At 68.5% G+C, this 230,686-nt stretch carries 201 protein-coding genes, 2 pseudogenes and 1 riboswitch (2 of these 204 cut by a window edge); of the genes and pseudogenes, 132 read left to right on the top strand and 71 right to left on the bottom strand.

The genetic code is table 11. The annotated features are described in order from the left end of the window. A protein-coding gene (locus ABD260_RS03150; protein ID WP_344231770.1) for a hypothetical protein crosses the window boundary here: on the bottom strand, positions 1 to 10 show its 5' portion. The gene continues 662 nt to the left of window position 1, outside the view; only the first 10 of its 672 coding nucleotides appear in the window; its start codon is at positions 8 to 10; its stop codon lies beyond the left edge, outside the window. A gap of 231 nt (positions 11 to 241) precedes the next feature. Between ABD260_RS03150 and ABD260_RS03155 the strand changes: the two genes are divergently transcribed. Further along, the gene (locus ABD260_RS03155; protein ID WP_344231771.1) at positions 242 to 1,090 is read left to right on the top strand and encodes a hypothetical protein; all 849 of its coding nucleotides are present in this window, start codon (positions 242 to 244) and stop codon (positions 1,088 to 1,090) included. Between the two features lie 355 nt (positions 1,091 to 1,445). Here ABD260_RS03155 and ABD260_RS03160 read toward each other — a convergent pair whose 3' ends face one another. The 4 genes and pseudogenes from ABD260_RS03160 to ABD260_RS03170 form a co-directional block, all read right to left on the bottom strand. Further along, the gene (locus ABD260_RS03160; protein ID WP_344231772.1) at positions 1,446 to 3,353 is read right to left on the bottom strand and encodes a hypothetical protein; all 1,908 of its coding nucleotides are present in this window, start codon (positions 3,351 to 3,353) and stop codon (positions 1,446 to 1,448) included. 765 nt (positions 3,354 to 4,118) lie between these two features. Further along, a pseudogene (locus ABD260_RS37505) lies at positions 4,119 to 4,205 on the bottom strand (DUF2510 domain-containing protein); the annotation flags it as partial. A 269-nt stretch (positions 4,206 to 4,474) separates the two neighbouring features. After that, the gene (locus tag ABD260_RS03165; RefSeq protein WP_344231773.1) at positions 4,475 to 4,762 is read right to left on the bottom strand and encodes an Lrp/AsnC family transcriptional regulator; all 288 of its coding nucleotides are present in this window, start codon (positions 4,760 to 4,762) and stop codon (positions 4,475 to 4,477) included. Between the two features lie 84 nt (positions 4,763 to 4,846). Continuing rightward, a complete protein-coding gene (locus ABD260_RS03170) occupies positions 4,847 to 6,652 on the bottom strand; it encodes a DEDD exonuclease domain-containing protein (RefSeq protein WP_344231774.1) in 1,806 nt (601 codons plus the stop codon). A gap of 183 nt (positions 6,653 to 6,835) precedes the next feature. Between ABD260_RS03170 and ABD260_RS03175 the strand changes: the two genes are divergently transcribed. Continuing rightward, entirely contained in the window at positions 6,836 to 8,143 is a 1,308-nt protein-coding gene (locus tag ABD260_RS03175) for an NYN domain-containing protein (RefSeq protein ID WP_344231775.1), read from the top strand. A gap of 178 nt (positions 8,144 to 8,321) precedes the next feature. Continuing rightward, complete coding sequence (locus ABD260_RS03180; RefSeq protein ID WP_238352426.1) at positions 8,322 to 8,525, top strand: hypothetical protein; 204 nt, start codon at positions 8,322 to 8,324, stop codon at positions 8,523 to 8,525. Positions 8,526 to 8,688: 163 nt separating this feature from the next. On the opposite strand, the gene ABD260_RS03185 is transcribed toward ABD260_RS03180, so the two are convergent. Further along, a complete protein-coding gene (locus tag ABD260_RS03185; RefSeq protein ID WP_344231776.1) occupies positions 8,689 to 10,950 on the bottom strand; it encodes an ATP-binding protein in 2,262 nt (753 codons plus the stop codon). Between the two features lie 347 nt (positions 10,951 to 11,297). On the opposite strand from ABD260_RS03185, the gene ABD260_RS03190 reads away from it, so the two are divergent. The 5 genes from ABD260_RS03190 to ABD260_RS03210 all read left to right on the top strand — a co-directional run bounded on the left by ABD260_RS03190 (position 11,298) and on the right by ABD260_RS03210 (position 17,610). Continuing rightward, positions 11,298 to 12,359: a C40 family peptidase gene (locus ABD260_RS03190; protein WP_344231777.1), complete on the top strand. Its 1,062-nt coding sequence runs from the start codon at positions 11,298 to 11,300 to the stop codon at positions 12,357 to 12,359. Positions 12,360 to 12,456: 97 nt separating this feature from the next. Further along, positions 12,457 to 13,905: a hypothetical protein gene (locus tag ABD260_RS03195; RefSeq protein WP_344231778.1), complete on the top strand. Its 1,449-nt coding sequence runs from the start codon at positions 12,457 to 12,459 to the stop codon at positions 13,903 to 13,905. After that, the gene (locus ABD260_RS03200) at positions 13,898 to 15,154 is read left to right on the top strand and encodes a M48 family metallopeptidase (RefSeq protein ID WP_344231779.1); all 1,257 of its coding nucleotides are present in this window, start codon (positions 13,898 to 13,900) and stop codon (positions 15,152 to 15,154) included. The genes ABD260_RS03195 and ABD260_RS03200 overlap by 8 nt, the downstream gene beginning before the upstream one ends. Continuing rightward, positions 15,151 to 16,263 carry a glycosyltransferase family 4 protein gene (locus tag ABD260_RS03205; protein WP_344231780.1) on the top strand — a complete coding sequence of 371 codons (1,113 nt, stop codon included), beginning with the start codon at positions 15,151 to 15,153 and terminating at the stop codon, positions 16,261 to 16,263. Before ABD260_RS03200 ends, ABD260_RS03205 begins: the two co-directional genes overlap by 4 nt. Before the next feature lie 192 nt (positions 16,264 to 16,455). Further along, entirely contained in the window at positions 16,456 to 17,610 is a 1,155-nt protein-coding gene (locus ABD260_RS03210; RefSeq protein WP_344231781.1) for an alanine--tRNA ligase-related protein, read from the top strand. On the opposite strand, the gene ABD260_RS03215 is transcribed toward ABD260_RS03210, so the two are convergent. Genes ABD260_RS03215 through ABD260_RS03225 form a run of 3 tightly spaced genes read right to left on the bottom strand, consistent with a single transcriptional unit; the run spans position 17,607 to position 20,275 of the window. Next, positions 17,607 to 18,575, bottom strand: coding sequence for an EamA family transporter (locus ABD260_RS03215; protein ID WP_344231782.1), 969 nt, complete (start codon positions 18,573 to 18,575; stop codon positions 17,607 to 17,609). The two genes, ABD260_RS03210 and ABD260_RS03215, sit on opposite strands and share 4 nt — an antisense overlap. 45 nt (positions 18,576 to 18,620) lie before the next feature. Continuing rightward, the gene (locus ABD260_RS03220) at positions 18,621 to 19,271 is read right to left on the bottom strand and encodes a hypothetical protein (RefSeq protein WP_344231783.1); all 651 of its coding nucleotides are present in this window, start codon (positions 19,269 to 19,271) and stop codon (positions 18,621 to 18,623) included. A gap of 26 nt (positions 19,272 to 19,297) precedes the next feature. After that, on the bottom strand, positions 19,298 to 20,275 hold the full coding sequence (locus tag ABD260_RS03225) for an ArsR/SmtB family transcription factor (protein WP_344231784.1): 978 nt from the start codon (positions 20,273 to 20,275) through the stop codon (positions 19,298 to 19,300). Positions 20,276 to 20,342: 67 nt separating this feature from the next. On the opposite strand from ABD260_RS03225, the gene ABD260_RS03230 reads away from it, so the two are divergent. Beyond that, positions 20,343 to 21,548 carry an MFS transporter gene (locus ABD260_RS03230; protein WP_344231785.1) on the top strand — a complete coding sequence of 402 codons (1,206 nt, stop codon included), beginning with the start codon at positions 20,343 to 20,345 and terminating at the stop codon, positions 21,546 to 21,548. Here the strand turns inward: ABD260_RS03230 and ABD260_RS03235 are convergent. The 6 genes from ABD260_RS03235 to ABD260_RS03260 all read right to left on the bottom strand — a co-directional run bounded on the left by ABD260_RS03235 (position 21,521) and on the right by ABD260_RS03260 (position 27,523). Continuing rightward, complete coding sequence (locus ABD260_RS03235) at positions 21,521 to 21,940, bottom strand: STAS domain-containing protein (RefSeq protein WP_344231786.1); 420 nt, start codon at positions 21,938 to 21,940, stop codon at positions 21,521 to 21,523. The genes ABD260_RS03230 and ABD260_RS03235 overlap by 28 nt on opposite strands. A 107-nt stretch (positions 21,941 to 22,047) precedes the next feature. After that, on the bottom strand, positions 22,048 to 22,680 hold the full coding sequence (locus ABD260_RS03240) for a response regulator (RefSeq protein WP_344231787.1): 633 nt from the start codon (positions 22,678 to 22,680) through the stop codon (positions 22,048 to 22,050). Then, the gene (locus ABD260_RS03245) at positions 22,673 to 23,908 is read right to left on the bottom strand and encodes a sensor histidine kinase (RefSeq protein ID WP_344231788.1); all 1,236 of its coding nucleotides are present in this window, start codon (positions 23,906 to 23,908) and stop codon (positions 22,673 to 22,675) included. Before ABD260_RS03245 ends, ABD260_RS03240 begins: the two co-directional genes overlap by 8 nt. Positions 23,909 to 23,933: 25 nt before the next feature. Continuing rightward, positions 23,934 to 24,704: an ABC transporter permease gene (locus ABD260_RS03250; RefSeq protein WP_344231789.1), complete on the bottom strand. Its 771-nt coding sequence runs from the start codon at positions 24,702 to 24,704 to the stop codon at positions 23,934 to 23,936. Continuing rightward, complete coding sequence (locus tag ABD260_RS03255) at positions 24,701 to 25,633, bottom strand: ABC transporter ATP-binding protein (RefSeq protein ID WP_344231790.1); 933 nt, start codon at positions 25,631 to 25,633, stop codon at positions 24,701 to 24,703. The genes ABD260_RS03250 and ABD260_RS03255 overlap by 4 nt, the downstream gene beginning before the upstream one ends. A gap of 90 nt (positions 25,634 to 25,723) precedes the next feature. Beyond that, positions 25,724 to 27,523 carry an AMP-dependent synthetase/ligase gene (locus ABD260_RS03260; protein ID WP_344231791.1) on the bottom strand — a complete coding sequence of 600 codons (1,800 nt, stop codon included), beginning with the start codon at positions 27,521 to 27,523 and terminating at the stop codon, positions 25,724 to 25,726. A 105-nt stretch (positions 27,524 to 27,628) separates the two neighbouring features. Here ABD260_RS03260 and ABD260_RS03265 point away from each other — a divergent pair, with 105 nt between their 5' ends. The 7 genes from ABD260_RS03265 (at position 27,629) to ABD260_RS03295 (ending at position 33,531) form a co-directional block, all read left to right on the top strand. After that, positions 27,629 to 28,054, top strand: coding sequence for a hypothetical protein (locus ABD260_RS03265; RefSeq protein ID WP_344231792.1), 426 nt, complete (start codon positions 27,629 to 27,631; stop codon positions 28,052 to 28,054). A gap of 78 nt (positions 28,055 to 28,132) precedes the next feature. Continuing rightward, a complete protein-coding gene (locus ABD260_RS03270) occupies positions 28,133 to 28,573 on the top strand; it encodes an SRPBCC family protein (protein ID WP_344231793.1) in 441 nt (146 codons plus the stop codon). Positions 28,574 to 28,742: 169 nt separating this feature from the next. Beyond that, on the top strand, positions 28,743 to 30,062 hold the full coding sequence (locus tag ABD260_RS03275) for an ArsA family ATPase (RefSeq protein WP_344231794.1): 1,320 nt from the start codon (positions 28,743 to 28,745) through the stop codon (positions 30,060 to 30,062). Then, complete coding sequence (locus ABD260_RS03280; RefSeq protein WP_344231795.1) at positions 30,059 to 30,454, top strand: hypothetical protein; 396 nt, start codon at positions 30,059 to 30,061, stop codon at positions 30,452 to 30,454. Before ABD260_RS03275 ends, ABD260_RS03280 begins: the two co-directional genes overlap by 4 nt. Beyond that, entirely contained in the window at positions 30,445 to 31,464 is a 1,020-nt protein-coding gene (locus tag ABD260_RS03285) for an ROK family glucokinase (RefSeq protein WP_344231796.1), read from the top strand. The genes ABD260_RS03280 and ABD260_RS03285 overlap by 10 nt, the downstream gene beginning before the upstream one ends. Positions 31,465 to 31,564: 100 nt before the next feature. Continuing rightward, on the top strand, positions 31,565 to 32,707 hold the full coding sequence (locus ABD260_RS03290) for an ROK family glucokinase (RefSeq protein ID WP_344231797.1): 1,143 nt from the start codon (positions 31,565 to 31,567) through the stop codon (positions 32,705 to 32,707). Positions 32,708 to 32,778: 71 nt separating this feature from the next. Then, positions 32,779 to 33,531 carry an endonuclease/exonuclease/phosphatase family protein gene (locus tag ABD260_RS03295; RefSeq protein WP_344231798.1) on the top strand — a complete coding sequence of 251 codons (753 nt, stop codon included), beginning with the start codon at positions 32,779 to 32,781 and terminating at the stop codon, positions 33,529 to 33,531. Here ABD260_RS03295 and ABD260_RS03300 read toward each other — a convergent pair. After that, the gene (locus tag ABD260_RS03300; RefSeq protein ID WP_344231799.1) at positions 33,509 to 34,114 is read right to left on the bottom strand and encodes an enoyl-CoA hydratase-related protein; all 606 of its coding nucleotides are present in this window, start codon (positions 34,112 to 34,114) and stop codon (positions 33,509 to 33,511) included. The two genes, ABD260_RS03295 and ABD260_RS03300, sit on opposite strands and share 23 nt — an antisense overlap. A gap of 250 nt (positions 34,115 to 34,364) precedes the next feature. Here ABD260_RS03300 and ABD260_RS03305 point away from each other — a divergent pair, with 250 nt between their 5' ends. Next, positions 34,365 to 35,342, top strand: a complete 978-nt coding sequence (locus tag ABD260_RS03305; RefSeq protein WP_344231800.1) for a hypothetical protein — start codon at positions 34,365 to 34,367, stop codon at positions 35,340 to 35,342. 134 nt (positions 35,343 to 35,476) lie between these two features. After that, positions 35,477 to 35,974, top strand: coding sequence for a hypothetical protein (locus ABD260_RS03310; RefSeq protein ID WP_344231801.1), 498 nt, complete (start codon positions 35,477 to 35,479; stop codon positions 35,972 to 35,974). Between the two features lie 66 nt (positions 35,975 to 36,040). Here ABD260_RS03310 and ABD260_RS03315 read toward each other — a convergent pair whose 3' ends face one another. The 4 genes from ABD260_RS03315 to ABD260_RS03330 all read right to left on the bottom strand — a co-directional run bounded on the left by ABD260_RS03315 (position 36,041) and on the right by ABD260_RS03330 (position 39,294). After that, complete coding sequence (locus ABD260_RS03315) at positions 36,041 to 36,463, bottom strand: YybH family protein (protein ID WP_344231802.1); 423 nt, start codon at positions 36,461 to 36,463, stop codon at positions 36,041 to 36,043. A 25-nt stretch (positions 36,464 to 36,488) separates the two neighbouring features. Next, positions 36,489 to 37,718 carry an ornithine cyclodeaminase, nickel-pincer nucleotide-dependent gene (locus ABD260_RS03320; RefSeq protein WP_344231803.1) on the bottom strand — a complete coding sequence of 410 codons (1,230 nt, stop codon included), beginning with the start codon at positions 37,716 to 37,718 and terminating at the stop codon, positions 36,489 to 36,491. A gap of 87 nt (positions 37,719 to 37,805) precedes the next feature. Further along, on the bottom strand, positions 37,806 to 38,522 hold the full coding sequence (locus ABD260_RS03325) for a hypothetical protein (RefSeq protein WP_344231804.1): 717 nt from the start codon (positions 38,520 to 38,522) through the stop codon (positions 37,806 to 37,808). Continuing rightward, positions 38,512 to 39,294 carry an alpha/beta hydrolase gene (locus tag ABD260_RS03330; RefSeq protein ID WP_344231805.1) on the bottom strand — a complete coding sequence of 261 codons (783 nt, stop codon included), beginning with the start codon at positions 39,292 to 39,294 and terminating at the stop codon, positions 38,512 to 38,514. The genes ABD260_RS03325 and ABD260_RS03330 overlap by 11 nt, the downstream gene beginning before the upstream one ends. A 325-nt stretch (positions 39,295 to 39,619) precedes the next feature. Between ABD260_RS03330 and ABD260_RS03335 the strand changes: the two genes are divergently transcribed. The 7 genes from ABD260_RS03335 to ABD260_RS03365 all read left to right on the top strand — a co-directional run bounded on the left by ABD260_RS03335 (position 39,620) and on the right by ABD260_RS03365 (position 45,738). Next, a complete protein-coding gene (locus ABD260_RS03335) occupies positions 39,620 to 40,384 on the top strand; it encodes a lysophospholipid acyltransferase family protein (RefSeq protein ID WP_344231806.1) in 765 nt (254 codons plus the stop codon). An 11-nt stretch (positions 40,385 to 40,395) separates the two neighbouring features. Next, positions 40,396 to 40,788 (top strand): DUF2237 family protein, encoded by a 393-nt coding sequence (locus ABD260_RS03340; protein WP_344231807.1) that lies wholly within the window; start codon positions 40,396 to 40,398, stop codon positions 40,786 to 40,788. A 42-nt stretch (positions 40,789 to 40,830) separates the two neighbouring features. Continuing rightward, complete coding sequence (locus tag ABD260_RS03345; RefSeq protein ID WP_344231808.1) at positions 40,831 to 42,204, top strand: class II 3-deoxy-7-phosphoheptulonate synthase; 1,374 nt, start codon at positions 40,831 to 40,833, stop codon at positions 42,202 to 42,204. Continuing rightward, positions 42,201 to 43,235 (top strand): threonine aldolase family protein, encoded by a 1,035-nt coding sequence (locus ABD260_RS03350; protein ID WP_344231809.1) that lies wholly within the window; start codon positions 42,201 to 42,203, stop codon positions 43,233 to 43,235. Before ABD260_RS03345 ends, ABD260_RS03350 begins: the two co-directional genes overlap by 4 nt. Positions 43,236 to 43,286: 51 nt before the next feature. Then, a complete protein-coding gene (locus ABD260_RS03355; RefSeq protein ID WP_344231810.1) occupies positions 43,287 to 44,264 on the top strand; it encodes a ribose-phosphate diphosphokinase in 978 nt (325 codons plus the stop codon). A gap of 656 nt (positions 44,265 to 44,920) precedes the next feature. Continuing rightward, positions 44,921 to 45,343, top strand: a complete 423-nt coding sequence (locus ABD260_RS03360; RefSeq protein ID WP_344231811.1) for a hypothetical protein — start codon at positions 44,921 to 44,923, stop codon at positions 45,341 to 45,343. 56 nt (positions 45,344 to 45,399) lie between these two features. Next, positions 45,400 to 45,738, top strand: coding sequence for a hypothetical protein (locus tag ABD260_RS03365; protein ID WP_344231812.1), 339 nt, complete (start codon positions 45,400 to 45,402; stop codon positions 45,736 to 45,738). A gap of 16 nt (positions 45,739 to 45,754) precedes the next feature. On the opposite strand, the gene ABD260_RS03370 is transcribed toward ABD260_RS03365, so the two are convergent. The 3 genes from ABD260_RS03370 to ABD260_RS03380 form a co-directional block, all read right to left on the bottom strand. Next, positions 45,755 to 46,489, bottom strand: a complete 735-nt coding sequence (locus ABD260_RS03370; RefSeq protein ID WP_344231813.1) for a hypothetical protein — start codon at positions 46,487 to 46,489, stop codon at positions 45,755 to 45,757. Next, positions 46,486 to 46,998: a sigma-70 family RNA polymerase sigma factor gene (locus ABD260_RS03375; RefSeq protein ID WP_344231814.1), complete on the bottom strand. Its 513-nt coding sequence runs from the start codon at positions 46,996 to 46,998 to the stop codon at positions 46,486 to 46,488. The genes ABD260_RS03370 and ABD260_RS03375 overlap by 4 nt, the downstream gene beginning before the upstream one ends. Positions 46,999 to 47,094: 96 nt before the next feature. Then, the gene (locus ABD260_RS03380) at positions 47,095 to 50,502 is read right to left on the bottom strand and encodes a DPP IV N-terminal domain-containing protein (RefSeq protein WP_344231815.1); all 3,408 of its coding nucleotides are present in this window, start codon (positions 50,500 to 50,502) and stop codon (positions 47,095 to 47,097) included. Between the two features lie 141 nt (positions 50,503 to 50,643). Here ABD260_RS03380 and ABD260_RS03385 point away from each other — a divergent pair, with 141 nt between their 5' ends. Then, positions 50,644 to 51,168, top strand: coding sequence for a hypothetical protein (locus ABD260_RS03385; RefSeq protein ID WP_344231816.1), 525 nt, complete (start codon positions 50,644 to 50,646; stop codon positions 51,166 to 51,168). Between the two features lie 256 nt (positions 51,169 to 51,424). On the opposite strand, the gene ABD260_RS03390 is transcribed toward ABD260_RS03385, so the two are convergent. From ABD260_RS03390 to thiO, 6 genes are all read right to left on the bottom strand, one after another. After that, entirely contained in the window at positions 51,425 to 51,925 is a 501-nt protein-coding gene (locus ABD260_RS03390) for an SRPBCC family protein (RefSeq protein WP_344231817.1), read from the bottom strand. A gap of 1,178 nt (positions 51,926 to 53,103) precedes the next feature. After that, on the bottom strand, positions 53,104 to 54,318 hold the full coding sequence (locus ABD260_RS03400) for a glycoside hydrolase family 15 protein (protein WP_344231818.1): 1,215 nt from the start codon (positions 54,316 to 54,318) through the stop codon (positions 53,104 to 53,106). A gap of 9 nt (positions 54,319 to 54,327) precedes the next feature. Next, positions 54,328 to 55,239, bottom strand: coding sequence for a DMT family transporter (locus ABD260_RS03405; protein ID WP_344231819.1), 912 nt, complete (start codon positions 55,237 to 55,239; stop codon positions 54,328 to 54,330). A gap of 15 nt (positions 55,240 to 55,254) precedes the next feature. Further along, positions 55,255 to 57,240 (bottom strand): Stk1 family PASTA domain-containing Ser/Thr kinase, encoded by a 1,986-nt coding sequence (gene pknB / locus ABD260_RS03410; protein ID WP_344231820.1) that lies wholly within the window; start codon positions 57,238 to 57,240, stop codon positions 55,255 to 55,257. A gap of 74 nt (positions 57,241 to 57,314) precedes the next feature. Further along, the gene (locus tag ABD260_RS03415) at positions 57,315 to 58,259 is read right to left on the bottom strand and encodes a LysM peptidoglycan-binding domain-containing protein (protein WP_344231821.1); all 945 of its coding nucleotides are present in this window, start codon (positions 58,257 to 58,259) and stop codon (positions 57,315 to 57,317) included. Between the two features lie 168 nt (positions 58,260 to 58,427). After that, the gene (thiO, locus tag ABD260_RS03420; protein WP_344231822.1) at positions 58,428 to 59,567 is read right to left on the bottom strand and encodes a glycine oxidase ThiO; all 1,140 of its coding nucleotides are present in this window, start codon (positions 59,565 to 59,567) and stop codon (positions 58,428 to 58,430) included. A gap of 42 nt (positions 59,568 to 59,609) precedes the next feature. Between thiO and thiE the strand changes: the two genes are divergently transcribed. Genes thiE through ABD260_RS03435 form a run of 3 tightly spaced genes read left to right on the top strand, consistent with a single transcriptional unit; the run spans position 59,610 to position 61,110 of the window. Further along, positions 59,610 to 60,257 (top strand): thiamine phosphate synthase, encoded by a 648-nt coding sequence (thiE, locus tag ABD260_RS03425; protein ID WP_344231823.1) that lies wholly within the window; start codon positions 59,610 to 59,612, stop codon positions 60,255 to 60,257. Beyond that, positions 60,254 to 60,679: a guanyl-specific ribonuclease gene (locus ABD260_RS03430; protein WP_344231824.1), complete on the top strand. Its 426-nt coding sequence runs from the start codon at positions 60,254 to 60,256 to the stop codon at positions 60,677 to 60,679. The genes thiE and ABD260_RS03430 overlap by 4 nt, the downstream gene beginning before the upstream one ends. Further along, positions 60,676 to 61,110 (top strand): barstar family protein, encoded by a 435-nt coding sequence (locus ABD260_RS03435; protein ID WP_184833792.1) that lies wholly within the window; start codon positions 60,676 to 60,678, stop codon positions 61,108 to 61,110. Before ABD260_RS03430 ends, ABD260_RS03435 begins: the two co-directional genes overlap by 4 nt. Here the strand turns inward: ABD260_RS03435 and ABD260_RS03440 are convergent. Beyond that, positions 61,093 to 61,446 (bottom strand): DUF4180 domain-containing protein, encoded by a 354-nt coding sequence (locus ABD260_RS03440; protein WP_344231825.1) that lies wholly within the window; start codon positions 61,444 to 61,446, stop codon positions 61,093 to 61,095. The two genes, ABD260_RS03435 and ABD260_RS03440, sit on opposite strands and share 18 nt — an antisense overlap. Positions 61,447 to 61,521: 75 nt before the next feature. Between ABD260_RS03440 and ABD260_RS03445 the strand changes: the two genes are divergently transcribed. Further along, positions 61,522 to 61,950 (top strand): helix-turn-helix domain-containing protein, encoded by a 429-nt coding sequence (locus ABD260_RS03445; RefSeq protein ID WP_344231826.1) that lies wholly within the window; start codon positions 61,522 to 61,524, stop codon positions 61,948 to 61,950. A gap of 71 nt (positions 61,951 to 62,021) precedes the next feature. On the opposite strand, the gene ABD260_RS03450 is transcribed toward ABD260_RS03445, so the two are convergent. Further along, positions 62,022 to 63,092 carry a polyprenyl synthetase family protein gene (locus ABD260_RS03450; protein ID WP_344231827.1) on the bottom strand — a complete coding sequence of 357 codons (1,071 nt, stop codon included), beginning with the start codon at positions 63,090 to 63,092 and terminating at the stop codon, positions 62,022 to 62,024. Between the two features lie 57 nt (positions 63,093 to 63,149). On the opposite strand from ABD260_RS03450, the gene metF reads away from it, so the two are divergent. Both metF and ABD260_RS03460 read left to right on the top strand, forming a co-directional pair. Beyond that, positions 63,150 to 64,067 carry a methylenetetrahydrofolate reductase [NAD(P)H] gene (metF, locus tag ABD260_RS03455; RefSeq protein WP_344231828.1) on the top strand — a complete coding sequence of 306 codons (918 nt, stop codon included), beginning with the start codon at positions 63,150 to 63,152 and terminating at the stop codon, positions 64,065 to 64,067. Positions 64,068 to 64,071: 4 nt separating this feature from the next. Next, positions 64,072 to 64,602 (top strand): SixA phosphatase family protein, encoded by a 531-nt coding sequence (locus tag ABD260_RS03460; RefSeq protein WP_344231829.1) that lies wholly within the window; start codon positions 64,072 to 64,074, stop codon positions 64,600 to 64,602. 56 nt (positions 64,603 to 64,658) lie between these two features. Here ABD260_RS03460 and ABD260_RS03465 read toward each other — a convergent pair whose 3' ends face one another. From ABD260_RS03465 to ABD260_RS03475, 3 genes are all read right to left on the bottom strand, one after another. Then, the gene (locus ABD260_RS03465) at positions 64,659 to 66,839 is read right to left on the bottom strand and encodes a HelD family protein (protein ID WP_344231830.1); all 2,181 of its coding nucleotides are present in this window, start codon (positions 66,837 to 66,839) and stop codon (positions 64,659 to 64,661) included. A gap of 169 nt (positions 66,840 to 67,008) precedes the next feature. Beyond that, on the bottom strand, positions 67,009 to 68,316 hold the full coding sequence (locus ABD260_RS03470; RefSeq protein ID WP_344231831.1) for a phytoene desaturase family protein: 1,308 nt from the start codon (positions 68,314 to 68,316) through the stop codon (positions 67,009 to 67,011). Next, the gene (locus tag ABD260_RS03475; RefSeq protein ID WP_344231832.1) at positions 68,316 to 68,945 is read right to left on the bottom strand and encodes a DUF4126 domain-containing protein; all 630 of its coding nucleotides are present in this window, start codon (positions 68,943 to 68,945) and stop codon (positions 68,316 to 68,318) included. The genes ABD260_RS03470 and ABD260_RS03475 overlap by 1 nt, the downstream gene beginning before the upstream one ends. A 174-nt stretch (positions 68,946 to 69,119) precedes the next feature. Between ABD260_RS03475 and ABD260_RS03480 the strand changes: the two genes are divergently transcribed. Further along, complete coding sequence (locus ABD260_RS03480; RefSeq protein ID WP_344231833.1) at positions 69,120 to 71,039, top strand: N-acetylmuramoyl-L-alanine amidase; 1,920 nt, start codon at positions 69,120 to 69,122, stop codon at positions 71,037 to 71,039. A gap of 53 nt (positions 71,040 to 71,092) precedes the next feature. Here ABD260_RS03480 and ABD260_RS03485 read toward each other — a convergent pair whose 3' ends face one another. Further along, entirely contained in the window at positions 71,093 to 71,563 is a 471-nt protein-coding gene (locus ABD260_RS03485) for a YbaK/EbsC family protein (RefSeq protein WP_344231834.1), read from the bottom strand. 444 nt (positions 71,564 to 72,007) lie between these two features. Between ABD260_RS03485 and ABD260_RS03490 the strand changes: the two genes are divergently transcribed. The 6 genes from ABD260_RS03490 to ABD260_RS03515 all read left to right on the top strand — a co-directional run bounded on the left by ABD260_RS03490 (position 72,008) and on the right by ABD260_RS03515 (position 76,229). Beyond that, positions 72,008 to 72,496, top strand: a complete 489-nt coding sequence (locus ABD260_RS03490) for a DUF6504 family protein (RefSeq protein WP_344231835.1) — start codon at positions 72,008 to 72,010, stop codon at positions 72,494 to 72,496. Beyond that, a complete protein-coding gene (locus tag ABD260_RS03495; RefSeq protein WP_344231836.1) occupies positions 72,493 to 72,966 on the top strand; it encodes an SAV_6107 family HEPN domain-containing protein in 474 nt (157 codons plus the stop codon). Before ABD260_RS03490 ends, ABD260_RS03495 begins: the two co-directional genes overlap by 4 nt. 59 nt (positions 72,967 to 73,025) lie before the next feature. After that, positions 73,026 to 73,271: a hypothetical protein gene (locus ABD260_RS03500; RefSeq protein WP_184833770.1), complete on the top strand. Its 246-nt coding sequence runs from the start codon at positions 73,026 to 73,028 to the stop codon at positions 73,269 to 73,271. A gap of 71 nt (positions 73,272 to 73,342) precedes the next feature. Continuing rightward, a complete protein-coding gene (locus ABD260_RS03505) occupies positions 73,343 to 74,554 on the top strand; it encodes a DUF480 domain-containing protein (protein WP_344231837.1) in 1,212 nt (403 codons plus the stop codon). Positions 74,555 to 74,847: 293 nt separating this feature from the next. Further along, complete coding sequence (locus tag ABD260_RS03510; protein WP_344231838.1) at positions 74,848 to 75,594, top strand: class I SAM-dependent methyltransferase; 747 nt, start codon at positions 74,848 to 74,850, stop codon at positions 75,592 to 75,594. 233 nt (positions 75,595 to 75,827) lie between these two features. After that, the gene (locus tag ABD260_RS03515) at positions 75,828 to 76,229 is read left to right on the top strand and encodes a DUF3040 domain-containing protein (protein ID WP_344231839.1); all 402 of its coding nucleotides are present in this window, start codon (positions 75,828 to 75,830) and stop codon (positions 76,227 to 76,229) included. A gap of 122 nt (positions 76,230 to 76,351) precedes the next feature. Here ABD260_RS03515 and ABD260_RS03520 read toward each other — a convergent pair whose 3' ends face one another. From ABD260_RS03520 to ABD260_RS03530, 3 genes are read right to left on the bottom strand one after another with little or no spacing between them, the layout of a single operon-like run. Beyond that, positions 76,352 to 78,706: a transglutaminase TgpA family protein gene (locus ABD260_RS03520; protein ID WP_344231840.1), complete on the bottom strand. Its 2,355-nt coding sequence runs from the start codon at positions 78,704 to 78,706 to the stop codon at positions 76,352 to 76,354. Beyond that, on the bottom strand, positions 78,706 to 79,992 hold the full coding sequence (locus ABD260_RS03525) for a DUF58 domain-containing protein (protein WP_344231841.1): 1,287 nt from the start codon (positions 79,990 to 79,992) through the stop codon (positions 78,706 to 78,708). The genes ABD260_RS03520 and ABD260_RS03525 overlap by 1 nt, the downstream gene beginning before the upstream one ends. 3 nt (positions 79,993 to 79,995) lie before the next feature. Next, positions 79,996 to 80,934 (bottom strand): AAA family ATPase, encoded by a 939-nt coding sequence (locus ABD260_RS03530; RefSeq protein ID WP_425553287.1) that lies wholly within the window; start codon positions 80,932 to 80,934, stop codon positions 79,996 to 79,998. Between the two features lie 613 nt (positions 80,935 to 81,547). On the opposite strand from ABD260_RS03530, the gene mraZ reads away from it, so the two are divergent. The 18 genes and pseudogenes from mraZ to ABD260_RS03620 all read left to right on the top strand — a co-directional run bounded on the left by mraZ (position 81,548) and on the right by ABD260_RS03620 (position 101,484). Continuing rightward, a complete protein-coding gene (mraZ, locus tag ABD260_RS03535) occupies positions 81,548 to 81,979 on the top strand; it encodes a division/cell wall cluster transcriptional repressor MraZ (protein ID WP_184833762.1) in 432 nt (143 codons plus the stop codon). 310 nt (positions 81,980 to 82,289) lie between these two features. Beyond that, a complete protein-coding gene (gene rsmH, locus ABD260_RS03540; protein WP_344231842.1) occupies positions 82,290 to 83,255 on the top strand; it encodes a 16S rRNA (cytosine(1402)-N(4))-methyltransferase RsmH in 966 nt (321 codons plus the stop codon). Continuing rightward, positions 83,255 to 83,926: a cell division protein FtsL gene (gene ftsL, locus ABD260_RS03545; RefSeq protein WP_344231843.1), complete on the top strand. Its 672-nt coding sequence runs from the start codon at positions 83,255 to 83,257 to the stop codon at positions 83,924 to 83,926. Before rsmH ends, ftsL begins: the two co-directional genes overlap by 1 nt. Before the next feature lie 316 nt (positions 83,927 to 84,242). Further along, positions 84,243 to 86,111 (top strand): peptidoglycan D,D-transpeptidase FtsI family protein, encoded by a 1,869-nt coding sequence (locus tag ABD260_RS03550; protein WP_344231844.1) that lies wholly within the window; start codon positions 84,243 to 84,245, stop codon positions 86,109 to 86,111. A gap of 65 nt (positions 86,112 to 86,176) precedes the next feature. Further along, positions 86,177 to 87,730 carry a UDP-N-acetylmuramoyl-L-alanyl-D-glutamate--2,6-diaminopimelate ligase gene (locus tag ABD260_RS03555; protein WP_486327062.1) on the top strand — a complete coding sequence of 518 codons (1,554 nt, stop codon included), beginning with the start codon at positions 86,177 to 86,179 and terminating at the stop codon, positions 87,728 to 87,730. Further along, positions 87,727 to 89,118 (top strand): UDP-N-acetylmuramoyl-tripeptide--D-alanyl-D-alanine ligase, encoded by a 1,392-nt coding sequence (locus ABD260_RS03560; RefSeq protein ID WP_344231845.1) that lies wholly within the window; start codon positions 87,727 to 87,729, stop codon positions 89,116 to 89,118. Before ABD260_RS03555 ends, ABD260_RS03560 begins: the two co-directional genes overlap by 4 nt. Beyond that, positions 89,115 to 90,215, top strand: coding sequence for a phospho-N-acetylmuramoyl-pentapeptide-transferase (mraY, locus tag ABD260_RS03565; RefSeq protein WP_344231846.1), 1,101 nt, complete (start codon positions 89,115 to 89,117; stop codon positions 90,213 to 90,215). Before ABD260_RS03560 ends, mraY begins: the two co-directional genes overlap by 4 nt. Continuing rightward, positions 90,212 to 91,648: a UDP-N-acetylmuramoyl-L-alanine--D-glutamate ligase gene (gene murD / locus ABD260_RS03570; protein ID WP_344231847.1), complete on the top strand. Its 1,437-nt coding sequence runs from the start codon at positions 90,212 to 90,214 to the stop codon at positions 91,646 to 91,648. The genes mraY and murD overlap by 4 nt, the downstream gene beginning before the upstream one ends. Before the next feature lie 15 nt (positions 91,649 to 91,663). Next, complete coding sequence (gene ftsW, locus ABD260_RS03575; RefSeq protein WP_344231848.1) at positions 91,664 to 92,911, top strand: putative lipid II flippase FtsW; 1,248 nt, start codon at positions 91,664 to 91,666, stop codon at positions 92,909 to 92,911. Positions 92,912 to 92,933: 22 nt separating this feature from the next. Next, positions 92,934 to 94,022, top strand: coding sequence for an undecaprenyldiphospho-muramoylpentapeptide beta-N-acetylglucosaminyltransferase (gene murG, locus ABD260_RS03580; RefSeq protein WP_344231849.1), 1,089 nt, complete (start codon positions 92,934 to 92,936; stop codon positions 94,020 to 94,022). Then, positions 94,019 to 95,479, top strand: coding sequence for a UDP-N-acetylmuramate--L-alanine ligase (murC, locus tag ABD260_RS03585; protein ID WP_344231850.1), 1,461 nt, complete (start codon positions 94,019 to 94,021; stop codon positions 95,477 to 95,479). The genes murG and murC overlap by 4 nt, the downstream gene beginning before the upstream one ends. Positions 95,480 to 95,497: 18 nt before the next feature. Then, complete coding sequence (locus ABD260_RS03590; protein WP_344231851.1) at positions 95,498 to 96,238, top strand: cell division protein FtsQ/DivIB; 741 nt, start codon at positions 95,498 to 95,500, stop codon at positions 96,236 to 96,238. Between the two features lie 159 nt (positions 96,239 to 96,397). Then, positions 96,398 to 97,421: pseudogene (gene ftsZ / locus ABD260_RS37510) on the top strand (cell division protein FtsZ); the annotation flags it as partial. Positions 97,422 to 98,113: 692 nt separating this feature from the next. After that, positions 98,114 to 98,842, top strand: a complete 729-nt coding sequence (gene pgeF, locus ABD260_RS03600) for a peptidoglycan editing factor PgeF (protein WP_344231853.1) — start codon at positions 98,114 to 98,116, stop codon at positions 98,840 to 98,842. Then, a complete protein-coding gene (locus tag ABD260_RS03605) occupies positions 98,839 to 99,552 on the top strand; it encodes a YggS family pyridoxal phosphate-dependent enzyme (protein WP_344231854.1) in 714 nt (237 codons plus the stop codon). Before pgeF ends, ABD260_RS03605 begins: the two co-directional genes overlap by 4 nt. Before the next feature lie 73 nt (positions 99,553 to 99,625). Next, positions 99,626 to 100,183 carry a cell division protein SepF gene (locus ABD260_RS03610; protein WP_184833733.1) on the top strand — a complete coding sequence of 186 codons (558 nt, stop codon included), beginning with the start codon at positions 99,626 to 99,628 and terminating at the stop codon, positions 100,181 to 100,183. Positions 100,184 to 100,222: 39 nt separating this feature from the next. After that, positions 100,223 to 100,528: a YggT family protein gene (locus ABD260_RS03615; RefSeq protein ID WP_184833731.1), complete on the top strand. Its 306-nt coding sequence runs from the start codon at positions 100,223 to 100,225 to the stop codon at positions 100,526 to 100,528. Positions 100,529 to 100,725: 197 nt separating this feature from the next. Beyond that, a complete protein-coding gene (locus ABD260_RS03620; protein ID WP_344231855.1) occupies positions 100,726 to 101,484 on the top strand; it encodes a DivIVA domain-containing protein in 759 nt (252 codons plus the stop codon). 253 nt (positions 101,485 to 101,737) lie between these two features. On the opposite strand, the gene ileS is transcribed toward ABD260_RS03620, so the two are convergent. Further along, positions 101,738 to 104,914 (bottom strand): isoleucine--tRNA ligase, encoded by a 3,177-nt coding sequence (ileS, locus tag ABD260_RS03625; protein WP_344231856.1) that lies wholly within the window; start codon positions 104,912 to 104,914, stop codon positions 101,738 to 101,740. A 558-nt stretch (positions 104,915 to 105,472) separates the two neighbouring features. On the opposite strand from ileS, the gene ABD260_RS03630 reads away from it, so the two are divergent. The 6 genes from ABD260_RS03630 to ABD260_RS03655 all read left to right on the top strand — a co-directional run bounded on the left by ABD260_RS03630 (position 105,473) and on the right by ABD260_RS03655 (position 114,148). After that, positions 105,473 to 106,159 (top strand): TraR/DksA family transcriptional regulator, encoded by a 687-nt coding sequence (locus ABD260_RS03630; protein ID WP_344231857.1) that lies wholly within the window; start codon positions 105,473 to 105,475, stop codon positions 106,157 to 106,159. Continuing rightward, positions 106,132 to 106,974, top strand: coding sequence for a signal peptidase II (gene lspA, locus ABD260_RS03635; protein ID WP_344231858.1), 843 nt, complete (start codon positions 106,132 to 106,134; stop codon positions 106,972 to 106,974). The genes ABD260_RS03630 and lspA overlap by 28 nt, the downstream gene beginning before the upstream one ends. Before the next feature lie 14 nt (positions 106,975 to 106,988). After that, positions 106,989 to 107,897: an RluA family pseudouridine synthase gene (locus ABD260_RS03640; protein WP_344232094.1), complete on the top strand. Its 909-nt coding sequence runs from the start codon at positions 106,989 to 106,991 to the stop codon at positions 107,895 to 107,897. Between the two features lie 159 nt (positions 107,898 to 108,056). Then, positions 108,057 to 111,629 (top strand): DNA polymerase III subunit alpha, encoded by a 3,573-nt coding sequence (gene dnaE, locus ABD260_RS03645; protein WP_344231859.1) that lies wholly within the window; start codon positions 108,057 to 108,059, stop codon positions 111,627 to 111,629. 128 nt (positions 111,630 to 111,757) lie between these two features. After that, positions 111,758 to 112,378, top strand: a complete 621-nt coding sequence (locus ABD260_RS03650) for a hypothetical protein (RefSeq protein WP_344231860.1) — start codon at positions 111,758 to 111,760, stop codon at positions 112,376 to 112,378. Positions 112,379 to 112,426: 48 nt separating this feature from the next. Continuing rightward, positions 112,427 to 114,148, top strand: coding sequence for a DUF3352 domain-containing protein (locus ABD260_RS03655; RefSeq protein ID WP_344231861.1), 1,722 nt, complete (start codon positions 112,427 to 112,429; stop codon positions 114,146 to 114,148). On the opposite strand, the gene ABD260_RS03660 is transcribed toward ABD260_RS03655, so the two are convergent. After that, a complete protein-coding gene (locus tag ABD260_RS03660; RefSeq protein WP_344231862.1) occupies positions 114,123 to 114,902 on the bottom strand; it encodes an alpha/beta fold hydrolase in 780 nt (259 codons plus the stop codon). The genes ABD260_RS03655 and ABD260_RS03660 overlap by 26 nt on opposite strands. Then, positions 114,899 to 116,236, bottom strand: a complete 1,338-nt coding sequence (locus ABD260_RS03665; protein WP_344231863.1) for an MFS transporter — start codon at positions 116,234 to 116,236, stop codon at positions 114,899 to 114,901. The genes ABD260_RS03660 and ABD260_RS03665 overlap by 4 nt, the downstream gene beginning before the upstream one ends. Before the next feature lie 211 nt (positions 116,237 to 116,447). Here ABD260_RS03665 and ABD260_RS03670 point away from each other — a divergent pair, with 211 nt between their 5' ends. Together ABD260_RS03670 and ABD260_RS03675 are read left to right on the top strand one after the other, a co-directional pair. Further along, positions 116,448 to 117,284: a helix-turn-helix transcriptional regulator gene (locus ABD260_RS03670; RefSeq protein ID WP_344231864.1), complete on the top strand. Its 837-nt coding sequence runs from the start codon at positions 116,448 to 116,450 to the stop codon at positions 117,282 to 117,284. 40 nt (positions 117,285 to 117,324) lie between these two features. Then, positions 117,325 to 117,711 (top strand): VOC family protein, encoded by a 387-nt coding sequence (locus ABD260_RS03675; RefSeq protein WP_344231865.1) that lies wholly within the window; start codon positions 117,325 to 117,327, stop codon positions 117,709 to 117,711. An 11-nt stretch (positions 117,712 to 117,722) separates the two neighbouring features. Here the strand turns inward: ABD260_RS03675 and ABD260_RS03680 are convergent, their stop codons facing one another. The 4 genes from ABD260_RS03680 to ABD260_RS03695 form a co-directional block, all read right to left on the bottom strand. Next, a complete protein-coding gene (locus tag ABD260_RS03680) occupies positions 117,723 to 118,298 on the bottom strand; it encodes a dihydrofolate reductase family protein (RefSeq protein WP_344231867.1) in 576 nt (191 codons plus the stop codon). A gap of 177 nt (positions 118,299 to 118,475) precedes the next feature. Continuing rightward, positions 118,476 to 120,308 (bottom strand): DNA helicase RecQ, encoded by a 1,833-nt coding sequence (gene recQ, locus ABD260_RS03685; protein ID WP_344231868.1) that lies wholly within the window; start codon positions 120,306 to 120,308, stop codon positions 118,476 to 118,478. Positions 120,309 to 120,367: 59 nt separating this feature from the next. Next, the gene (locus ABD260_RS03690; RefSeq protein ID WP_344231869.1) at positions 120,368 to 120,784 is read right to left on the bottom strand and encodes a VOC family protein; all 417 of its coding nucleotides are present in this window, start codon (positions 120,782 to 120,784) and stop codon (positions 120,368 to 120,370) included. Beyond that, positions 120,766 to 121,629: a helix-turn-helix domain-containing protein gene (locus ABD260_RS03695; protein WP_344231870.1), complete on the bottom strand. Its 864-nt coding sequence runs from the start codon at positions 121,627 to 121,629 to the stop codon at positions 120,766 to 120,768. The genes ABD260_RS03690 and ABD260_RS03695 overlap by 19 nt, the downstream gene beginning before the upstream one ends. 124 nt (positions 121,630 to 121,753) lie before the next feature. Between ABD260_RS03695 and ilvD the strand changes: the two genes are divergently transcribed. After that, the gene (gene ilvD, locus ABD260_RS03700; RefSeq protein WP_344231871.1) at positions 121,754 to 123,604 is read left to right on the top strand and encodes a dihydroxy-acid dehydratase; all 1,851 of its coding nucleotides are present in this window, start codon (positions 121,754 to 121,756) and stop codon (positions 123,602 to 123,604) included. Positions 123,605 to 123,616: 12 nt separating this feature from the next. Here ilvD and ABD260_RS03705 read toward each other — a convergent pair whose 3' ends face one another. The 3 genes from ABD260_RS03705 to ABD260_RS03715 are packed head-to-tail and all read right to left on the bottom strand — an operon-like array spanning position 123,617 to position 124,867. Then, the gene (locus ABD260_RS03705; protein ID WP_344231872.1) at positions 123,617 to 123,919 is read right to left on the bottom strand and encodes a type II toxin-antitoxin system PemK/MazF family toxin; all 303 of its coding nucleotides are present in this window, start codon (positions 123,917 to 123,919) and stop codon (positions 123,617 to 123,619) included. Continuing rightward, a complete protein-coding gene (locus ABD260_RS03710) occupies positions 123,919 to 124,155 on the bottom strand; it encodes a ribbon-helix-helix domain-containing protein (RefSeq protein ID WP_184833695.1) in 237 nt (78 codons plus the stop codon). Before ABD260_RS03710 ends, ABD260_RS03705 begins: the two co-directional genes overlap by 1 nt. Positions 124,156 to 124,195: 40 nt before the next feature. After that, positions 124,196 to 124,867: an LON peptidase substrate-binding domain-containing protein gene (locus ABD260_RS03715; RefSeq protein WP_344231873.1), complete on the bottom strand. Its 672-nt coding sequence runs from the start codon at positions 124,865 to 124,867 to the stop codon at positions 124,196 to 124,198. A 170-nt stretch (positions 124,868 to 125,037) separates the two neighbouring features. Here ABD260_RS03715 and hisD point away from each other — a divergent pair, with 170 nt between their 5' ends. The 5 genes from hisD to ABD260_RS03740 all read left to right on the top strand — a co-directional run bounded on the left by hisD (position 125,038) and on the right by ABD260_RS03740 (position 130,240). Further along, complete coding sequence (gene hisD, locus ABD260_RS03720; RefSeq protein ID WP_344231874.1) at positions 125,038 to 126,363, top strand: histidinol dehydrogenase; 1,326 nt, start codon at positions 125,038 to 125,040, stop codon at positions 126,361 to 126,363. Continuing rightward, positions 126,363 to 127,481, top strand: coding sequence for a histidinol-phosphate transaminase (locus ABD260_RS03725; protein ID WP_344231875.1), 1,119 nt, complete (start codon positions 126,363 to 126,365; stop codon positions 127,479 to 127,481). Before hisD ends, ABD260_RS03725 begins: the two co-directional genes overlap by 1 nt. Next, positions 127,478 to 128,077 (top strand): imidazoleglycerol-phosphate dehydratase HisB, encoded by a 600-nt coding sequence (gene hisB, locus ABD260_RS03730; protein WP_184833685.1) that lies wholly within the window; start codon positions 127,478 to 127,480, stop codon positions 128,075 to 128,077. Before ABD260_RS03725 ends, hisB begins: the two co-directional genes overlap by 4 nt. Then, positions 128,074 to 128,715, top strand: a complete 642-nt coding sequence (gene hisH, locus ABD260_RS03735) for an imidazole glycerol phosphate synthase subunit HisH (RefSeq protein ID WP_344231876.1) — start codon at positions 128,074 to 128,076, stop codon at positions 128,713 to 128,715. The genes hisB and hisH overlap by 4 nt, the downstream gene beginning before the upstream one ends. Positions 128,716 to 128,839: 124 nt before the next feature. Continuing rightward, positions 128,840 to 130,240 carry an alkaline phosphatase PhoX gene (locus tag ABD260_RS03740; RefSeq protein ID WP_344231877.1) on the top strand — a complete coding sequence of 467 codons (1,401 nt, stop codon included), beginning with the start codon at positions 128,840 to 128,842 and terminating at the stop codon, positions 130,238 to 130,240. Here the strand turns inward: ABD260_RS03740 and ABD260_RS03745 are convergent. Next, positions 130,237 to 130,644: a DUF4439 domain-containing protein gene (locus ABD260_RS03745; RefSeq protein ID WP_344231878.1), complete on the bottom strand. Its 408-nt coding sequence runs from the start codon at positions 130,642 to 130,644 to the stop codon at positions 130,237 to 130,239. The genes ABD260_RS03740 and ABD260_RS03745 overlap by 4 nt on opposite strands. Continuing rightward, a complete protein-coding gene (locus ABD260_RS03750; protein WP_344231879.1) occupies positions 130,641 to 131,243 on the bottom strand; it encodes a cell division protein FtsK in 603 nt (200 codons plus the stop codon). The genes ABD260_RS03745 and ABD260_RS03750 overlap by 4 nt, the downstream gene beginning before the upstream one ends. Positions 131,244 to 131,393: 150 nt before the next feature. Between ABD260_RS03750 and rimP the strand changes: the two genes are divergently transcribed. From rimP to ABD260_RS03785, 7 genes are all read left to right on the top strand, one after another. Beyond that, the gene (gene rimP, locus ABD260_RS03755; protein WP_344231880.1) at positions 131,394 to 131,939 is read left to right on the top strand and encodes a ribosome maturation factor RimP; all 546 of its coding nucleotides are present in this window, start codon (positions 131,394 to 131,396) and stop codon (positions 131,937 to 131,939) included. 1 nt (position 131,940) lies between these two features. Further along, entirely contained in the window at positions 131,941 to 132,933 is a 993-nt protein-coding gene (gene nusA / locus ABD260_RS03760) for a transcription termination factor NusA (RefSeq protein ID WP_344231881.1), read from the top strand. A gap of 45 nt (positions 132,934 to 132,978) precedes the next feature. Further along, positions 132,979 to 133,272 (top strand): YlxR family protein, encoded by a 294-nt coding sequence (locus tag ABD260_RS03765; RefSeq protein ID WP_344231882.1) that lies wholly within the window; start codon positions 132,979 to 132,981, stop codon positions 133,270 to 133,272. A 134-nt stretch (positions 133,273 to 133,406) separates the two neighbouring features. Then, entirely contained in the window at positions 133,407 to 136,844 is a 3,438-nt protein-coding gene (gene infB / locus ABD260_RS03770) for a translation initiation factor IF-2 (protein WP_344231883.1), read from the top strand. Positions 136,845 to 136,958: 114 nt separating this feature from the next. Further along, positions 136,959 to 137,399: a 30S ribosome-binding factor RbfA gene (gene rbfA, locus ABD260_RS03775; RefSeq protein ID WP_344231884.1), complete on the top strand. Its 441-nt coding sequence runs from the start codon at positions 136,959 to 136,961 to the stop codon at positions 137,397 to 137,399. Positions 137,400 to 137,413: 14 nt separating this feature from the next. Continuing rightward, positions 137,414 to 138,298, top strand: a complete 885-nt coding sequence (truB, locus tag ABD260_RS03780; protein ID WP_344232095.1) for a tRNA pseudouridine(55) synthase TruB — start codon at positions 137,414 to 137,416, stop codon at positions 138,296 to 138,298. A 34-nt stretch (positions 138,299 to 138,332) separates the two neighbouring features. Next, entirely contained in the window at positions 138,333 to 139,175 is an 843-nt protein-coding gene (locus ABD260_RS03785) for an LLM class flavin-dependent oxidoreductase (protein WP_344231885.1), read from the top strand. 18 nt (positions 139,176 to 139,193) lie between these two features. Here ABD260_RS03785 and ABD260_RS03790 read toward each other — a convergent pair whose 3' ends face one another. Beyond that, positions 139,194 to 139,871 (bottom strand): TetR/AcrR family transcriptional regulator, encoded by a 678-nt coding sequence (locus ABD260_RS03790; protein ID WP_344232096.1) that lies wholly within the window; start codon positions 139,869 to 139,871, stop codon positions 139,194 to 139,196. Positions 139,872 to 139,933: 62 nt separating this feature from the next. On the opposite strand from ABD260_RS03790, the gene ABD260_RS03795 reads away from it, so the two are divergent. Beyond that, positions 139,934 to 141,280 carry an MFS transporter gene (locus ABD260_RS03795; RefSeq protein WP_344231886.1) on the top strand — a complete coding sequence of 449 codons (1,347 nt, stop codon included), beginning with the start codon at positions 139,934 to 139,936 and terminating at the stop codon, positions 141,278 to 141,280. Further along, positions 141,273 to 142,505, top strand: a complete 1,233-nt coding sequence (locus ABD260_RS03800) for a hypothetical protein (protein WP_344231887.1) — start codon at positions 141,273 to 141,275, stop codon at positions 142,503 to 142,505. The genes ABD260_RS03795 and ABD260_RS03800 overlap by 8 nt, the downstream gene beginning before the upstream one ends. Here ABD260_RS03800 and ABD260_RS03805 read toward each other — a convergent pair. Further along, complete coding sequence (locus ABD260_RS03805; protein ID WP_344231888.1) at positions 142,465 to 143,700, bottom strand: cytochrome P450 family protein; 1,236 nt, start codon at positions 143,698 to 143,700, stop codon at positions 142,465 to 142,467. The two genes, ABD260_RS03800 and ABD260_RS03805, sit on opposite strands and share 41 nt — an antisense overlap. Before the next feature lie 121 nt (positions 143,701 to 143,821). Here ABD260_RS03805 and ABD260_RS03810 point away from each other — a divergent pair, with 121 nt between their 5' ends. Together ABD260_RS03810 and ABD260_RS03815 are read left to right on the top strand one after the other, a co-directional pair. Next, positions 143,822 to 144,808: an acyltransferase domain-containing protein gene (locus tag ABD260_RS03810; protein ID WP_344231889.1), complete on the top strand. Its 987-nt coding sequence runs from the start codon at positions 143,822 to 143,824 to the stop codon at positions 144,806 to 144,808. Between the two features lie 56 nt (positions 144,809 to 144,864). Further along, complete coding sequence (locus ABD260_RS03815; RefSeq protein WP_344231890.1) at positions 144,865 to 145,761, top strand: NAD-dependent protein deacetylase; 897 nt, start codon at positions 144,865 to 144,867, stop codon at positions 145,759 to 145,761. Between the two features lie 40 nt (positions 145,762 to 145,801). On the opposite strand, the gene ABD260_RS03820 is transcribed toward ABD260_RS03815, so the two are convergent. Next, on the bottom strand, positions 145,802 to 146,821 hold the full coding sequence (locus tag ABD260_RS03820) for an SGNH/GDSL hydrolase family protein (protein ID WP_344231891.1): 1,020 nt from the start codon (positions 146,819 to 146,821) through the stop codon (positions 145,802 to 145,804). A gap of 152 nt (positions 146,822 to 146,973) precedes the next feature. On the opposite strand from ABD260_RS03820, the gene ABD260_RS03825 reads away from it, so the two are divergent. From ABD260_RS03825 to ABD260_RS03840, 4 genes are all read left to right on the top strand, one after another. Beyond that, entirely contained in the window at positions 146,974 to 147,936 is a 963-nt protein-coding gene (locus tag ABD260_RS03825; protein ID WP_344231892.1) for a bifunctional riboflavin kinase/FAD synthetase, read from the top strand. A 147-nt stretch (positions 147,937 to 148,083) separates the two neighbouring features. Then, a complete protein-coding gene (gene rpsO / locus ABD260_RS03830; protein ID WP_184833659.1) occupies positions 148,084 to 148,356 on the top strand; it encodes a 30S ribosomal protein S15 in 273 nt (90 codons plus the stop codon). 290 nt (positions 148,357 to 148,646) lie between these two features. After that, positions 148,647 to 150,875, top strand: coding sequence for a polyribonucleotide nucleotidyltransferase (locus ABD260_RS03835; RefSeq protein ID WP_344231893.1), 2,229 nt, complete (start codon positions 148,647 to 148,649; stop codon positions 150,873 to 150,875). Beyond that, the gene (locus tag ABD260_RS03840) at positions 150,872 to 152,185 is read left to right on the top strand and encodes a M16 family metallopeptidase (protein ID WP_344231894.1); all 1,314 of its coding nucleotides are present in this window, start codon (positions 150,872 to 150,874) and stop codon (positions 152,183 to 152,185) included. Before ABD260_RS03835 ends, ABD260_RS03840 begins: the two co-directional genes overlap by 4 nt. Positions 152,186 to 152,198: 13 nt before the next feature. Here the strand turns inward: ABD260_RS03840 and ABD260_RS03845 are convergent, their stop codons facing one another. Further along, complete coding sequence (locus tag ABD260_RS03845; protein WP_344231895.1) at positions 152,199 to 153,071, bottom strand: LysR family transcriptional regulator; 873 nt, start codon at positions 153,069 to 153,071, stop codon at positions 152,199 to 152,201. A gap of 78 nt (positions 153,072 to 153,149) precedes the next feature. Between ABD260_RS03845 and ABD260_RS03850 the strand changes: the two genes are divergently transcribed. The 11 genes from ABD260_RS03850 to ABD260_RS03900 all read left to right on the top strand — a co-directional run bounded on the left by ABD260_RS03850 (position 153,150) and on the right by ABD260_RS03900 (position 167,863). Further along, on the top strand, positions 153,150 to 154,337 hold the full coding sequence (locus tag ABD260_RS03850; protein ID WP_344231896.1) for an MFS transporter: 1,188 nt from the start codon (positions 153,150 to 153,152) through the stop codon (positions 154,335 to 154,337). Between the two features lie 179 nt (positions 154,338 to 154,516). Beyond that, the gene (locus tag ABD260_RS03855) at positions 154,517 to 156,220 is read left to right on the top strand and encodes an ATP-binding cassette domain-containing protein (RefSeq protein ID WP_344231897.1); all 1,704 of its coding nucleotides are present in this window, start codon (positions 154,517 to 154,519) and stop codon (positions 156,218 to 156,220) included. Positions 156,221 to 156,609: 389 nt separating this feature from the next. Beyond that, a complete protein-coding gene (locus ABD260_RS03860; protein WP_344231898.1) occupies positions 156,610 to 158,220 on the top strand; it encodes a peptide ABC transporter substrate-binding protein in 1,611 nt (536 codons plus the stop codon). After that, positions 158,217 to 159,143, top strand: coding sequence for an ABC transporter permease (locus ABD260_RS03865; RefSeq protein WP_344231899.1), 927 nt, complete (start codon positions 158,217 to 158,219; stop codon positions 159,141 to 159,143). Before ABD260_RS03860 ends, ABD260_RS03865 begins: the two co-directional genes overlap by 4 nt. Further along, positions 159,136 to 160,029, top strand: a complete 894-nt coding sequence (locus ABD260_RS03870; protein WP_344231900.1) for an ABC transporter permease — start codon at positions 159,136 to 159,138, stop codon at positions 160,027 to 160,029. Before ABD260_RS03865 ends, ABD260_RS03870 begins: the two co-directional genes overlap by 8 nt. Next, positions 160,026 to 161,027, top strand: a complete 1,002-nt coding sequence (locus tag ABD260_RS03875) for an ABC transporter ATP-binding protein (protein WP_344231901.1) — start codon at positions 160,026 to 160,028, stop codon at positions 161,025 to 161,027. Before ABD260_RS03870 ends, ABD260_RS03875 begins: the two co-directional genes overlap by 4 nt. Beyond that, positions 161,027 to 162,022, top strand: coding sequence for an ABC transporter ATP-binding protein (locus ABD260_RS03880; protein WP_344231902.1), 996 nt, complete (start codon positions 161,027 to 161,029; stop codon positions 162,020 to 162,022). The genes ABD260_RS03875 and ABD260_RS03880 overlap by 1 nt, the downstream gene beginning before the upstream one ends. Positions 162,023 to 162,047: 25 nt before the next feature. Beyond that, the gene (locus tag ABD260_RS03885; protein ID WP_344231903.1) at positions 162,048 to 163,871 is read left to right on the top strand and encodes a hypothetical protein; all 1,824 of its coding nucleotides are present in this window, start codon (positions 162,048 to 162,050) and stop codon (positions 163,869 to 163,871) included. 38 nt (positions 163,872 to 163,909) lie between these two features. Continuing rightward, positions 163,910 to 164,656 carry a 4-hydroxy-tetrahydrodipicolinate reductase gene (gene dapB / locus ABD260_RS03890; protein WP_344231904.1) on the top strand — a complete coding sequence of 249 codons (747 nt, stop codon included), beginning with the start codon at positions 163,910 to 163,912 and terminating at the stop codon, positions 164,654 to 164,656. Between the two features lie 2 nt (positions 164,657 to 164,658). After that, the gene (locus ABD260_RS03895; protein WP_344231905.1) at positions 164,659 to 165,102 is read left to right on the top strand and encodes a hypothetical protein; all 444 of its coding nucleotides are present in this window, start codon (positions 164,659 to 164,661) and stop codon (positions 165,100 to 165,102) included. A 181-nt stretch (positions 165,103 to 165,283) separates the two neighbouring features. Continuing rightward, the gene (locus ABD260_RS03900) at positions 165,284 to 167,863 is read left to right on the top strand and encodes an ATP-binding protein (RefSeq protein ID WP_344231906.1); all 2,580 of its coding nucleotides are present in this window, start codon (positions 165,284 to 165,286) and stop codon (positions 167,861 to 167,863) included. A gap of 407 nt (positions 167,864 to 168,270) precedes the next feature. Here the strand turns inward: ABD260_RS03900 and ABD260_RS03905 are convergent, their stop codons facing one another. The 3 genes from ABD260_RS03905 to ABD260_RS03915 form a co-directional block, all read right to left on the bottom strand. Further along, positions 168,271 to 169,983, bottom strand: a complete 1,713-nt coding sequence (locus ABD260_RS03905; RefSeq protein ID WP_344231907.1) for an alpha/beta hydrolase — start codon at positions 169,981 to 169,983, stop codon at positions 168,271 to 168,273. Between the two features lie 118 nt (positions 169,984 to 170,101). After that, positions 170,102 to 170,704 carry a GNAT family N-acetyltransferase gene (locus ABD260_RS03910; protein WP_344231908.1) on the bottom strand — a complete coding sequence of 201 codons (603 nt, stop codon included), beginning with the start codon at positions 170,702 to 170,704 and terminating at the stop codon, positions 170,102 to 170,104. 18 nt (positions 170,705 to 170,722) lie between these two features. Next, positions 170,723 to 171,916 (bottom strand): DUF418 domain-containing protein, encoded by a 1,194-nt coding sequence (locus ABD260_RS03915; protein ID WP_344231909.1) that lies wholly within the window; start codon positions 171,914 to 171,916, stop codon positions 170,723 to 170,725. A 170-nt stretch (positions 171,917 to 172,086) separates the two neighbouring features. On the opposite strand from ABD260_RS03915, the gene paaA reads away from it, so the two are divergent. From paaA to paaE, 5 genes are read left to right on the top strand one after another with little or no spacing between them, the layout of a single operon-like run. Continuing rightward, positions 172,087 to 173,010, top strand: a complete 924-nt coding sequence (gene paaA / locus ABD260_RS03920; RefSeq protein WP_344231910.1) for a 1,2-phenylacetyl-CoA epoxidase subunit PaaA — start codon at positions 172,087 to 172,089, stop codon at positions 173,008 to 173,010. After that, positions 173,007 to 173,288, top strand: a complete 282-nt coding sequence (gene paaB, locus ABD260_RS03925) for a 1,2-phenylacetyl-CoA epoxidase subunit PaaB (RefSeq protein ID WP_344231911.1) — start codon at positions 173,007 to 173,009, stop codon at positions 173,286 to 173,288. The genes paaA and paaB overlap by 4 nt, the downstream gene beginning before the upstream one ends. After that, complete coding sequence (paaC, locus tag ABD260_RS03930; protein WP_344231912.1) at positions 173,285 to 174,022, top strand: 1,2-phenylacetyl-CoA epoxidase subunit PaaC; 738 nt, start codon at positions 173,285 to 173,287, stop codon at positions 174,020 to 174,022. Before paaB ends, paaC begins: the two co-directional genes overlap by 4 nt. Next, the gene (gene paaD, locus ABD260_RS03935) at positions 174,016 to 174,495 is read left to right on the top strand and encodes a 1,2-phenylacetyl-CoA epoxidase subunit PaaD (protein WP_344231913.1); all 480 of its coding nucleotides are present in this window, start codon (positions 174,016 to 174,018) and stop codon (positions 174,493 to 174,495) included. Before paaC ends, paaD begins: the two co-directional genes overlap by 7 nt. Next, entirely contained in the window at positions 174,496 to 175,581 is a 1,086-nt protein-coding gene (gene paaE / locus ABD260_RS03940; protein WP_344231914.1) for a 1,2-phenylacetyl-CoA epoxidase subunit PaaE, read from the top strand. Between the two features lie 277 nt (positions 175,582 to 175,858). On the opposite strand, the gene argG is transcribed toward paaE, so the two are convergent. After that, complete coding sequence (gene argG, locus ABD260_RS03945; protein ID WP_344232097.1) at positions 175,859 to 177,292, bottom strand: argininosuccinate synthase; 1,434 nt, start codon at positions 177,290 to 177,292, stop codon at positions 175,859 to 175,861. Positions 177,293 to 177,482: 190 nt separating this feature from the next. On the opposite strand from argG, the gene ABD260_RS03950 reads away from it, so the two are divergent. Next, positions 177,483 to 178,277: a metal-dependent hydrolase gene (locus ABD260_RS03950; protein ID WP_344232098.1), complete on the top strand. Its 795-nt coding sequence runs from the start codon at positions 177,483 to 177,485 to the stop codon at positions 178,275 to 178,277. Here ABD260_RS03950 and ABD260_RS03955 read toward each other — a convergent pair. Continuing rightward, positions 178,268 to 178,774: a hypothetical protein gene (locus ABD260_RS03955; RefSeq protein ID WP_344231915.1), complete on the bottom strand. Its 507-nt coding sequence runs from the start codon at positions 178,772 to 178,774 to the stop codon at positions 178,268 to 178,270. The genes ABD260_RS03950 and ABD260_RS03955 overlap by 10 nt on opposite strands. A 229-nt stretch (positions 178,775 to 179,003) precedes the next feature. Here ABD260_RS03955 and dapA point away from each other — a divergent pair, with 229 nt between their 5' ends. The 3 genes from dapA to ABD260_RS03970 are packed head-to-tail and all read left to right on the top strand — an operon-like array spanning position 179,004 to position 182,658. After that, positions 179,004 to 179,915, top strand: coding sequence for a 4-hydroxy-tetrahydrodipicolinate synthase (gene dapA / locus ABD260_RS03960; RefSeq protein WP_344231916.1), 912 nt, complete (start codon positions 179,004 to 179,006; stop codon positions 179,913 to 179,915). Continuing rightward, positions 179,912 to 181,606, top strand: a complete 1,695-nt coding sequence (locus ABD260_RS03965; protein ID WP_344231917.1) for a ribonuclease J — start codon at positions 179,912 to 179,914, stop codon at positions 181,604 to 181,606. The genes dapA and ABD260_RS03965 overlap by 4 nt, the downstream gene beginning before the upstream one ends. 20 nt (positions 181,607 to 181,626) lie before the next feature. After that, positions 181,627 to 182,658 carry a LacI family DNA-binding transcriptional regulator gene (locus tag ABD260_RS03970; RefSeq protein WP_344231918.1) on the top strand — a complete coding sequence of 344 codons (1,032 nt, stop codon included), beginning with the start codon at positions 181,627 to 181,629 and terminating at the stop codon, positions 182,656 to 182,658. Here the strand turns inward: ABD260_RS03970 and ABD260_RS03975 are convergent. Then, the gene (locus ABD260_RS03975) at positions 182,612 to 183,466 is read right to left on the bottom strand and encodes a hypothetical protein (protein WP_344231919.1); all 855 of its coding nucleotides are present in this window, start codon (positions 183,464 to 183,466) and stop codon (positions 182,612 to 182,614) included. The two genes, ABD260_RS03970 and ABD260_RS03975, sit on opposite strands and share 47 nt — an antisense overlap. Before the next feature lie 21 nt (positions 183,467 to 183,487). Next, a complete protein-coding gene (locus ABD260_RS03980; RefSeq protein WP_344231920.1) occupies positions 183,488 to 184,546 on the bottom strand; it encodes a fatty acid desaturase family protein in 1,059 nt (352 codons plus the stop codon). Between the two features lie 99 nt (positions 184,547 to 184,645). On the opposite strand from ABD260_RS03980, the gene ABD260_RS03985 reads away from it, so the two are divergent. Further along, positions 184,646 to 186,172, top strand: coding sequence for an alkaline phosphatase D family protein (locus tag ABD260_RS03985; RefSeq protein ID WP_344231921.1), 1,527 nt, complete (start codon positions 184,646 to 184,648; stop codon positions 186,170 to 186,172). A gap of 719 nt (positions 186,173 to 186,891) precedes the next feature. Further along, positions 186,892 to 188,949, top strand: coding sequence for a prolyl oligopeptidase family serine peptidase (locus tag ABD260_RS03990; RefSeq protein WP_344231922.1), 2,058 nt, complete (start codon positions 186,892 to 186,894; stop codon positions 188,947 to 188,949). Positions 188,950 to 188,979: 30 nt separating this feature from the next. Here the strand turns inward: ABD260_RS03990 and ABD260_RS03995 are convergent, their stop codons facing one another. After that, positions 188,980 to 190,344, bottom strand: coding sequence for an aminotransferase class V-fold PLP-dependent enzyme (locus ABD260_RS03995; RefSeq protein WP_344231923.1), 1,365 nt, complete (start codon positions 190,342 to 190,344; stop codon positions 188,980 to 188,982). 15 nt (positions 190,345 to 190,359) lie between these two features. Next, positions 190,360 to 190,473: riboswitch (SAM riboswitch) on the bottom strand. 117 nt (positions 190,474 to 190,590) lie between these two features. Here ABD260_RS03995 and ABD260_RS04000 point away from each other — a divergent pair. The 12 genes from ABD260_RS04000 (at position 190,591) to ABD260_RS04055 (ending at position 203,944) form a co-directional block, all read left to right on the top strand. Further along, on the top strand, positions 190,591 to 190,959 hold the full coding sequence (locus ABD260_RS04000; RefSeq protein WP_344231924.1) for a VOC family protein: 369 nt from the start codon (positions 190,591 to 190,593) through the stop codon (positions 190,957 to 190,959). 40 nt (positions 190,960 to 190,999) lie between these two features. Next, positions 191,000 to 191,530 carry a mycothiol transferase gene (locus ABD260_RS04005; RefSeq protein ID WP_344231925.1) on the top strand — a complete coding sequence of 177 codons (531 nt, stop codon included), beginning with the start codon at positions 191,000 to 191,002 and terminating at the stop codon, positions 191,528 to 191,530. 105 nt (positions 191,531 to 191,635) lie between these two features. Beyond that, positions 191,636 to 193,732 (top strand): DUF6351 family protein, encoded by a 2,097-nt coding sequence (locus ABD260_RS04010; protein ID WP_344231926.1) that lies wholly within the window; start codon positions 191,636 to 191,638, stop codon positions 193,730 to 193,732. Between the two features lie 9 nt (positions 193,733 to 193,741). Then, positions 193,742 to 194,533, top strand: coding sequence for a DUF4184 family protein (locus ABD260_RS04015; protein ID WP_344231927.1), 792 nt, complete (start codon positions 193,742 to 193,744; stop codon positions 194,531 to 194,533). Positions 194,534 to 194,807: 274 nt separating this feature from the next. After that, positions 194,808 to 197,270, top strand: coding sequence for a DNA translocase FtsK (locus tag ABD260_RS04020; protein ID WP_344231928.1), 2,463 nt, complete (start codon positions 194,808 to 194,810; stop codon positions 197,268 to 197,270). A 3-nt stretch (positions 197,271 to 197,273) separates the two neighbouring features. Next, positions 197,274 to 197,840, top strand: coding sequence for a hypothetical protein (locus ABD260_RS04025; RefSeq protein WP_344231929.1), 567 nt, complete (start codon positions 197,274 to 197,276; stop codon positions 197,838 to 197,840). A 117-nt stretch (positions 197,841 to 197,957) separates the two neighbouring features. Continuing rightward, a complete protein-coding gene (locus tag ABD260_RS04030; protein ID WP_344231930.1) occupies positions 197,958 to 198,731 on the top strand; it encodes a helix-turn-helix domain-containing protein in 774 nt (257 codons plus the stop codon). 106 nt (positions 198,732 to 198,837) lie between these two features. After that, complete coding sequence (locus ABD260_RS04035) at positions 198,838 to 200,712, top strand: MiaB/RimO family radical SAM methylthiotransferase (RefSeq protein WP_344231931.1); 1,875 nt, start codon at positions 198,838 to 198,840, stop codon at positions 200,710 to 200,712. Continuing rightward, entirely contained in the window at positions 200,709 to 201,332 is a 624-nt protein-coding gene (pgsA, locus tag ABD260_RS04040; protein WP_344231932.1) for a CDP-diacylglycerol--glycerol-3-phosphate 3-phosphatidyltransferase, read from the top strand. The genes ABD260_RS04035 and pgsA overlap by 4 nt, the downstream gene beginning before the upstream one ends. Positions 201,333 to 201,354: 22 nt before the next feature. Then, on the top strand, positions 201,355 to 202,809 hold the full coding sequence (locus tag ABD260_RS04045) for a DUF2332 domain-containing protein (RefSeq protein ID WP_344231933.1): 1,455 nt from the start codon (positions 201,355 to 201,357) through the stop codon (positions 202,807 to 202,809). A gap of 171 nt (positions 202,810 to 202,980) precedes the next feature. Beyond that, positions 202,981 to 203,490 (top strand): CinA family protein, encoded by a 510-nt coding sequence (locus tag ABD260_RS04050; protein ID WP_344232099.1) that lies wholly within the window; start codon positions 202,981 to 202,983, stop codon positions 203,488 to 203,490. A gap of 163 nt (positions 203,491 to 203,653) precedes the next feature. Next, the gene (locus tag ABD260_RS04055; protein ID WP_344231934.1) at positions 203,654 to 203,944 is read left to right on the top strand and encodes a helix-turn-helix domain-containing protein; all 291 of its coding nucleotides are present in this window, start codon (positions 203,654 to 203,656) and stop codon (positions 203,942 to 203,944) included. A gap of 156 nt (positions 203,945 to 204,100) precedes the next feature. Here the strand turns inward: ABD260_RS04055 and ABD260_RS04060 are convergent, their stop codons facing one another. Both ABD260_RS04060 and ABD260_RS04065 read right to left on the bottom strand, forming a co-directional pair. Next, a complete protein-coding gene (locus ABD260_RS04060; protein WP_344231935.1) occupies positions 204,101 to 204,886 on the bottom strand; it encodes an Fpg/Nei family DNA glycosylase in 786 nt (261 codons plus the stop codon). A gap of 18 nt (positions 204,887 to 204,904) precedes the next feature. After that, positions 204,905 to 209,554 (bottom strand): ATP-dependent helicase, encoded by a 4,650-nt coding sequence (locus ABD260_RS04065; protein ID WP_344231936.1) that lies wholly within the window; start codon positions 209,552 to 209,554, stop codon positions 204,905 to 204,907. A gap of 120 nt (positions 209,555 to 209,674) precedes the next feature. Here ABD260_RS04065 and ABD260_RS04070 point away from each other — a divergent pair, with 120 nt between their 5' ends. Then, complete coding sequence (locus ABD260_RS04070; protein ID WP_344231937.1) at positions 209,675 to 210,808, top strand: LppM family (lipo)protein; 1,134 nt, start codon at positions 209,675 to 209,677, stop codon at positions 210,806 to 210,808. Then, the gene (locus ABD260_RS04075; RefSeq protein ID WP_344231938.1) at positions 210,805 to 210,999 is read left to right on the top strand and encodes a DUF3046 domain-containing protein; all 195 of its coding nucleotides are present in this window, start codon (positions 210,805 to 210,807) and stop codon (positions 210,997 to 210,999) included. Before ABD260_RS04070 ends, ABD260_RS04075 begins: the two co-directional genes overlap by 4 nt. A gap of 6 nt (positions 211,000 to 211,005) precedes the next feature. On the opposite strand, the gene ABD260_RS04080 is transcribed toward ABD260_RS04075, so the two are convergent. Continuing rightward, on the bottom strand, positions 211,006 to 211,797 hold the full coding sequence (locus ABD260_RS04080; RefSeq protein WP_344231939.1) for a hypothetical protein: 792 nt from the start codon (positions 211,795 to 211,797) through the stop codon (positions 211,006 to 211,008). Positions 211,798 to 212,047: 250 nt separating this feature from the next. Here ABD260_RS04080 and recA point away from each other — a divergent pair, with 250 nt between their 5' ends. The 3 genes from recA (at position 212,048) to ABD260_RS04095 (ending at position 216,433) form a co-directional block, all read left to right on the top strand. Beyond that, positions 212,048 to 213,124: a recombinase RecA gene (recA, locus tag ABD260_RS04085; protein ID WP_184833585.1), complete on the top strand. Its 1,077-nt coding sequence runs from the start codon at positions 212,048 to 212,050 to the stop codon at positions 213,122 to 213,124. Next, positions 213,111 to 215,660, top strand: coding sequence for a regulatory protein RecX (locus ABD260_RS37515; RefSeq protein ID WP_425553277.1), 2,550 nt, complete (start codon positions 213,111 to 213,113; stop codon positions 215,658 to 215,660). The genes recA and ABD260_RS37515 overlap by 14 nt, the downstream gene beginning before the upstream one ends. A 452-nt stretch (positions 215,661 to 216,112) precedes the next feature. Continuing rightward, on the top strand, positions 216,113 to 216,433 hold the full coding sequence (locus ABD260_RS04095; protein WP_344231941.1) for a hypothetical protein: 321 nt from the start codon (positions 216,113 to 216,115) through the stop codon (positions 216,431 to 216,433). On the opposite strand, the gene ABD260_RS04100 is transcribed toward ABD260_RS04095, so the two are convergent. Next, entirely contained in the window at positions 216,430 to 217,383 is a 954-nt protein-coding gene (locus tag ABD260_RS04100) for a helix-turn-helix transcriptional regulator (protein WP_344231942.1), read from the bottom strand. The two genes, ABD260_RS04095 and ABD260_RS04100, sit on opposite strands and share 4 nt — an antisense overlap. 61 nt (positions 217,384 to 217,444) lie before the next feature. Between ABD260_RS04100 and ABD260_RS04105 the strand changes: the two genes are divergently transcribed. The 3 genes from ABD260_RS04105 (at position 217,445) to rny (ending at position 222,572) form a co-directional block, all read left to right on the top strand. Next, the gene (locus ABD260_RS04105) at positions 217,445 to 219,685 is read left to right on the top strand and encodes an ATP-binding cassette domain-containing protein (protein ID WP_344231943.1); all 2,241 of its coding nucleotides are present in this window, start codon (positions 217,445 to 217,447) and stop codon (positions 219,683 to 219,685) included. Positions 219,686 to 219,829: 144 nt separating this feature from the next. Beyond that, entirely contained in the window at positions 219,830 to 220,297 is a 468-nt protein-coding gene (locus tag ABD260_RS04110; protein WP_344231944.1) for an antitoxin, read from the top strand. Between the two features lie 565 nt (positions 220,298 to 220,862). After that, a complete protein-coding gene (gene rny, locus ABD260_RS04115) occupies positions 220,863 to 222,572 on the top strand; it encodes a ribonuclease Y (RefSeq protein WP_344231945.1) in 1,710 nt (569 codons plus the stop codon). 42 nt (positions 222,573 to 222,614) lie between these two features. Here the strand turns inward: rny and ABD260_RS04120 are convergent, their stop codons facing one another. The 5 genes from ABD260_RS04120 to ABD260_RS04140 form a co-directional block, all read right to left on the bottom strand. Then, positions 222,615 to 223,556, bottom strand: a complete 942-nt coding sequence (locus tag ABD260_RS04120) for a neutral zinc metallopeptidase (protein WP_344231946.1) — start codon at positions 223,554 to 223,556, stop codon at positions 222,615 to 222,617. 131 nt (positions 223,557 to 223,687) lie between these two features. Continuing rightward, positions 223,688 to 223,990 carry a DUF6458 family protein gene (locus ABD260_RS04125; protein ID WP_344231947.1) on the bottom strand — a complete coding sequence of 101 codons (303 nt, stop codon included), beginning with the start codon at positions 223,988 to 223,990 and terminating at the stop codon, positions 223,688 to 223,690. A gap of 102 nt (positions 223,991 to 224,092) precedes the next feature. After that, entirely contained in the window at positions 224,093 to 225,256 is a 1,164-nt protein-coding gene (locus tag ABD260_RS04130) for an acyl-CoA dehydrogenase family protein (protein ID WP_344231948.1), read from the bottom strand. Between the two features lie 47 nt (positions 225,257 to 225,303). Next, positions 225,304 to 225,879 carry a DUF1707 SHOCT-like domain-containing protein gene (locus tag ABD260_RS04135; RefSeq protein ID WP_344231949.1) on the bottom strand — a complete coding sequence of 192 codons (576 nt, stop codon included), beginning with the start codon at positions 225,877 to 225,879 and terminating at the stop codon, positions 225,304 to 225,306. 77 nt (positions 225,880 to 225,956) lie between these two features. Beyond that, a complete protein-coding gene (locus tag ABD260_RS04140; RefSeq protein ID WP_344231950.1) occupies positions 225,957 to 226,649 on the bottom strand; it encodes a type 1 glutamine amidotransferase in 693 nt (230 codons plus the stop codon). A gap of 79 nt (positions 226,650 to 226,728) precedes the next feature. Here ABD260_RS04140 and ABD260_RS04145 point away from each other — a divergent pair, with 79 nt between their 5' ends. The 4 genes in view from ABD260_RS04145 to ispG are tightly spaced (at most 47 nt apart) and all read left to right on the top strand, a layout consistent with a single transcriptional unit that may run on beyond the window. After that, the gene (locus ABD260_RS04145; RefSeq protein WP_344231951.1) at positions 226,729 to 227,562 is read left to right on the top strand and encodes an FHA domain-containing protein; all 834 of its coding nucleotides are present in this window, start codon (positions 226,729 to 226,731) and stop codon (positions 227,560 to 227,562) included. A 47-nt stretch (positions 227,563 to 227,609) separates the two neighbouring features. Then, positions 227,610 to 228,842: a 1-deoxy-D-xylulose-5-phosphate reductoisomerase gene (gene dxr, locus ABD260_RS04150; RefSeq protein WP_344231952.1), complete on the top strand. Its 1,233-nt coding sequence runs from the start codon at positions 227,610 to 227,612 to the stop codon at positions 228,840 to 228,842. Further along, positions 228,839 to 230,146, top strand: a complete 1,308-nt coding sequence (locus tag ABD260_RS04155; RefSeq protein WP_344231953.1) for a M50 family metallopeptidase — start codon at positions 228,839 to 228,841, stop codon at positions 230,144 to 230,146. The genes dxr and ABD260_RS04155 overlap by 4 nt, the downstream gene beginning before the upstream one ends. A gap of 27 nt (positions 230,147 to 230,173) precedes the next feature. Further along, positions 230,174 to 230,686, top strand: the 5' portion of a protein-coding gene (ispG, locus tag ABD260_RS04160; protein ID WP_344231954.1) for a flavodoxin-dependent (E)-4-hydroxy-3-methylbut-2-enyl-diphosphate synthase. The gene runs 639 nt beyond the window's last position; 513 of the gene's 1,152 nt are visible here — the first part of the coding sequence; the start codon lies at positions 230,174 to 230,176; its stop codon lies off the right edge, out of view.

A 230,686-nucleotide genomic window follows, 5' to 3' on the forward strand; every position in this document is an offset into this window, starting at 1 on the left:
ACGCAGCCACCACCAACACCAGAGCCCCCACCATCCGAGCCCGCCCACCCAAAACCCCAACCCCACCAGCACTTACCCCACCAGCGCGAGCGCCTGACCCACCGCCCTGCGCGGCGAACCCAGTCCCACCAGCACTGCCCGACCCACCACCACTGCCTGACCCACCAGCGTTCTGTGACCCACCAACAGCCGCCTGCCCAAGCCCGCCAGCATGGGCGCCCGGCTGACCAGCCTGTGCGGCGTGACCAGGCCCACCAGCCTGCACACCCTGCGCGTGCCGACCACCGCTAGCACCCTGCTGCTGCCCACCACCAGCCACCTGCTGATACCCACCAGCCTGCGCCGGCCCGGTGCCTCGGGGCGCCTGTCCCGCCTGCGGTCCACCAGCCTGAGGCCCGGTCGCCTGCACCTGCCACCCGATCCGGCGACCACCCTGCTGCTGCTGACCACCCGCCTGACCACCCTGGCTCCCCAGCCCACCCCACACCGGCCCAGCCTGCTGTACCTGCCCAGCCCCACCCGGCGGCACCTGCCCAGCCTGCGGTACCCGTCCAGGCCCGGCCTGCGGTACCTGCCCAGCGGGCGGCACCTGACCAGCCCCACCCGGCAGTACCTGCCCGGGCTCGGCCTGCGGTACTCGCCCAGCGTGCGGCTGTGTGCCGTGCCCCGCCTGCGGAGCACCTCCGCCGTACGCCCCCGCCGACTGCCCCGCCGACGGCGGAGTCTGCTGAGGCCCAGCGGTCGGAGTCCTCGGCTGCTGCGGAACCTGCGGGCCACCGTACGTACCAGACGGTTGTCCTACCTGCTGCTGCCCAGCCTGGGCGGACTGCTGCTCACGAGGCTGCTGTGCGGACTGCTCTCCACCCAACTGCTGCGCGGCCTGCTGCAGACCAGGTTGCGATACGGACTGCTGCCTGCCCGGCTGCTGCGCACCGAACTGCTGCGCACCCAACTGCTGTTCGGATTGCTGCTGAACGGGCTGTTGCGTGGAGTGTTGTGCGGATTGCTGTTGCCGAGCCGCTTGCGGTACGGACTGCTGTGGTGCTGGTTGCCACCACACGGCCTGATCGTCAGGTTGCTGTGTACCTGACTGGGGCTGCTGTGGTTGCGGGGAGCTCTGCTGGTCTTGCTGGGAGTGTTGTGCTCCCCACTCCTGCGAACCCTGCTGTGAACCACCGAGCTGCGGCGACTGCTGGCGTGGGATCTGTGACTCAGCACTCCACGGTTGTTGCTGCGGTGCCGCGTGCTGCGGACGTGCTGGTGCCGGGGGAGGAGGTGCCGGCGCAGGCGACTGCCCCAGCAAAGGATCTGAAGCCCCACCACCAACTCCACCAGCATTACCCAAGCCGTCGGTGGGTTCTCCGGCGTCGGGGGCTGTGTATGAGGTGCCTTGGGGTTCTTCGGGGGAGGTGCTGTGTTTGGGGGGTGGGGTTTGGTTCTCGTTTTCAGCCAACGTTGATTCCCTGGTAGGCCTGGGTCTCGGCGGTGCGGAGATCAGGTCGGTTGGTGGGGATGCCGCTGACGTACGCGACTGCCGTGCCGTCGCCGAGGTCGAAGACGGCAACTGTCAGCGTAAGCACCCGATCGGTCACGGCGGCCGAGGTCGCGGTCACGGACTGCTTGAAGAACCAGCCGGACTTGCCGGACTTCTTCACCGCGCCGTTCGCGACCGTCTGGTACGTCGCGGGGATGTCGCCGTACATGTTGGTTCGCAGCTGGATCGCGAGCGCCGCCGCGGTCGCCTTCGGGTCGCCGTTGAAGCCGGAGCCGGTACCGAGCGCGCCGACGAAGATGTCCGCGGTCCAGTCGTCGGTACCGTTCACGTCGCGCTGCAGCACGATCCGCTGCCCGCTGGAGTCGAGTACCTGCCGGACGAACAGTTTGTGATCCGACCACGGCGGGTTCCGGCGCGGGAACGAGATCGCGTCCGACGAGATCCGGCCGTCGCCCTCGTGCAGCTTGGGGTTCTTCGACTGGCCGGGTTTGGTACTGCTCTGGTTCGTCGGAGTGGGGGAGGCCTGTGTTGGCGTACCTGTCGGCTTCGGGTCGGCGGTCTTGTCGTCACCACTCGTGATCAGGTAGATCGCGGCGACGACGAGCATCACCAACGCGAGCCCACCGGCGATCACCAACGGCAGTTTGCCGCCAAGCGGTCCACCGCCACCTGATCCCTTGGGCTTCTTCTCCTTCTCCCGTTTGCCCACACCGGAACTGAGGTCTGTCTGGCCACCCCAGCTCTCGTTGCCATCGTCCCCCCAGGCGCGCTGCGGCGTCTCACCCCAGGCCTGCTGCCCGCTGCTGCCTTGACCACCAGCCCAACCCTGCTGGCCGGCAGCCTGTCCACCGGCGCCCTGTCCGCCGGCGCCCTGTCCACCGGCGTGCGCCTGTTGCGCTTCGTACTGCTGGACTCCGGCCCATGCCTGCTGACCGTTCTCCTGCCCGGCCGACCAGGTTTGCTGGGGATCGGATTGCTGTACTGGCCAGCTCTGGCCGGCCCATGTCTGCTCAGTGGCTTGCTGGTCGTTCTGCTGAGACCAGGAGTTGGCGTCGGGTGCAGCCTGCTGAGCGCTTGCCCCCCAGCCGTTGTCAGCTCCAGCAACAGCAGAACCGTCCGGCGTGCCCCAGCCGTTCGCCTGCGCCTGCTGATCGGGCCAGCTCGGCGCCTGCTCTGGCTGCTGTGGGCTGCCCCAGCTCTGCTCTTGCTGAGGCCATGACTCTTGCTGGTTGGTGGGTTGCTGTTCGGCGCCCCACTTCTGTTGCTGGGCGGGCTGCTGGTTCGTACCCCAGGCCTGGTCTTGGCCCGGCTGTTGGGTGTCGGGCTGTTGTGGCGTCTCGCCCCAGAGCTGGTACTGCTCCGCCGGCTGGTTGTTGGCGTTCCAGACGGGCTGCTCCTGGGTGGCGTCGTCTTGAGACGGCGTGGTCCACAGGGGGCCCTGCTGCTGCTCGGGTGCTGCTGGATCGTCTTCGCGGGCCTCGACGCCCCAAGCAGGTTCGTCGGTTGCCAGGTCGTCGTCCTGCTGGTCGTCCGACTGGGTACCCCAGTCCGGCTGTTGGGCGGAGGGTTCCAGCTCGTCGTCCGCCGGTTGCGCGTCCTCACGCGGTACGGGAGCAAACCGCGGCTCCTCAGTCCAGCTGACGTTGGACCACCCGCCCTCATCTCCCTCCGCCGCACCATCACCTGCCGCACCACCAGCGCCCCCACCGGCCACCACACCAGCAGCAGCACCCGCCGCCACGCCAGCAGCACCATCAGCAGCAGTACCACCGGCCGCCACGCCAGTTGCAGCACCACCGGCCGCCACGCCAGTTGCAGCACCACCAGCGACCACGTCAGCTGCAGCAGCATCAGTCATACTGCTAGCTGTTGCAGCGTCGGGAGCTGCAGTCGCGTCGGTGGTAGTGCCGGCAGTAGTGCCTGGGGTAGCGCTGGCGGCGGCGTCGTCGGTTGTTGTAGCGGTTGGCTCGGTCAGGGCGGGGGCGAGCGTCAGGGTTCGTGTGGGGGTTGGTTCGGGTGTGGCGAGCTCGGGCTCTTCGAGGTCGAAGTCGTCCTCGGTGGGCTCGCGTTGGGTCCAGTGTTCCAGTGGTGCGGGGGCCAGTTCCGGAGCGCCCCAGGTTGCCTGGGCTCGATCCGCCGCGGTGAGGGCGGGGGGTCCGGAGGACTCGGAGAGCTCGGAGGGTTCGGTGGGCTGGGAGGACTGGGAGGACTGGGAGGACTGGGACGACTGGGAGGGCTGGGAGGGCTGGGAGGGTTCGGTGGGTTGGGGAGTCGGCGCGGGTTGGCTCGGATGTGCCGGGCTTGGTGAGGTCCGCGATGAGTCGTCGGCGGTGACGGCGCGGAGGCGCGGGGCGTCGGTTGTTGTGTTCCCGAATTGGGCGGCAGGGGGTTGTTGCCACCAGCCCCCTTGTTCGTTCTGGGGGGAGACCGGCCGCAAATCTGCAGAAGCCGGAGCGGCGCCGGACGAAGGTGTGGCAGCGGAAGCTTCCGAGGATGACGGCGACTCGGAGTCAGGTTCCGTAGGCCCCGTCGAGTCCGAAGCGGCTTCCGCGGACCTGGTCGAGTCCGAGGCGGCTTCCGTGGGGTCGGTTGCGTCCGCCAGGGCGGATTCGTGGTCCGTCTTGTTGGTCCACTTTGCGCCGTCCCACCAGCGGATGGTGTGCGGCTGGCCGGTGGGGTCGGGGTACCAGCCGGCGGGTGGGTTCGTCATCCCTGGCTCCGCTCCGCAACCGGCCCGCGGCCGCGGGCACAAGGACAGCCACGGCCACAGACGCAACCGCCCACACAGACGCAACCGCCCACACAGGCGCGGACGCTTGCGCCCGCACAGGCGCGGACGCGCGCGCCCGGCGTGCGCGCGCGAGACAACGTGCACGCGCGGGACGTGGCGGTACGGAACTGGCCCCGGTCGATCATGGGTTCACCGTAACTTCAGGTCGTGTCAGTGCTGGTGTCAGCGGGATCGGGAACGACCGGTCCTCAGACACCGTCCTCCTGGCCGAGGCTGAAGGCGGCTTCCAGGTCGTGGCTGGAGTACGCGCGGAACGCGATGTGCGTCTCGGTGCTGATCACGCCGGGTACGCGGTTCACGTGTTCGGGGATGACGGTCGCCAGGTCGTCGTGCCGGGCCACCCGGACGAGCGCGATCAGGTCGAGTCCGCCGGTCACGGAGTACACCTCGCTGACGCCGTCGATCGCCGCCACCTGCTCGGCAACCTCGGGAATCCGTGCGACGTCGGCCTTGATGAACACGATCGCGGTGACCATGCCGTCCTCTCCTCAGTACTGAAACTCAGAACCACATACCGCTCGACCGGTGAAGCATAATGCGGTAACAGGCCCGGCAGCGGGTCAGCCCGCCCGGGCCGGTCCGAGCGGCCGGAGGTGGCGGCGGCGTTCGCCGGGGTGCTGGTGTACGTCGGAGTGGGCGTTCTCGAGCCGGTTCAGGTGCCGTCCCGCACCGCCCACCGGGCACGTCCAGGTGCCGTCCATCTCGACCAGCCGTACGCCCGGCAGCTCCAGCCAACGCAGAATCAGCTCGATCTCCTCGGGCGACGCAGCCGCGACCGGGCCGATCCCGGGCAGGACGGTCTCGGCCGACGCGCGGAGCATCTCCAGGTGCGGGCGCGGGTCCGTACCGCGTGGGCTGAACCCGGCCGCCGCGAGCCGGCCGCGGCGGATCACGTGCAACTCCCAGCCGCCGTCGTCCGTCCGCCGCGCCGCGCAGATCTCGGCGCACGCGGTCACCGCCGCCATCCGCTGCATCCGCGCCGAGCTCCGGACGAACGCGCTCAACCGGTCCCGGTGCACGGCGGCGTCCTCGAACCGCTCGTCCGCCGACAGCAGCTCGATCCGCCGATCCAGCGCCTCGACCACGGGAGTCGGATCGCCGGTCAGCGCCGCCCGCAGCCCGGTGACGAAATCGCCGTACGAGTCCATCGAGATCCGCCCGTCACAGGGCGCGACGCAACGCCCCATCTCGGCAAGCACGCACGGCGACAGTTGTGGCGTACGCGACATCCGCGCGGTGCACTGCCGGATCGGGAACGCCTCGTGCAGCGCGGCCATCGCCCGTTCGGCGGTTTTCCGTGAACTGAACGGACCGAGGTACTCGGCCGCGTCGTCCCGCACCTGTTTGACCAGCGACAACCGCGGAAACGGTTCGACCGTGACCTTCAGCCAGTGCTGCCGCTCGGGGAACTTCGACTTCCGGTTGTACCGCGGTTTGTGTTCCGCGATCAGCCGCAACTCGCGGACCTCGGCCTCCAGCGGTGTACCGCACTCGATGCCGCGGACCGTGGTGGCGATGCCGACCATCTCGCCGATCCGGTTCCTGGTTTCGGAGGCGGTGAAGTACGACCGCACGCGCGTCCGCAGGTCCTTCGACTTGCCGATGTACAGCACTTCGCCGCGATCGTCCGCGAACAAGTACACACCGGCCGCATGCGGCAACGACTCGGCCAGATGCCGTTTGGCGCGGACCGCCGGCGCGACCCGGGACGAGTACGTCTGCAGGTCCTCCAACGTTTGCACGCCCAACGACCCGACCCGCTCGAACAATCCGTGCAGCACGTCGACGGTGGCGCGCGCGTCGGACAGCGCGCGGTGGTTGGGGGTGGTCGTGGTCCGGAACAGCTTGGCCAGCGTGCCGAGTTTGCAGTTCGGCGCCTCGTCCGGCGTGATCACGCGCCGGGCCAGCAGCGCGGTGTCGACGACGGTGAAATCAGGCCAGTCGTACCCATGGACGAGGCTCTCGTGCTTCAGGAAGCCCATGTCGAACGGCGCGTTGTGCGCGACCATCACGCACCCGCGGGCGAACTCCAGGAACGCCGGCAGCACCGACTCGATCCGCGGCGACGAAGCAACCATCCGATCCGAGATCCCGGTCAGCACGGCGATGAAGGACGGGATCGGCTCGGACGGATTCACCAGCGTCTGGAACTCGGCGATCACCTCGCCGGCCCGGACCTTCACCGCGCCGATCTCGGTGATCCCGCCCTCGCCGGGCGGATTGCCGGTCGTCTCCAGGTCGACGACGCAGAACGTGACGTCGCGCAGCAGGGTCCCCAGGTCGTCGAAGCTGTGCTGGACACCACGGATCGGCGTCGGCGCGGGCGCCGCCGAATCCCCGGCCGCTGCGCGCACTGGGCTGGTCATGGTGACGACGCTAGGAGCCGCCACCGACAATTCCGCAGGTGACACGCCTGCGAGTCGACTAGGCTCTCTGTATGCGTACACAGGCGATCACCGTGAATCAGGGCCGCGGGCCCGTTCGCTGTGGTCTGCGTCACTGGCCCAGCAGCAGCTGCCAGCCCGTCGTTCAAGCCGGACTGCGGACCGGTGACTGAGGCCGGCACCGCCGCGAGCTCCGCCGCTACGACTTTGCCTGAACCGGTCCGGCAACGCGTCCTGACCCTCGCCGCGCATGCGCTCGGCCAGCTCCCGGCCACCGACATCCCGGCCCCGCTGCGCCGGTTCGCCAGCTTCGCGCCGGCGAAACGCGCGAAGCTGTCCGCCTCGGTGCTCGGCCCGATCCTGGAGACCGACGAGCATTTCCGCCGGCTGACGGCGTTCGAGGTCCGGCGCGAGCACCCGGAGCTCGGCGATGCCGTCGCGGACGGTGTACCCGTACCGGCCGCTGATCCGGTCGAGGTGGCCGCGCTGGCCTACCTGCTCCGGCCCGACGACTGGGAGCAGCATGTCGCCGCGGCGGCGCAGCTCCCGGCGGAGAATCCGCGCACCGACGAAGACGCGATGAACCGGCTCGCGGACCAGCTCGACCAGGCCCGGACCGAAACCCGTCAGGTCCGCGAACGGCTTCGTGAACAGGTCAACGAGCTGAAGTCCGAGAACGTCACGCTCCGGCGCAAACTCAACGAGGCCAGGCAACGGATCACCGGCCTGCACTCCGAGGTCGAGCAGCGCACCAAGGAAGCCGAGTCCGCCGACGAGCGGGTCGACGCGGCGCGCGCCGAAGTGGAGCGTGAGCTGCGCAAACTCCGCGCCCGCATCACCGAGCTCGAAGCAGTCGAGCACGCGGCGAGACGGACGGCGGGGCAGGAGCGGGAGCTTGCCTCCACGCGTACGCGGCTGTTGCTCGACACGCTGCTGGAAGCCGCCAGCGGACTGCGCCGCGAGCTGGCGCTGCCGCCTGGGGGAGAGCTCCGTCCGGCCGACACGGTGGCGGGTTCCGAGCCGGACGCGGCTCCGGTCGGGCGTACGGCGCCCGAAGACGATCCAGCTTTGTTCGACGAGTTGCTGGCGCTGCCGCAGGTACACCTGATCATCGACGGCTACAACGTGACGAAGACCGCCTGGCCGAACTCACCGCTGCACTCGCAGCGTCAGCGGCTGGTGACAGCGCTGGGAGCACTGGTGGCTCAGCGCCGGATCGAAGTCACCGTGGTGTTCGACGGGGCGGAGCTGTCCGGTCCGGTGCAGCTGAACCCACCCCGCGGCGTACGGGTGCGCTTCAGCCCGGCCGGTGTGATTGCCGATGACGTGATCCGGCAACTGGTCCGCGCCGAGCCACCCGGCCGCCCCGTTGTGGTCGTTTCGACGGACCGCGAAGTAGCCGACAGCATCATCAAACTGGGCGCCCGCGCCCTCTCGGCCACCAGCCTGATCGCCCGCATCGCCCGCGCCTGAAAACGAGCCCGCACCGGAGCCTGGGCCACGCCTGAGCGCGGTCTGGCAAAGCAGTTGCCAACGGCCTCGTGGACGAAAACTGTCGGTGGGGTTCTCTAGCGTCCTTCTCAGCCGGATGCAAGTCCGGGTGCTTCCCCACTTGGAGGATGTTGTGCTGATCGACTGCGACGCTTGTGTGATGAGGGGCCCGGGCTGTCAGGACTGTGTCGTCTCGGTGGTGCTGGGTTTCTCGGCCGAACGCGCCGGCACCCTGCACCTCGACGATGACGAGAAGGCGGCCCTGGACGCCCTCGCGGACTCGGGCCTGGTCCCACCGCTCCGGCTCGTCCACGCCGTGAACAGCCTCGACCCAACCACCGACCCGAAGGAACAAACCGGCTGAGACTGCCGCTGAACTGCCGGTCAGCCGCCTGTCACCCGCCGACTGCCGTCAGTAGTTTCGGAGCACAGAGATTCCCCACTCCGAGAGGGCGACGATGGCCGACGCTACTGACCTTGACTGCCCCGCGCGGGCGTGGGACTGGGGCTGACAGCCGACAGGGCTGTCAGGCACCGCTGCCTTCCTTGTCCAAGTCCTCCAGCGCGGCATGAAGCTCACGCTCGCGCGGGTCGCCGAGTTGGGCGGCGAGTTCGGCCGCGGCCCTGTACGCCTCCCGTGCCTCGGAGGGCCGGCCGAGCGCGGCGAGGGTCTGGGCCACCGCTTCCTGGGCCGCGAGCTGATGGTTGGCCTCGTTGATTCGGGTGGCCACCGCGTAGGACTCGCGGAAGTGGGTGAGCGCCGACGTCAGGTCCCCACTCAGCCGGTAGATCTCGCCCAGCGCGCCGGTACTCGAGGCCTCGACCGCGGGTGCGGACAGTTCGCTGCTCATCGTGATGGCGCGCTCGAACGCCGTGCGGGCATCGTCAAGACGGCCGGATCGCATCGCGGCGAAGCCAAAGTTCAAGGTAGCGATCATCGCCGCGTACCGATCGCCGTCCTCCGCGGCGATCCGCGCGCACTCCTCGAAGTATCTCATCGCGGACTCGTTGTCACCGAGATCCATCACCAGGATGCCCAGGGTGCTGAGCGCACGCGCGAGCGGCAGCCGGTGGCCGTGGGTGCGTGCGATCGAGGTGGCGGCGTCGAGGAGTTCGCGGCATCGGTCGAACTGCTGGAGATCCCGGTAGATGAGGGCTGTGTCGCGAAGGAAGATGCCTTCGCGTTCCTTGTCGCCGAGCAGCCTTGCCGCTTCCAAGCCGTACTCGTGTGTGGCAATCCAAGTGGAGTAGTGCTTGTACCTCTGGAAGTAGTCGATCATCGCGGTCGGCAGCTGCGCGGCGTACCGATGGTGACCCGCTTTGAAGGCCAGCTCCACGGCGTCGGCAATGTTGGCGAGTTCGTGGGTGCACCACAGTCTGGCCGACTCCGGCGTGCTGAACTGCTCGACGTGTACTCCGGCCAGCGGCGGATCGATCGGCGTTCTGACGCGAGCCGGCACGAGGCAATGATTGGCCGCGTCGGCGGACTGCAGGTAGTAGTCGATGGCGCGCCGTACGGGCTCGTCGTCGGTGCCGGCGCACCGGCGGGCGAACAACTTCACCAGATCGTGCATGGTGAAGCGTTCTTCGTTCACCGATTGCACAAGGTTCAGGCTGACCAGGCGCTGCAGCTGCGGTACGACGACGTCGGCCGAGGTGGACATCGCCGACGCGATCACCCCGATCCCGAACGTCGCACCGGGCAGTAGCCCCAACCGGCCGAACAGCACCTTCAACTCGTCCGGCAGTGGGCGGTAGGAGAGCTCGAACGCGGGCAGCACGGAGGCGGCAGGATCGCCGGGCAGCGACAGACCCTCCAGCCGGTCCACCGCGGCGAGAGCGTCGGCGGCAGCGCGCAAGGTTTGCCCGGGCATCAGCGCGAGGTTGGCTCCGACGACGCGGACCGCCAGCGGCAGTTGCCCGCACAGCGCGATGATGTCCGCGGTCGCCGGCCGATCCGCGTCCACGCGGGTGTCACCGATCATCCCGCGCAGGAGTTCGCCGGCTTCGGACTCGGACAGTGCCTCCAGCTGGATCGGTACGGCGCCGTCGCGAGCGATGAGCCCCGGAAGCCGATCCCGGCTCGTCACGATCGTCCGGCACGTCGCCGAACCAGGCAGCAACGGACGTACCTGAGCAGCTGAGGCCGCGTTGTCGAGAATCACCAGCAGCCGGAGTCCCGCGAGCTCTGACCGGAACCGGGCGGCCCGCTCGTCGAGGGTCGCCGGCTGCTCGGCCGGTGGAACCCCCAACCCGCTGAGAAGCCTGCCGAGCGCCTCCACCGGTCCGAGCGGCTCCTGCTCGGGATCGAAGCCCCGGAGATCGATGTAGAGCTGGCCGTCCGGGAAACGCGGCGCGGCACCGTGGGCCCAGTGGACAGCCAGGGCCGTCTTTCCGGTTCCGCCGATCGCGGAGATCAATGCCGTCTGCCCGGTCTGCGATTCGATCAGCAGGTCATCCAGGTCGCGCAGCGCGGAGAACCGGCCGGTGAAGTTGGAGATGTCCGCCGGAAGTTGCGAGATGCGCGGCGCGGTCGCCGATGGCGCAGCGAGCGGTGACTCCGGGAGCGCACCGTCAGCGAGTAGCGCGAGCAGTTGCCTGGTCTCGTCGTCGGTCAGTGCCAGAGCTTCCGCGATCAGCCGGATCGATCGGGTTCGCGGTTTCGTGACACGCCCGGACTCGAGGTCGCGGAGTGACCGGACGGACAGCGCGGCCTGCTCGGCCAGCTCCTCCTGAGTCAGCCCGGACCGTTGCCGGAACCCTTTGACCTGGCGGCCGATCGTGGTCACGTCACCTCTCTTCCAGAGTTGGGCCGACCCTAATCCACGCCGCGGTCAACCGATGGTGCGGGTAGTCATGTCAGGACCAGCACGGCAGGATCGTTTACGGGGAAGGCGAAACGGGCGTTGGGCCCGCGAATCGCTTCGTTAATTTTCGATCAAACCAGAGGGGCGAATTGCACTGGTCACGAAACGGTCACTACTGTTACCTCTCGTTGCCTCAGGGTGTCGGCCGCTCCGGCCGACCGGGCAACGGCAAGCCGAGGGAGTGATCCGGCGGATCACGCGGACGGAATCGTCCGCGGAGCGCCTGGTCAACGGGGACGGCGCGAGCAGAGGAAGGGACCGACCGGGCTGTGTCCATCGGACGCGTCAACCGCACCAAGGGAATCGCCCTCGCCGCCATCACCAGCACGGCAGTCGCCGCGGGTGTGTTCTTCATCCAGGGAGCGGCGGACGCCGACCCGAAGCCCACACTGGAGCAGGCGAGGAAGCAGGTCGCCGCGCTGCAGGAGAAGGCCGGCGCGATCGGTGAGACCGCGAACGACCTGACCGGGCAGATCACCGCCGCGCAGACGCGGGTGAACGCGCTCAAGGCCGGGATCGCCAAGCAGCAGACACAGGTCGACGCGGTGAAGCAGCAGATCGGCTCGCTCGCGGTGGCCGGCTACCAGACTTCGGGCATCTCGACGACCGCCCAGCTGCTGCTCTCGACGAACCCGGACCAGTTCCTCAGCCAGGCGTCCACCGCCCAGGCCTTCGCCGGCCAGCAGAACTCGGCGCTCCGCCGCTTCCAGGTCGCGCAGGGCAAGCTCACCGACCTGCAGGCCAGCGAGCAGACCGAGCTGGCCGCGCTGAAGGCGGTCCAGGCGCAGCAGGACGCGCTGAAGAAGCAGATCCAGGACAACCTGGACGCGGCCCAGAAGGTGCTCGACAAGCTCAGCGCCGACGAGCGCAAGCGGCTCGACGAGGAGGCCGCCAAGGAAGCGGAGAAGTCGCGGGCCCAGCGTCCGACCCGCGGTGGCGATCGGACCAGCGAAGACAAGAACCTGCCGAACGTCCCGGCCAGCGCCCGCGCCCAGATCGCGATCAACGCGGCGCTCTCCCAGCTCGGCGACCCGTACGTGTGGGGCGCCACCGGCCCGAACTCGTACGACTGCTCCGGCCTGACCATGTACGCCTGGGGCAAGGCCGGTGTCTCGCTCTCGCACTCTTCGAAGGCGCAGGCCGGTGAGGGCCGCCGCGTCAGCCGGGCCGACCTGATGCCCGGTGACCTGGTGTTCTTCTACACCCCGATCACCCACGTCGGTATTTACCTCGGCAACGGCCGGATCGTGCACGCGCCGCGCCCGGGCAAGAGCGTGGAGATCAGCCCGCTGGACGAGAACCCGTACAACTCCGCCGTCCGCCCCGGCTGATCTGTACCCTTGGCGTACTCCGCGACCCGGGTGACGTAGGGTCGACGCAGTCCGGGTGTCACGCCTGACTGGGGCAGGCGAGCAGCGAGGGGCCGAGGTGATCGACGAACAGGGCGACACGGTTCCACTGCCCGCGGTGCACTCGAGCGGTGACCGTAATGGTTGCCCCAGCGGTGACTCGGGTGGTGACCCGCCGGGTCCGGGAGGTAACGCTCCGCGCCCGCCGTTCGCCCCGATCCTGAAGAAGGTCGCCGCCGGCGTCGCGATCTGCCTGGTCGCCGGCGCCGGGTACGCGGGGCTGCAGCAGGTCGCCAACGCCCCGGCCGATCCGCAGGCCCCGACCGCGCACCAGCCGAGTACCTCCGCCACCCCGGACGAGGCCCAGGCCGGTGTGCAACGTGCCGCCATGGGCACAGCTGTCCTGCAGAAGCTGACCGATGCGGTCGAGAAAGACGACCGCACCGGGTTCATGAAAGCGATCGACCCGAAGGACGCGAGCTTCCGGGCCAGCGCGCGGACGATCTTCAGCAACCTGACCACCCTCCCGCTCGCCACGTTCCAGTTGCGCTACGTGAGCGATGACACCGCCGCCCTGACACCGCAGCGGCAGTCCCAGCTCGGCGGTACGCAGTCGTGGCTGGCGCAGGTCGAGGTCTCGTGGCAGCTCTCCGGGTACGACGTGAAGCCCGCCCGTGAGACCCTCCCGGTCACCTTCGTGACCCGTGACGGGGCCACGTACGCGTCGTCGTTCTCCGAGCGGTTCGTCGCCGGGCAGCGGCGGCCGGTGTGGGCGCTCGGGCCGGTCGATGTGGCGAAGGGCGATCACAGCCTGGTGATCAGTCTCGACTCGGAGGCGAACGCGAAGAGTTACGTCAGCGTCGCCGACAAGGCGGTCGAGTCGGTGTCGAAGGTGTGGGGCCGGGGCTGGCGGCAGAAGGTGATCGTGTACCTGCCGGCCAAGCAGGCGCAGATGGAGGGCATCCTCGGCGCGCAGCCGAACACGTACACCCAGATCGCCGCCGTGACGATGGCCGAGCTGGACACGCCTGCCGTCGGCGCGCCGGTACGGATCGTGGCGAACCCGAAGTTGTTCGAGGAACTCGGGAAGCAGGGCCGCCGGATCGTGCTCACCCACGAGACCACTCATGTGGCATCGAACGCGACCGCCTCGCCGGTGCCGTTGTGGCTGGCCGAGGGATTCGCCGACTACGTCGCGTTCACCGCCGTGCCCGTCCAGGACGAGTCGGCGGCGAAGGAACTGTTCAAGGCGGTCCGGGCCGGGAAACTGCCGGCCACGCTGCCGACACCGGAGGCGTTCGCGGCGTCGGCGACCGAGCTGCCGCAGGCGTACGAGTCGGCCTGGCTGGCCTGCCGGCTGATCGCGGAGCGGGAAGGGCAGGACAAGCTGGTGAAGTTCTACCGGGCCGTGCACACGTCGAAGAGCGCGACCGGGCTCGCGGACGCGTTCAAGTCGGTGCTCGGGATGACCGAGGCGGAGTTCGTGGTGGAGTGGCAGAAGTACCTGAAGCGGCTCGCTGGTGCCTAAGCGCGGAACCAAGGCGTCCGGCCGGTGGGCGCCGCATCTGGCCGGCGGTCTGCTTGCGCTCGCACTGGTCTTCACGATCGCGGTCACCACGCCCTGGCACTTGATCGACCTGCCGAAACCCGATGCCACCCTGGACTTCACCGCCGCCCAGATCGCCCGGCAGAACGAGTTCCGGCGCGAGATCCTGCCCTGGTCGACCGCCTCCTGGGTGATCTGGACCGTGGTCCCGCTGCTGATCGGCTTCAGTCCGCTCGGCCGGAAGATGTACGACCGGCTGGGCATCCGCCCGTGGTTCCTCCGCGTGGCCGTACTGGTCGCCGGGATCGCCCTGATCGCGAACCTGTTGTCCGTCCCGACCGATGTGATGGCCGAGCGGGTCAGCCGGAAGTACGGCCTGTCGGTCATCGACTGGCGGCTCTGGGTCTGGGACCGCGGTGTGGGGCTGGCGTTCACCGTGCTCGGGGTCGCGGTCGTCGTCGTCATCCTGATGGCGCTGGCGAAACGCTGGCACCAAGGCTGGTGGTTGCCCGGGGCAATTGTCACCGCACTGCTCGTCCTCGGTGTCTCGTTCGCGTACCCGGTCCTGGTCGAGCCGCGCTTCAACCAGTTCACCTCACTTCCGGCCGGTGCCTTGCGCAACGATTTCCTGCAGCTCGCGGAGCGGGACGGCGTACCGGTGAAGGACGTGCTGGTCGCGGACGCGTCGAAACGCACGACCGCCTTGAATGCGTACGTTTCCGGCTTCGGCTCGACCCGCCGCCTGGTCGTGTACGACACGCTGCTGAAGGACGTTCCACCGGCGCAAGTACGCCTCGTGGTCGCGCACGAACTCGGTCACGCGGCGGAGGACGATGTCCTGCACGGAACGCTGATCGGCGTACTGGGCGCGGCGTTCGGTGTGACCTTGCTCCGATTGTTGCTCGGGGCCCGGATGGGCGATCCACGCCGGACCGGTACGGTCTTGGCGATGATCGTGGTCGGCTCGACACTGGCTGCCCCGGTGCAGAACCTGGTCAGCCGCAAGATCGAGGCCCGCGCCGACTATCACTCGCTCCGGCTGACCAATGATCCGCGGGACTTCGTCGCGATGCAGAAGGACCTGGCCGTCCGGAACATCTCCGGCCTGGACCCGAGCACCTGGCGGTACTGGATGTTTGCGACCCACCCGACCCCGCCGGAGCGGATTGCGATGGGCCGCGCCTGGGCCCGCGACAACGGCGGCTCGGTCCCGCCGCTGGCGAAGAAGTGACCGTCCTCGTCGTCACCAACGACTTCCCACCCCGGCAGGGCGGGATCGAGACCTTCGTCCGCTCGCTCTGCGACGAACTACCCGACGTCGTCGTGTACACGTCCCACGAGCCGGGCGATCGGGCGTACGACGCGACCCTCCCGTTCCCGGTGATCCGCGACCGGACGACGATGTTGTTGCCGACGGCACGCACTACGAAGCGGGCCGCCCAATTGCTGCGTACGCATCACGCCGACCGGGTCTTGTTCGGGGCGGCCGCGCCGCTCGGGCTGATGGGTCCGGCGCTGCGGCGGGCCGGTGCGCGGCGGATCGTCGCGATGACGCATGGGCACGAGACGTGGTGGGCCGGCGTACCGGGTGCGCGGCGGGCGTTGCGGCGGATCGGTGACGCGGCCGACACGGTCACCACGGTGTCGTCGTGGTGCGCGGAGCAGATCGCGCCGGCACTTTCACCAACGGCCGCTGAGCGGATGCGGCGGCTCACGCCGGGGGTCGACACGAGCCGGTTCCATCCTGGCTGTGGGGGAGAGCAGATCCGCAAAGGCCTTGGTTTGGAAGGGGTTCCGGTCGTCGTCTGTGTGTCCCGGCTGATCCCGCGGAAGGGGCAGGACACGCTGATCCGGGCCTGGCCGCGGGTGCTCGCGGAAGTGCCGGCGGCGAAGTTGTTGCTGGTCGGTGGCGGGCCGGATCGTGAGCGGCTCGAAGGTCTGGCAGCCGGTGTCGCGGAGTCGGTGGTGTTCACCGGAGCGGTTCCCTGGGCGGACATCCCGCCGTACGTCGATGCCGGTGACGTGTTCGCGATGCCGTGCCGGACGCGGCGGTTCGGGCTGGAGCCGGAGGCGCTCGGCATCGTCACGCTGGAGGCGTCCGCGACCGGGAAGCCGGTGATCATCGGCGACTCCGGCGGTACGCCCGACACCGTTCGGCACGGCGAGACCGGGTACCTGGTCGACCCGTACAACCCGGCCGCCGTCGCGGCGCGGATCATCCAGTTGCTGACCGACCCAGTACACGCTCAGGCCTTGGGTGCGGCCGGGCGGAGCTGGGTCGAGCGGGAGTGGACCTGGACCCGGTCCGGCGCGGTGCTGAGAGAACTGCTGGACATTTGATGCGGGCGGTCGTGTACTCTGGCCGACATGCACCGGATGTTCCGACTTGCCGCAGCCGTACGAGCTTCACGCTCTCCGGCTGCCGCTGCCTGACATCCTGAACTTCCCACCGGCGACCGGAAACGGTTCGCCGGTGTTGTTGTTCCCGTAGCCCGGTGGTCTGGTTCCGGTCCGATCTGACAAGGACCAGCAATGACCACCATCAGCAGGACTTTCATCGACTTCTTCCTCGACCGTGACCACGTTCCGACCACCGGGTCCACGCTCATTCCGCGGCTCGGTGATCCGGTGCTCTTCACGACTTCGGGGATGCATCCACTCACGCCCTACCTCGAAGGCGAACCGCATCCACTTGGACGCCGGCTGGTCGGGGTGCAGCGATGTCTGCGCACCACCGATCTCGACGAAGTGGGTGATCCGACCCATCTGACCGTGTTCGAGATGCTCGGCTCCTGGTCGCTGGGGGACTACGGCAGTGACCAGACGCTGCGCTGGGGGTACGAGTTGCTCACCACGCGCTTCGGCCTGGACCCGCGGCGGATGTACGTGACGGTGTTCGGCGGTGACGATCAGGTGCCGCTGGATCAGGAGTCACTGCGTACCTGGCAGGAGCTCGGCCTTCCGGTCGAGCTGACCATCGACGACAACTGGTGGTCGAACGGCCCGACCGGTCCGTGCGGCCCGGACTCGGAGATCTTCCTCTGGACGGGTGAGGGTGAACCGGAGGGTACGCCGACCACCGACGACCGCTGGGTCGAGCTCTGGAACCACGTGATGATGCGGTACCGCCGGCACGACGACGGTTCTTTGGAGGAGCTGACGCAGCAGAACATCGACACCGGTCTCGGCCTGGAGCGGCTGACGATGCTGCTCGAGGGCAAGGGCTCCGTGTACGAGACGTCGCTGTTCGAGCCGTGGATGCGGACGATTCCGCGGCTGTGGAAGCTGGACGAGCGATCTCGGCGGATCGTGATCGACCATCTGCGGTCCAGCATCGTGATCGTCGGCGACGGCGTGCACCCGTCGAACACCGGCCGTGGGTACGTGTTGCGCCGGCTGATCCGTCGATTGTTGACAATCCTCTGGCAGGACAACGAGACCAGGTCGCTGTCGGACCTGCCGACCGAGCTGTTCGAGCACACCCTGAACCACTTCCACCAGGGCGAGACGGTGACGCTGGTCCGGCGGATCCTGATCGACGAGGAGATCCGGTTCAGCAACCTGCTCGACCGCGGCCGCAAGGTCCTCAGCCACGAACGGTTCCACAAGTCCCTGGACGAGACCGACTACGAGTACCTGCACGACACCCACGGCCTGCCCCGCGAGCTCGTCGACTCGCTGCGCTAGATGGCTGCCCGGTCCAGTGCGTCGGTGGTGGGAGCGCCCGGTACCTCGGGCGGGGCGACCTTCCCCACCGACGACTGGGCGACGAAAGCGCCGGCCAGGACGATCACGCCGCCGATGATCTGGTTCGTACGCAAGGTCTCGCCGAGCAGGATCAGCGCGAACACGCAGGCGGCGACCACCTCGACGTACGCCACCGCGCCCGCGATCGGCGCGGACAGCCGCTGCACCGCGGCCGCACCGGCCAGGTACGCGACGACTGTGCTGACCAGGATCAGCCACGCGGCCATCATCCAGCCGGGTGCGTGCCGATGCCCGATCGCGATCGTGTCCGCGAGTACATGCCACGGCGTGTTCCACGGAGCCGCGATGAAGGTCAGCAGGACAGCGCCGACCACACTGCCGGCCGCGGTCATCACCAGCGGATCGGCGGCGCCAGTCAGCTTGTCGATCAGGAGGAAGTACGTCGCCTGGCAGGCAGCCGCGCCGAGCCCGGCGAGCAGGCCGATCGGGTCGATCTGCAGCCCGGTCCAGATCTCGGCCACCGTCGCCAGCCCGACCAGGGCGATGCTGACCCCGATCGCGGCCGTCCTGGGGACGGCGACCTTCGCACCGAACTTCAGCCAGGCCACCACCAGCACCGGCCCGGAGAACTCGAGCATCAGCGCGACCCCGACCGGCAGTCTGCTGGCCGCGACGAAGAACAATGTCTGGCACCCGGCGATCCCGGTCAGGCCGTACAGCACCAGTGCTTTCCAGGACGCCCGCGCGGCCCGCAGACCGGCGCTGCCACGGAACACCAGGACGAGCGGGACGAGCACGGCGGCGGCACCGAGGATCCGTACCCAGGCCGCCTGCTGAGGGCTGAAACCGGCCGCGATCAGCGCCTTGGCGAACGGTCCGGACCCGCCGAACGTGACCGCCGAGAAGATCGCGAACCCCAACCCCACCGATTTCGTGCTGTACACGGGCATAACGGTCTCATGCCCATTACATGGCTGTCGAGAGAGATCTCAGAGCACGTTGATCGCCCGCGCCGCGACGACCGCGACGGTGAGCAGCGCGATCGCCGATTCGATCCCCATCAGCGTCTTCGCCCGGACGCTCAGCGGCATCGTGTCGGTCGGGCTGAAGGCGGTCGCGTTGGTGAACGACACGTACAGGTAGTCGGTGAAGCCGGGCAGCCAGCCCTTCCAGCCGGGCAGGTCGACGGTCATCTGCGGGAACATCAGATCGGGCCGCTCGGCGTCCCGTTCGTGCTCGGGCGCCCGGGCGAACGGCCCGCCGCGGTCGATCTCCCAGAACCAGACCGCGAACGCGACCACATTCGTCACCCAGATCAGCAGCGCGCTCTTCACCAGTACCACGCCCTGGTTCGCGTCGCCGTGGTTGAGCAGGAAGATCATCCCGGCCAGGTAGTACGCGTTCACCGCGACCAGTACGGCGACCAGGACCAGCGCGACCCAGCGCAGCCACGGTTCGTCCCGGCGCAGGTGGAACGGGTTCGTCCAGATCAGCGGGAGCAGCAGCAACAGGCCGAGGGCCGGCATCAGCCAGCGGGGCAGCGCGTTCACTTGGGTCGGCACCAGCAGTTGCAGGATCAGGACCGCGATCACGGCCAGCGAGGCCGGCCACCGCCGGGTATGCCGCGTTTGCGTCTTCACAGCAGCATTCTGACGCCGATCAGCCCTCAGCCGACGGATGCGTCGATGACGGCCTGTCCCACTTCGGTACGGCGGTAGTGCACCTGATGCCCGGTACGCCGGCGCGTCGCGAGGCCAGCGTCCGACAACGCGGACAGATGTTCCGCGACGGTCGCCAGCGCCAGCCCGTACTGGGCCGCGAGCGCACTGGTCGTCGCGGGCGGATCGAGCGCTACCAGGAGCGTTGCGCGCGTACGCCCCAGGAGGCGTGCCAACGGATCCGGGGGAGCCGGCGCGTCGGACCAGAGCCGGGCGGCGCCGCGGGCCGGGTAGACGAGCGTCGGGTGATACGCGAGGTCCGCGACGATCACGAGGTACGGCCAGGCGAAGACGCCGGGTACCAGCAGCAGCCCCTGCCCGGTGAGATCACGATCCTCGGCGCGGTACCGGGTGGCGATCAGGCGATCGTCCTCCCAGGTCAGCGTGGGGTGCAGGTCGTCGAACAAGCCGGCCAGCCCGCCGTCGGTGAGTTGCTGACCGCGGTACGCGATGTCGTCCTCGAGTACGCGGCTGATCAACGGCCAGTCCGGCCGGATCAGGGTCTCCCAGGCGCTCTCGATCTCGTCCGCCAGCCGTTCCCGCGCACCGGCCAGATCGGTCAGCATCGTGTCGATGATCGGCGCGCCGGGGTTCTTCAGCTCATCGCGCGACCGGATCAGTTCGGTGCGTACGCGCTCCAGCGGCGTACTTCGTACCCGGGCGATCTCGGTGCCGAACTTGGCCCGGGAAGCCTTCGGCGGCGGGGTCAGGAAGTCGGGCGTGAAGCCGACCCGCGGCTGTACCGCCTTCAGCCCACGCAGGTCGAGCCTCGCCGCGGCCTCCCGGCGGGCGTCGATCCACTCCCGGTACAAGGCCCGGTGCTGCGAGCCGTGCAGGACCCGGACCGCGGACATCGTCTCCCACAACGGCGACGCGCCGAACCGGCAGCGCAGCGCGTCCGCCTGGGTGAACCGCAGCACGCTCATCGGCAGGAACTTTCGGCCACAACCAAAACTCTACGCCGCCACCACCCTGGTACCGCAGGCTCACGCCGTGAGGTCCTACGGAGCCGTACTCAGCCTGCCCGGCCTGCGCGCCATCTTCGCCGCGCACGCCGTGTCGATGCTCGGGACGATCGGCGCCGAGGTCGCGCTCTCGATCATGATCTTCGAGCGGACCGGGTCGCCGCTGCTGTCGGCGCTGGTGCTGGTCTGCTCGTTTCTGCCGTACGCGGTCGGTGGCACGCTGTTCTCGTCGCTCGCCGATCGGTTTCCGGCACGCCGGGTGCTGGTGACCTGCAATCTGCTCAGCGCGACCGGGGTGGCCGGGATGCTGGTGTCGGGGATGCCGGTGGCCGGGCTGCTCGGATTGCTGCTCTGTCTGGGGATGATCGCGCCGATCTTCGCCGGTGCCCGGGCCGCGAGCCTGGCCCACCTGTTGCCGACGGACCTGTTCCCGGTCGGCAGATCGTTGCTACGGGCAATCGGTCAGCTGGCTGTGCTGACCGGATTCGCGGCCGGTGGGATCGCGGTCGCGGCGATCGGCGCGAAGTCGCTGCTGGTGGTCGAGGTGGTGACGTTCGTGCTGTCCGCGGTACTGATCGGCACCGGTACGCCGTGGACTCCGGCGGGGGAGCGGACCGGTAACGCGGTCCGCGACTCGTGGACCGGGATCAAGGACCTGTTCGCCGATCGAAAGCTCCGCAACCTGATTCTGCTGACCTGGGTGGCGCCCGCGTTCTCGTCCCTGCCGGACGGGCTCGCGGTGGCGTACACGGCTCAGGTCGGTACGGCGGCCGCCGCGGCCGGTGCGATGTTCACCGGGTACGCGGTCGGCGGTGTACTCGGCGAGCTCGTCGTCGCACGGTTCACCCCTTCCGTGCGGCGACGGCTCGTCGTCCCGTTCCTGATCGCCGGTCAGCTGCCGGCGATCGCCTTCCTGGCCGTGCCGCCGATCCCGGTTGCCGCGTGTCTGCTCGCGGTGACCGGCGCCGGGTACGCGTTCAACCAGGGCATTGATCCGCTGATCCTGGCGGCGGTTGAGCCGTCACATCGCGGTCGGCTGTTCACCGTACAAAGCAGCGGCTTGATGGCGATCCAAGGTGTGAGCATCGCGCTCGGCGGCGTCGTCGGTTCGTTCATCGCACCGAACCTGACCATCGCCGCCGCCGGTGTCCTCGGCACGATCACGGTCCTGTTGATCGCCCGCCGAGCTCTCAGTACCGAGATCCGTCAGCCGCTGACGGAGGCCCTTCGGTAGGAGGGCAGGGCGTCGGCGAGGGTCATGTAGTGGTCCAGCGGGCGGTTGCTGCCGGTACTCCGGATCAGGTCGGCGAGCCATTGGCCGGCGCCGGAAGCGCGGAGCCAGCCGCCTTGTTCGACAGCCAGGTCGTGGGCGTCGGCGAGTACGTCGAGACCGCCCGAGTCCATCCCGGTGATCCGGCGCAGGTCGACGACGACCCGGGGCAGTTTGGTGGTGATCACGTGCCGCAGCTCGTCGGCGAGTGTGGGCAGAGTGGCGACGTCGATCGCGCCGGCGACGCGGAAGACCGCGCAGTCGCCGACGGCGCTCCAGCTGCAGACGAAGGCCGGACCGGCGGCCCGGGGCGGGCGAGTGGAGCTGACCACTCGGGGTCCTGGAGATGGCTTCATGTCCTGACCTGTACCCGAGAGCTAACCCCGGCGCCTGACCCCGCAGCCCCGACCCCAGCCCGACCCCAGCCCGACCCCGCGGCCTGACCCGGAGTCACTCCGCGAGGTCAGTCCCGGCCGAGGATGCCCTGGTCGTACCCCTTGGCCACGGCAGCCGCGCGATCGGTGACACCAAGCTTCGTGAACACATGACTGAGATGCGTCTTCACCGTTGCCTCGCTGATGAACAGCTCGCGGGCGATGTCCCGATTCGACGTACCCTTCGCGACGAGCTCCAGGACCTGGCGTTCACGCGCGGCCAACGGGCTCGGCGCCGGGGAGCGTACGGCTGACACCAGCCGCGACGCGACGGCGGGGGAGAGCACGGTCCGCCCGGCTGCCGCTTGACGGACAGCGTTGAACAGATCTTCCTGCGGCGCGTCCTTGAGCAGGTACCCGGTGGCGCCGGCCTCGATCGCAGGCAGGGTGTCCGTGTCGGTGTCCCACGTGGTGAGGACAAGCACCTTCGACCGCAGCCCCCGGCGGCCCAGCTCGGTGATCGCGTCGAGACCGCCGCCACCGGGCATCCGCAGGTCCATCAAGATCACGTCCGGGTCCAGCTCGGCGGCCAGCTCGACCGCCTCGACCCCGTTCGACGCCTCGGCAAGCACGGTGAAGCCAGGGGTCGATTCGAACATGCCGCGCAGGCCGTTCCGGACCACCGGGTGGTCGTCGACGAGGAGTAGTGAGATCTCAGGCATGGAGCACCAACGGTACGCGAGCCGAGACCGCCGTACCGAAGCCTGGTTCGGCTTCGACCGTGAGCGACCCGGCGATCCGCTCGGCCCGGGCCCGCATCCCCTCCAGGCCGAAACCGCCGGTACCCGACCGGGCCGGGAGTGTCAGCGGGTCGAAGCCCTTGCCGTCGTCACGGATGTCCACCGTCACCTCGCTGTCCATGAAGCTGAGTGTCACGCCGACGCGGGTCGCCGCCGCGTGTTTCGACACGTTCGCCAGCGCCTCCTGGGTGATCCGCAGAATGGTCGCCGAGAACTCACCGTGCAGATGCTGTGCCGTACCGGTCAAGGTGAACTCGGCCGGCACGCCAGTACGCTCCGACCACTGCTCGACGGTCTTGCGCAGCGCTTCCGGCAGCCCGTCGTACGAGAGGCCCGCCGGGGCAAGGTTCTGCACGGAGCGACGTGCTTCGCCGAGACTGTGCCGGGCCAGGTCGCTGGCGCGGCTGACGTGATCCTGAATGGTCGCCGGGTCGGAAGTGTTCGACACCACCTGGAGCTGGGCGATGATGCCGGTCAGGCCCTGCGCGATGGTGTCGTGGATCTCCGCGGCCAGCCTCCGGCGCTCGTCCGCGATCCCGGCCTCGCGCGCCTGGACCAGGAGCTGAGCCTGCAGCGCGGCGTTCTCCTTGTGCGCCTGCTCCAGCTCGGCGATCGTCGCGGCCCGGCTCAGCGAACGGGCCTCCTGCTGGTCGGCGAAGTGCTTGAGGACGATCACCAGCGCGTTGTTCGCGATCAGGAGACCCGCGAACACCAGCCAGCCGGACACGTTGCCGAACGGCAAGCCGCCGGCCTGCGCGATGGCCACCGGGACCGAACAGGCAAACAGCGCCAGCCGTTTCCGCCGGCGGCCTGGGATCAGCTCGTTGGTGTCGTAATACCCTGCCACGACGTAGAACGCGAAGAAGCCGTTCAAGATCGTCAGCGTAGACGCGATGGCCCAGCGTGCCACGAAGTACGTCGCCGAGATCGTGTTCGGGCCACGGTGATACCGGCCGCTCCGCGTCCACCACAGTTGGAGCACGAGTGCGGCCGCCACCAGCACCGCCGCCGCGATCCGCTCGCCGGTGTGCGGCATGATCCGGCCGGCCGTAGCAGAGGCCAGCAAGGTGCCGAGCCCGAGCATGAAATACGGCGCCCAGCGGTGAAAGACAGCCTCGCGCCGCTCCAGCTCCCCGTCGGCCGTTGTCACGCGTCCAGTGTGCACGACCCCGGCCCTACTCCCACCGGAACCACCGTGCGGCCGCTGCTGACAGGACAATTGTCCAGGCCGCCAGTACGCCGAGGTGCGACCAGTCCGGCCAGTGTCCGGTCGCGGCCTGATCGAGCGCCCGCGTCGCGGCACCGAACGGCAGCACCACCACGATCTCCCGCAGCACGTGCGGCATCGCCTGAACGGGAGCCCACAAGCCGGCCGAGAACAGGCTCGGGAAGAACAGCACCATGCCGATGGCGGTCGCGAGCCGGGCGGTCCGGGCCACTGCCGATACCAGCGCACCGAGTGCGAGCGCGGCCGCGGCGGCGAGGAGCAGCGCCAGCACGTACCCGGCGAGCTGGCCCGGGAGGTGTACGTCGAACGCCAGCCGGCCGATCGTCAGGCAGAGCAGCGCCGACACTAGACCGGTCGCGCCGTTCAGTCCCATCTGCGCGGTCAGCAGCGCGGACGGCCGGACCGGGGTCGCGGACATCCGGCGCAGGATGCCACGCTCGCGGTACCCGGTGATGATCGGCGGCATCGCCTGCAGCCCGGTGACGATTTGCGCGGTCAGTACGAGCACCGGCACGTACACGTCGATCAGTCGGACGCCGCCGAGGCCGGCGTCGATCCGCCGGAAGCTCGGGACCGATCCGAGAATCACCAGCAGCAACGACGGAAACGCGAGCACCCAGAACAGTGAGCCGGGCTCGCGGAGCAACAGCCGTGCCTCGGTACGCAGCACGGCGAGCTGCGGCGACGGGCGGCGTACGGGCGCGGCGATTGTCGTCATTTGGTGGCTCCGGTCAGGTCGAGGAAGGCGTCGTCGAGAGTCGCGTCGGTGACGCGGAGTTGGTGGGCGGTGATGCGATGCCGGGCGAGCAGCGACAGCAGCGCGGTGACGGTTTCGTCGGAGCCGCCGAGGGTGAGGCGGCCGTCCTTGTCCTCGATCGAAGCGAGCGCCGGCAGCGTGGCCAGGTCCTCGTCGTCGAGCGGTGCCGACGGGGTGAACGAGATGATCGTCGAGCCCGCCGTCCGGTTGATCAGCCCCTGCGGGGTGTCCAGCGCGGTGATCCGGCCCTTGTCGATCAGCGCGATCCGGTCACACAGCCGCTGCGCTTCCTCCATGAAATGCGTGACCAGCAGGACCGTGACGCCGCGGTCGCGGATGTCCTCCACGACCTCCCAGGTGTCGCGCCGGGCGCGCGGGTCGAGGCCGGTGGTCAGCTCGTCCAGTACGACCACGCGCGGGTTGCCGATCAACGCGAGCGCGATGAACAACCGCTGCTTCTGGCCGCCGCTCAGTACGCCGAATCGCGTCTTCAGGTGACTCGACAGACCAAGCCGTTCGGCCAGCGGTCGCCAATCGGCCGGGTTCGGATACAAGGCCGCATACAGCTCCAGCGCCTCGCGCACCGTGAGCTTCGCCTGCAGCTCACTCTCCTGCAACTGCGCGCCCAGCACCTGCGTGACCGCCGCGTGATCCGCAACCGGGTCAAGCCCGGCCACCCGAACCCACCCGCCGTCAGCGACCCGCAACCCCTCGACGCATTCGACTGTGGTCGTCTTCCCGGCCCCATTCGGCCCGAGAATCCCGAAGATCTCGCCTTCATCGACCGTGAACGACACGTCGTCCACAACAGTCCGCTCGCCGTACGCCTTACGCAGCCCACTGACTTCGACAATCGGCCCAGCTCCACCGGCCCCAAGTTTCACAACCATGCAAGAACCCTCGCCGACCAGGCACCCGCCGCACATCGCCCAACCAGCCCATCCCACCATCAACCATTCGGCTGATCGCGGGGCTCCTACCTACTTGGCGTACAGGGCCTCTACGTCGGGTTCGTGGTTTTTCATGACTATGTGGCGGCGGAGGGAGAGTTTGAGGGAGAGTTCGCCGGATTCCTGGGTCCAGTCGGTGGGGAGGATGGCGAACTTCTTGATTGCTTCGGCGTGTGAGACCGAAGTGTTGGCCTCGTCGATGGCCTTCTGTACTTCGGCGAGCAGGTCCGGGTCCTTGGTCAGGGACGCGACGTCGGTCGGCTTGCCGCGTTCGGTCGCCCATGGGACCACGGTCTCCGGGTCGATCGTGATCAGGGCGGCGATGAACGGCTTGCCGTCGCCGACGACCATGCACTGGCTGACCAGCGGATGCAGCCGGATCTGGTCCTCGAGCAGGGTCGGTGCCACGTTCTTGCCGCCGGCCGTGACCAGGATCTCCTTCTTCCGGCCGGTGATCCGGATGAAGCCGTCGACGTCGAACTCGCCGAGGTCACCGCTGTGGAACCAGCCGTCGGCGTCGATCGTGGCAGCGGTCGCCTCGTCGTTCTTCCAGTACCCGGGCATCACCTGGCCGCCCTTGAACAGCAGCTCGCCGTCGTCCGCGATCGCGACCGTGACGCCGGGAAGCGGCCGGCCGACGGTACCGATCCGGATGTCGTCGGGCAGGTTCACCGAGACCGCGGCGGTGGTTTCGGTCAGCCCGTACCCCTCGAGTACGGGGGCGCCGATGCCCCGGAAGAAGTGGCCGAGCTTGTCGCCGAGCGGTGCGCCGCCGGACACCGAGTACTGCACCTGGCCGCCGAGGACCGCCCGCAGCTTGCCGAACACCAGCTTGTCGAACAGCAGGTGCTTGGCCTTCAGCCCGAACGACGGCCCGCCCTTGTCGAGCGCCTGCGAATACGCGATCGCGGTCTCCGCGGCGGCGTCGAAGATCTTGCCCTTGCCGTCCGCGTGCGCCTTCTGCGCGGCCGAGTTGTACACCTTCTCGAACACCCGCGGCACGCTCAGGATGAACGTCGGCCGGAACGCGCCGAGGTCGTCGACCAGGTTCTTCACGTCGGCGCTGTGGGCGACCTTCACGCGCTTCATCACGCAGCCGACCTGGATGATCCGGGCGAACACGTGCGCCAGCGGCAGGAACAGCAGCGTGCTCGCACCGGTCGTGTCGAAGAGGTTGTCCAGGATCTTGACGGCCGGGTTGAGCTCTTCCATGAAGTTCGCGTGGGTGAGCCGGCAGCCTTTCGGCCGGCCCGTCGTGCCGGAGGTGTAGATCAGCGTGGCCAGATCGTCCGGCGTGACCGCGGACCGGCGCTTGTCGAACTCGGCGTCGGTGACCTCGTGCCCCAGCGCGGTCAGTTCGTCGACCGCGCCGGCCTCGATCTGCCAGATCTCCCGCAGCGCCGGCGCCTCGGTCCGCGCGGACTCCACCACCGCGCCGTGGGCCGGGTTCTCGACGACGGCGACAACGGCCTCGGAGTCGCTCAGAATCCACTGCACCTGCGAGGGGGAGGAGGTCTCGTAGATCGGTACGGTGACCGCGCCGATGCTCCAGATCGCGTAGTCGATCAGCGTCCACTCGTACCGGGTCGGGCTGAGCAGGGCGACCCGCTCGCCGTGCTTGACCCCGGCCGCCAGCAGGCCCTTGGCGACGCCGGTGACCTGCTCGGCGAACTCGGCGGCGGTCACATCGGTCCAGGTCGCGCCCGGGCCGGCCCCGGTCCGGCGGCTGAACACCGCGGTGCCAGGATGGGAGGACGCGTTCGCCCACACCGGGTCGCTCAAGCTACCGGCGGGCGGCTCGGTCACAGCAGGAACGGTGTACTCACGCATCCGCGTCTCCTCAGTCGGTCACGAATTGTCGACTTCCGGCGCACGCTACAGTCACCTACCCACAAGTAGCCAGGTTTATGTGACCCAGCAGACTAGGTTCTAGCCATGCCCACGCTCGACATCAGTTGCGACGACTTGGTCGTTGCTGATCCAGCCTACGTTGCCGAGCGGCTCGGTTCCGACACCCTGTGGCGTGAATGGTGGCCGGAACTGACTCTGACCCCCACCGAGCGCCGTGGGGTCGAGGGCGTGCGATGGGCCGTCACGGGCGCCGCGATCGGTACGGCCGAGTGGTGGCTGGAGCCGGTGCGCGACGGCGTGGTCGTGCACTGGTACCTGCGCGTCGACCCGGCCCGGCCGGTCCGCGGGCGGGCGCTGGCGCGGCTGAAAGAGCGGTACGTGGCGGCGTACCGGGAGCGGCTCTGGCGGTTCAAGGATGCGGCCGAAGCGGGCCGCGCGGCAGGCGAACGCCGTACCGAAGCCGATCCCGCGATAGTCTCCGGGGAGGGCAGTACGCCCGGCAAGCAATGACGTACCAGACACGGCACCACGCACCGCGGCCGCCGGAACCAGCACGCACTGCAGTCGTCCCAGCTAAGAGGTGAATTGATGGCGGAACAGACCACCTCGACCATAGTCGTGAACGCGACCCCCAAAGAGATCATGGCGGTGATCGCGGACTTCGCGGCGTACCCGGAGTGGGCCGACTCGATGCGCGAGACCGAGGTGCTGGCCACCGACGAGGCCGGGCGGCCCAATCGGGTACGGTTCAAGGTCGACGCCGGCGCGATCTCCGACGAGTACACGCTGGCCTACGTCTGGTCCCGGAACGAGGTGACCTGGACGCTGGTCGAGGCGAAGATGGTGAAGGGGATGGACGGCGCGTACGTACTGCGCGACCTGGGCACGGCGAACGGCGGGGGGACCGAGGTGACGTACCGGCTGGCGGTGGACGTGGCGATTCCGATGATCGGGATGCTGAAACGCAAAGCGGAGAAGGTCATCATCGACACCGCCCTCAAGGGCCTCAAGAAGCGCGTCGAGTCGTGAGTGTCCTGGGTTGGGGGTTGTTCGGCGCTCGCGGCGCGCAGGCACGCACCTCACGGCACCGGCCGACCGCCCACGATGCTCCGCATCGAGGACGCCCGTCCGGCGCCGCGATGCACGCACCTGCACACCGCGATCACTCGAACACCCCCCAACCCAGGACACTGGTCCGGTGACACGGGTTCTGCTGTACACGGGTAAAGGCGGCGTGGGGAAGACCACGTCGGCCGCGGGGACCGCGACGCTGGCGGCGTTGCGGGGGTTGCGGACGCTGGTGCTGTCGACGGACGCGGCGCATTCGCTGTCGGACGCGTTCGACTCGCAGGCCGGACCGGAGCCGACCGAGATCGACGACCTGCTGTTCGTCCAGCAGATCGACGCGCAGCGCAAGTTCGAGCGGTCCTGGGGCGACATCCAGGCGTACCTGCGGTCGGTGCTGCACATGGTCGGGGTCGACCCGATCGAAGCCGAGGAGCTGACCGTACTGCCCGGCGCCGCGGAGGTGCTCGCGCTGCTCGAAGTGCGCGACCACGTCCGGTCCGGTCGCTGGGACGTGATCGTCGTCGACTGTGCGCCGACCGCGGAGACCCTGCGGCTGCTGGCGCTGCCCGAGGCCCTGAACTGGTACCTGGAGCGGATCTTCAGCGCCGAGCGGAAGATGATGCGGACGTTCCGGCCGTTCCTGAGCCGCGGGTCGAGTCTCCCGATGCCGGACGACACTGTGTTCGACGCGCTGCGCCGGCTGCAGAACGATCTCGCCGACATCCGTACGCTGCTGGCCGGCCCGGACGCCTCGGTGCGGCTGGTGCTGACGCCGGAGGCGGTCGTGGTCGCCGAAGCCCGGCGGTCGCTGACCCGCCTGTCGCTGTACGGCTACCGCGTCGACGGCGTCGTGGCGAACCGGGTGTTCCCGGCCGCCGGCGCCGACACCTGGCGCCGGCAGTGGGTCGCCGCCCAGCGCGGCATCCTCGAGGAGGTCGCCGACTCGTTCCGCCCGCTGCCGATCTGGGAATCGCCGTACCGGGTCTGTGAGCCGGTCGGCGTCGAGGAGCTGGCCGCGTTCGCGGTCGAGATGTACGGCGGTGACGATCCGTTCGCCCGGGCGACCGACGAGACCTCGTTGTGGGTCGATCGGCACATCGACACCGACGGGCGTACGTACACCCTGACGATGCCGTTGCCCTTGGCATCGGCCGATGAACTGGAGCTGGCCCGGCACGGGGACGAGCTGATCATCACGGTCGGCTCGTACCGGCGGGTGCTGCCGCTGCCCGCGGCGCTGGCGCGCGGTGTGGTCGCGGGCGCCCGGCTGGACGAGGGGCGCCTGCAGGTACGGTTCGCGCCACGTGAGACGGCGCGTCCGGTGCCGGCGGGCGAGGTGCCGAGTGGTGCGGGGCCGCTGGAGTCGGCGCAGGAGTTGGCGCAAGGGCTGACCGCCGAGTACCACGAACAGCTGGCCCGCCGCGAAGCCGCGCTCGGGAAGGCGCCATGAGCAAGGAACCGGTCGGGTCTGTCGCCGAAGAGGCCGCGAAACTCTTCGCCGTGCTGCAGAACGCGGCGAGTGAGGCGCCGGCTGCCGAGGAGAAGGCCGAGCACAAGCACGCGGAAGAGCATGAGCACAAGCTCGGGCCGGACTGTGTCTGGTGCCCGGTCTGTCAGCTGATCCACAAGGTACGGAACACCAGCCCGGAGACGATCGAGCAGCTGTCCACCGCTGCCGCGCATGTCCTGGGCTCGTTGAGATCTCTGCTCGAGGCGGCGGCGGACGCGGCCCGGCAGGCGCGGGAGGACGCAGCGTCGCGCTCCTCGCCACCAGACGAGGAACCGGCCCGGTCCCGGGTGGACCGGATCGACGTGAGTGAGGACCCCGAACCATGGGACTGACGATCGGCATCGATGTCGGCGGTACGAAGATCGCGGCCGGCGTGGTGGACGAGGACGGCCGGATCGGCGTCCGGACGCACCGCGACACCCCGGCCAGCTCGGTGGACGCGACCGCGGACGCGATCTGCGACGCGGCCGCCGAACTGATCGCCGGCCATGACGTGGAAGCGGTCGGGATCGGCGCCGCCGGGTTCGTCTCGGCGGACCGCTCGACCGTACTCTTCGCCCCGAACCTGGCCTGGCGGGACGAGCCGCTCGGCGCCCGGGTGGCGGCGAAGCTGAACGTCCCGGTCGTGGTCGAGAACGACGCGAACGCGGCCGCCTGGGGCGAGTTCGCGTTCGGTGCGGCCAAGAACGTCGAGCACATGGTGTGCATCACCGTCGGTACCGGCATCGGTGGCGGCGTGGTGATCGCCGGACAGCTGCTGCGCGGCGCACATGGCGTCGCCGCGGAGCTCGGGCACATGCGCGTCGTACCCGGTGGGCATCGCTGCGGGTGCGGGGCGCGCGGCTGCCTGGAGCAGTACGCGTCCGGTACGGCCCTCGTCCGCGAAGGCCGCGCCCGGGCCGAATCGGGATCGCTGGCGGCGGCGCAGATGCTCAGCGTGTGCGGGATCTCCGACCCGGCGCAGCTGACCGGACCGATGATCACCGAGGCCGCAATGGCCGCCGACCCGTGCGCGGTCGAGCTGCTCGAGGACCTGGGCCGCTGGCTCGGCGAGGGGCTGGCCAGCCTGGCGACCATGTTCGACCCGACCCAGATCGTCATCGGCGGCGGGGTGAGCGCGGCCAAGGAACTGCTGATGAAGTCGGCCCAGGTCGCGTTCGAGAAGAACCTGCCGGCCAAGTCGAACCGGCCGCACGCCGAGTTCACGCTCGCCGAGCTGGGCAACGACGCCGGCCTGATCGGCGCCGCCGACCTGGCCCGGCACCCGAGCGCGGCCGGGCTGGACCCCACCGCGGGCGCGGCGCCAGGCGGTACCGGCGTGGACCCGGACGCGGCCCGGTGACCACCCGCCGGAACCACTGGTTCCGGGTGCTGGGACGGGTGACGCGGGATACTGGCAGTGTTCCGGCGGGGGCCGTAGGTACCGCGAGGAAGGTCGAATCTTGGCTCTGACGCAGGCTCTGACGATCGGGATCGACATCGGTGGCACCAAGGTCGCCGCCGGTGTGGTCGACCCGGAGGGCAACATCCTGGACCGGTTGCGCCGGGACACGCCGACCAAGGACCCGAAGGAGACCGAGGACGCGATCGCCGAGATCGTCCACGACCTGGAGTCCCGGCACGACGTGATCGCCGTCGGGATCGGTGCCGCCGGGTTCGTCGACGGGACCAGGTCGTCGGTCCTGTTCGCGCCGCATCTGGCCTGGCGGCACGAGCCGCTCCGGGATGCGGTCGAGCGCCGGCTCGGCCTGCCGGTCGTGGTCGAGAACGACGCGAACGCGGCCGCGTGGTCGGAGTGGCGGTTCGGTGGCGGTCAGGGCGAGAGCCATCTGGTCTGTGTGACGCTCGGGACCGGTATCGGTGGCGCGATCCTGAACGACGGCGCGTTGCAGCGTGGGAAGTTCGGCATCGCGGGCGAGTTCGGGCACATGCAGGTGGTGCCGGGCGGGCATCGGTGCGAGTGCGGGAACCGGGGCTGCTGGGAGCAGTACGCGTCGGGTAACGCGCTGACCCGGGAGGCGCGCGAGCTGGCGCTGTCCGGGTCGCCGGTGGCGCACAACCTGATGCGGGCGGCCGACGGTGATCCGCGGAACATCAACGGGCCGATGGTGACCGAGCTGGCGAAGGACGGCGATCCGGTCGCGGTCGAGCTGCTCGAGGATGTCGGGCGGTGGCTCGGGATCGGGCTGGCCAATCTCGCTGCCGCGCTGGACCCCGGGACGTTCGTGATCGGTGGCGGGGTGTCGGACGCGGGCGAGTTGCTGCTGGCGCCGGCGCGGGAGGCGTTCAAGCGGACGCTGACCGGGCGTGGGTTCCGGCCGGAGGCGCGGATCGTGCGCGCGGTGCTCGGTCCGGAGGCCGGGATGGTCGGGGCGGCCGATCTGGCGCGGGAAGAGGCGACCTGGTTGCGGCGCGTCCGGGTCAAGACGACCGCGGTGACGGCGAAGACGGCCGCGGCCCGAGGGCGGTCGACGCGGACGGAGCGAGCGGCCCGGAAGAGCACCGGACGGCGTACGGGCATGCGCGCCGCCGCCCAGGAACCCGACCTGCACCCAGCCGACGCGAACGGCGACAACGAAGGATGACCACACCGCCCGCGGGGAACGGGCAGTCGGGGGAAATGCGCGGCGGGAACGGTGCGCCGGGGGATCGGCGGGTGGATAGTTCGGCGCCCGACGGGGACGGGCAGTCGGAGGAAGTGCGCGGCGGCGTTGGGTTGCGGGTGTTGTCGTACAACGTGCATCGGTGGGGGGATGACCGGGTGGCGCTGGAGCGGGTGGTGCGGGCTTGCCGGCCGGATGTGATGCTGGTGCAGGAGGCGCCGACCTGGTGGGGGACGCGGCGGAAGCGGCGGGCGATGGCGGCGACCTTCGGGCTGCGGTACGTGGCGGCGTCCGCGCGGAACGCGATCCTGGTTGCCGACGGCATCGAACTGACCGGCCTCCGCGGCCGCCGCACCTGGCGCCCGTTCGTCCGCCGCCGGCTCAACTTCATCGCGACCCAGCTCCCCGGCGGAACGGTCGGCGGCGTCGTACACCTCGGCTCGACCCGGCTGGCGGTGGTCGTCTGCCACCTCGGCCTGCACCCTCGCGGCCGCACCCACGAGCTCGCCCAGGTGCTGAGCTTGTGCAACTCGTTCGGTACGCCCTACCTGCTGACCGGCGACCTGAACGAAGAGCCCGACGGCCCGATCTGGAAACGCCTCGCCGAGGAAGGCCTGACCGACCTCGGCGCCGACGCCGGCCCGACCTTCAACTCCAGAACCCCGTACAAACGCATCGACGGCGCCCTGCTCAAACCGCCGCTGACCGGCCGCCTCCGTCACGTGCCGGCCACCCGCGAGGACCTGGCCGCCGCCTCCGACCACCTCCCGATGCTGGTCGAACTCAGCCCTTCTTCTTCCGATTGAGGAAGGCGAGCATGGCTTCCTGAGCGGCGGGGGAGCCGAACAGCCCGGCCGAGAGCTCCGCGAGCTCGTTGCCGCGGGCATCGATGTCCGCAAGCAGGGTGCGGTTGAGCAGCTTCTTGGTCTCCCGCAGACCCTGAGGGACACCCTTCAGAAGGGACTCCAGCACGGTGCCGACGGCGGCGTCGAGTTCGCTGTCGGGGACGGTGAGTGTCACCAGACCAAGCCGGGCGGCCTCCAGCGCATCGAACGCATTACCGGTCAGGAACGTGTACGCGGCCGCGCGATCGGTCAGCCGCGGCAGTACGGTCAGCGAGATCGTCGCCGCCGCCAGTCCCAGCCGGACCTCCGTCAACGCGAACGACGCGCTCTCCCCGGCCACGCTGAGGTCGGCCGCCGCGACGATCCCGATCCCACCGGCGCGTACGGGCCCGGCGACCCGCGCGACCACCGGCTTGGGGTTCGCCACGATCGCCCGCTGGACGTCGACCATCCGCTGCGCGCCGACGCCCATCCCGACCGTGGTCGCCTCGGACAGGTCGGCGCCCGAGCAGAACACCTCCAGCGCGGACCGCACCACGATCACCCGCGCCCAAAGTCGGAGGCCAAGCGGTCTTAGGAAGACAACTCACAAGACCAACTCCTTGGCTCACAGAACGACATGGCTACGATCCGACTTAGTTGAGCGTGATCGTCGCCACGCCGTCGGCCACCGCAAGCTGCACGAGTTCGGTCATGCGCCCCATCCAACACCCATCACCCGCTGTCCCACAGCCCAGGACCCCTTCGGTCACTAGGATCGACCGCGCTCGAGCCAACCCCCGCGAGGAGACCGGATGATCGACCTCAGCGACTCCAACGCCTGGCACAAGGTGACGCTCAACCCACCTCTGACCGGTGCCCAGCTCATCGCCGCGTCGAAGGCCGTCAGCGGGAAATCCGGTGACGAGCATCACCAGACGGACGAGCATCACAACCGCCCGCTCAGTATCGTCGGGCGCGCTTCGGAGTATCTCGAGCGCAACGTCGTGATCGCCCCGGTCCCGGACTCGCCGGACCAGGCGCCGGACTCGCCGTACCTGGATCCGCAGCAGACGTACAACGAGGTTCTTGCCGTGCATTACTACCTGCCGGACGCGGGACCGGTGATCCGGCCGCAGGGTGCCAGTCTGGAGAATGTGGTTCGTTCGCTGGAGGAGTTCGGCGACGACCTGCAGCGGGAGGCCGCGGTGGCGGCTGGGCTCGACGCGGAGCGGGAGCGCGGCGTACGCCCGGTGCAGCTGAGTATGTCGGCCACCCGGGTACCGGTCACGTTCGACCGGGAGGCGACGGGGCGGGACGTGATCGCCGCGGTCCAGGCGTCGTGCCCGACCGACGACATGTACGGCACGAAGTACTACGAGGCGGCGACCTCCGACGGTACGAATTCCGGCGTGGTCGTCGGGCAGAGCTCCGGGCTGGAACAGCACAGTCTGGTGGTAGTACCCACGGACGGCTCGGGCTTCATCGATCCGGACCGCGGGTACGACGAGGTGATCGTCGCGAAGCACCACAATCCCGTACCTTGGCAGATGCGCTTCCCGGCGATCCCCGGCCCCGAGCAGAAGGCCGCGGCGGTCGGCGAGTTCGCCAAGCAACTCGACCGGAACGTCCGCCGCGGCCAACAGCTCGCCGACGCCGGCCGCAAGGCCCTGAACCCGACCCGGAGCGCCAACGCCCGCCAGTCCACCTCCGACGGCAGCCGCGGCGACGGACCGGGCGGCCCGGCTCACGACCACACCCGCCGCCCAGGCGACAACCTGAGCCGAGGCTGACCGCTCATCACCCCAGCACCGCACCAGCACCCGGTGCCGCACACCCCTTGATCCCTACGACGAGCCAGGTCTTCGACCCGGCGTCGGCGACAACTGGAGAGAGTGCCTTGGTAGACCTGAGCGGTTCGCCCGCGATGAAGACCGTCGAGTTCGGCCGTGCGATCACGGGCCAGGAGCTGATCGACGCAGTGCGAAAGGCCTGTGAGCAGACGCAGACTTCCGTGTACCACGAGAAGATCCTCAATGAGGACATCATGTATCTCGTCGGCCGGCAGGGCTGGAGCGATGCCGACAACCTGTTGGTGACCCCGGACAAGACGACTGCGGCGATCGAGCTCGGCGAAACGTACACGTCGGCGGTGGTTGTTCGGCACGATCGGCCGGTGGCTGGGCGGATGTACAACGAGAGTCGGCCCTACAGCCGTGACGACGAGATCGCGTCCGTTCTCGCGTTCAGCGAACAGCTGACGCGGGTTGTCGGGCAGCAACAGGAGCCCGCGCTGGAGAAGGGGCTCGACCCGAATGCGTTGACCGGCGTCCCGCGGCCCGCGCAGGCGCCGGCCGCGAGTGCCGACCGGCGATGGGACGGCGGTTCGGCAAGAGGCCGCGCCGACGGATCGCCGACTCGCTGACGGATCGCCGGCGGACGACCCCCCCCCGTGCGACCGGTCGGTGCAAGGATGAGCGTGCGGGCTGTTTCAGGGGCCGGAGGGGGCGGACTTCGGGTTGAGGGGGTCGGCGTGGCGGTGGGTGATTTTCCAGGTGTTGTCTTCGAGGCGGAAGATCATCGTCGCGCGGAGCACGTGGGGTACGGGTTCCGGCTGGGTGATGTGCTGGACGGTGCAGCGTTCGATCGCGACCGTGTACGCGGTGTCCGCGCCGACGTGCTGCACCAGGTACTCGAACTCGACCTTCGCCCCGAGCTCGCGGAACTGTTGCGACGCCCACTCGTACCGCGGCCCGATCTGCGCCCAGCCGACCTCCTGCCCGCCGAACCCGCCGAAGATCGAGCTCTGCTCGCTGTGCGACACCAACGGCAGCCACAACGACGGATCACCGTTCACGAACGCGGTGTTCGCCTCCTCGAAACGGCGCAGGAACGTGGCGAAATCCTCGATCATGGCACTAGCCTGACCGCCGACAGGGTCACTTGCCGGCGGCGTACTCCGGGGACAGCTCGCGGGCCAGGTGTTCGATGAACAGGCCGACGTCGGTGACGATGCCGCGGGCCTGGGACGAGCCGCGGTCGGCGAGCTTGGTCACCGTCGCCGGGTTGATGTCCACGCAGGTCAGCGGAATGGACGCCGGCAAAATGTTGCCAGTAGCAACCGAGTGCAGCATGGTCGCGGCCATCAGGCAGTAGCCGACGCCGTCCAGCTCGGCCCGCATCGCGCGCTGCCCCTCGAGCACATCGGTGTACACGTCGGGCAGCGGCCCGTCGTCGCGCACCGATCCGACCAGGACGAACGTCTTCCCGTTCCGTACCAGCGCGTGCATCACGCCCGAGGTCAGTACGCCCTGCTGGACGGCGTCCGCGATCGACCCGGCCTTGCGGATCGTGTTGATCGCCCGGATGTGGTGCTCGTGCCCGTGCTCGACACCACGCCCGCGGGCCAGGTCGACGCCCAGCGACGTGCCGTACAGCGACGACTCGATGTCGTGCGTGGCGAGTGCGTTCCCGGCGAAGAGCACGTCCACGTACCCGGCCTCGACGATCGCGACCATGGCCGGCGCGGCGCCGGTGTGGACGATGCCGGGGCCGCCGACCCAGAGCACCTTCTGCCCGTTCGCCTTCGCCTCGCGCATCCCGTCCGCGACCTGCTTGACCAGCACCCGCTGGGGCTTCTCCGACGACACGTCCGACTCCATGAAGCCGAACCCTTCCTCGGTGTTCACCACGATCGGCGGCGTCACGCGGACGCCCTGCGCGCTGGTGACGATCCGCATCCCGGCGCGGACGTCCGACATCGGGATGGTCCGGACGGTGTCACCTTCGACGAGCAGGCCGCAGTCCATCTCCGGGTTCCGCACCTGCACCCAGTGACCGCCGAGCCGTACGCTCGTCGGCAGGTTGGTGGTCGAGTAGAACCCGTCCGGGAACACGCCGTCCTGGCTCACCTCGGTGATCTCCACCGTGCCGGGGTCGACCAGGTTCGCGCCCTTGGTCTGGATCCGCATCAGCAGCCGCTGCAGCGATTCCTCGTCCTCGGCGCCGACCGTCATCCGTACGGTGGACGGATCGTCCTTGTCGTAGCCGAGGTCGAACTTGTCGAGCGTGTACTCACCGCCGTACCCGCGAATGTCGTCGAGGACCCGGGACAGCAGCCCGGAATCCATCAGGTGACCGGTGATCTCGACGGTCTCGGTGACCTGCACGGGTACCTCCCCAGCTGTCGGAACTGTCGGACTGCAGTCGTCGGATTGTCCGACGATCCGCACTCTAACGCAGAAGGACCACGAGGTTCAGACGACTGCGCCGTCGTCGCCGCCACTGCCCGGGGGCAGCCGGTCCTTCATCCGCAGCACCAGCGTCAGGAAGCCGCCGATGAACCCGGCGACTGCGAGCGTGGTGATCCGGCCGGTCCCGAAGTCGAACAGGGCAGCGACGATCAGCAGCAGCGGACCGCCGAGCAGCCCGAGCCAGGCGGCCCGGCTGATCCAGTCCAGCCGCGGACCGCGCGGTGGCTCCGGCGGGACGAAGTGGTCGTGCGGGTCGTCGGCCGGCTTCTTCACCGGCTCCTCGTCCTCGTCCTCGTCCTCGTCGGCCGGGGCCCGGATGGTGAGTCCGGTGGGTACGTCGATCAGCGGCTCGTACTTGTCGTCGACATCCTCACTGACCGGCCAGCGCGGCACCGGGTCCTCGGCGCCGTCGTGCCCGGGCGCGGACGGCTGGTTGAACTGCTCGACCAGCGACTTCCACTCCGCGTCCTCGGTGCTCCGGTCGATCACCGGCCGGGCCTTCTCGACCGCCTCGGCGTCGACGTAGATCAGCTCGTACCCGGCCGGAATCCGGACCGGCGGCTCGTCGGCCTCCTCCGGCGTCCGGGCTTCGGACTGGTTCTCGCAGTACGCCGCGATGCCGGCCGCCGCGAGCGCGTCCAGCACCGGTTCGGCCACCAACGGGTCGATCCCGCCGAGCGACGTGTACGACGCCGCCGTCAGTCCGTTGTCACGCATCATCGCGACCGCTCACCGACCCGCTCAGCCGCTGGATGAAGGCTGCCGAGTCCGCGAAGATCCGCGGTGCGTCGTTGTCCAGAGTTGCCACGTGATAGCTGTCCTCGAGCAGGGTCTCGGTCACGTCGCGGGACGAGATCGAGGACAGCACCGTCCGCCCCGAGCTCGGTTCCACCACATGATCGACAGTACTGCGGAACAGCAGCACCGGCTGAGTGACTTTGGCCAGATCGTCCCGGGTGACCTTCCACAGCTGGGACAGCGAGTGCAGTGCGCGCAAGGGCATCCGGTCGTACGCGTGCTCGTTCGCGCCGGGTTTCTTGATGTCGTTCGCGATGCCCGGGAAGGACGGCACCAGGCGGGACAGCACCGGGAGCAGTACGAGCCGCTTGTCGTCCGTACGCACCGATGGGTTGATCAGGACCAGTCCGGAAATGTCGGCGCCGTGCTGCTCGGCCAGCCGCAGCACCAGGCAGCCGCCCATCGACAGTCCGACCAGAAACACCTGGTCGTGCTCCTTGCGCAGGCGGGTGAGCTCGTTGTCGAGCACGGCGTACCAGTCCGGCCAGCCAGTGGTGTTCATCTCCTGCCAGTTGGTGCCGTGACCGGGCAGGCGGGGGATCGCGACGCCGTACCCCTGCGCGGCCAGGTGCTCGCCGAAGGGCCGCATCGAGACCGGCGAACCGGTGAACCCATGGCTCAGCAGGACGCCGACGGCCGCGTTCTCCCCGGCGCCGGGACTGCGAAACTCCTCCGCGTGGGCTTGCACTGGCACGCTCGACTCCTCGCCGCTTCACGGTCCGCACAGCGCCGCGACCGAGGCCGGCCGAAGCACTGTGTCAATGGTCGCATCTGGGCTGCGTCCAGTCTGCATCCAGGTGACAACACGGTGAGCAACGCCTACATTCCTGGCGGTGACATTGCCTGAGAGGGAAGCTGGAACGTAGTGTCCGGTCCGGAACGGTCGGTGCCGATGTCGTCGCCAGACCGCCACCGGCGGGCACTGGTGCCGGAAGTGGGTACTGACCGACCATGGGTCGGTGAGCGTTGTCGGGTGAGCGAGTCGGAATGATGCCGGCGAATGACGGAGGTCGAGGCGAATGCTGTACCTGTTCCTGAGACGGTTCCTGGTCGCGCCACTGGTCAAGCTGTTCTTCCGGCCGAAGGTGACCGGCGTGGAGCACGTGCCGACCGAGGGTCCGGCACTGCTGGTCAGCAACCACCTGGCCTTCTCGGACTCGATCTTCCTGCCGGTCTCGGTGCCACGGCAGATCGTCTTCCCGGCCAAGTCGGAGTACTTCACCGCGCCCGGCCTGAAGGGCAAGCTGGTCGCCACCTTCTTCCGCTCGGTCGGCCAGATCCCGATCGACCGCTCCGGCGGCCGCGCCTCGCTGGCCGCGCTGAACACCGGCCTCGGCATCCTCGAGCAGGGCGGCCTGTTCGGGATCTACCCGGAGGGCACCCGCTCGCCCGACGGCCGGCTGTACAAGGGCAAGACCGGCGTCGCCCGGATGGCGATCGTGGCCGGTGTGCCGGTGATCCCGGTGGCGATGATCGACACCGAGAAGCTGCAGCCGCCGGGCCGGATCTGGCCGAAGTGGTTCTACCGCGAGAAGGGCCGGCTGCTGCCGCGCCTGATCCGTCCGGGTGTGGCGTTCGGCACGCCGATGGACTTCTCCCGGTACGAGGGCATGGAGCGCGACCGGTTCGTCCTCCGCTCGGTCACCGACGAGATCATGTACGCGCTGATGGACCTGTCCGGCCAGGAGTACGTCGACATGTACGCGGACAAGGCCAAGGAGCTGATCAAGGCCGGCGAGTCGGTCGACGAGCACCTCCGCCTCGGCGACACGAAGGCCAGCTGACCGCTCCCGCCATGGACGGCGACCTGAACGTACTCGGCGGGCCGTTGGAGGAGTGCGGCACCGACCCGGTCACCGGTTTCTACCGCGACGGCTGCTGCACCACCGGCCCCGAGGACCTCGGCAGCCACACGGTCTGCGCGGTCGTCACCGCCGAGTTCCTGACCCATCAGGCGTCGGTCGGAAACGACCTGATCACGCCCCGCCCCGAGTACGGCTTCCCCGGCCTGGAGCCCGGCGACCGCTGGTGCGTGGTGGCAGCCCGCTGGCTCCAGTCCTACCGCGCCGGCGCCGCGGCCCCCGTCGTACTCGCGGCCACCCACGTACGCTCCCTCGAAACCGTCCCCCTCGGCGTCCTCCGCAACCACGCCGTCGACGTACCCCCTGACCCAGGCTCACTCACCTGAGACGATCACGGTCTGTTGGGCGGGTTCGCCTAGAGTTGGGGCATGCAATTTGCGACGTTGACGACCGGTGATGTGCCTGGGGTTCCGACTCTTGACGAGTTGCGGGCGCTGAAGCCGCTGCAGCAGCCGGAATGGCCGGACTCGGCCGTGCTCGATCAGGTGATCGGTGAGCTTCGGACGCTGCCGCCGCTGGTGTTCGCCGGTGAGTGCGACGACCTGACCACCAAGATCGGGGCGGTCGCCCGCGGTGAGGCGTTCATCCTGCAGGGCGGTGACTGCGCCGAGACGTTCGCCGGCGTGACCGCGGAGAACATCCGCGCCAAACTCCGGGTGCTGCTGCAGATGTCGGTCGTGCTCCAGTACGCCGCGAGCGTGCCGGTGGTCAAGATCGGGCGGATCGCGGGCCAGTACGCGAAACCGCGGTCGTCCGGCGAGGAGACTCGCGACGGCGTGACGCTGCCGTCGTACCGGGGTGACGCCGTGAACGGCTTCGACTTCACCCCCGAGTCGCGGATCCCGGACCCGCAGCGCCTGCGCGGCGTGTACAACGCTGCCGCCGCGACGCTGAACCTGACCCGCGCGTTCACCACCGGTGGGTACGCGGACCTGCACCAGGTGCACGCCTGGAACACCGACTTCGTGAAGTCCTCGCCGGTCGGCCGCCGGTACGAGCAGCTGGCGTCCGAGATCGAGCGCGCGCTCGCCTTCATGCGGGCCTGCGGCGCGACCTCCGACGAGTTCCGGACCGTCGACTTCTACGCGTCCCACGAGGCGCTGATCCTGGAGTACGAGCACGCGCTGACCCGGATCGACTCGCGCACCGAACAGCCGTACAACGTCTCCGGCCACCTGCTCTGGGTGGGGGAGCGGACCCGGCAACTGGACGGTGCGCACGTCGAGTTCCTGTCCTCGCTGTCGAACCCGCTCGGCGTGAAGATCGGCCCGACCACCACGCCCGAGTACATCCGCGAGCTGATCGACAAGCTGAACCCGAAGGGCATCGAGGGCCGCCTGACTTTCATCACCCGGATGGGCGCCGGCAAGATCCGGTCCGCGCTGCCGCCGCTGCTGGAGGCGGTCCGCGACCACGGCTCGCCGATCGCCTGGGTGTGCGACCCGATGCACGGCAACACGTACGAGACGCCGAACGGGTACAAGACCCGCAACTTCGACGACGTGATGGACGAGGTGCAGGGCTTCTTCGACGCGCACGAACAGGTCGGGACGTGGCCGGGCGGCGTACACATGGAGCTCACTGGCGACGACGTCACCGAGTGCCTCGGCGGCGGCGAGGAGCTGGTCGCGGAGGACCTGGTGAACCGGTACGAGACCGCCTGCGACCCGCGGCTGAACCGGCATCAGTCGCTCGAGCTGGCGTTCCTGGTGGCTGAGCGGCTGCGGGGCGCGCAGGCATGACCGGCGTTATCGATTTGCGGTCGGACACCGTCACGCGGCCGTCGGCGGGGATGCTGGCGGCGATGACGTCCGCGCCGCTCGGCGACGATGTGTACGGCGAGGACCCGACCGTCAATGCTCTTGAAGAGCAGGTCGCCGGCCTGCTCGGGCACGAAGCGGGTCTGTTCACGGTGACCGGTTCGCTGGCGAACATCCTCGGCGTACGCGCCCTGGTCCCGCGCGGCGGCGAGGTGCTGTGCGAGGCGAGCGCCCACATCGTCCGCGCCGAGCTCGGCTCGCATGCGGCGGCCAGCGGCGTCACCACGCGTACGTGGAGCGCGCCGGCGGGGCAGATCGATCTCGAACAGGTCCGTACGCTGATCGCACCGGACCTGGGGCCGTACTTCGTACAGACCTCGGCTGTTTCGGTCGAGAACACGCACAACTTCGGCGGCGGGTCGATCCAGCACGGGTACGACGCGCTCGCCGACGAGCTCAACGCGCGCGGTCTGCCGCTGCATCTGGACGGCGCTCGGCTGTGGAACGCCGCGGTGGCCACCGGGCGTACGGCGGCGTCCTATGCGTCTCGGGCGGCGGCCGCGAGTGTTTGTCTCTCGAAGGGCTTGGGCGCGCCGGTCGGGTCGGTCTTGGTTGGTTCCGCGGAGCTCATCCGGGAGGCTCGGGTTTGGCGGAAGCGGTTGGGTGCTGGGTGGCGGCAGGCCGGGGTGCTGGCTGCGGCTGGTCTTTATGCGTTGGAGCACAACATCGAGCGGTTGGCTGAGGATCATGCGAATGCTCGCGTGATCGCCTTGGTGCTTGCTGACGCGGCGCCGGGGTCGGTGAAGCCGGATCAGGTCGATACGAACATCGTGGTCGCGGACCTCGCTGGTACCGGGAAGTCGGTGGCGCAGGTGGTTGAGGCTGCTCGCGACAGTGGGGTGCTGGTTGGCGGGGTCGGGGCGACGCAGCTTCGGGTGGTGACGCACCTCGACGCGTCGGCGGCCGACTGCCGTACGGCCGCGGAAACGCTGGCCCGGATCATCGCCGGCTGACCTCGCCGGGATAGGGTGCTGCTGTTCGGGTCGGAGCGTTCGGGGAGAGCCGTGCGAGAGATCGTCGTGTTCAGCGGAAGTGCCCACACCGAGTTGGCGGAGCAGATCTGTAGTGATCTCGGCGTCCCGCTCTCACCGGTGGAAATCCATCGTTTCAGCAACGACTGCCTGCAAGTGCAACTCCAGACGAACTGCCGGCAACGAGACGTGTACATCGTGCAACCGCTCGTACCGCCGACGCAGGAACACCTGATGGAGCTCCTGCTGATGATCGACGCCGCTCGTGGCGCCTCGGCCGCGCAGATCACCGCCGTCATCCCGCACTACGCGTATGCACGCTCCGACAAGAAGGACGCGTCCCGGATCTCGATCGGGGGCCGTCTGGTCGCGGACATGCTCACGACCGCCGGTGCCAATCGCGTCCTCACGATGGCGTTGCACGCGCCCCAAGTACATGGCTTCTTTTCCGTACCCGTCGACCACCTGACGGCCATCGGCGTACTCGCCGACCACTTCCGCGGGCGTGACCTCTCCGACACGGTCGTGGTCAGCCCCGACCTCGGCAACGCGAAAACCGCCACCCAGTTCGCCCGCTTGCTCGGGGTGCCGGTCGCCGCCGGCAGCAAGCAACGTCTCGCCGACGACCGAGTGGTCATCGACGCGATCGTCGGCGAGGTCGCCGGCCGGCGCGCCATCATCCTCGACGACGAGATCGCCACCGGCGGTTCCATCATCGAACTCCTCGACCGCCTCAAGGACCGCGGCTGCACCCAGGCCGCCGTCGCCTGCACCCACGGCCTGTTCGCCGGCCCCGCCGTCGACCGCCTCCGCACCCACCCCTCCGTCACCGAAGTCATCAGCACCGACACCGTCCCCCGCCCCACCGGCTTCCCCGAACTCCAGGTCACCTCAGTCTCCGGCCTGTTCGCCCAAGCCATCAAACGAATCCACGACGGCGAATCAGTCAGCAGCCTCTTCGACGGCGTTGACCCAACCCACGCCCCACCCCAACCCAAACTGCCGTTCTAACTCGACGCGTACGGTGCCCCCACGCGTGCTTCGCGGGCGCTCCGTCGCTGTGCTCCTCCCGCACCCGCTCCGGGCGCTCCCACCTACCCCCGGCTCAGCGCCGGCACGTCCCTCCCGGGCTCTCGCCGGACAGTCGGCACTTAGCGCGCCTCGTACGCCACCCGCACCGTCCGTGACCACGTGGACTGCACTGATCCACTCCTGCTCGGAAGAACGCCCGCGTACACGGCCCACGTACTCAGGCACCCACGTGTGCCTCCGCGGGCACTCCGTCGCTGCGCTCCTCCCGCGCTTCTCCCGCACCTGCTCCGCACGCTCCCACCCGCCCCGGCTTAGCGCCGGCACATCCTCCTGGGCTCTCGCCGGACAGTCGGCGCTTAGCGCGCCTAGTACGCAAACCGAACCGCCTGCGAACGAACGGACTGCGCCCACACTCCGCTGACCTGCCGGCCCAAACCGGTCCACGGCGACCAGACCGGCTGACGTGCGAGGGGTTCTCCACCGCTCTTGAGGGTTCTCCGTCGGTGTGCGGGTGGAGAACCCTCAACACCAGTGGAGAACCGGCCGACCCGCTCCTCGCGGGCAGCATCGCGGCAGTGCGTCCGGGCGTGGGGTACCGGAGAATGTTTCGCGCGCGACAGCCTCGGAAGCGCCGGATGGCCGGTAGTGCGGTGTGGGCTGCCGTCTGCATGCTTGTGCTGCCGTTGGGCATTGCCGTCACGGTGCTCGATCAGCAAGAGGACAGCCGGCTGGCCGACGGCCCCGTCGTACCGGGGGTGGTTGTCGATGAGCCGGTTCCGATCGTCGACCGAGGCCAGCCTCTCCGCGTGGCCTTCACAACCTCGCGAGGTCAACGCGTCGAGCTGAACATCGAGAAGTACCTCGAACCACGCCGTCGCAAAGGCCAGAGCATCAACATCCAGTACGCGTACGCCGGCAGTGAGGTACTGGCCCGCGAGGCCGGCTGGCAACCGGACTTCTGGAGCCGGTACTTCATCCTCTGCCTCGGAATCGCCGGCGCCCTGGCCGGGACATCGATCCTCATTATCAGCGTCCGTCGGACCGTCCCGGCGACCTGAGGTCTACCGCCAGGGCCAAGTGCATTGGTCGCGGATCCCGTGTCAGTGTGTTCGCCATGACCACCCAAGATGGCCCAGACTGGTACGCGGTCCGCTGCGTCATCCGAGGCGACAAGTCCAGCGAGCTCACGGCGTACGAGGAACGCATCACCTTGTGGCAGGCGCGCTCATTGGATCACGCGATCGAACGTGCCGAGGCAGAAGCCCGTGAATACGCGATGGCCGTCACCGGCTCGCCGAACAGCTATCTGGGTCTCGCCCAGGCGTACCACCTGGCTGACGCACCTGGAGACGGTGCCGAGGTCTTTTCCCTGATCCGCCAAAGCAAGCACAAAGCCCAGAAGTACTTGGACCGCTTCTTCGACACCGGCACCGAACATCAGCAACGCGCCTGACTCAGTACGGCTGCGGCTACTTGAGGTCGACTGTCCATGGGCCGCTGCGTAGGACCTTGAAGTCGGCGCCGGGTTTTGCGTGTGGGCTGTCTGCTGCCACGGAGTACTCCGTGTACAGCTGGTATGCGCCAGGCTTCAGTGGTGGTCCGCTGCCTTCGGTTGTGGTGGGAGTGCAGCGCCGCAGCGGAACCGGTACGGCCAGCGTCTTGCTCTGACCCGGCGCTAGCGTCAGCGCAAGCGCGTCGTCTGTGATTGCACTAGTGGTGGCGACCACTGCACCGTCCTGTACGACAACAAGCCGCACCGTACTCGCAGTAGCTCCCGCCAAGCTCTGGTTCGAGCTGTTGGTGAGTGTGGCGCGCACCCGGCCGTACTCATCAGCGGCGCCCTCAGGCCTGGCGATCTCCTGCCGGTCGATCGTGACCCGCAGCGGTGACTCAACCGGATGATCTCCCACCAGCTCAGCTCCGCACCGATGCGGAAACGGCACCGGAGCCACGACAGCAGGCGAGCCGGTAACAGCCGGCGGACCACCGGCAACAGCCGGCTCCGGCCCGTCCGGTCGCACCACCCAAGCAGCACCCACTCCAACCACAGCGACGACTACCGCCACCCCACCAGCCAGCAAGACACTGGAACGCTTCCGGCGTCGCCGAATGAGGTCTACGAGCTCGTCCTCGTCAACCTCGACAGAGCCGCTCCCGTCGGCTCCTGCCTTCCGCAGCAGGTCTCGCAGCTCGTCATCACTCATCGGGCACCCTCTTCAGTCATACCGAGCTGATCGGCCAGTCTGGCCCGTGCATCCGCCAGGTGACGCTTCACGGTGCCTTCCGCACAGTTGAGTTGCTCGGCGATCTCGCTGACGGTCAGGTCTTCGTAGTACCGCAGGGTGATGCACGCACGCTGCTTCGGGGACAGCCCGCTCAGTGCCCTTCGTACCTGATCAGCCACGACCACCTGATCGCTGTCGTCGCGCACTGGTTCCACCAGCAGATGACGCGTCGCGTTCCACCGCTTGAGTCGCCGGCTGCCGTCGACGTGGTGATTGAGCATGGCCCGCCGGACGTACGCCTCCAACTGCGCGATGTCCGCGCCGATCCGCCGGCGCCCGAAGACTCGAGTGAGCGCCTCCTGCAACAGATCACTCGCCGCGGCCGCATCCCCGGTCAGCACGTAGGCGTAGCTCCGCAGCGCACTCCCACGCGCAGCCAGCAACTCGCGAAACGCGCGCTCCCAGTCCGCCACAGCACCACCGTCCATTCCCTGTCACCACCCAGACGAACAACCAGACCGCAACGTTGGGGGCCGCCACCAGAATTCTTTCCGGCGGCGGCCCCCATCCTTGCTAGTCGGTTGTCAGCCTTCGCAGCAGGCGCGGTGCAGCCATTCGGGTTCGTGCCACCAGTGGTTGGGGGTGGTGGCGTGGGCTTGGGAGCGGGTCAGGGGTTGGGGAGCGTTGGCGGTTCGGAGGGCGGCGGTGCGTTGGGTGGTGTGGGTGTACGGGGCGAGCAGTGCGTCGACGGAATGTAGATTGCCGACAATCATCACCTGCTGGACGGCGGCGGCTGCGCGAATGTCTGCAAGTGGATCGCCGACAATGAAGGACAGGTCGGCCTGGGCGCCGGGGCGTACGACGCCGAGCTTGTCTTCCAGGCGGAGCCACTTGGCGGGGTTGTGGGTCGCGGTGGTGAGGGCCTCGTACGGGGTGAAACCGCCCGCGACCATCGAGCGGAGGTTGGCGTGCAGCGAGATCGCCATGTTGTCGAGAGGTGTGTCGGTGCCCGCGATGACGAGGCCGCCGCCGCGGTGGATGCGGAGGACCATGTCGACGTTGCCGCGGAGGAGTTCGCGGGTGGTGACGCCGGCCGGTCCTTTCGCGGTCTCGACCTCGCCGATCAGGTAGTCGTACTCCCAGGACGGATAGAGCGTGGTCGTACGGCGGTCCGTCAGCAAGCTCGGATCGTCGACATGCGCCATCGTCGAGTTGAACAACGTCGGCGTCACGGACAGCCCCGCCTGGGTGAAGAGCGTGACCACGTCCGCGTACGCGCGTCCCAATCGGCTGACGGTGTGCGAGTACCCGAGGCGGTTCGTTGCGCCGGTGTGCTCCATGCCGTCCATGCCGAGGTGCTCGGCGGGGTAGAGGTAATGCGATGACAGTTGCAGCCCGAGCCGATGGACGTACGCGATCGCGCGCCGCTGGTACTCGATCGGCAGGCGTACGTAGGTTTTCACCAGGTCGTACGCGAGTCCTTGGACGCGATCGAGTTCCAGCGCGAGCTGCTGTACGGAAAGGGTTGGGCGCATGAAGTTGTAGTACACGCGGGATCCGTCGATTGCCTCGCCGGTCGCGAAGTACCTCGGTCCTCTCAGCGCCCCGCTGGCGAGTGCTTCGCGGGTTTCCTGCATTTGGTACACCGGGTCGCCTGGTGATCGCGTCGACGTGATTCCGTACGCCAGCCAGAGATTTCCCTGGCGTGCGCCCCACGCGCGGCCGCGCAGATGCCAGTGGTTGTGGGCGTCGATCAGGCCCGGCATCACGGTCAGCTTCGACGCGTCGATGTCGGCTGCGCCGTGACGGCCGTTGTGGTCGCGTACGGCGGCGATCCGCGCACCGTCGATGACGATGTCGACGTCGCGGCGCAGTGTGGTGGAGCGGCCGTCCCAGAGCGCGCCGGCGTGGATCGTGACGTGTTGCTTGATCGTTGCGCGCCGGTACTGCAGATCGAGTTTGACGGTTGCCGGGCGGCCGCCGGTGATTGTTGTCCTGCGCAACGTTCCGTTGTGCAGGTAGAGCAGGGTGCGGTTGTCCTGCCAGACGGGCGAGTCCGTGACCTCCTTGGTGATCGCGCGTGGTTCGGCGGTGAAGCGGCCGCGGGCGTCGACGGGTACGACGTACAGCAGGCTCTCGACGACGAAGGCCAGGTGCTTGCCATCGGGGGAGAACACCGGGCCGTCGTCGCCGCGCGTGGCGAGTGAACGGAAGGGCATCGGCTCGACGTACTCGAGCGCGGCGGTGGCGACGTCGACGTACAGGAGCTGGCTGGTGCCTTCGCGGAAGCGCTTTGAGAACGGTTTGACTGCTGCGAGTACGAGGGTCTTGCCGTCGCGCGACCAGCTGACTCGGCCGGGTTGGAAGAGCGTCGGCGTGATTTGGCGGACCTGGCCGGAGTTGAGATCGAGGATCCAGGCGATGCCGTCCTGATCCTGGTACGCGATCCGCTTGCCGTCCGGCGCGAAACGCGGCGCGGTCTGAGCGCCGGGGAGGCCGGAAAGTTTGCTGTTCTTGCCGGTCGCGAGGTCGTGCAGCCAGAGGTCGGCAGTGCCGTCGCGATCGCTTGCGTACAGCAACGTCTTGCCGTCGGGGGAGAAGTCCGGATCGGAATTGAAGTAGCCGTCGGCAACTAGTTTGCGTGGGGTGGTCCTGCCGTCGGTGGGGGCCAGCCAGATCGCGTTCAATGCGCGGAACGCGAGCCAACGTCCGTCCGGGGACGCGGTCGGACTGGCAATCCCGCGAACGGGTCGCTTGGCGGTCGACTCGAGGTCCGGACTCTTCGCCCGAGGCCGCTTCGACGTCACCGGCACGACCGCCGCAAACGGTACGACGGTAGGTCCAGCCGTGAGGTGATGGTGGTGGATTGTGCCGTCGGCGGAGTAGAAGATGCCGGCTGCGGAGGACCAGGAGGGGGGTACGGCGAAGACGTCCTGGTCGATTGTCAATTGTTTATTGTCAACAATCAGCGCGCAAGCTGGTCCGGTCAGGCGGACGTACGCGAGTTTGCCGGCGGGGGAGTAGGCCGGGCCGAAGAGGGTGATGCCGGTCTTGGCGGGTACCAGCGTGGTGCGGGTGCCGGAGGCCAGGTCCAGTTCGACGATCGAACTCGTGTCGACGGTGAAGGCGATCTTCCGGCCGTCGGGGGAGGCGGTTGGCTCGGCCTCCTCGCTGGCGTCGTCGGTGAGTTTGGTGATGGTGCCGGTCGCTAGGTCGAGGCGGTGGATGCCGTAGCTGCCGTTTCCACCACGGTCGGACGAGAAGACGATCGACCGTCCGTCGGGCGTGACGTGCGGCTCGCGGTGGTCGTACCGGCCGGTGGTCAACTGTCGCAGGCCGCTGCCGTCTGGCCGGATTGTCCACAAATGGAAGTTGCCGTCGCGGTAGGACTGGAAGACGATCGAGCGCCCGTCCGGCGACCAGCGCGGGCGGGTCGCGTCTTGCAGGTCGTCGGTGAGGCGACGGGCCGTACCGCCGGCGGCTGGTAGTACCCAGATCGCGGTCACCAGGTCGAGGGCCAGCCAGTTCCCGTCCGGAGAGACGGACACCATGAAGTTGGTGCCTTCCCGGAGCACTGCTTGGTTCTCGCGGACGTCGGTGGCGGGGGTGCGATGCTGGTCCGGGGCGGCTTCGGTGGCGAGTGCCGGCAGTTCCCCGGCACCGACGGCTCCAACCGCCGCGACTCCACCGGAAAGCTGCAACGCCCGCCGCCGGGAAATCCCCCAGGACCCCGGCCGCTCAATCACCCCATCATCCAACTCACCCACCTGGCCGCTCGGCTCGCCCATCTGGCCGCTCAGCTCACCTACCCGGCTGCTCGCCTCACTTACCTGGCGGGTCGGCTCACCTGCCTGGCTGCTCGACTCACTGAGCTTCGCAACTACCTGGTCGGTGGCCGGGGGCTTGGTGGTGTTGCTGGTTTGGTTGTGGGGCTGGTCGACTGGCTGCTCGGCCGGGTGGGCGGTCATGTGGTCGGTCATGTCGTCGGTCACAGCGTGGCTCCAGTCCCTCGGGGGCGGGTGGGATGTGGCTGAATGTGCCAGGAGTGTTCGGGTAGCACGATCCTGACCGGCGTACGTGGCGCCCAACGGCCGCTACCGTGCGCCGAACGGTGGGCGTCTATCGTCTGCGGCATGCAATCTCTGTCTCCACGGGCGCGGGCGCTCGGCGCGGCTGTGCTCTGTCTGGTGATCGCTGTCGGCGCCGGTCTCGCGGTGGACAGCCGGCTCGACCGGCACTGGATACTGCGCGGGGTGACGGCAGTACTCGCACTGTGCTGCGCGGCGCTGCTGCTCAGCGACCAGACGCGCCGGCTTCGGCAGATCGTGACGCTTGTCGGGCTGGCGATGTTCGGGCTGGTCATTCCGCTGACCCAGACGCAGTGGTCGAAACCGCCGGAGATCGAGTTCGCGCTGCAGGTCGCTACCGATGCGAAGAGCGCGGCGGAGAAGGCGGCCGCGAGCAATGTGACCGTGGATCAGGTGAAGACGGCTGCTGAGGCGCGTGGGGGAGCTGTTGGGTCGCTTCCTACCGAGAAGAGCCCGCAGGTACGAGGCGCGACCGCGTACCCGCTGATCGTCCGCGCAAAACAGGACCAGGGCCGCCCGTGGGCCTGCATCACCTTCACCGGCCTGAAAGCCAAGGTCACCGCCTGCTAGTCAATCCACCCAAGGCAGTACAACCCCTAGCCGGTCCCGCAGGAGGCGGCCCCCGCCCGTCGCCCGAGTTCCTGTGGTATCAGCGTGCCGCAGGGAGATGGTGCGTGCGGGTGCCGTGGGTGGGAGTGAGGGCGGTGGGTGGGAGTGAGGGCGGTGGGTGAGGGGCGGGGGTGCGGGTGAGGGGTGCGGGTGAGGGGCGGGGGTGCGGGTGAGGGGTGCGGGTGAGGCGCGGTGGGTGCGGTTGTGGGTGGGTGGCCTACTTGTCGTTGGCGGCTAGTTCGGTGGCTCGGTCCAGGGGGTTCCAGGTGATGGGGTGGTTGTTCAGTTGGGCCTCGACTACCTCCAGGCCGGCTTGCCAGCCGGCGGCGGCTGGGTTGGCGATGGTGGGGTCGGTCAGGACGTTGGTGAAGACCAGCCGGCTGCCCTCGGGCGTGCCGGTGATTTCCCAGCTGAGGAGTTCGCCGGACCATTCGTACTCGAGGATGGTGGGTGGTTCGTGACGCAGCATCCGGCCGTTCGGTTTGCGGGACGGATCGGGGATCATCCCGTACCGGCGCTGTTGTTCGGCTGTCACCCCGAAGTGCAGCTCGCTGCCGGCGGGGCGGTTCAGGTCGACGACCGCCGGGAACCAGACGGACAGCTGTGATGGGTCCGTGATCGCCGCCCACACCTTCTCCGGTGGGTGCGGCAGCAACCGGACGAACCTGATCGCCGTGCGCCCGTCCTCGGTCTCGAACACCGTGCCACGTTTGTCCATACCCACAATATAACCAGCAAGGCATATAAAGGGTCAACGATCCCAGTTGCTGGGCAATCGATTTCTTAGCGGACCTGGTCGGTCTTAAGGTCCCGGGTATGACTCTTGGGAATCTGACCGGCATCAGCGCGCTCGCCGACGTCGAGTCGCGCTCCATCAGTGCGGAGAATCCGACCGGCGAGCCCGGTCAGGGTGCGCGGCGGACCGAGGGGACCGGCGCGCACGCGGCCCGGGACCTCGGTCAGGGCTGGAAGGTCTCGCCGTCGATCGAGATCGGGCCAGGGGAGACCGCGACGCTCGCCGACATCGCCGGGTCCGGCTGCATCACGCACATCTGGCTGACCACGCACGTCGACCACTGGCGGCGCCTGGTGTTCCGCGGGTACTGGGACGGTGACGCGGCGCCGGCGATCGAGACACCGGTGGGTGACTTCTTCTGCTCCGGCTGGGGCCGGTTCGCGCAGGTGAACTCGCTACCGGTCGCGGTGAACCCGATCGGCGGCTTCAACTGCTACTGGGAGATGCCGTTCCAGTCGCAGGCGCAGCTGACCATCGAGAACACCCACGACGAGCCGGTGGTGGTGTACTTCCAGGTGGACTACTGGCTCGGTGCAGTACCGGACAAGTCGGCGTACTTGCATGCGCAGTGGCGACGGAGCAACCCACTTCAGTCGGCCACCGTGCACACGCTGCTGGACGGAGTAGAAGGACCAGGGCACTACGTAGGCACGTACATCGCCTGGGGCGTCAACAGCTCCGGCTGGTGGGGTGAGGGCGAGGTCAAGTTCTACGTGGACAGTGACGACGAGTTCCCGACCATCTGCGGTACCGGAACCGAGGATTAAAGTCGGATCGTAGCCATGTCGTTCTGTGAGCCAAGGAGTTGGTCTTGTGAGTTGTCTTCCTAAGACCGCTTGGCCTCCGACTTGCCGCAAGTGATCCGGCCGGATGGGCAGTACCAGAGCCAGCAACGGTTCGGCATGTACCGCTTCCATCTCCCAGACCCGATCCGGTTCAAGGAGAAGCTGCGGGTCGACGTACAGGCGCTGGGCTGGCGTTCTGGTGGTCGCTACCTGCCCCTCCAGGACGACATCGCCTCCACTGCGTTCTTCTACTCGGGTAAGACGAGTACGGCACGCCCGGACGCGCCAGTGCATGACGTAATGGAGATCTGCTGACTAGGGGATAGGCAGCGGGTTCTGGAGAGCCGAGTCGGCGAGAACAACAAGCGCCGCAGTCCACGCGAGTGGTGCCTCGCCGGCCGGCTCCAGGTCCCGGTTGACCTTCTCAGGCAGTGCACCGGTGCTCGTGCGGTGCTTGTCGAGCCAGGACAGCAGCGTGTCGGCTGTAGCCCGGTCACCACGTGCTGCGGCACTCAGTGCGAACAGAGCGGTCTGCGGAGTCCACGACACCCCGTCCGCCCGCCATACCTCTCCTGGGGTCACACCGCCGTTTGGTTGCGTCAGTACGGCATGCGCGTCGTCAATCGCTGTTGTGACAACCGGACGGGCCGGAGCGAACGGCGGGCCTAGCACTGTGACGATCGCGTCCGCGCCACCGTTCAGACCAAGCGGCTCCACACCCGGTGCCACGAAGCTGGTCGCCACTGGTGGTGTCCTCGGGTAGTCCGGTCCGAACACCCGGTCTGTTGCTTTGGACAAGGTCTCGGCGGCAGCGCGCCAACGTACGGCCTCTGCGGGATGCTGTTGGTCAGTGGCGATCCGGACTGCTGCTCGTAGGCCAGTCAGCAACGGTGCGACCGTACCCAGCGTCACCTGTGTCTCAGGGCGCTCCCAGTAGTCGGACGATGCACCAGGCAGGCCGTTCGGCCCGAGCTCGTTGACTATCTGATCGGCTGACTCGCGTACGAGATCCCAGTACTTACCGCCCGCGTGACAGAACCAGGTGGCCCACAGCACCCAACCGGAGCCGTCCAGCTGCTTGGGACGCCCGTCGTTGACCCGGCCACCTGTCTCCGTGTACCGCGCCTCCCACCGCCCGCTGGTAGGCCGGACGCTCTCCAGGAACGACAGCACCCGCAGCGCCTCGTCGTACTGGCCGATCGCGCAACGGGCGACCGCTACGAACGAGGCGTCCCGCGGCCACACGTACCGCCACGGACCGTCCCAGCCGGCCAGAGTGGCGCCGTTGGGCAGGGTGAGTCCGTCCAGGTCGGCCAGTGCGTGCCGGTACAGGTCGTCGTACTTGGGGTCGCTGCTGCTCAGCGACGAGTCACCGCTGCGCGCCACCATGCCGGGGATGCCGTCCGCGACCAGCCGGGGTTGCGGGTTGCGGACCAGGTTGTTGATCGTGCCGACGGCCAGGATCGCGAGCAGCACGGCAATCACGACCGGCGGGTACCACCGGTCGCGCCGCCGGGTGTTGTCCCGCATCGGACCCTCCTACTGCGCCAGGTGCTGCACTTCGGCCTCGAACTTACGCCGTGGCGCCAGCTCGACCAGGTACATCGCCGATACGACAAGCGCGCCGCCGACCAGCATCCGCCAGGTCAGGCTGTCCGAGCCGAACAGCACGGCGAACGCCGACGCGAACACCGGTTCCATTGTCATCGCGATCGCCGCGCGGGTCGGCGTCAGGTGCGCCTGCGCCCAGGTCTGGACGATCAGTGCGAGCGCGCCGGCGATCAGTGCCATGTACACGACACTGACCCAGTCGCCGCCGGTGCTCGGCATCGAGAACCCGCCCGGCAGCGCACCGATCGCACAAACACAGGTGATCACGATCATCTGCAGCGCCGACAGACCGAACGCGTTCCGGGACGTCGACCAGGCGCCCAGGCCGATGATGTGCAGCGCGTACAGGCCGGCGGAGGCGAGCGTCAGCAGCTCACCGGTGCCGAGGCTCAGGCCCTGGAGGGACAGGACGCCGAGGCCGGTCGTGGCGAGGATCACAGCCAGCCAGGCCCAGCGGCCGATCCGGTGCCGCAGGATCACCGCGGCGAGCAGTGGGGTGAGGACGACGTACATGCCGGTGATGAAGCCGGAGACGCTCGCCGAGGTGTGCCGCAGGCCCTCGGTCTGGACCAGCTGGGCGACGCCGTAGGTGATGCCGAGCACCACCGCGCGGCCGCGGTCCAGGCGGCTCAGCCGGGCGATCGACGGCGGATGGACGAGGATCAGCGCGACCGACGCGATCAGGAATCGCAACGCCAGGTAGTCGGCGACGTCCATCCTGGTGAGCAGGTCCTTGGTCAGGAAGAACGTCGAACCCCACGCGGCCGCGACCGACAGCAGGGCGACGACGGCGATCCGCGGGTGGTTCACGCCGCACATCTCATCAGACGCCTTGAACACAAGGCAAAACGTGACCTAAAGGACAGTGATCACGATCGTCGTACCCGGCTTGACCTTCTGGCCGGCGCCGGGGTTCTGGGCGGCGACGATGTTCAGGCCGAGGTTGAACGGGGCCTTCTCGACCCGCACCTGGAAACCGGCGTCGCCGAGGATCTTCTGCGCGTCCGCGGTGGTCTTCCGCTTCACGTCCGGTACCGCGACCAGCGGCGGGCCGAGCGAGACGACCAGCGAGACCTTGTCCTTGGCGAACAGGGTGCCGTTGTTCGGGGTCTGGCTGATCACGTCGCCCTCGGCGACCTTGTCGTCGTACTGCTGACTGCGGCTGACGACGAAGCCGAGCTTCTTCAGCGCCTTGTTCGCGTCCCGGTACGACTTGCCGGTGAAGTCGGGTACGCCGATCGGCCGCTTGCCCTTGCTGACCGCGAAGTTCACCGCGGTACCCGGCTTGACCACGGTGTTGAACTTCGGGCTGATCGCGATCACCCGGCCCTGCGGCACAGTCTCGTTGTACTGCTGGGTGATCTGCCCGGTGACCAGCTTGATCGGAGACAGTGCTTGCTGCGCGGCATCGAGCTGCAGGCCGACGAGCTGCGGTACGCGGTAGCGCTCCGGCCCCTTCGACACGGTCAGTCCGATGTCGCCGTTCTTCCGGATCCGGTCGCCCGCCGCCGGGTCGGTCCGGATGACCTTGCCAAGGGGTACGTCCTCGGAGTAGTCCTGGTTGTCCAGAGTGGTGTGGAGACCGGCCTTCCCGGCGTCAGCGGCTGCTACGGCCGGTGTCATGTTCACCAGGTTCGGCGTGGTCGTGTAGCGGTGAATGCCGTAGTACCAGGCTGCTGTACCGATAGCGATCGCCGCGGCGAGGATGATGATCAGTGCGATCGGTCCACGCGACCTGCGGCGTACCGGTGGTGCTGTCTGCTTCGGCGGCGGCCCCATTTGCCCCGTGTGCGCAGTGTGCGCCGGTGCTCCGGTAGGACGTCCCTGCTCAACCGGTACGATGATGGTGTCGTGGCGGAGAGGCCCTTGTTCTGTGGAGACGCCGCGCGTGTAGCCGTCGTCGTACCCGCTGTCCTGCCGGATCTGCTGGATCGGCACAGTGAGATCGCCCGTGAGCTCCGGGTCGTCCGGTAGTCCCTCGTCGAGCGCACTGCGCACCCGGTGGACCTGTCGGCTGAACACTCGCGCGTCTGTTGGCCGCAGGTCGCGGTCACGGGCAGTGGCGCGTTGCACGAGTGCATCGACGTACGGCGGGATGCCTGGCTGCTCCAGCGACGGTGCAGGTACATCGGCGTGCACATGGGCGTACGCGACCTGGATCGGGGTGTCACCGGAGTGCGGCTTGTTACCGGTGAGCATTTCGTACAGGAGGATGCCCGCTGAGTACACGTCCGATCGGGCGTCGGCGCTGCCGTCGGTGACCAGTTCCGGCGCCAGGTACGACACTGTGCCCATCAGGAGCCCCTGGGTGGCGGTGTTGCCGCTCGCACTGACCGCACGGGCCAGACCGAAGTCGGCGACCTTCACCTCACCCTTGGTCGAGATCAGGACGTTCTCGGGCTTGATGTCGCGGTGCACGATGCCGGCGTCGTGCGCGGCCGACAGTGCGGACAGCACTGGTGACAGCAGGTCCAGCGCGCGGGCGGGGGAGAGCGGTGCCTCCTCGCGGATCACGTCCCGCAGCGTGCGGCCGGGTACATACTCCATCGCCAGGAACAGCGTGCCGTTGTCGTCGCCCTGGTCGAAGACCGCGACCACGTTCGGGTTCGACAAGCGGGCGGCGGCGCGGGCCTCGGCCACGAACCGGCGGGTGAACTGAGCGTCGTCACCGAGCCCGTCGTGCATCACCTTGACCGCGACGGTCCGGTCCAGCCGCATGTCCAGCGCCTGGTAGACGGTGGCCATCCCGCCCTTGGCGACGCGTGGGCCAACGCGGTACCGACCGTCGAGCACGCGCCCGACGAGGCGGTCGCTGACCTGCGTGTCCACGTCGTCCGTCACTTGCGGTGAGCCGCCTCTCCCCAAACCGTCTGCTCAGAGAGTGTAGATAACGTCTCAGCCCACCCGCGCCAGGCTCACCGCAGGGGGTCCCAACCCCGTTCCAGTTGAGCCTTGATGCGGAGGATGTTTTTGACGTACAGCTTGGTGTCGGCGTACATGCCGTTCTTCTTCACGCCGCCGAGGCCCTGGTAGTAGCCGGCGACGGCGATGTCCAGCTTGGCGGCGCCGGTGAGGCGACTGAGCAGGACGACTCCGGCGGTGACGTTGTCAGCCGGCTTCAGTAGATCCAGGTCGCGGCCGACGATCTGGGACGCGAACTTGCCGGTCGACGGGATCACCTGCATCGCGCCGACCGCGTTCGCGGGGGAGACGACGCGCTGTTTCCAGCCGGACTCCTGCCAGCTGACCGCGAGCGCGAGCTCCGGATCGACTCCGTAGCGCTTGGAAGTGGTGACGATGAGTGACCGCATGTGTGCGCGGGTCGGCAGCTTGCGCTTCTTCAGGATCGCCCGGTTCCGGTTCGCCTGGGCGACCACATGATCGGCGTACGTACGCCCCGCGAACGTGTTGTCGGTCCGCGCCTTCGGCCGGATCTTCACCGGGACCTGCAGCGGCTTGCCGGCGTAGATGTGGTCGCCTGGCTTGAGTGCGTTGGCGGCGAGCAGATTGGCCTGCGAGCACTTGAACCGCTTCGCGATCCCGGAAATCGTGTCGCCGGACTTCACCACGTACGTCACCCGGCCGAGCTGGGACCGTTTGGCCGGCTGCGCGGGTTTGGCCGCGGTTCCGGGGGTGGGCACCTTGAGCAGCTCGCCGGCGTAGATCGCGTTGCCGTTGCCCGGCAGGTTGTTCAGCGCCACCAGTCGGCGGACCGACGTGCCGTACTGGTCGGCGATGTGGCTCAGGGTGTCACCCTGTTTGACCTTGTAGGCACCGAAACCCGGTGCGCCGGCCGTGATCACGGCCGCGGCGAGAACCGGTACTGCGAGTCCGCTGAGGACTCGTAAGACGTTGCGCATGGCATCCAACTCCCCGTGTGAACGTCCACTGACCGTATGTGCTGTTACTGATGTGACAACAGGGGTGGATGGGGTGAGTGTTACGCCTGTAACTCAATGTTTACAATTCAAGGCTGAACTACATCGTTGTCGTTCACAAGGATTCCGGTTGCCGACGGCAACTGTGAGTCAGTGCTCGAAGCGGCCGGCGAGGAACGGTTTGGCGAGCTCCGGCACAGTTCCGGTACGGATCGTGTCGGCGATCACCTGTGCGGTGACGGGTGTCAGCAGCACGCCGTTCCGGTAGTGACCGGTTGCCCAGAGCAACCGATCCAGACCGGACGGGCCGAGCACCGGCGCGTTGTCCGGAGTGGCCGGTCGAAGGCCCGCGATGGTCTCCACCAGCTCCAGCTCGTCGGTGATCGGCAGTACGGTCCGTGCGTCGCGCAACAGGGCAAAGGCGCCCCCGGCAAGCACTCTGGTGTCGTAGCCGAGCTCACTGGTGGTTGCGCCGACGACGAGCTCACCGCCTGGTCGTGGGACCAGATAGACCGAGAAGCCACGGGCTGTTGCGCGGACAGTGTGTTGCAGCGCGGGCCGGTACGCCTCGGGGACACGCAGCCGTAGCAGCTCGCCCTTGACCGGCCGGACTGGTGGACGGAGCTCTTCTGGTACGCCGTCCAACTGCGATGACCACGGTCCGGCCGCGACTACGACCTGATCGGCGTGCACAGTGTCGCCGTTGTCGAGTAGGACGCCGACGGCCGTCGTACCGGTAGTGAGTACACGAGTAACGCGCCGCCGTAGTAGCAGTACGCCGGAGCGGTCGACAGCTTCGAGGAGCGTGGTCACTGCCTGTCTGTTGTCGACGGAGTGATCACCTGGAACCCATACGCCGCCTGACACACCAGTAGCGAGTAGCGGCTCGCGGCGGCGGGCGTCGCGACCGGACAGCTCTTCTACCTCGAGTCCGAGGCGCCGCTGGTACTCCGCGAGCCGGCGTAGTGCGGCCGCGTCATCTACGTCGTACGCGACCGCCAGCGTACCGGTCTGGTGCAGTCCGGCGGGCAGTCCGGTGAACTCCTCGAGCTCCGCGGCGAACGTCGGCCACGCGTTGACTGACGCCAGGTTCAGCGCGAGTAGGTCGTCCTCGCCGAACTCCACCTCAGTGACCGGCGCCAGCATCCCCGCTGCGACATTGGAAGTCTGCGCTCCGGGTGTGGGATCGCACACCGTCACCCGCACACCGTCCGCAGCAAGCCGCCAGGCAACCGAAAGCCCGATCAGCCCGGCGCCGACAACCACTACATCGGATGTGTGCTCAGGCATGCCGTCAGCCTACTTCTGGCCGAGCATGGCAGGCTTTGGGGTGTGAGCGACCACACCGACCGTTTGGCTGATGCCCGCCTTTACCTGTGTACCGACGCGCGCGAGAAGCAGGGTGACCTCGAACAGTTCCTGGACACCGCGCTGGCTGGTGGCGTGGACATCGTGCAGCTCCGGCAGAAGGACATGGAGGCTGCCGACGAGCTGGCCGCACTGGAGGTGTTCGCGGACAGCTGTAAGCGGCACGGGAAGCTGCTCGCGGTGAACGACCGCGCTGACATCGCTTTCGCGGCCGGAGCGGACGTACTGCACCTGGGTCAGCGTGATCTGCCGGTACACGCCGCCCGGGCGATCATCGGACCGGAGCCGATCGTCGGACGGTCGACGCACACCTTCAGCCAGGTGAACGCGGCTGTGGACGAGCAGGGGTCGGACTACTTCTGCGTCGGACCGACCTGGGAGACACCCACCAAGCCAGGCCGCAAGGCCGCCGGTCTGGAGCTGGTGTCGTACGCAGCCAGCCGAACTCAGTCGAAGCCGTGGTTCGCGATCGGTGGGATCGACCTGGAGCGGCTGGACGACGTACTGGAAGCCGGTGCGACCCGAGTGGTGGTGGTCCGCGCGATCACCGCTGCGGACGACCCGGGCGCGGCGGCCGCGGAGTTCGCCCGGCGGCTGCGGGAGGCCGGGTGATCAACAACCCGAAGGCCGCGCGGATCGTCGCGGTCGTGGTGATCGCGATGCTGGTGATCACCTTGGCGGCCTCGCTGTTCGGCTGCTCCGCCGGCCCGAAGACCACCTCGGACACCGATCCGGAGAGTGGACTGAAGGTCGTTGCGGTGAAGGACCTGCCGAAGGAGGCACAGTCCACGCTGAAGCTGATCGACCAGGGCGGCCCGTACCCGTACAGCCGGGACGGTGTGGTGTTCGGCAACCTGGAGAAGATCCTGCCGAAGCACGACCGCGGGTACTACCACGAGTACACCGTGCCGACACCGGGATCGAAGGACCGTGGTGCCCGGCGAATCGTCACGGGCAACGGTGGGCAGCGCTACTACACGGACGACCACTACAAGTCGTTCCGACGGATCGCGGACAACGGGGGAGCCTCATGACGGACCTGCGGACGCTGCTGACGGAGGGCCTGCGCCCTGGGGTGTACCGCTGGCCGTCCAAGGCCGCAGTGGACGGTGTACGGCGGGACGCGACCGCTGCGGGTTTTGGCTTCGTACTACTGGACACCGCCGAGATCCACGACAAGACAGGGTTCCTGGACCTCTGCGCTACCGCGTTCGACCTGCCCCGCTGGTTCGGCCGGAACTGGGACGCACTGGCCGACTCACTGAGCGACCGGTCGACAGGTGCGCCCGAGGTCGTACTGTGGACCGGCCTGCCGAACCTGCTCGAGCACGACCACGACACTGTCGACGTAGCCCTGCAGATCTTCGCCGAGGACACCACGAACTCCGGTCAGCTCCGGGTGCTCATCCGCGAACAGGCCGGTGCGCGGACGCCTGACCTGCTCAGCTCACTGCCGGTGCTGTAGCAGCTCGGCCAGCTTCTCCAGGTCCGTGGCGAACAGCAGGTTGTGGCCGCGGTTGCTCTCCCGCACCCAGTCGGCCAGCGGCGTACTCCGCGCGACCCGCTCCGTGATGTCACCGACGACCGCGAGACCCATCCGGTAGTCGACGAACTTCTGCGTGATCGCACCGGCCCGGCCGGTCCGCAGCTCGAAGAACTCGTCGCCCAGCTGCTCCGGCGTGAACGCGATCCACTCGGCCTGATGCCCGTAGTACGCGTCGACGATCACCTGAACGACCTCGCGCTCGTCGTGGAGCGGCGCCTCGCTCACGTGGACCTGTCGTCCGGCCAGCATCACCATGTACCTCAAATTACCCTAAACATCCCTATTCGACCAATTATAGGGAATTCTAAGGAAGTGCCCTAGGCTGGCCGCATGGCGCAGGAGCTCTACTCGGTCGAGCAGGTGGCGAGCCGGCTGGGCCTGCACGTCCGCACCATCCGCAACTACGTCCGCGACGGGCGGCTGAAGGCAGTGCGGATCGGCAAGCAGTACCGGATCAGCCGTGCGGATCTGGAGGAGTTCACCGGTGCGCCCACGCCGCCGGCCGCTGCCGACCGGTCGGACCGGCACGTGGAGGCGTCCAGCATCGTGCACATCGATTCCGTCGACCGGGCGACGGCGGACCGGCTCAGTACGCACATCTTCGGCGCGCTGAACCAGCCGGAGGCGGTGCGGTTGCGGGCCGAGACGATCTACGACGAGGACCGGGCGGTGCTCAAGGTGATCGTGGTCGGCGACCTCTCCAGCACCGCCGAACTGCTCCGCCTGATCGACCTGATGGCCGCCCAGGACCAGCACTAGCCCAGGACCAGCACTAGCCCAGGACCAGCACTAGTCCCGCGCCAGGCACGGGGCTGGTGCTGGAGCAGGCGTCAGACGTCGCGGGCGGTGGCTGCGATGGCCAGGTCGGTGAGGGCCTTGCGGGTGGCGTCGTCGGCGAGTGGTGCCCGGTCCAGGGCGTCCAGCGCGTCCTCGGTACGGTTGGTGATCAGGTCCTCGGTCGCCTGCACGGCGCGGCAGTCCTGGAGGATCTCGCGGAGCAGCTGGATCTCGTCGTCGTCCAGGTCCGGTCGCCCGAACAGCCGGTCGAACTCGGTCAGCTGGGCCTCGGAAGCACGGTCGACCGCGTACGCGATCAGTACTGTCCGCTTGCCTTCGCGCAGATCGTCACCGGCCGGCTTGCCCGTCACCGCCGGGTCGCCGAACACCCCGAGCAGGTCGTCGCGCAGCTGGAACGCCTCGCCGAGCGGCAGCCCGTACCCCGACAGTGCCGAGATGAGCTGTGCGTCCCCGCCGGCCAGCGCCGCGCCGATGTGCAGCGGCCGCTCGATCGTGTACGTCGCCGACTTGTAGCGCAGCACCCGCAACGCCAGGTCCATGTCCGATTGGCCACTGGCCTGCGCGACCAGATCGAGGTACTGACCGGCGGTCACCTCGACGCGTACGGCATCGAAGAACTGCTCCGCCCGAGCCAGCGCCGCGGCGTCGAAGCCCGACGTGTGCAGCAACTCGTCGGCCCAGATCAGGCACAGGTCGCCGAGCAGGATCGCGGCGCCGACGCCGAAGCCGACCGGGTCACCGCCGGACCCGCTCTTCTCGCCGCGCTCGCGCTGCAGTGCCTCGAAGCGGCGATGGGCCGACGGCGCACCCCGCCGTACGTCCGAGGAATCCATCACGTCGTCGTGCACGAGCGCACTGACGTGCAGCATCTCCAGGCTCGCCGCGGCGGTCAGGATCGGCAGCGACCGATCACCACCCGCGGCCCGGAAACCCCAATAGCAGAAGGCCGGCCGCAGCCGCTTGCCGCCACTGGTCGCGTCCCGCGCGGCCTGTACCTGCTCGGCCAGCTCCGGGCCGAGCGCTGCCAGCCGCTCTTCCTGCCGGTCGAGAAACCCGCTCAGCGCGCGCTGAATCCCGGCCGGGACGTCCACATCGCCATCCACGTCTCGGAGCGTAGTCGGTGGGCAGACGCGGCCGGGCACCGCGGGTAACCTGAGCGCATGGCGAACGGACTTCCCTCGACGCTTCCCGGCGGTGCGCCGACGATCCGCGAGCTGCTCAGGTCCGGCGGCCGGTCGTTCTCGTTCGAGTTCTTCCCGCCGAAGACGCCCGAGGCGGAGGAGGTGCTGTGGCGGTCGATCCGCGAGATCGAGCAGCTCCGGCCGACCTTCGTCTCGATCACGTACGGCGCCGGCGGCACCACCCGGGACGGCACCATCCGGGTCACCGAGCGGGTCGCGCAGGACACCTCGCTGACCCCGCTCGGTCATCTGACCTGCGTCGCGCACTCCCGGGACGAGCTGCGCTCGGTGATCGGGGCGTACGCGGGCGCGGGTGTCCGCAACATGCTCGCCCTTCGCGGCGACCCGCCCGGTGGGCCGAACCAGCCGTGGGTCGCGCACCCGGAGGGACTGAACCACGCGGTCGAGCTGGTCGAGCTGATCCGTTCGCTCGGTGACTTCTGTGTCGGCGTCGCTGCCTTCCCCGACAAGCATCCGGAGGCGACGTCGCTGGAGGCGGACGCCGCCGTGCTCGCCGCGAAAGCGCAAGCCGGTGCGGACTACGCGATCACGCAGATGTTCTTCGGCGCGGACGACTACTTCCGGCTGATCGACCGGTCGTCGGCGCTCGGCTGTGAGATGCCGGTGCTGCCCGGCATCATGCCGGTCACCAACATCAAGCAGATCCAGCGGATGGCCGAGCTGACCGGGATGGCCTTGCCGGCCGCCGTCACCGAGCGGTTGCTCGCGGTCGGGGACGATCCGGCGGCGGTCCGTGAGGTCGGGATCGAGATCGCCACCGAGCTGTGTGAGCGGCTGCTCGCGGGCGGCGCGCCGGGGATTCATTTCATTACCTTGAACAGATCGACCGCGACCCGGCAGGTGTTCCGCAACCTCGGCGCATCGGTCGTATCCTGACGCAATGGCTGACCCGTCGGACCTGTTGATCGACCGAACCCTCGTCCTGCTCCGGCACGCCAAGGCGGTGCCGCCGGAGTCGATGCCGGACCCGGAGCGTCCACTGACCGACCGCGGCCGCGCCGACGCCGCGGCGGCCGGCCGGCATCTCGTTGCCCAGGGCATCGAAGCGGACCTGGTCCTGTGCTCGCCGTCGAAGCGCACCCGGGAGACCTGGAAGCAGGTCGCCGAGGCCGGCGTCGGTGCGGGCGACGTCTGGTACGACAAGCGGATCTACAACGCCGGCACCGACGAGCTGCTGGATGTGGTCCACGAGGCGCCGGCGGAGGCGCGGACGGTGGTCATGGTCGGGCATGCGCCGGGCATCCCGTGGCTGGCGGACGAGCTGGCGCTGGACGGCACCAGTCCGGAGCGCATCGAGCTCACGCAGAAGTACCCGACCACCGGACTGACGATCCTGCGCCTCACCTGCAAGTGGGCCGACCTCGCGGCGAACGAGGCCGACCTGGTGCAGTACGTAGTACCCCGCGGCTAACCCGGTGCTGGGCAGTTGCCGTCAGCCGGCAGCTGCCCAGTCAAGCTGGTTCCTGCTCAGGAGTCGCGGGCGGGCAACCAATGGGTGGTGCTGTTGATCGTGATCAACCGCTGCGTCGCCCGGGTCAGAACGACATACAGGGCGCGTACGCCGCCCAGTGTGTCGCTGACGATCCGGTCCGGCTCGACCACCACGACACCGTCGTACTCCAGGCCCTTCGAATCCAGTGGGCTCACCGCGACGACCCGGGGGTCGCCCAGCTCGGCCAGCACCGGCTCGACGATCGGCCGCAGCGCCGGCGGCACGATGACGCCGACTGTGCCCTCGACCAGCTGCAGCAGCTCAGCAGCAGCTTCACCGGCCGCCTGGGACACCTTGCCGTCGTCGAAGACCCGATGCTCCGGCTCGACGCCGGTACTGCGCACCGCATTCGGCAGGTCGGCGTCCGGGATGGACTGCCGGATCACCTCACCGGCGAACGAGTAGATCTCAGCCGAGTTCCGGTAGTTGGTGGACAGCCGGTACGTGTGCCGCTGCAGGTGCGACAGCATGGAGTCCATCGCACCGCGTGCCTCGTCCGGGTCCGGCCAGGAGCTTTGCGCCGGGTCGCCGACGATCGTCCAGCTCGCCTGCGGACCGCGCCGGGTGACCATGCGCCACTGCATGGGGGAGAGGTCCTGTGCCTCGTCCACCAGCACGTGCGCGTACTCCTCCGGCTCTTCCGCCTCGCGTGCGGCCGCGGCGCGAGCCCTGCGCTCCGAGCTGGTCAGCACCTCGTTCACACCCTCGCTGAGCCCTTCCAGCCAGTCGAACTCCTCATCGGTGTTCTCGTTTGCCAGCGGCTTGCCCAGCAGAGTGGTCAGCTCGTCCAGCAGCGCCACATCGGCGATGGTGAACTCGTCCGTCGTCCTGATGCCCCTGGCGAGTGCGTCGACCTCTCTGGGGGTCAGGTCGTTCCGGGCCCAGCGCTGCAGCCGGCGTGGGTCACCAAGCCAGCGCAGTGCCGCCTCCGGAGTCACCACCGGCCACCACTGGCTGAAGAACGTGCGGAACGCCGGAGTGTCAGTGACTCGGTCGCCGAACGCCTCACGGTCGCCCAGCGGACCAGTTCGCAGGTCCTCCGGGAACCGCTGCCACAGCGCGGCGATCAGACCCTTGCGCGCCTCGCTGGCTGCCCGGTTGCGTGCAGTCCGGCGTAGTGCGTTGCGGCGTACGTTGTCGAGCTGGTTGGCGTCCAGCTCCACCGTGGCGCCACCGATGAACACCCGCAGCGTGGTCGGCGCGGTGGGCACCCGGTCGCGAGCAGCACGCGACAGCACGCCACGCATCGGCAGGGAGCCCTTGATCGCCGCTACCTCGGCCTCGTCGACCACAGTGGCCTTCACACCGTCGACCAGCTCGCCGACGGCGCGGAGCGACACGGTGTTCTCGCCAAGGCTTGGTAGTACGCGCTCGATGTACGCCATGAACGCTGCCGACGGGCCGACCACCAGTACGCCGCCACGCTCGAAGCGCCTGCGGTCGCTGTACAGCAGGTACGCGGCGCGGTGCAGCGCAACCACCGTCTTGCCGGTACCCGGTCCGCCGCCGATCACCGTGACACCACGGGCCGTCGACCGGATCGCCTTGTCCTGCTCGGCCTGGATGGTGGCGACGATGTCGCGCATCGTGTGACCGCGCGCCCGGGACAGCGAGGCCATCAAGGCGCCCTCGCCCATCACCGGCAGGTCCTCCGGCGCCCGCTCCGGCGCCAGCAGGTCGTCCTCGAGACCGACGATCCGCGGCCCCTTGTTGCGCAGCACGCGGCGGCGGACCACCTTCTGCCGGTCGGTCGCGGTGGCGCGGTAGAACGGCTCCGCGGCGGGCGCGCGCCAGTCGATCACCAGCGGCTCGTATTCGGCGTCGCGGACGCCGATCCGGCCGACGTACAGCTTGTCGAGCCCGGCCGCGGTCTCGGCCTGCGGCTCGTCGTCACCCCGGTCGGAGTCCAGCCGGCCGAACACCAGGCCCTCGTGCTCCGCGTCCAGCTCGGCGATCCGGCGGGCAGCTGCGAACACGAGCACGTCCCGCTCGTACAGGCCGGTCTGCTCCTCGTCACGTACCCGGCCGACGTTCTGCGCCTGGCCGCGCTGGTAGCCGTCGACGGCGATCCGGGACGCCGACCGCGCGGCCTCCTCGACCCGGCCGTACACCCGGTCGACATGTTGTTGCTCGGCGGCCAGCTCAGCCCGCTCCATGCTGTCCGCGCTGTCAGCGCTGCTTGCGCCCTCGGCGCGGACAGAGTCGTGATCGGCCGATGTGGGGGTTTGGTCCACCGAGGTCCTCTCTACGGCCGGGCACTGTCCCGACTCAGAACACAGGAACAACCAATCTTAGTTCGCTCCCATGTCCAACCCCACCGGGGTCTCAGGCCTTCCCGATCGCGTCCGCCACGATCGCGGCGCCCAGCGTGGTCGCGGGCACGCCGGAGCCCGGGTGAGCACCCGCACCGACGCAGTACAGGCCCTTGACCGGTGACACGTTCGCGGCGCGGCGGCGGGCGGTCTTGTACCCCTCCCAGGCCACACCGGCCCACCAGGACGGCGACGTCTGCCGGGACACCACGCTCTCCCGTACATGCAGGCCACGGGCGACCAGCAGGTCCAGTACGTCATCGGTGGGGTAGCCATGGACCAGTACGGACCACGCCTGGTGTCCCGCTGGTGCCGTACCACCGGTCCGCACCACCACGGTCGGTGTGCCGTGCAGAACAGTCTCGAAGGGCAGCTCCGGTACTGGCTCCTTCAGCCCGAGGTGTACTACGTACGCCGCCTGTGCTTGGTGCGTCGACCGGATCTTCTTGCGGACCTTCTTGGCCACCGAGTCCTCGATGAGGCTCTCGTAGAGCACCCGTGGGTCGATGTCACTCACCACGATGTCAGCGGGAAGCTCAGTCCCGTCAGCAAGGCGTACTCCGGTGACTGCTCCAGCAGTTGTGGTTATGGCAGCTACCTCGGTGCTGGTACGGACGGTGATCTTCCGTTCGTCAGCGCGCTTCGCCAGGGCCTCCGCGAGCGAGCCGAAACCACCAGCGATCGTCCAGCGGCCGAACGTCCGCTCCAAGTACGACCAGACGCCCACGTACCCCGGAGTGAGCTTGGCGTCCGAACCGCCTTGTGCCGCGAAGTGCCGGAGCACCGCACGGGCCCGTTCGTCGCTCAGCTCCCGCTGCGCGACCTTCTCCAACGACTGCCACGGCTTGAGCGCGCGGATCGTCTTGATCGGCAGCTTGTCCTCGAGCGGTGGCTCCAGTGAGGTCTTACGAAGTATCTGCCAGGTGTCGCCGTACTTGTCGACCAGTGCGGTCCACTGCTCGGCTACAGCGGCACCGGCCAGCCCGGTCCACGCCTCCTCCTGTGCACCGCGGTCGCTGACCGGTAGATCGAGTACTGAGCCGTCAGCGAACATGTGGCGGCGCGGCTCGGTCACTGGCTCCAGCTGGACCAGGCTCTCGATCGGACGGCCGCTCTTGCGGAACAGGTCGCGTAGCGCGGCCGGCAGTGTCGTACTGGCCGCGCCGGCGTCCCAACCGAACCCATCAGCTTCGACCCGGCCCAGTACCCCACCCAGGTGCTCGTCCTGCTCGCAGATGGTGACCTGATGGCCCAGCTTGGCCAACCGCACAGCACTGGCGAGACCGGCCAGACCGGCCCCGATGACAATCACATTGGCCATTACTTTTCCTCAGGCAAGGCAGTGCCGCTTCCGGTTGCAGGGGTACTACTTCGTTTCGCCCGCCAGGCCTTGAACCGGAGGTACCCGCGGCGGATGAACCGGAACGCGAAGTACACACCGATCAGACCGAGTAGCAGGAGGACACCGGCGATGATGAGGGCCGCCTCCGGATGGAAGGCGGCCAGCGACACCACGCCGGCGACCGCTACATCCTCGCCGGACGACGCGGCGATGTTGGTGACCGGCTCGGGGGAGGTGTTGATCGCCAGCCGCAGACTCGACTTCACCGCATGCGACAGCAGCGCCACCAGACCACCGGTAGTGGCGATCAGCGCCTGGTGCAGCGTGCTCGCCTGACCGGACATCAGCGCAGCAAGTACGGCGCCGATGGTCGGCCGGATCACCGTGGAGATCGCGTCCCACGCGGAGTCGACGTAGGGGATCTTGTCGGCGACGAACTCGAACGCGAAAAGTACGCCCGCCGCGATCAGCACCGGTGTGGTGGTCAGGGCGTGCGGCACGTCGCCGGCACCGGCGAAGCGGCCGAGCAGACCGAGGATCAGCACGCAGGCGTAGGCGTTGATGCCACTGGCCCAGCCAGTCGTCACCGCCAGCGGCAGTGCTTCCATCCCCGTGCTCCGTAACCCTCGGTCGCCGTCCGTCGGCGCGGCATGTTTTCGTCAGTATCGAACCCGTAGACGCGAACTTTGGTTAACCGTTGACATCCGCGTCGCCTCGACTCACAGTGACTAGGCTGCCGGTCTGTGTGACCGGCACTCCGCCCACGGGTTCAGGAGAACATCATGCTTCGTCGTCCGAGAATTCTTGCCGCACTGGGTGCGGTAGCGCTGCCGGCCGCACTGGTCGGCGTGTCGTTGGGAGGTCCACCCGCCCAGGCGGCGCCGGCTCCCGCACCGTCCGCTGTCGCCGCTACCGCGTACAGCGCGGCCGCCGCGAAGTACGGCGTGCCGGAGTCCGTCCTGCTGGCCGTTTCGTACGCCGAGTCCCGCTGGGACGACCACGCCGGCGCACCGAGTACGACCGGTGGGTACGGCCCGATGCACCTCACCGGACTGGGTGCGTCGGAGGTCGCCGACCTGTCCGGCAAACAGAAGGTCGCGACCGCCGAGTCGCTGCAGACGCTGAAGAAGGCGTCCGAGCTGACCGGCCTCGACCAGAGCTCACTGCGCAACAACGTCACGGACAACATCAGTGGTGGCGCCGCGGTGCTCGCGGCGTACCAGAAGTCCCTGGGGCTGCCGGTTGGCGAAAGCACGTCACCGGCCGACTGGTACGGCGCGGTGGCGTCGTACGCGGAGGCAGGGGACAAGGTCGGCGCGGCTGGTTTCGCCGACGACGTCTACTCGATCATGGCGCGCGGTGCAGCCCGTACGACCAACACCGGTCAGCAGATCGCGATGCCTGCTCTGGCTGTGAAGCCGGACAAGTCACAGGTGAACAAGCTGTCGCTGCCGGCCGGTGTGCAGCCGTCCAAGTCCGACGTGGAGTGCCCGGCGTCGCTCGGCTGCGAGTGGCTGCCGGCGCCGTACTCACAGTTCGGTGCGGGCGACTACGGCAACCACGACCTCGCGAACCGGCCGAAGACCGGCAAGATCGACTACATCGTCATCCACGACACCGAGGGCCACTGGCAGGGCGTGCTGAACCTGGTGCAGGACCCGACGTACGTCAGCTGGCAGTACACGATGCGGTCGTCGGACGGACACACCTGGCAGCACGTGAAGGCCAAGGACGTCGCCTGGCACGCCGGCAACTGGTACGTGAACCAGCACAGCATCGGTATCGAGCACGAGGGCTTCGCGCCACAGGGCGCCACCTGGTTCACCGAGTCGCTCTATCGCAACTCGGCCAAGCTGGTGCGCTACCTGGCGGTCAAGAACAACATCCCGCTCGACCGGGCGCACATCATCGGCCACGACCAGGTGCCGGGCACGCTCCCGAGTACGGTCCGCGGCATGCACTGGGACCCGGGACCGTACTGGGACTGGGAGCACTACATGGACCTGGTCGGTGCGCCGATCTGGGGCAAGTCGGTGCTGCCGGTACGTACCGGGTCGATCGTGACCATCAAGCCGGGCTTCCAGGGCAATGTGCAGGTTGTCGACAACTGCGACGCCCCGGGTACACCGTGCAAGCCGCAGGGCACCAACTTCGTGTACCTGCGCCAGGCGCCGGACGACAGCGCTCCGCTGGTCAAGGACCTCGGTCTGCACCCGGACGGCTCCAACGGCACCACTGATGTGGCCGACATGGGCTCGCGGGCAGCTGCGGGTTCGGAGTACGTGGTGGCGCAGCGCCAGGGCGATTGGGTAGCTGTCTGGTACTTGGGCGCACTGGGCTGGTTCAAGAGCCCGGCATCCGCTCCGGACGCGTTCGTGAAGCCCGGGCTGGTCGTGAAGCCGAAGGCGGGTAAGACGGCTGTCCCGGTGTACGGGCGTGCGTACCCGGAGCAGTCCGCGTACCCGGCCGGTATTCCGTACCAGACGGTGACGCCGCTGCAGTACACGATCGGTGCCGGACAGGCGTACCCGGTGGGTGACCTGAACATCGAGACCGACTACTACCGGGCCGTGACGTTCGACGGCCAGCCGCCGACCGACCACGTCCAGGTCATCGGCAAGGACCGGTACTACCAGATCTGGTTCGGGCACCGGATGGCCTACGTACGCGCGGCCGACGTGGACGTACGCCCCGCTATCTGATCCGCCTGCTGTAAGCGAAGCCGTCCAGCGACCTGCTGGACGGCTTCGTCGTTTCAGTTGACGGTGATCGGCGTTCCGTTGGTCAGCTCGAGCAGCTCGGCGTACGTGGTCGGGAAGACCGAGTGCGGGATGCCCGCGGCGGCCCAGACCACCTCGTACTGCTCCAGGGCGGTGTCTACGTAGGTGGGGACCTGCCCCGGGTGGCCGACCGGGGCGACGCCGCCGATCGACTGGCCGGTGTGCTGCTTGACGAACTCCGGCGTGGCCCGCTTCAGCTTCGTGATCCCGAGCTCGGCTGCGACCTTCGCCGTGTCCACCCGGTGCGCGCCCGAGGTCAGGATCAGCACCGGGCCGCCGTCGCCGTCGAAGATCAGGCTGTTCGCGATCGCGCCGACCTCGCAGCCGAGCCCGGCGGCCGCTGCCGCCGCGGTCGGTACCGCGTCGTCCAGGATCTTGATCTCACCGGTCGCGCCGGCGGCCCGCAGGGCGTCGGCGACTTTCTGCACGTTGGGATGACTGCTCACCCTGGGCAGCCTATTCGGCCCGCTGCCGGCCGGCACCTGAATACCACGCCCCGGATATCACGCCCGGAAGGCTGCGCGGAACCCCGGGACCGAAAACTGTCGGTGGCGTCCGGAACGATCAGTGGCATGTGGATCGAAGGCACCGTCGCCGGCCCGGCGGCCCAGGAGCCCGGCGCGCCGGGTGGCCCGGCCGTTGACGACTGTCGGTGGACGGCGCTACGCTTCCAGTGTTCGAACAGATGTTCGATTACCTCGGCCCCGGTTTCGTCGGGAGGCCGGACCGGGGTGACCCGGACAGCTGGACGGCTCCGGTGCGGAGTTGCGGCCGCATCGGAATCCGGTGGTCCCGGCGGGCCGGGCACCGGGGTGGACCTCGACCCCCACCTTGGTGCTCCCCGCCGGGCCGTCGCCCAGGGGAAGCAGTTCCAGAGGAGGAGATGGACCATGTGGGAGATCGACGACGCCGTCGAGGTGCACTCGGTGTTCGTGGACGGCATCGAGACCCCTGACCAGTTCCTCTGGCGTGGCCGGCTCTGGCGGGTCTGCGCGCTCCGGTCGCAGTGGACCGAGACGGCCGCCTGGTGGGAGCGCGGCGTCATCGGCACCGGCTCGACCTACGACGCCCACGTGGCCCAGCGCACCACCCGGGCCCACCTGAACAGCGTGGCAGCGGCGGCGAACCCCCGTTCACGCCCCGCTGCCACGCAACCTCACCCCACCGGCGTCGCTGCCGCCCCCGCTGGGGGTACTGCCGTGGTTGCGGCGGCCACGTCGCCGGCGGCGGTCGGGGTGCTGGATGCGGACTGGGGCCCGCAGCGCGCGGTGTACCGCGTCGAGGCCGGGTGTGGCCGGCACGGACGCAGGGAGCTTTTCGATCTCGCCCACGACCCGCACTCGGGCCGTTGGCAACTGGAGAGGGTGACCGACCGATGACCGTTTCACCGGTGTCCCCGGTAGCCGCCGGCGCGGCCAGCCGTGAGCTGTCCCGCGCCCGGGCCGCCCTGGCCGAGGCGACCGAGACCACTGACCGCCTGATTCGCTACTCCAGCGCCCACGTCGCGGCGCTCCGGGTCGCGGCCGCGGTGCTCGCCGTCCGGGCTCGCCCGGTCCGGTCCGGCAGCCGCCGCCGCGTCCAGAAGAACGCCTGGGTCCTGCTCGCCGAGGTCGCGCCCGAGTTCGGTGAATGGGCGACGTTCTTCGCCGCCGGGGCTGCCCAGCGCGCCGCCGCCGAGGCCGGGCTGGAGCGCGCCGTCAGCACCCGCGAGGCGGATGACCTGATCCGGGCCGCCGAGACCTTCTACACCCAGGTCGAGGCGAGCCTGCGGCTGTCCACCAGCCCTGTCCTGACCGCCACCACCGACCCGCAGTCGGTGCTCACCCAACCTTGGATGCAAGCCAGCTGAGCCACCCAGCAACACCCCAGCAACACCCAGCAACACCCAGCACTGAGGAGATCCCGACCGTGACCGAACAAAGAGGCCTGGGCAAGGACCTGTGCGGTCGCTTGCACGCCCTGACCGGAGCCGAGTGCTACCTGCCGGACACCCACTACCCGCGCCCACACCACTCCCTGTCCGGCGAGTCCTGGCATGACGGCCTCTGCACCCAGTGCGCCGGCTCCGGACTGTCCGACGACGCCCTCTGCCCAACCTGCAACGGCACCGCCTTCGAGCCCCTGACCCTCCCCGAGACCTACCAGCCGGGCTGACCTGCAACGCGGCCGACCTGCCCACCCACCAAGCGTCCCGCCGGTCCTGGGTGGGCACTAAGGTCGCCTGTGTGAGCGATCTTCCTGTGCTGGATGTCGAGGAGCAGCGGGTTCTCGGGAGCTTGCTGGAGAAACAGGCGACCGTGCCCGCGTCGTACCCGCTGACTGCCAACGCGTTGCGGACGGCGTGCAATCAGACCAGTAATCGTGAGCCGGTCGTCGACTACGACCAAGGCACGGTCGAGCGGGTCGCGCGTGGGCTGCGGGACCGGGAGCTGTTGCGGATCGTCTGGGTCGACACCGGGCGGCGCACTCTCAAGTACCACCAGATCCTGGACGAGAAGCTGGAGCTCGCGCCGGACGAGCGTGCGCTGATCACGGTGCTGTTGCTGCGCGGTGCGCAGGCGCCCGGTGAGTTGCGTACGCGGACCGAGCGACTGCACAAGTTCGAGGATCGCGGCGAGGTCGAGGCGTGCCTGCGGCGGATGGCTGAGCGGTCCGAGCCGCTGGTGCGGGAGTTGGAGCGGCGCGCCGGGCAGCACGATCGCCGGTGGATTCATCTCCTCGGTCCGGTCAGCGAGGAGGACGAGGCTGTTGTCGCCGAACAGGTCGATCGCGACCAGGTGATAGCCGATGGCACCGAAGCACGAGACGCTCGGGTGCGGGCCGCGTACGACACGGTTGCGTCGGCGTACGCGGACGAGCTGCTCGATGAGCTTGATGGATTGCCGTTCGAGAGGTGGTTGCTGGATCGGGTGATCGCCCACGCCAACGGCCGGCCCGTCGTGGAAGTTGGTTCTGGGCCGGGGCACATCACCGCGTACCTGGCCGAGGGCGGTGCCGCGGCGACCGGGATCGATATCGCGGCGGAGATGGTTGCCGAAGCGCGTCGGCGGTTTCCCGAGCACACGTACGACGTGGGGGATCTGCGCCGGCTCGGTCGCCCGCCGACCAGTTCCGGGTGGGCTGCTGTGCTCGGGTGGTACTCGCTGATCCACCTGGCCGCATCCGAGCTACCCGAGGCGATCGCGGCGTTGACGCGACCGCTCGATCCAGGCGGCTGGCTGGTGCTCGCGCTGCATGCGGGCGCCGAGATCCGGCACGTCGAGGAGTTCCTCGGACATGAGGTCAATCTGGACTATGTCCTGCACGATCCCGCTCAGATCGTCGCACTGTTGGAGACCGCCGGCCTGACCGACATCGAGTGGTACCTCCGCGGTCCGCTCACCACCCGCTCCGAATCCACCCGCCGCCTCTACGTCATAGCCCGCAACCCCGGCTAACACCCCCCGATCCACCCGGACGCCAGCCGCCCCAGACGAGCCAACCACTGTGCCCCCAAACCGGTTTGGGGCGCCCGATGCCCCCGGAATGGGCAGCTTGGTTCCCCAAACCGGTTTGGGGAGGGCGGAGGGATTGCGCCGCGTGACCCGGGGGCGGGGTGTGGGGTTGGGGTGGAAGTAGGGTGTGGCGCGGTGGTGGCTCCGGGGCCGGTGTGGTGGCTGGAGCTGGGGCGTCGGGGGTAGACGTCAGGGATGTGTCAGAGCACCGTGTCGGGGGATCGGCAGGAGGATTGATGGTGGATCGGCGGCGGCGGAGTGTGCGTACTGCGTTGATCGGGGAGGCGTTACGCGTCGCGCTGGCCGGGCGGGAACGGACCGATCCGGGCGCCGGGCTGGACATTGTCGATCTCGGTGGCGGCACTGGCGGGTTTGCCGTGCCGTTGGCGGTTGAAGGGCACCGCGTGACCGTCGTCGACCCGAGCCCGGACGCGCTGGCGTCCCTGGAACGGCGGGCGAGCGACGAAGGTGTCAGCGAACTGGTCCGTGGTGTGCAGGGTGACGCGGCCGAGCTCCCGGGTCTGGCGGGGGAGTCGAGCGCGGATGCGGTCCTGTGTCACGGCGTGCTCGAGGTTGTGGACGATCCGGTCCAGGCATTGCAGGCGATGGCGTCGGTACTGCGTGAGGGTGGCGTACTGAGTCTGCTGGTTGCCCAGCGCAACGCGGTGGTACTGGCGCGGGCCTTGGCCGGGCATCTGGCCGAGGCGCGGATCGCGTTGCAGGACCCGGACGGGCGATGGGGCGCCACCGATCCGATGCCGCGCCGGTTCGACGAGGCCGGGATCACCGGGCAATTGGCCGACGCCGGGTTCATGGTGCACACGGTGCATGGCGTGCGTACGTTCGCCGATCTGGTGCCGTCCGCTTTCGTCGACTCCGAGCCCGGCGCCGCCGAATCCCTCGCCGACCTGGAACGCGCCGCCAGTCAGCACCCCGCCTTCCGCGCCCTGGCCACCCAACTCCACATCCTCGCCACCCGCTGACACGCATCAGTACGGAGGGTGATGGCGACGTCACCTTCGGCACGGCTGGGCGGATGGTTGCTGTGAACAGGCTGTGAGCGACACGCCGATGGACACGGGTTTGGGACCGACGTTGGTGGGGCAGTTGCCGGACCGTGACGCGCTGGACAGGCGGTCAGGGTTTCGTGTGACGCACACGCGGCCTAGACTGGAGGCGGCCTATCGAGATCGCGCTCATCATGGAGGGATCGACGGTGCCCCTCTCGGAAGAAGAGCAGCGCCAGTTCGAGCAGCTCGAACGTGCCCTTGCTGCGGAAGACCCGAAGTTCGTTTCCGCCATGCGTGGGACCAATGTGCGCTTGTACTACAAGCGCCGGGCAGTGCTTGCCGGCGCTGGGTTCGTGCTGGGTATCGCGGTGCTGATGACCGGTGCCATCCTCCCGAACACGATCATCGGTGTGATCGGGTTCGTGATGATGGTCGCGTGTCTGTACATCGCGGCGCTGAGTATGAAGCGGATCAGCAACGCGGGGGACTCGGACGACATCCCACCGCCGCCGCCGACCAAACGGCACCGGACGAAGCACGACTCCTCCGGCACCTTCATGGAGCGGATGGAAGACCGCTGGCGCCGCCGCCGCGACGAGGACCTCTGACCTACTGAGCTCCCGGCACCCACCACACCCGTACCGAACCGGTACGGGTGTGTTCGTCTGTCCAGCACCGCACACCGCATGAACAAGCCTCCCCAACTCTTCTGGGGAGGCTTGCCGGTGGGTCAGTTGGTGCGCCGGGCCGGGAGCAGGCGGGTGCGGAGCCGGGCCAGGAGCAGGTCGAAGTCGTCGAGTAGGTCCGACGCCTCGGTGGTCCCGCGCCTGAGGTACCAGCGCCACGACGGCGGCAGCAAGCGTGCCCGCCACTTGCGTCGCGCCGGCGCCTGAGCCCACAGCGCCTTGCGGACGGCCTCAGCCTCGGGCCGCAGGTCCAGCTCAGGATTCGCACCCTCCGCGTACCGCAACGCCTCGATGCCCCGAGCCAGCCGCCGCGCCGCGGGATGCGTCTCGTCCGGAAGCTTCGAAACCAGCCACTGACCGGTCTGCCGAGGTGTCGAAACCTCCGACCAGTCCAGCCCCAGGTCCCGCGAGGTATCGCGTACCTCCGACCACAACCCCTCAGCCGCCGCACGTCCCGGCGGCCGCAGGAATCGCCGGCGCCGGGTCAGCACCCGTGCCAGCCACGGAATCGACAGCACCAGCAATGCCCCGAAGACGCCGGCCAGGACCTGTCCGCCGCCGTTGGTGAACCAGTTGCCGGAGCCAACGACCGGCGCGCCGCTCTGGTCCGGCAGGTTCGGGTCGTGCCGCGGCTTGTCGATCCCCGGCGTGTTCGCGCTGCCCGGCGTGGTCGGCGCGTTGGTCGGCGCGGTGGTCGGGCTGGTCGTCTCACCGGTCGCGGCGACGGTCCAGTTCGGCGTACTCGCGACCCGGGCCGAGGGGGTCGGCTCGAACCGGACCCAGCCGGTGCCCTGGAAGTACAGCTCCGGCCACGCGTGCATGTCGTGCATCCGGACCGTGTACGTGCCGTCCTTGCCGGCCTGACCGGGCAGGAAGCCGATGCCGACCCGGGACGGAATCCCGATCAGCCGCGCCATCAGCGCCATCCCGGTCGCGAACTGCTCGCAGTACCCTTCCTTGTTCTTCAGCAGGAAGTCCTCGAGCGCGGGCATCCCGCTGCCCTTGGCGTTCGCGGTGCTGTAGGTGAAGCCACCGGTGCTGCGGAACCAGTTCTGGATCAGCACCGCCATCTCGAACTTGTTGCCCTCCGCCGGCGCGGTGACCTGATTCGTCAGCTGCTTGATGTCCATCGGCGTGTTCCGCGGCACCGTCATCGTGTACGCGTCCGGCGCCGCGGTCGTGATCGACTCGTGCAACTGATCCGGTGTCGGCTGGATGTCGTACGAAGTGAGGTCGTACTTCTTGCCGGCAATGGTCGACCCGTTGGCCGAAACGACGTCGAGCGCATTCGGGTCGTAGCGCCAGTCCTTCTTCAGCGAGATCGAGTGCAGCGGGTACGGCACCGGGACGTACACGGACCGGAAGTCCCGGGTGACGTCGATCTGCATGCTGTTCTGCTGCACCGTCGACAGGTCGCCGGTGAATCCGGGTGGCGGGTTCAAGTCGCCGGTGATCTTCTGGCCTTCCGGCCGCGGTGCGATGTCCCAGGTGTTGCCGTTGAACAGGTCGAGCGCGGTCAGCCGCAGGTACGAACCGCCGGACGGACCGCCCTTGTACGTCAGCGCGACCGAGTTCTCGCCCTGTTTCAAGTTCTTGCCCATGTCCAGCATCGGGTTGGTCGACGAGATCGACGCGCCGATTCCGGACCCGGTGCCGCCGGCCAGGCCGTTGCCGAGGACACCTTCCGGCAGGGCCGGTAGCAATGCAGGCAGCAGCGCGGCGATCGCGACCACGGTCAGGCCGATCCGGCGGCCGGCCTGGCCGAGCGCGGACGCCTCCACCGGCTCGGCCGCGTCCAGGTGCGAGACGCCGGAGATGCGGCGCCCCCAGCGGCTGAGCCGGCTGCGCCCTTCGGCCGAGAGCAACAGGATGTAGCCGATCGCCGGTGGGATGAACAGCAGCCACGGGAGGCCGCCGTGCACGGTCGCGGCAGGCACCGTGTACATGATCAGCAACAGCAGGCCAGACCACGCGGCCTGCCGGAGTTGCACGGCGACGACGTGGATCAGCAGCCCGGTCACCGCGATCACCGTGACCGCGAACAGCGTCAGATGCGAGTCCTGCGGCAGCGGTGCGCTGAACCGGTTGATGGAGTCCATCGCATCGACCATCCGCGAGTTGAACTCCACAGCGGTCGCCCGCCACGGGATCACTCCGAACTTCATCGTCCCGTGCAGGAAGAACAGCGACAGCAGCTCCACCACCGCGACCAGCTGGACGATCGGTACGAGGAATCGCGGAGCACGCAGGTTCTGCAGCAGCACCCCGATGCCGGTGATCAGCGCACACAAGAACGCACTGATGAACAGGAAGGGCCCGGAGAAGACCGGCGTCAGCACCAACGAGCCCAGCACGGTCGCGCCCCAAGCGGCAATGGAAATCCTGGCGTGACCGGTCATCAGGCGATCCTTCCGCTGCGAAGGCCGAGGCTGGACCAAACAGTAGGTAGGTGGTCACCGCGGCGGACCCGGGCCACTCGCCAGCCGTTGCGGCGGAGCTCGTGTTCGGTGGCGTCCGTGGTCGCGGTCAGGCGGGCGGCCTTCTCGATCGCCTCGGCGCCGACCGCCCAGCTGGCGGCATCCAGCAGCAGCGCGACTCCGGTCGCCTGGCTGGTCCGCCAGCGGTTCAGCGAAATCACGTCATCAGTACTGCACGCGCCAAGGATCGCGATCACCAGGCTGGGCTCCTGTGCATGCCGATCGACAGTCAGCAGCGGGCCGAGCTCGGCGTACCGGTGTTCTTCGACCGTCGCGCACTCGGTCAGCAATTGTTGCTGCGAGAGCGGCTGATGCACCGCGGCCGACGACCGGTGGTTGATCGCCGAGAGCGTGGTCGGTCCGCCGAGCATTGTGGTCGCGTACCCGCGGCGGACCCGGTCGATGCCGATCGACGCCGCCGCGCTGACGGCCCATTCGAGGCTCGACGACGGACCGTGCCCGTGGTGCGAGATCGTCCGCGCGTCCAGGAACAATGCACACCGGCTCTGCCACGGCTGCTCCTCGCGGCGCACCATCAGCTCGCCCCGGCGCGCGGTGGACCGCCAGTGCACCCGGCGCAGGTCGTCACCGTCGCGGTACTCACGGACCGTCGCATCCTCTTCGCCGGCCGACGAGATCGCCCGCGGCCGGTTCTCACCCGAGCCGGCCCGGTCCGCGCCGAGCCGGATCTCCGGCAGCCGGTGCACCCGCGGCGTCACCAGCAGGTGGTGGCTCCGGGTGAACGTCCGGCTGGTCTCCACCAACCCGAACGGGTCGGCCACGGTCAGCATCAACGGCCCGACCTGGAACAGCCCGCGGACATCCGACTTCACCGGGTACGTGACCGTACGCCGCCAGTTCGGGCTGACGCGGTCGACGACGAACCGCGGCCGGTGACCGAGCACGTACGGAATCCGGTCCTCCAGTAAGAGCAGCCCGGCTGGCATCCGGCCTTGGTTGCTCAGTGTCAGCTCGACGTTCGCCTGGACGCCGACCGGTACCTGGTCCGGTGCCAGACTGCGCCGCACCTGAAGCCGCAGCCGGGTCCGGCCGACGACCAGCGCCGCGACCACCGGCAGCGCGGCGAGCAGGATGCCGACGCGGAGCAGGTCCTTCTGGCCGAGCAGGAGCGCGCACAACGACGCCGTGATCCCGGCCGCGACGAACGCCCGCCCTCTGGTGGTCAGTCCGCGCAGTGCCTGCCGCATGGTTCAGTCCCGACGCGAACGGGGAAGGGCCACGCTGGACACCAACCCGGAGATGATTTCGGCTGCACCGCGCCCACCGAGATGCGCCTCAGCCGCCGGAAGCACGCGGTGAGCCAGTACTGGCACCGCGAGCTCCTGAATGTCGTCCGGCAGCACGAACTCCCGTGCGTCCAGCGCTGCCGCCGCCCGCGCCGCCCGCACGAGGTGCAGCGTCGACCGCGGGCTGGCGCCGAGCCGGAGCTCCTGCGACCGCCGGGTCGCGCCGACCAGTGCGACCGCGTACTCCTTCACCGACTCGGACACGTGCACGGACTGCACTGTCTTCACCAGCCGCAGGATCTGCTGCCCGTCGGTCACCGCCTGCAGGCTCAGCAGCGGGTCGTCGGCGGCATGCCCGTCGAGCATCCGCAGCTCGGCGGCCGGCTCCGGGTAGCCCATCGAGACGCGGGCCATGAACCGGTCGCGCTGCGCCTCAGGCAGCGGGTACGTACCTTCCATCTCGATCGGGTTTTGGGTGGCGATCACCATGAACGGCGACTCGAGGTGGTACGTGGTGGTGTCGACGGTGACCTGACGCTCCTCCATCGACTCCAGCAGCGCGGCCTGGGTCTTCGGCGAGGCCCGGTTGATCTCGTCGCCGACGACGATGTTCGCGAACACCGCGCCGGGCTTGAACTCGAAGTCGCGGATCTCCTGGTTGAAGACCGACACCCCGGTGATGTCGGACGGCAGCAGGTCCGGCGTGAACTGAATCCGCCGCACGCTGCAGTCGATCGACTTCGCCAGCGCCTTGGCCAGCATCGTCTTGCCGACGCCCGGGACGTCCTCGATCAGCAGATGGCCCTCGGCCAGCAGGACCGTGATGGCCACCTCGACCACGTCGGGCTTGCCCTCGATCACCTGCTCCATGGCCCGGCGGACCCGGCCCGCCACCTCGGACAGCTCGTCGAAGTCCCCGGCTCCTGCCAGCGGCGAGCTGGTCGCGGTGGTGCTCACTCTGGGTCCTCCCCATTCGTTGACTGCCGACACATTCTCACCCGCCGCGGGGTTCTGGCCCAGCGCGGCGGAGGTTTCGTTACCTGGCATTTCGATGTTCATCGGCACACGCCCTCACGGCGGGAGTCGGAAGTCGTCCCCCCAAGCGTACGGGCGGGAAAAGCGTGCGTGCGGCGTACGACGCCACGAACACCGAACTGGTTCGGTGCATGTTCGGAACACGGCCCGGAACCCGCTGACGGTTCAGCTGACCGGTCCGCTAGCTCCCCACCCGCTCCACTTTCCTCCACCGGTTCCTCCACTTCGCTCCACTTGTCTCCTCCACTTCGCTCCACCAGGCCTCGATTACGCCTGAATTGCGCCTCCCAGGGCGTTACCACCAACCGGTTGAGCCGGCAGCGACACGCGGGCCGCAGGCGCTGGATTCAGGCGGCGCGGGGGCGGAATGGGGCGGAAGTTGGTTGACGGTGGGGCAAAGTGGAGTAAGGTGGAGCGCAGTGGAACTGAAGTGGTGGAAACACTCGCCTGAGTCGGAAGGTCCGCAACGGGGAGGTGGAGCGTGTTCCTCGGAACTCACTTCCCCAAGCTCGACGACAAGGGGCGGCTGTTCCTGCCGGCGAAGTTCCGGGACGAGCTGGCCGACGGTCTGGTGATCACACGCGGGCAGGAGCGATCGCTGTCGGTGTGGCCGGAGCGTGAGTTCGTCCAGCTGACCGAGCAGTTGAAGCAGGCTCCGATCACCAACAAGGGTGCGCGGGACTACCTACGGATGTTGTTCGCCGGTGCCTCCAACGAGATGCCGGACAAGCAGGGCCGGGTCACCATCCCACCGATGCTGCGCGATTACGCAACGCTGGATCGCGACTGTGTCGTCATCGGGGCGATGAATCGGGTGGAGATCTGGAACACGGAGAACTGGAACAGGTACTCCGCGGAGCAGGAGCAGGCGTTCGCCGACCTCTCCGAGGAAGTCCTGCCAGGCATCTTCTGAGCGCGACGAAGTTTCAGCTGAACAGTGCGAACCGCGACACACCGACCGTCCGGTGAGATCACGGGTCCGACTTCCGACCTGGAGTGTTGACGCCACTTCCCCGGCGCCAAGACCAGCAGGTACTTCCCCGGAAGGCGTACCCGCGATCTGACCGGACGGTGTTGTCTACCTCCGCACCCCGGTCAGCAGTCGACGCACCACCATCCACGCAGCAGAAGGGACCGGCACCGCGACGCCGGGCCGGAACACACAGGACCTGCGGGGGCAGGGTCGCTCCCGCGATGGCAGGGCAGTGACGGGAAGGGTCGAGATGAACGCTGCGGAGCGGCATGTGCCGGTGATGCTGGAGCGCGTGGTCGCGCTGCTGGCCCCGGCGCTGGCGCGGCCCGGCGCGGTCGTCGTCGACGCCACCCTCGGCCTCGGTGGTCACTCCGAGGCGTTCCTGCGGCAGTTCCCGGACGTACGCCTGATCGGGCTCGACCGCGATCCAGCCGCGCTGCGGCTGGCCGGCGAGCGGCTGGCTCCGTTCGCGGAGCGGATCACGCTGGTCCACGCCGTGTACGACGAGCTGCCGCGTGTCCTCGCCGAGCTGGGCGTTCCGGCGATCGACGGCATCCTGTTCGACCTCGGGGTCTCCTCGATGCAGCTGGACGAGGCGGAGCGCGGGTTCGCGTACGCGCAGGACGCGCCTTTGGACATGCGGATGGACTCCACCGGACCGGTCACGGCCGCCGACATCGTGAACACGTACAGCGCGGCCGAGCTGGCCCGGGTGCTGTTCCAGTACGGCGAGGAGAAGTTCGCCCGCCGGATCGCCGACCGGATCGTCCGGGAGCGCGAGACCGAACCCTTCACGAACAGCGCGCGGCTGTCCGAGCTGGTCCGGAACGCGATCCCGCAGGCGGCCCGCCGGACCGGGGGACACCCGGCCAAGCGCACGTTCCAGGCACTGCGGATCGAGGTGAACGGCGAGCTCGAGGTGCTGCGCCGCGCGCTGCCCGCGGCGCTCGAGGCGCTCGCGCTGCACGGCCGGATCGTGGTGATGAGCTACCAGTCGCTGGAGGACCGGATCACCAAGCAGGTGTTCGCGGCCGCCACCAAGACCGATGTACCCGATGACCTGCCGGTGATCCCGGCCGGTCACGAGCCGTACCTGAAACTGCTGACCCGGGGTGCCGAACGGCCGACCGAGGAGGAGGTTGCGGTGAACCCGCGGGCTGCCTCCGCTCGCGTGCGGGCGGCCGAGCGTGTCCGGGAGAAGGGACTGGTGGCCTGATGAGCACTGTCTTCAGCCCGCAGAAGGCGCGGGTGACACCGGTCCCCGCGAAGGCGGCGAAGAAGGCGCAACCGCGGCTGCGTGTCGTGTACGGCGCACCGTTCCGGCCGCCGCGGATGCCCTTCGTCATCTTCGTGGTGTCGTTGCTGGCGGCCGGACTGGTCGGTCTGTTGCTGCTGAACACGCAACTGCAGAGCGGGACGTTCGACATCACCAAGCTGAACAACCAGGCGAACCAGCTGAAGGACCAGCAGGAGGCGCTGGAGAAGCAGGTACGCACGCTGGAGTCGCCGCAGAACCTGTCCGACCGGGCGCTCCGGATGGGCATGGTGCCGAACCCGAACCCGGTGTTCCTGCGGCTGTCCGACGGACGCGTACTCGGGGTGCCGGCCGAGGGCAAGGCTGGTACCGGGACGGCGATGTTCGGTCCGGGTACGCCGACCGGAACCGCCACCACGAAGCCACCCGCCGTGGTCAAGCCACCTGTCGCGGTGAAGCCGCCGGCCAGCACCGGAGTCACACCACCAGCAGGCACTACCAAGCCGCCGGTGGGTGCTACCAAGCCGCCGGCCGGTACCGCAGGAACCACTGGGACCACCAAGCCGCCGACCGGTACCACCAAGCCACCGGCGGCCACGACGAAGCCACCCGCCACGACCACACGGGGATGATCGGATGACGGACCGACGGGGAAACGAGCCGCCACGCAAACGTGGTACCGCACCGGACCGGGGCAACCCGCCACGCAAGGCTCAGCCCCGTCGTCCATCCGCTACAGACAGTCCCCGCACCAACCCCACCCGCAACCGCCGCCCACCAGAAGAAGCCACCCCCCGCCGCCCAGCTGCAGATGGCGTACGGCGCCGGCGCCCAGCTCCTGAAGGTACTGGTCGCCCGGCACCTCGGAAGACCGCGGCGAAGCGTCCTGCCCGGCCTACCGAAGGCAGCGCACGCAAGCAGGCTCCAAGCAACAGAACAGCCAGGCCGGTGAAGAAGGCTGCGGCCAAGCGGCCGGTGGGGAAGCGGCCGGCGGCTCGGCCTAAGAAGAAGGTGCGGAAGCCGCCGCGGATGTTGCGGCTGGGGCGGCCGATGGTGCGGTTGCGGGTGACGCTGGGAGTGATGGCGTTCGTCCTGTCACTGTTCGCGGGCCGGCTCGTACTGCTCCAGGGTGTCGACCCGGACAGCTACGCGCAGGCGGCGACCCGGGAGAACGCGCGGACGTTCATCCTGCCCGCCTCCCGCGGCAGCATCGAGGACCGGAACGGTGTCGAGCTGGCGGTCACCGAGGACGCGGTCGCGATCACCGCGGACCCGAGCCAGACCAAGCCGGTGGCCCAGCAACTCGCCGCGATCCTCGCGCCGAAGCTGACCGGCACCACCTCGGACAAGCTGATCGCCGCGCTGACCGGCAAGGGCCGCTTCACGTACATCGCCCGCCAGGTCACCCCGCCGGTGTGGAGCCAGATCCAGGCCGAGATCAAGGCCCAGAACGCGATCATCAGCAAGGCGAACAAGGGCAAGCCGCAGGAGCAGCAGGCACCGCTGCTGGTCGGCCTGTACACCGAGCAGGACCCGGTCCGCAGCCACCCGAACGGCAGCATCGCCGCGTCCCTGGTCGGCGTCACCGGTCACGACGGCAAGGGCCAGTCCGGGCTCGAGTACAGCCTGAACGACAAACTGTCCGGCCAGGACGGCAAGGCGATGTACGAGGTCGACGCCAACGGCAACAAGATCCCGAACGCGAACCACACCGTGCAGGACCCGAAGCCCGGTGTCGGCGTCCAGCTGACTCTGGACACCGACCTGCAGTACTTCGCCGAGCAGCGCATCCGGCAGGCCGTCGAGCAGTACAAGGCCAGCTCGGGCACCGTGGTCGTGATGGATGTGAAGTCCGGCCAGCTGATGGCGGTCGCGAACTACCCGTCGTTCGACCCGAACAAGAAGAAGTACACCGCGGCGGACCTATCCAACCCGGCACTGGAGCGCAGCTACGAACCGGGCAGTGTGCAGAAGGTGGTCACGATGGCGGCGCTGGCCGACGCCGGGAAGATCAACCTGAACACGAAGCTGAAGGTGCCGGGGAGCATCGACGTCCAGCGCCGGATCATCAAGGACCACTGGAACCACGGCGAGATGAACCTGACCATCTCCGGCGTGATCGCGAAGTCCTCGAACGTCGGCACGATCATCGCCGCGCAGCAGATGCCGATCGCGCAGTTCGTGAAGTACCTGCACGACTTCGGGTTCGGCGAGCCGACCGGGCTGAACTTCCCGGGCGAGACGAAGGGCCTGCTGACCCCGGGTGACGAGTGGCCCGAGCTGACCCGGTCGAACGTCGCGTTCGGCCAGGGCCTGTCGGTGAACGCGATCCAGGAGACCGCCGCGGTGAACGCGGTCGCGAACGGCGGTGTGTACGTGCCGCCGCAACTGGTCCGCAGCTACGTCGATGCCGACGGCACGGTGGTACCGAATCAGGCCGGCGCCCCGCGCCGCGTGGTCAGCGAGAAGGCGGCCAAGGAAGTCACCACGATGATGGAGGCGGTGACCGCGAAGAAGGGCACCGCGCCCCAGGCCGCGATCGACGGCTACCTGGTGGCCGGCAAGACCGGTACCGCGCAGCAGGTCGACCCGAAGACCGGCAAGTACGGCAAGTGGGCGACTTCTTTCGCCGGATTCGCCCCGGCAGACAACCCACGGTTCGTGACGTACGTCGTACTGCACGACCCGAGCGACGGCGTTCGGGGTGGTGGCCTGCAAGGAGGACCGGTGTTCCGCGATGTGATGAGCTACGCACTGCAGAAGTACGTGGTGCCGCCGACGGGTGCGCAGCAGCCGAACATCCCGCTGACCTGGTGAAGTCCGGCTTCGTGACGCAGGGTCAGGTAGGAGTCACAGGGCCGGTGGCGGTAGCCTCAGGGCCCGTGTCCACCCCTACCGCCGCCGGCGGCGCGGTCGCAGCGATCCGGCCCCGGCACGTCGTGCCGGTCGGCCTCGCCGACCTCGCGACCGTCGCCCACGCCCACTCACCGGCTGGACCGTCCGGACCGGCAGTACCGTCAGGGTCGCCGGTGACCGTGACCGGCGTCTCCCTAGACTCGCGCTCTGTTCTCCCCGGTGACTTGTACGCCGCCCTTCCCGGTGCGGTCACGCACGGTGCGGAGTTCGTCGCGAAAGCACAGCAGGCCGGCGCGGTCGCCGTACTGACCGACCCGACCGGTGCGGAGCGTGCCGCCGCGAGCGGACTTCCGGTGCTGGTGGTCGACAAGCCGCGCGACGTACTCGGCGCGGTCGCATCCCGGATCTACGGCGAGCCCACCAGCGAGCTGCGGCTGATCGGCATCACCGGTACGAACGGCAAGACCACCACCAGCTTCCTGCTCGACTCCGTACTCCGGCAGCTCGGCCCCACCGCATTGATCGGCACAATCCAAACGCGGATCGGCGACGAGGTGGTCCCGAGCGTACGAACGACTCCCGAAGCCACTGATCTGCAAGCCTTGTTCGCGGTGATGCGTGAGCGGGCGGTGCCGTGGTGCTCGATGGAGGTGTCCAGCCACGCGCTGGCGCTGGGGCGCGTCGACGGCGCGCGCTTCGCGGTCGCGGGATTCCTCAACCTTTCGCAGGATCACCTCGACTTCCACAAGACGTTCGAGGACTACTTCCAGGCGAAGGCGTCATTGTTCACTCCGGAGCGCTGTGATGTCGCCGTGGTGACGATCGACGACGCGTACGGGCGCCGGCTGGCCGAGCAGACCGTCGTACCGCTGGTCACCGTGTCCACCACCGGCGACGCCGACTGGACCGTCGCGAACAAGCACCGCTCCGAGCACGGCACCACAGTCGTTGACATTGAAGGGCCGGGGGAGACGCTGACCGTGGAGATCGGGCTGCCGGGGGACTTCAATGTCGCCAACGCGCTGCTCGCCACGGCGATGCTGCGCCAGCTGGACGTACCCGCCGAGGCGATCGCGGCCGGATTGCGCACGGCGACCGTGCCCGGCCGGATGGAACCGTTCACGCGCGACGACGGACTGACCGTGATCGTCGACTACGCGCACACGCCGGACGCGGTCGCGCTGGCGCTGACGGCCGCCCGGACCGCGACCAAGGGCCGGCTGTTCGCCGTCGTCGGCTGCGGTGGTGACCGGGATCCGTGGAAGCGGCCGGCGATGGGCGCCGAGGCGGCCCGCGCCGCCGATGTCGTGATCGTCACCGACGACAACCCGCGCAGCGAGGACCCGGCCGCGATCCGGGCCGCCGCGCTGGCTGGCGCCCGCGAGGCGGTGCCCGGCGCGGACCTGCAGGAAATCGGCGACCGGCGGCAGGCGATCGCGGCCGCGATCCGGCTCGCCGGGCCGGGCGACACCGTTGTCGTCCTCGGCAAAGGACATGAAACAGGCCAGGACGTCGGCGGTGTGATCCACCCGTTCGACGACCGCGAAACCGTGCGTGAGCTGCTGGAGGCAAACCGGTGATCCCTGTCAGTTGCGGAGAGATCGCCGAGGTCGTCGGCGGCGAGCTGGTGGGCGCCGAGCCCACGGCCGTCGTCGACGGCGCGGTAGTCATCGACTCGCGGAAGGCCGGACCGGGCGGGTTGTTCGTCGCCCTGCCCGGCGAGCGCGTCGACGGGCACGACTTCGTCGCCGCGGCGACCACGGCCGGCGTCACGGTCTCGCTCACCACCCGCCCGGTCGACGGCAGCCCGTGCATCGTCGTCGGCGACGCCCAGCGCGCGCTCGGCGATCTGGCCCGGTACGTGGTGGCCAAGCTGCCCGAGCTGACGGTGATCGCGCTGACCGGGTCATCCGGCAAAACCAGTACGAAGGACCTGATCGCCCAGGTGATCCGCCCGTACGGCGAGACCGTGTCGCCGGAAGGCTCGTTCAACAACGAGATCGGGCATCCGCTGACCGCGCTGCAGGCGACCGGGTCGACGAAGTACCTGATCGCGGAGATGGGCGTACGCAGCCTCGGCGACATCACCTACCTGGCCGGAATCACGCCGCCGGGGATCGGGCTGGTGCTGAACGTCGGTACTTCGCACATCGGGAAGCTGGGTAGTCAGGACAACATCGCGCTGGCCAAGGGTGAGCTGATCGAGGCCGTGAAGGCCGGCGGTACGGCGATCCTGAACGCCGACGACGACCGGGTCGCCGGGATGCGGAGCCGGACGCGGGAGAAGGTGCTGACCTTCGGCGAAGCGGCTGAGGCCGACGTCCGCGCCTCGGAGATCAAGATCGACGGCGAAGGCCGGCCGACATTCACCCTGCACCACGGAACGTTCAGTGCGTCGGTCTCGCTGCGGTTCATCGGTGAGCACTACGTTTCGAACGCGCTGGCCGCCGCTGCGGTCGGGTCCGCGCTCGGGCTGACCCCGGAGCAGATCACGGCCGGCCTGAACGCCGCGACCCCGATCTCGGCGGCCCGGATGGAGCTGACCGAGCGGCCGGACGGCGTCACGATCATCAACGACGCGTTCAACGCGAACCCCGAGTCGACCCGCGCCGCGCTCAAGTCGCTGGCCGCGATCGGCCGGTCCCGCGGCGCCCGGACCTGGGCGGTGCTCGGCGAGATGCTCGAGCTCGGCGACACCTCGATGGCCGAACACGACGCGATCGGCCGGCTGGTCGTCCGGCTGGACGTGAACCGGCTGGTCGTGGTCGGCGCCGGCGCGAAACCGATCCATCTCGGTGCTTCACTGGAAGGATCGTGGGGCAACGAGTCCGCGTACGTCGAGACCATCCCGGACGCGCTCGCGCTGCTCCGGTCCGAGCTGCGCGCCGGTGACGTCGTCCTGGTGAAGTCGTCCAAGGCGGCGAAACTGCGCAGCCTCGCCGACGCCCTGCTGGAGGACGTGCAGTGATCTCGATCCTGTTCGGCGGCGCCGTCTCGATGGTGCTGACCCTGATCGGCACCCGCTGGGCGATCAAGTGGCTGGCCAGCCGCGGGTACGGCCAGGAGATCCGCGACGACGGACTGCAGTCGCACCAGATCAAACGCGGTACGCCGACGATGGGCGGCACCGTGTTCATCATCGCGACCATCGTCGGGTACTTCAGCGCGAAGCTGTTCGCGATGCTCACCACCGGCGCCGGCAGCGGACCGAGCGCGTCCGCGATCCTGGTGCTGTTCCTGTTCGCCGGGATGGGCGCGGTCGGCTTCCTGGACGACTTCATCAAGATCTTCCGGCAGCGCAGCCTGGGCCTGCGCAGCAAGGCGAAACTGGCCGGCCAGACGATGGTCGCGGTGGTGTTCGCGGTGCTCGCGCTGCAGTTCCCGGACGACCGCGGGCAGCGGCCGGCGTCGCCGTTCATCTCATTCATCCGCGACATCGGCTGGCTGGAGCTGCCGCTGATCATCGTCGTGATCTGGATTCTGCTGCTGATCGCCGGCATGTCCAACGGCGTCAACCTGGTCGACGGTCTGGACGGTCTGGCCACCGGCGCGTCGATGATGGTGTTCGGCGCGTACACGCTGATCTGCATCTGGCAGTTCAACCAGAGCTGCGCGACCGAGCGGGGCGTCGGCGCCAAGTGCTACGAAGTACGCGATCCACGTGATCTCGCGGTCGTCGCGGCCTGTCTGACCGGCGCACTGTTCGGCTTCCTCTGGTGGAACGCGTCGCCGGCCAAGATCTTCATGGGTGACACCGGTTCGCTGTCGCTCGGTGGCGCGCTGGCCGGGATGGCGGTGATGACCCGGACCGAGCTGCTGGTGCTGGTGCTGGGCGGGCTGTTCGTCATCGTCACCGCGTCCGTGATCCTGCAGGTCGGCTACTTCAAGATCACCAAACGTACGGCCGGCGTCGGGAAACGGCTGTTCCGGATGGCACCACTGCAGCACCACTTCGAGATGCTCGGCTGGGAACAGGTGAACGTGGTGATCCGGTTCTGGATCATCCAGGGGCTGTGCGTGGTGATCGGCCTCGGCATCTTCTACGCGGAATGGGTCACAGGATGAGCTTGGAGTCACGGACCGCCGACGGCTGGGCGACCACCCAGTTCGTGGTGCTCGGGTTCGGTACGGCCGGGTACGCGTGCGCCGACTCGCTGATCCAGGCCGGGGCGGAGCATCTCGTCGTACTGGACGACCGGGACACCGAGGCGCTGCGGGAGAAGGCGCAGATCCTGGAGACGCTCGGCGCGACCATCACGCTCGGTCCCGGCAGTACGGCCGAGCTGCCGAAGGAGGTCGACGTCGTCGTCACCTCACCCGGCGTACCACCGCACGCGCCCTTGCTGGCACAGGCGGCCGAGCGGGACGTACCCATCTGGAGCGAGATCGAGCTCGCCTGGCGGCTGCGCGACCCGGCGACCGCGGCGCCCTGGCTGTGCATCACCGGAACCAACGGCAAGACCACGACGGTGCAGATGCTGACCGCGATCCTGCAGGCGGCCGGCCACCGGGCCGTTGCCGCGGGCAACGTGGGGCTGCCGTTGCTGGAAGCGGTGATGGACCCGGAGCCGTACGACGTGATCGCGGTCGAGCTGTCCAGTTACCAGCTGCATTTCACGCATTCGATGTCGGCGCATTCGGCCGCCGTACTGAACCTCGCTCCGGATCATGTCGACTGGCACGGTTCGATGGAGGCGTACGCGCTGGACAAGGGCCGGATCTACGCGAACTGCCAGGTCGCGTGCGTGTACAACGTCGCCGATCCGGCCACCGAGCAACTGGTCGCGGACGCGGACGTGGTGGAGGGCTGCCGGGCGATCGGCTTCACGCTGGGTACGCCCGGACTGTCGATGGTCGGGCTGGTCGACGATCTGCTCGTCGACCGTGCGTTCATCGAGCAGCGCGCGACTTCGGCGCAGGAGCTGGCCAGTCTCGCCGACATCACCCCGGCCGCACCTCACAACGTCGCGAACGCACTCGCCGCCGCGGCGCTGGCGCGGTCGTTCGGCGTGCCCGCGACCGCGGTCCGCGACGGCCTGCGTGGGTTCCGGCCGGACAAGCACCGGATCGCGCACGTCGCGGACGTTGCCGGGGTCAACTATGTCGACGACTCGAAGGCGACCAACCCGCATGCGGCGCAGGCGTCACTGCTGGCGTACGAGCACGTGGTCTGGATCGCCGGCGGCCAGGCCAAGGGCGCGACCTTCGACGAGCTGGTGATCGCCGCCCGCGAACGGTTGCGCGCGGTCGTGCTGCTCGGTCAGGACAAACAGGTGATCATCGAAGCCCTCGAGCGACACGCACCGGATGTCCCGAGGATCGTGGTTGACGCGACGGACACTGGAGCCATGCGGATCGTGGTGGGGGAGGCGGCGAAGCTCGCACAGGTGGGTGACACCGTGCTGCTCGCGCCCGGCTGCGCGTCCTGGGACATGTTCGCCAACTACGGAGCCCGCGGCGACGCCTTCGCCGAAGCAGTTCGCTCCCTGGCCGAATGAGCCGGGGGTGATCGGGTGACGTCGGTCCCAGATCAGCCGGCCCGGCGGAAGGCCGGCGAACGTGCCTGGGTGGCAGCGATCCGCGATGTCCTGGACCGGCCGCTGACGTCGTACCACATCGTCCTCGGCGCGACCGGGCTGCTGCTCGTCCTCGGGCTGATGATGGTGCTGTCGGCGTCCAGCGTGCTCGCGCTCCGGACGACCGGGAACAGCTACACGATCTTCGTCCGGCAGTCGATCTGGGTCGCGGTCGGTCTCCCGATGGCGTACGTCGCCTCCCGGATGACCCCACGGCATTTCCGGATGCTGGCGTACGTCGCGCTCCTCGGCTCGATGTTCCTGCTGGTGCTCACGTACATCCCGGGCCTCGGCGTCGGCGTGAACGGCAACACGAACTGGCTGAACCTGGGCGGACCGCTGCAGATCCAGCCCAGTGAGTTCGCCAAGCTGGCGATGGTGCTGTGGTGCGCCGATCTGTACGCCCGCAAGGAGAAGCTGCTGACGCAGTGGAAGCACCTGCTGGTCCCGATGGTGCCGGTGTGCGGTCTGGTGATCGCACTGGTCGTCGGCCAGCACGACCTGGGTACGGCGCTGGTGCTGATGGCCGTGATGATCGGGATGATCTGGATCGTCGGTGCGCCGACCCGGCTGTTCGTCGCGACGATCGCGGTGGTCGGCGCGGTGGCGACGTACTTCGTGAACGCGGAGAAGTACCGGATGCAGCGGGTCACCTCGTTCCTGGACCCGTTCGCGGACCCGACCTCGGTCGGCTGGCAGGCGTACCACTCGTTCTACGCGCTCTCCACCGGCGGCTGGTGGGGGGTCGGGATCGGCAACAGCCGGCAGAAGTGGGGCAACCTTCCGGAGGCGCACACCGACTTCATCTTCTCGGTGATCGGCGAGGAGCTCGGCCTGGTCGGCTCACTCACCGTGCTCGCGCTCTTCCTCGCGCTGGCCTACGCCGGGGTGCGGATCGCGACCCGGAGCACGCAGCCGTTCGTCCGGTACGCGGCGGCCGGAATCACCATCTGGCTGCTGGCCCAGACGCTGGTCAACCTCGGTGCCGTGATCGGACTGCTACCCATCGTGGGTATCCCGCTCCCACTTTTGTCGTACGGTGGTTCCGCACTGCTGCCGACGTTGATCGCGATCGGTATGTTGCTGTCCTTCGCGAAGGCCGAGCCCGGCGCGCAGGCCGCCCTGAAAGAAACCCGGCGGTCCCGCTTCGGCTGGTTGCCTTCGCGGCGTCTGTCATACAAGTGAACCCGCGGGAGCGTTGAAAGCTGTGCCCAGCATTGTTCTGGCCGGTGGCGGTAGCGCCGGTCATACTTCACCCCTGATCGCCACCGCTGACGCGCTGCGCCGGATCGACCCGACCGTGGAGATCCTCGCGCTCGGGACCGAGCGCGGCCTCGAGACCCGGGTCGTCCCGGAGGCCGGCTACCGGCTGGAGCTGATCCCGCCGGTGCCGCTGCCGCGCAAACCCACCCCCGCGCTGCTCGCCGTCCCGGGCAAGATGCTGGCCTCGGTCAGCGCCGCCCGCCGGGTCCTGGACGAGGCGAAGGCCGACGTCCTGGTCGGCTTCGGCGGATACGTGTCCACCCCGGCGTATGTCGCGGCCTGGCGGCGGAAGACCCCGATCGTCGTCCACGAGGGCAACGCGGTGCCAGGGATCGCGAACAAGTTCGCCGCCCGGTACTGCACGCAGCACGTGAAAACTTCCTTCCCCGGGTCCGACCTGCCGCACGCCGAGTACGTCGGGTTGCCGATCCGGCAGGCCATCTCGACGCTCGACCGGGCTGCGCACCGGGCCGAGGCACGCGCGTTCTTCGGCCTGGACCCGGACGCCCCGACGCTGTTCGTCACCGGTGGTTCGCAGGGCGCGCAGCGGATCAACGACGCGATCTCGGGTGCCGCCGCGGACCTGCAGGCGGCCGGTATCCAGGTGCTGCACGCGATCGGCCCGAAGAACTCCCTCGAAGTACCGCAGACCGGCCGGTACCCGTACCAGGTGCTGAACTACATCGACCGGATGGACCTCGCGTACGCCGCAGCCGACCTGGTGGTCTGCCGTTCCGGCGCGAACACCGTCACCGAGGTGTCCGGCGTCGGGCTGCCCGCGATCTACGTCCCGCTGCCGATCGGTAACGGTGAGCAGCGGCTGAACGCCAAGCCGGTGATCGACGCCGGCGGCGGCCTGCTGATCGACAACGCCGACCTGACCGTCGACTGGGTCCGCGGAGCAGTGCCCCAACTTCTGCACGACCGGGAGCGTCTGACAGCTATGTCCACCGCTGCCACCGGCGTGATCCGTACGGATGCCGACGACCGATTGGCGCGGATCATCCTCGATGTGGTGAGGTCTGCGTCGTGATCGTCACCGCTCCTGACACGCTGTTACCGGCCGAAAAGCTGGGTCGCGTGCACTTCGTAGGTATCGGCGGCGCCGGCATGTCCGGCATCGCCCGGATCATGGCCGCCCGCGGGATCGAGGTGTCCGGCTCGGACGCCAAGGACGGCAAGGTGCTGGCCGCGCTCCGCGCGCTCGGTGCGACCTGCTGGGTCGGCCATGCCGCCGAGCACGTCGAGGCCGTCGACACCGTGGTGGTGTCGACCGCGATCCGCGAGACCAACCCCGAGGTGGTCGCCGCCCGCGCGGCCGGAATCCCGATCCTGCCCCGGGCCGCCGCGCTCGCCTCGGTGATGGTCGGCCGGCGGACGCTCGCCGTCGCCGGAACGCACGGCAAGACCACCACCACGTCGATGCTGACGGTCGCGCTGCAGCACTGCGGCGCCGACCCGTCGTACGCGATCGGTGGCAACCTGAACGAATCCGGATCGAACGCGCACGACGGCAGCGGCGATCTGTTCGTCGCCGAGGCGGACGAGTCGGACCGGTCCTTCCTGACGTACACGCCCGAGGTGTCGATCGTCACGTCGGTCGAGCCGGACCACCTGGACAACTACGGTGACGAAGCCAGCTACCGGAAGGCGTTCGAGGAATTCTGCGGACGCGTACTGGCCGACGGCTTCATGGTCATTTGTGGCGACGACGCGGGCGCTCGGCAGCTGACCGCGTACGCACGCGAGCAGGGCATCGATGTTCGTACGTACGGCGAATCCGATGATGTCGATTTGCGCGTGACCGAGTTGACCGCTGACGGTGCGACACAGTCGTTCGTGCCGGTGTATCGCGGGCGGAAGCTGCCGGTCGTACACCTGCAGCAGGCGGGGAAGCACAATGCGCTGAACGCGTCGGCAGCACTCACGGTCGGGCTCGGTCTCGGGTTCTCCGCGGCTGATCTCGCCGAGGGGCTGGCCGCGTTTACCGGTACCGGTCGGCGGTTCGAGTTCAAGGGGCTCGAGGACGGCGTGCGGGTGTTCGACTCGTACGCGCATCACCCGACCGAGCTGGCCGTCGATCTGACCGCGGCGCGGACGGTGGCGGGGGAGGGACGCGTGATCGCGTGCTTCCAGCCGCACTTGTTCAGCCGGACGCGGATCTTCGCGGCCGAGTTCTCCGAGGCGCTCGCGCTGGCCGACGAGGTCGTGGTGATGGATGTCTTCGCCGCGCGGGAGGACCCGGAGCCCGGTATCACCGGTGCGTTGATCGCGAACCACGTGCCGCTGAAGCCCGAGCAGGTGCGGTTCGAGCCGTCCTGGTCCGCCGTACCGAAGCTGGTTGCGGGGCTGGCCGAGCCGGGCGACCTGGTGGTGACCCTCGGCGCGGGCGACGTGACCCTGATCGGCCCGGAAGTAGTCGCTTTCCTGGCCGAACGCGCCGCCACCCGCGAGCCTTCGCCGGAGCCGCTCACACCTGTGGTGGAGTAATTGGGTGGGGTTCGTTGAATGACCCAGAGCGTGGATCTGGCTCGGGCACAGCAGAAGTTCGCGCGCCGGCAACGGCTGGTGCGGTGGCGGAGCTGGCTGCCGTGGGCGATCGGCGGCGGGATCGTCGTGCTGGCCGGGCTGATCGTCTGGCTGTTCTACTTCTCCTCGGCCTTCGCGGTCAGCGGCGTCCGGGTCAGCGGCGCGGACACGGTGCCGGTGGCAACGATCGAGCAGACGGCGGCGGCACCCATCGGTACGCCGCTGGCGAAGGTCGACCTGCGCGCGATCGCGGACCGGGTGCGGACCATCCCGGCGGTCGCCGATGTTCAGGTGACTCGCTCGTGGCCGCGGAAGATCGTGATCGTCGTCACCGAACGGGTTGCGGTGGTCGTGGTCACGGACGGTTCGCGGTACGAGCTGGTGGACGCGACGGGTACTTCGTACCGCACCGTCCCGGACCGTCCGGCCGGGCTGCCGGAGGCGAAGGTGACCGGGGTCCGGCGCGATGTCACGATCCATTCGGTGGTGACGGTTTCGGCCGCGCTGCCGGAGACGCTGCGGTCCCAGGTGGGCTCGATCACGGCGACTTCGCCGGACTCGATCACCCTCAACCTGAGCTCCGGGGTGAAGGTGGTCTGGGGCAGCGCCGATGACAGTCCGCAGAAGGCGGGCGTACTCAGCGTGCTGATGAAACGGCAGGCGAAGGTGTACGACGTCTCGGCGCCCGATCTCCCTGTCACCAAAGGCGAAAAGCGATGATCGATCACATCCCGGACTGTGCGGCGAGGCGCGTGGACAGCGTCGGAAAGCGTCCCGTACCGTGCGTCGTAATCTAAAGTTGACATAAGTCTAAGCATCCACTTGAGGTTCAGTCTTTTCGCTGGACAACGGGAAACGAACGAGGCGAGAGGCGCGGACGTGGCGGCACCGCAGAACTACCTGGCACTCATCAAGGTCGTCGGCATCGGCGGAGGCGGCGTGAACGCCGTCAACCGGATGATCGAGCACGGTCTGAAGGGCGTTGAGTTCATCGCCATCAACACCGACGCGCAGGCGTTGCTGATGAGCGACGCGGACGTGAAGCTCGACATCGGCCGCGAGGAGACCCGCGGCCTGGGCGCCGGCGCGAACCCGGCGATCGGGCAGAAGGCCGCCGAGGACCACGCGGAGGAGATCGAGGAGGCGCTGAAGGGCGCCGACATGGTCTTCGTCACCGCCGGCGAGGGCGGCGGCACCGGCACCGGCGGCGCGCCCGTGGTGGCCCGGATCGCCCGCTCGCTCGGCGCGCTGACCATTGGTGTGGTGACCCGGCCGTTCTCGTTCGAGGGCAAGCGCCGCGCCACCCAGGCCGAGGACGGCATCGCCACCCTCCGCGAGGAGGTGGACACGCTGATCGTCATCCCGAACGACCGGCTGCTGACCATCTCCGACCGCGCCGTGTCGGTGCTGGACGCGTTCAAGCAGGCCGACCAGGTGCTGCTGCAGGGTGTTTCCGGTATCACCGACCTGATCACCACGCCCGGCCTGATCAACGTGGACTTCGCCGACGTGAAGGCAGTGATGTCGAACGCCGGCTCGGCGCTGATGGGCATCGGCTCGTCCCGGGGCGAGGACCGCGCGGTCGCGGCCGCCGAGGCGGCCATCTCGTCTCCGTTGCTGGAGGCAAGTATCGAGGGCGCGCACGGCGTGCTGCTGTCGATCGCCGGCGGGTCCGACCTGGGCCTGTTCGAGATCAACGAGGCGGCCCAGCTGGTGTCGGAGTCCGCGCACTCGGATGCGAACATCATCTTCGGCGCGGTGATCGACGACGCGCTCGGGGACGAGGTCCGGGTGACGGTGATCGCGGCCGGCTTCGACGGCGGGATGCCGAAGCGCCGCGAACAGGCGATGAACCAGGCCCGCCCGCAGTCGTCCCGGCCGGCCACGCAGAACTACTCGTCGCCGATGTCCGGTGGCTCGACGCCGCAGTTCGGCCAGCAGTCAGGTCAGCCTGGCGCGGGGCAGCCCGCCCAGGGTCAGCCGGCGCCCGACCACTCCGCACCGGGTCAGTCGGCTCCAGGTCAGTCGGCTCCGGGCCAGTCCGCACCAGGTCAGTCCGCGCCGGGCCAGTCTCACGGTCAGCCCGTCCAGGGCCAGCAGGGTCAGGTGCCGGGGCAGTCTGTTCAGGGACAGCCGGTGCAGGGCGGTCAGCCGCACGCCGTACCGAACCAGCAGGCTCCGGGTCAGGCTGGTCAGCCGCACGCGGTGCCAGGTCAGCCGACTCAGCCGCCGGCTGGTACGCCGACCGACGACACGGTTCCGGTTCCGGCGCCGACCGAGCCCCGCGCCGGTACGACGAACTCCGCCCGCCCGCAGGCCGGCGACGGCGTCCGCACGGTGCAGTCCGGTCAGCAGTCGGCCCAGCCTGCCCCGCACACGCCCGCGTCCCCGACCTCGCCGTCGACCCAGCACTCCTGGCCGACCCACGGTCCGAGCAACGCCGGTGGCCAGCCCACCCAGCAGCCCACCACCCCGAACCGCCCCCGCAAGCAGGAGCCCGAGGAAGACCTCGACATCCCCGACTTCCTCAAGTAACCCCGCACCCCGGCGCGCGCGGTGCTGGGTGCGGCGGTCGCGGCTGGGTAACCTTCAGGCGTGTTTGCGTATGACGAGGTACTGGGTGGGGCCCGGCTTGCGTTCAGTGATCGGTACGGAGGGGCCAGCAAACCGCCGTACGGTGAGTTCAACCTCGGCACCGCGGCCGGCCCGGACGCCGACGGTGTGCGCGCGAACTTCCAGCAGGTCGCGACCGAGTTCGGTGTACCCGCCGGGCACGTGGTCGTCGTCCACCAGGTGCACGGCCGCGACGTTCAGGTCGTCCGCCCGGATGACCAGCTGCCGCTGAGCGAGTACCCGAAGGCCGACGCGCTGGTCACCGATCGGAGCGATGTCGTACTCGCGGTGCGCGCCGCGGACTGTTTGCCCGTACTGCTCGTCGGTGATGGGGTGATCGGCGCCGCGCACTCCGGTCGCAAGGGGATGTACGTCGGCATCGTCCCGGCGACCGTCGACGCGATGCGGAAGCTCGGTGCGTCCCGGATCACCGCGGTCCTAGGCCCGTACGCGTGTGGGAAATGTTACGAGGTGCCGGCCGAAATGCGCGCCGAGGTCACCGCGCAAGTGCCGGCGTCGTACTCCGAAACGAGCTGGGGCACACCCGCGATCGATGTCGCGGCCGGTGTACGAGCGCAGCTGGCCGACCTGGACGTCGAGGTGATCGACGCCACCGCATGCACGATCGAGTCCGGGAGCCTGTACTCCTATCGCCGCGAAGGTCCCGAAAGCGGCCGGATGGCCGGACTGATCAAGCTGGCTGCCCGATGACCGCGCGGACCGATGAGCTGCGGTCGAATCTGCAGCAGGTACAGGAGCGGATCGAGAAGGCCTGTCAGGCGGCCGGCCGGTCCCGGGACGAGGTCACCCTCGTCGCGATCACCAAAACCTTCCCAGTCAGCGATGTACGGGCGCTGGCGGCCCTTGGGATCGGCGACGCCGGCGAGAACCGCGAACAGGAACTCAAGGAGAAGGCCCCGGACTGCCCCGACCTGACGTGGCACTTCGTCGGCCAGTTGCAGTCGAAGAAGGCGCGCTCGGTCGTGAGATATGCCTCGGTGGTGCACTCGGTCGACCGGCTGTCCTTGGTCACCGCGCTGTCGAAGGCCGCCGTGGCCGAGGAGAAGTCGGTGCGGTGCCTGATCCAGGTGAGCCTCGCCGCGTACGGGCCGGCTGATGCGGCGACCGGCGCGAGCCGCGGCGGGGTCGAACCGTCCGCGGTCCCCGAGCTGGCGGCCGAGATCGCGGCCGCGGACGGGCTCGAGCTCGGCGGAGTGATGGCGGTCGCGCCGCTGGGATCGGAGCCGGCCGAAGCGTTCGCCGGACTGCGCGAAGTAGCGTCCCGGCTACGCTCCGAACACCCTGGCGCCGGCTGGATCTCGGCCGGGATGACCGGTGATCTGGAGGCGGCGATCAGCCAGGGTGCGACACACGTTCGGCTCGGGCGCGCATTACTCGGTACGCGCCCCCCGCTGCGTTAGTGTCGACATCGAGCGGGTTTTCGCTACCTGTTCAACTGTTGTCGTCGAGCTCGGATCGAGGTGCTGAGGGGCCATGAGCGGCGCACTGCGCAAGATGGGTGTGTACCTCGGCTTGGTCGAGGACGGGGAGCGCTACAACGCGCGGTACGACGACGAGTACGACGACTACGACGAGTACGAGGACGAAGCCGTCGACGGGGACTCCCAGACCGAGCCGGTACCCGCCGGCCGGGAGAGCCGTGAGTCCCGCGAGCCACGCGAACACCGCGAGGAGCGTCCGGAGCCGAGCGGTGCAACGGTGAGCAAGTTCCCAGACCGGCGCGGAGTCGCGCCGTCCCCGGAGGTTACCGAGTTGGCCCGCATCACCACCGTGCATCCGCGCAGCTACAACGAGGCGCGCGTGATCGGTGAGCACTTCCGCGACGGCACGCCCGTCATCATGAACCTGACCGAGATGGACCACGCCGACGCCAAGCGGCTGGTGGACTTCGCGGCCGGCCTGATCTTCTGCTGCCGCGGCTCGATCGAGCGGATCACCACCAAGGTGTTCCTGGTCTGCCCGCCGAACGTGACGGTGGCCGCCGAGGAGAAGGAAAAGATCGCTGCCGACGGGTTCTACAACCAGAGTTGAGGACAGCCGTTTCCGGCGTCTTCTACACTGCTTGTCGACATGGTTGCTCTAGCGCTCGTCCTCAGTGTTCTCAGCTGGGTGCTGCTCGCCTTCTTCCTGATTCTGGTGGCGAGGTTCGTACTCAGCCTGATCGTCATGTTCGCGCCCCAGTGGCACCCGAAAGGCCCGGTGCTGCTGTTCTTCGAGCTGGTCTACTCGGTCACCGATCCGTTCCTGAAACCGCTCCGGCGGATCCTGCCCCCGATCGGGGCCGGCGGTGTCCGGATCGACCTGTCCATGCTGATGCTCTTCGTCATCATCTCGGTGGCGATGTCCATCAACTCGACGGCCTTGCGCTCGTTGTGAGGGTGAGGACGGCACGGACTGGGTAGGTAGAGTCGAGGGAATTCGGGGGTCCGCGACGATCGGGCCGGACCGGCCCGGCGACCGTTGTCGGCCGCCCCGATTCCGTCATAAGACAACGAAGCGATAACGTGATCTACTGAGTCGCCAAGGCGAGGGCCACGGGGACTCCGCCAAGACACAGACAAACGAGGTGAAAGATGCCGCTGACGCCGGATGACGTCCGCTCGAAGCAGTTCACGCCCGTCCGACTACGGGAGGGCTACGACGTCACAGAGGTCGACTCCTTCCTCGACGAGGTGGAAGCCGAGCTCGAGCGCCTCCTCGCCGAGAACGAAGAGCTGCGGGCCAAGCTCGCGGCGGCTCAGCGCGCGGGTGCCGAGCAGCAGCAGCGACCGGTCGACCAGACCGCCGCGCTGCCGCCGGTCGTGCAGCAGCCGAAGCCGCCGGTCGTGGTCGAGAAGGTCGAGGAGAAGCCGCCGGTAGTGGCAGCCGCTCCCGGCGCGGCCGCGGCGGCCGGCACGGTCGGTGACGCGTCCAGCTCCGCGGTGCGACTGCTCGAGATGGCGACCAAGCACTCCGACGACCTGGTCCAGGAGGCGAAGGACACCGCCGACAAGATCATCGGCGAGGCCCGCGCCAAGGCCGAGCGGCTGGAGAACGAGGCGCGCGGCAAGGCCGACCGGATGACCGGTGAGGCCCGCGCCCGCGCCGAGAAGCTCGACGGCGAGATCGCCGAGCGGCGCGCCCAGATGCTCGGCTCCCTGGAGAAGCAGAAGGGTCAGCTCGAGCGCACCATCGACGACCTGCACGCGTACGAGCGTGAGTACCGCAGCCGCCTGAAGACGTACTTCACCGAGCAGCTGAAGGCGCTCGGCAACGGCGACGACACGCTCAGCCCGCGGAACGGCTTCCGTCCGGAAGCCCGTGCCCAGGCTCACGGCCACGGCGTCGTCTAGGGGTCATTGAGCAGTAGCAGCTCGCGAGGGCGGTGCTTTCCGGCGGCACCGCCCTTCGGCATGTCCGGGCACTTCTGACCGACGGTCCCACCGCGGTGACAGCCCGTCAGCACCAGCATTTCCGCCGGCCGTCCCGCCCGCCGCGCCGCGTGCAGTTGAGAGGTTCACCTCTCGGGTTGTCCCTTCACCACCCGCATGCGGGTGGTGAAGGGACAGTTTGACGGGTTAACCACTCAAATGGCGGTCGGGCCGGTCAGGCCTTGGTGAGCCAGTAGGTGAGCTGGAGGTCGGCTTCGGTGCCGGTCACCAGGTCGCCGTCGGCTGCCGGGGCCGACTGGGTCAGGGTGGTGGCCAGGACCTCGCGGGCGATCTCGTCGGCGTGCTTGCCGAGGGCATCGGTCAGCTCGGGGTCGGTCGAGGTCAGCCAGACCTGGATCCGGTCCGACACCTCGAGCCCGGCGTTCTTCCGCGCCTCCTGCAGCGTACGAACCACCTCGCGGGCCAGACCGGCCTGGCGAAGCTCCGGTGTGACTTCGAGGTCGAGGGCAACTGTTTCGCCTTGCTCGTTCACCACCGACCAGCCTTCCTTCGGCCGCTCGGACAGCAGCACCTCGGATTCGCCGACCTGAACCTCTTCGCCGTCGACCACCACGGTCGCCGTACCGGAGGCCTTCAAGGCGGCAGCGAGTACGCCGGCATCGGCCGCGGCGATCGCGGCGGCGACGACCGGAGTCTGCTTCGCGAACCGCTTGCCCAGCTCCCGGAAGTTGCCCTTCGCGGAGAACTCGACCAGATCCGCTCCCGCCGACGACAGCGGTGCGACCGCGCCGACATTCAGCTCGTCGGCGATCTCCTGCAGCAGCTCGGGGGAGAGGTCGGCGATCGCTGCCGATCCGACCAGGGCACGGGCGAGCGGCTGCCGCGTCTTCACCTTCGCCTCGGCGCGGGCCGACCGGCCGAGCTCGACGACCCGCCGGGCCATCGACATGTGCTGGGCCAGCACGTCGTCGATCAGCGTCTCGTCGTACGCCGGGAAGCTGCTCAGGTGCACCGACTCGGGCAAACCGGGCGTGACCGGGCGGAACACGTCCTGCCAGACCCGCTCGGTGACGAACGGCATCAGCGGTGCCATCACCCGGGTGAGTACGTCGAGCGTCTCGTGCAGGGTCGCCAGCGCACCGGCGTCACCGGCCCAGAACCGGCGGCGCGAGCGGCGGACGTACCAGTTCGAGAGCACGTCGACGAAGGAGTTGATCAGCAGACCGAGCCGCTGCGTGTCGTACGTCGCGTACGCCTCGTCGGTGTCCCGGACCAGCCGGTGCGTTTCGCTGACCAGCCAACGGTCCAGCACCGAACGCTCCGAAACGGCCGGGGCGTCAGCAGGAGACCAGTCGGCCAGCCGGGCGTACAGGGCGTGGAAGGCGACCGTGTTCCAGTAGGTGATGAGCACCTTCCGGACGATCTCGTTCAGTACGTTCGGGCCGATGCCGCGCGCCTTCCACGGCGACCCGGAGGCGGCCATGAACCAGCGCACCGCGTCCGCGCTGTGACTGTCCATCAGCGGGATCGGTTCCAGGATGTTGCCCAGGTGCTTGGACATCTTCCGGCCGTCCTCGGCCAGGATGTGCCCGAGGCAGACCACGTTCCGGTACGACGACTCGTCGAACACCAGGGTGCCGATCGCCATCAGCGTGTAGAACCAGCCCCGGGTCTGATCGATCGCCTCGGCGATGAAGTCCGCCGGGTACGTCTGCTCGAACTTCTCCTTCGAGCCCTCCGCCCACGGATACCCCCACTGCGCGAACGGCATCGAGCCCGAGTCGTACCAGGCGTCGATCACCTCGGGGACCCGCTTGGCGGTTTCGCCACAGGTCGGGCAGTCGAAGGTGATGTCGTCCACGTACGGCCGGTGCGGGTCGGTGGCACTCAGGTCGCGGCCGGCCAGCTCTCCCAGCTCCGCCAGTGAGCCGACGCACACCTGGTGGTCCTCGGCGCAACGCCAGATCGGCAGCGGCGTACCCCAGAAGCGTGACCGGGACACCGCCCAGTCGATGTTGTTGCGCAGCCAGTCACCGTACCGGCCCCACTTGACCGAGTCCGGGTACCAGTTGGTCTTCTCGTTCTCCCGGAGCAGGGCGTCCTTCACCTGCGTGGTGCGGATGTACCAGGACGGGAGCGCGTAGTACATGACCGGGGTGTGGCAGCGCCAGCAGTGCGGGTACGGGTGCTCGTACGGCACGTGCTTGAACAGCACGCCGCGCTCGGACAGGTCCTTGACCAGGTCCTCGTCCGCCTTCTTGAAGAACTGTCCGCCGACCAGCGGTACGTCGGCGTTGAAGTGCCCGCTCGCGTCCACCGGGTTCACCACGGGCAGGTTGTACGCACGTCCTACCGCGAGGTCGTCGGCACCGAAAGCGGGGGACTGGTGTACGAGACCGGTACCGTCCTCGGTGGTGACGTACTCCGCGAGGACGACGTAGTGCGCCGGCTCGTCGAACGGTACGAGCTCGAACGGGCGCTGGTACGTCCAGCGCTCCATGTCACGGCCGGTGTACTGCTCCGTGACGGTCCAGCCCTCACCGAGCTTCTCCAGGAGCGGCTTCGCCACGACCAGTGACTCGGTGCCATCAGTGGCGACGACGTACTCGACGTCTGGGTGCACTGCGACCGCGGTGTTGGACACCAGCGTCCAGGGCGTCGTCGTCCAGACCAGCAGCGAAGCCTTGCCGGCCAGTGGGCCGGAGGTGAGCGGGAAGCGCACGTACACCGAGGGGTCGACGACCGTCTCGTAGCCCTGGGCGAGCTCGTGGTCGGACAGGCCGGTGCCGCAGCGCGGGCAGTACGGCGTGATCCGGTAGTCCTCGACCAGGAGGCCCTTGTCGTGGATCTGCTTCAGCGACCACCAGACCGACTCGACGTACTGCGGGTCCATGGTCTTGTACGGGTGATCGAGATCGACCCAGTAGCCCATCCGGACGGTCAGTTCCTTGAAGGCGTCGACATGGCGCAGTACCGACTCGCGGCACTTGGCGTTGAACTCGGCGATGCCGTACGCCTCGATGTCGTTCTTGCCGCTGAAGCCGAGCTCCTTCTCCACCGCGACCTCGACCGGGAGACCGTGGCAGTCCCAGCCGGCCTTGCGCTCGACCCAGAAGCCCTTCATGGTCTTGTAGCGCGGGAACACGTCCTTGAAGACGCGGGCCTCGATGTGGTGCGTACCGGGCATGCCGTTCGCGGTCGGCGGGCCCTCGGAGAACGTCCACGGCTGACCGCCGGCGGACTGTTCGAGGCTCTTCGCGAACGTGTCGTGCTCGTCCCAGAGCGCGAGCACCTCGCGCTCGAGCGCGGGGAAGTCGACCTGGGCCGGGACCTGCCGCCAGGGACCCTGAGAGGGAACTGCCGAGGGAACTGCCGGGGTGTCTGCCGCCATCTTCGTGTGTCCTTCGTCGCATTGCCGCCGCTGACGAGGGACGAAGTGACCGGGCTCAGCCGGTTACCGCGCGGTACCACCCTCCTTGGTGACCCTCAGTTGTGGTCACCCACTTCCTTGATGCGACGCTGCCGGTTCTAATAGGTCCCTGACGGACTGTTCTTCCGGCGGCTCCGGGGTGATGGCCCCATCACTGCCTTGCGGTTCGCGGTTGCCAGTGTACGGCGTCGTACCGGGTGACTACGAATCGTTAATCGGTGGTGCGGCAGGAATTCGGCCAGGAGAATTCTGCTGCGGGTCCGGCCGGGCCGGTCGCGGTGGAGGGGGATGAGATGGAGATCCGGGAACGGCTCGAGCGACTATGGGCGTGACCTGGGAAGTGTTACGGACAGTGAGGTCTGCAACACGGTTGTGACGCGCCGAACATCGAGCGGACTTGAAGAACCGACTACCTTATCCCCACGGTCTGCGCGTCAGGCTGGCCCGTGACCAAAGCGTGGCCTACTGTCTTGCGACCAGTCCGCTTCAGTCTCCGACGAAGGCAGGGGGTAGCTGAGCATGGCTACATCGGCACCCAAGAAGTCCGCCCCCCAACGTTCTGCCGCGGCCAAGAAGAGTGCCGCCAAGAAGTCCGAGCCGGTCCAGCAGAAGACGACGACCCGGAAAAGCCCGGCAAAGAAGGCGCCGGCCAAGAAGACCACCGCGGTGAAGAAGTCGGCATCGACCACCGCGGCGAAACGCACAGCGGCTAAGACCCCTGCCAAGAAAGCTCCGACGAAGAGGGTGGCCATGAAGACGAACGAGAACAGGACTCCGGCGACGGCGCCGGCCAAGTCCGCCGCACACACGGCCGAGACCTTCAAGGTGAAGCCAGGTGAGGACCCGTGGACGGCGGCCGAGCTGGCCGAGCTGCGGACGGAGCTGGAGAACGAGGTCGAGCACCTCAAGCAGGAGATCAAGGACGCCGAGCAGGAGATCGCCGGCCTGTTCCGGGACGGTAGCGACGGCGCCGGGAACGACCAGGCGGACGTCGGCTCGACCACGCTGGAGCGCTACCACGAGCTGACGCTGGCCAACAACGCCCGGGACATGCTGAACCAGATCGAGTTCGCGCTGTCCCGGATCGACGACGGCACCTACGGCGTCTGCGACAACTGCGGCAACGCGATCGGCAAGGGTCGGCTGCAGGCATTCCCCCGTGCGACACTGTGCGTGACATGCAAAGAACGCCAGGAACGCCGCTGAACGACCCCGCCGCCTCAACCCCGGCGGAGGACGTGGACACCCCCGAACCGGCCGACACCCCGTCGGCCGGTTCGCCGTCGTCCACACCCAGCCCACCCCGCACCGGTGCAGCGATGACTGCGCGCGGCGCCGCCGGAACCACCAGCTCGCTGTCGCGAGACGATGAGGGCCCGACGGCGACTCGGCTTTCCCGGGACGATGACGACAAGGCGGCAACTCCGCCTTCGCCGGGCGCTACCCCACCGGCTGGGGAGGATGACGGGCTGACGGCTACCTCCTCTTCTCCCGCCGAGGCCGCCGCCTCTGGCGGCGAGGCGGGGGGTCGGTCGTGGAAGTGGACCTTGTTGTTTGGTGGGGTTGGGCTGTTGGTGCTGTTGTTGGACCAACTCACCAAAGCGCTTGCTTTGGCGCATCTGACGCCTGGGGAACCGGTGAACGTGATCGGTTCGCTGCTCAAGTTCAATCTGATTCGGAACTCGGGGGCGGCCTTCAGCTTGGGGGCCGGGTATACGCCGTACATCAGCGCCGTGCAGATCATCGTCGCGATCGGTGTCGTGTACCTGTCCCGCAAACTCGGGTCAGCCGGCTGGGCGCTCGCCTTCGGGTTGTTGTTCGGCGGCGCGGTCGGCAACATCCTGGACCGGATCTTCCGCGCCCCGTCGCCCTTCCACGGTCACGTCGTGGACTTCCTCCAGACGCCGCACTGGGCGATCTTCAACGTCGCCGACATGGCCGTCACCTCGGCCGCGGTCCTGCTCGTGATCCAGACCCTGCGCGGCATCAAGCTGGACGGCACCCGGGAGCCGCGGAAGTGAGCTCCCGGACCGTGATGGTGCCGGACGGACTCGCGGGCGAGCGGCTGGACGCGGCCCTGTCCCGCCTCTTCGGCGTCTCCCGCACCAAGGCCGCCGAGCTGATCGAGTCCGGCCTGGTGCAGGTGGACGGCGCCACAGCCCTCAAGTCTGCCCGCGTCGCCGCCGGCGTACTGCTCAACGTCGAACTGCCTCCGCCGCCGTCCGAGGTGACCGTGGTCCCGGAGACGGTCGACAACCTGCGGATCGTGCATGACGACGACGAGATCGTGGTCGTCGACAAACCGGTCGGCGTCGCCGCGCACCCGTCACCCGGCTGGACCGGCCCGACCGTGATCGGTCACCTGGCCGGCGCCGGGTTCAGCATCTCGACCAGCGGCGCGGCCGAGCGCAAGGGCATCGTGCACCGCCTCGACGTCGGCACGTCCGGCCTGATGGTGGTCGCGAAGACCGAGTACGCGTACACCGTACTGAAACGCGCCTTCAAGGAACGTACGGTCAAGAAGATCTACCACGCCCTCGTCCAAGGTCATCCCGACCCGTTCACCGGTACGGTCGACGCGCCGATCGACCGGCATCCGCACCACGACTACAAGTTCGGTGTGGTGGCCGGCGGCAAGCCGAGTGTCACGCACTACGAGACCCTCGAGGCGTTCCGGTACGCGACGCTCCTGGAGATCACGCTCGAAACCGGGCGTACGCACCAGATCCGCGTCCACATGTCCGCGATCGGTCACCCCTGCTGCGGCGACCTGACCTACGGCGCCGACCCGGTACTGGCCGAGCGTCTCGGGCTGACCCGCCAGTGGCTGCACGCGATGCGCCTCGGCTTCACCCACCCCGGCTCGGGCGAGTACGTCGAGTTCACCTCGGAGTACCCGGCCGACCTGGATCAGGCGCTCGACCTGCTCGCCGACGCCCAATAGACGCCCGGTCATCGCGCCCACTGGTGTGGAACTGGTGTGCTCCACGCCCGGATAGCGGGCGGCGACCGGGGCCGTCGGTGAGCCGATTCAGAACTGTCCACGGGCCCGCATAGTCTGTACCGGTCCACCTGAATCGCGCCCTGGGAGGTCTGCGTCGATATGGCGTCCAGCAACAGTTTCGTGCATCTCCACGTGCACACCGAGTACTCGATGCTGGACGGCGCCGCGAAGAACAGCAAGTTGTTCACCGAGGTCGAGCGGCTGGAGATGCCCGCCGTCGCGATGAGCGACCACGGCAACATGTTCGGGGCGTACGAGTTCTTCCAGTCGGCCAAGAAGAGCAGCGTCAAGCCGATCATCGGCATCGAGGCGTATGTCGCGCCGGAGTCGCGGCACCACAAGAAGCCGGTCTTCTGGGCGGACAGCTCACGCGGCAGCGGGCAGGACGACGGCGAGGGCGGCAAGGACGTCTCCGGCGGTGGCCGCTTCACCCACATGACCATGTGGGCGGAGAACCTGGCCGGTCTGCGCAACCTGTTCAGGCTGTCCTCACTCGCTTCCTACGAGGGGTACTACGGGAAGCCGCGGATGGACCGGCAGCTGATCTCCGAGCACTCGGCCGGCATCATCGCCACCACCGGCTGCCCGTCCGGTGAAGTGCAGACGAGGCTGCGCCTGGGTCAGTACGACAAGGCCCTGCAGGCGGCGTCGGACTACCAGGACATGTTCGGCAAGGAGAACTACTTCCTCGAGCTGATGGACCACGGCCTCGACATCGAGCGCTCGGTCCGGACCGACCTGCTGAAGATCGCCAAACAGCTCGGCATTCCGCTGCTCGCGACGAACGACTCGCACTACGTCACCGAGGACCAGGCCGACGCGCACGACTCGCTGCTGTGCGTCGGCGTGGGCAAGAACAAGGACGACCCGAACCGGTTCCGCTTCAACGGCGCGGGCTACTACATCAAGACCGCCGACGAGATGCGGCGGCTGTTCTCCGAGCTGCCGGAGGCCTGCGACAACACGCTGCAGATCGCGGAGCGGGTGGGGGACTACTCGGAGGCGTTCGACTACGTCGACCGGATGCCGCAGTTCGACGTGCCGCCCGGCGAGACGCAGTCGTCGTGGCTGCGCAAGGAGACCGAAAAGGGCATCCGGATGCGCTACGGCGACAATCCGAGCCAGGAGGTCCTCGACCGGGTCGAGACGGAGTTCGCGGTCATCTCGCCGATGGGCTTCGACTCGTACTTCCTCGTGGTCGCGGACATCTGCAAGTACGCGCGGGACAACGGCATCCCGATCGGACCGGGCCGTGGTTCGGCCACCGGGTCGATCATCGGGTACGCGATCCGGATCACCGAGCTGTGCCCGCTGGAGCACGGACTGCTGTTCGAGCGGTTCCTGAACCCGGAGCGCATCTCGCCCCCCGATGTCGACCTCGACTTCGACGACCGTCAGCGCGACCGGATGGTCCGCTACGTCACCGACAAGTACGGTGCCGAGTACACCGCGCAGGTGAACACCTTCAGCACGATCAAGGCGAAGGCGGCGGTCAAGGACGCGTCCCGGATCCTCGGGTACCCGTTCGCCGTCGGCGACAAGATCACCAAGGCGATGCCGCCGGACGTGATGGGCAAGGGCATGCCGCTGACCGGCATGTTCGACAGCTCACACCCGCGGTATGTCGAAGCCGGCGAGATCCGCCAGCTGTACGAGAACGATCCCGACGTCCGCAAGGTGATCGACACCGCGAAGGGCATCGAAGGCCTGATCCGCGGGACCGGTGTGCACGCGGCCGCGGTGATTCTTTCGTCCACCCCGCTGCTGGACCTGATTCCGCTGCACCGGCGGGACAAGGACGGCACCATCATCACCGGGTTCGACTACCCGTCGTGCGAGGCCATGGGCCTGGTCAAGATGGACTTCCTCGGGCTCCGCAACCTCGGTGTGATCGACCACGCGATCAAGGTGGTCAAGGAGAACCGCGGCATCGAGCTGCAGACCGAGAACATTCCGCTCGAGGACGAGGCGACCTTCAAGCTGCTCGGCCGCGGCGACACCCTGGGCGTGTTCCAGCTCGACGGCACCGCGATGCGGAACCTGCTGAAGCTGATGGAACCGAGCCGATTCGAGGACATCGCCGCGGTCCTCGCGCTGTACCGGCCGGGCCCGATGGCCGCGAACGCGCACATCAACTACGCCGAGCGGAAGAACGGCCGGCAGAAGATCACGCCGATCCACCCGGAGCTGGAGCAGGCGCTCGAACCGATCCTGGGCACGACCTTCCACCTGCTGGTCTACCAAGAGCAGATCATGGCCGTCAGCCGGGAGCTGGCCGGCTACAGCCTCGGTGGCGCGGACATCCTGCGCCGGGCGATGGGCAAGAAGAAGAAGGAAGTCCTGGAGGCTTCGTTCGTCGAGTTCCAGGCCGGCATGCGCAACAACGGGTACTCGGACGAGGCGATCCAGGCCCTCTGGGACGTCATGCTCCCGTTCTCCGGGTACGCGTTCAACAAGTCGCACACCGCCGGGTACGGGCTGGTCTCGTACTGGACCGCCTATCTGAAGGCGAATTTCCCGGCCGAGTACATGGCCGCGCTGCTGACCTCGGTCGACGACGACAAGACCAAGATGGGTGTGTACCTGGCCGACGCCCGCCGGGTCGGCATCAAGGTGCTGCCGCCGGACATCAACGAGTCGATCGCCGACTTCACCGCGGTCGGCAAGGACGTCCGGTTCGGGCTCAAGGCGGTCCGCAACGTCGGCGCGAACGTGATCGAGTCGCTGGTCGCGACGCGTGAGTCGAAGGGCAAGTTCACCTCGTTCGCGGACTTCCTCTCCAAGGTGGAGCTGGTGGTCTGCAACAAGCGCGTGATCGAGTCGCTGATCATGGCCGGTGCGTTCGACTCGCTCGGGCACAAGCGGTCGGCGCTGATCGCGTGTCACGAGCAGGCGGTCGACTCGGTCGTCGAGGTCAAGCGCGCGGAGCAGTACGGTCAGTACGATCTGTTCGCCTCGATGGAGGAGCAGGAGGGCAAGGCCACCGACTCCGAGCAGTTCGGCGTCGAGATCGACGAGACGGTCGAGGAGTGGAACCGGAAGCTCCTGCTCAGCCAGGAGCGCGAGATGCTCGGTCTGTACGTGTCGGCGCACCCGCTGGACGGCGCGCAGCCGATCCTCGAGCGCAACCGGGACGTCCGGCTGATCGATCTGGTCGACGGGGACCGGACCGAGGGCGAGGTCCGGGTCGCGGGCATGATCACCAAGGTCGACCGCCGGGTGAACAAGCGCGGCGACACCTGGGCGATCGTGACCATCGAGGACCACGACACCGGCATCGACATCCTGTTCTTCCCGTCGACGTACATGGCAGTCTCGTACGAATTGATGGAAGACGCCGTCGTTTCGGTGCGCGGCAAGCTGAACGAGCGCGACGGGTCGCTGAACATCTATGGCCAGGAGCTCAATCCGCTCGACATCTCCGGCGTCGAGAACGCCGCGTTCCCGCCGATCGTGCTGACCATGCGGCCGCAGCAGGTGGTTCCGGATCTCGTCAACGAGATCAAGGAGATCCTGGGCGCGCACCAGGGCGACCGCCCGGTCCAGATCCACCTGCGGCAACGCGAAGGCGGTCTGCTCAAGTTCGCGCTGCCCGGCTGGAAGGTCGACGGCGGCAGTTCGTTCATGGCCGACATGAAACAACTGCTCGGACCGTCGGCCCTGCAGAACTGATCACGACGACCGCACCGGCGTTGCGGCGCTCGATCCAGGGGGTCAACCGGCCGCGCATCCCGTACACACTTGGGGTGCCGCGGCCGGTCAGGTGAGGGTTGCTGGGGGTGATGCGGCACACTGTCGGCGTGAGTCAATCGCAGTCTCCCCAGCCGTCGCCGTACGTGGCGCCTTCGTCGTATGAGCAGTTCGGGGCGCCGCCGGTCGCGGAGCCGCGGATGCCCTGGGCCAAGGCGATCGTGGTGACGGTGGTGGTGTTCCTGGTCGCCGGCGTGGTGGCCGGGTGGGCGTGGCAGCAGTTCTCGCCGCTGGCGAAGTACACCGTGGATGAGCAGGGCGGTGCGCTGGGTGAGGAGCAGATGACGCGGATCTTCGGCCCGGACGGGACGTACACCGCGATCGGGTTCGTTGCCGCCCTGGTGCTCGGTGCGGCGCTGTTCTGGTGGCTGCGCAACTACGGTCCGTGGTCGGTCGCGATCGTTGCCCTGGGCGCCTGCCTCGGGTCCGGTGTCTGCTGGGGTGTCGGCATGCTGCTCGGGCACGACCCGCTGAACCCGCGGCTGCGGGCGGCCCGGCTGGGTGACCTGGTCGCGGCGCCGCTGGAGCTGCACACCTGGACGCCGCTGGTTTCGTGGCTGATCGGCGCGGCGCTGGCCTGCGCGATCATCGCGGCCACCACCTGGCGCGCGGAACCGGTTGCAACCACTTCGAAACCTGCTGCGTCACAGCCTGCACCGCCGGTCGACTAACCTTTGCAGGTCCGGTGGGTGAGGCCACCGGAGCCAGCGAGGGAGCGTATGTCCGACCAGAACCAACCGCCCACACCGCAGTACCCGGGTGCCGGCGGTCCGCAGCCACAGTACGGTCCGCCGCAGGGGCAGCAGTGGCCCCAGCAGGGTCAGCCGAACGCTCAGCGGCCCCAGCAGTATCCGCAGCAGCCGCAGTACGGGGCGCCGCAGTACGGGGGTCCGCAGCAGCCGGGGCAGCAGTACGGGCAGCAGGCGTCGTACGAGCAACTGCACGTCGGCGGGCAGCCACCGCAGGGTCCTGGGTTCGGTGGGCAGCAGCAGTGGCAGCCGGAGCCGAAGAAGAAGCGCGGCAAGATCATCCCGATCGTCGCCGCGCTGGCGATGGTCCTGGTACTGGCCGGCGGTGGCATCTTCGCGTACGGAAAGCTCGGCGGTGGCGGCAAGCAGCCGGCCGAGGTGCTGCCCGGTAGCGCCGTCGCGTACGCCCGCGTCGACCTGAACCCGTCCGCCGGGCAGAAGGTCGCGGCGATCCGGTTCCTGATGAAGTTCCCGTCGGTGAAGGACCAGCTCGGCCTCAGCGGCGAGAAGGACGACCTGCGGCAGAAGCTGTTCGACCTGATCAAGAAGTCCGCCGGCTCCGACCTCGCCGACGTCGACTTCGACAAGGACGTCAAGCCGTGGCTCGGTGAGCGCGCCGGTGTCGCGGCGCTGCCGCCGGCTGACGGCGACCGGGAGCCGGTGCCGGTGCTGGCGGTCCAGGTGAAGAACCAGGACGCCGCGAACAAGGGCATGGACAAGCTGCTCGCGAACGAGGACAAGAAGCCGGGCCGCGCGTTCAGTGACGGGTACATGCTGCTGTCCAAGGACCAGGCGACCGTCGACTCCGCGGTGTCCGCGGCGAAGGACAGCCCGCTGAGCAAGAACGCCAAGTTCAGCGCGGACATGGACAAGCTCGGCGAGCAGGGCTTCGTCTCCGCCTGGGCCGACGCCAAGGGCCTCGCCTCGATCACCGGCAAGGTCGACTCCAGCCAGCTGGCCGGCCTCGGCAACGCGAGCACCGCGCTCGCGCTGCGCTTCGACGCCTCGTACGTCGAGCTGAAGGGGATCGGGAACAGCGACAAGAGCGTCAAGGTCAACGGTGCCGACGCCGGTGACCTGATCTCGAAGCTGCCCGACACCACGGCCGGCGCGATCGCGCTGTCCGGCGGTGACAGCCTGATCGACACCGCCTGGCAGCAGCTGCAGCAGGCCGGCGGCGAGAACCTGACGCCGATGATCGACCGGATCAAGCAGGAGACCGGCCTGACCCTGCCGGACGACCTGAAGACCCTGCTCGGCAAGAACGTCGCGGTCGCGATGGACAAGGACTCCGAGCAAGGCCCGAAGATCGCCGCCCGGATGGAGACCGACCCGTCGAAGGCCGAGCCGGTGGTCCAGAAGCTGACCTCGCTGCTGCGCGAGCGGTCCGACGCGAACATCCCGATCGAGACCGCGAAGGACGACAAGTCGTACGTGGTCGGGACCAGCAAGGAGTACGCCGAGCAGGTGCTGAAGGGCGGCAACCTCGGCCAGAGCGAGAACTTCAAGCAGGCGCTGCCGGACACCAAGGGCGCCGTCCTGATCGGATACGTCGACTTCGAGGCGGCCAGCTCGATCAGCGGGAAGTTCGGTGGCGGCAAGGATGTCGAGGCGCTCCGCTCGGCCGGCATCGTGGCCCGGTCGACCGGTGACGGCCAGGCCGAGTTCAGCCTGCGGGTGGTCGCGAAGTAGTTGGTTCAGGCAACGACCTGAAGAAGCCCCGGACCGCCTCCGCATAAGCGTCCGGGGCTTCTCTGTGGATCCAGTGCCCGGTGTCCGCGAACGTGACCAGCCGGGTGCCGGGGCGGCGCCGGACCAGTTGGGCGGCGTGGTCCGCGCTGAGCAGGAAGCTGTTGGTTGCCCGGAGCAACATGAGCGGCCGGCGTACGGCGAGCCAGTCGGCCCACCAGTCGCCGACGTTGCCGCGCTGGGCCGCCATCATGTCGTCGAGGTCGAACATCAGGTTGCCGTTCGGGTCGACGCTTTCGAGGAAGTACTCCGGTGCTGGGGTCGCGGCGAAGAACGTCGCTGCCGCTTCCCGGCTGGCGAACTTGGTGGGCCAGTTGGTGACGTCGAGGACAGCATCACCGGGGATCGCGCCGACATCTTCCACGACCACCGCGCGTACGAGGTCGGGGTGCCGGGCCGCCAGCTGGTACGCGGTCACGCCGCCGAGCGAGTGGCCGATCACCAGCGCGGGCGCCAGGTCGTGCGTCTCGATGAACTGGGCAACATCCGCGACAAACGCCTCGCGGCTGAAGTCACAGCGGGTGGTGCGGCCGCGCCGGTCTGGGATGGCGCCATGGCCGCGGAGGTCCGGGGCGATCAGGCGGTAGTCGGGCTGCAGCCGGTCCGCGAGTGCCGCGAAAGTACGTCCGCGGCCGAACGTGCCGTGCAGCGCGAGTACTGGCTGCCCCGGGCCGCCGGCATCTTCGTAGTGGGTCATGCACACGTCACCAACTCTCTCGTACGAAACGTGGCCGGCGCCGCAATGACCAGTACCGCAAGCAGCAGACTGATCCGGAAACCGGTGATGAATTGGCCGGCGCCGAGAAGTACGCCGAAGATCGCGGGCGCGGCGCCGCTGCCGAGTTGGCGGGCGGCGTTCAGTACGCCGGACCCGAGACCGCCGCGCTCCGCTGGGATGCCGTCGAGCATCAGCGTGGTGACGGCTGGTGCGACGAGCCCTGCGCCGACGCCGATCGGCAGCAGCCAGGCGGTCAATTGGTAGATCGCGGAACTGCTGGTGATGATCAGGCCGAGCAGTCCGATGACCATGAGGCATTGGCCAAGGAGGAGAGTGCGGCGTACGCCGAGGCGGGTGGTAAGCCGGCCGGCGACGAGATTCGCGGGGATGATCAGCAGGGTCATCGGGACAAAGACCAGTCCGGTGATCCAGGCGGACCGCCCAAGGTTGTCCTGCAGCAGGAACGTGACCGCGAAGATCGCACCGTACGAGGCGAAGTTGAGGGCGAACCCGGTCACCGAGCTGACCACCACCACCCCAGACCGAAGCATCTCACCAACACCAATCCGATGAGTCGGGGACAGCACCGACGTCGGCGGCGACGGCGATGACGATGGCGATGGCGGTGGCGGTGGCGATGATGGGGCTGCCTGGGGGAGCGAGGCGGGTGGTGGTGTGGTTGCGGGTGGGGTGTGGGGGAGGGTGGCGAGGAGTAGGAAGCTGATGGGCACGTTCAGCCAGAAGATGCCCTGCCAGCCGACTCCTGAGGTGATCGCACCGCCGAGCGGCGAACCAACCACCAGCGCGATCGCACCGGCTGCCGTCCAGCGCCCGACCGCACGAGCGCGACCGACGACACCAGGTCCGAGGCGAGCAGCAGCGGTCCGCTCCGCGTCTGGTTCGGGGCGGGCGGCGGCGGTCCGCTCCGCGGCTGGTTCGGGGTGGTTGGAAGCGGTGTTGAGGAGGGATAGGCCGGCGGGGAGGAGCAGGGCGGCCGCGGCGCCTTGGAGGGTGCGGGCGGCGAGCATCAGCGGGAGGTTCTGAGCGAGGGCGCAGAGTGCGGAGGTCGCGGCGAAGACTGTGGTGCCGATGGTGAAGGCCTTGTGCGGTCCGATGCGATCGGCCCAGGCACCGGCCGGGAGCAGGCAGACGGCGAAGACCAGTGAGTACCCGGTCAGTACCCACGGCAGGCTGGGCCCGGCACCGAGATCACGCCCGATCGCGGGCAGTGCGGTGGTGGCCATCGAGGCATTCAAGGTGACCAGAAAGAACGACAACGCCGAAGGAACCAGCGCGGAAGTACGAACAGACATAAGAACCAAGGTGACCGCTCTCCGCCCGCCCTGGGTACATCTGTCAGGTGCAGCCAACAAGGTACCGAACGACAGGTAGTGGTAGGCCGAAGCAGCCTCCTCCGATCCGGGCGCAGGCGTAACCGGTCGGCGCGGCACCGACCACTACCTGTCCTTCGGTACGGTGATTGGGGTTTGGGTTGGATCGGGACGGGAGCGTGTGGTGCGGTCGGTGGCTCGGGGTGAGTTGGGGGCGTTTCTTCGGGAGCGGCGGGGGCGGTTGGTGCCGGCGGATGTGGGGCTGATTGAAGGGCCGCCGCGGCGTACGCCGGGGCTGCGGCGCGAGGAGGTTGCTGAGCTTGCGGGGCTGAGTGCCGGGTACTACGCGCGGCTCGAGCAGGGGAGCGCGCCGCATCCGTCGGAGAGTGTGCTGACGGCGCTGGCCAGGATTCTTCGGCTGACGGCTGATGAGGAACGTCATCTGCGGGCGCTTGCTGCCGGGCCGGGATCGGTTGGGGCTGGGCTTCGGGCTGATGATGCGGTGCCGGAGCAGGTGTCGAGCTCGGCGCTGCGGGTGATGGAGATGCTGAAGCCGCGCACCGCCGCGATCGTGCTCGGCCGCATCGGCGACGTGCTGGCGTGGAACGAGTACGCCACACGCCTGTTCCCCGGCCGCCTGCCCACCGAAGAGCAGCACGAGGCAGGACGGCCGAACAACGCGCGGTACGTGTTCTGTGATCCGCGCTCTCGGGAGATCTTCTCGTGCTGGGAGAAGGTTGCCGACGACACCGTGGCGCATTTGCGGGCGGCCGCCGGGCATCTGGTGGATGATCCGGGGTTTCGTGGACTGGTGGATGAGTTGCTGGCGGCCAGTCCGGAGTTTGCGGTGCGGTGGGAGCGGCGGGACGTACGGCGGCATGTGTCGGGGGAGAAGTACCTCAACCATCCAGTACTCGGCCGGCTCACCGTCGACTACGAAGTACTGGCCGTGCTCGACCAACCGGATCAGTTTCTCGTCGTGTACGGCCTGAACGATGTCGAAATCCCGGAATCAGCCGCTACCTCCTGAGTGAAAGCACCACTTCACGCGAACGCGAAGGAGCAGCACGATGAACCACCTGACCGAGATCCGCACCATTGGCGTCCCTGTCACCGACCAGGACCGGGCGCTGACGTTCTACACCGAGATCCTCGGCTTCGACCTGGTGATGGATGCACCGCTGCCGCAGTTCGGCGGCCGCTGGCTGGTGGTCGCGCCAGGCGGTTCAGCCGCACCAAGCTCAGCCACCAGCCTCGCCCTGGTCCCGGCGAAGGACGACCTCCCGGCCGGCGTCGACACCGGTATCCGCTTCGGCAGCCCGGACGCCAAAGCCGCCCACGAGCACTTCCAGACCGCGGGCGTGGACACCACCGAGCTGCTGGAATGGCCAGGCGTACCCCCGATGTTCAGTCTCCGCGACCCGGACGGAAACCGCTTGTACGTGTCCCAGATCTGAACCAACCAGACCTAACGAATCCGGTAGCGAAGATGCGTTGCCTGCGGTGTGTCGATCACCCGGACGATCTCCAGCTCGATCCGCCGCGGCAACACGTCGAACAACCGCAACCCACCGCCGAACAACACCGGCACCTGATCAATCTGCAACTCGTCCAGTACGCCCGCCGCCAGCGCACTCCGCGCGGTCAGTGCGCCGTGGACGAGCACGTCCTTGTCCCCGGCGACCGCCTTCGCCTGCGCGATCGCGGTCTCGACATCGCCGACGAACCGCACCTTCTCGTGCCCAGCCACCGCGTCCGGCGCCGGAGCATGACTGACGACGAAGATCGGTACGCCGTGATGGTCGCCGCCGTAGTAATTGACCTGCTCCGCCGTACGCCGACCGACCACGACCGCCCCGGTCGCGTTCAACTCGTCCCAGATCGCCCCGGCAGCGCCTTCGGGCCGGCCGACCGCGCCGGACGCGTCCTGGTACCACTCGTGCAGTCGCATGAAGTCGTCGCCGCCCGGATTTCCCGGCCGGTCGTTCGGCCCCGCGACGTACCCGTCGACGGACATCGACATCAACAACACCGCAGCGGACATCAGCGTTTCACTCCTCTGACGTTAGTGTCCTGAGTCGGAAGTTCGACGGTGCTTTCGGCGCCCAGGCACGCACCTCGCGGCACTTGCCCAGCGCCCACGATGCTCCGCATCGAGGCCACTGACCAAGCACCCCGATGCACGCACCTGACCACCGAAATCTCACGCCGAACTTCCGACTCAGGACACTAGAGCCTCCAGTACGCCTTCGCCGTACTTGGCCAGTTTGTTCTCGCCGACGCCGCTGATCTTGCCGAGCTCGGACAAGGACGACGGCAGGTCGGTCGCGATCTGCCGCAGCGTCGCGTCGTGGAAGATGACGTACGCCGGTACGCCCTGCTCTTTCGCCGTGGCCCCTCGCCAGGCCCGCAACCGCTCGAACACCGGCGCCGCCTCGGGTGGCAGATCGACAGCTGCCTTCTTGCCGCCCGACTTCGCCGACGACCTGTTCCGGACGCGCTCCGGCTCGCGCCGCATCATCACCTCGCGCCGCCGGCCGAGCACTTCGGCGCTGTCCTCGGTCAGTACGAGCGTGCCGTAATCACCTTCGACCGCGAGCATCCGCAATGCCAGCAACTGCCGGATCACGCCCCGCCACTCGGCGTCCTTCAGCTCGGTCCCGATGCCGAACACCGTCAGCTGATCGTGCCGGAACTGCTTGACCTTCTCGGTTTCCTTGCCGAGCAGGATGTCGATCAGCTGCCCGGCGCCGAACTTCTGCCCGCGCTCGTGCTGCAGCCGGTACACCGTCGAGAGCAGCTTCTGCGCCGCGATCGTCCCGTCCCACGACTCCGGCGGGGTCAGGCAGGTGTCACAGTTGCCGCAGGCGTCGCCGTGCTGACCGAAGTACGCGAGGAGTTGCGATCGCCGGCACTGCACGGTCTCGCACAACGCGAGCATCGCGTCGAGATGCGAGCCGAGCCGTCGCCGGTGCGCGAGATCGCCCTCGGACGTGTCGATCATTTTCCGCTGCTGCACCACGTCCTGCAGCCCGTACGCGAGCCAGGCGGTCGAGGGCAGCCCGTCCCGCCCGGCGCGACCGGTCTCCTGGTAGTACCCCTCGACGGACTTCGGCAGATCGAGATGCGCGACGAACCGCACGTCCGGCTTGTCGATGCCCATCCCGAACGCGATGGTCGCGACGACCACCAGCCCGTCCTCACGCAGGAACCGCGACTGGTTCGCCGCGCGGGTCCGGCTGTCCAGACCGGCGTGGTACGGCACCGCTTCAATCCCGTTCTGGGTCAGGAAAGCAGCGGTCTTTTCCACACTGTTCCGCGACAGGCAGTACACGATGCCCGCGTCGCCCGCGTGTTCAGTACGCAGCAGGTCGAGCAACTGGCGCTGCGGACTGTCCTTCGGGACGATCCGGTACTGGATGTTCGGCCGGTCGAAGCTTGCGACGAAATGCTTCGCGTCATCGAGCTTCAGCCGGGTCGCGATCTCCCGATGCGTCGCCTCGGTCGCCGTTGCCGTCAACGCGATCCGCGGCACGTCCGGCCAGCGCTCGTGCAACTCGGACAGCATCAAGTAGTCCGGCCGGAAGTCGTGACCCCACTGGGACACACAGTGCGCTTCGTCGATCGCGAACAGGGCGATCTTGCCCTGGTCGAGCAGCCGCACGGTTCCTTCGACGCGCAGCCGCTCCGGCGCCAGGTACAAGAGGTCGAGCTCACCGGCCAGGAACGCCTGCTCGACGTCGCGCCGCTGCTCGAAGTCCTGGGTCGAGTTCAGGAATCCGGCCCGGACGCCCAGCGCGGTGAGCGCGTCGACCTGGTCCTGCATCAGCGCGATCAGCGGCGAGATCACCACGCCGACGCCGGAGCGCACCAGCGACGGGATCTGGTAGCAGAGCGATTTGCCGCCGCCGGTCGGCATCAGGACGAGCGCGTCGCCGCCCGCGACCACGGTGTCGATGATCTCGGCCTGCGCACCACGAAAGGCGTCATAGCCGAACACCCGCCGCAGGACCTGAAGGGCTTCGGAATCGGGCAGTTCGGTTGTCTCGCTCACCCAGGCGAGTCTAATGAGCTCGCGCCGCCGATGCCGACCCGCGCACCGGAACCTGTGGATTACTCGGCGAGCTCACCCGCATACGTGCCGACGCTCCACAGGTTTCCCTCCGGATCGCGCACGGTGAAGTCCCGCGATCCGTAGTCGGTGTCATGCAGCTCGCGGACCACGACGCCGCCCGCACCGACCGCGTGCCCGAACAGGCTGTCCGGGTCGTCGTGCACCAGGTACACCGAATGGATCTGCCCGGCCAGCTCGCTGAACTCGTCCGGTTCCGGCTTCGCGTCCACCGAGCTGACCATGATCCCGCCACCGGCCGGCCAGGTCAGCACGGCATGCGCGATCGATCCCGCGGGCGCGCCTGGGTACGAGGCGGTGACCGTGAAGCCGAGCCCGTCGGTAAGAAACTTCAGTGCTGCCTGCCCGTCCCGGTACAGCAGAGTGGGCCAAACTCCGATCACATTTTGCTTGTCCATACCTCAGACTCTGCCGCTCCCGGCGGCGGGCAGTCTTGAAGGTTTGGGAGCTCTTCGTTCATCCACTGCCGTGGTGAGCAGCCCGCGATCGCCTGGAACTCACGGGTCAGATGCGCCTGGTCCGCGTACCCGACCGCGGCTGACAGCTCGCCCAGCCGGGTCTGCGGTCGCAGCCGCAGCTGCCGCGTGGCGCGCTCGAACCTCAGCACCCGCGCCGCCACCTTCGGCGCCAGCCCGAACTCCGACGTGAACCGGTCGGTGAGATGCCGCCGGCTCCACCCGACCTCGGCGGCCAGCTCCTGGATGCCGATCGTGCCGTCGGTCGTGCACAGCCGCCGCCAGGCCCACCCGACCTCCGGCCGCGCGGCTCTCCCCGGCGCACGCTCGCGGGAGAGGTGCGCGAGGAACAGCCGCTCGATCAGATCCATCCGCTCGTCCCAGCTCGTTGCCTCCCGGAGCTGCTCGGTGAGCACCCGCGCGGGCCGGCCGAGCAGCTCGTCGAGCCCGACGTTGAGCGACGCCAGCTCACCCGGCGGCAGGCCCAGCAGCGGACGGGCGGCGGCTGGGGTCAGCGAGACCTGGACGCCGGCGCGGCTCGGCGTCGTGCCGACATGCACCGCCGTCGAATGCAGGCCGCCGATCACCGCGTCGTACTTCTCCACCGGCCCACCCGGCCAGGCGACTCCGAGTGGATCGTCGAGCGTGATGACGAGGGTGAGGTAGCGCGACGGCAGACCACGATGCAGATCGGGCGCGTCACCCGCGTACGCATAACCGCTCAGGTCGCGCACGTACGGTTGCAGGGCGGGATGCACCGACCGCGTCCGATGCTCCATCCCGACCATGCCCTCAGGCTAGAGCGATCCACGGACAGAAACACGCCCTCCAGAATCCGGGACCGACGTACCGCCATCCGGACGGGCGTGGCACTATCGGGAGATACGTAACACCTAGCGAGGAGATGTAGTCGTGCCTGCTCTGAGGTCCCGAACTGTCACCCACGGCCGCAACATGGCGGGCGCCCGCGCGCTCATGCAGGCCTCCGGGGTAGCCCGGGAGGACTTCGGGAAGCCGATCATCGCGGTAGCGAACAGCTTCACCGAGTTCGTCCCCGGTCACACCCACCTCGCCCCGGTCGGCCGGATCGTGTCCGAGGCGATTCACGCGGCCGGCGGGATCGCCCGCGAGTTCAACACGATCGCCGTCGACGACGGGATCGCGATGGGTCACGGCGGCATGCTCTACAGCCTCCCGTCCCGGGACCTGATCGCCGACTCGGTCGAGTACATGGTCGAGGCGCACTGCGCGGACGCGCTGGTCTGCATCTCGAACTGCGACAAGATCACCCCCGGCATGCTGAACGCCGCGCTCCGGCTGAACATCCCGACCGTGTTCGTCTCCGGTGGCCCGATGGAGGCCGGCCGGGCGACGCTGGTGGACGGGACCGTGCGCAAGCTGGACCTGGTCGACGCGATGTCCGAGGCCGTGAACGAGAACGTCTCCGACGCCGACATCCTGCGGATCGAGGAGAACGCCTGCCCGACCTGCGGTTCCTGTTCGGGCATGTTCACCGCGAACTCGATGAACTGCCTGACCGAGGCGATCGGCCTGTCGCTGCCGGGCAACGGCTCGGTCCTGGCCACCCACACCGCCCGGAAGGCCCTGTACGAGAAGGCCGGCCGGACCGTCGTCGAGATCACCAAGCGGTACTACGACAACGACGACGCGACCGTGCTGCCGCGGAACATCGCCTCCAAGGAAGCGTTCGGGAACGCGATGGCGCTGGACATCGCGATGGGTGGCTCGACGAACACGATCCTGCACCTGCTGGCCGCCGCGCAGGAGGCCGAGGTCGACTTCGACCTGGACGACATCAACGCGGTCTCCCGCAAGGTGCCGTGCCTGGCCAAGGTCGCGCCGAACGTCGCCCCCGGCGGCACGTACTACATGGAGGACGTGCACCGGGCCGGCGGCATCCCCGCGCTGCTCGGCGAGCTGCACCGGGCCGGCCTGCTGAACGAGAACATCCACACCGTGCACAGCGACTCGATCGACGACTGGCTGAAGACCTGGGACGTGCGCGGCGGTTCGCCGTCGCCGGAGGCGGTCGAGCTGTGGCACGCGGCGCCGGGCTGCAAGCGGTCCGCGCAGGCGTTCTCGCAGTCCGAGCGCTGGGAGACGCTGGACACCGACGCGGCCGGTGGCTGCATCCGCGACCGCGAGCATGCCTATTCGAAGGACGGCGGCCTCGGCGTACTGAAGGGCAACCTGGCCGTCGATGGCTGTGTCGTGAAGACGGCCGGTGTGGACGAGTCGATCTGGACGTTCGAAGGTCCCGCGGTGGTGTGCGAGTCGCAGGACGAGGCCGTCGAGAAGATCCTGGCCAAGCAGGTCACTCCCGGCGACGTCGTCGTGATCCGGTACGAGGGTCCGAAGGGCGGGCCGGGGATGCAGGAGATGCTGTACCCGACGTCCTTCCTGAAGGGCCGCGGCCTGGGCAAGGTGTGCGCGCTGGTCACCGACGGCCGCTTCTCCGGCGGTACGTCCGGCCTGTCGATCGGCCACGTTTCGCCCGAAGCGGCGGCCGGCGGCACGATCGCGCTGGTCCAGGACGGCGACCGGATCCGGATCGACATCCCGAACCGGTCGATCGAGCTGCTGGTGCCGGAGCAGGAGCTGGCCGAGCGGGAGGCCGCGCTCGGTGGCGTGTACGCGCCGAAGAACCGGGACCGGAAGGTCAGCGCGGCACTGCGGGCGTACGCCGCGATGGCGACCAGCGCCGACAAGGGCGCGGTCCGCGATGTCTCCAAACTGGGCTGAAACCTCAGACCGCTAGAACTCGAGGTCGAAGGCCAGGTTCACCGCCTCGGCCAGGAGTGGTTCCTGGTCGGGGTGGAGGTACCCGATCAGGCGGCCGAGTTGCGCCTTCGGGATGGTCTGGATGTTGTCGCAGGAGATCGCGCTCGGGTGGTCCAGGCCGTTGTCCGGGCCGACCAGCACCTCGGTGGACAGGCCGCGGATCGTGCTGGTGATCGGGGCGACCGTGACGTTGCTGAGCCGCGGGCGGATCAGTTCGCGGGTCAGCACCACCACCGGCCGCGGTTTGTCCAGCCGGGCGATGTGCAGCGGCCGCATCAATCGAGGTCGCTGAGGACGGTGCCGGCCGCGGCGGGCGCGAGGCCGTCGAAGTCGGGGTAGTCGCCGTGTTCGGTCAGGATGGCCAGGTCGCGGGCGGCGAGCTCGCGGCGGCGTTCACGTTCCATCGCCCGGGCGACCACGGACGCCCGGCTGGTGGCCTTGTCGGTGGCGACCAGCTCGTCCATGAAGTCGACCAGGTCGTCCGGCAACCGGACGGTGATCTGTTTGCTCATACCACGACCATACCGCCGTGGGATTCAATCTGGTAGCGCCTCAGTTGGGGGAGAGGCTGGACCAGCTGATCAGGTCGGCGGCGGGCAGCGACGGGAGCGCGGTGATCGCCGCCAGCTCGCTGTCGATCAGGCCGATCACCTGGGCCAGCCGGGTGGTCACGTCCGGCGCCTCCAGCAGCTTCTGCCGCTCCGGCGTCATCAGCTTCATCGCGGCCGACATCAGGTACGAGAGCGTGCCGGGATCGTCCGGGAGCTCGCCGAGATGCAGTCCGGGCAGGCTGATCTCGCTGATCGCCTCCGCGTACTTGCGGAACCGCGCCAGCGCGATCGTCGCCGTACCCAGCGGGTCGTCGCCGAGATCGTCCTCCAGCCACTCGACGTCCGCGACCAGGTAGTCGCCGCTGCCGTCCAGCTCGGCCACCTTGAACCGCCGGTTGCCGGTCAGCGTCACCTCGACCGGTCCGTCGTCGTCCGGGTCGAGTGCGACCTCGGAGATCGTCGCCGCGCAGCCGGTCCCGTACAGCGACCGGAACACCCGCTCACCCAGCTCATACCCGTCCCGGACCGCGAGCGCGCCGCAGACCAGTTCGCCACCGTTCTCGACCAGGTCCCGGACCACCGCGCGGCCCTGGACGTCGGTGACCGGAATCGACAGCACCAGCCCGGGAAACACCACCGTGTCGACAGTGAGCAACGGCAGGCGGGAGTCCATACGACGAGCCTAGTCGACCGCCGCCTGGATCACGGCCGGTGACCGGCCCGGCTCGTACAGCGATTCGGCCGCCCGCAAGGCCGACGGTCAGTACGTCGCGCGGTTCCCGGCCCGACCGGGTTGTGGATATCCCGGTCGGGCCGGGGGCCGGGCGGCACTAGACTGACGGCATGATTCGCCGCGTCGACCTGCGGGGCCGAGTGGCGGCCGGAGAGGTTACCGACCTCCAAGCCGAAGTGCATGCCCTCGTCCCCCGAGCCGTGTTCGACGTCGAGAAGGCTCTCGACGTCGTCCGACCCATCTGCCTGGACGTCCGCCATCGCGGCCTCGAGGCAATCCGGGAGTACGGCGAGAAGTTCGACCAGGTCCGGGTCGAGGACCTGCGGGTTCCGGCCGGCGCCCTGAAGCTTGCCCTGGAGGAGCTCGACCCCGAGGTGCGCAGCGCCTTCGAGGAATCGATCCGTCGGGTCCGTGCGGTCAGCGAGGACGAGCTGACCGCCGATGTCGTCTCCGAGCCGGCGCCCGGCGGGCGGGTGACCCAGCGCTATGTCCCGGTCCAGCGCGTCGGCCTGTACGTGCCGGGCGGCCGCGCGCCGCTGGCGTCGTCGGTGCTGATGAACGTGGTGCCGGCGCAGGTCGCGGGCGTGCCGTCGCTGGCCGTCGCGTCCCCGCCGCAGAAGGACTTCGGCGGCCTGCCGCACCCGACCGTGCTCGCCGTTTGTGCGTTGCTCGGGATCGACGAGGTGTATGCGATGGGTGGCGCGCAGGCGATCGCCGGTTTCGCGTACGGCTTTGACGGCTGCCGCAAGGTCAATCTGATCACCGGTCCGGGCAACATCTATGTGGTCGCCGCGAAGCGGGCGCTGCTCGGTGAGGTCGGGATCGACTCCGAGGCCGGTCCGACCGAGATCGCGATCCTGGCCGACGACACCGCCGACCCGAAGCACGTTGCCGCCGACCTGATCAGCCAGGCCGAGCACGACCCGATGGCCGCGAGCGTTCTGGTCACGCCGTCGGAAACCCTGGCCGCACAGGTGGAAGCCGAGCTGCCGGTCCAGGTCGCTCGGACCAAGCACGCCGATCGGGTCACCGAAGCACTCGAAGGGCAGCAGTCGGCCGTCGTACTGGTCGATGATCTTGATCAGGGCACCGCGTTCGTGGACGCGTACGCCGCTGAGCACCTGGAGATCCAGACCGTCGACGCCGAGGAGCGGGCCGGCCGGATCAGCAACGCGGGCGCGATCTTCGTCGGCAGCTGGTCGCCGGTTTCACTGGGTGACTACTGCGCCGGGTCCAACCACGTGCTCCCGACGGCTGGTTGCGCCTGTCACTCGTCCGGCCTGTCGGTGCGCAGTTTCCTCAAGGCCGTACACGTCGTGAACTACACCCGCGACGCGCTGCACGAGGTCGCCGGCCACGTGCGGACGTTGGCGCACGCCGAGGACCTGCCCGCCCACGGCGCGGCGGTGTCGGCGCGCTTCCCCGGGGAGAGCTGATGGGGGCCTTCGACGGGCTGCCGATCCGCGAGGAGCTGAAGAGCTTCGAGCCGTACGGCGCCCCACAGCTCGACGTCCCGGTGCTGCTGAACGTCAACGAGAACCCGTACCCGCCGAGCGAACGCGCCGTCGCGGACATCGCCGCCGACGTCGCGGTCGCGGCGCGGGGGATGAACCGCTACCCGGACCGCGAGTTCCTTGGGTTGCGCGCGGACCTCGCGGCGTACTTGGGGCGTGAGTCCGGCGCACAACTCGAGCCGGAGCAGCTCTGGGCGGCCAACGGGTCGAACGAGGTGATGCTGCACATCCTGCAGGCCTTCGGCGGCCCGGGGCGTACGGCGCTGTCCTTCGCCCCGACCTACTCGATGTACCCGGAGTATGCGCGGGACACCAACACCGCGTGGGTGACCGGCCGCCGGGCCGAGGACTTCACGCTCGACCGCAGCAAGGCGATCGCCGCGATCTCGCGGCATCGCCCGTCGGTCGTGCTGCTCGCCTCACCGAACAACCCGACCGGTACGGCGCTGCCGATCGAGGTGACCGAGGCGATCGTGGCGCAGGCGGCCGCGCTCGGATCGGTCGTCGTGGTGGACGAGGCGTACGCGGAGTTCCGCCGGACCGGTACGCCCAGTGCGGTCTCATTGCTGCCCGCGTACCCGAATCTCGCGGTCGCGCGGACGATGTCGAAGGCGTTCGCGATGGCCGGTGGCCGGGTCGGATATCTTGCCGCCAGCAAGCAGTTCGTCGACGCGCTACGGATCGTTCGGTTGCCGTACCACCTGTCAGCGGTGACGCAGGCGGTCGCGCGGGCCGCGCTGCGGCACTCCGACGAGTTGCTCGGCCGGGTCGAGCAGCTTCGGGTCGAGCGCGACGAGACCGTCGACTGGCTGCGGTCGGTCGGGCTGCGCGCGGTCGACTCGGACGCGAACTTCGTTCTTTTCGGTACGTTCGCGGACCGGCACGCGGTCTGGCAGGCGCTGCTGGACGACGGCGTGCTGATCCGCGAGACCGGCCCGGCCGGCTGGCTCCGGGTCTCGATCGGGACCGGCGAGGAGATGGCCGCGTTCCGCGCTTCACTGGAGCGCATCCTCAAGTCCGACGTGGGAAGGCAGACATGACGCGCAGTGCGCGGATCGACCGCGAGACGAGTGAGTCCAAGGTGCTGGTCGAGCTGGAGCTCGACGGCACCGGCCGGGCCGACATCTCCACCGGCGTGGGGTTCTACGACCACATGCTGAACGCGCTGGCCAAGCACGCGCTGCTCGACCTGCACGTGAACACGGTCGGCGACCTGGAGATCGACGCGCACCACACCGTCGAGGACACCGCGATCGGGATCGGCCAGGCGCTCCGCGAGGCGCTCGGTGACAAGCGCGGCATCCGCCGCTTCGGCGACGCGACCGTACCGCTGGACGAGGCGCTCGTGCACTGCACGGTCGACCTGTCCGGCCGGCCGTACTGCGTGCACACCGGCGAGCCGGAAGGACAGGTGTACGCGATCATCGGCGGGGACTACGCGGGATCGCTGACCCAGCACGTGTTCGAGACGCTGGCGTTCAACGCGGCGATCTGCGTACACATCCGGGTGCTGTCCGGGCGCGATCCGCACCACATCGTGGAGGCGCAGTTCAAGGCGTTCGCGCGGGCGCTGCGGGCCGCTGCGGAGCTGGACCCGCGGCAGCCGGGCATCCCGTCCACCAAGGGCGCCCTGTGACGAAGAAGGTTGTCCTGCTCGACTACGGATCGGGCAACATCCGGTCGGGGGAGCGGGCGCTGCAACGCGTCGGCGCCGACGTGACCGTGACCGCCGACTTCGACGCGGCCTGCAATGCCGACGGTTTGCTGGTGCCTGGCGTCGGTGCGTTCGCGGCCTGCATGAGCGGGCTGACGGCGGTTCGCGGTGATGTCGTGGTCGACCGTCGGCTGACCGGTGGCCGGCCGGTGCTCGGGATCTGCGTCGGCATGCAGATCCTGTTCGCGCGCGGGATCGAGCATGGCGTCGAAACCGACGGCTGCGAGCAGTGGCCGGGTACGGTCGAGCGGCTGCAGCCGGAGGACGCCCAGCCGGTGCCGCACATGGGCTGGAACACAGTCGACGTACCCGCCGGGACGACGCTGTTCGAGGGCATCGAGAAGGAACGGTTCTACTTCGTGCACTCGTACGGGGTCCGCCGCTGGGAGCTCACCGACGCCCGCGAGTCGGTCGCGCCGCGGGTCACCTGGACCACCTACGGCGGTGACAAGTTCGTCGCCGCGGTCGAGAACGGCCCGCTGACCGCCACCCAGTTCCACCCGGAGAAGTCCGGCGACGCCGGCGCCACCCTGCTGGAGAACTGGGTCCGCTCGCTGTAGCCGGCTGGGCCGCGGCTGATTGCGCTCGTGGTGAGTGAGTGACACTCGTTCACTTGCCGTTGGGTTGTTGTTTACCGTACGTTCACTGGTCACCACTGCTTGTCATCGAGCGAGGAGACCGCCCGTGCCCGAAAACTCCAGTTCCCTGTCAAGACGTCAGTTCGTCGGCCGTGCCGCCGCGGCCGGGGTAGCGGTCAGCGTGGCCGGGTCGGTGGACGCGCTGTACACGGCGCAGCCCGCACTCGGCACGTCCGGTCCGAAGATCGGGTACGGCCCCCTGATCGAGGACCCGGCCGGCATGCTCGATCTGCCCCGCGGGTTCAGCTACAAGATCCTGTCCCGCGAGGGCACCGTACGCCCCGACGGCCTGCAGATCCCGAGCCGGTTCGACGGGATGGGCGTCTTCCCGGACCGCAACGGCGGTTCGCGCCTGGTCCGGAACCACGAATGCAGCCCGACCACCAAGATCAAGGTCGTCGCGCCGGCCGATCGAACGTATGACCCGGGCGGCGCCGGCGGGACCAGCACGCTGGTCGTGGACCGGCACAACGCGACCAGCAAGGAGTACGTCAGCCTCGGCGGTACGGCGATCAACTGCTCCGGCGGGCACACTCCCTGGCGTACCTGGCTGACGTGCGAGGAGACCGAGCTCAAGGCCGGGGAGAGCGGCTACACCAAGGACCACGGATTCATCTTCGAGGTCGACCCGTACGACGACCGCCGGAACGCGAACCCGGTCGCGCTGACCGCGATGGGCCGGTTCCAGCACGAGGCGGTCGCGATCGACCCGCGGACCGGGATCGTCTACGAGACCGAGGACGCGTTCGTCGCGCCGCTGGGCGGCTTCTACCGCTTCCTCCCGAACCGTCCGCGCGGCGGCTGGGGCACGCTCCGCGCCGGTGGCGAGCTGCAGGCGATGCACATCCCCGGCCTGCCGGACCTGTCGGTGGTGCAGGAAGCCGGCACCGAGTTCCACGACGTGCAGTGGGTGACCGTGCCGGACCCGCTGGCGAAGAGCGAGTCGGTCCGGGCGCAGGACTACGCCAAGCCGATCACCGGCGGGTACAAGCTCGAAGGGTGCTGGTGGGGCGACCTGGACCGGTGCGTGTACTTCGTCTCGTCCTTCGCGCGGACCGAGCTGGGTCCGAAGGTCGATCACGACGGTCAGGTCTGGCGGCTGGATCCGCGCAAGCGCACGCTCCGGCTGGAAGTGATCTTCACCCGGCCGAAGCCCGGCTCGGACGATCCCGAGTTCGATGCCCCGGACAACATCACGATGTCGCCGTACGGCGGGTTGATGATGTGCGAGGACGGGCTCGGCGAGCAGCACATCCTGGGCACGACCGAGGACGGCGAGGTGTTCAAGTTCGCCCGCAACCGGGTGAACACCGGCACCGCGGACAAGCCCGCGTACGGCGAGTTGTCCGGCGCCGGGTTCGCCGCGGACGGGCGGACGATGTTCTTCAACGTGTACTCACCGGGGATCACGTACGCGATCACCGGCCCTTGGCGCCGCCGCCGCTAAGCGCCAGGAAAGGCGACCGGTGCGCCGCCCCAGGTGAGCTGGGCGGTCGCGGATGCGAGCAGTCGCTCGATCGCGAACGCCCGCACCGGGGCCTGTTCGGCGGCCTCCACCAGGTCGCCGTACACGGCCGCGATCCGGCGCTCGATCACCAGGATCAGCGCCGCCGCCGTCGCCACGTTGGTGACGGCGGCCGGCAGGTCGTACGCCGGTTCGGCCGCGACCGGGGTCGCACCGGCGGCAACGATCAACGCGCTCAGCTGGTCCCGGGCGTCGCGGTGCTCCCCGAAGAGATCGGTCGCATCCCGGAACCGCGCCCCGTTGAACTTCCCGCCGGCCACCCCGATCCCGTACAACGCGGCATGCTCACCGGCGAGCGCGGCCTGCAGGGCATCAGCCTGATTCACGACTTGTCCTTCTTCTTGACCGGAGCCAGGGTGGTGCCGAGCTGGGTTTCGGCGGCGGCGAGCTCGGCGAGGAGACGGGCCGGGGCGCCGGACAGCTTGGCGGCGGCCGTGGCGTGAATCGTCGCGGTGGCCTGCTCCTGCTTCGCGATCGCGGCCAGGGCGGCCTGCGAGGTCGCGCCGACCGCCAGCGGCGCGGCCGCCTTCGCGGTGACGCCCGCGGTCTCCTTCAGCTTGGCCAAATGACTCACGTGGTACTTCGCGCCCGCGGCCAGCTGCGCCCGGAGCGCCGGGAACTTCCGGCTCACGTTTGCGTAGAGCTGGGACAATTGAGTCACCTGAGTAGCCGCTGTGCTGAGCGCTGCGACGACTGCCGGGTCGACGGTCGGTGTCTCCCCGGTCGGCCCTGGTGAAGTGGTCGTTCCGTTCGCCCCACTGCCGTTCCCGGAACCACCGGACCCGGCGGAGGGGTCGTCCTTGCACCCGGCCAGCATGGTCGCGCCGGGCCCGAGGGCGACGGTCACGACGGCTGCCTGGGTCAAGGCGCGCCGGCTGAGCGTTCGGCGGCTCGGCGATGGCTGGAGCAGGCGGCGTTCGGGCACGCCGGAACGATACCCGGTGACGCGCCCATCACCGCCCTGGGACGAGCCGGTGACCCGGATCGGAGGATCGGACGGATAGGGTGGGCTACTGCCCTCGGCCGACCGCCGGGGACGGAACGGGTGCACAACTGGAGAGAGGCAGGTCAACCTGTGAGCCGAAAGCAAACCCCTCCGGGCCACACGGACACCACGAGCCTCGAGAACTTCCTGCGGCCGATCGTCGAACAGTTCGGCTGCGACCTGGAGGCCGCTGACATCGCGCCGGCCGGCCGCCGCCGGTTGCTGCGGGTGCTGGTCGACCGCGACGGCGGGATCAGCCTGGACGACGTCGCCGAGGTGACGCGGGCGATTTCCAAGGCGCTGGACACCGACGACATCATGGGCGAGGGCGCGTACACGCTGGAGGTTTCCAGCCCCGGCGTGGACCGGCCGCTCACGCTGCCCCGGCACTGGCGCCGCAACAAGGGCCGGCTGGTCGCGGTCACGATGACCGAGGGCGGCAAGCTGACCGGCCGGATCAAGGACGTCTCCGAGGAGGCGGCCGAGCTGGACGTGGACGGCAAGCGGCAGAGCGTCGCGTACGCGGACGTGGCGAAGGCCAAGGTCCAGATCGAATTCAACCGGGCTGCCGGCAACGACACTGAGACATTTGACGGCGTAGAAACACCTGCCGACGGCACGGTGGAGGAGAACTGACATGGACATCGACATGGCCGTGCTGCGGTCGCTGGAACGGGAGAAGGACATCTCCCTGGACGTCGTGGTCGAGGCGATCGAGCAGGCGCTGCTGGTCGCGTACCACCGGACCGAGGGTGCCGAGCAGCACGCCCGGGCCGAGCTGGACCGCAAGACCGGGCACGTGACCGTGTTCGCGCGGGAGCTGGCCGAGGACGGCACGGTGGCGCGCGAGTACGACGACACCCCGGCAGACTTCGGCCGGATCGCGGCCACCACCGCGAAGCAGATCATCCTGCAGCGGCTGCGCGACGCCGAGGACGAGGTGCGGTACGGCGAGTTCTCCGGCAAGGAGGGCGACATCGTCTCCGGCGTGGTCCAGCAGGGCCGCGACCCGCGCTCGGTGATGGTCGACCTGGGCAAGATCGAGGCCGTGCTGCCGGCGCCGGAGCAGGTGCCGGGGGAGAAGTACGACCACGGTTCCCGGCTGCGGGTGTACGTCGTCGGCGTCCGGAAGGGCTTCAAGGGCCCGCAGATCACGGTCAGCCGGACGCACCCGAACCTGGTCAAGAAGCTGTTCGCCCTAGAGGTCCCGGAGATCGCCGACGGCACCGTCGAGATCACCGCGATCGCGCGGGAGGCGGGGCACCGGACCAAGATCGCGGTCCGTACGCTGAACCCGTCCGTGAACGGCAAGGGTGCTTGCATCGGGCCGATGGGCCAGCGGGTACGCAACATCATGCACGAGCTGCACGGTGAGAAGATCGACATCATCGACCACAGCGACGACCCGGCCACCTTCGTCGGGAATGCGCTGTCGCCGGCGCAGGTGACGTCGGTCGAGGTGGTCGACGCCGCGGCCCGGGCGGCGCGGGTGGTCGTTCCCGACTACCAGCTGTCGCTCGCGATCGGCAAGGAGGGCCAGAACGCGCGGCTCGCGGCCCGGCTGACGGGCTGGCGGATCGACATCCGGCCGGATACCGATGTGACTGATACTGGCGAGAAGGTAGACTGATACCTCGGTCGGTCGACTGAGTCGCAACGACACCCTGAGGAAGAAGTGACAGACGCGCGTCCTGGCAGGATTCGGGAGCGCACCTGTATCGGGTGCCGGAAGCGGTCCAGCCCGGCTGACCTGCTGCGGATGACGGTGTCCGGAGGACTTGTCCTCCCGGATCCCGGGCATCGAGCGCCTGGTCGTGGAGCGCATCTGCACCCCACGACCGAGTGTTTCGAGCTTGCCGTCCGGCGCAAGGCGTTCCCCCGGGCCTTCAAGGTCCCGGGGCCGCTGACTGTGACCGGGCTGCAGGAGTACCTCGCGCAGCGTGATAGTCAAGATGTACGCACGGTCTGACCGGACCGTGTGACCGACATGAAGGCGGGTCATCGACTCATGACCACTCGATGAGTGTCGAACGATGAGTGCAATGCGATGAGCATGTACGTCAACTAACGGTCCGCGCCCAGGCTCGGACCAGAGGGAGAGTAGTGGCAAAGGTCCGGGTCTACGAGCTCGCGAAAGAGCTCGGAGTTACCAGCAAGGTCGTTCTGACCAGACTGAACGACATGGGCGAGTTCGTCCGGTCGGCATCCTCGACGATCGAGGCACCTGTCGTCCGGCGGTTGGCGGAGGAGTTCGAGAAGAACCCGCCGAAGAAGCGCACGGCCAAGAAGGCCGCTGCCAGCACGTCTGCCGCGCCGCAGGCGACCGCACCGGTCGCCCCCGCGCCGTCGGCACCACAGTCCACTCCGGCCGAGCGCGCCGCGGCTTCGCCGGGCGCCGCGACGCAGTCCGACGCGGCCGCGCAGACCGGCTCGCCGGTCTCGTCCGGCACCTCGGGCTCCGGCGCTTCGGCGCCGTCCCGGGCCGTGCCCGGTGCGACGCCGGGCGCCCGCCCGGGTCCGCGTCCGGGCCCGAAGCCGGGTCCGCGGCAGGAGACCCCGGCGGAGTCCGCTCCGGCCGCCTCCACGGGCGGTTCGGCCGCTACGGCCGACTCGGCAGCAGCTGCCTCCGCTCCGGCGGCAGGCGGTTCGGCGGCGCCGAGCGGCACCGACTCGGGCTCCGCTGCGACGGGCACCTCGGGTGCCGGTTCAGCTGGCTCAGGAATCGGCTCGGTCACTCCGGGTACAGGCTCGGCCACGCCGGGTACCACCGGCTCGGCCGCACCGGCTGACGGTACGCGCGATGGGTCGGCTCCGGCCGGCGGGAGTGCCGCGTCGTCGGCGACGCCGTCGTTCGAGGCTCCGGCTGCGAAGGCGGCCCCGGGTGCTCCGGCTCCGGGTCCGCGCCGTCCGGGTGGCGACACCGCCCGTGCGGGTGGCGACACCGCGGCCCGTCCGGGTCCGCGTCCAGGTGGTCAGGGCTCCGGCCCGCGCCCCGGCGGTCAGGCCCCGCGTCCAGGTGGTCAGGGTTCGGCTCCGCGTCCGGGTGGACCGGGTGCGGGAGCTCGTCCGGGTGCACCGCGTCCGGGTGGCTCGCAGCAGGGTGGCCAGGGTGGCGGCGCGCCGCGTCCGGGCGCACCTCGTCCCGGTGGTGCCCCGCGTCCGGGTGCACCGCGTCCGGGCAACAACCCGTTCAGCTCGACCCAGGGCATGCAGCGTGGTGGCCGCCCGGGTCCGGGTGGCCAGGGTGGCGGCGGCGACCGGCAGGCTCCGAGCCCGGCCGGGATGGCCCCGCGTCCGCCGCAGAACCGGCAGGGTGGTGGCGGCGGTAACGACCGGCCGCGCCCGAGTGGCGGTGTACCGGGCGCTCCGCGTCCGAACCCGGCGATGATGCCGAAGTCTTCGGCGGGTACCTTCACCGGTCGTCCCGGTGGCGGTCCCGGTGGTTCCGGCGGCCCCGGTGGCAACCGTGGCGGCGGCCGGCCGGGCGGAGGCCCGGGTGGCGGTCCGCGCGGTGGCGGCGGTGGCGGCGGCGGTTTCCGTCCCGGTGGCGGCCCGAGCGGCCCGCCCGGTGGTGGCGGTGGCCGTCCGGGTCCGGGCAACCGGGGCCGGGGCGGGACCCAGGGTGCCTTCGGGCGTCCGGGTGGTCCGGCTCGTCGTGGCCGGAAGTCGAAGCGGGCGAAGCGCCAGGAATTCGACAACATGCAGGCTCCGGCGGTCGGTGGCGTCCGCGTCCGGCACGGTGACGGCGAGGTCGTCAAGCTGCCCCGTGGCGCGTCGCTGACGGACTTCGCCGAGAAGGTCGGAGTCGACCCGGCGTCGCTGGTGCAGGTGCTGTTCCACCTCGGTGAAATGGTGACTGCCACCCAGTCGGTGAACGAGGAGACGCTCGAGCTGCTCGGTACCGAGCTGAACTACGACGTCCAGATCGTCTCGCCGGAGGACGAGGACCGCGAGCTGCTGCAGTCGTTCGACATCGACTTCGGCAACGACGAGGGCGACGAGACCGACCTGGCTCCGCGGCCGCCGGTGGTGACCGTGATGGGTCACGTCGACCACGGTAAGACGAAGCTGCTGGACGCGATCCGGATGGCGAACGTCCAGGCCAAGGAAGCCGGCGGTATCACCCAGCACATCGGTGCGTACCAGGTGACGACCGAGGTGGACGGCCAGGAGCGGGCGATCACCTTCGTCGACACCCCGGGTCACGAGGCGTTCACCGCCATGCGTGCCCGTGGTGCGCAGGCCACCGACATCGTCATCCTGGTGGTCGCGGCCGACGACGGCGTGATGCCGCAGACGATCGAGGCGCTGAACCACGCCCGCGCGGCAGGGGTCCCGATCGTGGTCGCGGTGAACAAGATCGACGTCCCGGCGGCGGACCCGACCAAGGTGCGCGGTCAGCTGACCGAGTACGGCCTGGTCCCCGAGGAGTACGGCGGCGACACCATGTTCGTCGACGTCTCGGCCAAGTCCCGGATCAACATCGAGGGCCTGCTCGAGGGTGTCGTACTGACCGCGGACGCGGCGCTGGATCTTCGGGCCAACCCGAAGATGCACGCCGAGGGCATCGCGATCGAGGCGAACCTGGACAAGGGCCGTGGTCCGGTGGCGACCGTGCTGGTGCAGCGCGGCACGCTCCGGGTCGGCGACTCGATGGTGGTCGGTCCGGCGTACGGCCGGGTCCGGGCCATGCTCGACGAGCACGGCGACCCGGTCGAGGAAGCCACCCCGTCGCGTCCGGTCCTGGTCCTCGGTCTGACCGCGGTACCAGGTGCGGGTGACAAGTTCCTGGTGGTCGACGACGACCGGATGGCACGGCAGATCGCCGAGAAGCGCGAAGCCCGCGCCCGGGCGGCGGCCAACGCCAAGCGCCGGGCCCGGCGTACCCTCGAGGACTTCATGGCCTCGATGGAGAAGGGCGAGGCGCAGGAGCTGCTGCTGATCCTGAAGGGCGACGTGTCGGGTTCGGTCGAAGCCCTCGAGGACGCACTGGTCCGGATCGAGGTCGGCGACGAGGTCAACCTGCGGATCATCGACCGCGGCGTCGGTGCGATCAACGAGAACGACGTCAACCTGGCCATCGCGTCGAACGCCGTCATCATCGGCTTCAACGTGCGGCCGGCGGGCAAGGCCGGTGACCTGGCCGAGCGCGAGGGCGTGGATGTCCGGTACTACTCGGTCATCTACTCGGCGATCGACGACATCGAGGCGGCCCTGAAGGGCATGCTGAAGCCGATCTACGAGGAGGTCACCCTCGGCCAGGCCGAGATCCGGGAGATCTTCCGCTCCTCGAAGGTGGGCAACATCGCCGGTTGCTGGGTGACCAGCGGTCTGCTCAAGCGGAACGCCAAGGTCCGGTTGATCCGGGACGGCGCGGTGATCGTCGACAACACCGAGCTGTCGTCGCTGAAGAGGTTCAAGGACGACGCGTCCGAGGTCCGCGAGGGCTTCGAGTGTGGTCTGACCATCAACAACTACAACGACATCAAGATCGGCGACGTGGTCGAGGCGTTCGAGCTTCGGGAGAAGCCGCGCAGCTGAGTGGTGCCGAGCGGTAACAGGTAGTCGGTGACCCGGACCGGGTCACCGAGGAGTAGCGTCCGGAGAGACCGCGGTCTCTCCGGACGTTGTTCATGAACGAGGGAGTGAGCCCTGATGGGTGAAGCAAGGGCGAAGCAGCTGGCCGACCGGATCCAGGTGCTCGTCGCGGAGCTGCTCGAGCGCCGGGTCAAGGACCCGCGGCTGGGATTCGTCACCGTGACGGACGCCCGGCTGACCGGTGACCTGCGCGAGGCCAGCATCTTCTACACGGTGTACGGCGACGAGCAGGCGCGGATGTCGACGGCCGCGGCGCTGGAATCGGCCAAGGGGCTGATCCGCAGCGAGGTCGGCAAGGCGCTCGGGCTCCGGCACACGCCGAGCGTGGCGTTCTTCCTGGACGCCGTGCCGGAGACGGCCGGGCACATCGAGGAGCTGCTCGAGAAGGCCCGGAGCGCGGACGCCGAGGTGGCGAAGTCGGCCGCCGGTGCCAAGCCGGCCGGCGAGGCGGACCCGTACAAGCGGCCGCACGACGAGGCCGAGGACGAGGACGACTGAGCATTCCGTTGAGTCTGGAATTCACGCCGGCGTCGGACGGCATCGTTGTCGTCGACAAGCCGGCCGGACTGACCTCCCACACCGTCGTCGCCCGGATTCGCCGGCTGGCCGGAACCCGCAAGGTCGGCCACGCCGGCACGCTGGACCCGATGGCCACCGGCGTGCTCGTGGTCGGCATCAACCGCGCCACCCGGCTGCTCGGTCATCTGCAGCTGGCCGACAAGTCGTACGACGCGACGATCCGGCTCGGTGCGACCACGACCACCGATGACGCCGAGGGCGAGGTCCTCGAGACCGCACCGGTCGACGGCGTGACCGCCGAGGCGATCGCGGCGGCCGTGGTCGGCTTCCGCGGTGACATCTCGCAGGTGCCGTCGAAGGTGTCCGCGATCAAGGTCGACGGCCGCCGGGCGTACGAGCGGGTGCGCGCGGGGGAGGAGGTCGCCCTGAAGGCACGGGCGGTGACCGTGTCGCGGTACGACATTCTCGACGTACGCCCCGACGAGACCGGGATCTCGGTCGATGTCTCGGTGGATTGCTCCAGCGGTACGTACATCCGGGCGCTCGCCCGCGACTTGGGCGCTGAGCTCGGCGTTGGCGGTCATCTCACGGCGCTTCGGCGTACGCGGGTGGGATCGTTCGGGCTGAGTACGGCGCACACGCTGGAATCGCTGGCCGAATCCTTCGATTGGCTACCGATCGCGGAGGTTGCCGCCGGCACCTTTCCGCGGTACGACGCCGATGCGGCGCAGGCGGCGGCGATCCGGACCGGACGGCCGCTGACCGGGGTGGCGCTGGCCGCCGGGCAGACGGCGATGTTCGCGCCGGACGGTACGTTCCTGGCGCTGTACGAACTGCACGGGCCGGTGGCGAAACCGACGGCGGTCTTCGTCAGCTGAGAACTGTCGGTGGCCCGGCGTACGGTGCTGAGCCATGAAATACGGATTCGTGATGGCGTACGGAGATGCCCGCGACGCGGCCGAGCTGGCGGTGCTCGCGGAAGCGCACGGTTGGGACGGGTTCTTCGTCTGGGAGTCGATCTGGGGGATGGACGCCTGGGTGATGCTCGGCGCAGCCGCGATGACGACCGAGCGGATTCGGCTCGGGACCATGCTCACGCCACTGCCACGGCGAAAACCGTGGGATGTCGCGGGGCAAGTCTCGACCGTCGACAACCTCAGCAACGGGCGGGTCATCCTGTCGGTCGGCCTGGGGGTGACAGGGGATCAGCGGTTCTGGCTGTTCGAGGACGATCCGGGGCGGAAGGTCCGCGCGGAGCTGATGGACGAATCGCTGGCGATGCTGCCGCACCTGTGGCGCGACGAGCCGTTCGACTTCACCGGGAAGCACTTCCGGGCGACGATGCCGGCCGAGCTGACGCCACCGGCGCCGCCACCGCCGGTGCAGCAGCCGCGGGTGCCGACCTGGGTGGTCGGCGGCTGGCCGGCCCCGAAGTCGATGCGCCGCGCGGCATTGCAGGACGGCTGGCTGCCGAACGTGGTCGGCGGCGCTGAGCTGACGCCCGAGCTGCTCGCGCAGGGCGTCGAGTGGATCGCAACCGAGCGGCGCGCCCACGGCCTGACAATGGACAACTACGACGTCGTCGCCGAGGGCACGACCCGCGCGGACGATCCCAAGGCGGCCGATACCGTACGCCCTTGGTCCGACGCCGGCGCCACCTGGTGGATAGACGCCGACTGGTCCTCCCTGGACCACGCGGTCACCCGGCCCGCAGCCGAACAACGCCTGAAAGCCGGCCCACCCCGCATCGACTGATGCCCGCCTGCGGGGCGGTTACTTACGGCGCATGCTTTCCAGCAGCACGCGGAGGTCCGCGAGGTCGGCTTCGAACTCGGCGTTGAAGTCGATCTCGTCGTCCAGGTGCGGCGCCAAGCGGTAGTGCGCAGGTAGCTGGGCGGGGGCGAGTTGCGTACGCCGGGAGGTCGGGGTCAGCGTCCCGCGCCCGAAGCGGCCGTTGACTTCGGAGGCGGCGAAGCCCATCACGAAGGTGGAGAGCAACCGCTCGACCCGGGCGACCTGATCGTCGGGCACGCCGGCGTCCAGGATGGTCTGGTACAGCGCGTCCGTGGCTCGGAGCGCCTCCGGCGTCACCGACGGCCGGGACAGCAGCAGCGTGAACGCACTCGGATGCTTACCGGCCAACTTCCGCGCAGCCTGAGCCAACGCCACCAACCGCAACCACCACTCCTCCCCACCATCGCCCACGGCACCGCCGGACGCTCCACCAGCCGCCTCCCCGTCCTCGGCCGGGTGGTGAGCGTCGGCCAGTGGAACCAGCTCGGTGAGTAGTAGTTCGACCATGCCGTCGAGCAGCGCGTCCTTGCTGGACACGTGCGGATACAGCGCCATCGCGCTCAGCCCGACCTTCAATCCGACCGCGCGCATCGACACCGCTTCCAGCCCGCGCTCGTCGGCGATCGCCAGCGCCGCCGCCAGGATGGTCTGTCTCATGTCCTCCACGCCCGGCACTATACGCCATATTTACACTGTAAATACACTGTATAGTGCCGCCCATGACGACTCCCTCCCCACCGGCGGCCGCGCCCGCCGCTCCGCCGTCCTGGCGCTCGGCCCGCCGGGCCCGGCTCGGCTGGTACGGCTATGACTGGGCCAACTCCGTCTTCACCACCAGCGTGACGTCCGTCTTCTTCGGCCCGTACCTGACCGACGCCGCCCGCGCCGCCGCCGGCCCAGATGGGTCGGTCCATCCACTCGGCCTCAGCATCTCCGCCGCGTCGTACGTACCGTTCGTGATCGGCTTGTCGGTCTTCCTGCAGATCTTCGTCCTGCCCACCGCCGCCGCGCTCACCACACGCCACCACAAGGGCCGCCTGCTCGGCGTACTGCTGCTGATCGGCGGCGGCGCGGCGACCGCGATGTACACGATCGGCGAAACCGACTACCTGCTCGGCGGCGCGCTTTTCGTCCTGGCGACGATCGCCCTCGGCGGTTCGATCACGGTCTGCAACACGTACCTGCCGGTGATCGCGCCACCGGAGCGCCAGGACCGTACGTCGGCCGAGGCCTCCGCTGCCGGGTTCCTCAGCGCCGGGCTGATCCTGGTCGTCGACTTGATCGTCTACAACAGCCACGATCGGCTCGGCCTGACCGAGAGCGAAGCGATCCGGATCATCATGATGACCGCCGGGCTGTGGTGGCTGGTCTTCGGCGCGCTCTCCGTGATGCTGCTCCGCGGGTACGGCGCCCCCGCCACAACCCCCGCCACGACACCCGCCGCAGCCCGGATCGGCTCGTACCGACTGCTCGCCCGGGCCTTGCGCGACCTCCGCCAGTACCCGGCCGCAGGCTGGTTCCTGGTCGCGTTCCTGCTCTACTTCAACGGTGTCCAGGCCGTCACGGGCCTGGTCGGGACGTACGCGGTCGAGGCGCTCCGGCTCGAGCTGGATCAGGTGATCGTCGCCGTGCTGGTGGTCCAGTTCGCCGCGGTCGTCGGCACGGCGGCACTCGGACGGGTCGCCGAACGGTACGGCGGCCGCGCGGTGCTGATCGGCTCCGTACTGTTCTGGTGCGCGGTCATCATCACCGGCGGCGTACTTCCGGCCGGCTGGTTCGGCGGATTCCTCGCGTTGTGCGTCAGCGCGGGCCTGGTGGTCGGCGGTACGTACGCGCTCTCCCGCTCGGTGTTCATCCGGCTGGTGCCGGCCGATCGCGTCCCTGAGTACGTCGGCATCTTCGAGACAGTCAACCGTTGTCTCGGCTTCCTCGGCCCGGCCGCCTTCGGCCTGGTGCTGCAGTGGACCGGCAACTACCGCCTGGCGTGGCTGTCGATTCTTGTCTTCCTGGTGGCCGGCGCCGTCACGCTGGTCGCCGCGCCCCGGCCGGAGGTGTCCCATGGCTGAGCTGCGTGTACTGCTGACCGAAGCGACCAGTGCCTCCGCGCGCGAAGTACTGACTGTGCTCGGCCGCCACGGTCACACCGTCGATGTCCTGCACACCGGGGGAGTTTCGCTCACCGCCCGATCACGCTGGGTCCGCCGCCGGTACTCGAGCCCGCCCTTCGCGGCCGATCCGATTGCCTACCTCGACCGTCTTCGGGAGGTCCTGACCAGCACCGAGTACGACGTGGTGCTGCCGACGCACGAGCAATTGGTGGCGCTGTCCCGGTTCGCCGACGAGTTCGGCGCGTTGGCCGGACTTGCGGTGCCACCGTTCGCCGCGGTCCGAGTGCTTCAGGACAAGGCCGCCGCGGCCGACCTGCTCGACCGGCTCGGCCTGCCCCAGCCGGCTACTCGGCTGGTGCACAGCGCGGCCGAGCTCCTGGCCACCGATTTGCTGCCCGCTTACATCAAGTTGCCGGTAGCAACATCCAGCCGCGGCGTCTGGCTGGCGGAGGACGCGGCGCAGCTGACGGAGATCGCCGACCTGTCTGCTGTCCGGGCGAACTTCGCGGCCGGTGGTGTGGTCCTGATCCAGCAGCCGCTGTCCGGCTCGTTGCTGCTGGTGCAGGCGGTGTACGACCACGGCCGGCTGGTCGGCGCGCACACGGCGATCCGCCGGCGCGAGGGCGTACAGGGCAGCGCGTCCGCGAAGGAATCGGTCCGCCGCCCGGATGTGATCGAGCACCTGATCCGGCTCGGCGAGGAACTCCGGTGGCACGGCCCGTTGTCGATCGACGCGATCCTGGACGAGGAGGATCAACCCCGCTACATCGACGTCAATCCGCGGCTCGTCGAGCCGGTGAACGCCGAGCTCGCCGGCGCCCAGCTGGTCGACCGCTGGCTGACCGTGTCCCGTGGCGGGAAGCCGGGTCCCCTTCCGGTTGCGCATCCTGGTGTGCGTACGCACATGCTGTTGATGGCGATCCTGCGGCACGCGGAGGTCGGTCGCGGCCGGCGGGCGATCGTCCGGGAGCTGCTGGCCGCCGTACGCCGCCGCGGCTGGTATGCCGGGAGCACGGAGGAACTGCTGCCGCTCCGCGAGGACCGCATCGGCGCCGCCTTCCTGATCGCGATCACCGCCTGCCTGCTGATCTCACCCGCCCTCTGGAAGCCCCTCGGCGGCAGCGGAGTCCCACCCCACACCCTCACCCCGGAGGGTTGGCATCGGCTGGTTGGCCGAGGATGACCGGGACGGTGAGGGGGCCGATGGTGAAGAAGGACGGGGAGTAGGGGATGTCGTCCGGGTCGACGGCCAGGGCCAAGTCAGGCAGGCGGCGGTAGAGGCTGGCCAGGGCCAGACGGCTCTCCAGTCGGGCCAGTGGAGCGCCGATGCAGTAGCGCGGTCCGTGGCCGAAGCCGAGGTGGCCGGTCTGGGTGCGGGTGATGTCGAACCGGTTCGCGGACTCGCCGTACTCGTCCTCGTCGATCCCGGTCGCCTGGTAGACCACACCCACCGCGCTGCCCTTCGGGATGTCGACGCCCGCGATGGTGACGTCCGCCGCGGTGAACCGGAACGACGTCATCATCACCGAATGCCGGTAGCGCAGCGTCTCCTCGACGACGTCCGCCCAGCGATCCTCCGCCTTGGCCAGAGCGAGTTGGGCGGGGTTCCGCGCGAGCGCCACGATCGCGTACCCCAGCAGGTGAACCGTGGTTTCATGGCCGGCCACGAGCATCAGCCAGAGGATGCCGACCAGCTCGTCGGTGCTGAGCGCGTCGCCGTCGTCGCGGGCCTTGACCAGTGCGCTCGTGAGGTCGTCGGCCGGCTCCTGCTGCTTACTGACCACCAGCGCGTGCAGATAGGCCTGCAGTTCGTTCTGGGTCTGGAACGCCACCTCCGGCGGAGTGGTGTGCGCGAGCAGGGCCGAAGTCCAGTTCCGCAGTCGAGACCGATCCTCGCTCGGTACGCCGAACAGCTCGCAGATCACCCACATCGGCAAGGCTTCGGTGAACGCCGGCACCAGGTCGACCGCGTCGCCGGCCGCCACGATGTCGTCCAGCAGGCCGTCGATGATGGCCTGGATCCGCGGCTCGAGCGTCTGCACCCGGGCCGGCGTGAACGCCTTGCCGACCAGGCCGCGGAGCCGCCGGTGGTCCCCGCCGTCGACGGTGGCCAGGTGACCACCCTGAATGATCGCGCGCAGCGGCCAGTCTGCCGGGATCGTGCCGTCGTGCAGCGCGGGCCAGTGCTGCGGATCGCGCAGGAACGTCGTGTTGTCACCGGCCAGGATCTCCCGGACCGCGTTGTGGGTGAGCGCCAGGTAGGCGGGCACGCCGCCGGGGAACTCGACCTCGACGACCGGGCCGATCTCCCGGAGCCGGATGCAGGTGTCGAGGGGATTTTCGTCGAGAGCGGGAAAGGACGGAAGAGTGGTCGTCATGTCATCCTCTGCTGCCGAAGGAGGCACGCTGCGTCACGAGCGTGCCTCATTACACGGCGCCATCGACGCGGGCACAACTGGTTCTGCACAATCAGCTGATGTGTCAGGAAAATGAGCGGAGATGACTGTGGTCGGCGCGGGTGCGGATGCTGAGGTCGCGTGGGTTGCGGCTGAGTTGGGGTTGAGCGGTGCGGCAGTGGAGCAGGTGCGGGTGCTCGCGGAGGTCGGCCCGCCGCCCGTGCCGGTCAGCCTGGGGGAGGTTGATGGTCGGCTTGGGTTGAGTGAGGACGATCGGCGGGAGGTCCTGGCGAGTCGGCCTGATCCGGTGCGGGACGCCGCGCTGTGGTGGTTGCTGGAGCGGTGCCATCACCAGCTCGTACGCGGGATGGGTACGACCGGACCGTTGCCGCCTTGGCCGGATCTCCCGCCGGAAACGGGGGCGGTCGGGCGGTTCGTCTACGTGTGGGCGTTCCTTGCCACGCTTCCCGCCGTTCGCGCCTGCCACGCGGACCGCGGGATCGCGGACGGTGATTCCTGGCCGATCCTTGCTGTACTCGGGGCGCAGATGGCCAATCGGCGGGCGCTGCATGGCGAAGGTGGTCTGCATACGCAGAATTGGGTGACCCACCACTTCCGTGGCGCCATCTACGCGCTCGACCGCCTGCACTTCGAGCGTCAGCGCTGCTGGTTCGACGCGCGGGATGAAGGTGGTCCGGCGGCGGGGGAGCCCGTGCTTGGGCTGCATATTCCGGAGGGACGGCTCACGCCCGAGTCCGTGGACGCGGCGCTGGAACGGGCGCGGGCCTTCTTCCGGGCGCATTACGCCGACGAGCAGTACGCGTACGCGACCTGTGTCTCCTGGGTGCTCGATCCGCAACTGGCCGAGTACCTGGATGCCGAGACCAACCTCATCCGTTTTCAGCGCCGGTTCGAGCTGCTGCCGGCGGTGGAGAAGGACGACAGCGTGACCGTCGTCGAGTTCCTCTTCAAGCGTTCTCTGCCGGAGCTCGACACGTTGCCCCAGGCAACGACGCTGCAGCGTGCCGTCGTCCGGCACATCCGGTCCGGCCGGCCGTGGCAGTTCCGCACCGGCTGGTTCCCCCTCTGAAAGCGGCGGCGCTCTGACAACCGCAACCCCCAGACCGGCCCAGGTACGCTGGAGGGGTGCGTTCTCGTCCGACGTTGGAGTGGGCCCCGGGCCCGGAGGTGCTGGCGTTGGAGCCGGGGGCGACGGACGTGGGGCCGGTTGCGGAGCTGGTGGCTGCCGGGGGAGTCGTCGTACTGAGCGGTGCCGGGCTGTCGACCGAGTCTGGGATCCCGGACTACCGCGGCGAGACCGGCAGTCTGCGGACGCACACCCCGATGACGTACGGCGACTTCGTGGCCAGTGAATCCGGGCGGCAACGGTACTGGGCGCGCAGTCACCTCGGCTGGCGGACGATCGCCCGCGCCGCACCGAACTCCGGTCACGCCGCCGTCGCCACCTTGCAGGCTCGCGGTCTCGTCAGCGGGGTCATCACCCAGAACGTCGACGGGCTGCACCAGGCCGCCGGCGCCCGCGACGTGATCGAGCTGCACGGCAATCTGGACCGCGTGATCTGCCTGAACTGCGGTACCACCTCGCCGCGCGAGCTCCTCGACCAGCGCCTCCGCGACGCGAACCGTACGTTCACGGCCGAGGCGACCCGGATCAACCCCGACGGCGACGTCGAGCTGCCGGACGAGGTCGTCCGCACGTTCACCGTCGTCCCGTGTACGGTCTGCGGCGGCGTACTCAAACCGGACGTGGTGTTCTTCGGCGAAAACGTGCCCAAGAACCGCGTCGAGCGCTGCTACACGCTCATCGACGACGCGAACGCGCTGCTCGTCCTCGGTTCGTCCCTGACCGTGATGTCCGGCTTCCGCTTCGTCCGGTACGCGGCCAAGGCCGGTACGCCGGTGCTGATCATCAACCAAGGACTGACCCGCGGCGACCCGTACGCGACCGTCCGCGTCCAGCTGCCGCTCGGTCAGGCGCTGACCGAACTGGTCGAGAAAACCAGCGGGCCGAGCCACGCGTGAGGTGGCCCGGCCCGAGGTCCGCGGTACGGATTGGAAAGGGTCAGCGTTGCGCGCTGGTCCGTCCGCGGTTCAGGGAGGCCTCGACGGCCTGGGGTGAAACAAGTCGGGGTGCGGCGGCGGCCTGCTTGGCCAGCTTCCGTCCTTGAGCGGCCCACGCGGACTGCTCGGCGGCGGTCACCACAGCCGGTACGCCGGCCAGCGTCTTGTAGGTCAGCGCGGTCACGCCGGCCTGGCCCTCGTACCGCGGGTGGTAGCTGAACGCGCGGAGCAGGTTGATGTCCTTGCCCTGAATCCACGCCTGACCGTCCGGCGCGCACGCGTCGTGCCCGGTCGACGGGTTGAACGTGTCGACGTACGTCGCGCCGCCCGCGTTCGCCGCGTTGCTCACGGCCTGGTTCAGCGCCTGCTCGATCGAGTACAGGTAGGCGTAGTCGCCGGTCGCGAACGGCAGGATCGACGGGCAGGTGCCGTGCTCCGGGGCGATCTTCGGGTACCCGATCAGCAGGATCTTCGCCTTCGGTGACCGTGCCTTGATGCCCTCGACGACGCCGGTGATCCGGGTCTGGGTCTGGGCGATCTTGGCGAGCAGCGTGTCCACACCGTCGACCGTGAAATGCGCCTTGCACGGCGCGCCGGCCGGATCGGAGGCGCGCAGCGACGGGCAGGTGTCGATGATGCTGCCGAACACGCCGAAGTCGTTGCCGCCGATCCCGACCGTGACCAGATCGGTGTCCGGTGTCAGCGCGTCGAACTGCGGTGCCGCCGTGCCCAGCAGGGTGCTTTGCGGCTTCGTCATGTTCGTCGTGTCCGCGCCGCCACAGCTGACGTCGGTGAGTTCGCGGACGTGCAACTTCTCCGCGAGCTGCTTCGGATAGTTGCTGTACGAGCGGAAGCAGCCGAGCGACAGCACCTCGGGCAGCGGAACGAACGGAGCGGCCGTGTACGAGTCGCCGAGCGCCACGTACTTGCTGAATCTCGGCGTCGCCGCGGCGTTGGCGACCGGCATCCCCGCCACCAGCGTCACGGCCGCGCAGACGGCGACCAGACGGCGTAAATTCACGAGACCTCCCCAGGCTCTGCAGTGCGCGGCCCACCTTAAGTTGAGTCACTGTGCGATTACAAGGGGTGATCGTGGACCTGGTGGGAGGAATGTCCTCGTGGGCCGACCGGGGCGGTGGGGCGGGGTAGCAACAAGCATGGAATCCTCTTCCTATGCGTGTCTGGCACGGAGTGGACGAGATCGGCCCGGAGTTCGGGCCGTCGGTCGTCACCATCGGCAACTTCGACGGCGTCCACCGGGGTCACCAGGAGGTGCTCGCGCACGCCAAGGCGCGCGCGGCCGAGCTGGGCGGACTGCCGGTGGTCGCGCTCACGTTCGACCCGCACCCGATGCGGGTGCTGCGGCCGGACCACGCGCCGCTGATGCTCAGCCAGCCGGAGCAGCGGGCCGAGCTGCTCGGGCAGCACGGTGCGGACGCGGTGCTGATCCTCCCGTTCACCAAGGAGGTGTCGGGCTGGCCGCCGGAGGAGTTCATCGAGCGCGTCCTGGTGAACGCGCTGCACGCCAAGGCCGTCGTCGTCGGCCAGAACTTTCGCTTCGGCCACAAGGCGGCCGGGCACGTCGACACCCTGGTCCAGGCGGGCACGCAGTACGGCTTCCAGGTCGAAGGCCTGAGCCTGGCGGGGGAGCAGCAGCCCTGGTCGTCGACGTACGTCCGCGAGCGGCTCGCCGACGGTGACGTCGAGGCCGCCGCTACGGCGCTCGGCCGGCCGTTCCGGGTCACCGGCGTGGTGATCGAGGGCGACAAGCGCGGTCGCGAGCTCGGGTACCCAACCGCGAACATCCCGGCCGACCCGGGCGCCGCGGTCCCGCAGGACGGCGTGTACGCGGGCTGGCTGACTGTACTGACGTCCGCGCCCGGCGCACCCGCGTACCCGGATCGGCTGCCCGCGGCGATCAGTGTCGGCAGCAACCCGACCTTCGACGGCGTCGACCGCCGGGTCGAGTCGTACGTGCTGGATCGGGACGACCTCGAGCTGTACGGCGCGACCGTCGCGATCGACTTCGTGGCCCGGCTGCGCGGTACCCAGATCCGCTTCGACAGCATCGACGAGCTGCTGGTGCAGATGAAGGCCGATGTCGACGGGGCCCGCCGGCTGCTGAGCACCGACTAGCGCCGACCAGCGCTGACCCAGGGCTGATTAGGGTCGGCCGTCCACGGACTGATACGCTGGCTGCTGCCGTCTGAACGGCCGCGGATCGAGAGTGCTCGGGTGGAGAATGCCCCGGTGCGCCGCGCAACGGAAATCGAGAGGAAGCCTGTGTCAGCTGTTGACGCTGCTACGAAGAAGAAGATCATGGGTGAGTACGCCCTGACCGAGGGTGACACCGGTTCCCCCGAGGTCCAGGTCGCGCTGCTGACCTACCGCATCTCGCACCTGACCGAGCACCTGAAGGAGCACAAGCACGACCACCACAGCCGTCGTGGCTTGCTGCTTCTGGTCGGTCAGCGCCGCCGGCTGCTGAACTACCTGGCGAAGAAGGACATCAACCGCTACCGGTCCCTGATCGAGCGGCTCGGCCTTCGTCGATGACGTCGCGAGGAGCGGCCCCCGGACTTCGGGTGGCCGCTCTTGGCGTATCCGCGCGCAGATGCGCCGGAAACAACTGAATACCGACAACTGAATAAGCAGACGAAACGAGGCGACGCGAAGCGCGTGGCGGGAGGACGACCGGTCCTCGGTAGTGGCTTTCGGGTGACACCAGCTCAGCTGGTGACGGACCCGCGGGCCTCGATCGAAGACCGGCACCCCGGAAGCTCGCGCCTCGCAGTCGTCACACTGTGAGAGAGGGGTATCCCGTGTCGGGATCCACCAACGCGCCGATGGACGGCGCAGAATTCGCTGAGGCCGTGCTGGACAACGGCAGCTTCGGCACCCGCACCATTCGCTTCGAGACGGGCCGCCTGGCCCAGCAGGCCGCCGGCTCCGCCGCCGCCTACCTCGACGGCGACACGATGGTGCTTTCGGCCACCACGGCCAGCAAGAAGCCCAAGGACCAGTTCGACTTCTTCCCGCTGACGGTCGACGTCGAGGAGCGGATGTACGCCGCGGGCCGGATTCCGGGCTCGTTCTTCCGCCGCGAGGGCCGGCCCTCGGAAGAGGCGATCCTGACCTGCCGGCTGATCGACCGCCCGCTGCGGCCGTCGTTCGTGTCCGGCCTGCGGAACGAGATCCAGGTCGTCATCACGGTCCTGGCGCTGAACCCGGACAAGCTGTACGACGTGCTCGCGATCAACGCGGCGTCGATGTCGACGCAGCTGGCGGGCCTGCCGTTCTCCGGCCCGATCGGCGGCGTCCGGGTCGCGCTGATCAACGGCCAGTGGGTGGCGTTCCCGACCCACACCGAGCTCGAGGACGCGGTCTTCGACATGGTGGTGGCCGGCCGGGTCACCGAGACCGGCGACGTCGCGATCATGATGGTCGAGGCGGAGTCCACCCCGGGCACCTTCGAGAAGGTCGCGGCCGGCACCCAGGCGCCGACCGAGGAGATCGTCGCCGAGGGCCTGGAGGCCTCCAAGGGCTTCATCAAGACCCTGGTCGAGGCGCAGGCCGACCTGGCCGCCCGGGCCGCGAAGCCGACGGGCGAGTTCCCGGTCTTCCCGGACTATGCCGACGACGCGTTCGCCGCGGTCGAGGCCGCCGCGAGCGAGGAGCTGGCGCAGGCGCTGACCATCGCCGGCAAGCACGAGCGTGAGGACGCCACCGACGCGGTCAAGGCCGCCACCGTGGACAAGCTGGCCGCCGACTTCGAGGGCCGCGAGAAGGAGCTGTCCGCAGCCTTCCGCTCGCTGACCAAGAAGCTGGTCCGGCAGCGCGTGCTCACCGAGAAGGTCCGGATCGACGGCCGCGGGCTGGCCGACATCCGGCCGCTGAAGGCGCAGATCGGCGTCCTGCCGCGGGTGCACGGCTCGGCGCTGTTCGAGCGCGGCGAGACCCAGATCATGGGTGTCACCACGCTGAACATGCTGCGGATGGAGCAGCAGCTGGACACGCTCTCCCCGGAGACGCGCAAGCGCTACATGCACAACTACAACTTCCCGCCGTACTCGACCGGTGAGACCGGCCGGGTCGGTTCGCCGAAGCGGCGCGAGATCGGCCACGGCGCGCTGGCGGAGCGGGCCCTGGTTCCGGTGCTCCCGTCCCGCGAGGACTTCCCGTACGCGCTGCGTCAGGTGTCCGAGGCGCTCGGCTCGAACGGGTCGACCTCGATGGGTTCGGTCTGCGCCTCGACGCTGTCGCTGCTGAACGCGGGTGTCCCGCTGAAGGCGCCGGTCGCCGGTATCGCGATGGGCCTGATCTCCGGTGAGGTCGACGGCAAGACGCAGTACGTCGCGCTGACCGACATCCTGGGCGCGGAGGACGCGTTCGGCGACATGGACTTCAAGGTCGCCGGTACGAAGGACTTCGTCACCGCCCTGCAGCTGGACACCAAGCTGGACGGCATCCCGGCGAGCGTGCTCGCGGGTGCGCTGACCCAGGCCAAGGACGCCCGGCTGACGATCCTGGACGTGATGGCCAAGGCCATCGACGCGCCGGGTGAGATGAGCGAGTTCGCCCCGCGGGTGATCTCGGTCAAGGTCCCGGTGGACAAGATCGGCGAGGTCATCGGCCCGAAGGGCAAGATGATCAACCAGATCACCGAGGACACCGGCGCCGACATCTCGATCGAGGACGACGGCACCGTGTACATCGGCGCGACCGACGGCCCGTCGGCCGAGGCGGCCCGGGCCGCGATCAACGCGATCGCGAACCCGACCATGCCGGAGAAGGGCGAGCGCTACCTGGGTACGGTTGTGAAGACGACCAACTTCGGTGCGTTCATCAGCCTGCTGCCGGGCAAGGACGGCCTGCTGCACATCTCGAAGCTGCGTCCGCTGGCCGGTGGCAAGCGGGTCGAGGCGGTCGAGGACGTGCTGTCGGTCGGGCAGAAGCTGCAGGTCGAGATCGCCGAGATCGACGACCGCGGCAAGCTCTCGCTGATCCCGGTGATCGAGGGTGAAGAGGGCGGCAAGCCGACCGAAGAGAAGAAGGCGTTCGAGTCCGCCGAGTGACCCGAGCGATCACCAGCACCCTGCTGAGCCCGGAGGCGGGCGGTCCGGTCAAACGGACGGTCCTGCCCTCCGGGCTTCGCGTGCTGTCCCAGTCTGTACCGGGCTTCCGCTCGGTCACTTTCGGCGTGTGGGTCGGCGTCGGCTCCCGCGACGAGCCGGAGCAGCTGGCCGGCGCGACGCACTTCCTCGAACACCTGCTGTTCAAGGGCACCGAGCGGCGCGACGCGCTGGAGATCTCGGCGTCGATCGACGCGGTCGGCGGCGAGATGAACGCGTTCACCGGCAAGGAGTACACCTGCTACTACGCGCGGGTGCTGGACACCGACCTGCCGCTCGCGGTCGACGTCATCTGCGACATGATCACCTCCGCGACGCTCACTTCCACCGATGTGGAGAGCGAGCGGGACGTGATCGACGAAGAGATCGCGATGCACGCCGACGAGACGTCGGACCACATCCACGATCTGTTCGCCGAACAGTTGTGGGGCAGGTCGCCGCTCGGCCGGTCGATCACCGGTACGCCCGAATCGGTCGCCGGATTGTCCCGGCAGCAGGTCGTCGGCTGGTACCGCCGTCGCTACAAGCCGTCGAACATCGTCGTTTCGGTCGCGGGCAATGTCGATCATGCTGACGTCGTACGCCTTGTTCGCAAGGCTTTTGAGCGGCATTGGGTGACGGCGGAGGATTCGCCTGCGCCGGTACGGGCAGCGGCGGCGCGGCGCGTGCCTACGTACGGCGGGGTCCGCGTGCACCATCGCGATGTCGAGCAGGCGCATCTGGTGATGGGCATGCCCGGTTTGGTACGGAGCGACGAGCGTCGGTACGTGGCCGGCGTACTGCACGGCATCGTCGGCGGTGGGATGTCGTCGCGGTTGTTCCAGGAAGTGCGGGAGAAGCGCGGGCTGGCGTACTCCGTGTTCACGTTCGGCTCCGCGTACGCCGACGCCGGGATGGTCGGTGTGTACGCCGGGTGCTTGCCGAAGAAGGCGCCCGAGGTCCTCGACGTGATCCGCGCCGAGCTCGAATCAATTGCCAACGGCAACATCACCGCCGAGGAACTCCTCCGCGGCAAGGGTCAGATGCGCGGCTCGGTCGTGATGGGCCTGGAGGACACCGGCGCCAAGATGACCCGGATCGCCAAGGCCGAGCTCGTCTACGGCGAACTCCCGACGGTCGACGAGCTCCTGCACCGCATCGACGCGGTCACCCTGGACGACGTCACCGCCCTGGCCACCGAGCTGTACGCCGCCACCCCCGCCCTGACCGTCATGGGCCCGTTCGACGAGGACACCACGGCCTTCAGCCTGTGAGGCCGAGGAGCCTTCAGCCTGTGAGGCCGAGGAGCGCGAGGAAGGCGGCCGCCGCGGGTGAGCGGCCGGCCGCGCTCCAGACGACGTACTCGACCCGGTCCGGCGCGTCCTCGATCTCGACGGTCGCGACGCCGGGCAGCTGGGGTGCGTAGGTCGAGGCGAACAAAGCGACGGCGAGCCGTTCGCTGACCAGCCGCGCCATCAACTCGGCGGTGCTGACCTCGAACGCGACATCACGGACGAGTCCGGCGGCTTCGAAGGCCCGGTCGCTCTGCAGCCGTCCGGCGGTGCGGGGTGGCAGGTCGGCGAACGGTTCGCTCGCCAGCTGCTTCAGGGTGACTGTGGGCTCGGCGGCCAGCGGGTGGTCCGGTGGTAGGACGGCGACCAGCCGATCGCGGGCAAGCTCGCGCGCCGCCACGCCGCGCGGCTGAATGCTGGTCGGCAGGCCGAGGAACGCCACGTCCAGAATGCCTTCCTTGACCTGGTCGGCGAGCTTCTCGCTGGCGCCGACCCGCATCGAGATCCGTACGTCGGGGTAGTCGCGCCGGAAGTCTCGCAGCGCCGCGGGTATGTCGACCGCCGCGACCGTCGGGATCAAGCCGACGGCGAGCCGGCCGCGGACCATGCCGACCGCCGCGGCTGCTTCCGCGGCGGCGCGCTCGGCTGCGTCCAGGCATTGCCGCGCCGCCGGGAGGAAGGCAGTACCGGCCGCGGTCAGCCGGACGCTGCGGCTGGTGCGGTCGAACAGGCGGGCGCCGAGTTCACGTTCCAGCCGGGCGATCTGGTGGCTGAGCGCGGACTGTACGACCAGGCAGCGCTCGGCGGCCCGGGTGAAGCTGCTGGTTTCGGCGACCGCGACGACGTACCGGAGTTGCTGGAGTTCCATGGATCTATCGTGAATCACGATCGATGCGGTGACAAACATGTATTGGACTCATCGATCGATCGGCCGGAAGCTGGCTGCGTGACCAATCAATCTGTCGTCCTGGAAGAGCGTGCTTCGACGGTGCGCTCGTGGCTCGGGGTCGCCGCGATCACCGCCAGCCTGTTCGTGTTCCTGACCACCGAGCTGATGCCGGTCGGCCTGCTCAGCCCGCTGAGCGGCAGCCTGGGGGTTCCCGTCGGTGTCGCGGGCCTGATGGTGACGTTGTACGGCGTCTCGGCCGGCCTCGGCGTACCGTTCATCGTCGCGTGGAGCCGGCGCGTCAACCGGCGCGTACTGCTGTCCGTACTCCTGTCCGTGCTGACCATCGGCAACCTGGTGACCTCGATCGCGCCGAACTTCGCGCTGATGCTGGTGACCCGGCTGGGCATGGGGTTCGCCAGCGGCGTCTTCTGGGCCATCGGCGTGAGCATGGCGATGCGCCTCGTCGCACCGCGCGACGCGGGCCGGGCGGCCGCGACCGTCATGTCCGGCATCTCGGTCGCCGCAGTGGTCGGCATCCCACTCGGCATCTTCCTCGAGAGCCACACCGACTGGCGTAGGACCTTCCTGATCTGGTCGGGCTTGAGTCTGCTCGTACTCATCGCGGTGGTGGCCGCGATTCCTTCGCTGCCGTCCGACAACGCGGTGCCAGTACGTGCGGTGTTCGCACTGCCCGTACAGAACGCGCGGCTGCGGCTCGTAATGGTGATGGTGATGCTGTTCGTGCTCGGCCACTTCGGCGCGTACACGTTCGTCCGGCCTTATCTGGAAGGCGAATCGTCCGTCAGTCCCGCTTTCATCACCGCGGTGCTGATGGCGTACGGCGCCGCGGCTGCCGTAGGCAACTTCGTCGGCGGACGCGTGGTCGCCTGGAACGCCCGCGCAGGCTTCATGCTCGGAACCACCGGCGTAGCCGCAGCACTCGTGCTACTCCTGCTAGTAGGCAGCTCACCAGTCGGCCAGGTCATCACGCTTGTCCTCTGGGGCATGTCCTTCGGCGTCGTGCAACTCTCCCAGGTGAACCTCACCCAGTCGGCCGCGCCGAACACGTTCGAAGCCGCCATGTCCCTGAACACCATGGCCTACAACACCTCAATCGCCCTAGGCGCCCTCTTCGGCGGCCTCCTGGCCGACCACACCGGCATCATCACCACCATCTACTTCGCCATCACCCTCACCACCACCGCCCTCCTCCTAACCCTCACCACCAAACCGCAACTCACGTGATGCGGCCGGCCTCGCCGCGGGGTAGGTTGTCGGGGAACACGTCACACGTGATCTGCCACTGGATCCCTGGACGCACGGGCTGGGCTCGCTTGCTGGGATGACACGCATTTGACGGCCGACGAGATTCGCGCTGGGTTCCCGGCGCGGTTCCGGCCTGCTCTGCGTGAAAGAGGATCAGCGTGCTCGATGCGTTTCGTACTGCCCGTGAGGCGTTGGTGGATGCGGTTCGGGTCGCGCCCGGCTGGCTGACGCTGTACTCCGCGCTTCAGCTCGTACTGGCGATGCTGCCCGGTGCACAGGTCGTCCTGATCCGGGACCTGGTCGAAGGCGGCGACAGCTGGCCGCCGCTGGCCGGCCTGACTGTCGTGGTGGGGGCGATGTACCCGCTGACGCAGGTGTCGAACGGCATCGGCCAGCGGTTGATGTTGCGGTTGCGCCTGCAGCTTCGGGTCGAGCTCGCGTATGCGGCCGCGCGTCTGAGTCCGGGGCGCCTAGCCGAGCCCGAGGTGGTCGCCGACCTGGAGGCGAGCCAGGCGGCGACCCACCCGATGAGTGACCTGGCCGGTAAGCCGGTGCAGGTTTTGAGTGCGGCGGTGACCTCGGTCGTGTTGTGCGTGACGATCGCGTCGATCAACTTGCTCTCGGGGATTCTCGTACTCACAGCGCTGGTGCCGACCGTGCTGGCGTTCACCCTGATCTCCCGGATGGAGGCGAGAGGCTGGCCAAAGGTCGGGGCGTACGAGCGCGCGGCGGCGTACGCGACCGAGCAACTGATCCAGCAACGCCCAGGTACCGAGTTGGCGGTGCTCGGGTCGGCGTGGAAGGTCGCCGCGCTGATCGCCGACAGCCGGTCGCGGGCGACTCGCGTACTCGATCGAATGATCCGCACTGCGCTGAACTTCGAGCTCGCCGCGGCCTTGGTCACGGTCATGCTCTTCGGTGCCGCATTGGTCGCGCTCGTGACAGGTGGCGCGAACGGGGGAGCAGCGGCCGCCGCCGTCGCCGGGACAATCACCGGTCTGAACGCGATCCGCCAATGCGGGTACGCGTTCGGGAGCATCGTCACCGCGACTCCGCAGGCGATGATCTACCGGCGCTTCATCAGCAGTGTGCCCGCCGGGGCATCGCAGACCGTGGTACCGCTCGTCGAATCCGTCGCTTTGGAGAACGTCACCTTCCAGTACCCGGGCGCCGCCGGGCCGACGCTCCGCGACGTCAGCATCGTCGCCCGCCGAGGCGAAATGGTCGCACTGGTCGGCGTGAACGGCGCCGGGAAGTCGACAGCGATCAACCTTCTGGTCGGAACTTTGAAGCCGGACGGCGGCCGTGTACTCATCAACAGCCACATGTGCCGCGACGCCGCAACCATGACCGAGACCGAACGGCTCGGGCATTTCGGCCTGCTGGTGCAGGAGTTCGGCCGCTTCGAGTTCACCCTCCGGGACACCGTCAGCCTCGGTACGCCCGCGACCGCACCGGACGACGCCGTCCGCCGCGCCCTCGCCGGTACTTTCGCCGCCGACCTACCTCTCGACACCCGCCTCGGCCAGCAATGGGGCGGCACCGGCATCTCCGGCGGGCAATGGCAGCGCCTCGCCCTGGCCCGCATCCGCCTCCGCGCCGCCGGCGTCTGGATCCTCGACGAACCGACCTCCGCGATCGACGCCGAAGCAGAACGCGAAATCTTCGCCGAACTCCGCCAGACCAGCGCCGATCGAATCACCATCGTCGTCTCGCACCGCGCCTGGACGTTGCGCGAAATGGACCGCATCTACGTCATCGACGCCGGTGCGGTGGTGCAGCAAGGAACGTACGCGGAGCTGATGTCCCAACCCACCGGCCGCTTCGCCCAGCTGTTCGCGGCTCAAGAGGCTGAGGGCTGACGGATTATGTGACCGCTGGCGTGCTGCAACACGGCAGCGGCGAAACAACCTGCCGGCCGCAGGTTGGTGATCGCGGCGCCTCAGCACAGTACGCAGGGGTTCGAACACTCACCGCGCTCGTCTAAGCGATCACCAGTGCGCAACTGTGAGCACCAGCACGGTTTGCAGCGTAGCTCCCCTGTCCTCTGATGACTAGGCCGCACTGATCTGATTAAGTGAGCCGGAGATCGCGATCACGCAATGGGTCATCTGAGGTCTTGGCAGGTAACGCTCGCGTTACGCGCCGCCGCTTTGTGGCTGACAACGTTGACATGCGCAGTTTCGACCAGCAACCATGACGCTTGATCCGCCCGCCTAACGGCCCTCCCGCCGAGGAAGTTGGTTTGACCGTGCGACGTCTGACTGGGGTTGTGGGGGTGGCAGCCGGTCTCGCGCTGCTGCTGTCCTCGTGTGGTGACGGCAAGAGCAGCAGCGGCAGTGGGGACTCAGGTACCAAGAGTGAGGTGATCGGCATCGCCGCCGATCCGCTGGACTACATCAACCCGCTGAACGACAACGGCACCGCGGGGATCGGGGTCTCGATGGCGATCTTCGCGCCCCTGGTGACCACCGACCCGGAGTCCGGGAAACTGCAGAACGTGATGGCGGACTCGGTCACGCCGGACAAGAACAGCCAGACCTGGACGATCAAGCTGAAGCCCGGCAACACCTTCCAGAACGGCCAGCCGCTGACCGCGAAGGACTACGTCGACAGCTGGAACATGACCGCCCAGGGCTCGAACGGCTGGAAGAACAACGGATTCTTCTCCAAGGTCGAGGGCTACGACGCGATGAACCCGCCGACCCCGGACGGCGCGACGCCGAAGCCGACGTCGGTGAAGGCGCTGAGCGGCCTGAAGCTGGTCGACAATCTGACCTTCACGGTCAAGCTCAAGGTGCCGTTCTCCCAGTTCGGCCTGACCTTGCAGTACTACGGCCTGGCGCCGATTCCGGAGGAGGTCCGGAAGAACCCCGACGCGTACAAGCGCAAGCCGATCGGCAACGGCCCGTACAAGCTGGCCGCGGCCTGGAACGCCGGTGACGACCTGAAGCTGGCGAAGTGGGACGGCTACAAGGGCCCGGCGATTCCGCAGGCGGACCAGATCACCTACCGGTTCATCCCGAACGCGGACACCGCGTACAACGAGTTCCTGGCCGGCAACCTGGACTTCGTCGATGTGCCGTCGACCAAGGTGAAGAGCTTCAAGACCGACGCGCCGGACCAGTGGGTGACCAGCGTCAGCTCGGGTGCCAACTACCTGGTGATCCCGGCCTGGGACGCGCGGTTCAAGAACCCGAAGCTGCGGTACGCGATCTCGGAAGCGATCGACCGCAACGCCTTCGCCGATCTGGTCGGGCTGTCCGAGCCGGCCAAGGGCCTGATCGCGCCGGACATGGCCGGGTACCGCGACAACGCCTGTAAGTACTGCGATTTCGACGCTACCAAGGCGAAGCAGCTGCTCCAGGAAGCCGGCGGTTTCTCCGGTGTACTGAACATCAACTACAACACCACGTCCGCGACCGGGCAGATCTACGCCGAGGCGATCGGCAACATGCTCCGGCAGAACCTCGGCCTGCAGGTGAAGTACACCGGCAAGCAGGGCTCGGAGATCACCGAGCTGGCCGACAGCCGCAAGCTGGACGGGCTGCGCTTCAGCGGCTGGGGTCACGACTACCCGTCGATCGAGGACTACCTGACCCCGATGTTCAAGTCCAACGGTGACGCGAACTTCGCCGGCTACGCGAACCCGGCCCTGGACGCGCTGCTGGCCAAGGGCGACGCCGAACCGGACCCGGAGAAGGCGATCGCGGTGTACCAGCAGGCCGAGGACATCGCCCTCGAGGACATGCCGCTGATCCCGCTGTACACCAAGTCGAACGCGTACCTGCACTCGGCCAAGATCGAGCCCCGGGTCTCCAAGTACGTCGGCGTGTCGGCACTCTGGGCCACTTTCAAATGATCCGTTTCGTCCTCCGTCGTATTCTCGCGGCGGTTCCGATCGGTGTGATCGTCACGCTGGGGGTCTTCGCGCTCGTGTTCGCGATGCCTGGAGACCCCCTGCGGGAGCTGGCCGGGGACAAGCCGATCCCGGCCGCGGTGCTGGCGGCGAAACGGGCCCAGTACCACCTCGACGATCCGTTCATCGTGCAGTACCTGCTGAGCATGAAGGACATCCTGACCGGCCATTTCGGTACGACGTTCGCCGGCGCCGACATCGCCGATCAGCTCCGGCTGCGCATCCCGGTGACGTTGAAGCTGGCTTCGATGGGCCTGGTTTTCCAGTGGATCGCCGGTCTGCTGTTCGGGCTGTACGCGGGCTTCCGCCGCAACGGCATGGTCGACCGGATGTTGCTGCTGGCAACGTTGGTGGTACTGGCGGTGCCCGGCCTGGTGCTGTACTTCACCGGTCAGTACCTGCTCGGTGTCGAGCTGAAATGGCTGCCGGTTTCGGGTATCCGGGACGGCTGGCCACTGTCGTACCTGCTGCCGGCCGTCTGTATCGGCATCACCGGATTCGCCGGGCTGGCTCGGCTGACCCGGACGTCGATTGTCGACACTGCCAACGCGGACTTCGTGAAGACCGCGCGGGCCAAGGGACTCGGCGAGCAGCGGATCCTCTGGCGGCACGTACTGCCGAATGCCCTGCTGCCGGTCGTGACGCTGATGGGGATCGACCTTGCGGGCATCTTCGGCGGCGCCGTGCTGGCGGAGAGCATCTTCAACCTGCCCGGGCTCGGTCAGTTCATGTTCCAGGCGATCAAGCTGAAGGAGGGCGGCGTGGTCGTACTGCTGTCGACGCTCGCGTTCCTGATGTTTATCGTCATCAATCTGATTGTCGACGTCGTCTACGGCGCGATCGATCCGAGGGTGCGTAATGTCTGAGACCCAGCAGGTTTTCGGGGCCGAAGCACAGGACCTCGAAGGCCGTACCCTGTCGAACCGGGAGCTGCTCCGCGCGCTGCTGCGCAAACCGCAGTTCGACATCTGCCTCGTACTGGTGCTGACCTTCTTCCTGATGGCGGCGGTGCCGCGACTGTTCACCTCGGCCGATCCGCGCTTCTGCGAGCTGACCAAGAGCCAGCACGGTCGCGAGCCCGGGCATCCGTTCGGCTTCGACATCCAGGGCTGCGACTACTTCGCGAACGTGATCTACGGCGCGCGCCCGTCGGTGCTGGTCAGCCTGGTCGCGGGCGTCGGCGGCTTCGTGGTCGCGGGCATCCTCGGTCTGCTGGCCGGGTACTTCCCGGGACTGGTCGACACCGTGATCTCGCGGATCGCGGACGTACTGTTCGCGCTGCCCGGCCTGATCGCGCTGATCGTGATCCTGAACTCGGTGCCGAACCGGAGCATCTGGATCATCGTCGCGATCATCATGGTCACCGGATGGCCGCAGGGGATGCGGGTGATGCGCTCGACCGTGTTCTCGGTCCGCAACCGCGAGTACGTCCTGGCCGCCCGGTCGATCGGGGCGACACCGGTACGAATCCTGCGCAAACACGTGTTCCCGAACGCGATGGCTCCGCTGCTGGCGATGACGACGCTCGGTATCGGCGGCCTGATCGGCCTGGAAGCCGTGCTGACCTTCCTCGGCGTCGGCCTGCAACCGCCGTCGATCTCGTGGGGCTCCCAGTTCGGCGTCGCCACCTCGTACCGGGAAACGCCGCACCTGTTCATCTGGCCGGCGCTGTTCATCTCCACGATGACGATCTCGTTCATGATCATCGGCGACTCGATCCGCGACGCCCTCGACCCGAAGTTGATGCGATGACGAGCACAGGAGAAGTACTGCTGAAGGTCGACGATCTGACCGTTGAGTTCGACACCCCGCACGGGTCGGTCCGGGCCGTCGACGGCGTGTCCTGGCAGGTACGGGCCGGGGAGACACTCGCGATTCTGGGCGAATCGGGTTCCGGGAAGAGCGTGTCGACGCAAGCGCTGACCGGGATCCTGGAGATGCCGCCGGGGCGGATCGTTTCGGGGACGGCCGAGTACCGCGGTACCGACCTGATCGCGATGACCACGAAGGAACGCCGCAAGGTCGTCGGCGACCGGATCACGATGGTGTTCCAGGACTCGCTGTCGGCGCTGAACCCGGTGCAGTCGGTCGGTACCCAGATCGCCGAGTGCTACCGCGTACACCGCGGGATGTCCAAGCAGGACGCGATGCGCCGGGCCGCGGAGATGCTCGACCAAGTACGGATCCCGGCCGCGGCGAAACGGGTCCGCGACTACCCGCACGAGTTCTCCGGCGGGATGCGGCAGCGGGTGATGCTGGCGATGGCGCTCGCGCTGGACCCGGAGGTGCTGATCGCCGACGAGCCGACCACCGCGCTCGACGTGACCGTTCAGGCCCAGATCCTGGAGCTGATCGCGGAGTTGCAGGCCGAGCGGGAGATGGGCGTTGTCCTGATCACCCACGACCTCGGCGTCGTCTCCGATGTCGCCGACAACGTGGTGGTGATGTACGCGGGTCATGTCGTCGAGCGTGCTTCCACGGCGGCAGCGCTGGATCGGCCGGTGCATCCGTACACCGAAGGCCTGCTCGGCTCGATGCCGTCGGCCGAGCTGAAGGGCCGTGAGCTGCCGACCATCCCGGGTACACCGCCGTCGCTGCGGGCGATCCCGTCCGGCTGCGCGTTCCGGACCCGCTGCCCGATCGCGATCGACGAGTGCGCCACGGCCGTGCCGCCGCTGCTGACGGTCGCGCCCGGCCGGGACGCCGCCTGCATCCGCCGCACCACGCTCGAAGCCAAGGAGGCCGTCTGATGGCCGATGAGTTGCTGGTGGCAACGAATGTCGTGAAGCACTACGACATCAGCCCGGCGCTGAACTTCGGCGCCAAAACGCTGGTCCGCGCCGTCGACGGTGTCGATCTGACGCTGCGCAAGGGCGAGTCGCTCGGCATCGTCGGCGAGTCCGGTTGCGGCAAGTCCACGCTGGTCCGGCTGCTCGCCGCCCTGGAGAAGCCGACCGCGGGACAGATCGAGTACGGCGGCGTGGATGTGGGCAAGCTGCGCGGCCGGGAGTTGCGGCGCTGGCGGCGGAACGTCCAGGTGGTGTTCCAGGACCCGTACTCCAGCCTGAATCCGCGGCTGCGGGTCGGCGAGATCGTGGCCGAGCCGTTCGAGGTGCACCCGGACGTGGGCAAGAAGGTCGACGTCCGGTCGCGGGTCCGGGAACTGCTGGAGCTGGTCGGTCTGCGGCCCGAGGACGAGACGAAGTTCCCGCACCAGTTCTCCGGCGGACAGCGGCAGCGGATCGGGATCGCGCGGGCGATCGCGCTCAACCCGGACGTCCTGCTCTGCGACGAGCCGGTGTCGGCGCTCGACCTGTCGGTCCAGGCCCAGGTGGTGAACCTGCTGATGCGGCTGCAGCGTGAGCTCGGTCTGAGCATCATCTTCGTGGCCCACGACCTGTCGGTGGTCCGGCACGTCTCGGACCGGGTCGCGGTGATGTACCTGGGCAAGGTGGCTGAGCTGGGAGAGCACCAGCAGGTGTACGACGTGCCCGCCCACCCGTACACGCAGGCGCTGCTCTCCGCGGAGCCCGGCCTGGCTCGCCAGGGGCGGCAGCGGATCGTACTGGCCGGTGACCCGCCGTCGCCGGTGATGCCGCCTGGTGGCTGCCGTTTCCACACCCGTTGTCTGCGGGCCGAGCAGAAGTGTCACACCGACGTGCCGGAGCTTCGGGAGATCGGCTCGGGCCAGACTGTTTCCTGCCACTTTGCGGAGGACGCGCAAGCCGCTTACTCAGCCACCTGAGACACGGACCGCTAGTGTGGCGGCCGTGAGCACGCTGCGGGTCGTACTGCGAGACCGGCGTTCCGTGCTGCTGGTCGGCGTACTGGTAGTGGCGGCTGGTCTTGCGGCGTGGTGGATCGTTGCCGCGGCGCAGTCCGCCAACAGGGGCTTCGACATCACCGACGAGGGGTACTACCTGCTGTCGTACCGGTGGTGGGACAGCAATCCGCTCGCACTGACCGGTGTGCAGTACTTGTACGGGCCCGTGTTCGAGTGGTTCGGCTACGACATCGTGAAGCTCCGCGTGTTCCGGCTGGTGACCGTAGTCTTCGTACACCTGCTCTTCGGCTACAGCTTCATGCGCTGGCTGCGGGGACGACGGCCCGGGATGCCCCGCTCCATCCTGTTTGAGCTGGCGGGTACTGCCCTCATCCTCGCAGCCGGGGGGATGAGCTTCGCGTGGCTGCCGTTGTCGCCCGGGTACAACGACGTGATCCTGCTCGGTGCGCTGACACTGCTGTCGTGCGTGCTGTGGATGGCGACAGCGGTCGACCGCGACCGGCAGGTACCGTTCTGGGTGCCGGTAGTGGCCGGTCTGGTGATCGGCGTGATGGTGCTGGCCAAGTGGACTTCGGTCGTGGTGATCGGCCTGATCGTGCTGGCTGCCGTCGTAGTGCTGGCAGGTCGCGGTTGGCGCTCTGTTGCCCGGGGCATCCTCTTGGCACTCGGCGGCCTGGCGGTGACGGCGCTCGTGGTGCAGCTGTTCGTAGTACGGCTGAACGTGGCGATCCCGGGGATCATCACCGTCAACAAGTTCATCGCAGGTACTTCGTACACGCCGGCTGATCTGTTGCAGATCTACTGGTCGAGCGGGATCAAGCTGCTCGGGCGGACGCTGCAAGCACACTGGCTCCTACTACTGGCGACTGCACTAGCCACTATCGCCCGTTGGCGTTGGCTCCGTCTTACTGCAGCTGTCCTGGTGGTGGCCGGCCTGGTCATCTCGGTACGCCACGTTCTAGCCGGCGACGGCGCACTGGGCGGGTCGCAGCACACAGGGGCGTACGCACAGACGCTGCTGGCCGCTGTACTGGTAGCAGTGGTTGCTGCTGCCGGTGCGGTGATCACCTACCGCGTCGGCGTCACGGAGTGCTCGCGGTTGAGCCGGGAGAACACCAGGACCTGGGTGATCCTCGCAGTACTCGTCCTATTGCCCTTCGTGCAGGCATTTGGCACAAACACCCCGCTGTACACCATCGGCTTCAACGCGTTCGCCACCTGGGCCGCGGTGATGATTGCGGTTCTCACTGGTATCTGGGCGACTCCGGTTGCAGCCCGGGCGACAGTAGGTCTCGTCCTGGTCGGCGCGTTGGTCGCTACCGCCTCCATCGCGTACACAGGGCTGATCGACTACCCGTACCGCTCGGTCGGTCGCTCGCAGCTCACCCAGGCCGCCACACTGCCCGCTCTGAAGGGCCTGTACCTGTCGGAACCGATGGAGCAGAACTTCACCAAGCTGGCCGGCGAGCTGCGGCCGTACACCGAGCCGGGCGGGCGCCCGATGCTGGCGTTCGACAAGATGGCCGGCCTGGTGCTGGTACTCGACGGCCGGCCGCTCGGTGAGGCCTGGGTCGCGCCGAAGGAGCGCGACCGGACCGACGCGGGGATCGAGGAGGTCTGCCGGAAGAACCCTCCGCCGCGGCCGCCGCTGCTCCTCCTCAACCGGCTGATCAGCCTCGAGGACATCGCCGCACTCGATACCTGCCGGGTGGACTTCCGTGACTACGACCTGCTCGCACCGCCACAGCAGACGATCGGCGTGCAGGTGTGGATACCGAAGGCCGAGCGTTCCGCCACTACGACCGGATGAGATCCTTGTGTCCTCCTAAGGACTAAGGGTGTGTACAGATGATCAAGGTCGGGGTGCTCGGGGCCAAGGGCAAGATGGGGGCTCAGACGTGCCTCGCGGTCGAGGAGGCCGCTGACACCGAGCTGGTCGCGCGGCTCGACCAGGGTGACGAGCTGGACGAGCTGACTCGCGCGGGTGCCGAGGTCGTGGTCGACTTCACCCGGCCCGAGGTCGTGATGGACAACCTGGCCTGGTGCATCGCGCACGGCATCCACGCCGTCGTCGGCACCACCGGCTTCGACGAAGAGCGGCTCGCCACGTTGCGTACGCAGCTCGAGGCCAACCCGGGCACCGGCGTCCTGATCGCGCCGAACTTCTCCATCGGTGCGGTGCTGATGATGCAGTTCGCCGCCCAGGCCGCGCGGTACTACGAGTCGGTGGAGATCATCGAGTTGCACCACCCGGACAAGGTGGACGCGCCTTCCGGTACGGCCCGGCGGACGGCTGAACTTGTCGCGGCGGTCCGGCGCGAGGCCGAGGCCGGCCCGATTCCGGACGCGACCACGACCGCGCTGGAGGGCGCTCGGGGCGCGGACGTGGACGGCATCCGCGTACACGGCGTTCGGCTGCGTGGACTGGTCGCGCACCAGGAAGTGCTGTTCGGCGACGAGGGCGAGACCCTGACCATCCGGCACGACTCGATGCACCGGACGTCGTTCATGGCGGGCGTGCTGCTCGGCGTACGCAGCATCGGCACCGCCCCCGGCCTGACCGTCGGCCTGGAGCACTTCATGGACCTGTCCTGACGATGACAGCGAAGCGGACCGCGATTCTGCTGGCGGTGGTGTTCGTCGCGTACGCCGGGCTGCTCGGCTGGCGCGGTGTGCTCCTGATCGGTACTGGCGACCCAGTGGCGATCGTGCTCGGAATTGCGGTGCTGGTCATCCCGCTCCTCGGTGCGTACCTGGTCTGGCGGGAGCTGCAGTTCGGGCGGCAGACCGAGGTGCTGGCGCGGGAGCTGGAGGCGTCCGGCGGGCTTCCGGTCGACGACCTGCCGCGCCGGCCGTCCGGGCGGATCGACCGGGCCGCCGCGGACGAGGCCTTCGGGCGGTACCAGGCCGAGGCGGAGGCGGCGCCGGACGATTGGCGGGTCTGGTTCCGGCTGTCGACCGCCTACGACGCGGCGGGGGACCGGAAGCGGGCCCGGCAGAGCATGCGGACCGCGATCGCCCAGCACGCCCAATCCAGCTGACGCTCGCTCGGGTCAGCCGGCGTTGCCCAGCTGAAGTGCGCCTGGTCAAACTGAAGTTACCCTCGAGTTCGCTGTGAACAAGCCGGTGAACCTGCCAATCCGGGCCAGAACGCGATAGCTTCAGTGGTGAAGGTGCGTGGCAGCCGCCACGTAAGGGTCGGAGACTGGGTGGGGCCGTCCTGTGCCATCAGACGGGTCTCGCCGCGGCTCGGACGACGTGCAGGGCGCAGGATTCGGTGGTCTGCTGCGACGGCACCGGCGAGAGGCCGGGCTGTCGCAGGAAGCGCTGGCGGAGCTGGCCGGCCTGAGCGTCGACGCGATCGCGGCGTTGGAGCGGGGGCGCCGAAGGGCGCCGCGGGCGCACACGCTGCGCCTGCTGACCGATGCGTTGCGACTCACCGACCCGGACCGCTCAGTGCTCACCGCGGCCGCCCGCCGGGAGTCCGCCCCGTCCCGCTCGCCGATGCGCCCGCCACCCGCACCGGCCAACGAACTGGTCGGGCGGACGACCGAACTGACCACGACCAGCCGCCTGCTCTCGCAGCGGATCACCCGGCTGCTGACCGTCACCGGTCCGGGTGGCGTCGGTAAGACCAGGCTGACGATGGCTCTGACAGCAGCGCTGGCGGAAGGATTCCACGACGGTGTCTGCTGGGTTCCGCTCGCCTCCCTGGCCGACCCGTCAACGGTCGTACCAGCCGTTGCCACTGCGATCGGGCTGCATCCGCTGGACAGCACGCGGGTGGTCGAGGAGATCGCCGAGCAGATCGGCCGCAACTCGATGCTGCTGGTGTTCGACAACTGTTCGCACCTCGTCGGTGCGGTTGGTCAGCTCTGCGCAGCTCTGCTGGAGTCCTGTCCGAACCTGTCCATCCTGGCGTCCAGCCGCGAGCTACTACGGCTCCCCGGCGAGAGCGTGTACGTCGTACCCGCCTTGGCGCTCCCGCACGACCCGGACCAGCCGGCGTCATCCGCTGCCGTGCAACTGTTCGTAGAGCGTGCGACCGCTCGCGGCTACGACCCGACCGGTGAGCTGGACCAGGTGGCCCGGGTGGTGCGCCGGCTGGAGGGCATGCCACTCGCGATCGAGCTGGCCGCGGCCCGTACGAACGTGATGACGATTGACGAGCTGGCGGTCGAGCTGGAGTCGTCGTTCGGCATCCTCGCCGGTGGTTCGCGGACCGCGTCGCCACGGCAGCAGTCCATGTACGGAGCGATCGAGTGGAGCCATGCGTTACTCACGCCGACCGAGCGGGAGGTGTTCGCGCAGCTGTCGGTGTTCGTCGGCGGCTGGACGTTGAACGCGGCCGCGACAGTGATGTCGGGACAGCAGTCACCCGGTCCGGCAGAACGGTCCGAGGCACTGGACCTGATCGGCCGGCTGGCCGACAAGTCGCTGATCTGGGTGAGTCGGCAAGCCGGCGTCGGGCGGTACTACATGCTTGCGGTGATCCGTGAGTTCGCCGCTGACCGGCTGGCTGCCGACGGGCATGCGGATGAGGCGGCGCAACGACATGCGCAGTTCTACGTCAGCCTTGCCGAGGAGGCCGACAAGCACCTGCGCGGACCGGAGCAGGGGCGGTGGCTCGATCGTCTGGAGAGCGAGCTGGACAACCTGCGAGCCGCTATGGCTTGGACGCTGCGGACCAGCTCGGTCGGTGCGGCATTGCGACTGGCTGGTGGGCTCTGGTCGTTCTGTAGCTTGCGCGGTCACTACGCGGAGGGCAGCCAGTGGCTGGAGCGGGCGTTGACGCTGGCAGCTACGACACAGCCGAGTGGGCTCGCCGGCGCCTGGGCCAAGGCGAACCTGGGTGCCGGCACGTTGGCGTTCCTCAAGTGCGAGTACGACGCTGCCACGGTTCGCTTGGAGACCGCACTGGGCCAATACAAGGAGCTGGGGGACAAGGCTGGTACGGCGCTGGTGCTGCAGCGACTTGGGGGAGTGGCCCGGGAACGCGGTGACTACAGCGCTGCTGAGGACCTGCACTGCGAGAGCTACGACCTGTACGAGAGTCTTGGTGACCGGGCCGGTATGGCGTGGGCGCTCAACCACCGTGGATTCGTGGCGTGGTTGCGTGGGGACGTCGAGATCGGGGCGCGGCGGTGCAGGCAGGCCAGGGACAGTTTCAGGGTCGTCGGCGACGGCGAGGGATTGGCCTGGTCACTGATCAGCTTGGGGGCCATCGCGCAGTACGGCGGTGAGCTTGATGAGGCCGAGGACCTGTTGCAGGAGAGTCTGGCGTTGTCGCAGCGGCTCGGGTACCGCGAAGGCGTCGCCTGGTCGCTGAACCAATTGGGGATCATCGAGCGGCGACGTGGGCTGACCGAGCGGGCCGTGCATCTGCTGGACGAGAGTTTGGCCGAGCATCGCGATTTGGGTGATCGGTGGCGGACAGCCAGTGTGCTGGAGGAGCTGGCGGCTGTAGCGCAGTTGCGGGGGCGCAGTGAGTACGCCGCGTTCCTGCTGGGTGCCGCGGACGAGGTGCGTGAGGTGATCCGGGCACCGGTGCCGGAGATCGAGAAGGCCGATCATCGAGCCACTCGAGCCGCGGTCGAAGCGGCGTTGGACCGGCGGGCGTTCCGGGCTGCCTGGTCAGCCGGCCGAGCCGCCCCACTGGCAGCCGTCGCCGACGGCTACCCGCCCCGCGGCATCCCAACCGTTGGCCCAACCCACGATGCGCTGCAGCACGACCCGGCCGGACGTGACCCGGTGCCGCGCGATCCGCTCGGCCGCGATGGGCTCGGTCGCGATCCGCTCTGACGCCGCCTGCGCTGAGATGGTGCTTGCGCTGAAGTGGTGCCTCGCGAGACACCACGACCTGGGGGATCGACGGTGCCCCGCGAGGGATCTGGTGGCGCGGGTGACGACACGCGTGACCCGGCCGGCTGTGTCCTCTGTCTGACCCCCCAGGCAGTCCCCCCACCCCACAGCCGGCCGTAGTCACGCCCAGCGCTGGTCGCCTTCGTCGAGCCCTCCCGGTCGACGTCCGGCTCCTCCCGCGCTGACTCAAGATTGCCGTGATTACGCTCCGTCGCACAGGGACGGAACCCTGACATTCCCCTGACAACCCGCTCGTGACAACGAAAGCGCGGGTACCGGCCGGACCGGATTTTGCCGAGGGTGACCGGTAAACGCCGGTGCGTGTCGCAAAATGCCAAGGGAAGGGGTCAGTGCAGATAACCGGAAATTGCTTTTGTGAAACCGGCGATCCGCCGTAAAGGAGCACCTCCGGAGTACCCGGACGGGTCGTCCGGTCCGGGCGCGACCTTGTGGGGTGCGGGGATGCCCTGGCCGGCGCAGCTGACGTCCTTCGCGGGCGCCTGGCCGGTGGTGAGGAAGGTGTTCACGATCTTGTCGGCGCACTTGTTCACGCCGCCGTACACGCCATGATCGCCTTCGTTCGTCACGGTCACCAACCGCGACCCGGCGTACCGGCTGTGGGCCGACGCGGCGAGCGCATAGTTGGTCGCCGGGTCATGCACCGACTGCACCATCAGCGTTGTGGGCAAGCCGTTTCCGGTCGGCGTCGGCATGGTCAGGTTCGGTCGGTCCCAGTAGAAGCACGGGTTCTCGGTCATCGTCCAGCCGACCAGCGGGAAGTGTGGTCCGAGCCGCGCGGCGAGCTGCTCGCCGTACTCACGGCCCTGCGGCCAGGGGGTGTCGTTGCAGGTGATCGCGGTGAAGGTCGCGTTCTCGGAGTCGTCCTCCGCGCCGAGCATGCGCATCCCGATCGGCGTCCGGTTGGCCCGCTGCACCAGCTGGCGCTGCCGGGCCACCGGCAACGCGTCGACATGCCGTTGCGCCGCCCGCGGACCGCCTTTTGCCTGCGCCGCGGAAAGGTCGCGAAGAAATGCCAGGTCCGCGGCCAGGGATTGGAAATCGAGTTTCGAGTACATATCGCCGGCGACCATCTGGTCGAGGGTGTTCTGGTCGTACGTGATCTTCACCGACGCTTCCATGAACTCCTCGACGGCCGGCTGCTCCTTCAGCGCGCGCCGTAACCGCTCGTAGGTACGGATGACCGCGCCGGGTGACGTACCGAGGTGCAGCTGGTCGTCGTACTTGGCCGCCCAGGGCGCGAAGTCCTCGCGGAACCGGCGCTCGAACGCCTGCGGCTGACTGACGAACGTGTCCAGCCAGGTCTTGGTGAAGTCCGTGTTCGAGTCGAGGACGAACCGCCCGACGTGCTGCGGGAAGTACGTCTGGTAGTACGCGCCGAGCCAGGTGCCACCGGAGTACCCGACGTAGTCCAGCTTGTCGAAGCCGAGCAGCTGCCGGATCAGGTCCATGTCCTGCACGGTCTGCCCGGTGGTGATGTACGGGAGCAGGCCGTGCGACTGCTGCTTGCAGTACGCCTGCGTCATCGCGGACGCCTCGGCGATCAGATCGCGGTTCGCCGAGTCGCGGTCGCGGGCATCCATCGAGTACGCGGGACTGCCGTCGCAGCTGACATCCGTACTGCTACCGGTGCCGCGCGGGTCGAAGCCGACGGCGAGAAAGTCCTTCGCGAGCGGTGCCTGGCTCGCCAGGTAGGGCGCCATTCCCAGCCCGGCGCCGCCCGGACCGCCGGGGTTGCCGAACACGACCCGGCTCGGCCTGCCCTTGGCCGGCGCGACCTTGCTGACCGCGATCTGCAGGTCGTTGCCCGCGTACTGGTTTCCCCAGTCCCGCGGCACGGTCACCTTCGCGCAGTACGTCCGCAGCTCGGGATCACCGCACGGAATCCAGGCCGGTCTCTGCTTGAGGTACTTGGTGGCGACCGGATGCGGCCGGTCGACGGCCGTCGACGACTGCATCGAGGCGCTCGCGCCGGACCCGGGGACGACGAGCACGGCAGCGGCGGAGATCCCCAGGCCGAGGGCCAGGGTGAGGTACTTCATGCAGACTCCAGCGGATGGCATTGCGTGATCGGACCGTGACAATGTGTCATGCGCGGTGCGACCGGTCGAACACCACCCCCGGCTTGTCCCGGATCGGCTGCCTGCTAGGGGAGTGCGGTCAGGCCGGGCCGGGGTCCGTGTGCAGCCGGATCTGCTTGATCCGGACCGACTCGTCGCCGTACAGGTCGAGCTCGCGGTGCGCGCCGTCGGGCGCCCAGCCGGCCTCGGTGTAGAAGGCGCGGAGCACGTCGTCGGTGGAGTTCACCCAGACCGTCACCCGGGCGAAACCGTCGGCGCGGATGGTGTCGACAACCGCGTTGAGCAGCCGGGAGCCGTGGCCCGCCCGGGTCGCGTCGGGCAGCACCGCCAGCTCGGCGACCAGGGCGTCCCGCTGCGGGTCGGCGTCCGGGTCGTCCGACGGGGTGATCGCCGCGAACCCGACCGGCGTCCGGCCGGCCAGCGCGACCAGCACCCGGTTCCGCGCCTCGCCCGGCGCGATCAGCGCAGCCCGCCACTGCGCCGCGAACTGCGCCGGGTTCAGCTCGGCAAGGACATCGGCGGGCAGCAGGCCGGCGTACGCCCGGCGCCAGGCCGCCACCTGGATCTCGCCGATCTCGTTCGCCTCCGCCGGGAGTGCGAGCCGCACGCTGGTCTCGGCCACGGGGCTCTCGGCGGACAGGTCGGAGAGGTTGGCGGGTTCCGGTACGCCGAAGTCACTCATGAAGCTCATCCTCCCAAGTCAGTACACGAGCCGGCGCAGCAGGGTCTCGGCCGGACCGCGGTACGAGCGCCTGCTCATCGCGTACGCGCCGAGCACCGAGATGATCCAGACACCAATCGCTACCAGGGCGGCTGTGTACGCGGTGCTGCCGCCGCGCAGGTCCAATGTGAACGGGGCAAGCAGCACCAACCAGGACACCGACTGGAACAGGTACCCGGACAAGGAGCGCTGGCCGAGTGCGGAGATCGCCTGTACGGGTACGGACCTCCGGGTGATGCGCGCAACGATCAGACCGAACAGAGCGACGTACCCGGGACCACCGAACATGCCGGACACATGCGACAGCAGGCTCGCCGAGTCCACCGCTTCCTGGTCGACGTGCATCCAGCCGGCCCCGATCAGCGCGAGCGGAAGACCGCCGACGAAGGTGATGCCGAGGCAGACGACTGCTACCCGGGTCAGCAGGGTCTTGTGGGCGGCCGGGTTCTCCAAGAGCTGCTTGCGGGCGGCCCAGATGCCCAGCCAGACGATGATGACGAAGGGGAGCACGCTGGTCAGGTGCAGCGGGTACTCGTGCAGGCGGTCGATCAGGCTGCCGAAGTACGACGAGGCCGCCAGCGACGGGTTGGGGGAGTTGGTGAGCGCGTGCGCCGGCCCGGAGCTGGTGACGATCGTGGCAACGGCCTTGGCGGCGAGGACGAGGGTCTCGAGGGCCATGAACGCCCAGAGCGCCAGGACGATCCGGTGGAACTTGTCGCCGCGGTTGAGCAGTAGCACCGCACAGGCGATTCCGACGACGCCGTACGCTCCGAGGAAGTCACCGAAGTACAGCAAGGTGGCGTGTGCGATGCCGAAGACGATCAGCCAGGCGTTCCGTTTGACGAGGACTCGGCGTACGGCGGACTCAGTTGCGCCCGATGACTGCTGGCGGCGGGCCAACTGGACCAGGCCGTAGCCGAACATCACCGCGAACACCGGGTACGCGCGGGCGTCGACGAAGGTGAGTTTGAGGAAGTTCAGGATGCGTTCGAAGCCGTGCGGGGCGCTCTCCACGCCGGGCTGGCCGGCGAAGGCGAAGTTCGCGCTGTTGGCGAGGCCGATCAGCAGCAGCATCGCGCCGCGGATCAGGTCCGGCGCGAGCGCCCGCTCCCGGCCGGTGACCGGGCCGCGATGATCGACGGCCGATCGAGTGTCCAGAGTCTGCGTGGTCACGTGGGGTCCACCCCTTCGGAAAACTGTCTAACCCTTGAGCTGTTACAGCCATCCTGCCGCCGCGGCGGCGGGCCCCCCAGTGCCTCACCCCCACTTCCGGGGTGGGTCCAGAACCACCTTTGTGACACTTGTTGTTGATTCGGGCAAAAAGTGTCACATATGCTGGGGAGATGGACAGCTTCCAGGCCACCATCGCGGCGGACGGCCGGATCGAACCGCGGGACGCGATGCCGGACGGGTACCGCAAGACCCTGATCCGGCAGATCGCGCAGCACGCGCACTCCGAGATCATCGGCATGCAGCCGGAGGGGAACTGGATCAGCCGCGCGCCGTCGCTGCGCCGGAAGGCGATCCTGATGGCGAAGGTGCAGGACGAGGCCGGCCACGGGCTGTACCTGTACGCCGCGGCCGAGACGCTCGGCGTGGACCGGGCGGACCTGCTCGACCTGCTGCACAGCGGGAAGCAGAAGTACTCCAGCATCTTCAACTACCCGACGCTGACCTGGGCCGACATCGGCGCGATCGGCTGGCTCGTCGACGGCGCCGCGATCGTCAACCAGGTGCCGCTGTGCCGCTGCTCGTACGGGCCGTACGCGCGGGCGATGGTGCGGGTTTGCAAGGAGGAGTCGTTCCATCAGCGGCAGGGGTTCGAGATCCTCTACACGCTGTGCAACGGCACTGCTGGTCAGAAGGCGATGGCGCAGGACGCGCTGGACCGCTGGTGGTGGCCGTCGCTGATGATGTTCGGTCCGCCGGACTCCGCGTCGACGCATTCGGAGCAGTCGATGGCGTGGGGGATCAAGCGGCACAGCAACGACGAACTGCGGCAGCGCTTCGTCGACATGACCGTGCCGCAGGCGGACGTGCTCGGGTTGCGCGTACCTGACGACGGACTGGTGTACGACGCCGAGTCGGGGCACTATCGCTTCACCGAGCCGGACTACACCGAGCTGTATGAAGTTGTGAAGGGCAACGGCCCGTGCAATCAGCAGCGGTCGTCGCGCCGGGTGAAGGCGCATGAAGACGGCGCCTGGGTCCGTGAGGCGGCAGCCGCCTATGCGGCCAAGCAGTCCGTGAAGGCGGGTGTGGCATGAGCGTCGAGCCGCTGTGGGAAGTGTTCGTCCGGTCGCGGCGCGGTCTGTCGCATACGCACGTCGGCAGCCTGCACGCGCCGGACGCGACGATGGCGTTGCGGAACGCGCGTGACGTGTACACGCGGCGACAGGAAGGCGTGTCGATCTGGGTGGTCCGGGCGACCGACATCACCGCGTCCAGCCCCGATGAGAAGGACGAGTTCTTCGACCCGGCCGACGACAAGGTGTACCGGCATCCGACGTTCTACCAGGTCCCGGAAGGTGTCGACCACCTGTGAACGAGGACCTGTTCGAGTACACGCTCCGGCTCGGTGACGACGCATTGATCGCCGCGCAACGGACCGGCGAGTGGATCGCCGCGGCGCCGCAGCTCGAGGAAGATGTTGCGCTTGGCAACATTGGGTTGGACCAGCTGGGGCAGGCGCGGTCGTTGCTGCAGTACGCGGGTTCTCTCGTTGGGCGTACGGAGGACGAGCTGGCGTACTTCCGGGACGAACGGGAGTTCCGGAACTTGCTGATCTGTGAATTGCCGAACGGTGATTTCGGGTTTGCGATGGCGCGGTTGCTGTATTTTTCCGCGTACCAGCATCTGTTGTATTCCGAGCTGCTGAGTTGTGCTGACGAGCTGCTGGCCGGCGTAGCGGGTAAGGCCGTCAAGGAAGTGGCTTATCACGTCGATCACGCGACGCAATGGGTGCTGCGGTTGGGTGATGGGACCGAGGAAAGTCATCAGCGGATGCAGGCCGGGTTGGATGCGTTGTGGCCGTACACGGCGGAGATGTTCACGTCGGACGAACTCGTACGCCGGTTGCCGGTCGCTGTTGATCCTGCTGAATTGCAGGAGGCCTGGAATTCGCGCGTTCTTGCTGTGATTGATGAGTCCACGTGCGAGCGGCCGGCGTCCGGTTATCAGCACAGTGGTGGCCGGTCGGGTCGGCATACCGAACACATGGGTTATCTGCTGGCCGAGTTGCAGCACGTGGCGCGTTCCCATCCGGGTGCGACATGGTGACCGACACCGCGATCCTCGAGGCGGTCGGCGAGGTGACAGACCCCGAAGTGCCGGTGCTGACGATTGCCGATCTGGGCGTGCTGCGCGGGCTACGCCACGAGGGCGACGAGGTGGTCGTCACGATCACCCCGACCTACTCGGGCTGTCCGGCGATGGACCTGATCCGGCAGGAGGTCGAGCTGACGCTCAACCACCTGGGTGTCGACGGCCGCGTGGAGACCACGTTGTCGCCGGCGTGGACGACGGACTGGATGAGCGAGTCCGGGAAGAACAAGCTGACCGAGTACGGAATCGCGCCGCCCACTGGTCGCCGTGCTGTCGACGGGCCGATTCCGTTGCGGTTGAGTGTTCGGTGCCCTTTGTGCGGTTCACCTGATACGACCGAGCTCAGCCGGTTCGGTTCCACTTCGTGTAAAGCGCTCTGGCGGTGCAATTCCTGCCGGGAACCCTTCGACCATTTCAAGGCGATCTAGATGACGACGACCGTCCCGCGCCGGCGCGCGACCTTTCACCCGCTGAAAGTCGCCGCGATCGACGAAATCACCGACGACTCGGTCGCGATCACCTTCGCCGTACCCACCGAGCTGTCCGCCGAGTACAATTTCGCCGCCGGGCAGCACCTGACGATCCGGCGCGCCGGCGATGACGTACGCCGCAGCTATTCGATCTGCTCACCGGCCGGTTCCGGCGTACTCCGGATCGGCGTGAAGCGCATTCCCGGCGGCGAGTTCTCCGCGTACGCCGCGCATGAGCTGAAAGTCGGCGACGAACTCGAGGTGATGACCCCGCTCGGCCGCTTCGGCACCACCCTCGACCCGGCGAACGCGAAGCGCTACGCCTTCGTCGCCGCGGGCAGTGGCATCACGCCCGTACTCTCCCTCGTCGCCACGATCCTCGCGGTCGAACCAGGCAGTCGCGTCACCCTCCTGTACGGCAACCGAACCGCCGGCTCGGTGATGTTCGCGGACGACCTCGCGGACTTGAAGGACAGGTACGCCGAGCGCTTCCACCTCGTCCACGTCCTGTCCCGCGAAAGCACCGAGGTCGAACTGTTCAGCGGCCGGATCGACACTGAGCGGTTGCAGCGGATGTTCGCGACGATCCTCCCGCTGGAGTCGGTCGACGAGTGGTTCCTCTGCGGTCCGTACGCGATGGTCGTCGGCACCCAGAACCTGCTGCTCGGCGAAGGGGTTGCCCGCGAACACGTACACGCTGAGCTCTTCCACATCGGCGACGAAGCCCCCAAGCCGCCCGCCGAAACCGCCGCCGACGACGAGGATGCGGCCGAGGTCACCGTCATCCTCGACGGCCGCCGCTCAACGTTCCGCCTGTCCCAGCACGCGCAGCCCGTCCTGGACGCCATGCTGGCTGTCCGCTCCGACGCCCCCTTCGCCTGCAAGGGCGGCGTCTGCGGCACCTGCCGAGCCAAGGTCCTGGACGGCAAGGTCCAAATGGACACCAACTGGGCCCTGGAACCAGACGAACTCCGAGCCGGCTACGTCCTCACCTGCCAGTCCCACCCCATCACCCCCACCCTCACCCTCGACTACGACGCCTGACCCACCCAGTACGCGGCCCGGGGTTGTTGCAGAGCTGTTGCAGGCAGACGAGCACCGGCCCGCGAACCGCACCAGCCCACAAACCTCCCCAAACCGGTTTGGGGAGGTTGTGCGTGCCGAGCGGGGCGGGTTGTCCCCCCGGAATGGGCAGTTGGGCGCCCCGAACCGGTTTGGGGGTGGGTGGGGTGCGGCTGGTCGGGCCGGCTCGGCGCCGGGGTCGTCGTGCAGCTCCGGGAACGCGGTAGGTGTGCGGGTGGTTTCGTGGGGTGTTCTTGGGTTAGTCGGTGCCGGATTCCATTGCGGCGCGGTCGAGGAGGGCCTCTTCTTCGGGGGCCTCGCCGCGGGAGGCGATTGCTTCGGCGCCGCCCTTGGGGAGTTCGCCGATCAGGTCGGTGGAGGACGCGAGCGCCGGGTTCGACGAACCGAACATCCCCAGCCCGGCGTACTGCTCCAGCTTGGCGCGCGAGTCCGCGATGTCCAGGTTGCGCATCGTCAGCTGACCGATCCGGTCGACCGGGCCGAACGCCGAGTCCTCGATCCGCTCCATCGACAGCTTGTCGGGGTGGTAGCTGAGCGCCGGCCCGGTGGTGTCGAGGATCGAGTAGTCCTCACCCCGCCGCAACCGCAGCGTGACGGTACCCGTGACAGCCGTACCGACCCACCGCTGCAGCGACTCCCGGAGCATCAGCGACTGTGGGTCCAGCCAACGACCTTCGTACATCAGCCGGCCGAGCTTGCGCCCCTCGGTGTGGTAGCTCGCGAGCGTGTCCTCGTTGTGGATCGCGTTCACCAGCCGCTCGTACGCGGCGTGCAGCAGCGCCATCCCCGGCGCCTCGTAGATGCCCCGCGACTTCGCCTCGATCACCCGGTTCTCGATCTGGTCGGACATACCCAGACCGTGCCGCCCGCCGATCGCGTTCGCCTCGAGCACCAGGTCGACCGCGGAGCCGAACTCCTTGCCGTTGATCGTCACCGGCCGGCCCTGCTCGAACCCGATCGTGACGTCCTCGGTCTCGATCGCGACGCCGGCGTCCCAGTGCCGGACGCCCATGATCGGGTCGACGGTCTCGATCCCGGTGTCGAGGTGCTCGAGGGTCTTCGCCTCGTGCGTCGCGCCCCAGATGTTCGCGTCGGTGGAGTACGCCTTCTCGGTGGAGTCCCGGTACGGCAGCCCGTGCGCGACCAGCCACTCGGACATCTCCTTCCGGCCACCCAGTTCATGGACGAACTGCGCGTCCAGCCACGGCTTGTAGATCCGCAACTGCGGGTTCGCCAGCAGGCCGTACCGGTAGAAGCGCTCGATGTCGTTGCCCTTGAAGGTCGACCCGTCGCCCCAGATCTGCACGTCGTCGTCGAGCATCGCCTTGACCAGCATGGTGCCGGTCACCGCGCGCCCGATCGGCGTGGTGTTGAAGTACGTCCGGCCGCCGGAGCGGATGTGGAACGCCCCGCACGCCAGCGCCGCGAGCCCTTCCTCGACCAGCGCCGCGCGGCAGTCCACCAGCCGGGTGATCTCCGCGCCGTACGCGGTCGCCCGCTCCGGGACCGAGGCGATGTCGGGCTCGTCGTACTGCCCGATGTCAGCCGTGTACGTACACGGCACCGCCCCCTTGTCCCGCATCCACGCGACCGCAACCGACGTGTCGAGACCCCCCGAGAAGGCAATCCCGACCCGCTCACCGACTGGCAAAGAAGTAAGCACCTTGGACACAGGAAGAGTATGCATCACCCTGCATTATTATGCAAAGCCACCAACCCTCCACCTCCGGGGCTGACCCCTCAAGCGCAGGGTTGCCCCCTGAGAATCCGAGGGGGCAACCCGCCATCTCAGGGGTCAAGCAGTTGGGGCAGTTGGGGCTGGTGGGGTTGGATGTACTCCGAAGGGAGTGAGGCTGGGGATGATGGGGCGGTCGCATGCGTTGTCGGGGTGGTGCGCCGGGCTGGCGGTGGCGCCCTTGGTGGGGCTCACATCGGTCGCGGAGGTAGTGCCGTTCGCGGCCGCCACCGCTGGGTACGCGCTGTTGCCGGATCTGGATCACCCTGGAGCCAGCGCCTCGCGGCTACTCGGCCCGGTGACCGGCCTGATCTCGGGAGCGATCCGCGCCTTCTCCAGCGTGCTCTACAGGCTGACCAAAGGACCACGCGACGAGGACAGCACTGGCAAGCACCGCCACGCGACGCACACCCTGGTAGCCGCTGTACTCCTCGGCATGCTCGCCGCAAGCCTCGGCGACCGCGGCAAGTGGGCCGTACTAGCAATCGCCGTCACCGGTCTAGTACTGGCAGCCGATGCACTAGGCGACTGGATCGTCCTAGTAGTACTCGCTGCAGCCGGCTGGTCCGTGTTCGGTGCCGCCCTACCCGGTACGGGCGCCGCGGATGCCGTACAAGCCGGACTGACCCAGATCGGCGGCTGGATCGGTGCTGCTGTCGCACTAGGCATGTTCGTGCACTGCCTGGGCGACAGCCTCACCCGCTCCGGCTGCCCGTGGCTGTGGCCGCTCCCGATCCGCGGCGAGACCTGGTACGAGCTCCGCCTCCCGAAACCGCTCCGCTTCAGCACCGGTCATTGGTGCGAGCGCATGGTGATCGTCCCGCTGCTGACCCTCGGCGGCGTACTCCTCCTACCGGGCGCACTACAAGCAGCACAACGCCTGTTCGACGCAACGAGCATCTGGATAGCTGGTCAGTCCTGAAGCCGGCCACCCGTCAGGTACGAGGGGATGCCCCGCGCTTCCAGTGCCGCGGCGAAGCGACGCTGATTACGCTCCCCGGGCCATGCTTCCAAGAAGAACAGTGGCAGCGCGATCACGGCACCGATCAATACGACCAAGAAACTCTGGACCGAGAACGCCAGCGCGACCGAGACCAAGAACACTGCCTCGCAGAGCGCGAACCGGGTGAAGGTCGACGCGGTGAACCGCCGCCACGACTCCGCCTCGATCTCCGCCGCCGACCGGCTGGAGTACTCGAGCGCGGGCGTCCGGAACCCGGCCAGCTCACAACACGCGTACGCTCCGCCGGCGACCGCAATTACGACGATCGGTGCCCATGACGCCGGGAACGCACCGATGCCGTCCGCCGCGAGCACGAACCACACCACGACGGTGATCAACGGGATCGCGCCGGCCATCGCGGCGCAGATGATCGGCAGGGTTTGCCGGGGGCCAGGGGCGGCAGCAGGTGTCGACACGCCGAAGAGCGTAGCGGTCCGGAAAGTCATCGGTATATCGACAAACCGCAGTCGTTCGAACACGGAGAGTATCCGCAGAAGTTTTTTCGGATTTTCTTCGTGGAAGCTGTAACGACTACCGGGCCACCCCCGATAGGACGAGTGAGCCTGGTGGCTGCCCGGACCCCCGAGCGGACAGCCACCAGGCCTACCCATTTCTTCAGGGTCCAGGAGCGGTAATCTGAGGCTCATGTCCTCGCCAGAATCCACGCCCTCGTCGCCGCCGTTCGGCCGGCTGACGACCGCGATGGTCACTCCGTTCCGGCCCGACGGCTCCCTTGACCTGGACGCCGCCCAGAAGGTGGCCGGCTACCTCGTCGACCACGGCAACGACGCCCTGGTGCTGAACGGGACCACCGGCGAGTCGCCGACCACGTCGGACCAGGAGAAGGTCCAGCTCATCGAGGCGGTCCGGGCCGCGGTCGGCGACCGCGCCAAGCTGGTCGCCGGGGTCGGCTCCAACGACACCGCGCACACCGTCGAGTGCGCCAAGCAGGCCGAAGCGGCCGGCGCGGACGGCCTGCTGGTCGTCACTCCGTACTACAACAAGCCGCCGCAGGAGGGTCTGCTCGCGCATTTCACCGCGGTCGCGGATGCCACCGGCCTGCCGAACATGCTGTACGACATCCCGGCCCGCGCCGGTGTCGAGATCAAGACCGACACCCTGATCGCGCTCGCCGCGCACCCGCGGATCGTCGCGGTGAAGGACGCGAAGGGCGACCTCGCCGGGACCACCAAGGTGCTGGCGAACACCGATCTGTTCTACTACTGCGGTGCCGACGAGCTGAACCTCGCCTCGCTCGCGATCGGTGCCGTCGGCATCGCCAGTGTCGTCGCGCACGCCGCGAGCCGGGAGTACCGGCAGCTGATCGACGCCGTGGTGGCCGGCGACCTCGCCACCGCCCAGGAAATTGATCGACGGCTGGTGCCCGCCGTCGAGACGATCATGACCAGGACCCAGGGCGCCATCATGGTGAAGGCCGCGCTCAAGCTGGCCGGTGTCCTCGAGCACGCGACCCTCCGGTTGCCGCTGGTCGAGGCGACGGCGGAGCAAGTGGACCGGCTCACCACCGACTTGAAACAGGCAGGACTGATTGCATGAGCCATCCCCATCCAGATCTCGACGCGCCCGGACCTCTCGCTCCGGGCGCTTTGCGGGTCATCCCGCTCGGCGGCCTCGGCGAGGTCGGCCGGAACATGACGGTGTTCGAGTACGACGGCAAGCTGCTGATCGTGGACTGCGGCGTACTCTTCCCGGACGAGAACCAGCCCGGCGTGGACCTGATCCTGCCGGACTTCGAACCGATCCGGGACCGCCTCGACGACGTCGTCGCGGTGGTGCTGACGCACGGACACGAGGATCACATCGGCGGGTTGCCCTACCTGCTGCGTGAGCGGGGCGACATCCCGGTGGTCGGGTCGCAGCTCACGCTCGCGCTGCTCGAGGGCAAGCTGAAGGAGCACCGGCACCGCAACGTGCCGCAGCAGACCGTGGTCGAGGGCGAGAAGCTCCAGATCGGTCCGTTCGTCTGCGAGTTCGTCGCGGTCAACCACTCGATCCCGGACGCGCTCGCGGTCGCGATCAAGACCCCGGCCGGCGTCGTCCTGCACACCGGTGACTTCAAGATGGACCAGTTGCCGCTGGACAACCGGATCACCGACCTGCGCGCGTTCGCCCGGCTCGGCGAGGAGGGCGTCGACCTGTTCATGGTCGATTCCACCAATTCCGAGGTGCCCGGTTTCACCACCCACGAGCGCGACATCGCGCCGGTGCTGGACCGGGTCTTCACCAAGGCGAAGAACCAGCGCATCATCGTCGCCTGTTTCGCCTCGCACGTGCACCGGGTCCAGCAGGTGATGGACGCCGCGGTGAAACATCGCCGCAAGGTCGCGTACGTGGGTCGCTCGATGGTCCGCAACATGGGCGTCGCCCGTGACCTCGGCTTCCTGAACGTCCCCGGTGACACGCTGATCGACATGCGCGAGCTCGACAACTACCCGCCGGAGCAGGTGGTGCTGGTGTCGACCGGTTCGCAGGGCGAGCCGATGTCGGCGCTGTCCCGGATCGCGGCGAACGACCACAACGTCGTGCACCTGCAGCCGGGCGACACCGTCGTGCTGGCGTCGTCCCTGATCCCCGGCAACGAGAACTCGGTGTACCGGGTGATCAACGGCCTGATCCGGCACGGCGCGAACGTGATCCACAAGGGCAATGCCCTCGTCCACGTCTCCGGTCACGCCAGCGCGGGCGAGCTGCTCTACTGCTACAACATCGTCAAGCCGCGGAACGTGATGCCGGTGCACGGTGAAGTACGGCACCTGCACGCGAACGCGGACCTGGCCGTACAGACCGGTGTGCCGCGGGAGAACGTGGTCGTCGTAGAGGACGGCGTGGTCGTCGATCTGATCGACAAGAAGGCGGTCGTGGCCGGCAAGGTCGACTGCGGGTACGTGTTCGTCGACGGGTCGACCGTCGGTGACATCACCGAGACGTCGCTGAAGGACCGGCGCATCCTCGGTGACGAGGGGTTCATCTCGGTGATCGCCGTGATGGACTCGGTCACCGGCAAGCTGACCGCCGGGCCGGAGATCCAGGCCCGTGGCTTCGCCGAGGACGACACCGTGTTCGACGACCTGAAGCCGAAGATCGAGGCGGAGATCGAGAAGGCGATCGGCGGCGGCGTGGACGACATGTACCAGCTGCAGCAGGTGATCCGCCGGGTGGTCGGGAAGTGGGTCAGTGACACCCACCGCCGCCGCCCGATGATCATTCCGGTTGTCGTGGAGAGCTGAGACAGGGGAGTGGGCCGGCGATGAGCGTCAACGGAACGAACGGGATCGGTCAGCGCCGGCCGACGATGAAGGAGGTCGCCGCCCGGGCCGGGGTCGCGCTGAAGACCGTGTCCCGGGTGGTGAACGAGGAACCGAACGTCAGCCCCGAGCTGACCGCCAAGGTGCAGGCGGCGATCAAGGAGCTGAACTACACGCCGAACGAGAGCGCCCGGATGCTGCGCCGCGGCAAGACCGGGACGATCGCGGTGGTGATCCGCGACATCGGCGACCCGTTCTTCGCATCCCTCGGCCGGGCGGTCGAGCTGTGGGCGCGCTCGTCCGGCTCGGTGGTGATGATCGGGCTGACCGACGAGGACCCGGAGCGGGAGAAGGACGTCTGCCTCGAGTTCGTCGCCCGCCGTCCGGACGCGCTGATCATGGCGCCGATCGGCGAGACCCAGGACTACCTGGCGCCGCATGTCGACGCCGGGATGGCGGTGGTCACGATCGACCGGCCGGCGCACGGGATCGAGGCCGACGCGGTGCTGGCGGACAACGCCGGCGGGATCGATCAGGCGATCGACCATCTGGTCCGCCAAGGGCACCACCGGATCGCGTACCTCGGTGACGACGAGCGGATCTTCACCGCCCGCGAGCGCGTGGTCGCGTACCGGTCGGCGATGGCCCGGCACCGGATCGACGTCGACGAGGACCTGGTGCACCTGTCCGAGCCGACCACGGAGGGCATCGGCATCACGCTGTCCGCCGTGCTGGACCGGGCGGAGCCGGCGACCGCGTTGCTGTCGGCAAACAACATGACCACCGCGGAGGTGCTGCGTGGTCTGGCCGGGCGCCGGGATCAGGTCGCGCTGGTGTCGTTCGACGACCTGGCGCTGGGTGACCTGCTCAGCCCTGGGCTGACCGCGGTGGCGCAGTCGGCCGACGTGATGGCGCGGACGGCGATCCAGTTGATGACCGAGCGGCTGCCGGAACCACATCGGCCGAGCCGTACGGTCCGGGTGCCGGTCAAGTTGACGATTCGTGGTTCGGGGGAGATCCCGCCGGCGTACTGACCGCCTGTCCTGGTTCACCGAACCGGGCCAGGACAAGGGCAGCGGCGACGGCGAGTACGAAGCCGATCGCGGCGAACGCGGCGTAGCCCGATCGCGGGCGGTCGCCCAGTACGAGCAGACCGACGAGCGCGGGGAAGACAGTCTCGCCGACGACCAGCATCGCGGTCGCGGCGGTGACTCCACCGCGTTGGAGCGCCGAGGCGTACGTCAGCATGGCCAATGCGCCGCTGACGATGGCCGTGTAGGTGGCCGGCTCGGTGATGAGCTCCGCCGGACGCAGGCTGGGGATGGTACGCGCGGAGATGGCGACTACGCCGAAGCTGAGACCGGCGATGAGGCCCAGCACCGGACCGTGCAGTCGGCGTGGAACCAGGCTGACTGACAGTCGTGCGAGGCCCAGCAGCGCAACCGCGACGACTAGCGCGACCCGGAAGCCGTTCCCGACGCTGGGGCTGCCCTCGCTGCCGGCGGACAGGCCCAGCAGGCCCAGGCCGAGGCAGACGACACCTACGGCCGTCCACTCTCGCTGACCGAGCCGGACGCCCAGGGTGCGCGCTGCGACTGCGGTGACGGCCAGACTCGCTGCCAGTGCGGACTGGACCACGAACAGCGGCAGTACCTGCAGTGCGGCGACCTGCACCGCGAAACCGACGCCGTCCAGTCCCATGCCGATCACGAACCGCGGCTTGACTACTACCTTGGCCGCGCTGGTGTCACCGGAGCTGTCCGAGGCGGCTGAGGCCTGCAGGATGGAGGCCAGTCCGTACGCGACGGCTGCTGCCAACGCACCCGCCAGACCCCACCACATGCTGGCTACTGTAGAGCAGGGCTATCCGCGGAGCTGGGCGGCCAGCGGGCACTGGAACGGGTCACGGGCGCCCAGGCCGACGTCGTTGAGGTGCGTGACGACGATCCCGTACGACGTGAACAGTCCGACTTCGGTGTACTTCACGCCGTGCAGCTCGCAGTACTCGCGGACGATCGGCTGGACTCGCCGCAGCGTCGGTCGCGGCATGCTCGGGAACAGGTGGTGCTCGATCTGGTAGTTGAGGCCGCCCATGGCGAAGTCCGTGAACACGCCGCCGCGGACGTTCCGCGACATCAGCACCTGCCGCCGGAGGAAATCGAGCTTCATCCCGGCCGGGACGATCGGCATGCCCTTGTGGTTCGGTGCGAACGCCGCACCGAGACAGACGCCGAACACCGCGAGTTGGACGGCCAGGAACGCACTGGCCTTTCCAGGTGGCAGGAGCAGGTACAGCGCAGCCACGTACGCGGCCAGTCGAGTAATGACGACAGCCAGGTCAACTCGCTCCAGTGCAGTCGCCTGGCGGCGTACCAGGTGCCGGAGGCTCGACGCGTGCAGTCCGACGCCCTCCAGCGTGAGTAGCGGGAAGAACAGCCACCCCTGCCGTGCAGCGACCCACTGGCCGAGCGGACCGCGTTTGGCGACAGCTTCCGGAGTGAACGCGAGTACTTCGAGTTGGACGTCCGGGTCCTTGTCCGCCTGGTTGGGCGCGGCGTGGTGGCGGTTGTGTTTGGTACGCCACCAGTTGACGCTCATGCCCAGTACGCCACCGGCCAGGATGCGGGCGGTCCAGTCGTTCCAGGCCTTGGAGTGGAAGATCTGCTGGTGGGCGCTGTCGTGGCTCAAGAACGCCACCTGCACCAGCACGAGCGCCAGTACGAAGGCCAGGGCGAGTTGGAACCAGGAGTTGCCCAGCAGGACCACCCCGGCAGCTACTGCAGCCAGTGCGCTGAGCACCACGCTGATGCGTGTGTAGTAGTACCCCTGGCGCCGCCTTAGCAGCCCCAGCTCGCGAACGGTCTGGAGGAGGTCGGTGTAGAGGCTTACGTACGCTTGCGCGGGCTTCTGCGAGGCAGGCACCCCACCATCATCCCGGACCAGCGCAACCCCTGGCCTGATTTGCCGCCGAGTTAGCCCGGCCGTCACCTGGCAGTCATCCGTGCGGAGCACCTTCAGGTCATGAAACTGAGTCGCCGCCAGCTCTTGGCCGCATCCACCGCCGCCGGCGCGTCGTTCGCCGTACCGGGGGTCGCCGCGGCCGCTCCGAACCTCGTCCGCCGCGACCGCGCCGCGCTGCCGTCCGGGATCGCCAGTGCCGACCTGACGTCCAACTCGGCCGTCGTCTGGGCCCGCGCCGACCGGCCCGGCCGGATGATCGTCCAGCTGACCAGCCACGGCCGCTTCGACCGGGCGATCTGCCTGCGCGGACCGAAGACCAGCGCCGGTGACGACTTCACCGCTCAGCTGCCACTGCGCGGTCTGCGCCCGGGGCAGCGCTACGACTACCGGATCGGTTTCGAGGACACGAACGGCCGGATCGGTCAGACGCTGGACGGTTCGTTCAGTACGCCGGGCCGCAACCGGCCGGTGTCCTTCGTGTTCACCGGTGATACGGCCGGCCAGGGGTACGGGATCAACCCGGAGCTCGGCGGGATGATCGCGTACAAGACGATGCACGAGACCCGGCCGGACTTCTTCCTGCACTCCGGCGACAACATCTACGCCGACGGCCCGATCGAGGCGTCGGTCAAGGTCGCGGACGGGACCGTCTGGAAGAACGTGGTGACCGAGGAGGTGTCGAAGGTCGCCGAGACGCTGGCCGAGTACCGCGGCCGGTACAAGTACAACCTGCTGGACCAGAACGTGCGCTCGCTGTACGCGGACGTACCCCTGATCGCGCAGTGGGACGACCACGAGACGCTGAACAACTGGTACCCGGGCGAGATCCTCACCGACAGCCGCTACACGGAGCGCCGGGTCGACGTACTGGCGGCGCGCGCGAAGAAGGCGTTCCTCGAGTACCTGCCGATGGAGCACACCGGTGGCCGGGAGCGGATCTACCGCAAGGTCAGCCACGGTCCGCTGCTGGATGTGTTCTGCCTGGACATGCGTACGTACCGGGGCGCGAACCCGGTCCTGTCGACGGCCGGACCGGTGGCGATGCTCGGTGCTGAGCAGGCTGCTTGGCTGGTGCGTGAGGTCGCGGCGTCACGGGCGACCTGGAAGGTGATCGCCAGCGACATGCCGCTCGGCCTGCTCGTACCTGACGGCGACCTGATCGAGGCGGTGGCGAACGGACAGCCCGGTGCGCCTGGTGGCCGCGAGCACGAGATCGCGTGGGTGCTGAGCCAGTTCAAGAAGCGCAAGGTACGCAACGCGATCTGGCTGACCGCTGACGTGCACTACGCGGCCGCCCACCACTACGACCCGTCGCGGGCGGCGTTCACTGACTTCGACCCGTTCTGGGAGATCGTCGCCGGCCCGATCAACGCCGGCGTGTTCGGCCCGAACTCACTGGACAGCACGTTCGGTCCGGAGGTGGTCTTCCCCAAGGCCGCCGACTTCCCGAGCCAGTCCCCGGCCAGCGGCAACCAGTTCTTCGGACACACCCGGATCGACCCGCGCACCGGCGTCTTCACGGTGTCCCTGCGCAACCTGTTCGGCAAGGTCCTCTGGACCAAGGACATCCCCCCAGCCCGGCACTAGGGGCCAGCCGCACTCCCCAGCTCCGGCGCCCGCGCGGACCCCCACCCACCGAAGCCGAGCAACCACACCCGCCCCGCCCCGCCCGTCCGCCCCGCACCGCCCAGCACCGCACCGCCCAGCGCCGCCCCGCTCGCGCCGCCCCGCTCGCGCCGCCCCGCCCACACCGCCCAGCCCCGCCCACACCGCCCAGCCCCGCCCACGCCGCCTGGCCCCGCCCACGCCGCCTGGCCCCGCCCACGCCGCCTGGCCCCGCCCACACCGCCCAGCCCCGCCCGGCGCTCGCTCGTCTCAGGGGTCAGCCCCTCAGACGATGGGTTGGCCCCTGGGAATCTCGTGGCCGAACCCTTCGGCTTGGGGGTTGACCCCTCGGGCGGTGGGTTGGCCCCTGGGAATGTTGCGGTCGAATCCTTCGGCTTGGGGGTTGACCCCTCGGGCGGTGGGTTGGCCCCTGGGAATGTTGTGGCCGAATCCTTCGGCTTGGGGGTTGACCCCTCGGGCGGTGGGTTGGCCCCTGGGAATGTTGTGGCCGAATCCTTCGGCTTGGGGGTTGACCCCTCGGGCGGTGGGTTGGCCCCTGGGAATGTTGTGGCCGAATCCTTCGGCTTGGGGGTTGACCCCTCGGGCGGTGGGTTGGCCCCTGGGAATCTCGTGGCCGAACCCATCAGCTCGGGGGTTGACCCCTCAGACGGTAGGCGGGCGAGTCGCATTAAGTTGTGCGCATGAGCTATCCGGAGAGCCGCCGCGACGAGTTGGTCGAGTTGTTGCATGGGCGTGAGATCGCTGATCCGTATCGCTGGCTGGAAGATCCTGACGCTGCCGAGACCCAGGACTGGGTGCGTCGGCAGAACGAGTTCACCCAGGACGAGCTGGCCGGGTACGGCGAGCGGGCGTGGTTTCAGCGCACGATGTCCGCGATCCTGGCCCGGCCGCGTGCCGGTGTGCCGGTCAAGAAGGCCGGCTGGTACTTCGTCGGCCGTAACGACGGCACGCAGGCGCAGGACGTCATCTACGTCGCCGAGTCGCTCGACGAGCTGCTGTCCGGTGGCCGGGTGCTGATCGACCCGAACACCCTGTCCGAGGACGGTACGGACTCGCTGGGGTCGTTCACGGTCAGCCCAGACGGGAAGTACTTCGCGTACGGCGTCAACGAGAGCGGAAGCGACTGGACGACCTTCCGGCTACTCGACATCGCTACTGGTACGCCGGTCGACGACCTAGTCTCGGAAGCCAAGTTCTCCGAGGCAACGTGGCTTCCGGACAGTTCCGCGTACCTGTACCTGCACTACCCGGCCAGTGGACGTAGCGAAGGCACGACCACCACGTCCCTGTCCGGTGGGCGGCTGATGCTGCACAGGGTCGGTGCGCCGCAGTCCGACGACGAGCTGGTGCTGACCGTCCCCGGCAAGGACAGGTACTTCTACACACCCGAAGTGAGTGACGACGACAAGTACCTCGTCGTACACATCACCGAAGGGACTGACCCGGCCACGCGGCTCTGGGTGTACCCGATCACCTCGGACGGTCTGGGCGAGCCGGTGAAGGTGGTGGACACGTTCACCGACGAGATCGCGTTCGTACGGATGTCCGGCGACCAGCTGGTACTGCGGACCGACCGCGACGCGTCACGCGGCCGCGTGGTGCTGTCGTCGCTCGACGGTACGTTCACCGACCTCATCCCGGAGGGCGACGCCACACTGCAGGCAGTTCGCGGTACGGCGTCCGGTCTTGCCACGTTGACGTTGGTGGATGCGCAGCCGGTGCTCACGCTGTACGAGTTGGACGGCACTGGTCAGCGAGTGGTCGACGTACCGGGTGGGGGAGTGGTAGGTCTCAACGCCGGCCCGGAGTACGACGAGCTGTTCATCGGACTGTCCACGACAACAGACCCCACCTTGTCGTACGTCGTCTCAACCGACACGGGCAACGTACGCGCCTTGCCGGAACTGGTCCGCGGTACTGGAGGCTTCACGCCACCACAGGTCACCGTGACCCGCCGGACCGCTCCGGGACGCGACGTTCCGTACTTCCTGATCACCCGGTCCGATCTGGACTTCTCCACCCCACGCCCGACGCTGATGTGGGGGTACGGCGGCTTCCGCATCCCGATCAACGCCGACTACCGCCCCGGCTGGCCCGCGTGGCTCGCAGCCGGCGGAGTGCTGGTCATCGCGAACCTGCGGGGTGGCGGCGAGTACGGGGCCGAGTGGCACGACGCGGGGCGGCTGAAGAACAAGCAGAACGTGTTCGACGACTTCATCGCGGTCGGAGAACACCTGCGGGACAGTGGCGTGACCACTCCGGAGCAGCTGGTCATCCACGGACGCAGCAACGGCGGACTGCTCGTCGGCGCGGCCATGACGCAACGGCCGGACCTGTTCGCTGTCGCACTGCCCGGTGTGGGTGTTCTGGACATGTTGCGGTTCCACAAGTTCACGGTGGGAGCAGCGTGGGCGTCTGACTACGGCCTGCCCGACGACCCGGACCAGTTCGAGGACCTCCTGGCGTACTCGCCACTGCACCGGGTCAGCCCAGGCACTTCGTACCCGGCGACGCTGGTGGTCACCGGCGATCATGACGACCGCGTGGTGCCGTTGCACAGCCACAAGTTCATCGCGGCGCTGCAGCATGCCCAGTCCGGTCCGCGGCCCGTCTTGACTCGGGTTGAGGTCAACACTGGCCATGGCTTCGGGAAACCGGCCGCGATGATCGCGTCGGAGTGGGCTGACCTACTGGCGTTCGCTGCTCACCATGTAGGCCTCGTACCTCCTGAGCAGTAGGAGGGCCGCTTCACCAACCGCTCGGCTGCTTCACCAGATGTGCGGGGCGTGCAGGTCGCGGGGATCGGCGGACGGCTGACAGCCGTGCGCGGTCTCCGCGTACTCCGTCCGCGGCCCGCTGGTGGCGAGCGTACGGACGGCGTCCACCAGCCGGTCCACGTGCTCGCGGGTCGTCCCGAGGCCCAGGCTGGCGCGAACCGCCGTGCCGTGCTCGGGGGAGTCGGCGAGCAGGCGGCCGACCAGCGGGTGGGCGCAGAACTTGCCGTCCCGGACACCGATCCCGTACTCGGCGCTGAGCGCGGCCGAGACCAGCGTGGAGGTCAGTCCGGCGATCGTGAAACAGACGGTGCCGACGCGGTCCGCGTCCTCGCCGAACAGCGAGTACGTCGTGACGCCGTCGATCTGCGCGAGGCCGGTGCGGAGCCGGGCGAGCAGACTGCGCTCGTGCTGCTCGATGGCGTCCCGGTGCTTGCTGATCGCGGCGCACGCCGAAGCGAGGGCGATCGCGCCGATCACGTTGGGCGAGCCGCCTTCGTGCCGGGCCGGACCGGTCGACCACACCACGGTGTCTTCGGTCACCGCGTGCGTCGCGCCACCGCCGTACAGGTACGGGTCGGCCGCATCGAGCCAGTCGGCCCGGCCGATCAGGGCACCCGCGCCGTACGGGGCGTAGAGCTTGTGACCGGACAGCGCGACCCAGTCGGCGCCGAGGGCGGCGATGTCGACGGTGCGGTGCGGCGCCAGCTGCGCGGCGTCCAGGCAGACCCGGGCGCCGTGCGCCTTCGCGACCTTGGTGATCTCGGCGATCGGGAAGATCTCGCCGGTGACGTTCGACGCGCCGGTGACCACGACCAGCCGCGGCCCCTCGGGCGCCTGCCGGAGCGCGTCGGCTACGGCGGTCACGGCGCCGGCCGGGCTGGACGGCGCAGCCAGGCGTACGGTGCGGTCGGCCGGCCAGGGCAGCAGAGCGGCGTGGTGCTCCGACTCGAACACGATCACGGTGGCATCAGCCGGTACGGCCCGGGCGAGCAGGTTGAGCGCGTCGGTGGTCTGCCGGGTGAAGATCACCTGGTCGTCCGCACGGGCGCCGACGAAGGCATGCACCTCGGCGCGGGCCCGCTCGTACCACTGGGTGGTGATCCGGGAGGCGTACCCGTTGCCGCGGTGCACCGACGCATACGACGGCAGCGCCGCCTCCACGCTGGCCCGGACCGACTCCAGGCACGGCGCGCTGGCCCCGTGGTCGAAGTTGGCGTAGTCGGTGACCCGGCCGTCGGCGAGCGGCACCAGCAGGTCCGAACCGACCGTGGCCGGGATGCTGCCGGTGACGAGCCGCGCGACCGTGGGCCGCGGAGTGGTGGTGCCGGCCGGTTCGAGGATGGAGAGAATCGACATGCTGCTGCTCCCGGAAGTCCGCACTTGCCGAGCGGGGTATCCGCACGGCCTGGTCCTCACCCGGGGCACCCCACCGCGGAGGAGGGTTGCCGGCCAGCGAGCCGGGGCTTGACGCTGGCGCTCATGACCTGCCGAGAACGGTAACGAACGGGCCACGATCCGCGCCAGCCTGTATCTCGTGATGTGAGATTCCCGAACGGATGATGAGACGGAGCGGTCTGGCGGCCGTGGCGGCACACTGTTGTCATGATCGGACGGCTGCACCATCTCGCCATCGACTGCCCGGACCCGCTGGCGCTGGCGAGGTTCTACTCGGCGCTGCTGGGCCGGCCGATCACCTACCGGAGCGACGACTGGGTGGTCGTGTCCGAAGACAGCCGAACCTCAGGCCTCGCCTTCCAGCGCGCTGAGGCGTACCAGCGTCCGCACTGGCCGGATCCAGCCCGGCCTCAACAGATGCACCTTGATGTCATGGTCGACGACGTCGAGGCGGCGGCGCCCCTGGTGCTGGCCCTCGGCGCTCGCCGCCTCGCTGGGACCGTGTACGAGGACCCGGCCGGCCACCCGTTCTGCCTGATCCCCCGACCGGGCTGGGCGCCGCCGGTGAATCCGTAATCGATTCGCCGCCGGCGAGGTGGACGTGTTGGATGGCCGCATGACACTGGATGCCGCGGTCTGGACCGCACCTGAGGTGGAACGGCCCGACGGCTCGCTGGTGGCCCCCGAGCGTGAGTTGTTGCAGGGGTACCTGGACTTCTACCGGACCACGTTGCTGGTCAAATGCGCCGGCCTGACCGCCGCCGAGCTCGCCGCGCGCCCGTCGCCGCCGTCGAACCTCTCGCTGCTCGGCCTGCTCCGGCACCTGACCAAGGTCGAGCGGATCTGGTTCCGGATTCATTTCGCGGACGATCCGGCCGAGCCGTTGTACGCGCCCGAGCTCGGGAAGGACGCCGACTTCGAGCGGATCGATCCGGCCGAAGCGCAGGCGGCGTACGAGGGGCTGCTCGCCGAGTGGAAACTGTCCGACGCCGCGGCGGCCGGGCGCTCGCTGGACGATCGTTTCACCTTCAGCGGCACCGAGTCGACGTTGCGGATGATCTACATCCACCTGATCGGCGAGTACGCCAGGCACTGTGGTCATGCCGATCTGGTCCGCGAGCAACTGGACGGCACGACCGGCGCCTGACACCCGGTCCAAGGCCGTCGTCCCGGGCGCAGTGGTCCAGTCCCGGCTGGAAATCGTTTGCCATTCGGTCTTCCGGTCCGGGACTTGCTGTGCTCGACTCATCACATGAAGCGACCGGCCGCCCTGGTTGTCCTGCTGACCGCGATGTTCGCCGCCGTCCTGGTCCCCCCGGCCAACGCGGCGTCGGACGTACGCATCGAGGTGCTGTCCACGCCGCGCGCCGACATGGTCAGCGACGGCAACGTGCTGCTCGGGATCACCGGTCGGCGTCTGGATGAGCTGACCGTCCGGCTGAACGGGAAGGACGTCACCAACGCGTTCACCCTGCAGTCCGACCGGTTGATCGGCGTGGTCCAGGGCCTGACCGACGGCCGCAACAGCATCACCGCGGCTGACGCACGGCTTGTGGTCACCAATCATCCGCGAACGGGTCCGATGCTGGCCGGTCCGCACGAGACGCCGTTCATCTGCGGCACAGCTGGTTTCACTACGCTCGCCAAGGTCAAGCTGGGCCCGCCGACGGATGTGAACTGCTCGGTGCCTACCCGCGTCGACTACCTGTACCGCTCGACGATCGACCGGTCGCTGAAGGTCCTCCCGGCGACGCGCCCGGCCGATCTGGCAACTGCAAGAACATCCGACGGCCGTACGGTGCCGTACATCGTCCGTGTTGAGACGGGTGTGATCAATCGGTCGATCTACGAGTACGCCGTACTCAACGACCCGGCCGGTGGTGAACCGAGTGTGGTGAAGGCGCCGAGCGGATGGAACGGGCGGTTGATCTACACGTTCGGTGGCGGCTGTCCCGGCGGGTGGTACCAGCAGGGGAGTGGCACCGGCGGGATCAACGACGACGTACTGCTGGCGCAGGGGTACGCCGTGGCGTCGTCGAGCCTCAACGTGTTCGGGGTGAACTGCAACGGCGTACTGGCCGCCGAAACCATGTCGATGACCCGGGAGCACATCCTGGAGACCATCGGCGTACCGAAGCAGACGATCGGGTGGGGCTGCTCCGGCGGTTCGTACCAGGTGTTCCAGATCGCAGACGACTACCCGGGACTACTGGATGGGATTGTGGCGTCCTGTGTGTTCCCAGAGGTCGGTTTCGCCACGCTGCACACGATCACCGACTCGCTACTGCTGGACCACTACTTCCAGTCCGCTACTGGATGGACCGACGAACAGAAGCGCGCCGCCGCGGGCTTCGGCAAGGTCGCCACGATCGCCAACCTCGCCGGCGCCGGACGCCGGATCGACCCGCGGGTGTACTGCCCAGCGCAACTACCCGTCGAGCAGCGCTACGACCCACTGAAGAACCCCAGTGGTGCACGCTGCGATGTCTACGACCACCAGGTCAACATCTGGGGCAAGGACCCGCGGACCGGTGCCGCACGGCGTCCACTGGACAACGTAGGCATCCAGTACGGCCTGGACGCACTGAACGCGGGCAAGATCACCGCAGCGCAGTTCATCGACCTGAACAAGGCTATTGGCGGCTTCGACCACGACGCCAACTTCGTGCCCGCCAGGACAGTCGCCGACCCGCGGGCGATCAGTACGGCGTACCGGACCGGTCAGTTGATCAACGGCGGCGGGGGACTGGCCAGTACGCCGATCATCGACTACCGCCAGTACTGGGATGAGCTGCCGAACGGTGACATCCACCTGTTCTTCCACTCGTTCTCGCTGCGTGAACGGTTGCGTAAGGCAAACGGTGACGCGGACAACCAGGTGATGCTGGTACAAGCCGCTGATGCACCAGGCGGCTTCAGTACGACGAACCCCGTGCTGACCGATGCACTAGCCGCGCTGAACCGGTGGATGGACGCTACGGACGCGGACCATGGCTCTGGCTCGCCGCATGCCCGGTTGATGCGCAACAAGCCCGGTGCGCTGACCGATGCGTGCTGGAGTCCGGCGAACCAGAAGATCGTCGAGAAGCAGGTGGATGGCATCCGTACGACCAAGTGCAACACGTTCTACCCGGTGTGGCCGTCGCCGCGGCAAGTGGCTGGTGCATCTGTTGCCAACGACATCATCAAGTGTCAGCTCCGTCCACTGACGCGGTCCGACTACAAGGTCAAGCTGACGGCTGCACAGTGGAAGGCGCTGCGGCAGACGTTCCGGAACGGGGTGTGCGACTGGTCGGCTCGTGGTGTCGGGCAGCAGCGTCCGGTCGGGAGTTGGCCGACCTTCCCATAGGGTGCGGGAGTGCCCTTCACGCTGGCCCATCCCGCGGCTGTCCTCCCGCTGATCCGCCGGCCGCTAGTGGCCTCCGCACTGGTAGCTGGTGCGGTGGCGCCGGACCTGCTGTACGTCGGTCCGCTCTACCGGTTCGCCACGCAGTACATCAACGGCAACTTCACGCTGACTCTCACACATGAGTTCACGTCCGCCCTCTGGCTGGACCCGCTGCTGGCGCTGCTGCTGCTCGCGGTCTTCAATCTGGTGCTCAAGCGTCCGCTGATCGCACTCGCACCACCGGCGCTCGCTGCTCGGCTGCCAGAGCCGCGACGGCTAGTTGGCGTTACGGGACTGCTGTGGACTGTGGTCTCGGCGGTCCTGGGTGCACTCACTCACGTCCTCTGGGACTCGTTCACACACTGGGACGGTTACTTCGTCCGCCGGTTCCCGGAGTTCTTCCGGGCCTCGGTGACTGGTGCGTGGGACGTGAGCCGCATCCTCCAGTACGTCAGCACGGTCGGCGGCTGCGTCATCCTGGCGATCTGGTTGTACCGGTGGTACCGCCGCGCGGAGGCCCGGTCCGTTACACCCGGTGACCACATCCCGGCCAAGGCGCGGTACGTCGCGTACGCCGCAGGCGTGGCTCTGGCGGCTTGGGGAGCGGTGCGGGAGCTCGGGCGGGTCGAGGGCGGACTCGCGGGCGAAACCGCCGTACGCCTCGTGCTCTCCGGCGTAGTGACCGGTGGCCTGCTGGCGCTCGGCGTGTACGTGGTGTTGTGGCATCTGAACCGGTTACGGCGAAGGGCGCCTGTGTCGTGACGCTACGGATGGGGCAGCGTGATCGGCGTGTGACACGTGGGACTCGAGGGGTGATCGGGGTAGCCTGAGCAATATGGCGACCCGCACGTCTTCCCCGGCGCGGGCGCAGAAGTCAGCAGCCAAACGGCCGAGCACGGCCCGTTCGGCCGCTGGTGGACGCCCCCGTCCGTCCGGTGCCCAGAAGCGTGGGCAGACCGCAAAGCGCGGCGGTGGATCCTCCCCAGCGCGGACCAGTACGCCCAAAAACAGCGGCTCGGGCCCGTTCGCGGCCGCCATGATCGCTCTCGGTCGCGGTGTGGTGAAGCTGTGGATCGGCATCGCGCACCTGCTCGGCAGCATGGTCCGCGGCATCGGCCACAGCGCCCGCGACCTGGACCCGGAGCATCGCCGCGACGGCGCCGGCCTGTTCCTGATCGGTCTGTCCCTGGTCGTGGCGGCCGCGGTCTGGTGGGATCTGCCCGGCTCGGTCGGCAACGGCGTACGCACGGTGGTCGGCGGCAGCATCGGCATGCTCGGCTGGGCGTTGCCACTACTGCTGCTGCTCGTTGCGGTCCGCACCCTGCGGCACCCGGACCGGAACGGCCCAGCGGGTCGTCAGGTGATCGGCTGGACGGCCGTCTGCCTCGGCGTCCTCGGCCTGATCCACATCGCGAACGGCCTGCCCCGGCCGAACAACCCGGCCGACGGACCGCTGCGGGACGCCGGCGGCGCGATCGGGTACTTCATCTCGTCCTTTCTCTCCGACCTGCTGACCGAGTACGTCGCGGCACCGTTGCTGGTACTGCTGTCGATCTTCGGCGCACTGGTCGTCACCGGCACGCCCGTGTACGCGATCCCGCTGCGCTTCCGGGCCGCATTCGACGTACTGATGGGCCGGACCGAGCTGCCCGAGGACGCACCGTCCGTCGCGGCTGCTGGATCGACCGAAGACACCGTCCGGCTGACCCGCAAGCAGCGGCGCGCCAAGGCCGCCGAGCTCGACGAGGACGGCGAGCCGACAGTCAAGCCGTACGACTCACCCGTGCTCGAGGGTCGCGAGATCTCCAAGCGCGGCCGCAAGGCAAAGGCGCGTGCGGCCGAAGCGGACGCGTACGACGTCGACTCTGACACCGAGTCCGACTCCGCCGAGCCGGATGGCCCGAGCGCGTTCGGCGCTGGTCTTGCTGCCGTCGTCGAGCCGGCGCCGGCCGCGGCGAGCAAGCCGTCCGCGCCCGAGCCGCCGCCGCACACTCCGCTGCCGCAGCGCGTCGAGCAGCTCAGCCTGTCCGGCGACATCACGTACACGCTGCCCGACGGACAGATGCTCAAGCCCGGTTCCGTGCACAAGGCGCGTACCAAGGCCTCCGACCAGGTCGTCGACCGGCTGACCGAGGTGTTCGAGCAGTTCGGCATCGACGCCCAGGTCACCGGCTACACCCGCGGCCCGACCGTCACCCGGTACGAGGTCGAGCTCGGCGCGGCGGTCAAGGTCGAGAAGGTCACCGCGCTGTCGAAGAACATCGCCTACGCGGTGGCCTCGGCCGACGTACGCATCCTGTCGCCGATCCCGGGCAAGTCCGCGATCGGGATCGAGATCCCCAACACCGACAAGGAGATCGTCAGCCTCGGCGACGTGATCCGGAGCGCGACCGCCCGCAACGACCACCACCCGATGGTGGCCGGGCTGGGCAAGGACGTCGAAGGCGGCTTCGTGGTCGCGAACATGGCGAAGATGCCGCACCTGCTGGTCGCCGGCGCGACCGGTTCCGGCAAGTCGTCGTTCGTGAACTCGCTGATCACCTCGATCCTGATGCGCGCCACCCCCGACGAGGTACGGATGATCCTGGTCGACCCGAAGCGGGTCGAGCTGAACAACTACGAGGGCATCCCGCACCTGATCACGCCGATCATCACCAACGCCAAGAAGGCCGCCGAAGCGCTGCAGTGGGTCGTCCGCGAGATGGACATGCGGTACGACGACCTGGCCGCGTTCGGGTTCCGGCACGTGGACGACTTCAACAAGGCGGTCCGCGGCGGCAAGGTGAAGCCGCCACCGGGCAGCGAACGCGTACTGACGCCGTACCCGTACCTGCTGGTGATCGTCGACGAGCTCGCCGACCTGATGATGGTCGCGCCGCGCGACGTCGAGGACTCGATCGTCCGGATCACCCAGCTGGCGCGCGCCGCCGGTATCCACCTGGTGCTCGCCACCCAGCGGCCGTCGGTGGATGTCGTCACCGGTCTGATCAAGGCGAACGTACCGTCCCGGCTCGCGTTCGCGACCTCGTCGCTGGCCGACAGCCGGGTCATCCTCGACCAGCCCGGCGCGGAGAAGCTGGTCGGTCAGGGTGACGGCCTGTTCCTGCCGATGGGCGCGAGCAAGCCGATGCGTATCCAGGGCGCCTGGGTCACGGAGAACGAGATCCGCGGTGTGGTCGCGCACTGCAAGGAGCAGTTGCAGCCCACGTACCGCGAGGACGTCACCGCCGCGCCGGGGCCGAGCAAGGACCTGGACGACGAGATCGGCGACGACCTCGACCTGGTGGTGCAGGCGGCGGAACTCATCGTTTCCACCCAGTTCGGCTCGACGTCGATGCTGCAGCGTAAGCTCCGCGTCGGCTTCGCGAAGGCGGGCCGGCTGATGGACATCCTGGAGAGCCGCGGTGTCGTCGGTCCGAGTGAAGGTTCCAAGGCCAGGGACGTGCTGGTCAAACCCGACGATCTCGAGGACTTCATCAGCACCCTCCGAGGAGAGTGAGACGTGACCGCCGCGAGCACAGCGCCCAGGCAGGAACAGTTCGACGCCGACCCTGAGCCCACGCCGTTCACAGTCCGTTCGTCCCAGCGCGTGCACGGCGGTATCGCCGTCGGTGCCGCGCTGGTCGCGATCGGCTTCGCCGCCTCGGGTTCCAGCAGCCCGACCGGCATCCTGCGCTGGATCGTCGCGCTCGCGTTCGCCGTCCTCGCGGTGGTGTGCGCCCGCGCGCTGACCGTCGGGGACATGCTGGTCGCCGACCAGACCGGCATCCGGCTGCGCATCGGGAACGAGTGGGTGGGTACCCGGTGGGAAGACATCGAAGAGGTGACGGTGCTGCAGCGCCGGCATCCGCTCGACGACGGGCGGATCGCCGTACACCTGCAGGATCCTGGGCCGATCCTCGGCGCGTTGCCGAGTTCGACCCGCAAGATGACCGATGCGAACCGCCGACTGACGGGGTCCTCACTCGCGATACCGTTCGGGTTGACGGCGCGCCCGTCGAACGGGGAAGTGGTGCAGGCACTGCACATGCTGGCCGATGCCCGGTGCCCGGTCAGGGAACAACTCTGACTCCCGCGTGACCCCGTCCGACCAAGACCGTTGTGTTGATGTCGGTGGCCAGGCCACCGGCTCGGGGACGTCGACGGTCCGGCAGACAGTCCGGACGATGGAGAGGATGGTGGGGACGTGAGCATCGGCAGCGAGCTCACGGCGGCCCGCGAACGGGCCGGCATGACGATCGAGCAGCTGAGCTCGGCGACCCGGATCAGAACCGGCCTGCTGACCGCCATGGAGGCCGACGACTTCTCCCGCTGCGGCGGGAACTTCTATGCCCGTGGGCACATCCGGTCGATCGCCCGCGTGGTCAAGGCCGACCCGGTGCCGCTGGTCGCCACCTTCGACGCCGAGCACGCCGTCGAGGAGGAGAAGTCGCGCCGCGAGGAACGCGCCGCGGTCAAGGCGCCGACCCTGCACCCGGCGCGCCCGCGCTGGGCGGTCGTGGTCGGCGCGATCCTGGTCAGCCTGATGGGCTGGGGGATGGTCCGGCTGTTCACCCTGCCCAGCGACATCGAGGCGAACGCGTCCAAGACCGCGACCACCTCCGCGACCGTCACCACCCCGACGCCCAAGGCGACGCCGAAGCCGACCGCCAAGCCCACCCGGACCCCGACGAAGGCGAAGCCGCCGGTTCTCAAGACCGAGCTGACTCTGACAGCGCGTGACTCCGGTACGTACCTGACTGTCCGCGACCGGAAGAACAACCGCCTCTTCCAAGGCCATCTCAGCCCCGGCATCGCCCAGTCGGTCACCAGCGCCGGCGACATCCGCGTCACCGCCGGCAACCCCGGCAACCTGATCGTCATGCTGAACGGCAAGCGCCAGTCCACCACCCTCACCCGCTTCACCGCCCACCCCGACGGCACCGTCACCAAAACCACCAACCAATCCACAACCTCCTGACCCCACGCCGCGTCCCCGCCCCAAACCGCTCGGCGGTGAGGGGTTGTGGTGTGAGATGTGCTGGTGAGTTAGGCGGGGGAGTGTACGGCGCGTCATACTCGTGGGGATGACTACGCCACCCACCACCGTCGCCCTGGTCACGCTGGGCTGTGCCCGCAACGATGTCGACTCCGAGGAACTGGCCGGCCGGCTCGAAGCCGGTGGTTTCCGGCTCGTCGACGACGCTGCCGAGGCCGACACGGTGGTGGTGAACACCTGCGGATTCGTCGAGGCCGCCAAGAAGGACTCGGTCGACACCCTCCTCGCGGCCGCCGACTACAAGGAATCCGGCCGCACCCAGGCGGTAGTCGCCGTCGGCTGCCTGGCCGAACGCTACGGCGAACAACTCGCCGACGCTCTTCCGGAAACCGACGCGGTCCTCAGCTTCGACGACTACACCGACATCTCCGACCGCCTCCGCTCTATCCTGGCCGGCACCAAACACCAGCCCCACGTCCCGCACGACCGCCGCAAACTCCTCCCGCTCGCCCCAGCAGACCGCCACACCACCCCCGGCGTAGCTGTCCCGGGCCACAACACCCACCCGGCTGAGTCTGACTCGACGGGCGCCGTGCGGCACTCCGACGGCAACCAGATCGCCGCCGCCGGGCATGCTCCCTTCCACAGGGCGACCACCTCCGACGACACCCGTGCCAGCAACACCCATTCCGCGGTCGCCGGTCAGGCGGCACCGGGCGCAGGCCCTGGCTCTCTTGGTTCTGATGAGACGGCAGCGGCTCCAGGGCTCAAGGGGCGGTTTGTCACAACCACCCCCAGCGAACTGAAGATCGACGCCCCCGACCTCGCCACCGCCCCCGCGAGCGGCCCGCGCGTCATGCGCCGCCGCCTCGACGGCGGCCCGATGGCCCCGCTGAAGCTGGCTTCCGGCTGCGACCGCCGCTGTGCGTTCTGCGCGATCCCGATGTTCCGCGGCGCCTTCATGTCCCGCCGCCCGGCCGAAGTCCTCCGCGAAGCCGAGTGGCTGGCCGAGAACGGCGTCCGCGAACTCTTCCTCGTCTCCGAGAACTCCACCTCCTACGGCAAGGACCTCGGCGACCTCCGTCTCCTCGAGACCCTCGTCGCGGAGATCGCCCAGGTACCGGGCATCACCCGCGTGCGCGTCTCGTACCTTCAGCCCGCCGAGATGCGCCCGACGCTGATCAGCGCGATGACCTCCACCCCGGGCGTGGTCCCGTACTTCGACCTCTCCTTCCAGCACGCCTCCGGCCCGCTCCTGCGCCGGATGCGCCGCTTCGGTGACGCCGAACGCTTCCTCGAGCTGATCGCCCAGGTACGCGCCGCCGCCCCGGCCGCGGGCATCCGCAGCAACGTCATCGTCGGATTCCCCGGTGAGACCGAGGAAGACGTCGACATCCTCTGCGACTTCCTGTCCCGGGCCGGCCTGGACGCGATTGGCGTCTTCGGTTACTCCGACGAGGACGGTACGGAAGCCGAAACGTACGACGGCAAACTCGACGAAGACACCATCGCCGCCCGCCTGGACCGGGTCACCCGCCTGGCCGAAGACCTGACCTCGGCCCGAGCCGAATCCCGCATCGGCGAACTCATCGAATTCCTGGTCGAATCCATCAACCCCGATGGCGATCAGGACGCCGACCTCGCGGCCGACGAGACCCCCGCTGATCTGGCGACCGGCACCAACCTTCAGGACCCTGCCACGGAGCTCGACGGGCTCGAGGCGGTGACCGGTCCTGCCTCGGAGGTCTTGGGCCGGGGTGGGCGAACCGCCGAGGGCCGCGCCGCGCACCAGGGTCCCGAGGTCGACGGCACCACCACCGTGACCGGGCTCCCGGACGGTGTACGGGTCGGTGATCTGGTCTCCGCGAAGGTGGTCGCGAGCGACGGTGTGGACCTGATCGCCGAGTTCGCGGCACTCGTGAACACGCCGGACGCCCGTCCGGCAGCTAACCTGACCGCGTGACCAACCCCCCGACGAACCCGGCGCCGCGCGCAGCCGGCGGGCACATCCACGCGCCCAGCGCCTGGAACCTGCCGAATGCGCTCACGGTCCTGCGGCTCGTCCTGGTCCCGCTGTTCGTCTGGCTGCTGGTCCGCGAGGGCGGTCACATCGAAAGCAATCGCCTGCTCGCCACCACCGCCTTCGTCGTCGCGATCGTCACCGACCGCTTCGACGGCGACATCGCCCGCCGCTGGAACCTGGTCACCAACTTCGGCAAGATCGCCGACCCGATCGCCGACAAAGCGCTCACCGGCGCCGCGTTCATCGCGCTGTCGTACCTCGGCGAACTCCCGTGGTGGATCACCGTCCTGGTCATGGTCCGCGAGTGGGGCGTCACCGCCCTCCGCTTCTGGGTCATCCGCCACGGCGTCATGCCCGCCAGCCGCGGCGGCAAACTCAAAACCGTCCTCCAGGCGATCGCCCTGGGCCTTTACCTGCTCCCATGGCAACACGTCGCCGTCCTGCACTGGACCGCCGTAACCATCATGGCCGCCGCCGTCGTGGTAACCATCGCCACCGGCCTCGACTACGTAGGCCGAGCCCTCCGCCTCCGAGCCGCCGCCAAACGCCCCCTCCCGTAAACCGGACTGGTCCAGCAAGAAGATGCCAACAGACAAAGGCCGCGCCAGGCCGGCATCACCGGCCGCCAACCTCGCGGAAACCTACCGCCGCTTCAGCCGCGCCGCCGCAACCAAGTCCTCCCCCTTCTACCAAGCCCTAGCCACAGCCCTAAGCACCTCCCCCGAGGCACTCACCGCCCTCAACGCCCTCCCCAGCGACGCCCATCCTGAGCACGCCTCAGCGAACGAACTTGCCTCAGCCTCCAGGGACCCCCAACAACAAGAGCAGCCCTCAGCGAACGACCCTGCCTCAGCAGGCGAGCGGGCGTCAGCACGCGAGCTAGGTTCCCCAGGCTCGAGGATCTCGGCGGGTGCGGCGGGTGCGGCGGGTGCGGCGGATGTCGAGGGTGCCGCGGGTGCTGGTGCAGCTGGGGTGTTGGGGTTGAGTCTGCGGCAGCCGGCGGGGGTGCTTGCGGGGCTGCATGAGCTTGTGTTGTCGGGGCGTGCACCGAGGCTGGCGGCCGCGTACGCAGCGCTCGACGTTGATGCGGCGGTAACCGCAGCGATCGAAGTGCTCACGAACATGCCTGGTGCGGTTGCAGAGATCGCCGCGCGTCGCCAGGTGCGCTCGTTCGAGCCCGGTCGGCACGCCGTTTTGTACCCAGCCATCACCGAGGCAGCTCACCGCGTAGGTGCCAGCCGGATCGCACTGATCGACGCAGGCACCGCACGCTCCGCCCGTGACCTCGGCACTGCCGGTGACGTCGGCACTGCCCGTGACGCACGCACTGCCCGGGACGTCGGCACTGCGCGTGGCGTCGGTGCCGGGGGTGGCGTCGGCAGGACCCTCGCCTTGCACTCGACCATCTTCAATCTGAACGTCGACCGCGCGGGTGTCACCTACAACACCGGCCAATCGCTCGGCGATCCAGCATCACCCGTCCAGCAGTCGGCCCGGGTGGTCGGGAAGACTGCGCTCCCCACTCACCCCATGCCCGAAGTAGTCGCCCGCATCAGCGTCGCCTCCGTTCCGATCGACCTGACTGATCCCGCCGAGGCCCGCTGGTTGCACGCCTGTCTGCCGCCAGATCAGCAGGCGCAGTCCGCCGCTCTCGACGCCGAACTCGCGTTGGCCGCCGCATCGCCACCACGGTTCGTACCAGGCGAGCTGGTCGACGGCTTGTCCGACGCCCTTGCCCAAGTACCGCTTGATGTCCTCCCTGTCGTCCTTACCACCTGGACCTTGTCCGGGCTGTCCCTTGAAGACCGGCTGCGGTTCCTGCAACGTCTGGACGCGGCAGCCACCGAGCGTCCGGTCGCGTGGGTGTCGGTCGAGGGCGTGGGCGTCGCTCCCGCGATCCCGACGTTCGGTGATCGCCCGGCGTCAGGTCACAGCATCATCGATATCGCAATCTTCGATCACTCATCCCTTCAAGCCGAGTCGGTGGGCCGTACGTGGTCGCGCGGCGCCATCCTGTCCTGGCTGGCGCAGTCCTAGCCCGAGCGCTGTCCGGTGCGACAGGAGCGCTGACCGGCGGCGCAGTGCGGCGGTGTGGTCGGTGCGCGGTGTGTGGTGCTTCGGTACGGCGGTGCGGTTGGTGCGGTTGGTGTGGTTGGTGTGGTCGGTGTGGTCGGGGTAGCCGGGGTCGGGTATGGGTATCGGGTGGACATGGTGGAGGCGGCAGTGAGTGGTGACGGAGTTCAGTCGGCTGTTGAGCGGTTGGTGGGGCTGTTGGGGGAGCGGGGCGTGACGGTTGCTACTGCTGAGTCGTTGACCGGAGGGATGGTCGGGGCAGTGCTGACGGGTGTGCCGGGGGTGTCGGCTGTGTATCGGGGTGGCGTGGTGGTTTACGCGACTGATCTCAAGGCCAAGCTCGCCGGTGTACCGGAGGAGCTGCTGGCCGCTGTAGGGCCGGTTCATCCGGATACGGCTGCCGCATTGGCAACCGGTGTCCGGGTGCGTCTGGGGGCCGACTACGGGCTCGCGACGACCGGTGTGGCCGGTCCGGACCCGCAGGCGGGTGTCTCGGCCGGCACGGTGTACGTCGCGGCGGCCGGCGCGGGGAACGTTCAGGTGCGAAAACTGCAACTGAACGGTGACCGGGAGACCATCCGCCAGGCGAGTGTGCGGGCCGTCCTGGAACTCGGAGCCGCCCTGGTGGCGGAAGAACTCGACTGAACGAGGTGTTGAGACCAGCATGGTGACAGGTAAGGCAGACTGGCGCGGCGCACCGAAGGTGGACATTGCGAGAGGTAGTGACCCAGCAACGGGTACCGTTGGTTCCTACGGCCGAGCTACCGTGCGAGTAGACGCGGCCGGACAGGCGGAAGGGAGAAACCTCATGGTGCTGGTTCGTGGCCTGCTGGGCGACGTGCTGCGGCGTAAGCGGCTGCGCCAGGGGCGCACGCTGCGCGAGGTATCTGCCGACGCCCGGGTCAGCCTCGGCTACCTGTCCGAGGTGGAGCGCGGTCAGAAGGAAGCCTCCAGCGAGCTGCTGGCAGCGATTTGTACGGCGCTCGACGTGCCGTTGTCGACCGTTTTCGCCGAGGTCAGCCAGGATTTGGCCCGCGAGGAGGCGCTGGTACTCGCGCACCCGACCATCGAGCCCGAGGTCGTCGCCTCGGCGGCCTGATCCCAAGGTCATCGCGAGTCGCCCAGCATCGTCGGCCAAGCTGCGTCGGTTGCGCATGAATCTCTCCTCTCGTTCGAACGCGCGTTCGATGTCAGAGAAGATATCCGGGTTTGACCCGGTCACCAGAGTTGTCCACAGGCTTGTTCAGCCGAGGACTCAGACCTCCGGTTGGCAGGCCGGGCACCAATAGGTGACCCGCTGCCGCGTCGGTTCACCGAGCTCGCCGGTGCGGATCGTCGTACCGCACCGGCGGCATGGTTTGCCGCCGCGTTCGAACACCCAGGACCGCTGCCCGGGACGGTCGACTCCGGTACTGACTTGGGTGCCGTTCCGGACATTGAGCTTCAGCAGCTTGCGGCTGAGATCGACCGCTGCCGGGACGTCCACGTCCGAGACCGGCCGCCACGGGTGCAGACCGAGCAGGAAGCAGACCTCGATCCGGTAGAAGTTGCCGATTCCGGCCAAGTTCCGCTGGTCGAGCAACGCTTCGCTGATCGTGCGCTCCGGTACGGACTCGACATTGGCAATGGCGACCGACCGGTCGAACGATGGCGACAGCAGATCAGGTCCGAGATGACCGACCACACTGTCCTCGTCGTCGGTCGCGACCAGATCGAGTACCGGCAACCGATACCCAACTGCCGTCCACGGCGCCGTTTCGAGTACGGCTCGAATCTGATGATCCGGCCCGCCATGCCACCGCTCACCGGGCCGGTACAAATGCCAGCTGCCATCCATCCGGAAGTGGCTGTGCAGCGTCAGCCCACCGGACATCCGCATCAGAATATGTTTGCCACGAGCAACGACTTCGATCATGGTCCGGCCGCTCAGGTCAGTGGTCGCGAGCGACGGGACACGGAAGTCCGTCCGCACGAGCTCTTGTCCCGCGAGCGCTTGGTTCAGGCGCTTGCAGGCCCGCCAAACGGTGTCTCCCTCAGGCATGATCGATCATCCTGACTCTCAGGCGCGCAATCGCAGGCCTCTGGGCGTCGCATGGAAGCCCGCCTTCGCCAGTGCGTCACCGAACGCCGTGTGCCGGACCTGCTCACCGTCGGCGGTCTCCACACTGAGCTTCCCGAGTTGACCGTCCCGAATCGATAGCGCGAGTGCATCGACAGCTGGCTGAAGCACCTCGGAATCCTCGGTGAAACTCAACACAGTCCGGCCGCCACGCTCGACGTACACGATGAGTTGCCCGTCGACCATGACGACCAGCGCGCCTGCCTTCCGGCCCGGGCGATGTCCGCCGGCGCTCTCGCGTTCGGGCCACGGAAGCGCAGCACCGTACGGATTCGCGGGATCGGATGCAGCCAGTACGACAGCGCGCGCGGTCAGCTGCTCGTCCTTTCGGCCGCGACCGCCCGCGGGTGCACCTCCGGCGCCGAACCGCCCGGGAGGACCGAACGGCCCTTCAGGTTCGGATGGTCGAGATGTTGGTAGCTCAGCCAGCGCCCGAAGCCGATCCACCGCGCCTGGTAGCGCGAACTGCGCCGCGCCCAATCCAGCCACGAAGTACCCGCGGCGGCAGCGACCGGATTCCTCGAAAGCACTCAGCACCTTGTACACGGCGGCGAACCCACCAGGCGTACGCTCCGTCATCACCGAGCCGCGCGTGACGATGCCGTACCGGTCCAGCAATGTCTCGGCCGCGGCATGCGCACGTCTGGTCGCGTCAGCGCTGCGCTCCGGCAGCAGAGACCACCGCCCGCCCGCAGTCGGCGGACCGCTCCGGGACGGCATCGCCGGCCGCCCGGGTCGCACTGGACGCCCGGGCCGGGCACGTGGCGTCGTCCGACGGGTGCGGTGACTGCCCCGCCCGCCGCCGACCAGCGATCGAACCGGCGTCAACGTGTCGTTGGTCAGATACCCGGCCCAGACCAGATCCCACAAGACGCCGACCAGCGCCTCGTCGTCGACCGTGCCGGACGCGGCCCCGACGGCATCACTCAGTTGCCGGAAGAAGAACGCCCCGCCGCCTGCCAATGCGTCCAGGACGGCCTGATGCGTCTCGCCCAACTCGAGCGCCGGATCGGGATCAGGCAAGGTCAGATCGCAGTTGTCGGCCAGATGCAGTGACACCCACCCATCCGTACCCGGCAGCGAACCAGACCCGGCCCAGACGACCTCGCCCGTCGCTGTCAGCTCATCCAGCATCGATGGCTGATATCCAGGTACTCGGGATGGCAGCACGATCGATTCGAGCGCGGACGCCGGCACCGCACAGCCCGCAAGCTGCTCGACCGCGCCGAGCAGCACATCGTACCCACGGCCGCGGCTGCTCGTGATCCCTTGCCATGCCGGGAGGAAGCGGGCCAGCGCGGACGGATCGACGGGCTCGACTTCCTTGCGCAGCGCGGCCAGGGACCGGCGCCGAAGCAGCCGGAGGATCTCGCTGTCGCACCATTCGAGCGCGATCCCGCCCGGCAGGAACTCACCTTCGACCACCCGGCCGGCCGCGCCGAGCCGGCGTAGTGCATCTGAGACGACCGCGACACCGATCCCGAGATGGGTCGCGAGATCGATCGCGCGGAACGGTCCATGCGTTCGCGCGTACCGGGAGACGAGATCGCCGAGCGGATCAGCGACCGGCTCAGCATGCGCCTCCGCGACACCAGGCGGCAGCGGTACGCCGAGGGCATCCCGCAATCGGGCCACGTCTTCGACGACGGCCCACCTATGCTCACCGGCTATTCGTACCCGCACGACTCGACGGGCCGAGGCCAGGGAAGTCAGCCAGGACTCCGCATCCGACCCATCGACACATCGCTGCGTGGCCTCGGGCAGCGACAACGGGCCGACGAGTCGCAGCACGTCGAACAGGCCTTCGGCGTCACGCGCCCGACGATCCTCGGCCAGCCGCTGGAGCTCGGCCTCGGTGCGCAGCACGACCTCCGCGTCGAGCAGCTCGCGTAGCTCGGTCCGACCGAGCAACTCGGCCAGCAGACTTTGGTCCAGCGCCAAGGCGGCAGCACGCTTCTCCGCCAGCGGGCTGTCGCCCTCGTACATGAACGCGCCGATGTAGCCGAACAGCAGGGACTTCGCGAACGGTGAGGCCTCCGGCGTCTCGACTTCGACGACCGAGATCCGGCGCTCGCTGATCCCGGTGAGCAGATCCTTCAGGGCAGGCAGGTCATACACATCCTGCAGAACCTCGCGCAACGTCTCGAGCACGATCGGGAACGAGCCGTACTTACTCGCCACGCTGAGCAGTTGCGACGCCCGCTGCCGCTGCTGCCACAGCGGCGATCGCCGACCGGGATTGCGCCGCGGCAGCAGCAACGCCCGCGCCGCGCACTCCCGGAACCGTGCCGCGAACAGCGCCGAGCCACCGACCTCGGTCGTGACCAGATCCTCGATGTCGGCGGGATCGAACAGCACCAGCTCCGCGCCCGGCGGCGGCTCGTCCGTCTCCGGCAGCCGCAGCACGATCCCGTCGTCGCCGGACACCGATTGGGCATCCATCCCGTACCGATCGCGCAGGCGGGCGGCGATCGCGAGTGCCCACGGCCCGTGCACCTGACCGCCGTACGGCGTGTGTACGCAGACTCGCCAGTCGCCGAGCTCGTCCCGGAACCGCTCGACCACGATGGTCACATCGTCCGGAATCCGGCTCGTCGCGTCCCGTTGCTCAGCCAGGTACGAAACCAGGTTGGTGGCGGCGTACTCGTCGAGGCCCGCGGTCCGCGCGCGCTCGATCGCCTTCGTCGCGGGCAATGACGCCATCTTCCGGATGAAGGCACCGGTCGCGGCACCGAGCTCCGCGGGCCGACCGACCGCGTCACCCTTCCAGAACGGCAGTCTGCCCGGCTGACCCGGCGCGGGGGAGACCAGCACGCGGTCGTGGGTGATGTCCTCGATCCGCCAGCTCGATGCTCCCAGCGTGAAGACATCGCCGACGCGCGACTCGTACACCATCTCTTCGTCGAGCTCACCGACGCGATGGTTGGTCGACTCGCCGACCAAGAACACTCCGAACAGGCCACGGTCCGGGATCGTTCCACCGCTCGTCACGGCCAGCCGTTGTGCGCCTGGGCGGCCGGAGATCTCGCCGCTGACCCGGTCGAACACGATCCGCGGTCGCAGCTCGGCGAACTCATCCGACGGATAGCGGCCGGAGAGCATGTCGAGCACGCCGTCGAATGCCGAACGGGGCAGTGTCGCGAAGGGCGCGCACCGGCGTACCAGAGCGAAGAGCTCGTCGACATCGATCGAGTCGAGCGCGACGATCGACACGATCTGCTGCGCTAGGACATCGAGTGGATTGGCCGGGATGTGCAGACTCTCGATCAGTCCCTCGCGCATCCGCTGCACCACGACGGCCGTGTCGATCAGATCGCCGCGGAACTTCGGGAACAGCACCCCGCGCGACACCGCGCCCACCTGGTGACCGGCCCGGCCGACCCGCTGCAGCCCGCTGGCGACCGACGGCGGCGCCTCGACCTGGATGACCAGATCGACGGCGCCCATGTCGATGCCGAGCTCAAGACTGCTCGTCGCGACCACGCAGGGCAGCCGGCCGGACTTCAGATCGGCTTCGATCAGCGCCCGTTGCTCCTTGCTGACCGAGCCGTGGTGAGCCCGCGCGACCAGCGGTGGCGCCGCGAGCGAACCGCCCGACTGAGCCATCACCTGCGCGGGCGAACCCAGCTCGGGCAGCTCCAGCTCGGCGCGCTCGGCGGCGATCTCGTTCAATCGTGCGGTCAGCCGCTCGGCCAGCCGGCGCGAATTGGAGAAGACGATGGTCGAGTTGTGCTGACTGATGAGGTCGAAGACCTGCTCCTCGACATGTGGCCAGATCGACGCGTGCTGGGCCGGCCCGGCCGCGGAACCGGACGTTTCGATCTCGGTCGCCGCCAGCTCGGCCATGTCCTCGACCGGCACCACGACGCTCAGATCCCACTGCTTGGTGAACTTGGGCTGCACCACCGTCACCGGCCGCTCGCCGCCCAGGAACCGCGCGACCTCCTCCACTGGGCGTACGGTCGCCGAGAGCCCGATGCGCTGGGCCGGCTTCGGCAGCAATGCGTCCAGCCGCTCGAGCGTCAGCGCCAGATGCGCGCCGCGCTTTGTCCCCGCGACCGCATGTACTTCGTCGACGATGACTGTCTCTACGCCACGCAACGACTCACGGCCCTGCGAGGTGAGCAGGAGAAAGAGCGACTCGGGAGTGGTGATGAGTACGTCGGAAGGCCGCGTCGCGAACCGTCGCCGCTCCGCCGCCGGCGTATCGCCCGATCGCACCGCCACCTCGACGTCGATCGGCGCCTCGCCCAGCCGCCGCGCGGTCTCGCGGATGCCGATCAACGGCGCGCGGAGGTTGCGCTCGACGTCGACGGCGAGCGCCTTCAAGGGCGAGACGTAGAGGACTCGGCAGCGCAGCTTCGCGTCCTCCGGTGGAGGTGTCGTCGCCAGCCGGTCGAGCGCCCAGAGGAAGGCCGCCAGCGTCTTGCCTGAACCGGTCGGCGCGACCACCAGCGCGTCCCGGCCCGCGGTGATGGCGTCCCACGCCTCGAGCTGGGCCGGGGTGGCCGCCTCGAAGACGTCGCCGAACCACGCCCGGGTCGCGGGCGAGAACCGGCTCAACGCGCTGGTTTTCTTCACGCCGACCATCTTGCCGGGTGCCGCCGACAGTTTTCACGAGCCGCCGCGCGGGCCCGGTGTCGCCGACCGTGAACAGGCGCTTTCCGTCCGCTGCGCGAAGTGTCCCCCGCGTCTGGAATGATCGGCCGCATGATGAACCGCGTACGTGCAGCGGTCGTCGTCGTTGCCTGCCTGGTCGGCCTGACCGGCTGCGTCAAACTCGACGGTGACCTCAAGGTCGGATCGAACGAAACCGTCTCCGGCACCATGAAGATCGGCGTCGACAAGCAGCTGCTGCAGTCCAGCGGCCAGTCGCTCGACAAGGTCCGCCAGCAGATCGAGAGCGGGATCAAGCAGACGACCACCGACGGGGTGAGCTGCAAAGCCTTCGAGGACGGGCAGTACGTCGGGTCGAACTGCACCTTCGAGAGCGTCCCGTTCGACAAGATGGGCAGCTCGAGCGGCGACGGCGTCGGGTTCCGCAAGGACGGCGACAAGGTGAAGGTGACGGTCAAGGCCGGCAACCTGAACGTACCGTCCGGCAGCCAGCCGCAGGTGAACTTCAAGATCACCATGCCGGGCAAGATCCTGGAGCACGACGACGGCGCGAAGGTCAGTGGGCGGACGGCGACCTACGACAGCCTCGACAAGGTCGGGAAGATCTCGCTGACCTCGGAGGCGGGCGGTGGGTTCCCGACCTGGGCGATCATTCTCATCGTCGTGCTCGTGCTGCTGATCATCGGCGGGGTCGTGTTCTTCATCCTGCGCGGTCGCAAGTCCAAGCAGGGCTACGGGCAGCAGTTCCCGGGGCAGTATCCGGGTCAGCCGGGTCAGCCGGGTCAGCCTGGGCAGTACGGCGGACCGGGGCAGTACCAGGGGCAGCAGGGGTATGGGCCGCCTGGACAGCAGTACGGTCAGCCCGGCCAAGGTCAGTACCCGGGTCAGCCTGGGCAGTACGGTGGTCAGCCGGGGCAGTACCCGGGTCAGCAGGGTCAGCCGCCGTACTCCGGGCAGCCGGGGCAGTCTGGTCAGGGGCAGTACCCTGGGCAGCCTCAGCCAGGGCAGGGGCAGTGGGGACCGCAGCAGGGCCAGCAGCCGCCTCAGCAGGGTTCTGGTGGCTGGGGTCAGCCCGGGCAAGGGCAGCAGCCTCCGGGTTCGCCTTACGGTCAGCAGCCGCCGCAGCAGGGTGGTTGGGGCCAGCAGCAAGGTGGTCCGTCGGCGCCCCAGCAGGGTCAGCAGGGCGGTTGGGGACCGCCGCCGAAGGACGATGACGGGCAGGCATGAGACTGACGGAATTCTGGGCCCGGATGGATCAGCATCTCGGGCCCGCGTATGCACGGACCTGGGCGGAGACCCAGGTGGTCAAGGGACTCGACGGCCGGACGGTCGTCGAGGCTCTGGCCGACGGTGAGGCCGCCAAGGTGGTTTGGCGTGCCGTCTGGGCGCACCTCAATCTCCCAGCCAGCGAGCGCTGACCGTCGTCAGAGCGGTTTGATCCGGAACGCGCCGTTCGTGAGCAGGTCAGCCGCCGCGTACGCCGCCTTCCGGATGCCTTTGCGCTCGTCGAAGAATCCGCCGACCACGCCGACACCAGGTAGCTTGCCGATGAACCGAGCACCGAGACTGCCGCGTGGCCGCTCCTCGAACACCTCGGTCAGCCCGCCGAACAGCTTGCTGATCCGCCAGACCAGCCGGATGCCGTGACGCAGGCCGGTCTCCTCGTCCGCATTGCCGAGACCGAGCTGCTTCGCCACGTCCTGGCCGGCGAGCGTCGGGTCGTCGTACTTGAGTACGTCGTCCGGAGTGATCGGGCGATCGGTCAGGACGCGAGCGATGATCGCCGTCCGGTCGGCGTGCGCCTCGACGCCGTACTCGCGGCAGACCGCGCCGATCACCATCGCCTGGACCGCCGCGCCGAGGGTGTCCTTGATCGGAAGCCGGTCGGCGGCCGCCCCGCTGATCCGGGGGAGGGCCGCGACGACCGCGGCGAACCCGCCGAGCCGGGCCACCCACCAGTCACAGCGCTCGGCGAGGGGCAGTGTCGGCCACTCCGCGTGGCCTGGCACCTTCATCCGCAGCAACCGGTCGATCGCCAGGATGAGGCCCTTCTCGGCCAGATTCGGCTGCTCCTGGGCGGAGTACTCGGTGAGCACGCTGCGCGCCCCGAACGGGTCCTGGGTACGGAGCGCGTCGAGTACGGTGTCGATGCCGAATTCGACCCGGCTGAGCGCCAGTACCACGGCGGAATCGGGGACGTCGGGACGGTCTGTCACGCCGCAAGAGTAAGGAATCCCCGGGCCAGGCTGGTTGCCGGAACAGGCTTCGGCGTGTCAGTTGTGATTCGAACACGTGTTCGGGATACTTTGGTCTCCGGAAGGTGGTCGTGGCGGCCGGTTTGTCCACAGATTCGAAGTGGCGGCGAAAACTGTCGGCGGCAACGAATACCTTCTCTGGCGACAACGAACTTCCTTCGGGCGGCCGGTGGGCGGCCCCGGATTATCAGATGGGTCAGGTGGCAGTCACATGGCGGGTGCAGCGAGTGCGGCGAGTGCGGAGCGCGCGGCGGCCGATCGCGAGAAGGCGCTTGCGACCGCGCTGACGCAGATCGAGCGGCAGTGCGGCAAGGGTTCGGTGATGCGCCTCGGGGAGCAGAACCGGCCGCCGATCGAGGTCATCCCGACCGGGTCGATCGCGCTCGACATCGCGCTCGGGATCGGTGGTCTGCCGCGCGGTCGCGTGGTGGAGATCTACGGCCCGGAATCCTCCGGTAAGACGACGGTCGCCCTGCACGCGGTGGCGAACGCCCAGCGGGCCGGCGGCATCGCGGCGTTCATCGACGCCGAGCACGCCCTCGACCCGGAGTACGCGCGGAAGCTGGGCGTCGACACCGACGCGCTGCTGGTCTCGCAGCCCGATTCCGGTGAGCAGGCGCTGGAGATCGCCGACATGCTGGTCCGCTCCGGCGCGATCGACATCGTCGTGATCGACTCGGTGGCCGCGCTGGTGCCGCGGGCCGAGATCGAGGGCGAGATGGGCGACAGCCACGTCGGTCTGCAGGCCCGGCTGATGAGCCAGGCACTGCGGAAGATGACCGGTGCGGTCAGCGGGACGAACACGACCGCGATCTTCATCAACCAGCTGCGCGAGAAGATCGGCGTGATGTTCGGCTCCCCGGAGACCACGACCGGTGGTAAGGCGCTGAAGTTCTACGCGTCGGTGCGGCTGGACGTGCGCCGGATCGAGTCGCTGAAGGACGGTACCGACGTGGTCGGTAACCGGACCCGCGTCAAGGTCGTGAAGAACAAGGTGGCCCCGCCGTTCAAGCAGGCCGAGTTCGACATCATCTACGGCCAGGGCATCAGCCGCGAGGGCAGCCTGCTGGACCTCGGCGTGGATCAGGGCTTCGTCCGCAAGGCCGGCGCCTGGTTCACGTACGAGAGCGACCAGCTCGGCCAGGGCCGGGAGAACGCGCGGAACTTCCTCCGCGACAACCCCGACCTGGCGAACGAGCTGGAGAAGAAGATCAAGGAGAAGATGGGCATCGGCCCGACCCTGGACGCCCCGGCTGACGCCACGGCCGAGGTCGATGTCGACTTCTGATCGACCCCCCGCGAGTGGCAGCGTCCCCCGGCCCTCTCAAGGTGCCGACGACGCTGCCCCCGCGGCGCTGTCTTTACCCCACGAAGAACGCCTGGCCCTGGCCCGCAAACTCCTGGCCCAAGGCCCACCCTCCGAGAACACTCCCAAACCAGCCACCACCCGAGCATCGGGTGCCGGGTCTTCCCGTCGCGGTCGTAACAACACCCCTGACCGCGACGAACCCTCCGGCGACGGCGGCGTTAGCGCGGCGAACCGCGGCAAGTCGTCCGGTGGTTCGGGGCGGCGTTCGCCTCGGGACCGGTCCGCGTACGGTGCCGGGGTTGCTGCGCCGATAGCCGACGAACAGCGCGCCGCGGAGGACGTTTCGGCTGGCGGGGATGTCTCCGGTGACGAGGGTCCTTCGAGTGAGCGTGGTCGTAGCCGGCGAAGCTCCAGGGCGGGGCGGGGTGCGGCTGCGCGGGGAGCTGATCCGTGGGGTGATCTCGACGATGAGTTCGCTGACGATCAGCCGGAGGCGGGTCGCGTACGCCGGCGGGCAGGTTCTATCAGGAGAACAGCCGGCACTTTCGATCCGTGGGATGAGCCGGAAGAGGCCACCTCGACGGCAAGTCCAGACGGCTCGTCTGGGCCTGGCTCCACGGGAGGTAGGGCATCCACCGGCTCCGGTTCCGCACGTACTCGTACGCCGGCTGAGGAATCGCGAGCTGACGATGCTCCGGGTGACGCTCACGCGGTGCGTCAACCGGGGGAGCAATCCGTACGGCGGGGGCGCTCTTCGCGCGGTTCGGGTGGTGTGCAGGCAGATCCTTGGGGTGACCTGGACGACGGCACCGCTCAAGTCCACAAACGAAACGCCACCAACCGCCTCGCCGAAGCCCGCGCCTTCGCCGACGACCTCCCAACCCCCGGCTCGTCCTCCGCCGACCACCTCCCGGCGAACCAACCTCCTCCGTCGGACCGTCCCGCCACAAGCCAACCTTCGTCGGCACGCGACGGCACGAACCAGCCTTCATCCGATCACTCCGCGACGAGCCAACCTTCGTCCGATCACTCCACAACGAGCCGACCGTTGTCGGATCATTCCGTCGCGGGTGAGCTCTCGGCCGATCGCTCCGTGACGAGCACGCCGCTGGCGGGTCGTGCGGTCGCAAGCACGACCTCGTCAGAGCGGCCTGTCGCGGGCCGACCTTCGTCCGACCGCCTCGCCACGAGTGAGCCGTCGTCGGATCGTTCCGGCACACGTAAGCAGTCATCGGATCGTTCCGGCACACGTAAGCAGTCATCGGATCGCTCCGGCACGCGTAAGCAGTCGTCGGATCGCTCCGGTACGAGTGAGCGGTCGTCGGATCGCTCCGTTGCGGGTGAGCGTTCGTCTGAAGAGTCCGTGGTGGGTAAGTCCTCGACTGAGGATTCCGTGGCGGGTCGGGGCTTGTCAGAGGGTTCGGTTTGGGGCGAAGACGAGCGGTCGAGTGGCGTGCGGTCGCGGCGTACGGCGTCTGGTCGGCGTGCCGGTGCGGCGGAGTTCCCGGCGGATGACCTGCTCGCCGACAGCACATCCGACGCGAACGACCCGTCGTCTGGGGCCGGGTCGACCTTGGCGGCGGCCCGGTCGGTGGGTGAGTCCGGGGCGGACGCGCGGGTGTGGGGTGGCGCCGGGGTGGATGAGTTGCTGGCCGGTGGGGACCTTGAGCTGGATGATGGGCAGTTGGGCAGTGGTGGTTCTGGGGTGGATGCGCCTGTAGCGGGTGTCGGTCGGGGTGGGCGTGGTCGGCGCGCGCCCGGGGGTTCTGATGAGCCGGCTCGGGTTGGTGATGGAGCTGAGGGTGGCGCTGGGGCTGGCCGCGGTGTCCGGGCCGGTCGCGGTGCTGGGGGCGGGACCGGGGCCGGCGGTGCTGGGGGTGGGGTTGTCGGGGCTGGTGGGGGGAAGAGGCGGGGTGTTGGGGGAAGAGGGTTTGGTGGGCGGCGTGGGAAGCGGCGGGGGGTGGATGGGGCCGAAGGGGTTGAGGAACCGGGGGCGGATGGGGACTCTGATCCGTATGCGGTGGCTCGGACTGTTTTGCTGGATAAGTTGACGGGGCAGCCGCGTACGCGGGCTGAGTTGGCGGGGGTGCTGGCTGAGCGGGAGATTCCGGATGAGGTGGCCGATCAGGTACTGGATCGGTTTACCGAGGTCGGGTTGATTGATGATGCGGCGTTCGCGAATGCGTGGGTGGAGTCGCGGCATCGCGGGCGTGGGTTGGGGAAGCGGGCGCTGGCGCAGGAGCTTCGGCGGCGTGGGGTTGATGATCAGCTCGCGCGGGACGCGTTGGAGGAGCTCGATCCTGAGCAGGAAGAGGACACGGCCCGGGCGCTGGTACGGCGGAAGTTGCGGTCCATGCGTTCACTCGATCGGCAGGTCGCGATGCGGCGGTTGCTGGGGATGCTGGCGCGCAAGGGGTACCCGGGTGGGATGGCGATGAGCATCATCAAAGAAGAGCTCGACGCCGGGTACGAGGAGTTTCCGCTGCTCGGTTCGTCGGGGTTGGAGCCGGAGTAGGTCGGTCGGGTTCGCGCCGCTGGAACACGGGTTGTTTGAGGTCGCTCGCGCGAGGCTGCAACACGCCAGCAGCGACTGGGTGAGTAGCCAGCCGCCCAGCTCCATCGGCGGGTACATGTCGTCGTCGATCAGGCATGTGGTGCTCGGTGCTCTGGTGCGGCCGAGTAGGTGGCTGGCTGCTGCGTGTCGAAGCCATTCCGTGGTCGCCGGGACGGTACCGAAGAACGAGTGGTGGTCCGGTCAGCGCGCGCCGGACGCGGGTGTTGCACGCTCAGCATTCGGTCGGGCTGCCCATTGACTACCCGTCGTTCGGTACCGATGGTGCAGGCAGCTGTGGTTACGCGCGCGGTGAGTACGGCGGTGGGGGTACGTTGACGGGTATGGCGGATCTGGGGGTTGTTGAGCGGGTTGTGGCGGGGTTGCCGGGGACTGAGGAGGGGGTTCGGTATGGGATGCGGACCTGGAAGGTCGGCGGTAAGGCCTATGCGTGGGAGCGGCCGTTCAGCAAGGCGGATTTGAGGCGGTTCGGGGACGAGGTGCCGCCGGCGGGGGAGATCTTGGCCTTGGTGGTGGAGGATTTGGCGGACAAGGAATCGGTGCTGGCTGCTCGGGTGGGCGATGGATTCTTCACGATTCCGCACTTTGAGGGGTTTTCGGCGGTGCTGGTGGAGTTGGGGAGAGCCTCCGAGAGTGCGTTGACCGAAGCGTTGGTTGATGCGTGGTTGGTGCATGCGCCGGCGGATGTCGCGAAGGAGTACCTGGCGAAGCGCTAGGCGTTCTGGAGGCGGGTGGCGAAGGTTCGGTAGGCGGCGCGGAAGGTTGGCGGCGCCTCCAAGAGTTTGAAGTCGGCGTCGATGAAGGCGAGGCTTTGGAGGAGCCATTGCCAGGTGTCCAGGGCGAGGGTGACGCGGGTGCGAGTGGGCGTGACGGATTCGAACTCGGCGTCCAGGTACTTCAGGGTGTCGAGGACGGTGCCGATCGGTGCCTCGATCATCAGGATGATGGTCTGTTTGGCCTTGTTCAGGCCCTGGCGCAGGTACGCGGTGGCTGATTCGGCAGGTAGTGGGCGCGGTGTGTAGGACGTGTACGTACGGCGCTCGTCGCGGATGCGGTCGACCCGGAAGATCCGCCAATCGTCGCGATCGAGATCGAAGCCGAGCAGGTACCAGCGGAGCAGGTGCTGGATCTGTCGGTACGGTTCGATGTGGCGGATCGTGCGGTCGCCGCGGGCGTTCTCGTACGCGAAGGAGATGGTCTCGGACTGGGCGATCGCGTCGGCGAGCAGGCCGAGTTGGTCGGCGGTGACGCGGGGCGCGGGCTGGCGGCTGGTTTCCAGGCTCGATCGGAGTGAAACGGCCCGGCCGCGGAGGTGACTGGGCAGGAATTGGTCGAGTTTGCCGTACGCGCGCAGCGCCGCGTCGTCGATCCCGTCGCCGGACGCGGCGCCGACCGAGGCGAGGGAGGCCAGCGCGAGCAAAGTCGCGACCGCCTCGTCGTCGTCCAGTACGAGCGGCGGCATCGTGCGGCCGGCGGTCAACCGGTAGTACCCGCCTGGGCCGGGCTGGGTCTCGACCGGGTAGCCGTAGCCGCGGAGGCGGTCGACGTCGCGGCGGAGCGTACGGGCGCTGACGTCGAGGCGGCGCGTGAGTTCGTCGCTGCTGAACGACCGGCCGGTCTGCAGGGCAGACAGCAGTGCCAGCATCCGCGCGGTCACATCTGCCATCCGTCCATGATGCCAAGAAATGCGGTCAAGATCCGGCCACATCTCTGCGTACGGTCGGGTGATGACCAATCGGAGCATCACTGTGCGTGGCGCGCGGACCAACAATCTGGCCGGGCTCGACCTTGCCGTACCGCGGAATCAGCTGGTCGTGTTCGTCGGCCGGTCCGGGTCGGGGAAGTCGTCGCTGGTGTTCGACACGATCGCGGCGGAGGCGGGGTACCAGTTGAACGAGACGTTCCCGCCGTTCGCGCGCAACCGGTTGCCGAAATGGTCGCGGCCCGACGTCGAGCATATCGACGGGATCACCCCGGTGATCGTGATCGACCAGCGCCGGATCGGCGGCAACGCGCGGTCGACGGTCGGGACGGTCACCGACGCGTGGACGTACCTGCGGCTGCTGTTCTCCCGGCTGAGCGAACCGTACGTCGGCGAATCGACACACTTCTCCTTCAACGATCCGGCCGGGATGTGCCCGGTCTGCTCGGGGCTGGGCGAGGTCGTGGTGAGCGCGGTCGACCGGTTTCTCGATCCGGACAAGTCGCTCGCCGACGGTGCCGTGCGCCTGCCGGGCTTCGGAAACGGGGCGTACTGGTACCGGCAGTACGCGAACCTCGGCACCTTCGACGTACGCAGACCCATCCGCGACTGGCCGGACAACGAGCGAGAAGCCCTCTTGTACGGCGGGGAGGCCGTCGCCGCGCTCGGATGGAACCTCCCCAAGGATTATGAAGGCATCGTCGAGCGCTTCGAACGGATCTACTTGCACACTTCGGACAACTTGTCCGAGAGAAAACAGCAGACGATCCGGAAATTCACCCGCGCGTCGACGTGCCCCGAATGCGCGGGGGACCGGCTGACCAAGGCCGCGCGGACGGTGACGGTCGCGGGCCGCACGATCGGCGAGTTGGCGCGGCTCGAACTCACCGAGTTGCTGGAGTTCGTCCGGACGATCGACGCGCCGGCCGTAGCGCCCGCGGTGACCGCGTTGACGGCGCGGCTGGACGCGATGGTCACGATCGGCCTCGGGTACTTGCACCTCGGCCGGGCGACGACCACGTTGTCCGGCGGCGAGTCGCAGCGGATCAAGAGCGTGAAGCACCTCGGGTCGAGCCTGACCGAGATGACGTACGTGGTCGACGAGCCGACCGTCGGACTGCATCCGACCGACGTCGAGTCGATGATCGAGTTGCTCGAACGGCTGCGTGACAACGGAAACAGCGTGCTCGTCGTCGAACATGATCCAGCGGTGATGCGGCACGCCGACCAGATCATCGAGATCGGTCCGGGCGCCGGCGCGGACGGTGGCCGGCTGGTGTTTCAAGGCACGTACGGCGAGTTGGCGCGGGCCGGTACGCCGACGGCGACTGCGCTGACGGAGCAGCGGCCGATCAAACGTACGCCGCGTCCGCCGACCGGTTCGCTGACGATCAAGGGGGCCGATCGCAACAATCTTCAGCGGCTGACGGTGGAGGTGCCCACCGGCGTACTGACCGTACTGACGGGAGTCGCGGGATCGGGAAAGTCGAGCCTCGCGCAGGAACTGGTCGCGCAGCACGAGGCGACCGTGATCGATCAGAAGCCGGTGAGTGTGAGTCGAAGGTCGACGCCGATCACGTACACCGGGATCGCGCCCGCGATTCGCAATCTGTTTGCCCGGAGCAACAATGTGGACGCGCGGCTGTTCAGCGCGAACTCGGCCGGCGCCTGCCCGGAGTGCAAGGGGCTCGGGATCATCTACACCGACTTGGCATTCATGGAGGGGCAGGAGATTGTTTGCGAGGTTTGTCACGGGCAGCGGTTCACGCCGGAGGTTCTCGCGTACACGGTGAACGGGCACTCGATCGCGGACGTCGACGCGTTGACGATCGAAGAGGCGATCGGGGAGCTTCCGGACGCGAGCATCGATCGTGGGCTGCGGCAGCTCGCGGCGGTCGGGCTCGGGTACCTGCGGCTGGGGCAGTCGCTGAACACGTTGTCAGGTGGTGAGTGTCAGCGGGTCAAGATCGCGAAGGAGTTGCGGGCGGCGGGGCGTGCGACGACGTACGTCCTGGACGAGCCGACGACGGGGCTGCATCTGGATGACACGGGCACTTTGCTCGGCGTGCTCGATCGGCTGGTAGAGCGCGGGCACACGGTCGTTGTCGTGGAGCATGATCTCGCGGTCGTACGGCAGGCCGACTGGCTGATCGACCTCGGTCCGGGGCCTGGCCGGCACGGTGGGCGGGTGCTTTTCGAGGGGTACGTGGCGGCCTACACGGAGCGGGATACGCCGACGAGCCGGGCTCTTCGTCACGGAGCGTGACATGGATTCGGGGGTGCCGAGCGGCGAGGGGCGTTGACGGGTGCGGTGTGACGGTGTGTTATCCCAGGTAGGACCGGTATTTGGGCCGGTCCGTAGGCTGGAATTTTTCCGTCGATCCGCCCCAGACACACCGCGGAGGGTGCCATGAACGATTTCCAGGAACAGGCGAAGAACTGGCTCCGGAATGTCGTCAAGCAGAACCCGGACAAGATCAAGGCCGGCGTCGAGAAGGCGGGCGACCTGATCGACAAGCAGACCGGCGGGAAGTACGCGGAGAGGGTCGACGCGGTCCAGCAGAAGGTCGGCAGCTTCGTGGACAAGCAGACCGGGGAGCCGGCGCAGACCTCCGGCGAAGGCACTCCTGGGGATACCACCTCCGACTCCGCGACCGCTGGGACGGCGGAGAGCGCGCAGTCCGACGGTCCCGCGGAGGCGGGACAGCAGGCGGGGAGCTCCGGCGCGGAGAGCGCGGCGGAGGGTGCGAGTCAGGAAACCCCCGCGACCGGTTCGGTTGTCGGCGGCGACGCGCCTGACCCGGCCGCTCAGCCGGACAGTTCGGCGGGCTCGAGTGCGCAGGGGACAGGGGCCGGCAGCACAGCCACCGGCCAGTAGCAACAGCAAGACCACTGCCCGGCACCAGCTGGTAACAGCTGGGCCGGGCTGGCTGCTGTTCTACGCGAGGTGGGAAGAGGCGGCACCCGGGTGCGGGCTTGTGATCTGGAGTGGACCAGAGTTTGGGTGGTCTTATCGGGGATCGGGGCTGGTGTGGGTGAGTGTCCGTCTTGACCGGGTGGGGGGCCGCGCCTAGCCTCGGGATCAAGAAAGGGATGGACCAAGTGCTGCCGGTCGGTGTGATCAGACCGGTCGGCTGAACGTGTAACCACGCTCAAAAGAGCTGAAGGCAGTACGACGGCGCCATACGGTGTCGTCGGATAGATGGTGCTGGTGGCGAGGCTGTACCGGAGCGTGCTGGCCCGGACACCCGTTGTCCGGCGGTGCTCGGCAAGGACAGCACACGGCGGGTACGGCAGAACACAGCCGCACACCGCGGAGTACTTCCACAGTCTCGGTACGCGTACCGAGATCTACCGAGGCGTACCGTCTTCCGCCCGTACGTGGTGAATCCCTTCGACCGATGTCACAGTCCCGCGTGGGACTCTATGGAGAGGGGACGCCGATGACAGAGATGTCCGTTGGCCTGGCCCTGATCGGCTTGCTGATCGCCGGACTGCTGGCTTGGATCGGCCTGACTCTCTCCCGTCGCAAGGCTGTCGGCACGACGGCCGCACAGGACGCAGTCCAGCACCAGGCCGAGCAGCTGCACCAAGCGGAGCAGCTGCGCCAGGCGGAGCAATTGCGGCAGACCGAGCAGCTTCGCCAGGTGGAGCAGGCGCGGCAGGCGGAAGAGCACGCTGCCGTACTACGGGCCCGGGCCGAGGCCGCCGAGCAGCGGGCCGAGGAGATTCGCCGGGGCGCTGAGGACCGAGCGTCCGAAGTACGCCGGGATGCCGAGCAGCGCGCTTCCGAGGTACGCCGCGAAGCCGAAGCGGAGGCGCAGTCGATCCGGGACGACCTGCGGGAGCAGCGGCTCGAGATGGAGCGCCGCGAGCACCGGCTGACCGAACGCGAGGAGCGGCTCGACGAGCAGCACCGCGGGATCGAGGAGCGGCAGCTCGACCTGACCGCGCAGCTGGCCGAGCTGGACCGGCGCCGGAGCGAGATCAAGGACCTCGAGGACGAGCGCCGCCGCATCCTCGAAGGCGTCGCGAACCTGACCACCGAGCAGGCGAAGGCCGAGCTGGTCGCCGCGATCGAGGCGGAGGCCAAGCGGCACGCGCACACGATCGTCCGCGACATCGAGCGGCAGGCGCAGGACGAGGGCGAGATCAAGGCCCGCAAGATCATCACCGGCGCGGTGCAGCGGCTCGCGTCGGAGCAGACAAGCGAGTCCGTCGTGTCCGTCGTGCACCTGCCCAGTGACGACATGAAGGGCCGGATCATCGGCCGCGAGGGCCGCAACATCCGGTCGTTCGAGCAGACCACCGGCGTGAACCTGATCATCGACGACACCCCGGAAGCGGTGCTGCTGTCCTGCTTCGACCCGGTCCGGCGGGAGACGGCGCGGCTGACGCTGGACTCACTCGTGCTCGACGGGCGCATCCACCCGAGCCGGATCGAGGAGATCTACGAGCGCAGCAAGGGTGAGGTCGCCGAGCTGTGCGAGCGCGCCGCCGAGGACGCGATGGCGGAGGTCGGCATCACCGATCTGCACCCGGAGCTGGTGCGTACGATGGGCCTGCTGCGCTACCGGACCTCGTACGGCCAGAACGTACTGAAGCACTTGATCGAGTCGGCGCACATCGCCGGAATGATGGCGGCCGAGCTCGGACTTGATCCGAAACTGTGCAAGCGCGGTGCGTTCCTGCACGACATCGGCAAGGCGCTGACGCACGAGTCAGAGGGCAGTCACGCGATCGTCGGGGCGGAGCTGGCCCGCAAGTACGGTGAGAACGACGATGTCGTGCATTGCATCGAGGCGCATCACAACGAGGTCGAGGTGCGTACCGTCGAGGCGGTGCTGACGCAGGCGGCGGATGCGGTCAGTGGTGGCCGTCCGGGTGCGCGGCGCGAGTCGTTGGAGGCGTACGTGCAGCGGCTCGAACGGCTTGAGGAGATCGCGATGCACCACGACGGGGTGGAGAAGGTGTTCGCGATGCAGGCCGGCCGAGAGATCCGGGTGATGGTGCTGCCGGATGCTGTCGACGACATCGCCGCGCAGGTGATGGCCCGCGACATCGCGAAACAGGTCGAGGAAGAGCTCACGTACCCGGGTCAGATCCGCGTCACCGTCGTCCGCGAATCCCGCGCCACCGAGGTCGCGAAGTAAGCCGCTAACTGGGTCGAACCTCGGCGGATGCTCGCAGCGTAGTCAGGACACGGTTGCGGGGGAGGCCGTGAAGGTGTTGCAGGCCGATGGGGCGGCGGCGTCGAAGCCGCGGCGGGTCCAGCGGCTGTGGTTCTTGCTGGAGCCGTGGTCGCGCTGCGTACCCCACTCGTCGCCGCGATGGCTGATGGCCCAGCGCCACCGCTCCCGCCACGCCCCACTCACGGGGAAGAAGCTGCGGTCCGCGCCAAGGTAGGCGCCGCTGAGGCAGGACGCCTGCAGCTCCAGCCGCCGGCTCTCCTGCAGCGGTGCGTCCACGCCGTTCAAGTAGTTCGAACGGATGGAGGACGCAGCACTGATCCCGGTCAGCTTCTGGATGTGATGCGCGTACTCGTGCGCGGCCAAATGCGCCATCGTCGCCCGCGTCCAGAGCTTGTCGGACTTCCGGTAGTTCTTGATGTCGAAGTCGGCGCTCATCGAAATCGTGCCCTGCCCGCAGTACGCGGCCGAGTCCTGTACGGAACACAGCGTGCGGGTCTTGCCCGTGAACACTTCGAGCCGAACCGGCTGAAAGGTGAATCCGGCCTTCTCGACCACCGGCTTCCACGCCTTGTCCAGGCAGCGGAGGAACTCGGTGTAGTACTTGCGGACGTTCGCCACCGAGGTCGGGCGAACCGCGGGCTCCTTGCAGCGCGACGCCGGCAACCGGCCGACGCGGTAGAGCGGATTCTGGGCGAGGAGCCGCTGCTGCTTCGCCAGCGCCTGCGCGGTCGAGTCGATTGTCGGCGTGGTTCGGGTAGGGCTGGGAGTTGTGACCGCCGGAGAAGGTGACGCTGACTGTGACGGTGAGGACGTGACAGTAGGTGGCCGGTCGACGCTCCCGCCACCGGCCTGACCACCGGCCTTGCCGACGAGGCCGCACCCGGCCGTGCCCAGCAGGACCGCAACAAACCCAACAACCCCAACAACCACTGCCCGCGCATTCACGCCCGGCAGCCTAACCGCACCCAAGGCCGTCCGAGCCCCAGACCGTCCGAGCCCCAGACCGTCCGAGCCCCAGACCGTCCGAGCCAACGAGTGTCCGACCCCGAGGCTGTCCGGCCGGCGAGGAGCGCTTACTACCGCGGACCGTGGTGCGGGCGGGGCTCCTGCGGGCGGTGCGGCGTGACGTCGATCGGCTCGTCCGCGACGCGCTCCTTGGGCGCCGTCCGGTACTGGCGCTCGATCTCGGGGTCGATGGTCGCCGGCGCGCCGCGGCGAGGGGTGTTGGCCAGGCGGTACGACAGCCAGATACCGGCCGCGCCGCCGAGCATGATGATGATGCCGAGCGCGGTCAGGTTCACCGCGCTGATCCGGTCACGGACGGCGAAGGCGAGGATTGCGCCGATCACGATGACAGTGATTCCGGCCCCGATCCGCATGACTGCTCCCTCCGGTTGCTGGGCGGCCAGGTTGCTCAACGGCCGGCTACTGGGCGGAAGGGTTCATTACACCCCGTGCCCATCGGCGGGTCCGGATATGCGTCAGCGGAAGGCGGACTGCCCGGTCAGCGCCTGGCCGATGACCAGTTGGTGGACCTCGGAGGTGCCTTCGTACGTGAGCACCGACTCCAGGTTGTTGGCGTGCCGCATGATCGGGTACTCGCCGCTGATGCCGTTCGCGGCCAGCACTGTGCGGCACTCGCGGGCGATCGCGATCGCCTCGCGGACGTTGTTCAGCTTGCCGACCGACACCTGCTCGGGCCGCAGCGTGCCCTTCTCCTTCAACCGGCCGAGGTGTACGGCAAGCAGCATGCCCTTGTTCAACTCCACCGACATGTCCGCGAGCTTCGCCTGGGTGAGCTGGTACGCGGACAGCGGCTTGTCGAAGACGATCCGCTCACCGGCGTACGCGATCGTGGTTTCCAGGCAGTCCCGCGCCGCGCCGAGCGCACCGAAGATGATCCCGAACCGGGCCTCGTTCAGGCAGCCGAGCGGGCCGGAGAGGCCGCGTGCTTCCGGCAGCATCGCGGCGGCCGGCAACCGTACGTCCTCGAGCACGAGCTCGGAGGTGACCGACGCGCGCAGCGACATCTTCTGCTTGATCTCCGGCGCGGCGAACCCGGGTGTCGAGGTCGGCACGACGAAACCGCGGACGCCGTCGTCGGTACGTGCCCAGACCACCGCGACATCCGCGACCGAACCGTTGGTGATCCACATCTTCGAGCCGTTCAGCACCCAGTCGTCACCGTCACGGCGCGCGCTCGTACGCATCCCGGCCGGGTTGGAGCCGAAGTCGGGTTCGGTCAGGCCGAAGCAGCCGATGGCCTCGCCCGCGGACATCCGGGGCAGCCATTCGGTCTGCTGCTCGTCGCTGCCGTACTTCCAGATCGCGTACATCGCCAGCGAGCCCTGCACCGACACCAGCGAACGCATGCCCGAGTCGGCCGCCTCAATCTCCAAGCAGGCCAGCCCGTACGCGACCGGGCCGAGGCCGGCGCATCCGTACCCGGTCAGGTGCATGCCCAGGAAGCCGAGCGCCCCGAGCTCCTTGGCCAGCTCGCGCGCCGGAATCGACGCGCTCTCGAACCACTCCGGCAATGAAGGCCGCAACCGCTCGTCCGCGAACCGGCGCGCGGCCGCTCGTACGTCGAGCTCCTCCTCGGTGAGCAACGAGTCGACGTCGACGAGATCCAGCGAAGCACTCATGCGCTCACGCTAGCCGGTCCGCACCCGAAGGGGCTGTGGAGCGGATCTCACTTGCTGTACCAAGGCCACCACCAGTGGCGCTTGCGCGGGTGACGGACGACCACGCTGCCGTGGCGGGCCTCGCCGGTCACCCGGAGACGTACGGCGCCGGGCCGCGGCGGGCCGGCCTTGTTCTTGGCGCTGCTGTGGTGCACGTCCACCTGGTCGAGGTCGACGATCCAGCCCTCCGGGATGACCATCACCACCGAGCTGTGTACGGCGTGGGCGTCGACGTGTACTTCGGTCCAATGCACTTGGGCGTCGGTGAAGTCCAGCTTGACGGAGGAGTGCTCCGCGATCGCAGTCAGCCGCTCCGGCACGTTCCAGGCGCCCTCGCGCTTCTGCGCACTGTGCCGGGCCCGGAGCGTCAGCTCCTGGGCACTGCCGTGGGCGACCGGTACCAGGTCTGCGGTGGCGTTGCGCAGCTCGAGCTGGGTCTTGGCGGAGTAGACCTGGGTCAGCCGCTCGTCAAGCTCCTGGAAGTCCAGCCGCCCGTCGGTGTGTGCTTCCTGGACCACGGCGGCGGCACGCTCACGGTCGTTGTCGGATGCCCGGTGACCGGGCGGCGGCTGCTCCAGACTCATGCACCAACGGTAGCGCCGCTACCGGTCCGATCAGAACGACACGACCTCCGGCGAAACCCCGGCCATACCCTGGGCCCTCAGTCGATCAGGTCAAGGAAGCGGTGGAAGACGGCCGACCACGTCTTGTCCAACTCGGCGGCGTACTGCTCCGCGTCCGCTGCGACCTGCTCTGGTACGAAGCCGAGTGAGCGCAGCCGCTCCGGTGCCCAGCGCCGTACTCGCTCCGCAGTGACCTCCGGGTGGAACTGCGTACCCCAACTGCGGCCGATGCGCAGCATCTGGTTGGTGCAGCGCTCACTGGACATCAGCAGCACCGCATCCGCCGGCAGCCGAGTGATCTGGTCCTGGTGGCTCTCCACTGCTCGCACCGTGGGCGGTAGACCTGCAAGCAGTTCGTCGTCCGCAGCGGCTGGTAGGACAGCTAGCTGGGTCACACCCTTCTCCGGGAGGCCGTGCTTACCGCGTACCTCACCACCGAAGGTGTGCGCTAGCAGCTGCCCGCCGAGACAGATCCCTAGTACTGGCACCTGACCATGTGCATTGCGCAGCAGCGCCCGCTCCGCAGGTAGCCACGGGGACCGCTCGTCCTCGTCCGGGAGCATGCCGCCGCCGAGCAGGATCAGCGCCGCATGACCGTCCACAGTCGCCGGTACCGGTTCGCCGTCCCAGGCCCGGATCACGACCGGCGCGATGCCGCGTTCGTCCAGCCAGTCGAGCAGTCTGCCGGGGCCACTGTCTTTGTCGTTCTCGACGATCAGCACGGTAGTCACTGGGCAACCGTACGGCGGCACACCGGGCACCGCCGTACCGAAGTCGCGATTCCTGGATACTGATGCACTGGGGGTGCCGATGGAGCCTGTCAGTGGATTTGTCCGTGCTGTGGTCGGAGATGTCGCCTTCATCTTCGGCAAGGGCGTCGTGAACGCGTACCTGCTCGCCCGGCGCCGCGGTGTCCCGCGCCCGCAGCTGGATGTACTAGTGCGGTCGCACGGGCAGTACGTACCCCTGTCCGTCCCTGTCGGCACTGTGCCGGCAATCGGTCGCTTGGTAGGGCTCGACGAGATCCGGCCGGCGCCGATGCTCACTGTGGAGTTCACACCGGGGGACACCGGTGCGGAGGCGCATCTCACTGCCAACAACCCGGTGCTGATCACGATCACCGATGTGAGCCACCGGGAGTACGACGCCATTGTGCTGACGACGACCCTGGGCTCAGCGGCGTACGCGCAACTCCCGCCGGGGTACTACCACGTCTCCGTAGTGGTCGTCGACGAGAAGAACGACCTGCTCCAGGCGTACGGCGCGCAGCACAACCTGCATGTGGACAAGGGCGACGACCTGATCGTTTCGCTGCCGATCCGCACTGCCGGTGTGGCTGAGATCGCCGCGGCACTGGAGACCGGACCACAGCCAGTACTCGTCGGACCTGACGGCGAGGTAGTACCGGTGCTGGACCTCGTACGCATCGGCCGCGCACCGGACTGCGATCTGATCCTGGATCGCCCCGAGATCAGTCGCCACCACGCGGAGCTGCTACGGATCGACGCGACCAGCTACGAGCTGCGCGACCTCGGCTCCACGAACGGCACCCAGCTGAACGGCCAACCGATTGACACCGCAATGGCCGGTGACGGCGACGAGATCCGGCTCGGCGGCCTGCCGTTCCGCCTGTACGTCGGCTGACCGCACCGGGATCGTCACGATCGGTGTGCACCTGGAACAATGGCGCCGTGAACTCCCGAAGTGTCGTCATTCTTGGTTCGACCGGCTCGATCGGTACCACGGCGCTCGAGCTCATCGGGCGCAACCGGGACCGCTTCCACGTCCTCGCGCTGTCCGCCGGTGGCGACAACGTCGCTCTGCTCGCGGAGCAGGCGCTGGAGTTCGGGGTCGAGGTCGTCGCGGTGGCGAAGGCGACGGTGGCGCAGGACCTGCAGCTGGCGTTCTACGCGGAGGCGCAGCGCAAGGGGTACGCGCAGGGTGAGTTCCGGATACCCAAGATCGTCACCGGGCCGGATGCTTCCAGCGAGTTGGCGGCGATGCCGTGCGACGTCGTACTGAACGGCATCAACGGTTCGGTCGGCCTGCACGCGACGTTGGCCGCGCTGGACGCCGGGAACACGCTCGCGCTGGCGAACAAGGAGTCGCTGGTGATCGGCGGCCCGATCGTCACCCGCCGGGCCAAGCCGGGCCAGATCGTCGCGGTCGACTCCGAGCACAGCGCGATCGCCCAGTGCCTGCGCGGCGGTACGCCGGATGAGGTCCGTAAGCTCCTGCTCACCGCGAGTGGCGGACCGTTCCTCGGCCGCCCGCGGAGCGAGCTGGAGAACGTGACCGTCGACGAAGCCCTGCACCATCCGAACTTCGCGATGGGCCCGGTGGTCACGATCAACTCCGCCACCTTGGTGAACAAGGGGCTGGAGCTGATCGAGGCCCACCTGCTGTTCGGGATTCCGATGGACCGGATCGACGTGGTGATCCACCGGCAGCAGGCGATCCACTCCATGGTCGAGTTCTACGACGGGTCCACGATCGCCCAGGTGGGCGTACCCACGATGACGGTGCCGATCGCGCTCGGGCTCGGCTGGCCCGACCGGATAGCGGACGCATCGCCGCCGTGGGACTGGTCCGCGGCGAGCAGCTGGACCTTCCAGCCGGTCGACGACGCGGCGTTCCCGGCGGTCGGGCTGGCCCGCGAGGCGGGTACCCGCGGCGGTACCGCGCCGGCCGTGTTCAACGCGGCGAACGAGGTCTGCGTGCAGGCGTTCCGGGACGGCCGGCTGCCGTTCCTGGCGATCGTCGACACAGTTGCCCAGGTGGTGACCGAGCACGACGTACCCTCGTATGTGGAACTGTCCGTCGACGACGTACTCGCCGCGGACGCGTGGGCCCGGCAGCGGGCGCGCGAAATCACTGACACCACGGACACCACCGACAGCAGCCAGGAGAACCAGCGAGCATGAGCGTGCTTCTCACCATCGTCGGCATCGTGCTCTTCGTCGCCGGGGTGCTGATCTCGGTCTCGTTGCACGAGCTCGGCCACATGCTCCCGGCCAAGGCGTTCGGGATGAAGGTCACGCAGTTCTTCGCCGGTTTCGGGCGGACCGTCTGGTCGGTCAAGCGCGGCGAGACCGAGTACGGGCTGAAGGCGATCCCGGCCGGTGGGTTCGTCCGGATCGTCGGCATGATGCCGCCGGCCAAGGGGCAGGACCCGACCAAGATCCGGAAGGCGAACACCGGCCCGATCCAGTCGATGATCGAGAACGCGCGCTCGGCCGAGTACGAGACGATCTCGGCCGAGGACGACGGCCGGCTCTTCTACCAGAAGGCCTGGTGGAAGAAGCTGATCGTGATGGCGTCCGGCCCGCTGGTGAACGTGGTGATCGCGTTCGTCCTGTTCGGCGGCCTCTACATGATGTACGGGACGCCGGTCGCGCAGACCACCGTCTCCACCGTCACCGACTGCGTCGTCCCGGCCAGCCAGGCTTCGGCGAACCGGAAGTGCACCGACACCGACAAGCTGTCGCCGGCCAAGGAGGCCGGCTTCCAGGTCGGCGACAAGATCCTCTCCTTCAACGGCACCCGGATCACCAGCTGGGACCAGCTCACCCCGCTGATCCGCGCCAACACCGACAAGCCCGCGACGATCGTTGTCGAGCGCAACGGCGCGCAGAAGACGCTGACCACGCACACGATCGTCAACCAGGTCCAGGAGAGCGCGACCTCGGACAAGCTGGTGTCGGTCGGCTTCCTCGGCATCTCGCCGACCGAGAAGGTGGTCCGGCAGGACTTCGGCTTCGTCGTCAACCAGATGGGCAAGCTGACCGTCGGCACCGTCCAGGCGCTCGGGAAGTTCCCGGAGAAACTGGTCGGGGTGGCGAAGTCGATCGTCGGCGGCAAGCGCGACCAGGACAGCCCGATGAGCATCGTCGGTGCCAGCCGGGTCGCCGGTGAGGTCGCGTCCAGCAGCATGACCACCGCCCAGAAGGGCGCCGCGCTGGTGTCCCTGCTGGCCGCGCTGAACCTGTTCCTTGCCCTGTTCAACTTCATCCCGCTGCTGCCGCTGGACGGCGGGCACATGCTCGGCGCGATCTGGGAGGGCATCCGGCGCGGGCTGGCCCGGTTGTTCCGCCGGCCGGACCCCGGGTACGTCGACGTCGCCAAGCTGCTCCCGATCGCGTACGTGGCGGCCAGCGTGATCGTGGTGATGGGCGTCCTGCTCGTCATCGCGGACATCGTGAACCCGATCAAACTCTTCAACGGCTGACCTCTCACCTCACACTGGTAAGGAAATATGAGCATCAACCTGGGCATGCCCGCGCTGCCGCCTCCGACCCTCGCTCCGCGCCGCAAGACCCGCCAGATCAAGGTCGGCAGTGTGCTGGTCGGCGGCGACGCGCCGGTCTCGGTGCAGTCGATGACCACGACCCCCACCAACGACGTCAACAAGACGCTGCAGCAGATCGCCGAGCTGACCGCCGCGGGTTGCGACATCGTCCGGGTCGCCTGCCCGCGCCAGGAGGACGCCGACGCGCTGGCCGAGATCGCGCAGCATTCGCAGATCCCGGTGATCGCGGACATTCACTTCCAGCCCGGGTACGTGTTCGCCGCGATCGAGGCCGGTTGTGCGGCCGTCCGGGTGAACCCGGGGAACATCCGCAAGTTCGACGACCAGGTGAAGCAGATCGCCCAGGCGGCGAAGGACCACGGTACGTCGCTGCGGATCGGCGTGAACGCGGGTTCGCTGGACAAGCGGCTGCTGGAGAAGTACGGGAAGGCGACGCCGGAGGCGCTGGTCGAGTCGGCG

Origin of the sequence: Kribbella hippodromi, assembly GCF_039531045.1 — a bacterium.
Taxonomy (GTDB): Bacteria; Actinomycetota; Actinomycetes; order Propionibacteriales; family Kribbellaceae; genus Kribbella; species Kribbella hippodromi.

Bases quoted from the DNA above. Each gene is read 5' to 3' on its own strand.
- ABD260_RS03640 (WP_344232094.1), top strand. From the start codon at position 106,989: ATGGTGCCGGACGGACTCGCGGGCGAGCGGCTGGACGCGGCCCTGTCC.
- ABD260_RS04125 (WP_344231947.1), bottom strand. From the start codon at position 223,990: ATGCGGATCGGGGCCGGAATCACTGTCATCGTGATCGGCGCAATCCTC.
- ABD260_RS03695 (WP_344231870.1), bottom strand. From the start codon at position 121,629: ATGGTCGGGATGGAGCATCGGACGCGGTCGGTGCATCCCGCCCTGCAA.
- ABD260_RS03675 (WP_344231865.1), top strand. From the start codon at position 117,325: ATGAACCACCTGACCGAGATCCGCACCATTGGCGTCCCTGTCACCGAC.
- ABD260_RS03475 (WP_344231832.1), bottom strand. From the start codon at position 68,945: ATGGAAGCACTGCCGCTGGCGGTGACGACTGGCTGGGCCAGTGGCATC.
- ABD260_RS03805 (WP_344231888.1), bottom strand. From the start codon at position 143,700: ATGACGACCACTCTTCCGTCCTTTCCCGCTCTCGACGAAAATCCCCTC.
- ABD260_RS03655 (WP_344231861.1), top strand. From the start codon at position 112,427: ATGTCCGACCAGAACCAACCGCCCACACCGCAGTACCCGGGTGCCGGC.
- ABD260_RS03985 (WP_344231921.1), top strand. From the start codon at position 184,646: ATGAAACTGAGTCGCCGCCAGCTCTTGGCCGCATCCACCGCCGCCGGC.
- metF (WP_344231828.1), top strand. From the start codon at position 63,150: ATGGCGAACGGACTTCCCTCGACGCTTCCCGGCGGTGCGCCGACGATC.
- ABD260_RS03975 (WP_344231919.1), bottom strand. From the start codon at position 183,466: ATGTGGTGGGGTCTGGCGGGTGCGTTGGCAGCAGCCGTCGCGTACGGA.
- ABD260_RS03680 (WP_344231867.1), bottom strand. From the start codon at position 118,298: ATGTCCGCTGCGGTGTTGTTGATGTCGATGTCCGTCGACGGGTACGTC.
- ABD260_RS03950 (WP_344232098.1), top strand. From the start codon at position 177,483: ATGGGGCGGTCGCATGCGTTGTCGGGGTGGTGCGCCGGGCTGGCGGTG.
- ABD260_RS03460 (WP_344231829.1), top strand. From the start codon at position 64,072: ATGGCTGACCCGTCGGACCTGTTGATCGACCGAACCCTCGTCCTGCTC.
- ABD260_RS03310 (WP_344231801.1), top strand. From the start codon at position 35,477: ATGAAGACCGTCGAGTTCGGCCGTGCGATCACGGGCCAGGAGCTGATC.
- paaB (WP_344231911.1), top strand. From the start codon at position 173,007: ATGAGCGTCGAGCCGCTGTGGGAAGTGTTCGTCCGGTCGCGGCGCGGT.
- ABD260_RS03360 (WP_344231811.1), top strand. From the start codon at position 44,921: ATGGCCGGTAGTGCGGTGTGGGCTGCCGTCTGCATGCTTGTGCTGCCG.
- ABD260_RS03605 (WP_344231854.1), top strand. From the start codon at position 98,839: ATGACCGCGCGGACCGATGAGCTGCGGTCGAATCTGCAGCAGGTACAG.
- ABD260_RS04095 (WP_344231941.1), top strand. From the start codon at position 216,113: ATGCGGACCTGGAAGGTCGGCGGTAAGGCCTATGCGTGGGAGCGGCCG.
- ABD260_RS03250 (WP_344231789.1), bottom strand. From the start codon at position 24,704: ATGACGACAATCGCCGCGCCCGTACGCCGCCCGTCGCCGCAGCTCGCC.
- ABD260_RS04130 (WP_344231948.1), bottom strand. From the start codon at position 225,256: ATGAGTGCTTCGCTGGATCTCGTCGACGTCGACTCGTTGCTCACCGAG.
- ABD260_RS03990 (WP_344231922.1), top strand. From the start codon at position 186,892: ATGAGCTATCCGGAGAGCCGCCGCGACGAGTTGGTCGAGTTGTTGCAT.
- ABD260_RS03495 (WP_344231836.1), top strand. From the start codon at position 72,493: ATGACCGTTTCACCGGTGTCCCCGGTAGCCGCCGGCGCGGCCAGCCGT.
- ABD260_RS03170 (WP_344231774.1), bottom strand. From the start codon at position 6,652: ATGACCAGCCCAGTGCGCGCAGCGGCCGGGGATTCGGCGGCGCCCGCG.
- paaD (WP_344231913.1), top strand. From the start codon at position 174,016: ATGGTGACCGACACCGCGATCCTCGAGGCGGTCGGCGAGGTGACAGAC.
- ABD260_RS03970 (WP_344231918.1), top strand. From the start codon at position 181,627: ATGAGCGTCAACGGAACGAACGGGATCGGTCAGCGCCGGCCGACGATG.
- ABD260_RS03375 (WP_344231814.1), bottom strand. From the start codon at position 46,998: ATGGACGGTGGTGCTGTGGCGGACTGGGAGCGCGCGTTTCGCGAGTTG.
- ABD260_RS04060 (WP_344231935.1), bottom strand. From the start codon at position 204,886: ATGCCTGAGGGAGACACCGTTTGGCGGGCCTGCAAGCGCCTGAACCAA.
- rny (WP_344231945.1), top strand. From the start codon at position 220,863: ATGACAGAGATGTCCGTTGGCCTGGCCCTGATCGGCTTGCTGATCGCC.
- ABD260_RS03870 (WP_344231900.1), top strand. From the start codon at position 159,136: ATGTCTGAGACCCAGCAGGTTTTCGGGGCCGAAGCACAGGACCTCGAA.
- ABD260_RS03160 (WP_344231772.1), bottom strand. From the start codon at position 3,353: ATGACTGATGCTGCTGCAGCTGACGTGGTCGCTGGTGGTGCTGCAACT.
- ABD260_RS03235 (WP_344231786.1), bottom strand. From the start codon at position 21,940: ATGAAGCCATCTCCAGGACCCCGAGTGGTCAGCTCCACTCGCCCGCCC.
- ABD260_RS03810 (WP_344231889.1), top strand. From the start codon at position 143,822: ATGACTGTGGTCGGCGCGGGTGCGGATGCTGAGGTCGCGTGGGTTGCG.
- ABD260_RS03660 (WP_344231862.1), bottom strand. From the start codon at position 114,902: ATGACCCACTACGAAGATGCCGGCGGCCCGGGGCAGCCAGTACTCGCG.
- ABD260_RS04065 (WP_344231936.1), bottom strand. From the start codon at position 209,554: ATGGTCGGCGTGAAGAAAACCAGCGCGTTGAGCCGGTTCTCGCCCGCG.
- ABD260_RS04070 (WP_344231937.1), top strand. From the start codon at position 209,675: ATGATGAACCGCGTACGTGCAGCGGTCGTCGTCGTTGCCTGCCTGGTC.
- ABD260_RS03865 (WP_344231899.1), top strand. From the start codon at position 158,217: ATGATCCGTTTCGTCCTCCGTCGTATTCTCGCGGCGGTTCCGATCGGT.
- ABD260_RS03415 (WP_344231821.1), bottom strand. From the start codon at position 58,259: ATGCGCAACGTCTTACGAGTCCTCAGCGGACTCGCAGTACCGGTTCTC.
- ABD260_RS03525 (WP_344231841.1), bottom strand. From the start codon at position 79,992: ATGCGGCAGGCACTGCGCGGACTGACCACCAGAGGGCGGGCGTTCGTC.
- rsmH (WP_344231842.1), top strand. From the start codon at position 82,290: ATGAACGCTGCGGAGCGGCATGTGCCGGTGATGCTGGAGCGCGTGGTC.
- ABD260_RS03285 (WP_344231796.1), top strand. From the start codon at position 30,445: ATGGGACTGACGATCGGCATCGATGTCGGCGGTACGAAGATCGCGGCC.
- ABD260_RS04020 (WP_344231928.1), top strand. From the start codon at position 194,808: ATGATCGCTCTCGGTCGCGGTGTGGTGAAGCTGTGGATCGGCATCGCG.
- ABD260_RS04050 (WP_344232099.1), top strand. From the start codon at position 202,981: ATGGTGGAGGCGGCAGTGAGTGGTGACGGAGTTCAGTCGGCTGTTGAG.
- ileS (WP_344231856.1), bottom strand. From the start codon at position 104,914: ATGGCGGCAGACACCCCGGCAGTTCCCTCGGCAGTTCCCTCTCAGGGT.
- ABD260_RS03180 (WP_238352426.1), top strand. From the start codon at position 8,322: ATGAGGGGCCCGGGCTGTCAGGACTGTGTCGTCTCGGTGGTGCTGGGT.
- ABD260_RS03665 (WP_344231863.1), bottom strand. From the start codon at position 116,236: ATGTCTGTTCGTACTTCCGCGCTGGTTCCTTCGGCGTTGTCGTTCTTT.
- ABD260_RS03620 (WP_344231855.1), top strand. From the start codon at position 100,726: ATGCCGCTGACGCCGGATGACGTCCGCTCGAAGCAGTTCACGCCCGTC.
- dapA (WP_344231916.1), top strand. From the start codon at position 179,004: ATGTCCTCGCCAGAATCCACGCCCTCGTCGCCGCCGTTCGGCCGGCTG.
- ABD260_RS03255 (WP_344231790.1), bottom strand. From the start codon at position 25,633: ATGGTTGTGAAACTTGGGGCCGGTGGAGCTGGGCCGATTGTCGAAGTC.
- ABD260_RS03710 (WP_184833695.1), bottom strand. From the start codon at position 124,155: ATGAGCAAACAGATCACCGTCCGGTTGCCGGACGACCTGGTCGACTTC.
- ABD260_RS03610 (WP_184833733.1), top strand. From the start codon at position 99,626: ATGAGCGGCGCACTGCGCAAGATGGGTGTGTACCTCGGCTTGGTCGAG.
- ABD260_RS04105 (WP_344231943.1), top strand. From the start codon at position 217,445: ATGACCAATCGGAGCATCACTGTGCGTGGCGCGCGGACCAACAATCTG.
- ABD260_RS03880 (WP_344231902.1), top strand. From the start codon at position 161,027: ATGGCCGATGAGTTGCTGGTGGCAACGAATGTCGTGAAGCACTACGAC.
- ABD260_RS03690 (WP_344231869.1), bottom strand. From the start codon at position 120,784: ATGGACAAGCAAAATGTGATCGGAGTTTGGCCCACTCTGCTGTACCGG.
- ABD260_RS03165 (WP_344231773.1), bottom strand. From the start codon at position 4,762: ATGGTCACCGCGATCGTGTTCATCAAGGCCGACGTCGCACGGATTCCC.
- ABD260_RS03240 (WP_344231787.1), bottom strand. From the start codon at position 22,680: ATGCCTGAGATCTCACTACTCCTCGTCGACGACCACCCGGTGGTCCGG.
- paaA (WP_344231910.1), top strand. From the start codon at position 172,087: ATGGACAGCTTCCAGGCCACCATCGCGGCGGACGGCCGGATCGAACCG.
- ABD260_RS03490 (WP_344231835.1), top strand. From the start codon at position 72,008: ATGTGGGAGATCGACGACGCCGTCGAGGTGCACTCGGTGTTCGTGGAC.
- dapB (WP_344231904.1), top strand. From the start codon at position 163,910: ATGATCAAGGTCGGGGTGCTCGGGGCCAAGGGCAAGATGGGGGCTCAG.
- ABD260_RS03465 (WP_344231830.1), bottom strand. From the start codon at position 66,839: ATGGAGCGGGCTGAGCTGGCCGCCGAGCAACAACATGTCGACCGGGTG.
- ABD260_RS03995 (WP_344231923.1), bottom strand. From the start codon at position 190,344: ATGTCGATTCTCTCCATCCTCGAACCGGCCGGCACCACCACTCCGCGG.
- ABD260_RS04035 (WP_344231931.1), top strand. From the start codon at position 198,838: ATGACTACGCCACCCACCACCGTCGCCCTGGTCACGCTGGGCTGTGCC.
- ABD260_RS03910 (WP_344231908.1), bottom strand. From the start codon at position 170,704: ATGAGTGACTTCGGCGTACCGGAACCCGCCAACCTCTCCGACCTGTCC.
- ABD260_RS03520 (WP_344231840.1), bottom strand. From the start codon at position 78,706: ATGACCGGTCACGCCAGGATTTCCATTGCCGCTTGGGGCGCGACCGTG.
- ABD260_RS03400 (WP_344231818.1), bottom strand. From the start codon at position 54,318: ATGCGGGACAACACCCGGCGGCGCGACCGGTGGTACCCGCCGGTCGTG.
- ABD260_RS03825 (WP_344231892.1), top strand. From the start codon at position 146,974: ATGCGTGTCTGGCACGGAGTGGACGAGATCGGCCCGGAGTTCGGGCCG.
- ABD260_RS03905 (WP_344231907.1), bottom strand. From the start codon at position 169,983: ATGAAGTACCTCACCCTGGCCCTCGGCCTGGGGATCTCCGCCGCTGCC.
- ABD260_RS03790 (WP_344232096.1), bottom strand. From the start codon at position 139,871: ATGAGACAGACCATCCTGGCGGCGGCGCTGGCGATCGCCGACGAGCGC.
- ABD260_RS03440 (WP_344231825.1), bottom strand. From the start codon at position 61,446: ATGGTGATGCTGGCCGGACGACAGGTCCACGTGAGCGAGGCGCCGCTC.
- ABD260_RS03340 (WP_344231807.1), top strand. From the start codon at position 40,396: ATGGACGGCGACCTGAACGTACTCGGCGGGCCGTTGGAGGAGTGCGGC.
- ABD260_RS04075 (WP_344231938.1), top strand. From the start codon at position 210,805: ATGAGACTGACGGAATTCTGGGCCCGGATGGATCAGCATCTCGGGCCC.
- ABD260_RS03435 (WP_184833792.1), top strand. From the start codon at position 60,676: ATGACGGACCTGCGGACGCTGCTGACGGAGGGCCTGCGCCCTGGGGTG.
- ABD260_RS04110 (WP_344231944.1), top strand. From the start codon at position 219,830: ATGAACGATTTCCAGGAACAGGCGAAGAACTGGCTCCGGAATGTCGTC.
- ABD260_RS03795 (WP_344231886.1), top strand. From the start codon at position 139,934: ATGACGACTCCCTCCCCACCGGCGGCCGCGCCCGCCGCTCCGCCGTCC.
- ABD260_RS03615 (WP_184833731.1), top strand. From the start codon at position 100,223: ATGGTTGCTCTAGCGCTCGTCCTCAGTGTTCTCAGCTGGGTGCTGCTC.
- ABD260_RS03590 (WP_344231851.1), top strand. From the start codon at position 95,498: ATGACCCAGAGCGTGGATCTGGCTCGGGCACAGCAGAAGTTCGCGCGC.
- ABD260_RS03350 (WP_344231809.1), top strand. From the start codon at position 42,201: ATGACCGGCGTTATCGATTTGCGGTCGGACACCGTCACGCGGCCGTCG.
- ABD260_RS04135 (WP_344231949.1), bottom strand. From the start codon at position 225,879: ATGAGTCTGGAGCAGCCGCCGCCCGGTCACCGGGCATCCGACAACGAC.
- ABD260_RS03895 (WP_344231905.1), top strand. From the start codon at position 164,659: ATGACAGCGAAGCGGACCGCGATTCTGCTGGCGGTGGTGTTCGTCGCG.
- ABD260_RS03260 (WP_344231791.1), bottom strand. From the start codon at position 27,523: ATGCGTGAGTACACCGTTCCTGCTGTGACCGAGCCGCCCGCCGGTAGC.
- ABD260_RS03785 (WP_344231885.1), top strand. From the start codon at position 138,333: ATGAAATACGGATTCGTGATGGCGTACGGAGATGCCCGCGACGCGGCC.
- paaE (WP_344231914.1), top strand. From the start codon at position 174,496: ATGACGACGACCGTCCCGCGCCGGCGCGCGACCTTTCACCCGCTGAAA.
- ABD260_RS03445 (WP_344231826.1), top strand. From the start codon at position 61,522: ATGGCGCAGGAGCTCTACTCGGTCGAGCAGGTGGCGAGCCGGCTGGGC.
- ABD260_RS04055 (WP_344231934.1), top strand. From the start codon at position 203,654: ATGGTGCTGGTTCGTGGCCTGCTGGGCGACGTGCTGCGGCGTAAGCGG.
- ftsL (WP_344231843.1), top strand. From the start codon at position 83,255: ATGAGCACTGTCTTCAGCCCGCAGAAGGCGCGGGTGACACCGGTCCCC.
- ABD260_RS04000 (WP_344231924.1), top strand. From the start codon at position 190,591: ATGATCGGACGGCTGCACCATCTCGCCATCGACTGCCCGGACCCGCTG.
- hisD (WP_344231874.1), top strand. From the start codon at position 125,038: ATGATTCGCCGCGTCGACCTGCGGGGCCGAGTGGCGGCCGGAGAGGTT.
- ABD260_RS04100 (WP_344231942.1), bottom strand. From the start codon at position 217,383: ATGGCAGATGTGACCGCGCGGATGCTGGCACTGCTGTCTGCCCTGCAG.
- nusA (WP_344231881.1), top strand. From the start codon at position 131,941: ATGGACATCGACATGGCCGTGCTGCGGTCGCTGGAACGGGAGAAGGAC.
- murD (WP_344231847.1), top strand. From the start codon at position 90,212: ATGAGCTTGGAGTCACGGACCGCCGACGGCTGGGCGACCACCCAGTTC.
- ABD260_RS03480 (WP_344231833.1), top strand. From the start codon at position 69,120: ATGCTTCGTCGTCCGAGAATTCTTGCCGCACTGGGTGCGGTAGCGCTG.
- ABD260_RS04005 (WP_344231925.1), top strand. From the start codon at position 191,000: ATGACACTGGATGCCGCGGTCTGGACCGCACCTGAGGTGGAACGGCCC.
- ABD260_RS03225 (WP_344231784.1), bottom strand. From the start codon at position 20,275: ATGAGCGTGCTGCGGTTCACCCAGGCGGACGCGCTGCGCTGCCGGTTC.
- ABD260_RS03335 (WP_344231806.1), top strand. From the start codon at position 39,620: ATGCTGTACCTGTTCCTGAGACGGTTCCTGGTCGCGCCACTGGTCAAG.
- ABD260_RS03345 (WP_344231808.1), top strand. From the start codon at position 40,831: ATGCAATTTGCGACGTTGACGACCGGTGATGTGCCTGGGGTTCCGACT.
- ABD260_RS03210 (WP_344231781.1), top strand. From the start codon at position 16,456: ATGACCACCATCAGCAGGACTTTCATCGACTTCTTCCTCGACCGTGAC.
- recA (WP_184833585.1), top strand. From the start codon at position 212,048: ATGGCGGGTGCAGCGAGTGCGGCGAGTGCGGAGCGCGCGGCGGCCGAT.
- ABD260_RS37515 (WP_425553277.1), top strand. From the start codon at position 213,111: ATGTCGACTTCTGATCGACCCCCCGCGAGTGGCAGCGTCCCCCGGCCC.
- ABD260_RS03365 (WP_344231812.1), top strand. From the start codon at position 45,400: ATGACCACCCAAGATGGCCCAGACTGGTACGCGGTCCGCTGCGTCATC.
- ABD260_RS03715 (WP_344231873.1), bottom strand. From the start codon at position 124,867: ATGGACTCCCGCCTGCCGTTGCTCACTGTCGACACGGTGGTGTTTCCC.
- ABD260_RS03725 (WP_344231875.1), top strand. From the start codon at position 126,363: ATGGGGGCCTTCGACGGGCTGCCGATCCGCGAGGAGCTGAAGAGCTTC.
- ABD260_RS03845 (WP_344231895.1), bottom strand. From the start codon at position 153,071: ATGGAACTCCAGCAACTCCGGTACGTCGTCGCGGTCGCCGAAACCAGC.
- ABD260_RS03965 (WP_344231917.1), top strand. From the start codon at position 179,912: ATGAGCCATCCCCATCCAGATCTCGACGCGCCCGGACCTCTCGCTCCG.
- ABD260_RS04155 (WP_344231953.1), top strand. From the start codon at position 228,839: ATGAGCGTGCTTCTCACCATCGTCGGCATCGTGCTCTTCGTCGCCGGG.
- rbfA (WP_344231884.1), top strand. From the start codon at position 136,959: ATGGGTGAAGCAAGGGCGAAGCAGCTGGCCGACCGGATCCAGGTGCTC.
- ABD260_RS03470 (WP_344231831.1), bottom strand. From the start codon at position 68,316: ATGGCCAATGTGATTGTCATCGGGGCCGGTCTGGCCGGTCTCGCCAGT.
- lspA (WP_344231858.1), top strand. From the start codon at position 106,132: ATGCAAAGAACGCCAGGAACGCCGCTGAACGACCCCGCCGCCTCAACC.
- dnaE (WP_344231859.1), top strand. From the start codon at position 108,057: ATGGCGTCCAGCAACAGTTTCGTGCATCTCCACGTGCACACCGAGTAC.
- ABD260_RS03630 (WP_344231857.1), top strand. From the start codon at position 105,473: ATGGCTACATCGGCACCCAAGAAGTCCGCCCCCCAACGTTCTGCCGCG.
- ABD260_RS03705 (WP_344231872.1), bottom strand. From the start codon at position 123,919: ATGCGGCCGCTGCACATCGCCCGGCTGGACAAACCGCGGCCGGTGGTG.
- hisB (WP_184833685.1), top strand. From the start codon at position 127,478: ATGACGCGCAGTGCGCGGATCGACCGCGAGACGAGTGAGTCCAAGGTG.
- ABD260_RS03280 (WP_344231795.1), top strand. From the start codon at position 30,059: ATGAGCAAGGAACCGGTCGGGTCTGTCGCCGAAGAGGCCGCGAAACTC.
- ABD260_RS03510 (WP_344231838.1), top strand. From the start codon at position 74,848: ATGGTGGATCGGCGGCGGCGGAGTGTGCGTACTGCGTTGATCGGGGAG.
- ABD260_RS04045 (WP_344231933.1), top strand. From the start codon at position 201,355: ATGCCAACAGACAAAGGCCGCGCCAGGCCGGCATCACCGGCCGCCAAC.
- ABD260_RS03370 (WP_344231813.1), bottom strand. From the start codon at position 46,489: ATGAGTGATGACGAGCTGCGAGACCTGCTGCGGAAGGCAGGAGCCGAC.
- ABD260_RS03325 (WP_344231804.1), bottom strand. From the start codon at position 38,522: ATGATGCGTGACAACGGACTGACGGCGGCGTCGTACACGTCGCTCGGC.
- ABD260_RS04010 (WP_344231926.1), top strand. From the start codon at position 191,636: ATGAAGCGACCGGCCGCCCTGGTTGTCCTGCTGACCGCGATGTTCGCC.
- thiO (WP_344231822.1), bottom strand. From the start codon at position 59,567: ATGCCTGAGCACACATCCGATGTAGTGGTTGTCGGCGCCGGGCTGATC.
- ABD260_RS03305 (WP_344231800.1), top strand. From the start codon at position 34,365: ATGATCGACCTCAGCGACTCCAACGCCTGGCACAAGGTGACGCTCAAC.
- ABD260_RS03270 (WP_344231793.1), top strand. From the start codon at position 28,133: ATGGCGGAACAGACCACCTCGACCATAGTCGTGAACGCGACCCCCAAA.
- ABD260_RS04145 (WP_344231951.1), top strand. From the start codon at position 226,729: ATGGAGCCTGTCAGTGGATTTGTCCGTGCTGTGGTCGGAGATGTCGCC.
- ABD260_RS03835 (WP_344231893.1), top strand. From the start codon at position 148,647: ATGGACGGCGCAGAATTCGCTGAGGCCGTGCTGGACAACGGCAGCTTC.
- ABD260_RS03315 (WP_344231802.1), bottom strand. From the start codon at position 36,463: ATGATCGAGGATTTCGCCACGTTCCTGCGCCGTTTCGAGGAGGCGAAC.
- ABD260_RS03875 (WP_344231901.1), top strand. From the start codon at position 160,026: ATGACGAGCACAGGAGAAGTACTGCTGAAGGTCGACGATCTGACCGTT.
- ABD260_RS03265 (WP_344231792.1), top strand. From the start codon at position 27,629: ATGCCCACGCTCGACATCAGTTGCGACGACTTGGTCGTTGCTGATCCA.
- ABD260_RS03385 (WP_344231816.1), top strand. From the start codon at position 50,644: ATGCAATCTCTGTCTCCACGGGCGCGGGCGCTCGGCGCGGCTGTGCTC.
- ABD260_RS03390 (WP_344231817.1), bottom strand. From the start codon at position 51,925: ATGGACAAACGTGGCACGGTGTTCGAGACCGAGGACGGGCGCACGGCG.
- ABD260_RS03800 (WP_344231887.1), top strand. From the start codon at position 141,273: ATGGCTGAGCTGCGTGTACTGCTGACCGAAGCGACCAGTGCCTCCGCG.